This window comes from Qipengyuania sp. BR81-2, from assembly GCF_055693895.1.
On sequence record NZ_CM146344.1, the window covers coordinates 278471 to 501387 of the forward strand.

At 63.4% G+C, this 222917-nt stretch carries 222 protein-coding genes, 1 other RNA gene and 5 pseudogenes (2 of these 228 running past the window's edge); 108 read left to right on the forward strand and 120 right to left on the reverse strand.

Annotated features, from left to right (window positions below; translation table 11 throughout):
• The 4 genes from argJ to ACZ1G8_RS01440 form a co-directional block, all read left to right on the forward strand.
• Window positions 1–10, forward strand: the final stretch of a protein-coding gene (gene argJ, locus ACZ1G8_RS01425) for a bifunctional glutamate N-acetyltransferase/amino-acid acetyltransferase ArgJ (RefSeq protein WP_472680066.1). It extends 1217 nt beyond the left edge of the window; only the last 10 of its 1227 coding nucleotides appear in the window; the start codon falls outside the window, past its left edge; it ends in the stop codon at window positions 8–10.
• 29 nt (window positions 11–39) lie between these two features.
• The gene (locus ACZ1G8_RS01430; protein ID WP_472681147.1) at window positions 40–804 is read left to right on the forward strand and encodes an inositol monophosphatase family protein; all 765 of its coding nucleotides are present in this window, start codon (window positions 40–42) and stop codon (window positions 802–804) included.
• A 99-nt stretch (window positions 805–903) separates the two neighbouring features.
• Window positions 904–3090 (forward strand): RNA degradosome polyphosphate kinase, encoded by a 2187-nt coding sequence (locus ACZ1G8_RS01435; RefSeq protein WP_472680067.1) that lies wholly within the window; start codon window positions 904–906, stop codon window positions 3088–3090.
• A 38-nt stretch (window positions 3091–3128) separates the two neighbouring features.
• The gene (locus ACZ1G8_RS01440; RefSeq protein WP_472680068.1) at window positions 3129–4622 is read left to right on the forward strand and encodes a Ppx/GppA phosphatase family protein; all 1494 of its coding nucleotides are present in this window, start codon (window positions 3129–3131) and stop codon (window positions 4620–4622) included.
• 3 nt (window positions 4623–4625) lie between these two features.
• Here the strand turns inward: ACZ1G8_RS01440 and apaG are convergent, their stop codons facing one another.
• The 3 genes from apaG to ACZ1G8_RS01455 form a co-directional block, all read right to left on the reverse strand.
• Window positions 4626–5024 carry a Co2+/Mg2+ efflux protein ApaG gene (gene apaG / locus ACZ1G8_RS01445; RefSeq protein WP_472681149.1) on the reverse strand — a complete coding sequence of 133 codons (399 nt, stop codon included), beginning with the start codon at window positions 5022–5024 and terminating at the stop codon, window positions 4626–4628.
• Window positions 5025–5111: 87 nt separating this feature from the next.
• Window positions 5112–7157 carry an alpha/beta hydrolase family protein gene (locus tag ACZ1G8_RS01450; RefSeq protein WP_472680069.1) on the reverse strand — a complete coding sequence of 682 codons (2046 nt, stop codon included), beginning with the start codon at window positions 7155–7157 and terminating at the stop codon, window positions 5112–5114.
• Window positions 7154–9106 (reverse strand): prolyl oligopeptidase family serine peptidase, encoded by a 1953-nt coding sequence (locus ACZ1G8_RS01455; protein ID WP_472680070.1) that lies wholly within the window; start codon window positions 9104–9106, stop codon window positions 7154–7156. Before ACZ1G8_RS01455 ends, ACZ1G8_RS01450 begins: the two co-directional genes overlap by 4 nt.
• Before the next feature lie 168 nt (window positions 9107–9274).
• Here ACZ1G8_RS01455 and ACZ1G8_RS01460 point away from each other — a divergent pair, with 168 nt between their 5' ends.
• On the forward strand, window positions 9275–9490 hold the full coding sequence (locus ACZ1G8_RS01460) for a hypothetical protein (RefSeq protein ID WP_472680071.1): 216 nt from the start codon (window positions 9275–9277) through the stop codon (window positions 9488–9490).
• A gap of 23 nt (window positions 9491–9513) precedes the next feature.
• Here ACZ1G8_RS01460 and ACZ1G8_RS01465 read toward each other — a convergent pair whose 3' ends face one another.
• Window positions 9514–10125, reverse strand: a complete 612-nt coding sequence (locus ACZ1G8_RS01465) for a DsbA family protein (RefSeq protein WP_472680072.1) — start codon at window positions 10123–10125, stop codon at window positions 9514–9516.
• 119 nt (window positions 10126–10244) lie between these two features.
• Between ACZ1G8_RS01465 and ACZ1G8_RS01470 the strand changes: the two genes are divergently transcribed.
• Window positions 10245–10658 carry a DUF6628 family protein gene (locus ACZ1G8_RS01470; RefSeq protein ID WP_472680073.1) on the forward strand — a complete coding sequence of 138 codons (414 nt, stop codon included), beginning with the start codon at window positions 10245–10247 and terminating at the stop codon, window positions 10656–10658.
• Between the two features lie 150 nt (window positions 10659–10808).
• Here the strand turns inward: ACZ1G8_RS01470 and ACZ1G8_RS01475 are convergent, their stop codons facing one another.
• The 3 genes from ACZ1G8_RS01475 to ACZ1G8_RS01485 form a co-directional block, all read right to left on the reverse strand.
• Window positions 10809–11576: a hypothetical protein gene (locus tag ACZ1G8_RS01475; protein ID WP_472680074.1), complete on the reverse strand. Its 768-nt coding sequence runs from the start codon at window positions 11574–11576 to the stop codon at window positions 10809–10811.
• 78 nt (window positions 11577–11654) lie between these two features.
• Complete coding sequence (locus tag ACZ1G8_RS01480; protein ID WP_472680075.1) at window positions 11655–12860, reverse strand: trans-sulfuration enzyme family protein; 1206 nt, start codon at window positions 12858–12860, stop codon at window positions 11655–11657.
• 40 nt (window positions 12861–12900) lie between these two features.
• Complete coding sequence (locus tag ACZ1G8_RS01485; protein ID WP_472680076.1) at window positions 12901–13425, reverse strand: TetR/AcrR family transcriptional regulator; 525 nt, start codon at window positions 13423–13425, stop codon at window positions 12901–12903.
• An 86-nt stretch (window positions 13426–13511) separates the two neighbouring features.
• On the opposite strand from ACZ1G8_RS01485, the gene ACZ1G8_RS01490 reads away from it, so the two are divergent.
• Window positions 13512–13901, forward strand: a complete 390-nt coding sequence (locus tag ACZ1G8_RS01490; protein WP_472680077.1) for a hypothetical protein — start codon at window positions 13512–13514, stop codon at window positions 13899–13901.
• Window positions 13902–13943: 42 nt separating this feature from the next.
• A complete protein-coding gene (locus tag ACZ1G8_RS01495; RefSeq protein ID WP_472680078.1) occupies window positions 13944–15215 on the forward strand; it encodes a phospholipid carrier-dependent glycosyltransferase in 1272 nt (423 codons plus the stop codon).
• A gap of 4 nt (window positions 15216–15219) precedes the next feature.
• Here the strand turns inward: ACZ1G8_RS01495 and ACZ1G8_RS01500 are convergent, their stop codons facing one another.
• From ACZ1G8_RS01500 to pgi, 12 genes are all read right to left on the reverse strand, one after another.
• The gene (locus ACZ1G8_RS01500) at window positions 15220–16311 is read right to left on the reverse strand and encodes a glycosyltransferase (RefSeq protein WP_472680079.1); all 1092 of its coding nucleotides are present in this window, start codon (window positions 16309–16311) and stop codon (window positions 15220–15222) included.
• 31 nt (window positions 16312–16342) lie between these two features.
• Window positions 16343–17410, reverse strand: coding sequence for a 3-isopropylmalate dehydrogenase (leuB, locus tag ACZ1G8_RS01505; RefSeq protein WP_472680080.1), 1068 nt, complete (start codon window positions 17408–17410; stop codon window positions 16343–16345).
• A 1-nt stretch (window position 17411) separates the two neighbouring features.
• Entirely contained in the window at window positions 17412–18008 is a 597-nt protein-coding gene (gene recO, locus ACZ1G8_RS01510) for a DNA repair protein RecO (RefSeq protein ID WP_472680081.1), read from the reverse strand.
• 32 nt (window positions 18009–18040) lie between these two features.
• Window positions 18041–18286: an accessory factor UbiK family protein gene (locus ACZ1G8_RS01515; protein ID WP_221428094.1), complete on the reverse strand. Its 246-nt coding sequence runs from the start codon at window positions 18284–18286 to the stop codon at window positions 18041–18043.
• A gap of 31 nt (window positions 18287–18317) precedes the next feature.
• Window positions 18318–18875, reverse strand: a complete 558-nt coding sequence (locus ACZ1G8_RS01520; protein ID WP_472680082.1) for a TspO/MBR family protein — start codon at window positions 18873–18875, stop codon at window positions 18318–18320.
• 98 nt (window positions 18876–18973) lie between these two features.
• Window positions 18974–19999: an NAD-dependent epimerase/dehydratase family protein gene (locus ACZ1G8_RS01525; RefSeq protein ID WP_472680083.1), complete on the reverse strand. Its 1026-nt coding sequence runs from the start codon at window positions 19997–19999 to the stop codon at window positions 18974–18976.
• Window positions 20000–20064: 65 nt separating this feature from the next.
• Window positions 20065–21417, reverse strand: a complete 1353-nt coding sequence (gene gorA, locus ACZ1G8_RS01530) for a glutathione-disulfide reductase (protein ID WP_472680084.1) — start codon at window positions 21415–21417, stop codon at window positions 20065–20067.
• Window positions 21418–21482: 65 nt separating this feature from the next.
• Entirely contained in the window at window positions 21483–22844 is a 1362-nt protein-coding gene (locus tag ACZ1G8_RS01535) for a DEAD/DEAH box helicase (protein ID WP_472680085.1), read from the reverse strand.
• Window positions 22845–23060: 216 nt separating this feature from the next.
• Window positions 23061–23465 carry a GtrA family protein gene (locus ACZ1G8_RS01540; RefSeq protein ID WP_472680086.1) on the reverse strand — a complete coding sequence of 135 codons (405 nt, stop codon included), beginning with the start codon at window positions 23463–23465 and terminating at the stop codon, window positions 23061–23063.
• A 16-nt stretch (window positions 23466–23481) separates the two neighbouring features.
• Window positions 23482–24165 (reverse strand): ferritin-like domain-containing protein, encoded by a 684-nt coding sequence (locus ACZ1G8_RS01545; protein WP_472680087.1) that lies wholly within the window; start codon window positions 24163–24165, stop codon window positions 23482–23484.
• Between the two features lie 55 nt (window positions 24166–24220).
• Window positions 24221–25207, reverse strand: a complete 987-nt coding sequence (locus ACZ1G8_RS01550; RefSeq protein ID WP_472680088.1) for a calcium/sodium antiporter — start codon at window positions 25205–25207, stop codon at window positions 24221–24223.
• Entirely contained in the window at window positions 25204–26787 is a 1584-nt protein-coding gene (pgi, locus tag ACZ1G8_RS01555) for a glucose-6-phosphate isomerase (protein WP_472680089.1), read from the reverse strand. The genes ACZ1G8_RS01550 and pgi overlap by 4 nt, the downstream gene beginning before the upstream one ends.
• Window positions 26788–26839: 52 nt before the next feature.
• Here pgi and lepB point away from each other — a divergent pair, with 52 nt between their 5' ends.
• Genes lepB through ACZ1G8_RS01575 form a run of 4 tightly spaced genes read left to right on the forward strand, consistent with a single transcriptional unit; the run spans window position 26840 to window position 30525 of the window.
• Window positions 26840–27691 carry a signal peptidase I gene (gene lepB / locus ACZ1G8_RS01560; protein ID WP_472680090.1) on the forward strand — a complete coding sequence of 284 codons (852 nt, stop codon included), beginning with the start codon at window positions 26840–26842 and terminating at the stop codon, window positions 27689–27691.
• Window positions 27688–28359, forward strand: coding sequence for a ribonuclease III (gene rnc / locus ACZ1G8_RS01565; protein WP_472680091.1), 672 nt, complete (start codon window positions 27688–27690; stop codon window positions 28357–28359). The genes lepB and rnc overlap by 4 nt, the downstream gene beginning before the upstream one ends.
• A complete protein-coding gene (gene era, locus ACZ1G8_RS01570) occupies window positions 28356–29258 on the forward strand; it encodes a GTPase Era (RefSeq protein ID WP_221554084.1) in 903 nt (300 codons plus the stop codon). The genes rnc and era overlap by 4 nt, the downstream gene beginning before the upstream one ends.
• Window positions 29259–29271: 13 nt before the next feature.
• Window positions 29272–30525, forward strand: a complete 1254-nt coding sequence (locus ACZ1G8_RS01575) for an MgtC/SapB family protein (RefSeq protein WP_472680092.1) — start codon at window positions 29272–29274, stop codon at window positions 30523–30525.
• A gap of 43 nt (window positions 30526–30568) precedes the next feature.
• On the opposite strand, the gene ACZ1G8_RS01580 is transcribed toward ACZ1G8_RS01575, so the two are convergent.
• The 6 genes from ACZ1G8_RS01580 to plsY all read right to left on the reverse strand — a co-directional run bounded on the left by ACZ1G8_RS01580 (window position 30569) and on the right by plsY (window position 36699).
• Window positions 30569–30928 carry a DUF805 domain-containing protein gene (locus ACZ1G8_RS01580; RefSeq protein WP_472680093.1) on the reverse strand — a complete coding sequence of 120 codons (360 nt, stop codon included), beginning with the start codon at window positions 30926–30928 and terminating at the stop codon, window positions 30569–30571.
• Window positions 30929–31028: 100 nt separating this feature from the next.
• Window positions 31029–31211: a hypothetical protein gene (locus ACZ1G8_RS01585; protein WP_472680094.1), complete on the reverse strand. Its 183-nt coding sequence runs from the start codon at window positions 31209–31211 to the stop codon at window positions 31029–31031.
• On the reverse strand, window positions 31211–33757 hold the full coding sequence (gene topA / locus ACZ1G8_RS01590; RefSeq protein WP_472680095.1) for a type I DNA topoisomerase: 2547 nt from the start codon (window positions 33755–33757) through the stop codon (window positions 31211–31213). Before topA ends, ACZ1G8_RS01585 begins: the two co-directional genes overlap by 1 nt.
• Window positions 33758–33853: 96 nt before the next feature.
• On the reverse strand, window positions 33854–34918 hold the full coding sequence (locus ACZ1G8_RS01595; RefSeq protein WP_472680096.1) for an SMP-30/gluconolactonase/LRE family protein: 1065 nt from the start codon (window positions 34916–34918) through the stop codon (window positions 33854–33856).
• Between the two features lie 60 nt (window positions 34919–34978).
• Complete coding sequence (gene dprA / locus ACZ1G8_RS01600; protein ID WP_472680097.1) at window positions 34979–36097, reverse strand: DNA-processing protein DprA; 1119 nt, start codon at window positions 36095–36097, stop codon at window positions 34979–34981.
• Window positions 36094–36699, reverse strand: coding sequence for a glycerol-3-phosphate 1-O-acyltransferase PlsY (gene plsY, locus ACZ1G8_RS01605; RefSeq protein ID WP_472680098.1), 606 nt, complete (start codon window positions 36697–36699; stop codon window positions 36094–36096). The genes dprA and plsY overlap by 4 nt, the downstream gene beginning before the upstream one ends.
• Window positions 36700–36817: 118 nt before the next feature.
• On the opposite strand from plsY, the gene murI reads away from it, so the two are divergent.
• From murI to ACZ1G8_RS01620, 3 genes are all read left to right on the forward strand, one after another.
• Entirely contained in the window at window positions 36818–37612 is a 795-nt protein-coding gene (gene murI, locus ACZ1G8_RS01610; RefSeq protein ID WP_472680099.1) for a glutamate racemase, read from the forward strand.
• A gap of 109 nt (window positions 37613–37721) precedes the next feature.
• Window positions 37722–38942 carry a 5-aminolevulinate synthase gene (hemA, locus tag ACZ1G8_RS01615; RefSeq protein WP_472680100.1) on the forward strand — a complete coding sequence of 407 codons (1221 nt, stop codon included), beginning with the start codon at window positions 37722–37724 and terminating at the stop codon, window positions 38940–38942.
• A 70-nt stretch (window positions 38943–39012) separates the two neighbouring features.
• Entirely contained in the window at window positions 39013–40632 is a 1620-nt protein-coding gene (locus ACZ1G8_RS01620) for an AMP-binding protein (RefSeq protein WP_472680101.1), read from the forward strand.
• 15 nt (window positions 40633–40647) lie between these two features.
• On the opposite strand, the gene ACZ1G8_RS01625 is transcribed toward ACZ1G8_RS01620, so the two are convergent.
• Complete coding sequence (locus ACZ1G8_RS01625) at window positions 40648–41454, reverse strand: universal stress protein (RefSeq protein ID WP_472680102.1); 807 nt, start codon at window positions 41452–41454, stop codon at window positions 40648–40650.
• Window positions 41455–41610: 156 nt separating this feature from the next.
• On the opposite strand from ACZ1G8_RS01625, the gene ACZ1G8_RS01630 reads away from it, so the two are divergent.
• From ACZ1G8_RS01630 to ACZ1G8_RS01645, 4 genes are all read left to right on the forward strand, one after another.
• A complete protein-coding gene (locus ACZ1G8_RS01630; protein WP_472680103.1) occupies window positions 41611–42303 on the forward strand; it encodes a nitroreductase in 693 nt (230 codons plus the stop codon).
• Window positions 42304–42483: 180 nt separating this feature from the next.
• On the forward strand, window positions 42484–42933 hold the full coding sequence (locus ACZ1G8_RS01635) for a hypothetical protein (RefSeq protein ID WP_472680104.1): 450 nt from the start codon (window positions 42484–42486) through the stop codon (window positions 42931–42933).
• A gap of 94 nt (window positions 42934–43027) precedes the next feature.
• Window positions 43028–43819 carry a transporter gene (locus ACZ1G8_RS01640; protein WP_472680105.1) on the forward strand — a complete coding sequence of 264 codons (792 nt, stop codon included), beginning with the start codon at window positions 43028–43030 and terminating at the stop codon, window positions 43817–43819.
• A gap of 77 nt (window positions 43820–43896) precedes the next feature.
• Window positions 43897–44670 carry a hypothetical protein gene (locus ACZ1G8_RS01645; protein WP_472680106.1) on the forward strand — a complete coding sequence of 258 codons (774 nt, stop codon included), beginning with the start codon at window positions 43897–43899 and terminating at the stop codon, window positions 44668–44670.
• A 7-nt stretch (window positions 44671–44677) separates the two neighbouring features.
• Here the strand turns inward: ACZ1G8_RS01645 and ACZ1G8_RS01650 are convergent, their stop codons facing one another.
• The gene (locus ACZ1G8_RS01650; RefSeq protein ID WP_472680107.1) at window positions 44678–45880 is read right to left on the reverse strand and encodes a type III PLP-dependent enzyme; all 1203 of its coding nucleotides are present in this window, start codon (window positions 45878–45880) and stop codon (window positions 44678–44680) included.
• 271 nt (window positions 45881–46151) lie between these two features.
• Here ACZ1G8_RS01650 and ACZ1G8_RS01655 point away from each other — a divergent pair, with 271 nt between their 5' ends.
• Window positions 46152–48158 (forward strand): S9 family peptidase, encoded by a 2007-nt coding sequence (locus ACZ1G8_RS01655; RefSeq protein ID WP_472680108.1) that lies wholly within the window; start codon window positions 46152–46154, stop codon window positions 48156–48158.
• A 10-nt stretch (window positions 48159–48168) separates the two neighbouring features.
• On the opposite strand, the gene ACZ1G8_RS01660 is transcribed toward ACZ1G8_RS01655, so the two are convergent.
• From ACZ1G8_RS01660 to ACZ1G8_RS01670, 3 genes are read right to left on the reverse strand one after another with little or no spacing between them, the layout of a single operon-like run.
• Window positions 48169–49347, reverse strand: a complete 1179-nt coding sequence (locus ACZ1G8_RS01660) for a carboxynorspermidine decarboxylase (protein ID WP_472680109.1) — start codon at window positions 49345–49347, stop codon at window positions 48169–48171.
• Window positions 49348–49392: 45 nt separating this feature from the next.
• Window positions 49393–50388 carry a peptidyl-alpha-hydroxyglycine alpha-amidating lyase family protein gene (locus tag ACZ1G8_RS01665; RefSeq protein ID WP_472680110.1) on the reverse strand — a complete coding sequence of 332 codons (996 nt, stop codon included), beginning with the start codon at window positions 50386–50388 and terminating at the stop codon, window positions 49393–49395.
• Window positions 50369–51580, reverse strand: a complete 1212-nt coding sequence (locus tag ACZ1G8_RS01670) for a saccharopine dehydrogenase family protein (RefSeq protein ID WP_472680111.1) — start codon at window positions 51578–51580, stop codon at window positions 50369–50371. The genes ACZ1G8_RS01665 and ACZ1G8_RS01670 overlap by 20 nt, the downstream gene beginning before the upstream one ends.
• A gap of 67 nt (window positions 51581–51647) precedes the next feature.
• Here ACZ1G8_RS01670 and ACZ1G8_RS01675 point away from each other — a divergent pair, with 67 nt between their 5' ends.
• The 3 genes from ACZ1G8_RS01675 to ACZ1G8_RS01685 are packed head-to-tail and all read left to right on the forward strand — an operon-like array spanning window position 51648 to window position 53565.
• Window positions 51648–52607, forward strand: a complete 960-nt coding sequence (locus tag ACZ1G8_RS01675; protein WP_472680112.1) for a threonine ammonia-lyase — start codon at window positions 51648–51650, stop codon at window positions 52605–52607.
• Window positions 52608–52659: 52 nt separating this feature from the next.
• Window positions 52660–53112, forward strand: coding sequence for an MAPEG family protein (locus ACZ1G8_RS01680; protein ID WP_472680113.1), 453 nt, complete (start codon window positions 52660–52662; stop codon window positions 53110–53112).
• 12 nt (window positions 53113–53124) lie between these two features.
• Window positions 53125–53565 carry an MAPEG family protein gene (locus ACZ1G8_RS01685; protein WP_472680114.1) on the forward strand — a complete coding sequence of 147 codons (441 nt, stop codon included), beginning with the start codon at window positions 53125–53127 and terminating at the stop codon, window positions 53563–53565.
• A gap of 27 nt (window positions 53566–53592) precedes the next feature.
• Here ACZ1G8_RS01685 and trxB read toward each other — a convergent pair whose 3' ends face one another.
• Window positions 53593–54558 (reverse strand): thioredoxin-disulfide reductase, encoded by a 966-nt coding sequence (gene trxB / locus ACZ1G8_RS01690; protein WP_221428059.1) that lies wholly within the window; start codon window positions 54556–54558, stop codon window positions 53593–53595.
• Between the two features lie 66 nt (window positions 54559–54624).
• Window positions 54625–55404 (reverse strand): tyrosine-protein phosphatase, encoded by a 780-nt coding sequence (locus ACZ1G8_RS01695; protein ID WP_472680115.1) that lies wholly within the window; start codon window positions 55402–55404, stop codon window positions 54625–54627.
• Between the two features lie 104 nt (window positions 55405–55508).
• Here ACZ1G8_RS01695 and ACZ1G8_RS01700 point away from each other — a divergent pair, with 104 nt between their 5' ends.
• Complete coding sequence (locus ACZ1G8_RS01700) at window positions 55509–55973, forward strand: response regulator (RefSeq protein ID WP_472680116.1); 465 nt, start codon at window positions 55509–55511, stop codon at window positions 55971–55973.
• Here ACZ1G8_RS01700 and ACZ1G8_RS01705 read toward each other — a convergent pair whose 3' ends face one another.
• The 9 genes from ACZ1G8_RS01705 to ACZ1G8_RS01745 all read right to left on the reverse strand — a co-directional run bounded on the left by ACZ1G8_RS01705 (window position 55974) and on the right by ACZ1G8_RS01745 (window position 68614).
• Window positions 55974–57374 (reverse strand): alpha,alpha-trehalose-phosphate synthase (UDP-forming), encoded by a 1401-nt coding sequence (locus ACZ1G8_RS01705; protein ID WP_472680117.1) that lies wholly within the window; start codon window positions 57372–57374, stop codon window positions 55974–55976.
• Window positions 57371–59158: a glycoside hydrolase family 15 protein gene (locus tag ACZ1G8_RS01710; RefSeq protein ID WP_472680118.1), complete on the reverse strand. Its 1788-nt coding sequence runs from the start codon at window positions 59156–59158 to the stop codon at window positions 57371–57373. The genes ACZ1G8_RS01705 and ACZ1G8_RS01710 overlap by 4 nt, the downstream gene beginning before the upstream one ends.
• Window positions 59155–59898, reverse strand: coding sequence for a trehalose-phosphatase (gene otsB / locus ACZ1G8_RS01715; protein ID WP_472680119.1), 744 nt, complete (start codon window positions 59896–59898; stop codon window positions 59155–59157). Before otsB ends, ACZ1G8_RS01710 begins: the two co-directional genes overlap by 4 nt.
• Window positions 59899–59937: 39 nt before the next feature.
• A complete protein-coding gene (locus ACZ1G8_RS01720; RefSeq protein WP_472680120.1) occupies window positions 59938–60594 on the reverse strand; it encodes a retropepsin-like aspartic protease family protein in 657 nt (218 codons plus the stop codon).
• Window positions 60595–60634: 40 nt separating this feature from the next.
• Window positions 60635–61633, reverse strand: coding sequence for an L-histidine N(alpha)-methyltransferase (gene egtD / locus ACZ1G8_RS01725; RefSeq protein ID WP_472680121.1), 999 nt, complete (start codon window positions 61631–61633; stop codon window positions 60635–60637).
• Window positions 61630–62886, reverse strand: a complete 1257-nt coding sequence (gene egtB / locus ACZ1G8_RS01730) for an ergothioneine biosynthesis protein EgtB (RefSeq protein ID WP_472680122.1) — start codon at window positions 62884–62886, stop codon at window positions 61630–61632. The genes egtD and egtB overlap by 4 nt, the downstream gene beginning before the upstream one ends.
• A 122-nt stretch (window positions 62887–63008) precedes the next feature.
• Window positions 63009–64112: a GGDEF domain-containing protein gene (locus tag ACZ1G8_RS01735; RefSeq protein ID WP_472680123.1), complete on the reverse strand. Its 1104-nt coding sequence runs from the start codon at window positions 64110–64112 to the stop codon at window positions 63009–63011.
• Window positions 64113–64188: 76 nt separating this feature from the next.
• On the reverse strand, window positions 64189–65562 hold the full coding sequence (locus ACZ1G8_RS01740) for a class II 3-deoxy-7-phosphoheptulonate synthase (protein ID WP_472680124.1): 1374 nt from the start codon (window positions 65560–65562) through the stop codon (window positions 64189–64191).
• Window positions 65563–65683: 121 nt separating this feature from the next.
• Window positions 65684–68614, reverse strand: coding sequence for a M16 family metallopeptidase (locus ACZ1G8_RS01745; RefSeq protein WP_472680125.1), 2931 nt, complete (start codon window positions 68612–68614; stop codon window positions 65684–65686).
• A 112-nt stretch (window positions 68615–68726) separates the two neighbouring features.
• On the opposite strand from ACZ1G8_RS01745, the gene ACZ1G8_RS01750 reads away from it, so the two are divergent.
• From ACZ1G8_RS01750 to ACZ1G8_RS01785, 8 genes are all read left to right on the forward strand, one after another.
• Window positions 68727–69308 (forward strand): NifU family protein, encoded by a 582-nt coding sequence (locus tag ACZ1G8_RS01750; RefSeq protein ID WP_472680126.1) that lies wholly within the window; start codon window positions 68727–68729, stop codon window positions 69306–69308.
• Between the two features lie 30 nt (window positions 69309–69338).
• Complete coding sequence (locus ACZ1G8_RS01755) at window positions 69339–69947, forward strand: malonic semialdehyde reductase (protein WP_472680127.1); 609 nt, start codon at window positions 69339–69341, stop codon at window positions 69945–69947.
• A gap of 161 nt (window positions 69948–70108) precedes the next feature.
• The gene (gene tsaB / locus ACZ1G8_RS01760; protein WP_472680128.1) at window positions 70109–70600 is read left to right on the forward strand and encodes a tRNA (adenosine(37)-N6)-threonylcarbamoyltransferase complex dimerization subunit type 1 TsaB; all 492 of its coding nucleotides are present in this window, start codon (window positions 70109–70111) and stop codon (window positions 70598–70600) included.
• Window positions 70597–70728: a hypothetical protein gene (locus ACZ1G8_RS01765; protein ID WP_472680129.1), complete on the forward strand. Its 132-nt coding sequence runs from the start codon at window positions 70597–70599 to the stop codon at window positions 70726–70728. Before tsaB ends, ACZ1G8_RS01765 begins: the two co-directional genes overlap by 4 nt.
• On the forward strand, window positions 70725–71054 hold the full coding sequence (locus ACZ1G8_RS01770) for a GNAT family N-acetyltransferase (protein WP_472680130.1): 330 nt from the start codon (window positions 70725–70727) through the stop codon (window positions 71052–71054). Before ACZ1G8_RS01765 ends, ACZ1G8_RS01770 begins: the two co-directional genes overlap by 4 nt.
• Window positions 71055–71171: 117 nt before the next feature.
• Window positions 71172–71609, forward strand: coding sequence for a Ros/MucR family transcriptional regulator (locus tag ACZ1G8_RS01775; RefSeq protein WP_472680131.1), 438 nt, complete (start codon window positions 71172–71174; stop codon window positions 71607–71609).
• A 75-nt stretch (window positions 71610–71684) separates the two neighbouring features.
• On the forward strand, window positions 71685–72107 hold the full coding sequence (locus ACZ1G8_RS01780; protein WP_472680132.1) for a Fur family transcriptional regulator: 423 nt from the start codon (window positions 71685–71687) through the stop codon (window positions 72105–72107).
• Window positions 72079–72981: a lysophospholipid acyltransferase family protein gene (locus tag ACZ1G8_RS01785; RefSeq protein WP_472680133.1), complete on the forward strand. Its 903-nt coding sequence runs from the start codon at window positions 72079–72081 to the stop codon at window positions 72979–72981. Before ACZ1G8_RS01780 ends, ACZ1G8_RS01785 begins: the two co-directional genes overlap by 29 nt.
• On the opposite strand, the gene ACZ1G8_RS01790 is transcribed toward ACZ1G8_RS01785, so the two are convergent.
• The 7 genes from ACZ1G8_RS01790 to ACZ1G8_RS01820 all read right to left on the reverse strand — a co-directional run bounded on the left by ACZ1G8_RS01790 (window position 72978) and on the right by ACZ1G8_RS01820 (window position 78610).
• Window positions 72978–73862, reverse strand: coding sequence for a LysR substrate-binding domain-containing protein (locus ACZ1G8_RS01790; RefSeq protein ID WP_472680134.1), 885 nt, complete (start codon window positions 73860–73862; stop codon window positions 72978–72980). The genes ACZ1G8_RS01785 and ACZ1G8_RS01790 overlap by 4 nt on opposite strands.
• Before the next feature lie 76 nt (window positions 73863–73938).
• On the reverse strand, window positions 73939–74892 hold the full coding sequence (locus ACZ1G8_RS01795) for a hemolysin family protein (RefSeq protein WP_472680135.1): 954 nt from the start codon (window positions 74890–74892) through the stop codon (window positions 73939–73941).
• Window positions 74873–75364 (reverse strand): rRNA maturation RNase YbeY, encoded by a 492-nt coding sequence (ybeY, locus tag ACZ1G8_RS01800; RefSeq protein WP_472680136.1) that lies wholly within the window; start codon window positions 75362–75364, stop codon window positions 74873–74875. Before ybeY ends, ACZ1G8_RS01795 begins: the two co-directional genes overlap by 20 nt.
• A complete protein-coding gene (locus ACZ1G8_RS01805; RefSeq protein ID WP_472680137.1) occupies window positions 75364–75585 on the reverse strand; it encodes a hypothetical protein in 222 nt (73 codons plus the stop codon). The genes ybeY and ACZ1G8_RS01805 overlap by 1 nt, the downstream gene beginning before the upstream one ends.
• Window positions 75582–76613 carry a PhoH family protein gene (locus tag ACZ1G8_RS01810; RefSeq protein ID WP_472680138.1) on the reverse strand — a complete coding sequence of 344 codons (1032 nt, stop codon included), beginning with the start codon at window positions 76611–76613 and terminating at the stop codon, window positions 75582–75584. Before ACZ1G8_RS01810 ends, ACZ1G8_RS01805 begins: the two co-directional genes overlap by 4 nt.
• A 100-nt stretch (window positions 76614–76713) precedes the next feature.
• Window positions 76714–78057, reverse strand: coding sequence for a tRNA (N6-isopentenyl adenosine(37)-C2)-methylthiotransferase MiaB (gene miaB / locus ACZ1G8_RS01815; protein ID WP_472680139.1), 1344 nt, complete (start codon window positions 78055–78057; stop codon window positions 76714–76716).
• A gap of 91 nt (window positions 78058–78148) precedes the next feature.
• The gene (locus tag ACZ1G8_RS01820) at window positions 78149–78610 is read right to left on the reverse strand and encodes a peptidylprolyl isomerase (RefSeq protein ID WP_221545454.1); all 462 of its coding nucleotides are present in this window, start codon (window positions 78608–78610) and stop codon (window positions 78149–78151) included.
• A 102-nt stretch (window positions 78611–78712) separates the two neighbouring features.
• Between ACZ1G8_RS01820 and mgtE the strand changes: the two genes are divergently transcribed.
• The 4 genes from mgtE to ACZ1G8_RS01840 all read left to right on the forward strand — a co-directional run bounded on the left by mgtE (window position 78713) and on the right by ACZ1G8_RS01840 (window position 81567).
• Window positions 78713–80158: a magnesium transporter gene (mgtE, locus tag ACZ1G8_RS01825; protein WP_472680140.1), complete on the forward strand. Its 1446-nt coding sequence runs from the start codon at window positions 78713–78715 to the stop codon at window positions 80156–80158.
• Between the two features lie 199 nt (window positions 80159–80357).
• Window positions 80358–80747 (forward strand): DUF1489 family protein, encoded by a 390-nt coding sequence (locus tag ACZ1G8_RS01830; RefSeq protein WP_472680141.1) that lies wholly within the window; start codon window positions 80358–80360, stop codon window positions 80745–80747.
• Window positions 80748–80842: 95 nt separating this feature from the next.
• Window positions 80843–81235: a hypothetical protein gene (locus tag ACZ1G8_RS01835; RefSeq protein ID WP_472680142.1), complete on the forward strand. Its 393-nt coding sequence runs from the start codon at window positions 80843–80845 to the stop codon at window positions 81233–81235.
• Window positions 81236–81321: 86 nt separating this feature from the next.
• Window positions 81322–81567, forward strand: a complete 246-nt coding sequence (locus ACZ1G8_RS01840) for a hypothetical protein (RefSeq protein WP_472680143.1) — start codon at window positions 81322–81324, stop codon at window positions 81565–81567.
• A gap of 87 nt (window positions 81568–81654) precedes the next feature.
• Here the strand turns inward: ACZ1G8_RS01840 and ACZ1G8_RS01845 are convergent, their stop codons facing one another.
• The 4 genes from ACZ1G8_RS01845 to ACZ1G8_RS01860 all read right to left on the reverse strand — a co-directional run bounded on the left by ACZ1G8_RS01845 (window position 81655) and on the right by ACZ1G8_RS01860 (window position 85608).
• Window positions 81655–82587 (reverse strand): hypothetical protein, encoded by a 933-nt coding sequence (locus ACZ1G8_RS01845; RefSeq protein ID WP_472680144.1) that lies wholly within the window; start codon window positions 82585–82587, stop codon window positions 81655–81657.
• A gap of 137 nt (window positions 82588–82724) precedes the next feature.
• Window positions 82725–83423 carry a DsbA family oxidoreductase gene (locus tag ACZ1G8_RS01850; protein WP_472680145.1) on the reverse strand — a complete coding sequence of 233 codons (699 nt, stop codon included), beginning with the start codon at window positions 83421–83423 and terminating at the stop codon, window positions 82725–82727.
• Complete coding sequence (gene nudC, locus ACZ1G8_RS01855; protein WP_472680146.1) at window positions 83420–84292, reverse strand: NAD(+) diphosphatase; 873 nt, start codon at window positions 84290–84292, stop codon at window positions 83420–83422. The genes ACZ1G8_RS01850 and nudC overlap by 4 nt, the downstream gene beginning before the upstream one ends.
• Entirely contained in the window at window positions 84292–85608 is a 1317-nt protein-coding gene (locus tag ACZ1G8_RS01860) for a serine hydrolase domain-containing protein (protein WP_472680147.1), read from the reverse strand. Before ACZ1G8_RS01860 ends, nudC begins: the two co-directional genes overlap by 1 nt.
• 110 nt (window positions 85609–85718) lie before the next feature.
• On the opposite strand from ACZ1G8_RS01860, the gene ACZ1G8_RS01865 reads away from it, so the two are divergent.
• The gene (locus ACZ1G8_RS01865; protein WP_472680148.1) at window positions 85719–85940 is read left to right on the forward strand and encodes a hypothetical protein; all 222 of its coding nucleotides are present in this window, start codon (window positions 85719–85721) and stop codon (window positions 85938–85940) included.
• Here ACZ1G8_RS01865 and ACZ1G8_RS01870 read toward each other — a convergent pair.
• A complete protein-coding gene (locus ACZ1G8_RS01870; RefSeq protein WP_472680149.1) occupies window positions 85937–86956 on the reverse strand; it encodes an A/G-specific adenine glycosylase in 1020 nt (339 codons plus the stop codon). The genes ACZ1G8_RS01865 and ACZ1G8_RS01870 overlap by 4 nt on opposite strands.
• A gap of 14 nt (window positions 86957–86970) precedes the next feature.
• Here ACZ1G8_RS01870 and ACZ1G8_RS01875 point away from each other — a divergent pair, with 14 nt between their 5' ends.
• The 5 genes from ACZ1G8_RS01875 to ACZ1G8_RS01895 all read left to right on the forward strand — a co-directional run bounded on the left by ACZ1G8_RS01875 (window position 86971) and on the right by ACZ1G8_RS01895 (window position 93940).
• On the forward strand, window positions 86971–87537 hold the full coding sequence (locus ACZ1G8_RS01875) for a DUF721 domain-containing protein (RefSeq protein ID WP_472680150.1): 567 nt from the start codon (window positions 86971–86973) through the stop codon (window positions 87535–87537).
• Window position 87538: 1 nt separating this feature from the next.
• Complete coding sequence (locus tag ACZ1G8_RS01880; protein ID WP_472680151.1) at window positions 87539–88252, forward strand: DsbA family protein; 714 nt, start codon at window positions 87539–87541, stop codon at window positions 88250–88252.
• Window positions 88253–88375: 123 nt separating this feature from the next.
• Entirely contained in the window at window positions 88376–89119 is a 744-nt protein-coding gene (locus tag ACZ1G8_RS01885; protein WP_472680152.1) for a thioredoxin domain-containing protein, read from the forward strand.
• A 29-nt stretch (window positions 89120–89148) separates the two neighbouring features.
• Window positions 89149–92571, forward strand: a complete 3423-nt coding sequence (gene smc / locus ACZ1G8_RS01890; RefSeq protein WP_472680153.1) for a chromosome segregation protein SMC — start codon at window positions 89149–89151, stop codon at window positions 92569–92571.
• A gap of 13 nt (window positions 92572–92584) precedes the next feature.
• Window positions 92585–93940: a M24 family metallopeptidase gene (locus tag ACZ1G8_RS01895; protein WP_472680154.1), complete on the forward strand. Its 1356-nt coding sequence runs from the start codon at window positions 92585–92587 to the stop codon at window positions 93938–93940.
• Here the strand turns inward: ACZ1G8_RS01895 and ACZ1G8_RS01900 are convergent, their stop codons facing one another.
• The 5 genes and pseudogenes from ACZ1G8_RS01900 to rpmF form a co-directional block, all read right to left on the reverse strand.
• Window positions 93941–94309 carry a MerR family transcriptional regulator gene (locus ACZ1G8_RS01900; protein ID WP_472680155.1) on the reverse strand — a complete coding sequence of 123 codons (369 nt, stop codon included), beginning with the start codon at window positions 94307–94309 and terminating at the stop codon, window positions 93941–93943. It abuts the gene before it with no gap.
• A gap of 22 nt (window positions 94310–94331) precedes the next feature.
• Window positions 94332–94631 (reverse strand): integration host factor subunit alpha, encoded by a 300-nt coding sequence (locus tag ACZ1G8_RS01905; protein WP_221429554.1) that lies wholly within the window; start codon window positions 94629–94631, stop codon window positions 94332–94334.
• 108 nt (window positions 94632–94739) lie between these two features.
• Complete coding sequence (locus ACZ1G8_RS01910; RefSeq protein WP_472680156.1) at window positions 94740–95705, reverse strand: beta-ketoacyl-ACP synthase III; 966 nt, start codon at window positions 95703–95705, stop codon at window positions 94740–94742.
• Complete coding sequence (gene plsX / locus ACZ1G8_RS01915) at window positions 95702–96739, reverse strand: phosphate acyltransferase PlsX (RefSeq protein WP_472680157.1); 1038 nt, start codon at window positions 96737–96739, stop codon at window positions 95702–95704. Before plsX ends, ACZ1G8_RS01910 begins: the two co-directional genes overlap by 4 nt.
• A 25-nt stretch (window positions 96740–96764) precedes the next feature.
• Window positions 96765–96948, reverse strand: a pseudogene (gene rpmF, locus ACZ1G8_RS01920) (50S ribosomal protein L32).
• Window positions 96949–97187: 239 nt separating this feature from the next.
• On the opposite strand from rpmF, the gene ACZ1G8_RS01925 reads away from it, so the two are divergent.
• Entirely contained in the window at window positions 97188–97589 is a 402-nt protein-coding gene (locus ACZ1G8_RS01925) for an MAPEG family protein (protein WP_472680158.1), read from the forward strand.
• Window positions 97590–97595: 6 nt separating this feature from the next.
• Here the strand turns inward: ACZ1G8_RS01925 and ACZ1G8_RS01930 are convergent, their stop codons facing one another.
• Window positions 97596–98264, reverse strand: coding sequence for an MBL fold metallo-hydrolase (locus tag ACZ1G8_RS01930; RefSeq protein ID WP_472680159.1), 669 nt, complete (start codon window positions 98262–98264; stop codon window positions 97596–97598).
• A gap of 128 nt (window positions 98265–98392) precedes the next feature.
• Between ACZ1G8_RS01930 and ACZ1G8_RS01935 the strand changes: the two genes are divergently transcribed.
• Window positions 98393–98773, forward strand: coding sequence for a hypothetical protein (locus ACZ1G8_RS01935; protein WP_472680160.1), 381 nt, complete (start codon window positions 98393–98395; stop codon window positions 98771–98773).
• A gap of 4 nt (window positions 98774–98777) precedes the next feature.
• Here ACZ1G8_RS01935 and ACZ1G8_RS01940 read toward each other — a convergent pair whose 3' ends face one another.
• A complete protein-coding gene (locus tag ACZ1G8_RS01940; protein WP_472680161.1) occupies window positions 98778–99416 on the reverse strand; it encodes a S24 family peptidase in 639 nt (212 codons plus the stop codon).
• A 179-nt stretch (window positions 99417–99595) separates the two neighbouring features.
• Here ACZ1G8_RS01940 and ACZ1G8_RS01945 point away from each other — a divergent pair, with 179 nt between their 5' ends.
• Both ACZ1G8_RS01945 and ACZ1G8_RS01950 read left to right on the forward strand, forming a co-directional pair.
• Window positions 99596–99808: a hypothetical protein gene (locus ACZ1G8_RS01945; protein ID WP_472680162.1), complete on the forward strand. Its 213-nt coding sequence runs from the start codon at window positions 99596–99598 to the stop codon at window positions 99806–99808.
• On the forward strand, window positions 99798–100151 hold the full coding sequence (locus tag ACZ1G8_RS01950; RefSeq protein WP_472680163.1) for a hypothetical protein: 354 nt from the start codon (window positions 99798–99800) through the stop codon (window positions 100149–100151). The genes ACZ1G8_RS01945 and ACZ1G8_RS01950 overlap by 11 nt, the downstream gene beginning before the upstream one ends.
• Here the strand turns inward: ACZ1G8_RS01950 and ACZ1G8_RS01955 are convergent, their stop codons facing one another.
• On the reverse strand, window positions 100152–101090 hold the full coding sequence (locus ACZ1G8_RS01955; RefSeq protein WP_472680164.1) for a D-2-hydroxyacid dehydrogenase: 939 nt from the start codon (window positions 101088–101090) through the stop codon (window positions 100152–100154).
• A 14-nt stretch (window positions 101091–101104) separates the two neighbouring features.
• Here ACZ1G8_RS01955 and ACZ1G8_RS01960 point away from each other — a divergent pair, with 14 nt between their 5' ends.
• On the forward strand, window positions 101105–101755 hold the full coding sequence (locus ACZ1G8_RS01960; RefSeq protein ID WP_472680165.1) for a 2OG-Fe(II) oxygenase: 651 nt from the start codon (window positions 101105–101107) through the stop codon (window positions 101753–101755).
• Here ACZ1G8_RS01960 and cysS read toward each other — a convergent pair.
• From cysS to fsa, 5 genes are read right to left on the reverse strand one after another with little or no spacing between them, the layout of a single operon-like run.
• Window positions 101752–103197, reverse strand: a complete 1446-nt coding sequence (cysS, locus tag ACZ1G8_RS01965) for a cysteine--tRNA ligase (protein WP_472680166.1) — start codon at window positions 103195–103197, stop codon at window positions 101752–101754. The two genes, ACZ1G8_RS01960 and cysS, sit on opposite strands and share 4 nt — an antisense overlap.
• Before the next feature lie 26 nt (window positions 103198–103223).
• Complete coding sequence (locus tag ACZ1G8_RS01970; protein ID WP_472680167.1) at window positions 103224–103898, reverse strand: nitroreductase; 675 nt, start codon at window positions 103896–103898, stop codon at window positions 103224–103226.
• Window positions 103895–104686 (reverse strand): hypothetical protein, encoded by a 792-nt coding sequence (locus tag ACZ1G8_RS01975; protein ID WP_472680168.1) that lies wholly within the window; start codon window positions 104684–104686, stop codon window positions 103895–103897. Before ACZ1G8_RS01975 ends, ACZ1G8_RS01970 begins: the two co-directional genes overlap by 4 nt.
• A 27-nt stretch (window positions 104687–104713) precedes the next feature.
• Window positions 104714–106546, reverse strand: coding sequence for a cobaltochelatase subunit CobT (cobT, locus tag ACZ1G8_RS01980; RefSeq protein ID WP_472681150.1), 1833 nt, complete (start codon window positions 106544–106546; stop codon window positions 104714–104716).
• On the reverse strand, window positions 106546–107205 hold the full coding sequence (gene fsa, locus ACZ1G8_RS01985; RefSeq protein WP_472680169.1) for a fructose-6-phosphate aldolase: 660 nt from the start codon (window positions 107203–107205) through the stop codon (window positions 106546–106548). Before fsa ends, cobT begins: the two co-directional genes overlap by 1 nt.
• Before the next feature lie 381 nt (window positions 107206–107586).
• Here fsa and ACZ1G8_RS01990 point away from each other — a divergent pair, with 381 nt between their 5' ends.
• A complete protein-coding gene (locus ACZ1G8_RS01990) occupies window positions 107587–108018 on the forward strand; it encodes a DUF2490 domain-containing protein (protein ID WP_472681152.1) in 432 nt (143 codons plus the stop codon).
• Here ACZ1G8_RS01990 and ACZ1G8_RS01995 read toward each other — a convergent pair whose 3' ends face one another.
• Complete coding sequence (locus ACZ1G8_RS01995) at window positions 108019–108714, reverse strand: DUF4197 domain-containing protein (RefSeq protein WP_472680170.1); 696 nt, start codon at window positions 108712–108714, stop codon at window positions 108019–108021.
• Window positions 108715–108779: 65 nt separating this feature from the next.
• Here ACZ1G8_RS01995 and ACZ1G8_RS02000 point away from each other — a divergent pair, with 65 nt between their 5' ends.
• Together ACZ1G8_RS02000 and ACZ1G8_RS02005 are read left to right on the forward strand one after the other, a co-directional pair.
• Window positions 108780–110945: a primosomal protein N' gene (locus tag ACZ1G8_RS02000; protein ID WP_472680171.1), complete on the forward strand. Its 2166-nt coding sequence runs from the start codon at window positions 108780–108782 to the stop codon at window positions 110943–110945.
• Window positions 110946–110978: 33 nt separating this feature from the next.
• Entirely contained in the window at window positions 110979–112538 is a 1560-nt protein-coding gene (locus ACZ1G8_RS02005) for a cryptochrome/photolyase family protein (protein ID WP_472680172.1), read from the forward strand.
• 5 nt (window positions 112539–112543) lie between these two features.
• Here the strand turns inward: ACZ1G8_RS02005 and ACZ1G8_RS02010 are convergent, their stop codons facing one another.
• Entirely contained in the window at window positions 112544–113641 is a 1098-nt protein-coding gene (locus ACZ1G8_RS02010; RefSeq protein WP_472680173.1) for a S41 family peptidase, read from the reverse strand.
• Window positions 113642–113694: 53 nt separating this feature from the next.
• Window positions 113695–114750: a bifunctional transcriptional activator/DNA repair enzyme AdaA gene (locus ACZ1G8_RS02015; protein ID WP_472680174.1), complete on the reverse strand. Its 1056-nt coding sequence runs from the start codon at window positions 114748–114750 to the stop codon at window positions 113695–113697.
• 108 nt (window positions 114751–114858) lie between these two features.
• Here ACZ1G8_RS02015 and ACZ1G8_RS02020 point away from each other — a divergent pair, with 108 nt between their 5' ends.
• Window positions 114859–116424 (forward strand): S1 family peptidase, encoded by a 1566-nt coding sequence (locus ACZ1G8_RS02020; protein ID WP_472680175.1) that lies wholly within the window; start codon window positions 114859–114861, stop codon window positions 116422–116424.
• 3 nt (window positions 116425–116427) lie between these two features.
• Window positions 116428–116982, forward strand: coding sequence for a hypothetical protein (locus tag ACZ1G8_RS02025; RefSeq protein WP_472680176.1), 555 nt, complete (start codon window positions 116428–116430; stop codon window positions 116980–116982).
• On the opposite strand, the gene ACZ1G8_RS02030 is transcribed toward ACZ1G8_RS02025, so the two are convergent.
• Window positions 116948–117826, reverse strand: coding sequence for a TauD/TfdA dioxygenase family protein (locus ACZ1G8_RS02030; protein WP_472680177.1), 879 nt, complete (start codon window positions 117824–117826; stop codon window positions 116948–116950). The two genes, ACZ1G8_RS02025 and ACZ1G8_RS02030, sit on opposite strands and share 35 nt — an antisense overlap.
• 201 nt (window positions 117827–118027) lie before the next feature.
• Here ACZ1G8_RS02030 and ACZ1G8_RS02035 point away from each other — a divergent pair, with 201 nt between their 5' ends.
• The 7 genes from ACZ1G8_RS02035 to ACZ1G8_RS02065 all read left to right on the forward strand — a co-directional run bounded on the left by ACZ1G8_RS02035 (window position 118028) and on the right by ACZ1G8_RS02065 (window position 125407).
• Window positions 118028–118582 (forward strand): F0F1 ATP synthase subunit delta, encoded by a 555-nt coding sequence (locus ACZ1G8_RS02035; protein WP_221427998.1) that lies wholly within the window; start codon window positions 118028–118030, stop codon window positions 118580–118582.
• A gap of 11 nt (window positions 118583–118593) precedes the next feature.
• Window positions 118594–120123, forward strand: coding sequence for a F0F1 ATP synthase subunit alpha (atpA, locus tag ACZ1G8_RS02040; protein WP_472680178.1), 1530 nt, complete (start codon window positions 118594–118596; stop codon window positions 120121–120123).
• Between the two features lie 27 nt (window positions 120124–120150).
• A complete protein-coding gene (locus ACZ1G8_RS02045; RefSeq protein WP_222404412.1) occupies window positions 120151–121023 on the forward strand; it encodes a F0F1 ATP synthase subunit gamma in 873 nt (290 codons plus the stop codon).
• 13 nt (window positions 121024–121036) lie between these two features.
• On the forward strand, window positions 121037–121372 hold the full coding sequence (locus tag ACZ1G8_RS02050; protein WP_221427995.1) for a hypothetical protein: 336 nt from the start codon (window positions 121037–121039) through the stop codon (window positions 121370–121372).
• Window positions 121373–121401: 29 nt separating this feature from the next.
• Complete coding sequence (gene atpD / locus ACZ1G8_RS02055) at window positions 121402–122859, forward strand: F0F1 ATP synthase subunit beta (RefSeq protein ID WP_472680179.1); 1458 nt, start codon at window positions 121402–121404, stop codon at window positions 122857–122859.
• A 4-nt stretch (window positions 122860–122863) separates the two neighbouring features.
• Window positions 122864–123121 carry an ATP synthase F1 subunit epsilon gene (locus ACZ1G8_RS02060; protein ID WP_472680180.1) on the forward strand — a complete coding sequence of 86 codons (258 nt, stop codon included), beginning with the start codon at window positions 122864–122866 and terminating at the stop codon, window positions 123119–123121.
• A gap of 153 nt (window positions 123122–123274) precedes the next feature.
• Window positions 123275–125407, forward strand: coding sequence for a prolyl oligopeptidase family serine peptidase (locus tag ACZ1G8_RS02065; RefSeq protein ID WP_472680181.1), 2133 nt, complete (start codon window positions 123275–123277; stop codon window positions 125405–125407).
• A 69-nt stretch (window positions 125408–125476) separates the two neighbouring features.
• On the opposite strand, the gene ACZ1G8_RS02070 is transcribed toward ACZ1G8_RS02065, so the two are convergent.
• From ACZ1G8_RS02070 to glmU, 3 genes are all read right to left on the reverse strand, one after another.
• Window positions 125477–126106 carry an SOUL family heme-binding protein gene (locus ACZ1G8_RS02070; protein ID WP_472680182.1) on the reverse strand — a complete coding sequence of 210 codons (630 nt, stop codon included), beginning with the start codon at window positions 126104–126106 and terminating at the stop codon, window positions 125477–125479.
• A gap of 69 nt (window positions 126107–126175) precedes the next feature.
• Entirely contained in the window at window positions 126176–126448 is a 273-nt protein-coding gene (locus tag ACZ1G8_RS02075; RefSeq protein WP_472681154.1) for an HNH endonuclease, read from the reverse strand.
• Window positions 126445–127812 carry a bifunctional UDP-N-acetylglucosamine diphosphorylase/glucosamine-1-phosphate N-acetyltransferase GlmU gene (gene glmU, locus ACZ1G8_RS02080; RefSeq protein WP_472680183.1) on the reverse strand — a complete coding sequence of 456 codons (1368 nt, stop codon included), beginning with the start codon at window positions 127810–127812 and terminating at the stop codon, window positions 126445–126447. Before glmU ends, ACZ1G8_RS02075 begins: the two co-directional genes overlap by 4 nt.
• Window positions 127813–127873: 61 nt before the next feature.
• Between glmU and ACZ1G8_RS02085 the strand changes: the two genes are divergently transcribed.
• From ACZ1G8_RS02085 to ACZ1G8_RS02100, 4 genes are all read left to right on the forward strand, one after another.
• Window positions 127874–128689, forward strand: coding sequence for an HAD family hydrolase (locus tag ACZ1G8_RS02085; RefSeq protein ID WP_472680184.1), 816 nt, complete (start codon window positions 127874–127876; stop codon window positions 128687–128689).
• Window positions 128686–129615 (forward strand): SDR family NAD(P)-dependent oxidoreductase, encoded by a 930-nt coding sequence (locus ACZ1G8_RS02090; protein ID WP_221427988.1) that lies wholly within the window; start codon window positions 128686–128688, stop codon window positions 129613–129615. Before ACZ1G8_RS02085 ends, ACZ1G8_RS02090 begins: the two co-directional genes overlap by 4 nt.
• A 70-nt stretch (window positions 129616–129685) precedes the next feature.
• Window positions 129686–130516 (forward strand): DUF4328 domain-containing protein, encoded by an 831-nt coding sequence (locus ACZ1G8_RS02095; protein WP_472680185.1) that lies wholly within the window; start codon window positions 129686–129688, stop codon window positions 130514–130516.
• A 71-nt stretch (window positions 130517–130587) separates the two neighbouring features.
• Window positions 130588–131652 (forward strand): hypothetical protein, encoded by a 1065-nt coding sequence (locus ACZ1G8_RS02100; RefSeq protein ID WP_472680186.1) that lies wholly within the window; start codon window positions 130588–130590, stop codon window positions 131650–131652.
• Window positions 131653–131713: 61 nt separating this feature from the next.
• On the opposite strand, the gene ACZ1G8_RS02105 is transcribed toward ACZ1G8_RS02100, so the two are convergent.
• The 4 genes from ACZ1G8_RS02105 to ACZ1G8_RS02120 are packed head-to-tail and all read right to left on the reverse strand — an operon-like array spanning window position 131714 to window position 134698.
• Window positions 131714–132064 carry a DUF2794 domain-containing protein gene (locus tag ACZ1G8_RS02105; RefSeq protein WP_472680187.1) on the reverse strand — a complete coding sequence of 117 codons (351 nt, stop codon included), beginning with the start codon at window positions 132062–132064 and terminating at the stop codon, window positions 131714–131716.
• The gene (epsC, locus tag ACZ1G8_RS02110; protein WP_472680188.1) at window positions 132064–132765 is read right to left on the reverse strand and encodes a serine O-acetyltransferase EpsC; all 702 of its coding nucleotides are present in this window, start codon (window positions 132763–132765) and stop codon (window positions 132064–132066) included. Before epsC ends, ACZ1G8_RS02105 begins: the two co-directional genes overlap by 1 nt.
• Window positions 132766–132792: 27 nt before the next feature.
• Window positions 132793–133404, reverse strand: coding sequence for an HdaA/DnaA family protein (locus ACZ1G8_RS02115; protein WP_472680189.1), 612 nt, complete (start codon window positions 133402–133404; stop codon window positions 132793–132795).
• A 22-nt stretch (window positions 133405–133426) separates the two neighbouring features.
• Window positions 133427–134698, reverse strand: a complete 1272-nt coding sequence (locus ACZ1G8_RS02120) for a heavy-metal-associated domain-containing protein (RefSeq protein ID WP_472680190.1) — start codon at window positions 134696–134698, stop codon at window positions 133427–133429.
• A 93-nt stretch (window positions 134699–134791) separates the two neighbouring features.
• Here ACZ1G8_RS02120 and purM point away from each other — a divergent pair.
• The 4 genes and pseudogenes from purM to ACZ1G8_RS02140 all read left to right on the forward strand — a co-directional run bounded on the left by purM (window position 134792) and on the right by ACZ1G8_RS02140 (window position 138253).
• Window positions 134792–135890: pseudogene (gene purM / locus ACZ1G8_RS02125) on the forward strand (phosphoribosylformylglycinamidine cyclo-ligase).
• Window positions 135883–136848, forward strand: coding sequence for a phosphoribosylglycinamide formyltransferase (purN, locus tag ACZ1G8_RS02130; RefSeq protein ID WP_472680191.1), 966 nt, complete (start codon window positions 135883–135885; stop codon window positions 136846–136848). The pseudogene purM and the gene purN overlap by 8 nt, the downstream one beginning before the upstream one ends.
• Complete coding sequence (locus ACZ1G8_RS02135; RefSeq protein ID WP_472680192.1) at window positions 136848–137054, forward strand: hypothetical protein; 207 nt, start codon at window positions 136848–136850, stop codon at window positions 137052–137054. The genes purN and ACZ1G8_RS02135 overlap by 1 nt, the downstream gene beginning before the upstream one ends.
• Window positions 137051–138253 carry a sulfotransferase gene (locus ACZ1G8_RS02140; RefSeq protein ID WP_472680193.1) on the forward strand — a complete coding sequence of 401 codons (1203 nt, stop codon included), beginning with the start codon at window positions 137051–137053 and terminating at the stop codon, window positions 138251–138253. The genes ACZ1G8_RS02135 and ACZ1G8_RS02140 overlap by 4 nt, the downstream gene beginning before the upstream one ends.
• 12 nt (window positions 138254–138265) lie before the next feature.
• Here ACZ1G8_RS02140 and ACZ1G8_RS02145 read toward each other — a convergent pair whose 3' ends face one another.
• The 7 genes from ACZ1G8_RS02145 to ACZ1G8_RS02175 all read right to left on the reverse strand — a co-directional run bounded on the left by ACZ1G8_RS02145 (window position 138266) and on the right by ACZ1G8_RS02175 (window position 142390).
• The gene (locus ACZ1G8_RS02145; RefSeq protein ID WP_472680194.1) at window positions 138266–138661 is read right to left on the reverse strand and encodes a nuclear transport factor 2 family protein; all 396 of its coding nucleotides are present in this window, start codon (window positions 138659–138661) and stop codon (window positions 138266–138268) included.
• A gap of 55 nt (window positions 138662–138716) precedes the next feature.
• Window positions 138717–139070, reverse strand: coding sequence for a hypothetical protein (locus ACZ1G8_RS02150; protein ID WP_472680195.1), 354 nt, complete (start codon window positions 139068–139070; stop codon window positions 138717–138719).
• 147 nt (window positions 139071–139217) lie between these two features.
• On the reverse strand, window positions 139218–139640 hold the full coding sequence (gene ndk / locus ACZ1G8_RS02155; RefSeq protein ID WP_221427975.1) for a nucleoside-diphosphate kinase: 423 nt from the start codon (window positions 139638–139640) through the stop codon (window positions 139218–139220).
• 90 nt (window positions 139641–139730) lie between these two features.
• A complete protein-coding gene (locus ACZ1G8_RS02160; protein ID WP_472680196.1) occupies window positions 139731–140252 on the reverse strand; it encodes a hypothetical protein in 522 nt (173 codons plus the stop codon).
• 40 nt (window positions 140253–140292) lie between these two features.
• Window positions 140293–140685: a DNA polymerase III subunit chi gene (locus ACZ1G8_RS02165; RefSeq protein ID WP_472680197.1), complete on the reverse strand. Its 393-nt coding sequence runs from the start codon at window positions 140683–140685 to the stop codon at window positions 140293–140295.
• 70 nt (window positions 140686–140755) lie between these two features.
• Window positions 140756–140917 (reverse strand): DUF2256 domain-containing protein, encoded by a 162-nt coding sequence (locus ACZ1G8_RS02170; RefSeq protein WP_221554168.1) that lies wholly within the window; start codon window positions 140915–140917, stop codon window positions 140756–140758.
• A gap of 15 nt (window positions 140918–140932) precedes the next feature.
• Entirely contained in the window at window positions 140933–142390 is a 1458-nt protein-coding gene (locus tag ACZ1G8_RS02175) for a leucyl aminopeptidase (protein ID WP_472680198.1), read from the reverse strand.
• A 100-nt stretch (window positions 142391–142490) separates the two neighbouring features.
• Between ACZ1G8_RS02175 and ACZ1G8_RS02180 the strand changes: the two genes are divergently transcribed.
• From ACZ1G8_RS02180 to rsmA, 4 genes are all read left to right on the forward strand, one after another.
• Window positions 142491–144836, forward strand: coding sequence for an LPS-assembly protein LptD (locus ACZ1G8_RS02180; protein WP_472680199.1), 2346 nt, complete (start codon window positions 142491–142493; stop codon window positions 144834–144836).
• Between the two features lie 139 nt (window positions 144837–144975).
• Complete coding sequence (locus ACZ1G8_RS02185; protein ID WP_472680200.1) at window positions 144976–146319, forward strand: peptidylprolyl isomerase; 1344 nt, start codon at window positions 144976–144978, stop codon at window positions 146317–146319.
• Window positions 146316–147329, forward strand: coding sequence for a 4-hydroxythreonine-4-phosphate dehydrogenase PdxA (pdxA, locus tag ACZ1G8_RS02190; RefSeq protein WP_472680201.1), 1014 nt, complete (start codon window positions 146316–146318; stop codon window positions 147327–147329). Before ACZ1G8_RS02185 ends, pdxA begins: the two co-directional genes overlap by 4 nt.
• A complete protein-coding gene (gene rsmA / locus ACZ1G8_RS02195) occupies window positions 147322–148143 on the forward strand; it encodes a 16S rRNA (adenine(1518)-N(6)/adenine(1519)-N(6))-dimethyltransferase RsmA (protein ID WP_472680202.1) in 822 nt (273 codons plus the stop codon). The genes pdxA and rsmA overlap by 8 nt, the downstream gene beginning before the upstream one ends.
• Here the strand turns inward: rsmA and ACZ1G8_RS02200 are convergent.
• A complete protein-coding gene (locus ACZ1G8_RS02200) occupies window positions 148140–148685 on the reverse strand; it encodes a PilZ domain-containing protein (protein WP_472680203.1) in 546 nt (181 codons plus the stop codon). The two genes, rsmA and ACZ1G8_RS02200, sit on opposite strands and share 4 nt — an antisense overlap.
• A gap of 76 nt (window positions 148686–148761) precedes the next feature.
• Window positions 148762–150858, reverse strand: a complete 2097-nt coding sequence (locus ACZ1G8_RS02205; protein ID WP_472680204.1) for a malate synthase G — start codon at window positions 150856–150858, stop codon at window positions 148762–148764.
• Between the two features lie 133 nt (window positions 150859–150991).
• On the opposite strand from ACZ1G8_RS02205, the gene ACZ1G8_RS02210 reads away from it, so the two are divergent.
• The 4 genes from ACZ1G8_RS02210 to ACZ1G8_RS02225 all read left to right on the forward strand — a co-directional run bounded on the left by ACZ1G8_RS02210 (window position 150992) and on the right by ACZ1G8_RS02225 (window position 154861).
• Window positions 150992–152200 (forward strand): hydrolase, encoded by a 1209-nt coding sequence (locus ACZ1G8_RS02210; protein WP_472680205.1) that lies wholly within the window; start codon window positions 150992–150994, stop codon window positions 152198–152200.
• Window positions 152197–153213 carry an arginine N-succinyltransferase gene (locus ACZ1G8_RS02215; RefSeq protein WP_472680206.1) on the forward strand — a complete coding sequence of 339 codons (1017 nt, stop codon included), beginning with the start codon at window positions 152197–152199 and terminating at the stop codon, window positions 153211–153213. The genes ACZ1G8_RS02210 and ACZ1G8_RS02215 overlap by 4 nt, the downstream gene beginning before the upstream one ends.
• Window positions 153210–154460 carry an N-succinylarginine dihydrolase gene (locus tag ACZ1G8_RS02220; RefSeq protein ID WP_472680207.1) on the forward strand — a complete coding sequence of 417 codons (1251 nt, stop codon included), beginning with the start codon at window positions 153210–153212 and terminating at the stop codon, window positions 154458–154460. The genes ACZ1G8_RS02215 and ACZ1G8_RS02220 overlap by 4 nt, the downstream gene beginning before the upstream one ends.
• Window positions 154461–154606: 146 nt before the next feature.
• Complete coding sequence (locus tag ACZ1G8_RS02225) at window positions 154607–154861, forward strand: hypothetical protein (protein WP_472680208.1); 255 nt, start codon at window positions 154607–154609, stop codon at window positions 154859–154861.
• Window positions 154862–154918: 57 nt separating this feature from the next.
• On the opposite strand, the gene ssrA is transcribed toward ACZ1G8_RS02225, so the two are convergent.
• Window positions 154919–155263, reverse strand: a transfer-messenger RNA (tmRNA) gene (ssrA, locus tag ACZ1G8_RS02230).
• A 32-nt stretch (window positions 155264–155295) separates the two neighbouring features.
• Window positions 155296–155763 (reverse strand): large conductance mechanosensitive channel protein MscL, encoded by a 468-nt coding sequence (gene mscL, locus ACZ1G8_RS02235; protein WP_472680209.1) that lies wholly within the window; start codon window positions 155761–155763, stop codon window positions 155296–155298.
• Window positions 155764–155899: 136 nt separating this feature from the next.
• Here mscL and ACZ1G8_RS02240 point away from each other — a divergent pair, with 136 nt between their 5' ends.
• The 5 genes and pseudogenes from ACZ1G8_RS02240 (at window position 155900) to ACZ1G8_RS02260 (ending at window position 159385) form a co-directional block, all read left to right on the forward strand.
• Window positions 155900–156520 carry a LemA family protein gene (locus ACZ1G8_RS02240; RefSeq protein ID WP_472680210.1) on the forward strand — a complete coding sequence of 207 codons (621 nt, stop codon included), beginning with the start codon at window positions 155900–155902 and terminating at the stop codon, window positions 156518–156520.
• A gap of 20 nt (window positions 156521–156540) precedes the next feature.
• Window positions 156541–156945 (forward strand): annotated as a pseudogene (locus tag ACZ1G8_RS02245) (TPM domain-containing protein); the annotation flags it as partial.
• 430 nt (window positions 156946–157375) lie between these two features.
• Window positions 157376–158050, forward strand: coding sequence for a TPM domain-containing protein (locus ACZ1G8_RS02250; protein WP_472680211.1), 675 nt, complete (start codon window positions 157376–157378; stop codon window positions 158048–158050).
• 4 nt (window positions 158051–158054) lie between these two features.
• Window positions 158055–158600 (forward strand): NUDIX hydrolase, encoded by a 546-nt coding sequence (locus ACZ1G8_RS02255; RefSeq protein WP_472680212.1) that lies wholly within the window; start codon window positions 158055–158057, stop codon window positions 158598–158600.
• Window positions 158601–158602: 2 nt separating this feature from the next.
• Window positions 158603–159385, forward strand: a complete 783-nt coding sequence (locus ACZ1G8_RS02260; RefSeq protein WP_472680213.1) for an SDR family oxidoreductase — start codon at window positions 158603–158605, stop codon at window positions 159383–159385.
• Between the two features lie 91 nt (window positions 159386–159476).
• Here ACZ1G8_RS02260 and ACZ1G8_RS02265 read toward each other — a convergent pair whose 3' ends face one another.
• The 3 genes from ACZ1G8_RS02265 to ACZ1G8_RS02275 are packed head-to-tail and all read right to left on the reverse strand — an operon-like array spanning window position 159477 to window position 159967.
• Window positions 159477–159695, reverse strand: coding sequence for a PspC domain-containing protein (locus ACZ1G8_RS02265; RefSeq protein ID WP_472680214.1), 219 nt, complete (start codon window positions 159693–159695; stop codon window positions 159477–159479).
• Window positions 159692–159811: a recombination protein F gene (locus tag ACZ1G8_RS02270; RefSeq protein WP_221427955.1), complete on the reverse strand. Its 120-nt coding sequence runs from the start codon at window positions 159809–159811 to the stop codon at window positions 159692–159694. The genes ACZ1G8_RS02265 and ACZ1G8_RS02270 overlap by 4 nt, the downstream gene beginning before the upstream one ends.
• 42 nt (window positions 159812–159853) lie before the next feature.
• Window positions 159854–159967 carry a recombination protein F gene (locus ACZ1G8_RS02275; protein WP_472680215.1) on the reverse strand — a complete coding sequence of 38 codons (114 nt, stop codon included), beginning with the start codon at window positions 159965–159967 and terminating at the stop codon, window positions 159854–159856.
• Window positions 159968–160199: 232 nt separating this feature from the next.
• Between ACZ1G8_RS02275 and recF the strand changes: the two genes are divergently transcribed.
• Entirely contained in the window at window positions 160200–161279 is a 1080-nt protein-coding gene (gene recF, locus ACZ1G8_RS02280) for a DNA replication/repair protein RecF (protein ID WP_472680216.1), read from the forward strand.
• On the opposite strand, the gene ACZ1G8_RS02285 is transcribed toward recF, so the two are convergent.
• Window positions 161276–161947 carry an arylesterase gene (locus tag ACZ1G8_RS02285; protein ID WP_472680217.1) on the reverse strand — a complete coding sequence of 224 codons (672 nt, stop codon included), beginning with the start codon at window positions 161945–161947 and terminating at the stop codon, window positions 161276–161278. The two genes, recF and ACZ1G8_RS02285, sit on opposite strands and share 4 nt — an antisense overlap.
• 77 nt (window positions 161948–162024) lie before the next feature.
• Between ACZ1G8_RS02285 and ACZ1G8_RS02290 the strand changes: the two genes are divergently transcribed.
• Both ACZ1G8_RS02290 and ACZ1G8_RS02295 read left to right on the forward strand, forming a co-directional pair.
• Window positions 162025–162729, forward strand: a complete 705-nt coding sequence (locus ACZ1G8_RS02290) for an ABC transporter ATP-binding protein (RefSeq protein ID WP_472680218.1) — start codon at window positions 162025–162027, stop codon at window positions 162727–162729.
• Window positions 162726–165233, forward strand: coding sequence for an ABC transporter permease (locus ACZ1G8_RS02295; protein WP_472680219.1), 2508 nt, complete (start codon window positions 162726–162728; stop codon window positions 165231–165233). Before ACZ1G8_RS02290 ends, ACZ1G8_RS02295 begins: the two co-directional genes overlap by 4 nt.
• On the opposite strand, the gene ACZ1G8_RS02300 is transcribed toward ACZ1G8_RS02295, so the two are convergent.
• Together ACZ1G8_RS02300 and ACZ1G8_RS02305 are read right to left on the reverse strand one after the other, a co-directional pair.
• Window positions 165230–165727: a DUF805 domain-containing protein gene (locus tag ACZ1G8_RS02300; protein ID WP_472680220.1), complete on the reverse strand. Its 498-nt coding sequence runs from the start codon at window positions 165725–165727 to the stop codon at window positions 165230–165232. The two genes, ACZ1G8_RS02295 and ACZ1G8_RS02300, sit on opposite strands and share 4 nt — an antisense overlap.
• A gap of 100 nt (window positions 165728–165827) precedes the next feature.
• Window positions 165828–168467, reverse strand: a complete 2640-nt coding sequence (locus tag ACZ1G8_RS02305) for a TonB-dependent receptor (protein WP_472680221.1) — start codon at window positions 168465–168467, stop codon at window positions 165828–165830.
• A gap of 270 nt (window positions 168468–168737) precedes the next feature.
• Here ACZ1G8_RS02305 and typA point away from each other — a divergent pair, with 270 nt between their 5' ends.
• A complete protein-coding gene (typA, locus tag ACZ1G8_RS02310) occupies window positions 168738–170558 on the forward strand; it encodes a translational GTPase TypA (protein ID WP_472680222.1) in 1821 nt (606 codons plus the stop codon).
• Window positions 170559–170683: 125 nt separating this feature from the next.
• A complete protein-coding gene (locus ACZ1G8_RS02315; protein WP_472680223.1) occupies window positions 170684–171070 on the forward strand; it encodes a response regulator in 387 nt (128 codons plus the stop codon).
• Here ACZ1G8_RS02315 and ACZ1G8_RS02320 read toward each other — a convergent pair.
• The 3 genes and pseudogenes from ACZ1G8_RS02320 to ACZ1G8_RS02330 all read right to left on the reverse strand — a co-directional run bounded on the left by ACZ1G8_RS02320 (window position 171057) and on the right by ACZ1G8_RS02330 (window position 175019).
• Complete coding sequence (locus ACZ1G8_RS02320; RefSeq protein ID WP_472681155.1) at window positions 171057–173981, reverse strand: CheR family methyltransferase; 2925 nt, start codon at window positions 173979–173981, stop codon at window positions 171057–171059. The two genes, ACZ1G8_RS02315 and ACZ1G8_RS02320, sit on opposite strands and share 14 nt — an antisense overlap.
• Window positions 173973–174457 (reverse strand): annotated as a pseudogene (locus tag ACZ1G8_RS02325) (chemotaxis protein CheB); the annotation flags it as partial. The pseudogene ACZ1G8_RS02325 and the gene ACZ1G8_RS02320, both read right to left, overlap by 9 nt.
• Before the next feature lie 13 nt (window positions 174458–174470).
• Window positions 174471–175019: a PAS domain-containing protein gene (locus tag ACZ1G8_RS02330; protein ID WP_472680224.1), complete on the reverse strand. Its 549-nt coding sequence runs from the start codon at window positions 175017–175019 to the stop codon at window positions 174471–174473.
• A 111-nt stretch (window positions 175020–175130) separates the two neighbouring features.
• Here ACZ1G8_RS02330 and putP point away from each other — a divergent pair, with 111 nt between their 5' ends.
• From putP to ACZ1G8_RS02350, 4 genes are all read left to right on the forward strand, one after another.
• Window positions 175131–176609, forward strand: coding sequence for a sodium/proline symporter PutP (gene putP / locus ACZ1G8_RS02335; RefSeq protein ID WP_472680225.1), 1479 nt, complete (start codon window positions 175131–175133; stop codon window positions 176607–176609).
• 44 nt (window positions 176610–176653) lie between these two features.
• Window positions 176654–178444 (forward strand): gamma-glutamyltransferase, encoded by a 1791-nt coding sequence (gene ggt, locus ACZ1G8_RS02340; RefSeq protein ID WP_472680226.1) that lies wholly within the window; start codon window positions 176654–176656, stop codon window positions 178442–178444.
• A gap of 11 nt (window positions 178445–178455) precedes the next feature.
• Window positions 178456–178827, forward strand: a complete 372-nt coding sequence (locus ACZ1G8_RS02345; protein WP_472680227.1) for a VOC family protein — start codon at window positions 178456–178458, stop codon at window positions 178825–178827.
• Between the two features lie 67 nt (window positions 178828–178894).
• On the forward strand, window positions 178895–179563 hold the full coding sequence (locus ACZ1G8_RS02350) for an extensin family protein (RefSeq protein WP_472680228.1): 669 nt from the start codon (window positions 178895–178897) through the stop codon (window positions 179561–179563).
• Window positions 179564–179618: 55 nt separating this feature from the next.
• Here ACZ1G8_RS02350 and ACZ1G8_RS02355 read toward each other — a convergent pair whose 3' ends face one another.
• The 8 genes from ACZ1G8_RS02355 to ACZ1G8_RS02390 all read right to left on the reverse strand — a co-directional run bounded on the left by ACZ1G8_RS02355 (window position 179619) and on the right by ACZ1G8_RS02390 (window position 185761).
• On the reverse strand, window positions 179619–180254 hold the full coding sequence (locus tag ACZ1G8_RS02355; RefSeq protein ID WP_472680229.1) for a response regulator transcription factor: 636 nt from the start codon (window positions 180252–180254) through the stop codon (window positions 179619–179621).
• Window positions 180255–180382: 128 nt separating this feature from the next.
• Window positions 180383–181132 (reverse strand): proteasome-type protease, encoded by a 750-nt coding sequence (locus tag ACZ1G8_RS02360; RefSeq protein WP_472680230.1) that lies wholly within the window; start codon window positions 181130–181132, stop codon window positions 180383–180385.
• A 13-nt stretch (window positions 181133–181145) separates the two neighbouring features.
• Window positions 181146–181961, reverse strand: coding sequence for a transglutaminase family protein (locus ACZ1G8_RS02365; protein ID WP_472680231.1), 816 nt, complete (start codon window positions 181959–181961; stop codon window positions 181146–181148).
• Window positions 181961–182395: an alpha-E domain-containing protein gene (locus ACZ1G8_RS02370; protein WP_472681157.1), complete on the reverse strand. Its 435-nt coding sequence runs from the start codon at window positions 182393–182395 to the stop codon at window positions 181961–181963. Before ACZ1G8_RS02370 ends, ACZ1G8_RS02365 begins: the two co-directional genes overlap by 1 nt.
• Complete coding sequence (locus ACZ1G8_RS02375) at window positions 182277–182873, reverse strand: alpha-E domain-containing protein (protein WP_472680232.1); 597 nt, start codon at window positions 182871–182873, stop codon at window positions 182277–182279. Before ACZ1G8_RS02375 ends, ACZ1G8_RS02370 begins: the two co-directional genes overlap by 119 nt.
• 32 nt (window positions 182874–182905) lie before the next feature.
• Entirely contained in the window at window positions 182906–184333 is a 1428-nt protein-coding gene (locus ACZ1G8_RS02380; RefSeq protein ID WP_472680233.1) for a circularly permuted type 2 ATP-grasp protein, read from the reverse strand.
• Between the two features lie 76 nt (window positions 184334–184409).
• Entirely contained in the window at window positions 184410–185126 is a 717-nt protein-coding gene (locus tag ACZ1G8_RS02385) for an alpha/beta hydrolase family protein (RefSeq protein WP_472680234.1), read from the reverse strand.
• A gap of 86 nt (window positions 185127–185212) precedes the next feature.
• On the reverse strand, window positions 185213–185761 hold the full coding sequence (locus ACZ1G8_RS02390; RefSeq protein ID WP_472680235.1) for a DUF3617 domain-containing protein: 549 nt from the start codon (window positions 185759–185761) through the stop codon (window positions 185213–185215).
• Between the two features lie 99 nt (window positions 185762–185860).
• Between ACZ1G8_RS02390 and uvrB the strand changes: the two genes are divergently transcribed.
• From uvrB to ACZ1G8_RS02410, 4 genes are all read left to right on the forward strand, one after another.
• The gene (gene uvrB, locus ACZ1G8_RS02395; RefSeq protein WP_472680236.1) at window positions 185861–188056 is read left to right on the forward strand and encodes an excinuclease ABC subunit UvrB; all 2196 of its coding nucleotides are present in this window, start codon (window positions 185861–185863) and stop codon (window positions 188054–188056) included.
• A gap of 106 nt (window positions 188057–188162) precedes the next feature.
• On the forward strand, window positions 188163–188951 hold the full coding sequence (locus tag ACZ1G8_RS02400) for a class I SAM-dependent methyltransferase (protein ID WP_472680237.1): 789 nt from the start codon (window positions 188163–188165) through the stop codon (window positions 188949–188951).
• 42 nt (window positions 188952–188993) lie between these two features.
• A complete protein-coding gene (locus ACZ1G8_RS02405; protein WP_472680238.1) occupies window positions 188994–190493 on the forward strand; it encodes a S10 family peptidase in 1500 nt (499 codons plus the stop codon).
• A 31-nt stretch (window positions 190494–190524) separates the two neighbouring features.
• Complete coding sequence (locus tag ACZ1G8_RS02410) at window positions 190525–191067, forward strand: hypothetical protein (protein WP_472680239.1); 543 nt, start codon at window positions 190525–190527, stop codon at window positions 191065–191067.
• Here ACZ1G8_RS02410 and ACZ1G8_RS02415 read toward each other — a convergent pair.
• Entirely contained in the window at window positions 191030–193081 is a 2052-nt protein-coding gene (locus ACZ1G8_RS02415) for a protein-disulfide reductase DsbD family protein (RefSeq protein WP_472680240.1), read from the reverse strand. The genes ACZ1G8_RS02410 and ACZ1G8_RS02415 overlap by 38 nt on opposite strands.
• A gap of 43 nt (window positions 193082–193124) precedes the next feature.
• Here ACZ1G8_RS02415 and ACZ1G8_RS02420 point away from each other — a divergent pair, with 43 nt between their 5' ends.
• Window positions 193125–194339: an FAD-dependent monooxygenase gene (locus tag ACZ1G8_RS02420; RefSeq protein ID WP_472680241.1), complete on the forward strand. Its 1215-nt coding sequence runs from the start codon at window positions 193125–193127 to the stop codon at window positions 194337–194339.
• An 18-nt stretch (window positions 194340–194357) separates the two neighbouring features.
• Here the strand turns inward: ACZ1G8_RS02420 and ACZ1G8_RS02425 are convergent, their stop codons facing one another.
• The 3 genes from ACZ1G8_RS02425 to hemC all read right to left on the reverse strand — a co-directional run bounded on the left by ACZ1G8_RS02425 (window position 194358) and on the right by hemC (window position 196922).
• Window positions 194358–195212 carry a hypothetical protein gene (locus ACZ1G8_RS02425; RefSeq protein ID WP_472680242.1) on the reverse strand — a complete coding sequence of 285 codons (855 nt, stop codon included), beginning with the start codon at window positions 195210–195212 and terminating at the stop codon, window positions 194358–194360.
• A gap of 100 nt (window positions 195213–195312) precedes the next feature.
• Window positions 195313–195993 carry a uroporphyrinogen-III synthase gene (locus ACZ1G8_RS02430; RefSeq protein ID WP_472680243.1) on the reverse strand — a complete coding sequence of 227 codons (681 nt, stop codon included), beginning with the start codon at window positions 195991–195993 and terminating at the stop codon, window positions 195313–195315.
• Window positions 195993–196922 carry a hydroxymethylbilane synthase gene (gene hemC, locus ACZ1G8_RS02435; protein WP_472680244.1) on the reverse strand — a complete coding sequence of 310 codons (930 nt, stop codon included), beginning with the start codon at window positions 196920–196922 and terminating at the stop codon, window positions 195993–195995. Before hemC ends, ACZ1G8_RS02430 begins: the two co-directional genes overlap by 1 nt.
• Window positions 196923–196967: 45 nt before the next feature.
• Between hemC and tsaD the strand changes: the two are divergent.
• The 13 genes and pseudogenes from tsaD (at window position 196968) to ACZ1G8_RS02500 (ending at window position 207557) form a co-directional block, all read left to right on the forward strand.
• A pseudogene (gene tsaD, locus ACZ1G8_RS02440) lies at window positions 196968–198007 on the forward strand (tRNA (adenosine(37)-N6)-threonylcarbamoyltransferase complex transferase subunit TsaD).
• Window positions 198004–198993: an NAD(P)H-dependent glycerol-3-phosphate dehydrogenase gene (locus ACZ1G8_RS02445; protein WP_472680245.1), complete on the forward strand. Its 990-nt coding sequence runs from the start codon at window positions 198004–198006 to the stop codon at window positions 198991–198993. The pseudogene tsaD and the gene ACZ1G8_RS02445 overlap by 4 nt, the downstream one beginning before the upstream one ends.
• Before the next feature lie 50 nt (window positions 198994–199043).
• Window positions 199044–200540, forward strand: a complete 1497-nt coding sequence (locus ACZ1G8_RS02450) for a lipopolysaccharide biosynthesis protein (protein WP_472681159.1) — start codon at window positions 199044–199046, stop codon at window positions 200538–200540.
• Window positions 200541–200656: 116 nt separating this feature from the next.
• On the forward strand, window positions 200657–201394 hold the full coding sequence (locus ACZ1G8_RS02455; RefSeq protein ID WP_472681160.1) for an OmpA family protein: 738 nt from the start codon (window positions 200657–200659) through the stop codon (window positions 201392–201394).
• Between the two features lie 13 nt (window positions 201395–201407).
• Window positions 201408–201530, forward strand: a complete 123-nt coding sequence (locus ACZ1G8_RS02460; RefSeq protein WP_472680246.1) for a hypothetical protein — start codon at window positions 201408–201410, stop codon at window positions 201528–201530.
• Window positions 201527–201994, forward strand: coding sequence for a hypothetical protein (locus tag ACZ1G8_RS02465; protein WP_472680247.1), 468 nt, complete (start codon window positions 201527–201529; stop codon window positions 201992–201994). Before ACZ1G8_RS02460 ends, ACZ1G8_RS02465 begins: the two co-directional genes overlap by 4 nt.
• A 65-nt stretch (window positions 201995–202059) precedes the next feature.
• Window positions 202060–202422 (forward strand): response regulator, encoded by a 363-nt coding sequence (locus tag ACZ1G8_RS02470; RefSeq protein WP_472680248.1) that lies wholly within the window; start codon window positions 202060–202062, stop codon window positions 202420–202422.
• A gap of 68 nt (window positions 202423–202490) precedes the next feature.
• Entirely contained in the window at window positions 202491–202877 is a 387-nt protein-coding gene (locus ACZ1G8_RS02475; protein WP_472680249.1) for a four-helix bundle copper-binding protein, read from the forward strand.
• Window positions 202878–202914: 37 nt separating this feature from the next.
• Window positions 202915–203352 carry a lasso peptide biosynthesis B2 protein gene (locus tag ACZ1G8_RS02480; RefSeq protein WP_472680250.1) on the forward strand — a complete coding sequence of 146 codons (438 nt, stop codon included), beginning with the start codon at window positions 202915–202917 and terminating at the stop codon, window positions 203350–203352.
• 81 nt (window positions 203353–203433) lie between these two features.
• Window positions 203434–204609: an acyl-CoA dehydrogenase gene (locus ACZ1G8_RS02485; protein WP_221429546.1), complete on the forward strand. Its 1176-nt coding sequence runs from the start codon at window positions 203434–203436 to the stop codon at window positions 204607–204609.
• A gap of 153 nt (window positions 204610–204762) precedes the next feature.
• Entirely contained in the window at window positions 204763–205404 is a 642-nt protein-coding gene (gene maiA / locus ACZ1G8_RS02490; protein ID WP_472681161.1) for a maleylacetoacetate isomerase, read from the forward strand.
• Window positions 205405–205416: 12 nt separating this feature from the next.
• Complete coding sequence (locus ACZ1G8_RS02495; protein WP_472680251.1) at window positions 205417–206427, forward strand: fumarylacetoacetate hydrolase family protein; 1011 nt, start codon at window positions 205417–205419, stop codon at window positions 206425–206427.
• Window positions 206428–206477: 50 nt separating this feature from the next.
• On the forward strand, window positions 206478–207557 hold the full coding sequence (locus ACZ1G8_RS02500; RefSeq protein ID WP_472680252.1) for a glycosyltransferase: 1080 nt from the start codon (window positions 206478–206480) through the stop codon (window positions 207555–207557).
• Here ACZ1G8_RS02500 and ACZ1G8_RS02505 read toward each other — a convergent pair.
• From ACZ1G8_RS02505 to ACZ1G8_RS02530, 6 genes are all read right to left on the reverse strand, one after another.
• Window positions 207554–208690, reverse strand: a complete 1137-nt coding sequence (locus ACZ1G8_RS02505) for a tetratricopeptide repeat protein (protein WP_472680253.1) — start codon at window positions 208688–208690, stop codon at window positions 207554–207556. The two genes, ACZ1G8_RS02500 and ACZ1G8_RS02505, sit on opposite strands and share 4 nt — an antisense overlap.
• The gene (locus tag ACZ1G8_RS02510; protein ID WP_472680254.1) at window positions 208687–210879 is read right to left on the reverse strand and encodes a GumC family protein; all 2193 of its coding nucleotides are present in this window, start codon (window positions 210877–210879) and stop codon (window positions 208687–208689) included. The genes ACZ1G8_RS02505 and ACZ1G8_RS02510 overlap by 4 nt, the downstream gene beginning before the upstream one ends.
• An 8-nt stretch (window positions 210880–210887) precedes the next feature.
• Window positions 210888–211601: a polysaccharide biosynthesis/export family protein gene (locus ACZ1G8_RS02515; protein WP_472680255.1), complete on the reverse strand. Its 714-nt coding sequence runs from the start codon at window positions 211599–211601 to the stop codon at window positions 210888–210890.
• A complete protein-coding gene (locus ACZ1G8_RS02520) occupies window positions 211598–212887 on the reverse strand; it encodes an O-antigen ligase family protein (RefSeq protein WP_472680256.1) in 1290 nt (429 codons plus the stop codon). The genes ACZ1G8_RS02515 and ACZ1G8_RS02520 overlap by 4 nt, the downstream gene beginning before the upstream one ends.
• Before the next feature lie 125 nt (window positions 212888–213012).
• Window positions 213013–214176, reverse strand: a complete 1164-nt coding sequence (locus tag ACZ1G8_RS02525) for an acyl-CoA dehydrogenase family protein (protein WP_472680257.1) — start codon at window positions 214174–214176, stop codon at window positions 213013–213015.
• Window position 214177: 1 nt separating this feature from the next.
• Window positions 214178–214939 (reverse strand): crotonase/enoyl-CoA hydratase family protein, encoded by a 762-nt coding sequence (locus ACZ1G8_RS02530; protein ID WP_472680258.1) that lies wholly within the window; start codon window positions 214937–214939, stop codon window positions 214178–214180.
• 115 nt (window positions 214940–215054) lie between these two features.
• Between ACZ1G8_RS02530 and ACZ1G8_RS02535 the strand changes: the two genes are divergently transcribed.
• On the forward strand, window positions 215055–216323 hold the full coding sequence (locus tag ACZ1G8_RS02535; RefSeq protein WP_472680259.1) for an acetyl-CoA C-acetyltransferase: 1269 nt from the start codon (window positions 215055–215057) through the stop codon (window positions 216321–216323).
• Between the two features lie 9 nt (window positions 216324–216332).
• Here ACZ1G8_RS02535 and cysN read toward each other — a convergent pair whose 3' ends face one another.
• From cysN to ACZ1G8_RS02560, 5 genes are all read right to left on the reverse strand, one after another.
• Window positions 216333–218243, reverse strand: coding sequence for a sulfate adenylyltransferase subunit CysN (cysN, locus tag ACZ1G8_RS02540; RefSeq protein WP_472680260.1), 1911 nt, complete (start codon window positions 218241–218243; stop codon window positions 216333–216335).
• Window positions 218243–219151, reverse strand: coding sequence for a sulfate adenylyltransferase subunit CysD (gene cysD / locus ACZ1G8_RS02545; RefSeq protein WP_472680261.1), 909 nt, complete (start codon window positions 219149–219151; stop codon window positions 218243–218245). The genes cysN and cysD overlap by 1 nt, the downstream gene beginning before the upstream one ends.
• 179 nt (window positions 219152–219330) lie before the next feature.
• Window positions 219331–220734, reverse strand: coding sequence for an alpha-amylase family glycosyl hydrolase (locus ACZ1G8_RS02550; protein ID WP_472680262.1), 1404 nt, complete (start codon window positions 220732–220734; stop codon window positions 219331–219333).
• The gene (locus tag ACZ1G8_RS02555) at window positions 220727–222259 is read right to left on the reverse strand and encodes an MFS transporter (RefSeq protein WP_472680263.1); all 1533 of its coding nucleotides are present in this window, start codon (window positions 222257–222259) and stop codon (window positions 220727–220729) included. The genes ACZ1G8_RS02550 and ACZ1G8_RS02555 overlap by 8 nt, the downstream gene beginning before the upstream one ends.
• Before the next feature lie 106 nt (window positions 222260–222365).
• Window positions 222366–222917: the 3' portion of a LacI family DNA-binding transcriptional regulator gene (locus tag ACZ1G8_RS02560; protein ID WP_472680264.1), read on the reverse strand. The gene runs 483 nt beyond the window's last position; only the last 552 of its 1035 coding nucleotides appear in the window; the start codon falls outside the window, past its right edge — the gene reads right to left on this strand; it ends in the stop codon at window positions 222366–222368.

Here is a 222917-nt window from a genome sequence, read left to right on the forward strand (position 1 = left end):
CCGTTCGTGAGCGGTCTCGACGACGCCATCCTCGCCCTGATGCGGCGCGCCACCGAGGAAGCCATCCTCCCTCGCTTCCGCAAGCTCGAGGAGGGCGAGGTCGAGGACAAGGGCGGCAACGATCCCGTCACGATCGCCGACAAGGAATCGGAAGCACTACTGCGCGAGGGCCTCGCAGCGATCGACGACAGCCTCGCCTTCGTTGGCGAGGAGAGCGCTCATTCCGATCCCACCATCCTCGAGCGTCTCGATCAGCCCTGCTGGATCGTCGATCCGGTCGACGGCACACGCAACTTCGCGCACGGCAAGCCGCCTTTTGCCGTCATCATCGCGCGCGCAGACGGAGGCCATGCCCAGTCGGGCTGGCTCTACGATTGCCTGACGGGGCGCTTCTGTGCCGCGCACCGCGGAAAGGGCGCATTCGTCGACGGCGAGCGCGTCTCCGCCAGGGGAACCGGCCAAACCCCGCCTATCGCAGCGATCTCGCTCATCTTCATGGAAGAGGAGCGCCGGCAGGCGACCCGCCGCCATATCTCGCCCAATTACGAGCTGGTCGACATCCCTTTTTGCGCGGCAGAGCAATACCCGCGCCTTGGGCTGGGCCAGAACGACGTGTCGATTTTCGAGCGCACGCTGGCATGGGACCATGCGGCAGGCGCGCTCTGGCTGGAGGAGGCCGGCGGCAAGGTCGCGCGACCGGACGGCTCGCCTTACCGCGTGGACGAGTGGGACAGGAAAGGCCTTCTCGGCGCCTCCACGCCGCAACTTTGGGACGAACTGGCCCGTCAATATGGGCGATTGTGACGAATTCCTGACAAGCTCAACAGACCGGTGGCAGGTCGAAACCCTTTCCAATAGCGCCAGCGCGCCCTACTCTGCTTGCGATTCACAAAAGGTGTGCCCGTGACCCTTGGAAACTCCGCCGTTTCTGGAAACGAAACTGCTGGCGAGGACGTCGCCAACGAGCTGCCGGTTGCGCCCGAGGCTCGTGAAGATCGCTACGTCAATCGTGAGCTGAGCTGGCTGAGCTTCAATCGCCGGGTCCTCGCCGAAAGCGAGAACGCGGATTATCCGCTCCTCGAGCGGCTCCGTTTCCTTTCGATTTCGGGGAGCAATCTCGACGAATTCACCATGGTCCGCATCGCGGGACTGGAAGGCCAGGTCCAGCGCGGTATCGAGACGCCGGGCATCGACGGGAAATCTCCGCGCCAGCAGCTCGACGCGATCCGCGAACAGGTTCTCGAACTCGAGGACCGCCAGCAGGAAAGCCTCGACATCCTGCGCGGCCTGCTGCGCGATGAGAACATTCTGATCGCCCTGCCCGACGAGCTGGACAAGCAGCAGATCAAGTGGCTCGACGATTACTTCACGACCGACATCCTGCCGCTGATAACGCCCCAGGTTATCGACCCTTCACACCCCTTCCCCTTCGTCGCGAATGGCGGGATGGGTGTACTGTTTCGCCTCAAGCGCGGAAAGCGTAAGGGCGAGCTGGTCGAAATGGTCTTGATCCCCGCAAATGTTCCGCGTTTCGTGCGCGTGCCGGGCGACAAGGCGATCTACGTCGCGATCGAGCAGATGGTGACGCGCTTTGCCGCGGAGATCTTCCCGGGTTTCAAGATCCAGGGTGACGGCATCTTCCGCGTCCTTCGCGACAGCGATATCGAGGTGGAGGACGAGGCAGAGGATCTCGTTCGCTATTTCCGCACCGCGATCCAGCGCCGCCGCCGCGGCCGCGCCGTGCTGCTCGAACTCGACGACGAATGCGATCCGGCGGCAGAAGCTCTGCTGCGCGACCAGTTCGATGTCGATGCCGCGATGATCGTGAAGACCGGCGGCATGCTTGGCCTCACCGATCTCGACGCGATTTGCGACGAGCCGCGCCCCGACCTCAAGTTCCCGCCCTTCTCGCCGCGCTATCCCGAACGCGTATTGGCGCATGACGGCGATGTCTTCACCGCCATTCGTGAGAAGGACATGGTCATCCACCACCCTTACGAGAGCTTCGAGGTGGTGGTGGACTTCCTGCACCAGGCGGCGGTCGATCCCGCAGTCGTGTCGATCAAGCAGACGCTTTACCGCGCAGGCGACCAGTCACCCGTCATCGCCGCGCTGGTCGAGGCTGCACAAAACGGCAAGGCCGTCACCGCCGTGGTGGAGCTAAAGGCCCGCTTCGACGAGGAACGCAACATCCGCTGGGCAAACGAGCTCGAACGCGCGGGCGTGCAGGTGATCTACGGCTTCACCGAATGGAAGACCCACGCCAAGGTCAGCCTCGTCGTTCGGCGCGAAGAGGACGGATACCGCACCTATTGCCACTTCGGCACGGGTAACTACCATCCGATCAACGCCAAGATTTATACCGACCTCAGCTATTTCACCGCCGACCAGGCGCTGGGGCGCGATGCGGCGAAGATGTTCAACTTCATCACCGGCTATATCGAGCCCGACGAGCTGGAGAAGATCGCGATCTCGCCGATCGGTATGCGCGAGAAGCTTTACGAGCTGATCGATGCCGAGATCGCCAATGCGAAGAAGGGCAAGCCCGCGGGCATCTGGTGCAAGCTCAACGCGATCACCAACCAGGCGATCATCGACAAGCTCTACGAGGCAAGCCAGGCGGGTGTGGAAGTGCGCATGGTGGTGCGCGGTATCTGCTCGCTGCGTGCCGGCATTCCGGGCATGTCGGAAAATATCAGCGTGAAATCGATCATTGGCCGCTTCCTCGAGCATGCCCGCGTGTGGGCCTTTGCCAATGGCAAGGAAATGCCCAGCAGGCAGGCCAAGGTCTTCCTCACCAGCGCCGATGCGATGAGCCGCAATCTCGACCGCCGGGTCGAGGTGATGGTGCCCATCTCGAACAAGACCGTGCACGACCAGCTGCTGGGACAGGTCATGCTCGCCAATATCCTCGACGTCGAACAGAGCTGGCGGCTCGATCCCGACGGGCAGTACCGCCGCATGCGAACCGGCGAGGACGCCTTCAACTGCCACGAGTATTTCATGTCGAACCCCTCGCTCTCGGGGCGCGGATCGGCCTTGCAGAAGCACGATGTTCCGCGCCTTTCGCTCCATGGGGAAAAGAGTTGAGCAGTCCGAAAATTCGTTCGACGCGCTGGCAGAGGCGATTGATCCATCCTCCGCGTGCGGTGGTCGATATCGGTTCGAACACGGTTCGACTGGTCATCTACGAGGGCACGGGCCGTGCGCCCGAAACCGTGTGGAACGAGAAGGTCGCCGCCCGGCTCGGCCGTGATCTTTCCGAAACGGGACTAATTCCCGAGGAAGCCCAGGAAGAGGCACTCGCCGCGCTCGCTCGCTACGCCATCCTGATCGAGGACCGCGGGATCGAGACGGTGCAGACGGTCGCGACCGCTGCTGCACGCGATGCCAAGAACGGGCAGGAATTCCTCGGCAAGGTTACCGCACTCGGACTCGAACCGCGTCTACTGTCTGGCGAAGAAGAGGCGTGCGCCTCGGCATTCGGCGCCATCGGAGCATTCCCCGGCATGAGCGGCATGGTGGCCGATCTTGGCGGTGGCAGCCTCGAACTCGTCGCCATCGGCAATGGCGAATGCATCGATGCCGTGAGCCTCCCCTTCGGTACCTTGCGGCTCCCTGCTCTGCGCGCGCAGCAGCCGGATTTCGCCGCGACTGTCCATGATGCGGTCTCGAAGGTCGGCTGGGCTAAGTCGCACAAGGGCCCGCTCTTCATGATTGGCGGCACATGGCGCGCGCTCGCCTACTACGCGATGCGCGAGGCCGATTATCCGCTGACGGACCCGCATGGCTTTTCGCTGTCGGTTGAGGATGCGCACGACCTTGCTTCGCGGCTGGTGGATGCCAAACCTGAAGAACTGATGGACATTTCGGGCATTAGCGAAATGCGCGCCAACTACCTTCCAAATGCCGCCACACTACTTGGTCCGATGCTCGCTGAACTGGAGCCCGAACGTCTGATCTTTTCCAGCTGGGGTATCCGCGAAGGCCTGCTCTATTCGCAGCTTACCGACCTGCAGAAGTCGCTCGATCCGCTGCTTTCGGGCGTTCACGCCTTTTGCGAACCGCGCGACGCGCCTGTAACCGATGCGACCCGCGTTGCCGGGTGGACGGTCGATCTCGCCAACGGACAGGGCAAGCGCAACGAGCGCCTGCGCCTGGCTGCGGCCCAGCTTGCGGCGGGCCTGCAGCGCGTAGAGCCGAACCTGCGCGTCAATCACGCAACCGAATGGGCGCTCGACAAGCGCTGGATCGATTGCAGCGCGCGGGACAAGGCGATGATCTGCGCGGCGCTCTATGGCAGCCTCGGTCGCACTGCCCTTCCCTCCAAGCTTCGCGAAATTGCCAGCGACGAGGACCTTCGCGAAGGTGTCACCTGGGGCCTTGGCTTCCGCCTTGCACGCCGTCTCGGCGCGGGTTCGCGCACGGCGCTGGGTAACAGCAAGCTGCGGCTCAAGAAGAAGTCGCTGACGCTCTATCTTGATGAAAGTCGTGCGGCGCTGGCAACCTGGCCGCTCACGCGCGAGCTGGAAATGCTCGCCGAATGGCTGGAGCGCAAACCTAAGATCAAGATCGGGGATTTCGACTTCGCCGACGAACACGACGAAGACGAAGAGGAATAGTCGTTATTCGGCGGTAGCGGGCGCTGCCAGCGGGAAGAACGGAATGCGCACTTCGAACGGCGTGCCGTCTTCACGGTGGAAGGTGTAGAAGCCTTCCATCGAACCGTGGGGCGTATCGAGCGGGCAGCCCGACACATAGTCATGCGCTTCGCCGGGCGAGAGGATCGGCTGTTCGCCGACCACGCCATCGCCATCGACATGCGCGACCAGTCCAGCGCCATCGGTGATGCGCCAGTGGCGCGTCATCAGCTGCACGCGCTCGTGGGAGGCGTTCTCGATACGGATGTGATAGACCCAGAACCACTTGCCAGCATCGGGCTGGGACTGTTCAGGCAGGAAGTTCACCGCGACCCGCACGGTGATGCCATCGGTCATGGCGGAATGCTGGAAGAGTTCCTTGATCACATTTCCAAGTTAGGCATTCCCGCGCGGCGGGCAAGAGGCTGGCGCTCACCAACCCCCAGTTTTTGGCCGCTTGCGACGGATCGGTCAGTCCGCGGGATTGTGCGAGTCGAGGAAGGCTAGCAGCGCCTTCAAGAAACGCGCTTCCTCCCCGCTGTCGCCAAGATAGTGGTCGTCCTCGATCTCCAGTGTTTCGATCTCCACCCCGGCAGCTTCCGCTGCCTCGGACAGTTGCTCGAACTGGTCGAAGGGCACCCGCATGTCCTGAATGCCGTGGGCAACGAACAGCGGCCGCTCGAGCCTGGCGATCTGATCCGACACCGAAATTGTCGAGAGATCGAATTCGTCGTCGCCGGTGATGCGCGGTGTCCAGATATCCTTGTACCAGCGTTTCCGCACCCGTCCCCGGCCAAGATACTGGCTGTCGTAGGCAAGCAGGTCTTCCCAGTCGACGACGCCGGCAAAGCTTGCGCCGCAGCGATAGCGCTCCGGATTTCGCAACGTCCCCCACATGGAGGCATAGCCGCCATAGCTGGCACCAAAGAGGCAGACACGTGCCGGATCGGCGAAACCCTGCGCTACGGCCCAGTCATAGGCATCGTCGATATCGTCCTGCATCGCGCGGCCTATCTGCCCGTCGCCGAGCCGCTCGAAGGCCTCTCCATAGCCGCCCGAGCCGCGATAGTTCGGGCGCAGGACGGCGTAGCCGCGGCTGGCGAGCAGCTGCGTCCAGTCGTCATAGACCATCGTGTCGCGCACGCCGTAGGGACCGCCATGCGGCATGATGACCATCGGAAGGCCCTCCGCCGGCCGACCTTTTGGCAAGGTAAGGAAAGCGCGCATCCGCGTACCGTCGCGAGCTACGATGTCATGTGCCTGGGTCTGCGAAAGAAGCTTCTCGTCGACGAGCGGACGCAGGTTCGCGAACAATTCGAGGCTCATCCGCGAAGGAGTGAATACATAGAGGGCACCGGGATCGGCGTCGCCCGATTGCATCACGAGCATCCGGTCCATTCCCGCGCTGTCGATGATGCGGACCCGGCTGCCGGGAAGCGCTGCTTCGAGCTGGGACTGGATCTTTTGCAATTCTGGTTCGAGCCACTCGGTGCGCGGTTCGTCGTCGGTGTATCTCACACCGACCGGGCCCTCGCCGCGGCGGATGACAACGCTGTCGATGCTCCAGCGCGGATTCTCGTAGACGACGTTTCCGAGTTCCCCTTCGGAATAGTCGATCTCGCGCAGGATCGTCTTGCCGTCATCGTCGTCGACCATGGCATAGCCGGTGTCGCGCCCAGCATAGATGCCGATAACGTCCCAGGCATCGAGCGCATCGTCATCGCCGCCCTTCACCTTGGTCACACGCCTGTATCGATCGTCTGGCCCCGAGCGAAAATAGATCTTGATGTCTGCCCTCGAAGTCCAGCTCATACCGAGCCGCACCACGCCTTGGTCGTCGGCGAACCACTGGCGCACTTCCTTCTCGGGCTTCTGGACAAGGACTGCTGCCGGAGCACCGCTGCCATCAAGCGGGAAACGCCAGACCGCAGGCGGAGTGAACCGCCGTTCGCTCACCGAGAGGATCACGTAGCGACCATGCTTGTCAGTGTGGAGGACATCATCGCCTTCCCAACCCTGGTCCTCGAAGCCGATGAAGTGGAGCTGGCGCGTGGGAATATCGAAGGAGTGAAGCTTCGTCTCAGCGCTGTACTGGAGCTTCGTGAGCCGCATGCGGGTCGAGATCAGGATGCGATCGTCGCCGGCCCACTGGAACCAGTTGAACCCCTCACGATCTCCAAGATCGATAGCCACCAGCGGTTCGAGCGTGTCGGAATCGTGCACGGCGAGGATGCGCTTGTCGCCCTCGACCACTACGAAGGCGAAGCGGCTGCCGCTCTCCGAAAGCTTGGCCGAATTTAGCTGGCTGCGCCCGGCAAAAGCCTCGATCGGGATCTCCGAAGGTTTCTGCGCCTGCGCGGCGAGAGGCTCAGCCGCAACAACGCCCGAAAAGTGCAGTGCAAGCAGCCCCAGAGCGAAGCCCGACAAAAGCGTTCGAAAGGCCCGGTGCCAATCTCGAAGCTGCGTCCAGCGCCACCGATCTAGCGCGCTTTCGAGAATGGCAAGCTCCACGGTCATTCCGCCGGGTTATGGGTGTCGAGGAATTTCTCCAGTGCCTCGAACCAGGCTTCACCGCTGGCAACCTCGCTGAAGCCATGTCCTTCATCCTCGATCAGCAGTTCGTCGACCGAAACGCCCTGTTCCTTCGCCGCCCCCACCATCAGGTGATACTGTTCCACATTTACGATCCCGTCGTCTGTGCCGTGGGCCAGAAGAAGTGGGCGTTTGAGCCGCTCCGCTTGCTCCACCGGCGAGACGTCGGCGAGACGAAAATCCCTTTCATCCTTGCCTTCGTAACGGTTGCGCCAGCGACTGGTGGTGCGGCGACTGAAGAACTGCCGGTCGTGACGCAGCATGATATCCCAATCCATGACGCCCGCCCAGGATGCGGCGCAACGATAGCGCTCGGGATTGCGGATTGCGCCCCAGACTGCCGCGTAGCCGCCGTAGCTCGCACCGACGAGGCAGACGCGCTGCGGGTCGGCGATACCCTGCGAAACCGCCCAGTCCATCGCATCGTCCAGATCGTCCTGCATGGCGCGTCCGATCTCTCCGTAGCCTAGATCGAAGAACGCATCGCCATATCCGCCGGAACCGCGATAATTGGGTTGGAGAACCGCATAGCCGCGGTTGGCCAGCATCTGCACTTCCGAATTGTACGCAAGCGTGTCGCGAATGCCGTACGGGCCGCCATGCGGGTTGATGATGAGCGGAAGGCCTTCTGCGGGCCGGCCGCGCGGCAATGTAAGGTAGGCGCGGATCGGCGTTCCGTCGCGCGCAGTGTAGGTGATCGCCTTGGGCTGCGCGAGATGTTCGAACGGCACGCCCGCGCTCATTTCGCCAAGCGCTTCGAGAGTACCTTCGGCAGGCGTATAGACATAGAGGGCACCAGGGTCCGCGGCGCCGCCTGCCTGGATGATCATCCGCGTGTCGTCCTCCGAGCGCGAGACGATACGGACTGTGTCTTCCTCGAGCGCTGCTTCGAGACCCTTCTGGATTGCACCGAGTTTCTCGTCGAGCCAGATCATTTGCGAGCTGTCATCGGTATAGGTGACCGCGATCGGCTTGCCCTCGCGCGAGAATACTGCCCCGTCCACATCGTACTGAGGATGCTCGTAGACAGTGTCCACGACCTCGGACCGCGCCAGGTCGTAGCGCCTCAGTCCGACCTTGCCCGCTTCGTTCTCCTCGAACACATAGCCGATATCGCTATCGGGCTCGACGCGGAGGATGTCGAAGTACCGGTAGGTCTCGTTTTCCTTCTCCAGATCGTCGAGATGGATCTTATCGACCATCTCGATGTCTTCTTCACCAGGCCCGCGATAGTAAACGCGCAGTTTCTTGCGATACCAGCCGGTCCCGATCCGGACGTTGCCGTCCTTATCGGCGTACCAGTTCCATATCCCCTGGCGTGAACCCTGCACCTGGTCGCGCTTGCCGTCGCGGGTCAGGTCGAAGCGGTAGACCGAAGGATAGTGGCGCGGATTGGCCTGGAGCGAGACCAGCACCGATGAACCGTCTTCGGCGACCCAGATGACATTGTCGCCGTCTCGGATCGGCTCCTTGCGCCCGATCGAATAAAGCTCGCCCGTATCGAGCTCGACCACGAAAAGTCGCGTCCAGTAGCGGTTGTACTCGTCATAAGCGGACGCGCTCACCAGCAGCCGCTGGTTACCGGCCCATCGCACCCAGTTGAGACGATTGCCCTCGCCCATCGCGAAAGTGCCGACCGGCGCGCCATTCGCCGCATTGAAGAGCAAGACATAGTCCATGCCGTTCACATTCGACCGGCTGGCGAGCTGGTTGCCGTCGGGCGACAACTTTGCGCCGCTCAGCTGGCTGCGCGCGGCGAAAGCCTTGGCCGGAATTTCCGGCGGACGCACCTCTGCACTGCTGGCGAACTGGTCCTGTGCTGCGAGCGGCGAAGCGCACGCAAGCGAAACGGCAACAACTGTAAGAAAACGCAATGAAACCCCCTGCGACCAAGCAAGCCAACCCTAAGCAAATCGCGAAGCAAGACAAGTAGCGGCAAGGAAATATTGTCGCGCTTCTCAACAGCTATCATTGCCCCAAATCGTCGGTAACTTTCATTAACCGCAGTTCTCAGTAGGCGGTTAGGGGCATTCGCTTATTCCATGGAAAGGGAAGACCGACTCCAGCCATTGGGACAGGACGGAATCGGAAAATATCTGGATGGCCCGCCGGTCACCGAAGAGCCGGTCGAGGAGGGAAAAATGTTGTTTCACTTCATCCGCAACCTCAGCCGCGACTGCGGCGGATTTGGCATCATCGAACTGTCGTTGATCGCCCCGCAGGTGATGATCCTGACGTACTACGCATTCGGCCTCTGAGCCGCTTGCCCGAAGTCACCTGATCACGGCTTGCCGCCGGAGAGATACTCTTCGAGCTGGCCGAGCCTTTCCTTGCCGAACCACATTTCATCGCCGACGAAAAAGGTCGGTATTCCGAAAGCGCCCCTCTCCACGGCCTGCTCGGTATTCGCAGCAAGCTTGGCCTTAACCACCGGATCCTGCGTCGCCGTCAACAGGCGCTCCGCATCGAAGCCTCCGCTTGCCAGCACTTCGCCCACCAATTCGACATCGCTGCAGTCGATATTGCGCTCCCACACGGCGGGCTGCAGCAGGTCGACCAGCGCCTGCATTTCGGCCTGGTCGCTCGAGGCCACCAGCACACGCTGCAGCAGGATCGTGTTGAACGGAAGGTCCGGGTGCATGGAGAACTTGTCCAGCCCGTGCCGGTCGAGGAAGCGCCTGAATTCGAGCGCTGCGTAGGGCACCTTCCCCTTCACATTCGCATCGCGCATCATCGGCGGCGAATTGCCCGTGATCTTGTGCATGCCGCCTAGAAACACGGGCGTGACGACAAGCTCGGCGCCTGTCCGCGAGACAATGTCCTTCAGCGGATACCAGGCGAGATATCCGTTGGGCGCACCCAGATCGAGAATGAATTCGACGGTCTTGGTCACTGCTCTCTCCCTCTCCTCCTCATCACAGACCGGTCCCGAAAACACAAAAGGGAAAAGCGCCAATTCTTCACTTGCGAATGATTATCATTAGCATATTATCGGTCGGCAAAGGAGATCGCATGTCCAAGTCCAATGCTTCCACCGTCCTCGACCTTCCCTTGCCTACGCGGCGCCACGAGACTCTCGGCCTCGTTATGATCCGCAGGCTCGCCAGCCACGGCCTCTCGGACGCGCGCGCAACAATGCTCGCCCTCGATGCGGCGGGACCACGGTTTCGCAGATTGCTGCTTCTCACCCGGACGTTGGTGACAGAGCTGGCGCGGAACTCGCGGCGCAAGATCTATCTTGCGCCCTGCTGCGCCGCGGGAATGACCCGAGACGAAGGCCTCATCATGTCGCTCATCGGCGGTGCCGGCCTCGACGTCAGCGAGGCGCTGACCGACAACACCCAGCCCAACACCGCCCTCGCCAGCGCGCACGCATTGGGCGAGGAATTGTCCGGGATCGCCCTTGCGAAGGGCTGGCGCCGTTAGGACTGCTCGGGACTACACACGGTGGCCTGAACTCGCGCCTCCCGACTTTGGTCGCTTGAGGTCACCATTCCCTACTGAGCGACAGTCCGGGACTGACAAAGATGCTCGCGTCATCTCGCAGGATATCGGTGTCTTTACGATCTTTGATCCTCAACGCGAGATCCACCGACAACTTGAGCTCCAAATCATCGCCAAGGTCATAGCCATAACTGACCCCGGATTTGCCGAGAAAAAATGCGTGATCCTCGAACCGTCTAGGACGCGGTCGAAGGTTTGATATTCGTATTTTCCAGTCGTTGCCCAAGTGATGTCTTCGGACAACTTGTACTTGTGGCTAAGCAATGCTGACGCGCCCCACCGCTCCTTGAGGGAGCTCGACGACTCCACCCTGAGCAACGATGGTTTGAGAGAAAAGGTGTGGGGCGAACCCTCGCGTTCAAATTGGAATTGCAGACCTGCTTCGAAAGTCCCGTTATTGGTCGTCGGAGATTCAAAGAAATTATCACGGCCATGCTCGAAGCGTATTGCCGTGAAGGCCGAGGTCTCCAAGTTTTCCTTCGATGCTAGGGCACGATCGAATTTCACCGAAGTCTTGAAGCCGGAAGTCGAAGGATCGTCATCGCCAGGTTCCCAATCGCTGTCGGTCACGGCGCCAATTGAGAATTCGAAGTTCACCTCACTATCGAGTTGTGTGGTGTAAGTAAGAGCAATTCCGCTTTCAGCAGTCGCATCCTGAAGGCGGTCACGATCCTCATCACGTGTGTCCGAGGAACTAGCATCGAAGGCGAAGGTCGGTTTGACACTCGCCTCGAATTTCAATGTGCCAGAATCTTGAGAGGAGTTGCTGTCTCGTGATTTTGCGATCCCAGGCGTCGTCATAAGCGCCAAAACAAGAATAGCAGCAATTCCATTGCGCATGAAACATCTCCCTCGCGGTTTTTGGTGACGGATGCAGGGAGAATTTGATTGTAAGGATCCGTACTTCTTCGGCTGCCGCTAAATCCCGGCAGCCCCCAGAGCCCGGTCGAGATCCTCGCGCAGGTCCTCCACATCTTCCAGCCCGACGTTGATCCGCAGCAGACCCTCGGTCACGCCCATCGCTTCGCGGTCTTCTGCCGTCATGCCCGCGTGCGTGGTACTGGCGGGGTGGCACATCAGGCTGCGCGCATCGCCGATGTTGTTCGAGATATCGACCAATTCGAGCGCATCGAGGATGGCGAAGGCGCGCTCGCGGCTTTCGACGTCGAAGGCGAAGATCGGGCCCGTCGCGCTCATCTGTTCGAGCGCGAGCGCGTGGCGCGGATGGCTCTCGAGGCCGGGATGCAGCATGCGCGGGACGCGCGCTTCGATGAACTTGCCCAGCTCCACCGCGTTCTCGCTCTGCTTGAGTGCGCGCATGCTCAGGGTTTCTAGACCCTTCAGGACGACCCAGGCATTGAAGGGGGCGACATTGGGGCCGGTATTGCGCTGGAACGGCAGCAGCACCTCTTCGATCCACTCACGCGAACCGCAGACGGCGCCGGCGAGCACCCTGCCCTGTCCGTCCATCAGCTTGGTCGCAGAATAGGCCACCACGTCAGCGCCGAAATCCATCGGGCGCTGGAGCGCGCTGGTCGCAAAAGCATTGTCGACCACGGTGGTGATGCCGCGCGACTTTGCGAGGCCGCAGACATGCGCGAGATCCACCACGTCAAGCGTGGGGTTGGCCGGCGTCTCGAAGAAGAAAACCTTGGTGTTCGGCCGGATCGCTGCTTCCCATGCATCATTGTCTGCGCTGTCGACCACGGAGGTCTCGATGCCGAAACGCGGCAGCAGGTGGTCGAGCAGCCAGCGGCAGGACCCGAAGGCCGCACGCGCTCCGACGATGTGGTCTCCGGCGGACAGCTGGCAGAGCAGCGCCGTCGTCATCGCGGCCATGCCGCTTGCCTGCGCGCGGCACGCCTCGGCGCCTTCCATCAGCGCAATCCGTTCCTCCAGCATTGCCACCGTGGGATTCTGGAGGCGCGAATAGGTCATGCCCTCGGCTTCGCCTGCAAACCTGTCGGCGACGGTCTGCGCATTGTCGTAGGTATAGCCCGAGGTGAGGAAGAGCGCTTCGCTCGTCTCGCCATGCTCGCTGCGCCATGTGCCTCCGCGCACGGCCTGCGTTGCGGGACGCCACTTGGAAGTGATCGAACGGTCGGTGCCGGTGGTCTTCTTCATGGCGCCTGCGATAGCACGCAGTTTCGCGGCGGCAAGCAGGTCACCCTTCGAGGGCAGCAAGCCCAGCTTCGGCAATATCCGCGCGTCCCACGGCATCGAGCATCTGCGATCCCTCGATAAAGGTGAGCAGCAAGCGCGCGCCGCCGCGCGGATCGGGATCGGCTTCGGGCATGTGCGCCTCGAGCCAGTCGAGCAGCAGGCCCATGGTGGACGCCGCGCTCTTGCGGAAAGTCTCGTCGCCCGATGCTGCTGCCGCGACGACGTCCCACCACAGCCGCATGAAGGGCTTGAGTTCGTCCGCTGCGGTGACCTCCAGTATTTGCCTTACCGTCTCGCGCCGGTTGCGTGCCCGCTTGGCGGGCAAGGCTGCTTCCAGGCCGGTTTCGTAGAGCTTGGCGAGGTAATCTAGCAGCGCCTCGATGGCGCCCTGCCGATTTCCGAAGTGATATATGAGCATGCGATCGCTCGTCCCCGCAGCCTTGGCGAGCGGGCGCAGGCTGACGCCGGCAATGCCGTGCTCCAGCACATGCGCGGCCATAGCCGGCAACAAGGTTTGGCGGGTCATTCGCGGCTTTGACATGGCGCACTTGTAGCGAGTGCTACAAAAGGCTACAAGTGTAGCACCTGCTACATCCGACTCGGGAGTTCGCAATGTCGCCCTTCGTCATCCTTTTCCTCGCCGGTCTCGCCGCGGCCCTTGCCGCCATGATCTATATCGTCGTCTCGCAAGAGAAGGTCGGCAGCGCAGCCCTTGCAGCTGCGCTTTCGGGCGGCTTCGGTGCGTTCACTGCGATCACCATCCTGTATGAAGGTGTCCTTCCGGTCTGGCTCAACCACACGCAGAACCTGTGGGGCGTACAGGTCTGGTGGGACCTCTTGATCTCGCTGACCGTCGCGCTGTTCTTCGTGCTTCCGCGAGCCCGCGCGGCAGGCATGTCCATCTTCCCCTGGCTCCTCTTCGTGGTCTGTACGGCCAGCATCGGCCTGCTCGCCATGGTTGCCCGCCTCTTCTGGCTGGAAAAGCGCGCAGAAGCCGCCTGACCCGCTTGCCGGGCGCACGGCGGCCTCCTAAGCCCGCCTGCGATGAGCCGCGCGCCCGAGCAACCGCAAGACCCGATCCTCTGGAGCGCCGCGCTGGCGCTTGGCTTCTGGCTGCTGGTCGCGTGGAACCTCGGCATTCCGTCGCAGCCCTACTTCGACGAAATCCACTACCTGCCCGCCGCGCGTGACCTGATCGCACTCGACACTTTCTCGAACCGCGAACATCCGCTGTTCGGCAAGGAGATGATCGCGCTCGGCATGATGCTGCTGGGCGACAACCCTTGGGGCTGGCGGATCATGCCCTCACTGGCCGGGGCACTGGCGCTATTCGCCGTCCAGCGAACGGTCTGGTTCGGCACGCAGGAGCGCTATACGAGCCTCGTGAGCGGATTGCTCGTGGCCACTGGCTTCCATCTCTTCATCCACTCGCGCATTGCCATGCTCGATGTCTTTGCCATCGCAGGCATCCTCGTCGCTTTCTGGCAATGCGCCGCCGCCATGCGCGAGCCCGAGACCGGCCGCTGGCGACTGGCTTTGGCGGGCGTCGCGCTGGGTCTGGCCATGGCAAGCAAGTGGAGCACGCTGATCATCGCGGCGGTCCCGGGGCTCGCGTTCCTCGTTCTGCGCTGGTTCGCCGGTCGTCGTCGCCTGCTCCTGAGCCGCCGCGGCATGCCCGTGCCCGGCATGACGCTGGTGGAGGCATTCCTTTGGCTCGGCATCGTACCGCTGCTCGTCTACGCCACGACATTCTGGCCGGCCTACCACTTCACCTACCAGCCGATCACCGAGGGGCTGATCTCGCACCATCGCTTCATGCTAGAGCTGCAGACGCAGGTACTAAAGCCCCATCCCTACCAATCGAACTGGCCCGAATGGGTCCTGAACTGGCGAGCGATCTGGTATCTCTACGAGCCTATCGACGGGGCGCAGCGCGGCGTCATGCTGATTGGCAACCCGCTGACGATGCTCATCGGTATTCCCGCGCTGATATGGTGCGCCTGGCAGGGAATCTTGGCGAGAAGCCCGATGCATGGTGCGGTCGCCCTGCTCTACGCGATCAGCCTCGGTTTCTGGATTTTCGCGGCCAAGCCAATCCAGTTCTACTACCACTACTTCCTGCCGAGCACGGCCCTGCTGGTGGCCCTGGCCCTCGCGCTTTCGGACCTGCGAAATGCGGGGCGCGGAAAGATCGCTGGCGCGGTGCTGATCGCCAATCTGCTGGTTTTCATTTTCTTCTACGAAATCATCGCTGCGGAGCCCTTGGCGCGGCCGGACAGCTTCGCCGTATGGACCTGGCTCGAAAGCTGGCGCTAGCGGCCTAGTAGCGGCCCCAGACGAAGCGGCTTGAGAGGGCATAGTTCCAGACCGAGCCAATCCCGATCCCCACCATTGCGGCGAGCACTTCGTGCAGCCCACGCGAAAACAGCGCGCTGGCGACGGCGATATTCGCAAAAGCGCCGACCGAACAGGCGGCGACGAAGCTCGCCCAGCCGGCAAGGACCTTGCCAAAGGTCTTCAGACGGCGGTCGCGATAGGTGAGGAAATTGTTGAGCCAGAAGTTGAAGGTCATCGCCCCGAAGGTCGCGATGCCTTGCGCCCAAGTGAAACCCGCGCCGAAGGCAAGCAGGCACAGGTAGAGGATGGCGAGGTGCACGAGCACGCCCAGCGCACCGACCGTGCCGAATAGCGCGAAACGGGTCGGGATGATCCGCCCGAAGCTCTTGTCGTAGAGCCCGGCGAGGAAGTCGAGCGCGATCGCGCGGTCGAGCTTGCTTTCGCCCGCCCTCCGCGCGGCAAAATTCATCGGGAAGTCCTTCACCTTCAGCGGGCGGTCTGAGGTTGCCAGCAGGTCGAGCAGGATCTTGAAGCCGATGCCCGATAGTCGCGGCACGAGCGCGCGAGCCCTGTCGGATGACAGCAGGAAATAGCCGCTCATCGGGTCGGACAGCTCGACCCCGGTCAGCCGCCGCGCGAGACTGTTTGCCACCGACGACAGCTTCTCGCGGTCGGGCCTGCCCCATTCCTCCATGCTCGCACCCTCGGCGAAGCGGCTGGCAACAGCGACTTCCGCTTCGCCCGAACGGACAGCCTCGAGCATCGTCTTCAGCAGCTTGGGATCGTGCTGGTGGTCGGCATCCATCACTGCCACATAGGGTGCGGCAGTGGCGCAGAAGCCCTCGATAGCGGCGCTCGACAGGCCCCGGCGACCGATACGCTGGATCACGCGGACACGGGTATCGCTGCGGGCCAGCCTCCGCGCCTCGTCGGCCGTGCCGTCGGCGGAATTGTCGTCCACCACGAGCACCTCCCATCCGCTCGGGCCCAGTGCTTCCTCGATACGGTCGACCAGCGGCGCGAGATTGTCGCGCTCGTTGAGCGTGGGAAGGATGATCGCAAGGTCGAGCGCCATGCCGCCCGCCTGACGCGAATTGCCTACAAATTCAAGACAGGGCGGATAGCGCGCGCAGCACCGCGTCGCCGATTTCGCTCGTCGTGGCGCTGCCGCCGAGGTCCGCGCCGCGCACGTCGCTGGCGACGACCTTGGCTACCGCACGTTCGATGCGGCCCGCCTCGGTCTCGCGGCCAAGCGAATGGCGCAGGAGCATCGCAAGGCTAAGGATTGCGGCGATGGGGTTCGCCTTGCCCTGCCCCGCGATGTCGGGCGCGCTGCCGTGGATCGGCTCGTAAAGTCCGAAAGTGCCGAATTCGGTCTGCCGCTCGCCGAGGCTCGCGCTCGCAAGGAGGCCGATCGAGCCGACGCAGGCGCTCGCCTGGTCGGACAGGATATCTCCGAAGAGGTTGCCCGTCAGGATCACATCGAACTGGCCCGGGCTACGCACCATCTGCATGGCGGCATTGTCGACATACATGTGGTCGAGTTCGACATCGGGATATTCGGCTGCGACCTCGATCACGGTTTCGCGCCAGATGCGGCTGGTCTCGAGCACGTTCGCCTTGTCGACGCTGGTGAGCCGGCCGCGACGTTTCTGCGCGGCGCGGAAACCCGTGTGTGCGATGCGGCGAACCTCTGCTTCGTTATAGGACATGGCATCCCACCCCTCGCGCCCACCATCGCTGGACCGCTCGCCCTTGTCGCCGAAATACACGTCACCATTGAGCTCGCGCACGACCAGCAGGTCGATACCACGCGCCACTTCCGGACGCAGCGAGGACATATCCTCTAGGCCGGGATAGCCCGCCGCAGGGCGCAGATTGGCAAAAAGGCCGAGTTCGCTACGCAGGCCGAGGATCGCCTGCTCGGGACGATGCATGCGGGGCAGGTCGTCGCATTCGGGATCGCCGACCGCACCGAAGAGCACCGCATCGGCGCCTTGCGCGATCTCAAGCGTCTCGGAGGGAAGCGGATGGCCGTGCCGCCTGTAGGCGATACCGCCTACGTCGCCCTCGAACAGTACCAGCCCGGGCAAGGAAAGCGCATCGAGCACGCGCAGCGCCTCGGCGGTCACTTCGGGGCCGATGCCGTCACCGGGCAGTATCGCGATTTTCATATCAGGCCATCCGTTCGAGCCGCTGCATCAGAAGTGTCCTTGCGGCTAGAACGTCGGCCCGCGTGTCGGCAAGCAGGTAACGCGCGATTTGCGGCTCCGAACCGCGCAGAATTTCCAGAGCCTGCTCAAGGCCCGCTATCTCGGGCTTCTGTCCACCATAGCCGAGCTCGCGCAGAAGCAGCACTTCATAGGCCGCCAGCGCCGGTGCCCAACCCCGCGCGGAGGGCGCGTTGCAGATTGCATCGAGCAACGCCGAGAGCGCGCTGTAGAGGCTGGGATACGGATTGCGTTCGGGCAAGGCACTGGCGGTCAGCGCGCAGGTCCAGTTGATCGCGGCTGCGGGAAGCGGTTCGGCCAGCCAAGGGCCGCGGCTCTGCGCCAGCTCGAGCCGGGCGAAGGGAAGCTGGCTGTCGGACTTGGCGCGGATCTCCGCCTCGACGAGGTTGCCGGGAATGACGACAGGGCGCAACTGCCTTCCGCGACCACCTGCGACATAGGCTGCAACGACACCGCTTTCCTCGGTCAGCAGACGCGCGATCACAGCCGTCTCACCATGAGGGCGGGCAGCGATCAGGATTGCTGGTGCGCGAAGATGCATGTCTTTCCCCTACCGCGCGGCAGGGGCTTGCGTCACTTGGTCTTGGCTTCGAGCGCAGCAACGCGCTCTGCCAGGTCTTCAGCCTGCTCGCGCGCCTTGGCCGCCATCTGTTTCACGGCGTCGAATTCCTCGCGCGTGACGAAGTCCATGCCGCCGAATGCTTCCTTGGCCCGTTCACGCGCAGTCTCGCGCGCCTCGCGGGTCATGCCCGCAAGCGTACCGGCCGCCGAATTGGCGAGTTTGACGAAGTCGGCGATCATCGGGTTCTGGCTCTGCATGGAAGCTATCTAGGCGCGCGCGGCGGCCAGTTCAATTGCCGATACGAACGCGCTCGACCGCTTCGCCCGAGGAGCCGCCATCGGCATCGGGGTTGAGACGGAGGAACTCGTAGTTGAGCAGCGTCGCGAAGCACACCCACGCAAGGTACGGCAGCAGGAGGACCGCCGCGAGGCGCCGCACGCGCCAATAAAGGACGATCACCACCAGCAACGACAGCACGATCGCCACCAACACGCCGAGCGCGATGGTCAACTGCTGCATTCCGAAGAAGATCGGCGTCCATGCGAGGTTGAGCAGGAAATGCAGTGCGAAGACCGTCAGTGCAGCACCGCGTCCGCGTGCTCCCCATGCCGATGCGACCATTGCTGTCGCGAGGCCGATCATGACATAGAGGATCGTCCAGACGATGCCGAACCATTTCGGCTCGGGATAGATCGCAGGCTTGTCGAGCGCCTGGAACCACGCGCTGCCCGGCCCGGGCCCGACCATGCCGGAAAGGAAACCGAGCAGGACGCACAGCGGCACCAGGAAAAGTGCCCAGCGAAGGAAACTTGCGCGCAATTGGCCGCGCGATGCCAGCATGTTCATGACTGCGGTCCCCGTCGTCGATCTCGTTGCCAAGCGTTCTGGCGAGCCTGAGAGCGGCTGGCAATGCGCCGCCGCTTCCCGTCCACTTTCGGGACCGGTCAGACCTTGACCACGCCGTGATCGATCAGGCTCTTAGCGCAGTCGACGATGCTTTCCTCTTCTTGGCGTGTTTCCCAGCCGAGACGCTGCTTGGCGTGGCTCGCATCGACATTGCGGGTCTTGCCGACCTCGCTTTTGATCGAACGGACCCCCGGATTGAACAGACTGAGGACCGAGACCATCCAGTTCGGCATGATCTTCTTGGGCACCTTGCGTGTCTGCTCCGCAGGCAGACGTTCGCGCAGCACATCGGCGATCTCGATGATCTTCATGAACCTGCCCGCGGCAAGGAAGCGTTCGTTCGCGAGGTTGGGCTCCTCGAGGCAGCGAACGTGGAGATCGGCGACATCGCGCGTGTCGACGATCGCAAAGCCGAGGTCGGGCGCCATCGGCATCGAGCCGTCGAGCACCTGTTTCACGGCCTCGACAGAGGGCGAGAAGTCCGGATCTTCTACCGGGCCGAGCACCATCGAGGGATTGACCGAGACAAACTCCATGTCCCCGCCGTTTTCCTTCACCCAGTCGCGCGCGGCACGCTCGGCAATCGTCTTCGATTTGACGTAGGGATAGACATCGGGGTGGCTGACGTCGGTCCAGTCGCTTTCATCGACCGTATAGACCTTTTCCGCCCTGCCGTAGGCGACCGCGGCCATCGAACTGGTCTGCACGAAGCGCCTCACACCAGCGTCCTTAGCAAAGCGCAGCGCGCGCAGCGTGCCCTCGCGCGCCGGCACGATCATCTCGTTCTCGTCCTTGGGCGTCGATGCGGCGATGGGCGAGGCGACATGCGCGACATGGGTGCAGCCAGCCACGGCTTCGGCCCAACCGGCGTCGTCCATGAGCTCTGCCTCGAAGACCCTGAATGTGTCTTCAGGCGGATTGCCGAGACGATTGCGCAGCAGGGCTTCGCTCTTAGCCTTGCTGCGCACGGTTGCGTGGACCGTCCAGCCCCTGGCGAGCAGTTGCCTGATCAGTTCGCCTGCAATGTAACCCGTGCCGCCCGTTACCAGTACCGTACCCGTCATCGCGCCTCTCCTTTTTGGCGCGATGCTAGGGTGACAGGTTTCAACTGGCAACTGGCCTTGGCGGCTCAGCGCAGGAGGACGAGTTCCTCGGCCATGGTGGGGTGGATGGCGCAGGTGGCGTCGAAATCGGCCTTGGTGAGGCCGGCTTTTACGGCCACCGCAGCCGCCTGCATGATCTCGGGCGATTCAGGCCCGATCATGTGAATGCCCACGATGCGGTCGTTATCGCCCTCGCACACCATCTTGTAGAGGCTGCGCTCGTTGCGGCCTGCCACCACGTTCTTCATGGCGCGGAAGTCCGACTGGTAGACTTTCACACTGCCGAGCTTGTTGCGGGCCTCGCCCTCGGTCATGCCGACTGCCGCGATCGGCGGATGGCTGAAGACCGCACTTGGGATGCAGCCGTAGTCGACCGCGACCGGCTCACTTCCGCCGAAGACCATATCGGCAAAGGCCTGACCCTCGCGGATCGCGACCGGGGTGAGCTGCACGCGGTCGGTCACATCGCCGACGGCATAGATGTGGTCGACACTGGTCTTGCTGAAGCGGTCGACCTTCACCTCGCCATCCTCGCCCAGCTCTACGCCCGCATTCTCTAGGCCCAGTCCTTCGGTATTGGGCACGCGGCCAACAGCGAACATGACGCAATCGACGCGTTCTTCATCGCAATCGGTCAGCTTCACGAAGTAGCCGCCCTCGTCGCACGGCTTGATGTATTCGAACTTCGTGTTGAACTTAAAATCGATGCCTTTCATGATCGATATCTGCAGCAAGCGATCCCGGAGGCTTTCGTCATAGCTGCGCAGCAGCGTATCGCCGCGATTTACGATGCAGACCTTTGATCCGAACTCGTTGAAAATACCGGCGAACTCGTTGGCGATATAGCCACCGCCCGCGATGATGATCTTCTTCGGCACCTCGTCGAGATGGAAGGCCTCGTTCGAGCTGATCGCGTGCTCTGCCCCCTCGCATTCGGGCATGCGCGGACGGGCGCCGGTGGCGATCAGGATGTATTTTGCTGTGACCTTCTTCCCGCTGGCGAGCGTGATCTCGTGCTCGCCGGTAATTTCGGCGCGCTCTTCGAAAATCTCGACCTCGTGGTTCTCCAGCGTCTGCGTGTAGAGACCGTTCAAGCGATCGACGTCGGACAGCACGTTGTCGCGCAGCGTCTTCCAGTCGAAGGTCGCCTTCTCCACGGTCCAGCCGAACTTCTGGCAATCCTCGATGTCCTCGGCAAAATGGGCGCCGTAGACGAGCATCTTCTTGGGCACGCAGCCGCGGATCACGCAGGTGCCGCCGACCCGGTATTCCTCCGCAATCGCTACCTTTGCGCCATGAGCGGCGGCAACGCGGCTTGCGCGCACACCGCCCGAGCCGGCACCAATAGTGAAGAGGTCGTAATCGTATTGGTCGGCCATTCGGCGCTCCTGTCAGCTTTCGCGCGTGTCTCTCGCCAACCGTGAGCCGATAAGCAAGTTCCGACTTACCTTCCGCTGCGCTGCCTGCTGCGGTTACGGTTGCGGTTACGATTGCCGCCGGGCTGACCGCCCTGCCCTGCGCCCGAAGGCTTGCCCTTGCGCGCAGGATGCTTCTGCTTGGGCTTCGGTTTACTCGCACCGCCAGCGGGGCGCACTTTGGGCTTCGCTAGGCGCGGCTTCTGCTCGCGCTTGGTCGGGCCTACGCCTTCGACCACGGCACGGAAGTTGTCAGGCAGCGGCAGGCGCTCGAATTCCGCGTCGGTCTTCTTGCGGATATCCTTGAGGTAATCCCTCTCGTCCTCGGCGCAGAAAGCAATCGCGATTCCGTCCTTGCCGGCACGCGCGGTGCGGCCGATGCGGTGGACGTATTGTTCGGGCACGTTGGGCAGCTCGTAGTTGATCACGTGGCTGACACCCGGAATGTCGATTCCGCGCGCCGCCACGTCGGTCGCAATCAGGATCGGCGTCTTGGCGCGCTTGAATTCGTCGAGCGCACGCTGGCGCTGCGGCTGGCTCTTGTTGCCGTGGATGGCGTTCGCTGGAATTCCCTTCTGGCCGAGCTTCTTCACCACGCGGTCGCAGCCGTGCTTGGTACGGGCGAAGATCAGGACGCGTTCGAACTCGCCGGGCACCTTGTGGCGCTCGGACAGGATCATCTCCAGCAGCGTCTGCTTCTCGTCCTGCTGGACCATGAAGAGATACTGGTCGATGCGTTCGGCCGTCGTGCTTTCGGGCGTCACGCTGACCTTTACCGGGTTGTGGCAGTACTTTCCGACCAGTTCCTGGATCTGCTTGGGCATGGTGGCACTGAAAAAGAGCGTCTGGCGATCGTCCGGCACCAGCTCGCTGATGCGGCGCAGTGCGTGGATGAAGCCGAGGTCGAGCATCTGGTCGGCCTCGTCGAGGACGAGGATTTCCACGCCGTCGAGGCGGAAGGCCTTCTGGTCGATCAGGTCGAGCAGACGGCCCGGCGTCGCGACGAGGATGTCGGTGCCGCGGTGCAGCTTGTTCCGGTCCTTGTTGACCGAAGTACCGCCTACGATCGAGTGGACCTTGAGGCCCGCGAGCGCGCCGTAGTCCTTTGCACTCTCGGCAATCTGGCCAGCGAGTTCACGCGTCGGTGCGAGCACCAGCATGCGGCAGGACTTGAACGGCGTCTGCTTGTCGGCATCACGCAGGCGGTCGATGCTGGGCAGCATGAAGGCCGCGGTCTTGCCGGTGCCGGTCTGCGCGATGCCGAGCAGGTCGCGGCCCTCGAGCACGCGCGGAATGGCCTGCGCCTGGATCGGCGTCGGCTCGTTGTAGCCCTTCATGTCGAGGGCCTGGAGCACGGGCTGCGACAGCCCGAGGTCGGTGAATTGTGTCATGTATACTCGCAATATGCTTGCGGCGCGCAGACGGATTGGTCGCGCGGCGCGGGTGTCAAACGACCCGCGTGAAAAGGGAAGTCCTTGGAAAAACTGGACCGAGGCGCGGCCGGGGCGATGGATGTATCGTCATCGCCGCTTCACGCTGGCTAGCGCGCCTCGATGGCGGCCATTTGGATGCTGCAGTGCAAAAAGTCAATGCAGACCCCCTGCTTGTCAAACCTGCCGGAAGTTGATCGTCGCATTCAGCGCGAACATCGCGAGGCCGGCGAAGACCGATACGACGACCCTCGCGACGAGGTAATGCAGGGGCGTGAAGGTGGTCAGCAACCAGAACAGGCTGACCGTAACAGCGAGTCCGACCATGGCGTTTGCGAGAAACAGCGCATAGCCGCTCGCGACCGTCCTGTCGGTGCCGGCGAAAATCCAGGTCCGCCCAAGGACGTAGTGGATGCTGTTCGACAGAATGAAGCTGAGCGCAGTGGCAACCACGGGATCGACCGCTGCCTGCTCGACCATGCCCCACAGGACAACCAGCCCAAGCAGGAAGACGCCCGTGCTGACGACCGTATTGCGGACGAGCATCCAGCCCACTCGGCGTTTGAAAAATCGCTTCAGCATGCGGTGATGTGGTCCGTCAGGCGGCCGCTACCGAACGCGCAGCGGGCTTGGGATTAGCCTCTCCCGCATCGCGCCACTCGGTCCGCCGGGGCGCACCGAACCAGAGGAACAGCAGCGGAAGCTTGATGAAGAGCAGCTCGGAATGGATCATCCGGTCGATCCAGCGCTCCCACGCATTGGGCATGCGCCGTGCATTCTCGGCAAGCCACTTGTCATATGGCAGGAAATGATCGGGCTCGTCGACATGGACGACCTGGAAGATCTTGTGCAGCGCCTTGTCCTGCTTGACGATGGGGTGATCGAGCAGGATCTCGACCTGCTTCAGCCCGCGCTTCTCGGTCAGCGAAATCACCCTGCACAGGCGCTCGAACAGGTCGTCGCTGGCAATGATCGCATCGGTATCGAGGCTGTCGATGGTGCTACCAAAAGTGATCTCGATGAAGCGGTCGATGTGGCCGAAAGTGCGGTCGAGCGCGATGGGCATTTCCCCTCGTAGCTGGAACCAGCGCTTGAACATAGTGTAATGCTTGCGTTCGTCGGCTCGGTGCTTTTCGACCGCGGCGATCAGTTCGGTGGCCTCGGGATGCTTCGCCTTTACCGCCTCGAGCACGCGGTCGAGCGCCGTGTAACCGCGGTGTTCGTTATAGATGTAGATCGATCCCAGCAGATCGAGATAGCGACGGGCGAACCATGCTTTCATTCCAGCAGCTTACCACGCGCGGGCGCTGCCGTCACTTTGAGGCGAGTTCTTCGTCTCAGACGCCCCGCACCGTGATCACGAGGAAGGCAATGTAAGCGAGAAGCAAGAGGCCGCCCTCACGCCGTCCGAGCCGTCCCCCGGTCCACGAAAAAACGATTGCAGCGAGCGCAGCTCCGAACAGCACCCACAGGTCGATGGTGAGGATACTGTCGGGGATCGGGCCGGGCGCAACGAGGCCGGTGACGCCGCCGATGAAGAAGATGTTGTAGATGTTCGAGCCGAGCACATTGCCGAGCGCAATGTCGCTCTCCTTGCGGAAAGCGGCCACGATCGTGGTCGCGAGTTCGGGGGCGGAGGTACCTGCGGCAACCACGGTAAGGCCGATCACCGTGTCGGACACCCCGAGGCTCGCGGCGATCTCGATCGCGGCATCGACCAACACGGTGCCGCCCGCCACGATCAGGCCGGTCCCGACGAGAAAGAGGAAGACCGCTTTCCACACGCTATCGCCCGGCACAGGCTCGTCGGGATGCAGGCCGGGATCCGTGTGTTCGACCGCGGTGGTGCGCTGGCTGGCAGCCTGGACGGGCTGGCCGGTGCGCTCCTGGTGATAGGCAAAGGCGAGATAGGCGATGAGGATCGCTAGGAAGCCGGTGCCGACCACACGATCGAGACCCAGCGTTTGCCCGGCGATAAGCAGCAGCGCAACGCCTAGCAGGCCCACCATGCCGTCGCGCCAAACAACGCTGCCTTTCACGGCTATCGGTGCGATCAGGGCCGCGGCGCCGAGGATGAGCAGGGTATTGGCGAGGTTGGAGCCGACGATATTGCCGAGCGCAATGCCCGGCGATCCTGCGAGCGAGGCCTGCACGCTGGCAGCAAGCTCAGGCGTCGAGGTCCCGAGGCCAACAATCACAAGGCCCACGAGCATCGGGGAAAGGCCGAGCCGCTCCGCAAGGCGAGAGGCGCCTCGCACAAGCAGCTCGCCGCCGCCCATCAGCAGGGCGAAGCCGAGCAGCAGGAGCAGGATCGTGGTGATCACTGGTCGAGACCGGCTGCCTTGAGAAGGCCCTCGGTGCTGGCGTCGAATTCCTCACCGCCCTGCTCGATCGCCTTGGCCATCTGCTTGCCGAGTTCGACGCCGAACTGGTCGAACGGGTTGATGCCCATCAGTACGGCGCTGGCGAAGGTGCGATGTTCGTGGAACGCGATCAGCGCGCCTAGCGTTGCTGCATCGAGATCATCGGCGAGGATCGTCGCCGAGGGTCGGTTGCCGGGGTAATTGCGCGCGGGGTCCTTGCCCTTCTTGCCCACCATCAGCGCCGCGCCCTGTGCAAAGCAATTCATCAGCAGGATCCGGTGGTGCGCGGGGTCCAGTTCGTCGCCCGGCGCGATGCTGGCGATGAAGTCGACCGGGATCAGGTGCGTGCCTTGATGGAGCAACTGGAACACCGCGTGCTGCGCATCGGTGCCCACCCCGCCCCAGGTTATCGGCGCGGTCGGGCCGTCGACGGGCTGCATATCGGCAGTGACGCGCTTGCCGTTGCTCTCCATCTCGAGCTGCTGGAGGTAGTCGGGGAACAGGCCCAGCCGCTCGTCGTAGACGAAGACCGCCCGGGTCTGGCAACCGCGCACGCGGGTGTAATAGAGATCGGCGAAGGCGGCGCGCAGGACGAGATTGTCCGCCACCTCGGTGTCGCGAAAATGCTTGTCGACCTCGGCCGCACCGGCGAGCATCTCGCGGAAATCGTCCATCCCCACGGCCATTGCGACGGGAAAACCGATCGAGGACCAGATCGAGTAGCGCCCGCCTACGCTCTCCTGGAAGGGCAGGATGCGGGTCTCGTCGACGCCCCACTCCACCGCGCCTTCGGGATTGGCGGTCAGCGCCACGACGCGGCCGCTCGGGTCGGACACGCCATTGTCGCGCAGCCATTTGAGCGCGCTCTCGGCATTGGTCATCGTCTCAATGGTGGTGAAGGTCTTGCTGGCGACGGCGATCAGCGTCTTGGCCGGATCGCACTTCGCGAACGCCGCCTCCAGAGCCACGCCGTCGATGTTCGAGACGACATGGACGTCGCAGCGCGAAAAGTCGCGGCTGAGCGCGTCGACGCCGAGCGCCGGACCCAGCGCGCTGCCGCCGATGCCGATATGGATGAGGTGGTCAACCTCCCCCAATGCGCCTTGGTGGATCGCTTCGACGAGCATGCCCATGCGGTCGATCAGCGCAGCCGCTTCCTCGACCTTCGCCTCGTCACCCACGCCGCGCAGCGTCCCATGATCGGCTGCCCTGCCCTCGGTCGGGTTGACGACCTCGCCGGCGAAGAGCTTGCGGCGCATTTCGGTGAAGTCCATGGCCTCGGCCAGTTCGGTAAACTTCGCCAGCACTGCACGGTCGAGATGCGTTTTCGACCAGTCGAACAGGATACCGCCCGGCGCCATGGGATCGCCCGCTGCATCGCCTGCCAGATCGATCCGGCCTGACAGCATCGCCACGCGATCATCTCCGCCCGGCTCGTCCCTGCCCTCGCCTCCATCGCGCTCAGTGCTGAACAGTTCGAGGAGCGTGGGCTGCGGAAGGTTGGCGAGTTCGCTCCAGATATCGGCGGCGGCTTTGGTCATGGCGGGCAAAAATCCTTTCGCGGGGTTCGATTGCCGACTAGGGACTTCGGCGATGAATGAGAACCCCCGCCTGACACAACCCGACGCCGATGCGGATCCCGACGCGGTCGCAGACGCCACAAAAGCCGACCACGAAGAGGAAAGCTGGGGCGATTTCACCAAGTTCCTGCTGAAGCTCGTGCTCGCAGTGCTGATCTTCCGCAGCTTTATCTTTTCGCCCTTCACCATTCCCAGCGAAAGCATGCTGCCGGTGCTGCGCAATGGCGACTATCTCGTCGCAGCGAAGTGGCCCTACGGTTATTCCAAGCTGTCGCTGCCGTTCGAGGCTCCGCTCATCCCGGGCCGCGTGTTTGCCGACCTTCCCGAGCGCGGCGACGTGGTGATCTTCAAGCATCCGGTCGACGGCACCGACTACGTCAAACGCGCCATCGCTCTGCCGGGTGACACGATCGCGATGCAGAACGGCACCCTCGTCATCAACGGCGAGCCGGTGCAACGCGAACAGGCCGGATTTGCCGACATTCCGATGAGTGTGAATACGCAGTGCCGTCCCGATGGAGGGATTGTGGTCGAAGAGACCACCTGTCGCTACCGCCAGTTCCGCGAGACCCTGCCTTCGGGCAAGAGCTACATGACGCTCGACTTCGGGCCGCGCCCCCGCGACAGTTTCGACACCTTCATCGTGCCCAAGGGGCAGCTGTTCGTGATGGGCGACAACCGCGACAACTCGCTCGACAGCCGCTTCCCTGCGACCGCGGGTGGCGGTGTCGGCCTGGTCGATGCCGACCTCCTCGTCGCGCGCGCCAGCATGGTGCTGTGGTCGACCGATGGCAGCGCCGAATGGCTGCTGCCCTGGACCTGGTTCACGGCCGCTCGCTGGAACCGGATCGGAAGCGACATATGAGTGCACTGTCAGACGACACGCGCGCCTGGCTGGATGAGACCGGCTTCACGGTGAAGGATGGCGAACTCTGGCTCGCCGCGCTCACACACGGCAGCCTCGGCGAGAAGCGCGATTACGAACGGCTCGAATTTCTCGGCGACCGCGTCCTAGGGCTTTCCATCGCGCAATGGCTCTACGAGCAGAGCGAAGCACCCGAAGGCAAGCTGGCCCAGCGCCTCAATGCGATCGTCAGTCGCGAAATGTGTGCGAGCATCGCGCGCGGGATCGGCCTGTCCGACCACATGCGCATTTCGAAGCAGGCGCGCGCGGACGGAGGCAGGAACAGCGACAACATCCTCGGCGACGTGATGGAGGCGCTGCTCGGCGCGCAATTCCTCGAAAACGGGTTCAAGGCCTCGCGCAAGCTCATCCAGATCCTCTGGCGCCCTGCGCTGGAGAGCGGCGCTGGCGAAAGCAAGCACCCCAAGAGCGCGCTTCAGGAATGGGCCGCAGGCAACCGCCGCAAGCCGCCCGAATACGAAGTGATCGACCGCTCCGGCCCCGATCACGCGGCACAATTCACGGTGCGCGTCAGCGTCCACAAGGTGGGAGAGGCGACCGCAACGGCCAGTAGCAAGGGCGAGGCCGAAAAGGCCGCTGCCAAGGAATTCATGGAGAAGTTCGGATGAGCGATCCGAAAACCAAATGCGGCCTCGTGGCCGTTCTGGGCGCGCCCAATGCGGGCAAGTCGACGCTGGTGAACCAGCTGGTGGGCCAGAAGGTCGCCATCACCAGCGCCAAGGCGCAGACCACGCGTGCGCGAATGCTCGGCATTGCGCTGCATGAGGACACGCAGATGATCCTCGTCGACACGCCCGGCATCTTCGCGCCCAAGCGGCGCCTCGACCGCGCGATGGTCAGCGCGGCGTGGGAAGGCGCTGAGGCAGCCGATGCAGTCCTGCTGATGGTCGACCCGATCAAGCAGCGCCGCCACGAGCTGGAACCACTGATCGAGGCGCTCAAGGACCGCCCCGAACGCAAGATCCTCGTCCTCAACAAGGTCGACAAGGCGAAGAAGGAACCGCTTCTCGCGCTCGCGCAGGAGCTGACCGGCGCAGTCGATTTCGCAGAGGTCTATTTCGTCTCCGCACTGACCGGCGACGGTGTGCCCGAGATGAAGGAAGCCCTCGCCGCCATGATGCCCGAGGGTCCGTGGATGTACCCGGAAGACCAGGTCTCCGACGCCAGCGAACGCCTGCTCGCCGCGGAGATCACCCGCGAGCAGCTATACAAGCAGCTGCACGAGGAACTGCCCTACGACAGCGCGGTGCGGCCCGAGAAATACGTCCAGCGCCCCGATGGCAGCGTGGAAATCCACCAGCAGATCGTCGTCATGCGCGACAACCAGCGCGCCATAGTGCTTGGCAAGGGCGGCAGCCGGATCAAGGCCATCGGCCAAGCCGCGCGCGAGGAGTTGAGCGAACTTCTCGGCCAGAAAGTCCACCTCTTCCTTCACGTCAAGACCGACGAACGCTGGAGCGAGGACAAGGAAATGTTCGAGGAAATGGGCCTCGACTGGGTGAGGTGATAGGCTGGCGCTGATGGACTGGACGGCGCAGGCAGGACAGCTGGGGGCAGCATTTGCAATCGGCCTGATGATCGGGCTCGAACGCGGCTGGAAGCTGCGCGAGATCGAGGATGGCTCGCGGGTGGCAGGCATTCGCACATTTTCGCTGTTCGCGCTCGTCGCAGGCATTGCGGGACTGCTCGCGCAAGCCGGCCAGAACATCGTTGCTGGCGTCATCGTGGCAGGGACAGCCGCGATCGCCGCCATCGGCTATTCGCGCTCGATTTCCGACAGCGGCAAGCCCGATGCGACCTCTGCGGTCGCCGCGATGACGACGCTCGCGCTCGGTTTCCTTGCCGGGCTGGGAGAACCGGCGATCGCAGTCGCCGGTGGCGCAATCGTTACCGCGTTGCTCGCCCTCAGGACCGAGGTGCACCGCTGGGTCCGGCTGCTCGACGAGGCCGATATCAAGGCGCTGGCACGCTATGCGGTCATCGCGCTCGCGGTGTTTCCCTTCCTGCCCGAGGGACGCTTCGGTCCCTACGACGCGTGGGAGCCACGCACGCTATGGCTCGTGGTGATCATCGTCACCGGCTTCAGCTTCGTCGGCTACGCTGCAAACCGCATGTTCGGCGCGCGTCGCGGGACGATAGCCACCGCCGTGATCGGAGGCGCCTACAGCTCGACCGCGGTCACCCACTCCTTCGCGCAGCGCATCGGTGCGGGCGCCGGTGGCGGTGCGGAAAATGCCGGCATCGCGCTGGCGAGCGCGGTGATGTACCTGCGTGTAATCATTCTCGTCGCCATCCTCGCAACGAGCCTGCTGCCCCATTTCGTCGGCATCGTCGCTCCGGCATTGGTAGTCGGTTTCGGAGTTGCCTACTGGCTCTATCGCAAAGCGCCTTCGAGCACGGGCCCAGCCCCGCCGGGAAATCCGATCGCCATGCTCCCCGCCCTCACATTCGTCATTTTCGTTGCCGTGGCTGCAGTGGCGGCGCGCTGGGCCGAAACTCGCTTTGGCGAGGAAGGCATCGCGGTGCTCCTATTGCTGATGGGCAGCATGGATGTCGATGCGGCCATCGTGACAGCAGGCGGTCTGGAGCCCGGCACGATTTCGCCCGACCTGGCAGCCCTCGCGATCGCCGGCACGATCCTTGCCAACATGTGCGTCAAGTTGGGTGTGACGATTGTCTACGGCAAGCGCGGCGCAAGACCCGCAGCCCTGGCCCTTGCAGCGAGCATGGTTACGCTCGCGGCGAGCCTGTTGGTGGGTTTCTGGAGCCTTTAGGAACGGCACGCCATCCCGGATCAAAAGCGATCGCGGATTGAGCTCAGCCGCGCTCCATTTCTACGCTCGGCTGGACGTAGAAATAGATCAGAATCAGGTTCACGAAGGGAATCAGACCAAGCAGCATCAGCCAAGGGCTGTACCCTGCGTCGCGCAGGCGCCGAACGCCCATCGCGATATTGGGAATAATTACAAACAGCGAAAACAACCAGGCAAGCGGGTTCTGGACATCGGGCCCTGACGCCGGAACGCCAAGCGCCGGATCGACGACGAGAACATCAATCAGCCCGAGTACGAATGCGATAAGGAATATGCTCAGGACCCAGAGCCAGAATAGTCTCCGTCCGGTCGTTCCTGAGAAATTGAAGTAGTTTGAGAATCCGTGTTTGAGTGCCTCGAGCATGTGCTTCTCCTGCGGGATGCGGGCGGAAGCTGACACAGTTCGGTATTCACCGCAATAGCCTGCCAAAACTCCGACCTGAGCCCCGCCAAGCACTAGCGGACTAACGCTTTTTCGCGATCTTGACCTTGTTCTGCTTGGCGAAGCTCTTTGTCGATTCCTCGCTGCGGTTCAGGGCCTTGGCGATCTGCTTGAGGCCCTGACCCTTGGCGGCGAGGGTGCGGAGCTGGCCCGCCTCCTCGCCCGTCCAGGGTTGCTTGTGCCGTTCGAAGCGCTCCTTGCCCATCAGTCGGCCTTCTTCTTGGCCGCTGCCTTTTTCTTCGGCGCAGCCTTCTTCTTGGCAGGTGCCTTGCGCTTCTTCTTCGCGGGGCCCTTGGCAGCACGCGCATCGATCAGTTCGATGGCCTGCGCCTCGGTCACGTCCTCGGGCTTCATGTCCTTGGGGATCGTGGCATTGGTCGATCCGTCGGTGACATAGGGACCATAACGGCCCGGCATGACCTTCATCTCGCCGCCGCTGGTCGGATGTTCACCCAGCGTCTTGATCGGTTCCGCCTTGCCGCGTCCGCCGCCCTTGCGATTGGCGGCCTGCGCGAGGATGTCGACCGCACGGTTCATGCCGACCTCAAACACTTCGCGGGTGTTCTGGAGCTTTCCGTACTTGCCGTCATGGCGCAGGTAGGGGCCATAGCGCCCGATGGCGGCCTCGATCTCCTTGCCGGTCTCGGGATGCGCCCCGACGATGCGCGGCAGGCTCAGCAGCTTCAGCGCCCATTCGAGGTCGAAATCATCGAGGTCCTTGGGGATGCTCGCGCGCTTGGCGTCCTTGCCCTCGCCCAGCTGGATGTAGGGGCCGAAGCGCCCAGTCTTGCGCTCGACCGGCAGGCCCGTTTCCGGATCCTCGCCCATCACGCCATCATTCGCGCCGTCGTCACCGTCGCTGCCCGGCTTGGCGAACTGGCGAGTGAACTTGCATTCGGGATAGTTGGCGCAGGCGACGAATGCTCCGAAGCGTCCACCCCGCAGCGCGAGGCGGCCGCCTTCGCGGCCTTCGGTTTCGCACAGCGGACAATGGCGCGGGTCCTTGCCGTCGGCGCGTTCGGGGAAGAGATAATCGGCGAGGAAATCGTCCAAGACCTCGGTCACTTCCGAGGGCTTCTTCTCCATGATCTCTTCGGTCTTCGGCTTGAAGTCGCGCCAGAAGTCGGCAAGCAGCTTCTTCCACTCCTCGCGACCGTCCGAAACCGTATCGAGCTCATCCTCCATCCCGGCGGTGAAGTCGAAGGACACGTAACGTTCGAAAAAGCGCTCTAGAAATGCCGTAAGGAGACGCCCCGATTCCTCTGCAAAGAAACGGTTTTTCTCCATCCGGACGTAATTGCGATCGCGCAGCGTCTGGAGCGTCGAGGCATAGGTCGACGGGCGACCGATGCCGAGTTCTTCGAGCTTCTTCACAAGGCTCGCTTCGCTGAAACGCGGCGGCGGCTGGGTGAAGTGCTGGTTCGCCTCGACGGCCTTCTTGAGCGGGCTGTCGCCCTTGTTGACGATCGGCAGCAGGCCGTCCTCGTCGTCTTCCGAGGGCTCGTCGCGGCCCTCCTGGTAGACGGCGAAATAGCCGGGGAACTTCACCACCTGGCCGGTCGCGCGCAGCTCGTGCTTGCCGGTGCCGTCACGCAGCGTGATCGTGGTGCGCTCGAGGTTGGCTGAGGCCATCTGGCTCGCCATCGCGCGCTTAAAGATGAGGTCGTAGAGCTTGCCCTCGTCGCCCGAACTCACCCGGTCGCGGGTGAAGTCGGTCGGGCGGATCGCCTCGTGGGCCTCCTGCGCGTTCTTGGCCTTGGTCGCGTAGAACCGCGGCTTGTCGGGCAGGTAGTAGGCATCGTAGCGATTGGCGATGGCCTTGCGGCAGGCATCGATTGCACTGCCATCCATCTGCACGCCGTCGGTACGCATATAGGTGATCGCACCCGCCTCGTAGAGCGACTGCGCGAGCCGCATGGTGTGGCTGGCCGAGAAACCGAGCTTGCGCGCGGCCTCCTGCTGCAGCGTCGACGTGGTGAACGGCGGCGCGGGGCTGCGCTTGAGCGGCTTGGTCTCGATTTCCTCGACCGTGAAGCGCGAATCCTCGACCGCCTTCTTTGCGGCCTTGGCGCTGCCCTCGTCGCCCAGCGTCAGCTTCTGCAGCTTCTTACCGTCGAACTTGACCAGTCGTGCGTCGAACTCGGTTCCGTCCTGCTCGAGCTTGGCGAGGACTGACCAGTATTCGTCCGCCTTGAAGTGCTCGATCTCGATTTCGCGGTCGACGATCAGGCGCAGCGCGACCGATTGCACGCGGCCTGCACTCTTCGCACCCGGCAGGCGGCGCCACAGCACCGGCGAGAGCGTGAAGCCATAGAGATAATCGAGTGCGCGGCGGGCGAGATAGGCGTCGATCAGCGGCTGATCTAGCTCTCGCGGCGACTTCATCGCCTCTGTCACTGCCGCCTTGGTGATTGCGTTGAAAGTCACGCGATCAACCTTCTCGGGCAGCGCCTTGCGCTTGGCGAGCAGTTCGCGGACATGCCAGCTGATTGCCTCGCCTTCGCGGTCAGGGTCAGTCGCGAGGACCAGCCGGTCGGCTTTCTTCGCCGCGTCGCTGATCTCCTTGAAGCGCTTCTGCTTGTCGCGATAGAGCTCCCAATCCATCGCGAAATCCTCGTCCGGGCGCACGCTGCCATCCTTGGGCGGCAGGTCGCGGACATGGCCATAGCTGGCGAGAACCTTGAAGTCCTTGCCGAGGTATTTCTCGATGGTCTTCGCCTTCGCGGGCGATTCAACAATAACCAGTTGCATGGGGGTAAAAGCGGTCCCTTACGTGTGTACGTGTATGTACGCGCGAAAATGGGGTTCGGGCTCTGGGGGCGTCAAGCGGGCAATTCGCTTCAATTCCTATCGCTCCACTTTCACAAGCGCAGCGCCCAGATTGGAGACATAGAAAGGTTGATCCTCGCGCCCGATGATTATCCCTGTGAGCAGCCCTGGCATTTCGCCATGCACTTCGGGATTGAGCAGATCCGCCGCGCTCTCCCCAGCTGCACTTCGGCGAAGCCACTCCTGCACTGATTTAGCGCCAGCCGCGGTTTGCGCATCGAACACCACGCGAGTTGTGCCGGTATCGGTGTCAACTGCGATCACCTGGTTTGAAGCAGGAGAAGCCACCCAGAGCGAACCATCAGGAGCAAGACGCATATTGTCAGGCGATGGCACTTCGGCAAGCACCTTGCGATCGCTCAGAGTCCCTCCTGCAACGTCCAATGTGAACGCGAGAACCCGGTTCGCCATGGTCTCGGAGAGGTAGAACCTCCCGTTGGCCTCATCGAGATAGAAGCCATTGGCAAAGTTGAGCCCATCCACAACCAGTTCCGGCTCGCTCGCCAGTAGGCCATCCTCGGCCGCTGACAACCTGTAGACAGCACCATCGCTCATCGCTTTGTCGACCGCCACAAACAGGCGCTCTTCGCCTTGGTTCTCGGTCGATTGGGTAAACCAGACTGCTCCGGTGCTGTCGGTTATCGCCGTGTTGACCCCGAACGGATGCGCGTAGACCAACTCGGTTGTGCCAGCTTCGATATTGGTTCGATAGATGCGTCCGGTGAAGACATCCGCGACAACAACGTGCTTGCCGTCAGGCTCCAAATGAACACCATTAGGACCGGGACCGACACCTGCCGGCTCTTGTCCAAAGCCAACCGCCGCGAAGTTTCCGAAAGGTTCGAAGGTGCCGTCGGAAGCAATCTTCACCAGACCGTGCCGCTGGTCGGCCACGATCAAGGTTCCGTCATCGAGCTGAACTCCATCTTCGGCGCGCTGAAGTCCTCTATCGGCCGGGAAGATCGTGGCTTGAGCGATGGTCCACGACTGCTCTTGCCCGTCGGATGCCTCAACCGAGCCTTGCTCAGCTCTGCAACCTGCAATGACCAGTCCTGCTAGAACAGCTGCAAGAAACGGCTTCATGGTTGATCTCCCCGACAAACAATGCGCCCACGCGAGAGTGGTGCTAGGGATTCACTGGTGTCAAGCGATTAGCGAAACCCGTCCACCTGCATGCCGTTCCAGTCGCCCGGCGATCTCCAGCTCCAGCAACGCGAGTTGCACAGCGGGGGGACTATCGCCCGATTGGCGAACCAATTCGTCCACTGCGACGGGGGCAGTGGTAAGCAGGTCCCCAATTTCCGCAGGCTCAGCATCTGCGAGTTCCTCCGGCAAGCAATCGAACATTGCACCCTCTTCGCGGAAGGTGCTGTGGGGCTGGCCATCGAAGCCGGTCAGCAGTTCCACCACGTCTTCGGGGGACTGCACCAGAACCGCGCCTTCGCGGATAAGGTGGTTGCAGCCGTGACTGCGCGCTTCGAGCGGGCTGCCGGGGATCGCCATGACCTCGCGCCCTGCCTCGCCTGCCAGCCGTGCGGTGATGAGGCTGCCGGACTTGACCGCCGCTTCCACAACCAGCGTGCCGCTCGCCAGACCCGCGATGATACGATTGCGGCTTGGGAAGTGGCTGCCACGCGGTTCGGTGCCGGGGGGCTGCTCGGCGATCAGCAGGCCTTCGGTCGCGATCCGCTCTTGCAGTTCGGTGTGCTGTGGCGGGTAGGCGATGTCGATGCCGCTTGCGATCACACCGATAGTGCTAGGCATCGCGCCTTCATGCGCCGCGCCGTCGATCCCGCGCGCAAGGCCCGAGACGACGGTAAAGCCCGCTTCCGCCAGCCCCTGACCGAAATCGCGCGCCAGCTTGACTGCTGCCGCGCTGGCATTGCGCGCGCCTACCATGGCGACACAGGGTTTCGACGCGAGCGAGAGGTCGCCTCGATAGGTGACGATCGGCGGCGCACCGTCGATCTCGCCCAGCAGGCGCGGATAATCGGGCTGGTCATGAAACAGGTATTTCGCGCCCGCCTTGCGGACACAGTCGACATCGCGCTCGATCTTGTCGAAAGGAGCGGCGCGGTATTGCCGTTTCCCGCCTTTCCCCAGTTCGGGCAGCGCCTCTAGCGCCTCTGCCGCCGTGCCGTAGCGCGCCAGCAGCATCGCGTAGCTCACCGGCCCGATATTGGGCGAGCGCAGCAGGCGGATGCGGGCGAAGGCCTCGTCTTGTGACAGCGGTGCGACCCTTGGATGTGAAGCTTCGTTCACCCCTTCGAACCGACCTTCGGTTCGGTGCCCGCGGCGAGGCGCTTGATATTCTCGCGGTGAAGCCAGATCACGAGGACAGCGATCAGGGAAAGCACCTTCACCAGCGTCCACCACTGGAAATAGGCTGCGGCGAGCGCTGTTGCGACCACGGCGCTCATCCCGGCGAGCGAACTGATCCGGGTAATCGCCAGCATGCCCAGCCAGACCACTGCGTAAACCGCACCTAGCGGCCAAGCGAGACCGAAGGCGACGCCGGCATTGGTAGCAACGCCCTTGCCACCCTTGAAGCCGAGCCAGACCGGGAAGCAGTGGCCGATCACGGCGAACAGCGCGGTCCAGCCCACTTCCTGCCAAAATAAGTTCCATGCGATCAGCACCGGCACCAGCCCCTTGGCGAGATCGAGCAGCAGCGTTGCCGCAGCGAGCCCCTTGCTGCCGGTGCGGAGCACATTGGTCGCGCCGATATTGCCGCTGCCCTGCTGGCGGATGTCACCCTTACCCGCGAGCTTGGCCAGGATCAGGCCGAAGGGGATCGAGCCGAAGGCATAGCCTAGCAGCGCCGCCCACAGCACGTTGATGGTGAAATCCGTTCCAAAATCCATTGCGCCGATCCCCAAAGCGTCGTGGCAAGGCTTGAGAAAGCCGAACCTTCTTGTCTAGCGAGGCACTTAATGGGAAGAACCGCCTCCACACAAGGCTGCCGCAACCGGAAGGTCCGATTTGAACTCGAAATCCCCGATACTGCTGTTCGATTCCGGTGTCGGCGGACTGACGGTGCTCTCCGAACTGCGCAAGCTGATGCCCAAGGCGCCGGTGATCTACGCCGCCGACATGGCCGGCCTGCCCTATGGCGGGAAAAGCGAGGCGGAAGTCGCGGCGCGCGTCGCAGGTCTGCTCGGGCGCATGGCCGAACGCTACGAGCCGCGGCTCATCTGCATCGCCTGCAACACGGCGAGCACGATCGCGCTCGGCATGGTGCGCGAGGTGCTGGAGACGCCGATCGTCGGCACCGTGCCCGCGATCAAGCCGGCCGCTTCTATCACCAGGACCGGTACGATCGGACTACTCGGTACAGAGGCGACCGTGCGCCAGAAGTATGTCGACGACCTGCAGGAGCAGTTCGCCGAGGGAAAGAAGTTGCTGCGGTATGGAGCCAACCGCCTCGTGGCGCTCGGCGAAAAGAAACTGCGCGGCGAGGCCGTCAGCATAGACGAGGTCGCCAGTGCCGCCTCGGGGCTGGTGCTGCAGGCGGGCGGCGAGGATCTCGACACGGTGGTGCTGGCCTGCACCCACTTCCCGCTGCTCGAGCCCGAGCTGCGCGAAGCTTTCGGCAAGGACGTAACCTTCGTCCACGGAGCCGAGGGAATCGCAAGGCGGATCCAGCATCTGGTGAAGGACCAGAAATTCAGCTTCTGGAGCAAGAGCCTCGCTGTCACGACCGGTGAGCTCGAAGATTTCAAGCGCCTCGCCCCGGCGTTCGAACAACACGGCATTTCCACGCTCAAGCGCTTCTGAAAACCTGCGAGTCATTCGCAAAGATCGCTGTGGCAAATTTCGGGTGTCTTCACTATGTGCACCCTCATAAATGGCCGATCTTGGACGGCGCTGAGACGGGTTGCCCCGCGTGAATTACGACCAGATTTTCGACGAAGCGATCGGACGCCTTCATGCAGAAGGCCGCTACCGGGTGTTCATCGACATCATGCGCAACAAGGGGGCCTTCCCCAATGCGCGGTGTTTTCACGGTCACAACGGCCCGAAGCCGATCACCGTCTGGTGCTCGAACGATTACCTCGCCATGGGCCAGCACCCCAAGGTGATCGAGGCGATGGAAAACGCGCTGCACGATGTCGGCGCAGGCTCGGGCGGCACGCGCAACATCGGTGGCAACACCCACCTCCATGTCGAGCTCGAGCGCGAGCTTGCCGATCTCCACGGCAAGGACGCAGCCCTGCTCTTCACCAGCGGCTACGTCTCGAACGACGCGACGCTTTCGACGCTCGCCAAGCTGCTGCCGGGCTGCGTGATTTTTTCGGATGAACTGAACCACGCAAGCATGATCGCCGGCATCCGCAACTCGGGCTGCGAGAAGCGCGTCTTCCGCCACAACGATCTCGAGCACCTCGAACAGCTGCTGGCTGCCGAGGACGAAGCAACGCCCAAGGTCATCGCCTTCGAAAGCGTTTATTCGATGGACGGCGACGTCGCACCGATCCACGCGATCTGCGATTTGGCCGAAAAGTACAACGCGCTCACTTATATCGACGAAGTCCACGCGGTCGGCATGTATGGCGACCACGGCGGCGGCATCTCGGAACGTGACGAGGCCGCGCACCGCATCGACATCATCGAGGGCACACTGGGCAAGGCATTCGGCGTGATGGGCGGCTATATTGCGGCCGACAAACGCGTGATCGACTGCATCCGCAGCTATGCCCCGGGCTTCATCTTCACGACCTCGCTCAGCCCTGTGCTGGTCGCCGGCGTTCTCGCCGCAGTCAAGCACCTCAAGGAAAGCTCGGAGGAGCGCGATGCGCAGCAGGCTGCAGCAGCCATGCTCAAGGAGAAGATGCGCGCGGCAAAGCTGCCTGTGATGGACAGCACCACGCACATCGTCCCGCTCATGGTGGGCGACCCGGTCCGCGCCAAGAAGATCAGCGACATCCTGCTTGCCGAATACGGCGTCTACGTGCAGCCGATCAACTTTCCGACCGTGCCGCGCGGTACCGAACGCCTGCGCTTCACGCCCGGCCCCGCTCACACCGAGGGAATGATGGACGGGCTCGTCGATGCGCTGGTCGAAATCTGGGACCGCATGGACCTGGAATTGCGCGAAGCCGCCTGACGCGCTTAAAGGGGCGACAGCCCGGCGAAATCTAGAAAACAGCGAACCGGGCAGGATGGAGAGCTGCCCGATGTACGACGTTTCGCTGACCGAAAGCTATTTCCCCCGCCAGACCGACCTCGAACTGCGCGACAGCACGGTGGCCTCAGCGCTGCGCGATGCTGCAGCCAAATGGCCGGACACCGTGGCGCTCGAAGAGTTCGGCATCGATGGAAAACCGGGCCGGAAGTGGACCTTCACCGAGTTGCTTGCCGAGGCCGAGAGCCTCGCAGACGCACTCCTGACCCGTTACCGCCCCGGCGAAAGGATCGTCATTTGGGCGCCCAATATCCCCGAGTGGATCCTGTGCGAATACGCGTTCGGGATCGCGGGTCTTGTCCTCGTTACTGCCAATCCCGGCTACCAGAAGCGCGAGCTCGCCTATGTGATCGAGCAGTCCTCCGCAGTCGGCCTGTTCATCGTCGAGAGCTTCCGCGGCAATCCGATGGGCGACATTGCTCGCGCAATCCAAGATGAGAATGACGTCTTGCGTGAGCTGGTCGATATGGCAGACCGTGATGCGCTCTTCGCCAAGGGATCGCTCGATGCGAGCCGGCCCGACATCGCTCCAAACGACATCGCGCAGATCCAGTACACTTCGGGCAGCACAGGCTTCCCGAAGGGCGTTCTTCTCCATCACTACGGCCTCACCAACAATGCGCGGCATTCGTTCGAGCGGCTCGGCATCGAAGGCAGCGGCAAGCTGCTGCTGGTGGCGCCGTTGTTCCACACGACGGGCTGCGCTGTCTCGGTGCTCGGCGCCTGCCAGTCGGGCACGCATATCGTCCTGCCGCCACTGTTCGACCCGAACCTCGCCAACATGCTCGTTGAATCGGAAAAGATCACATCGATCATCGGCGTACCGACGATGTACATGATGATGCTCGAGGTCGACGACGCCAATCCGCGCGACCTGACCTCGGTCGATGTGATAGGTGCCGGTGGCTCGATGGTTTCACCCGAGCTCATCCGCCGCATCAAGCAACGCTTCGGCTGCAAGTTCACCAATGGCTACGGCATGACCGAGACCTCGCCATTGCTCACCGGAACCCGCGACGACGATCCGATGGACAAGCAGACCGAGACGATCGGACAGCCCTTTGCCCAGCTCGACGTGTCGATCCGCGATCCGCAGACAAACAAGGTGGTTCCGCTCGATACGGTCGGCGAGATCTGCGCGCGCGGCTACAGCGTGATGGCCGGGTACAACGACAATCCCGAAGCCACCTCCGAGGCAATCGATGCCGAGAGCTGGATGCACACGGGCGATCTCGGAAAGATGGATGCGCAGGGTTTCGTCACCACCACCGGGCGGGTGAAGGAGATGATCATCCGCGGGGGTGAGAACCTGTTTCCCGTCGAGATCGAGAACGTCCTGCTCGAGCACCCCGATGTGGCGCAGGTCGCCGTGGTCGGCCTGCCTGACGAGAAATGGGGCGAGATCGTCGCTGCCTTCATCCGTACGCCCGACAACTCACCCTTCGACCCGCAGGCACTCAAGGCGCATTGCCGCGAGCATCTTGCAGCGCAGAAGACACCCGCTGTCTGGGTGCACGTGACGGAATACCCGATGACGGGTTCCGGCAAGGTCCAGAAATTCGAACTCCGCGATGCCTACCTCAAGGGAGAGTACGCCTCGCTCGAAGCCTGATCTGGCGCTGCCGGATTATTTTCTGATCACTAGCGTATCCATAGGGAGCGATTGCAAAAGCTCGTTCGCCGTGCTGCCGATGGTCGCATGGCGAAAGCCGCTTTCGCCGTGGGTGCCCAGAACGACAAGATCTGCGGAGATATCCTGCGCGACTTTACAGATGGCGCGCCGCGGCGAACCGTAGACAAGCCGCTGCTCCAGGCGACCATGCAGGTGTTCTGGAAACTCCTGCAGGAAATCGTCGAAGACACCTTTCTCGGCATCGCGGACCTGTTCCTTGAGGTATTCGGCCTTCTGCCATCCCTCGAAGGGCACATGATAGGCGTGGACGAGAGCGAGCGGGAGCTCGGGGAACATCCCGGCCGCATGGATTGCCGCATCGCGCGAAGGCGCGTGGAAATCGGTCGCACATACTAGCTGGCTATAGGGCCGCTGCGGGCGCGCCTTGACCACAAGGACGGGAATCTTGGACTGACGCAGCAGGCGGTCTGTTATCGTGCCCAGAACGAAGTCGCTGAACGACTTGTGCCGCGCGACCCCCATCACGAGTAGGTCCGCGCCATATTCGATGGCAAGATCGGCTATCGCCTTGTGCGCCGGCCCCTCGGGCACCTCAAGGGCGACGTCGGCGTTCTCACTCGGCAACACGCTGCGCATTCTTGCCTCGATGGCGGCGAAGTCGACTTCCTGCCCGAAGTCGGGCTCCACCGCATGCGCCACGATGACCTTTGCGTTAAATTGCTTTCCCAGTTGGATCGCGCGATCGATCGCGCGATCAGCCTGCGCGCGAAAGTCCGTACCGACCAGAATCTTCGATGGCATCAATGCCTCCTCTCAAAACCAGCCTCCCAAAGCGCACCATACATTTATGCGACTAATTCGCAATCGCATTAGGGCAAGGTTTTCACCCTTTGCAGGCATGTTTCTTGCCCTCCCCGTCAGGCGCATTATGGCTAGGTCCAAGATGCAGGAGAGATCATGAGCAAGGACACGAGCCCTTCCTTTGACGAGGTCGTATTAGGCCGCCGCAGCATTCGCGGATATCTGGACAAGCCTGTCCCGCGCGAACTTATCGAGGAAGTGCTGACGCTCGCCATGCGCTCGCCTTCCTCGATGAACACGCAGCCCTACCACTTCCACGTGATCACCGGCGAACCGCTCGACCGGATCCGCAAGGGCAATACCGAGCGCATCCTTGCAGGCGAGCCCGACAGCCGGGAATTCCGCCGTGGAGAGCCCTTTGCAGGCGTTCACCGCGAACGCCAGATCGGCTGCGCCATCCAGCTGTTCGAGGCCATGGGAATCGAACGCGACGACAAGGAAAAGCGGCAGGACTGGGTGCTGCGCGGCTTCCGTCAGTTCGATGCGCCCGTCTGCGTGATCATCACTTACGACAAGGAACTGTCGGGCAGCGACGATACGCCTTTCGATTGCGGCGCCGTCACCACCGCGCTGGTCAACGCGGCATGGAGCCGCGGCCTTGGCTGCGTGATCAATTCGCAGGGCATCATGCAGTCGCCCGTGGTGCGCGAACATGCGAGCATCCCAGACGACCAAGTCATTATGAAGGCCGTCGCGATGGGCTGGCCCGACGAGGACTTCCCGGCGAACCCGGTGAAGATCACACGGAGATCGGTTGACGAAGCTGCACGCTTCGTCGGCTTCGACTGACCGGCAGTAAGTCCATCTTAACCACTACGTCAGGCGGACGGCGGGGCATGTCCCCTCATCGCTCCATATTGTCGGCTTGCCGCACTAACCTTGCCTATTGGAGCAGAATTAAGACCGATGCCCGAACCAGCTTGCGGGGCGGCGCGATGCCGCCCCAAGGCTCGATGGAGGGTAGCAAAAATGAAAAAACTGACATTGGTTGCATTGCCGACCGCACTGACACTGGCAGCTTTCAATCCGGCGCTCGCGCAGGATGACGGTTCGACCGACACTGATGCCGGTACCGACACTGCCGAGCCCACCGGCGCAGTCGTAACCCGCGAAGCTCTCACCGAAGAGCGCGAATTGGTCGACGACGAGGGCAATCCTGTTCTCGACGCTGATGGAAACCCGACCTTCGAAACCGTCGAAACCGGTTGGGTCCAGACGGTCGAAACGCCGTCGGGCAACACGCACACGATCACCAAGGTCGAAGGCGAGCGTGCTGTCGTGACGCACGAAAAGGCCGAACGCGTCGCCCGTGCAGAGCGTCCCGCCAAGGCCGATCGCCCGGACAAGCCCGAGCGTCCCGAGAAGCCCGAAAAGCCGGAAAAGCCTGAGCGTCCCGATCGTCCGGGCCGCGGCGGCTAAACAGACCGATTGAACGCGCGCCGTGCGCCCGGTCGTTCAGGAGGCCGGGTGCGCGGCGCGTTACCATTCCAGAATTGATGATGCGAAAGAACCGATGACCAAGCACACCCTGGCATTTGCCGCTTCTGCCCTGCTTGTTGCCTTGCCCCAGTTGGCACATGCCGACGACGACTACGTCCAGGTCGCGATCGGGGCCGATTACTCGACCGGCGACTATGGTCAGGACGAAGACACCGATTTCCTCGCTATTCCGGTTTCGGTGAAGCTCCAGCGCGGCGACTTCAACGTGCGGGTCTCTGTCCCGTACATCACGGTCTCGGGTCCGTCCGACGTCATTCCGGGCGACGGCGGTGTGCGCGGGAACGGTCAGGGCAATGGCGGCGGCGGTGGTCCGTCGAGCTCGTCGCGCTCTGGCATTGGCGACACCAATATCGCGGCGACCTATAGCTTGGGCCTTACGGATACGACCTACTTTGACGTCACCGGCAAGGTTAAGCTTCCCACCGGCTCACAGGAGAAAGCCCTTTCGACCGGGACCACCGATTTCACCCTGCAGGGCGAACTGCTGCAGGTCTTCGGCGATGTCAGCGCTGCCGTACGTGCCGGTCGCCGATTCAATGGCGAGAACGACGATTTCCCGCTTGAGGACGTCTGGCTGGCCGGTGCCGGTCTCTATCTCGTGTCGGGCGACAGCACTTTCGGTCTCGATTACGACTGGCGTGACGGTTCGCTGCCGACAGCACCCAACCGCAGCGAACTGACAGGATCGCTGACGCAAAAGCTCAACGACAGCCTGCGCCTGCAAGGGTACGCCTATACCGGCCTTGCCGACGGCAGTCCCGACGTGGGTGTCGGTGCGCAAGTCTTGGTGCGCTTCGGCGAATAAACCTCCCGCATGGCCGTATTCGCGCGCCGCGGGATACCTTGCATGCCTCGATGGTTCGCTTTGCAGGAGGCGATTTCATGACAGGCAGACTGACCGAAATTGGCGAAGGTTTCTGGCGCGTAAGCGGCGATTTCAAACTGGGTGGGGTAATCAACCTCGGTACCCAGTCTTCGCTCGTGCGCCTCGCGGACGGGAATTACGTCTTTCTCGACAGCTATACGCTTCCCGACGATGTGAAGAGGGAAGTCGACCTGCTGACCGACGGTGGTCGCAGGCTGACGGCGATCCTCAACCTGCATCCCTTCCATACGCTGCACTGCGAATGGATGCACAACGCCTATCCCGATGCGCGCCTCTACGGGACCGCGCGGCACAAGCGGAAGCTGCCGCAACTGCCGTGGCAAGACACGCTGTGCGAGGACGCCAAGCTTGCAGACAAGTTCGGCGTCGATTTCGACTTCAAGGTGCCTTCAGGCGTGCCGCTCGTCTGCGATGACGAGAACGTCCATTTCTCGTCCGTCCTGGCCCTGCACCGCAGCAGCGGGACGATCCACGTCGACGACACGCTCGTTTATCTCGACAAGGGCTTTCCGCTCTCGCTGCTGGCGATGATCCGCAGGCTCGGTTTCCACCCGACGCTGGCCAAGGCGCTCGAGCCGCGCGCTGGCGCGGCCGACGCGTTTCGCGAGTGGGCAATCGCACTCGGCACCGACTGGGCACAGGCAAAGCGCATCGCTGCGGCTCACAATGCCGTTCTGGAGCTCGAAACGGAGGAATTCCCCACGCTCGTCGGAGAAGCGCTCGGGAGAGTGAAATCCGTACTCGAAAGCCACCGCTCCGAGTACGGATGAGAATTGCCTATCGCAGGTTTACGACGTTGTCGGCTACCGGGCGGGTACGGCTGCCGTCATAGAGGCTCGCCATCGGCTCGTCGGTCACGATGATGCGCTGTGCCGCGCCGAAGCCGTTGAAATCGGTCTTCATTGCCGCGCCATAGGCACCGAGCATGCCGATCTCGATATAGTCGCCTGCCTGGATGTCCTCGGGCAGGCCGAAAGGTCCGGGCATGTAATCGGCATCGTCACACGTCGGGCCGTAGAAGGAGAAATCCATCTCGGGCTTGATGAGGTCGTCCTCGAGCGCGCGGACCGGGAACTTCCAGTCCACGTGCGCGGCATCGAACAGCGCGCCATAGGCGCCGTCGTTGATGTAGAGTTCCTCGCCGCGGCGCTTTTCGACCTTCACCACGAGGCTTGAATATTCGGCGCACAGAGCACGGCCCGGCTCGCACCACAGCTCTGCGTTGTAGGCGACAGGCAGCGCGTAAAAGTGCTGGTGGATGATCTTGAAATAGTCTTCGAGCGGCGGGGGTTCCATGCCGGGATAGACGCTTGGGAAGCCCCCACCCACGTCGATCATGTCGATGACCACCGATGCCTCGGCAATCGCTGCACGCGTGCGGTCGAGCGCCTGAACGTAGGCGAACGGGCTCATCGCCTGGCTGCCGACGTGGAAACACACGCCCAGCCAGTCGGCATACTGGCGGGTTTCCTGCAGCAGCGCAGGCGCTTCGGTAAGGTCGCAGCCGAACTTGGCGGCAAGGCTCAGCGCGGCGTGCTCGCTCGAGACACGCAGGCGCACGCAAAGACGAAGGTCGGTCGCGTCGTTGCCGTCTTCGTCGCGGGTCGCCTTGACGATCTTGGCCAGTTCCTCGCTGGAATCGAGGCTGAAGGTCTTCACCCCGTGCTGGAAGTATGCCTCGCGGATCGCACCGGGCGATTTGACCGGGTGCATGAAGCATAGCGTCGCATCGGGCAGGACCGAGCGCACCGAACGCACTTCGGCGATCGAGGCGACGTCATAATGCGTGATGCCGTTGTCCCACAGGATCTGGAACAGGTCGGGCGACGGGTTCGCCTTCACCGCATAGAGCGACTTGCCCGGAAACTTCTCGACAAAGAAGCGGGCAGCGCGCGCAGCCGCGTGCGGGCGATTCAGGATAACGGGTTCGTCGGGCGCGAGGGCGCGAACTACGGACCGGGCGTCAGGAAAATGCTGCAACTCAAGGGACCCCCTAAACAGTCCTTGCGGACCATGAAACGACAAGCTGCCTTGCGGTTAGGAAGTCCCCTTGGGGCAGCAGGAGCGGCGCATATAAAAGCTCGATCATGAAACGCAAGTGAATATCCGCACCCAAAGGCGCAAGTTTCCACCGGATGCGGCGGGCCTGTGCTGCGGTGGCCCGTGGCTTCATTTGCTGGTTGGCGCGATGGCGAAGCGAATTGACTCGCGCGAAAAGGAGGCACAGTCAGTAAGGACAAGAGGGGGACTTATGCGAACACCTGCAATTCTCGCCGCCATGCTTGCCGCCGGAATGCTGCCGGCACAGACCGCGGCAAGGCCGGTCGAGCCGGCCGACCTGCTGAAGGTCGCGGGGGTTTCCGATCCCTCGATCTCACCCGACGGAACGCAGGTCGTTTATTCGGTCTCGACCGCAGATCTCGAGAAGGACAGCAATTCGAGCGATATCTGGATCGCCAGTTTCGATGGTTCGGGCGAGCGGCGACTTACCGGGCGCAAGGGAGAAAGCGCCTCCACCCCGCGGTTCAGCCCCGATGGGAGCCAGGTGGCCTTCCTGTCCTCGCGCGGAGGCGAGGATGATGCGCCGACGCGGCTTTGGCTGCTGCCGATGGCGGGCGGCGAGGCAATGCCGATCGAAGGCGTAAAGGGTTCGATCGGCGATTATGCCTGGGCGCCGGACGGACGCTCGCTGGTGCTCGTGGTGACCGATCCCAAACCGGAAGGCGAAGGCAAGACGGATGAAGAGAAGGCCCGGCCCCGTCCGATCGTCATCGACCGATACTGGTACAAGGACGACGGCACCGGCTTCCTCGACAATCGGCGCACGCGCCTTTGGCTCTACCGGCTGGGCGACAAGTCGATCACGCGGCTGACCGATGGCGATTTCGACGAGCGACTGCCCGCATTTTCGCCCGATGGCGCGAGCGTCGCTTTCGTTTCCAACCGCGAGGATGAACCCGACCGGTCGACCAATACCGATATCTTCATCGCGCGCGTGGCGGTCCCCGGAACTGCACCGCGCCAGCTGACGACTTTCAAGGGCGCGGACAGCCCTTCATTCCGGCCCGCATGGAGCCCCGATGGCAGGCGCATCGCATATGTTCGCAGCAGCGAGCCTGAAACCATCTGGTACGGCGTGACCCCGCTTGCGGTCATCGATGCAGACGGAGGCACCCCCACGATCCTGACGAGCGGGATCGATCGCAATATTCTCTCTCCCGCCTGGACCGAGAACGGCCGCGCGATCCGTTTCGTCGTCGAGGACGATGGCAAGGAATATCTCGCACAAATGCCTGCGTCGGGCGGCGATATGACGAAGCTCGCCGATGGCGAATATGTGCTGGCCTCGCCCAGCGCCGTGGTGAATGGCCGGATGGCGCTGCTCAAGGAAACCAGCTTCGCCCCGGCGGAGGTCTATGGCTTCGCCAACGGACGCTTGAGCCAGCTTAGCAGGCGCAACGACAGCTGGCTTGCCGGGCTGGAATTCGGCTCGGTCCGCAAGACCAGTTTTTCCAGTGCCGACGGCACTCGCGTTTCCGGCTTCACCTACCTCCCGGTCGGCTACCGCGAGGGTGAGCGCCACGCGACCCTTCTCAACTTGCATGGCGGGCCCACATCGCAGTTCGATTATGGCTGGGACGCAGAGATTCTATGGCAGCTGGCCGCGGGATATGTGGTACTTGCCCCCAATCCGAGGGGCAGCACCGGCCGCGGGGAGCAATTTGCCCTTGGGATCGATGCGGCATGGGGTTCGGTCGATGTGGCCGACGTGCTCGCGGCAGTCGATCGTGCCGTGGCCGAAGGAATTGCCGATCCCGAACGGCTCGGCGTCAGCGGGTGGTCCTACGGCGGCATGCTCACCAATTACGTGATCGCCAGCGACACCCGCTTCAAGGCGGCGGTGAGCGGGGCCTCGATCTCCAACGTCATCACCGGGTTCGGGCATGACCAGTACATGCGCGAGTATATCGCCGAACTGGGCACGCCGTGGGAAAACCTCGAGGGGTGGCTGCGGATCAGCTATCCCTTCTTCGAGAACCAGCGCATCCAGACACCGACGCTCTTTATCGTCGGCGAGGAGGACGTCAACGTCCCGGCCGTCGCCAGCGAGCAGATGTACCAGGCGCTCAGACATCGGGGGATCGACACCAGGCTAGTGATTTACCCGGGCGAGTACCACACGATCCGCCGCCCGAGCTTCTATCTCGACCGTATGGAACGCTGGAACGCGTGGCTGGACCGATATTTGAAGGAGTAGCCCCGGCCGATCAGCTCAACCGGTCGCGGAAGGTCGAATAGCCGAACTCCTTCACCAGCTCGAGCTGGTCCGTCTCGCTGTCCCACATCCAGATGCTGGGTAGCTGGACGCCGTTGAAAGTGTTGGTCTTGACCATCGAATAATGCGCCTGGTCGAGGAAGGCGAAGCGCTTGCCGACCTCTGCGCCGCCCGCGATCCGGTAATCGCCGATGACATCGCCGGCGAGACAGGATGGGCCGCCAATGCGTACCTCTGGCGTCTCGTGGTTCGTGTCCTCGCCCAGCATGGCGGGACGGTACGGCGCCTCGATCACGTCGGGCATGTGGCAGGTGGCCGAGACGTCGGCGATGGCGACAGGCACTTCATTGAAGCCGGTATCAAGGATCGTGCCGACGAGAATACCGGCATCGAGCGCCACGGCTTCGCCCGGTTCGAGATAGATCTCGGCGCCCGTGTCTTCCTTTGCGTCCTTGAGGAATTCGACTAGTTCCTCGCGTTGATAATCGGCGCGGGTGATATGGTGCCCGCCGCCCATGTTGATCCACTTGAGCTGCCCGAACCACGGCTCGATCGCGTCGAACACCTTGTCCCAAGTGCGGTGCAGCGGCTCGAAATCCTGCTCGCACAGATTGTGGAAGTGGATGCCCTCGACGCCTTCCATGATTTCCGGCGTGAGCTGGTCGATCGGAAAGCCGAGACGGCTGCCGGGACTGGACGGATCGTATCGCGGCACTTCGCCGGTCGGGACCATCGGATTGATACGCAGACCGACCTCGAAATCCTGCCCGCTGGCACGCGCATTTTCGAGGATGAGCGCAGCGCGCTCCATCTGGCCGGGCGAATTGAAAATGACATGGTCAGACAGGCGGCAGACCTCGTCCAGCTCGTCTGGCTTGTAGGCGGCACAATAGGTGCTGATTTCGCCGTCGTAGAATTCGGACGCCAGCCGCGCTTCCCACAGGCCCGAGGTGCATACGCCGTCGAGATATTCGCCGATGATCGGCGCAGCGCTCCACATGGAGAAGGCCTTCAATGCGCTGAGCATCTTGATGTCCGCCTCGTCGCGCACGCTGGCGAGCACTTGGCAGTTTGCGCGAAGCCTCGCTGCATCCACAACGAATGCAGGGCTGTCGACACGGTTCAAGTCGAAATGGGCAAAGGCACCCGGATCGCCGGCTTTTGTTTCCATGGAGGCGCATCTAGGCGCGCACGAGGCCAAGCGAAAGGGGAGAAGTCAGTCCTCGTCCGCGATGCCGGCGGATGCCAGCTTGAATTTCACCACCCTGCCCGCGCGATTGTCGATCATGTAGACGCTGCCGTCACGCGCCAGCGCGATGTCGTGACCAAGGCTTTCGCCCTCTCGCGGATCCATGCCCGCATCGAAGATCCGCTCGAGCGAGCCGTCAGCACGGTACACCCGCATGATCGCGCCATATCGGTTCTGGCCATCGCGCGCCTCCACGACCAGCGAATAACCGCTGCCGATGGGTTTGACCGCATAGGGATATCCCGCTCCGTCCGGCTTCCACATCGCCAGAGGCTCACCGTCGTGAGTAAGCACCTGCACGCGCGCATTTTCGCGGTCGGCGACGTAGATCCGCTCATCATCGGCGGCGATGGCGTGCGGCAGGTTGAACTGGCCCTCGCCTGAGCCCTCCTCGCCCCATTGCCCTCGGAAATTGCCTTCCCGGTCGAAGATTGCGATGCGATTGTTGATATAGCCGTCTGCGACGAGCACGCGGTCACCCACGAAAGCGACATCTGCCGGCCGCGCGAAATGCGTGCCGTCCTGCCCCGACACGCCGCGTTCGCCGATGACGAGCTCTCCATCGCCGTCATGGCTGAAGCGAAGGACCTGTTCGCGGGCGACGTCGGTGATCCAGACCTTGTCCTCGCCATCGACCGACAGGCCATGCGGCATAACAAGCGCGCCTGCGCCCCACTTGCCTAGCAGTTTGCCATTGGAGGCGAACATGAAAACCGTCGGCTCGGCGATTTCATCGACGGGAAACGGCTCTACCCACTCGCGCCCCGCACGGTGCAGCACGAAGATATGCCCGTGGCTGTCGACATCGACCGCGCTCAACTCGCCGAATGCGACGCCCTCAGGCACCTGCGCCCAATCGGTATCCATATCGACGCGCGGGGCGTCCTCGCGGGGCGCCCCGCCGCATGCCGCAAGCGCCAGAGCGCCTGCGGCTGCGAAAGCCTTAGAAATCGACCGGACCATCAAGTTCCTTCACCTGCCAGGGCAGGCCGTGCTCGTTGAGCATGTCCATGAAGGGGTCGGGGTCCATTTCTTCCATGTTGAACACGCCGTCGCCTTCCCACTTGCCGGTGACCACCATGGCCGAACCGATCATCGCGGGTACGCCCGTGGTGTAGGAGACCGCCTGGTTGCCGGTTTCCTCGTAAGCGGCCTCGTGGCTGCAGATGTTGTTGATGTAGAAGGTCTTCTCGCCCGAACCGTCGAGCGCTTCGCCGGTGGCGATCACACCGATGTTGGTGTTGCCCTTGGTGGTTTCGCCCAGCGTTTCTGGCTTGGGCAGGACGGCGGCAAGGAACTGCAGCGGGATGATTTCCTGGCCCTTGTACTTGATCGGGTCGATCCGCGTCATGCCGACGTTCTGCAGCACTGTAAGGTGCTTGATGTACTCGTCACCGAAAGTCATCCAGAAGCGTGCACGCTCGAGCTCGGGATTGAACTTCGCGAGGCTTTCCAGTTCCTCGTGGTACATCATGTACATGTTCTTCTGCCCGACGCCCTCGAAGTCGAATTCGACCTTCTTGCCCATCGCCGGGGTCTCGACGAACTCGCCGTTCTCCCAGTGGCGCGCAGGCGCGGTCACTTCGCGGATGTTGATTTCGGGGTTGAAGTTGGTGGCGAAGGCCTGGCCGTGGTCGCCGCCATTGCAGTCGAGGATGTCGAGCTGACGAATGGTCTTCAGCTTGTGCTTCTTCAGCCACATCGTGAAGACGCTGGTCACGCCCGGGTCGAAGCCCGATCCGAGCAGCGCCATGAGGCCAGCGTCCTTGAAGCGGTCGTGATAGGCCCACTGCCACTTGTATTCGAACTTGGCCTCGTCCTTGGGTTCGAAGTTCGCGGTGTCGAGGTAGTCGACGCCTGCTTCGAGGCAGGCATCCATGATCGGAAGGTCCTGATAGGGCAGCGCGAGGTTCACCACGAGGCTCGGCTGCGTCTTCTTGATAAGGTTGACCATGGCCGGGACTTCCTCAGCATCGATCTCGTAGGTCGAGATATCGACGCCGGTGCGCTCCTTCACGCTGGCAGCGATGGCATCGCACTTGGACTTGGTACGGCTGGCGAGATGGATATCGGTGAAGATATCCTTGTTCATCGCCATCTTGTGAACGCAGACCGAGCTGACGCCGCCCGCACCAATAACCAGGACTGTCGACATGGATGAAACCTCTTTTCTGAAATTCGAATCTTGCGCGCCCTCTAGCGAAATGCACTAGGCTAGCCAAATGGTCCCAGCCGATATTCGCAAACCCACTGAGCAGGGGGTGATCGACGCAGCGGCATCGATTGCCGCGATCCTGCCTCCCACGCCTCTGCTGCCTGTCGAGGTTGGCGGCATTGCCTGCCATGTGAAGGCGGAGAGCCTGCAACCGGTCGGGGCGTTCAAGATACGCGGCGGCTGGTGGCGCCTGTCGAGCCTTTCCGACGAAGAAAAGGCACGCGGGGTGATCGCGGTCTCTTCGGGCAACCATGCGCAGGGGGTAGCCTGGGCTGCCCGCGAGCTGGGAATTGCCGCCACCATCGTGATGCCGCGCAATGCGCCGGCTGTGAAACTTGAAGCGACCCGCGCACTCGGCGCAGAAATCGTCCTCTACGAACGTCCCGGCGAGGACCGCGACGAGGTTGCCGCGAAACTCATCGAGGAGCGCGGGGGCACGCTCGTCCACGCATTCGGCGACCCATGGGTGATCGAAGGCCAGGGCAGCGCCGGGATCGAGATCGGCAGGCAGCTCGGCCGCGCACCTTCACGCCTGGTGGCGTGCTGCGGCGGCGGAGGCCTCGCTGCGGGCCTCGCCCTCGCCTGCCCCGAAAGCGCGATCCACATTGTCGAACCGCTGGGATGGGACATGGTCGGGCAGGCCATGGCAAGAAACGAGATCGTCCGCGTCGGTGAAAATCCGCCCGCGACGATCTGCGATGCCCTTCAACCCGATGCCACGAAACAGGTGAATCTGGAGGTCCTCGCAGGGCGCGCGGAACCGGGCGTCACCGTTACCGACGAGGAGGTCCGCGAGGCGCAACGCCTTGCATTTTCAAGGCTAAATCTCGTGATCGAACCCGGGGGAGCTGCCGCCCTTGCCGCAGCCTTGGCGGGCAAGGTGCCGCTCGATGAGGATACCGTGATCATGCTGACGGGCGGAAACACCGATGCGGAAAGGTTCGCGCAGACGATCGCGGGAGTTTGACATTCGCGGCGCTGCCAAGCAGGTCTAGCGCCGAAACAGGGAGGGAAATAACATGCAAGCCCAGATGCTCGCCCCAGCGGCGGTGCTCGTCCTTTGGTCGCTCATCATGCTCTACTGGATGGCCTTCACCCGCCTACCAGCCATCAAGAAGGTCGGTAGCGGCCTTGGCGAAGCGAAGCCCGGTGGCCGGGGGCAGGACCTCGAAGGGGTCATCCCAGACAAGGTTAACTGGAAGGCGCACAACTATGCCCACCTCATGGAGCAACCGACGATCTTCTATCCGACCGTCGTGATCCTTTCGATCATGGGCGCCGGCGCGATCGATGTGCTGCTGGCATGGGCCTATGTCGCGATCCGCATCGTCCATTCGCTCTACCAGGCGACGGTCAACATCGTGAAGCTCCGCTTCCTGCTGTTTCTCGTCTCGACGCTCGCCCTGACGGTTCTCGCGGTCCGCGCGGTCGTGGCGACCGTCCTGTTCGACCCGTCGCTCGCGCCTGCCTGAGGGAGATCACCCATGGAAATCGCACGTTCCGAAATCCTGCAGCCCGTCGTCGTCCTGCTCGCCTGGACGATGGTGATGTGGCTGTGGATGTACGCCACCCGCATTCCGGCCATGTCGAAAGCCGGAATTGCGCCCGACGATGCGCGCAAGACCAAGTCGCTGGATGAGGCCCTGCCTGCCGAAGTCCAGTGGAAAGCTCACAACTACAACCACCTGCACGAGCAGCCGACCGTGTTCTATGCGACGGCGCTGTTGCTCGCGATCGTGGGTTGGGGCGACGGGATGAACGCGCTGCTGGCGTGGATCTACGTCGGCCTCAGGATCATCCACTCGATCGTTCAGGCGACCGCGAACAAGGTCATGGTGCGCTTCGTGCTGTTCGCGCTGTCCAGTCTCGTGCTGATCGCGCTGATCTTCCACGCGGTGATCTACGCATTCGACATCCACATGTAATGAAACCCGTCGGAGTGCCGGAGCGGCTTATTCGGCCGCTTCGCGCTCCGCCACTTCCAGCGTCGCAAGGAAGCGCTCTGCATCGAGCGCGGCCATGCAGCCCATGCCCGCAGCCGTGACCGCCTGGCGATAGGTATGGTCCGTGACGTCGCCCGCCGCGAATACGCCCGGGATTTCGGTCTTGGGCGAGCCCGGTTCGGTGAGCAGATAGCCGCCATCGTCCATCGGCAGCTTGCCCTTGAACAGCTCGGTCGCCGGAGCATGGCCGATCGCGACGAACGCGCCGTCGCATTCGAAAGTGCTGTCCGGACCGCCCTGCGTATCACGCAGGTTGAGATGGTGCAGCGCGCCGTTCTCGCCCGCCTCGAAACTCTCGACCGTCTTGTTCCAGAGCACAGTGATCTTCGGGTGGTTGAGCAGGCGTTCCTGCAGGATCTTTTCCGCACGAAGCTCGTCGCGGCGGTGGATCAGTGTAACATCGTCCGAGTGGTTGGTGAGATAAAGCGCTTCCTCGACAGCGGTATTGCCACCGCCGATCACCGCCACCTTCTTGCCGCGATAGAAGAACCCGTCGCAGGTCGCGCAGGCCGAGACGCCCTTGCCGCCCAGTTCCATCTCGCCCGGAACGCCCAGCCATTTGGCCTGCGCACCGGTGCAGATCACGAGGACGTCGGCGATATATTCGTCGCCGCTATCGCCCTTCGCCGTGAACGGCGAGCCCTTCGATACGTCGACATCGACGATTGTGTCCCACATCATCCGCGTGCCGACATGTTCCGCCTGTTTCTGCATCTGCTCCATGAGCCAGGGGCCCTGGATGACGTCGGCGAAGCCGGGATAGTTCTCGACATCGGTTGTGATGGTCAGCTGGCCGCCGGGCTGGAGGCCCTGCACCACGATGGGCTCCATCATCGCGCGCGCGCCGTAAATGGCAGCGGAATAGCCGGCGGGGCCGGAGCCGATGATGAGCATCTTGGTGCGATGGGTAGCCATGGTCTTGTCTCTTGGAACGTCTCGGATTGAATTGAACAGGCTATATGGGGATTGCCCCCGCCAGAGTCACGCCACGAAGCGCGCCTTGAGCCGCTCCTTCAACACCTCATCCACACCTAAGGCATTTTCGAGATAGGCGTCGAGCGATCCATGATCCTCGGCTGCTACGCGCCAGAACGTGGCGAGATAGTCCTCGTGGACCTCCAGCAGCGCGCGGATAGCATCGTCGTCAAGCTTGCGGCCCAGCTTTGCCTCGATCCCGGGCACAGACTGGCTGGCCAGCACCTCAAGAGTGGGCGCGTCGTTGGTGCGCAGGAACTCGGCCATCTGCTCGTCGCGGTGCACGCCGAGGACATGGAGCACGAGCATTGCTGCGACACCGGTGCGGTCCTTGCCGGCGAAGCAGTGAACGAGACTGCCTCCCTCACGCTCGTCCAGCACCCTGAAATAGCGCGAGAACATCTCGGTCATGGCCGGATTGCGCGGCATGCGCGTGTAGACGCCGATCATCCTCTCGCGCGCGAATTCCGTCGTCGTCGTGTCGGGCGCGACGTTCATGTGCGGCGGGCTGGACGTGGTTTCCCCTTCATAGGCGATGACCTCGCCCGCCCATCGATCCGAACGCCGACAGGGGTTCCGTTCCCGCTCGGATTCGCCGCGCAGGTCGATGATCGTGCGGATATCGAGGGCGTCAACGGCGGCAAGGTCTGCATCGCTTGCGTCCACATGCTGGCCGGACCGCCACAGCAGGCCGGTGCGCACGCTGCCGCCCTCGCCCGTCTTCCACCCGCCGAAATCGCGCAGATTGTGGATGCCTTCTGTCGGAATGAACGGTTCGCGAATCATGAGGTCCCTCGTGCCAGCCATGGCACTGCGTAACAATCCGTATTGCCCGAATTACCGGCCTTGGCGAGGTTTCGTGCCACTGCACATCGCGAGACGGAACGGAGATGCACGTGGCCCACATCCTGATAGTCGACGACGACGAGATCATTGCCGAAATGGCGAGCCAGATCCTGATGGATGCCGGTCACGCCTCGGGCTGGGTCCCGGACGGTGAAAGGGCACTCGAACTGCTCAACTGGCGCCGACCCGACCTCCTCTTGCTCGATCAGGACATGCCCGGCCTGACAGGGGCCCAAGTGCTTCGCTCACTGCGCAGTTCGGCCGAGAATTACGATCTGCCTGTCATCATGTTCACGGGCATCAGCGGTATCGAAGATGAGAATGCCGCCTTCCACAACGGAGCGCAGGCCTATCTGAGAAAGCCCTTCGAGCCCGAAACACTGCTGCGGCAAGTCGAGGAAGTCCTCACACCGCGTGCCGAGCGGCCACGGCACATGAGTCTCATGGATCACCTCGAACAGGCCACCGGTCGCTGGCGCGATGCGCCATCCAAGCGGGCCGTGTCCTGATCAGCAACCGCTGACCCGGTCGAGGTCTTCGAGGAAAGTGTTGGTCCAGTCCTGGACGTTGTCCTCCCTGACCGTCGCAATAAGCTTGTCATAGCGCGCCCTGCGCTCTTCCAGCGGCATGTCGAGCGCGGTCTTGATCGCATGCGCCAGATCGTCGGGACTGTGCGGATTGACCAGCAGGGCATCCGCCATCTGCGCCGCCGCACCGGCAAAACGCGAGAGAATCAGGACGCCGGGATCTTCGGGGTCCTGCGCAGCGATGTATTCCTTCGCGACAAGGTTCATGCCGTCGCGCAGAGGCGTGACGAGGCCGATCTTCGAGGCGCGGAAGAACCCGAAAAGTTCGGAGTGGCTGTATCCGCGGTTGACGTAGCGCACCGGGACCAGGTCCACCTCGCTGCGCGCGCCGTTGATCTGTCCCGCCTTCTGTTCGAGCGTGGCGCGGATCGCCTGGTAACTGTCCACATCCTCACGGCTGGGCGGTGCGATCTGCACGAACACCAGATCGCGCGTACGCTCGGGGTTCTTGTCGAAGAATCGGGATATCCCGTCCAGCCGCTCCGGCAGGCCTTTCGAATAGTCCAGCCGGTCCACGCCGATCATGGCTGTCCTGTCGCGGGTCGAGGTCGCAAGCCGCTGTTCGGCTTCCCAGGCATCCTTCGTTTCGCCAAGCGCACTGAAGTGATCCCAGTCGATGCCGATGGGATAGGCGCGCGCCGTCGTCGTGCGCCCATCGAGAGAAACCGAACCGGTCGCCTCATCCACCTCGGCGCCCAGCTCGGTGCGGCAATAGTGGAGGAAGCTGTCGAGCCATTCCTTCGTCTGAAAGCCGATCAGGTCGTAGTGCAGCATCGTCTGCACGAGCCGCTCGTGATAGGGCAACGAGACGAACAGCCGCGTTGCCGGCCACGGGATATGCAGGAAGAACCCGATCCGGTTCTTGAGGCCGCGCGACCGCAAGCGTTCGCCGAGCGGGACCAGGTGATAGTCGTGGACCCAGACGAGGTCGTCTTCCTCGATCAGCGGTGAGACAAGCTCCGCGAAGCGTTCGTTGACGCGCTCGTAGCCCTTGCCGGTCTCGCGCTCGTATTGCGCAAGGTCGAGCCGGTAGTGGAACAGCGGCCACAGCGTCGAGTTGGCATAGCCGTTGTAATACTCCTCGACGTCGCGCTCGGAAAGATCGATCGTCGCTGTTGTCACGCCGTCGCTGGTCTGGGTGGAGACATTGCCGGTGCGGCCGCTCTCGCTCTCTTCACCCGACCATCCGAACCAAAGCCCGCTGCGGTCCTTCAGCGCCGAATGCAGCGCACCCGCGAGCCCGCCCTGCGCACCGGCCGCGCCGCGAGCCTTGGGCACCGCGACCCGGTTGGAGATGACGACGAGGCGGGCGTCGGCGCTCATCGCACCTCGCTCCAGCTTTTCGAGAGATGACCTGCAGAGTTGATGATACCTACCAGCGAATAGGTCTGCGGGAAGTTCCCCCAGAGCTCGCCGGTATCATAGTCGAGGTCTTCGCTCAGGAGCCCGGACCTGGTCGTGTGACTGAGCATCGAGCAGAACAGCTCGCGCGCCTCGTCGCTGCGTCCGGTCAGGTGCAGCGCCTCGATCAACCAGAAGGTGCACACGTTGAAGGCGGTTTCCGGAGCGCCGAAATCGTCCTCGGCAGCGTAGCGGAGCATATGGTCGCCGCGCCTGAGGTCGCGCTCGACTGCAGCGAATGTCTTGAGGAAGCGCTCGTCATCGGGTTTGAGGAAGCGCAATTCCACCATCTGGAGCAGGCTCGCATCCAGGTAATCGCTTTCGAAGCTGGCGCCGTAATGGCCGCCCTCCTCACTCCAGGCCTCCTCTTCGATCTTGGCCCTGATCGCATCGGCGCGTTCCTGCCAAAAGGCCACGCGGTCCGCCTTGCCGAGCCTTGAAGCGACCTTCGCAAGCCGGTCGCAGGCGGCCCAGCACATGACGACCGAATAGGTGTGCACCTCCTGCCGCGTGCGGAATTCCCACAGGCCTGCATCTGGCTTGTCGTGCTTCGCCCAGGCCGCTTCGCCCACCTCTTCGAGATGCGCGAAATCGCGCTCGTCGGCCATGCGCAACAAGCGCGTGTCGAAGAATGCCTGCGCGGTCGGCATGACGATCTGGCCGTAGCAATCGTACTGCACCTGCTTATAGGCGGCGTTGCCGATGCGCACCGGCCCGTTGCCGCGATATCCGGCCAGATGCTCCGCCTCGCTTTCATGCAGTTCCGGATCGCCCATGACCGAATAGAGCGGCTGGATCTGCCCCCCGCGTGCTTGATCGATGATGTTGCGAAGATAGGCGAGATACTTCTCGAGCACGTCTAGCGCGCCGAGGCGGTTCAGCGCCTGCACGGTATAGTAGCTGTCGCGGATCCAGCAGTAGCGATAGTCCCAGTTGCGCTGGCTTCCAGGCGCCTCGGGGATCGAAGTCGTTAGGGCAGCCACAATGGCCCCCGTCTCCTCATGCTGGCAGAGCTTCAGCGCGATTGCCGCGCGAATGACCTCCTCCTGCCAATCGAGCGGGATGTGAAGCCCGCGAACCCAATGCTGCCAGTATTTCTGTGTCTGGGCTTCCATGCGCCGCAGTTCGCTGCGGATATTGCCCGAGAATGGCTCGTCAGGGCCGAGGAAGAAGTGCTGGTCGCTTTCGACGCGGTAGCTGCGTCCTTCGAGGATGTAGCCCACCGGCGCATCGGTCGAGAGGCGCAGCGCCTGGTCGCCGACGAGGTAGCGGATGTGGTTCGTACCGTTCGTCGTCGCGGCGATGCTCTCGCCGTAATTCTTCATCGGCGCGAGGCGCACGCGCAGCCGGGGTGCGCCGGCGACGGGTCGCACGATGCGAATGAATGCGACCGGGCGGTACATGCGCCCCGAACTTTCGAAGCGCGGCGCGAAATCGTGGATTTCCAGCGCGCTACCATCCTCCGCCTCCAGCCGCGTCACAAGGATAGGCGTGTTGCGAATGTAATGCTGGCTGGAAGAGACCTGCCCTTCGAGTTCAAAGCGCCAAACGCCCTCGTCGCTCTTGTCGCCATTGAGCAAGGAGCAGAAGACCGGGTCTCCGTCGACCCGCGGAACACATCCCCAGACAAACCCGCCCACCTCGTCGACCAACGCGCTGACCTGACAATTGCCGATGGGGGAAAGTTCGAGATTGGGTTCGTTCATAGATCCAGCCAATGATGCACTGCAGCGACGTCTTCGAGGTGATAGCGCGCAGCCTTGCTTGCCCGTTCCCCGACCGCAATGCCGAAACCGGAGAATTCGATTGCAGCGGCCATGCCGTGCTCATCGGTCACATCGTCGCCGATGAAGACCGGTAGGCTCCCGGCGAAGGGTTCTATCGCCATGAAGGCTTCCAGCGCGGCGCCCTTGTTCGCGCCCGGTCTGACGAGCTCTGCGACGCTCTTGCCGCTGGTGACGTCGAGCCCGTGCCGGGATGCAACGCGCGACGCGAAGTCGAGTGTCGCCTCTTCCTTATGCGGGTCCCCGCGGAAATGAAGCGCGCCGCCGTGGCTCTTGGTTTCGTAGAAGAGGCCGTGTTCGTCGGCGAAGTCGCGCAATTCCGCGACAGCTTCATCCGGCAATCCAGTGGGCGCTTTGCCCAGACGCGTGCCATCGGCAAGAAAGCGCGAGGCACCGTGCGAACCCGCTCGCGCGATCGAAACCTCGCCGAGATGCGCGTGAAGATCGTCGAGCGCCCTGCCGCTCACGAGTGCGAGGCGTCCATCGAGCCTGTCTCGCAAGGCGTGAAGATGGCTCGACAGCGTATCGGGCACGTGAATATCGCCCGGTCTCGGCGCTATGCCTACCAGCGTACCGTCGAAGTCGAGGAACAGGGATAGGGGCCCGCGGGCGAGCAGCTCGGCGAGGCTTGGCGGAGATGGGAGCGGAGCGGGGCTGGCCATCAACTCCGACTTAACGGCTCCTACGCGTCCGTCAAACGATCACTCGGTTACCGGCGAGCCGGGATTCAGGATCAGTTCGCCATTCTCCACCCGCCAGCCATCGAGGCGGGAGAGGAAATTCATGCCCAGCACGTTGGTCCGCCCGAGGTTTGGCGCGATGACCGCATCGATGCCGCGCGCCTCGATATTGCCGAGGCGCAAGCTCTCGACCGTGGTGAGATCCGCCGTCACCGTGCCGTTGGCGGTGCTGATCCTGACGGGCAAGCCGCCCGTTCGCGGCTCCAGCCCTGCTGCGCGGGCGGCGTCGGCGGAGAAAGCGGTAAGTGTGGCGCCGGTATCGACGAGGAAGCGCATGGGCGTCCCGTTGACGTCCGCCTTGAGCCAGAAATGGCCGTCGGGCGACATGGGGATCACCGTCTCGCCGCCCTCAATGCGCTGTTCGGGCATGCCGATTTCGGTGAAGGCGTCCAGTCTCGGATCGAAGCGGGCGACTTGCACCAGTACGGCTAGCAAGATGCCCACCAGCGCCAGCGTGCTGAGAGTGCGGATGAGCCTGCCGCCAGCGACCTTGTTGCGCAGCATCAGGGCGCCGACCCAGCCCAGGAACAAGGCGGCAATGGTGCCGATCAGCAGGCCGGATCGCGGTACGGTCTGCGCGATCTCCATCAGGCTCGTGAGGACGGGCTCGAAGTCCATGACAACGATATAGGTATGCCTACCCTGCCCGTCGATGAACTTATGGCGCCTCGCGCTTTTCGGTCGCCTCGGCAAGGATCAGCGAGAAACGGCCCTTGCTGTCGGTCCAGCGCTCGCGCGGGGTCCAACCACCGGCGAGCAGCAAGGTATTCGCGCTCCTGCGCGTGAACTTGTGGCTGTTTTCGGTGTGGATCGTCTCACCCGCCTTCATGGCGAACTCGCGCCCGGCGACGGAGAAGGCGATGTCGCGTGTCGCCACGAGGTGCATCTCGATCCGGGCGAATTCATCGTTCCAGATGGCCTTGTGCTCCAGCGCATCGACAGGGATCGAGCCATCCAGCTCGCGATTGATGCGTCGAGCAAGATTGAGATTGAACTCGGCCGTCACGCCGCGCGCATCGTCATATGCGGCTTCCAGAACCTCGCGGTCCTTGACGAGGTCCATACCGATCAGGAGCAGCGGTGCTTCTCCCTCATCCGCGCCGAGCGTGGCACGCATCGAGCGCAGCAAGTCGACCGCCGTTCGGGCCACCATGTTGCCGATGGTCGAACCCGGGAAGAACCCCAGTTTCTCCATGCCAGCGACTTCCTCGGGAAGAGCGACTTCGCGCATGAAGTCCGCCTCGACCGGATGCACCGCCAGGCCCGGAAACTTCTCCGAAAGGGCGGCGGCGGATTCGCGCAGGAAATCGCCCGAGATATCGAGCGGCACATAGGCAGCCGGCTCGATCGCTCTCAACAGGAGTGGAGTCTTTACCGAACTGCCCGAGCCGAACTCGACCACCGCCCTGCCTGTGCCGATCAGGGCTGCGAACTCCTCGCCTCGGCCTTTCAGGATCTCGGTCTCGGCGCGCGTCGGATAATATTCCTCGAGGTCGGTGATATCCTCGAACAATTGCGAGCCTGCATCGTCATAGAGCCAGCGCGCCGGAACGGCTTTCTGCCGCTGGCTCAGACCTGTGAGTACGTCACCGCGGAAGGCGCGGTCCACCCCGTCGTCGTCGCGGTCGACGAGTGCCAATCCGTTTGTTTTCGTCATATGTCCTTTGCCAGTCTCACGCCGGTGAATTGCCAGCGCTGGTGCGGGTAGAAGAAATTGCGATAGCTCGGGCGAGAATGCCCCCTCGCGGTCGCGCAGCTTGCGCCCTTCAGGACAAACTGCCCGCTCATGAACTTGCCGTTGTATTCGCCGACCGCTCCCTCTGCCGGCTCGAAGCGCGGATAAGGAAGGTAGGCTGAACGGGTGAACTGCCAGCAATCGCCGAACAGGCCATCGCTTCCCACCGGCAGCGGTGGTTCCGCGCCGCCGAGCTGGTTACCGCCAGCCGCGTCATGGGCAGGCGCCTCGCCTTCCTGACCGCGCGCGATGGCTTCCCATTCGAACTCGGTAGGCAGGCGATACCCGGCCCATGTGGCGAATGCGTCTGCCTCGAAATAGGAGATATGTGTAACCGGGGCCCCCGGATCGCGCGCTTTCCAGCCATTATGGGTAAAGTGCTCGCCCTCGCGCCAGTATGACGGCGCCGAAATTCCGTTCTGGTTCACCCAGGTCCAGCCATCCGACAGCCAGATCGCGGGATTGCGATATCCGCCATCGGCGATGAACTCGTCCCACTCGCGATTGGTCACAAGCCGCGAGGACAGGGCAAACGGCTCGAGCAGCACGCGGTGCGCCGGGCCTTCATTGTCGAAGGCGAACCCGCTCTCCTGATGACCGACCAGGGCGATCCCGCCCGGATGGCTGTGCCAGCCGTCCTCCTGCTTTTGGGCAGGCGGTGGGGTCGCATCCCACATCGCGGAGCCGAGGGGGTTCTGGAACAGGGCGTGCTTGATGTCGGTCAGCAATAGTTCCTGATGCTGCTGCTCATGCGCAAGGCCGAGCTCGATCAGTGGCTGCAGGTCCTCACGGCCGAGCAACGGTTGCATCGCCTCGTCGACATGCGCTCGCCATTCGAGGATCTCGCCAAGAGTGGGCCGCGACAGCATCCCGCGGGAGAAGCGCGCGATCCTCTCTCCCTCGGCTTCGTAATAGGAGTTGAAGACGTAGGGCCAGTCATCGTTGTAGAGCGCATAACCGGCCTTGTGGTCGCGCAGGAGGAAGGTCTCCCAGAACCACGTCACATGCGCGAGGTGCCATTTCGCCGGCGATGCGTCTTCCATCGACTGGAGCGTGGCGTCGGCCTCGCTCAATGGGCCGACCAGGGCCTCGCTCAAGGAGCGCACTTGCCGATAGGTCCCGGCAAAATCGCCGCGAGCGCTAAGTTGGGAATGGCTCGTCTGGGTGCGGGGCATGGCCCGGCTCTCCCCTTGCCGGCTGCCAGAATCGAGCAACCGTCAAGCACCATGGCGCATTTCCGTGACGGTTTAAAGGGTACCGGGTCTCTCCGAAATATGGATAACTTTGAGGGCCTTACTCAGGCGGCCCGCGTCACGCGGTTCCGGCCCGCTCGCTTTGCCTCGTAGAGCGCCGCATCGGCGCGCGCGAACATCGTAAGGGACGCATCGCCTTGCTCGAGCTCCGCATGGCCAGCGCTGATCGTTATAGAGGGGATGGGCGCGCTGAGAGTGCCTGCCTCCACTGCCCAGCGCAGCCTTTCGGCGGCCCTCAAAGCGGCCTCGGCCGCACAGCCCGGCATGATCCAGATGAATTCCTCCCCGCCCACGCGCCCCACGAGATCCATTTCGCGTGCCTGTCGCGAGGCGATATCGCCCAGCGCCCTGATGACCTTGTCGCCGGTCAGATGGCCGTGTCCGTCGTTGACCGCCTTGAAGTGATCGATGTCGAATACGACGACCGACAGCGGATCGCCGCTCTTTCGCGCCTCGACCACCGCGCGATCGAGGAAAGCCATTGCCGACCGGCGGTTGGCCAGCCCCGTCAGTTCATCGGTATTGGCCTGCTGTTGCGCCAGTGCAGCGCGTTCCAGCGCCTCGTCACGGTCACGCTTCAAAGAATAGTCTCCGGTCACATCGCGCACGACCATGAAGACCTGTTCGCGCACGCCGTCGGGCGAAAACAGATTGCGCGCCCTCGCCCGCAGGATCCGCGAGTTCCCGCTTCGGTCGGCCACTTCGAATTCGATCGCAAAAGCTTCGTGGTCGCGCTCGTGCGCCTGCAGCGTCGTCTCGATCTGAGCGAGCCCGTCGGGCAGGATCCGCTCAAGAATGTCCTCACGCGGGGCCGTACCTGCAGGCAGGCCCGCCAGGTGGCACATTTCCTCGGACCAGAGATGGCGGCGCGGGTCGAGTTCGATGCACCACCTGCCATAGCCTGCCAGCCCCTCGGCCGTTTCCAGCAGGTCGACGTTTCGGGCGAGGTGCTGCGCATCTCGGCGGAGTTTCCCGGCGAGCTGGCGCGAACGCAGTCCATGGATTGCCACCAAGGCGAACGCGAGGGCGAACAGGAGGCCGCTCACACCGGGACGTGGACTGAGGTACGCTAGGCCGGCCAGCACGATGGCCAGCGGCCAAGCCGGTATCGCGAGCGATCGCTCCGATCGCGGTTCGACGTTTTGCACAATGGCCTCCTACTCATCAGGAGGATTGCGCAGAAATGGCCGAAGGAAGGTTCTACGTCCGCCTAGGCGATTGCACCTAGGCGGCGTTCGCCTGCGCCTGCGAATGCTCGGCGTTGAGAGTCTCTGCGATCAGGAACGCCAGTTCGAGCGACTGCGCCGCATTGAGGCGAGGGTCGCAATGCGTGTGATAGCGGTCCTTGAGCGCCTCGTCGGTAATTGCAACGGCGCCGCCAACGCATTCGGTCACGTCCTGTCCGGTCATCTCGATATGGATGCCGCCCGGATGGGTGCCCTCGCCGCGGTGGACCGCGAAGAAGCCCTTCACCTCGCTGAGGATGCGGTCGAAGGGCCGAGTCTTGTAGCCACTGTCCGACTTGACCACGTTGCCGTGCATCGGATCGCAGCTCCACACGACCGGATGCCCTTCCGCCTTCACCGCGCGAACGAGGCGCGGCAGGCCGTCTTCGACCTTGTCGTGGCCGAAGCGACTGATGAGCGTGATCCGGCCCGGTTCGCGGGCGGGGTTCAACGTATCGAGAAGCTTGAGCAGCGCGTCGGTCTCCAGGCTGGGCCCGCATTTCATGCCCAGCGGATTGCCGATGCCGCGCGCAAATTCGACATGCGCGCTGCCTTCGAAGCGAGTGCGGTCACCGATCCAGACCATATGCGCGCTGGTGTCGTACCAGTCACCGGTCAGGCTGTCGCGGCGGGTCAGTGCCTGCTCGTAAGGGAGCAGCAGCGCCTCGTGGCTGGTGTAGAAGCTGGTGCCCTGAAGCTGCGGCACGGTCGCCGGGTCGATCCCGCAGGCCTCCATGAAGTCCAGCGACTCGCCGATGCGATCGGCGGTCTCGGCGAACTTTTCCGCCCAAGGGCTGCGGCCCATGAAGTCGAGCGTCCACTGGTGGACCTGGCGAAGGTTTGCGTATCCGCCACCCGCGAAGGCGCGCAGCAAATTCAGTGTGGCCGAGGCCTGGAAGTAAGCGCGGACCATGCGCTGCGGATCGTTGGTACGCGTCGCGGCGTCGAACTCGATGCCGTTGACGTTGTCACCGAAGTAGCTCGGGAGCGTCACATCGCCCTGCGTTTCGGTGTCAGAGCTGCGCGGCTTGGCGAACTGGCCTGCCATGCGGCCCACCTTCACCACCGGTTGCTTGCTGGCGAAGGTCATGACGACCGCCATCTGAAGCAGCACGCGGAACGTGTCGCGAATATTGTTCGGATGGAATTCGGCAAAGCTCTCGGCGCAATCGCCGCCCTGGAGCAGGAACGCCTTGCCTGCCGCAACTTCCGCGAGATCGGCCTTCAGCGCGCGCGCCTCGCCTGCGAAAACGAGCGGCGGATGGCTGGCGAGCGCCTGCGTCGCCTCGTCGAGAGCGTTGGCGCTTTCATAGCGCGGCAGGTGCTTCGCTTCGAAATCCTGCCAGCTATCGGGTGCCCATTCGCGTGCCATTATCCATCCATTCGGTACTAAATTCGGTATTGCTTACGATGCTCATGCCAAGCCCAGACGGGCTTTTCGCGCAAGCAGCATAAACTTGGCCAGCACAAAAGCCCGATTGCCGTGATCGCTCCTAGCGACCGCTTTGCGCTGACCCCGAAGGTACACGGGTGGCGAGTTCCTGGCCTTCCGGGAGCACCGCCATGCGCCATGCGCTGTCGGCAAGATAGCGCTGCGCAAGCTCGAGCATGCGCTCGGGCGATGGATTGACGTAATCCTGCAGGAACCCGCGAAGCGCGCGCATCCGGCGCGGATCGGTGGTCGATCCTTCGAGCTCGGTCATGAAGAAGTAGTTCCCGCTCGAAAGGCGCTCGTAATAGTTGCGCAGCGGCTCTGCAGCGCGGGCCAGCTCTTCCGCAGTCGGCGGGGTCTCAGCCAGTTCGCGCGCGATGCGGTCGGCTTCAGCGAAGAATACCGGCACATCCTTAGGCTGGAGCTGGGCAAGGCCGACGATCGAGCCACCGCTTTCCACATCGGTCGGCCAGTCGAGACGGACCGAGGGAGAGTAGCTCGCACCCGAGCGCTCGCGCATGGAATCGAGCAGGCGGTTACCCATCACCTCGGTAAGGATCGCCAGCTGGCGCGATTCGCGGATGCCTCCGCGACCGGCACCGGCAGGCCAGGCGATCACGGCGGCGGCCTGGTTCGCCTCGCCCTTGTGGAAGCGCACCACGGTCTCGCCCGCATCGCCCAGATTATAGGCACGCGCAGCGACTTCGGCAGGGATCGGCTTGCGGTCGGGCAATGCGCCGAACGTCTTGCTGAGCACTTCGACGGCCTGTTCCTTGTCGTAATCACCGAAGATCAGGACCTCGACCGGGCCTTGCTCGAGGATTGGCTCCCAAACCTCGCGATAACCCTCGATGTCTGCAGCAGCGAGCATGTCCGGCGTCGCGGTTCGGAAGACTTCGAGTTCGTCGTAGAGGAAGTAGTTGAGGTCCCGCGACAGGACACCGCCCGGCGTTGCCGCATAGCTTTCGTATGCGAGCTGGGCAGCTGCCTTGGAGCGCATCACGGGATTGGCATCCCAGCGCGGCATGCCGAGCTTGGCGGCGAACAGATAGAGCTGGTCGGCAAGATCCTGGCGCCGGGTCTGGGCCGAAAAACTGAAGGTGCCATCACCGATCGCAAAATCGAGACCGAGCTTGCGCCCGGTGCGGATGCGGTCGAGCTCTTCCTGACCCAATTCGCCAAGTCCGGTCGAGAACATCGAGGACTGGCCGAGCTGGATATAGGCCGCGTCTTCGGGATCGAAGGCTAGGTAGCCCGCTCCGAAGCGGACTTTCACCAGCGTGCGGCCAGGCTCGAAGCTGTTGGCCTGAAGCAGCGCGGTAACGCCATTGTCGAATACGATGCGCTCGACATCGCCGATCCCGTGCGGGCCGCGGCTGACGATCTCGCCCGGCTCGCCGATCGCCGGCAAGTCGTCGAAGGAGATCGTCTGCGCTGCGAGACGCGCGTTTGCTGCGGCGTCGACTTCCTCGAGCAGGGCTGTGCGCAGGACTGTTTCGTCACCATCGGCGGCGGAAGGAGTCACGTAGGTCGCGCGGATCACCGGACCGCTGAACAGGTCGCGGGTGGTCTCGAGAACCGTTTCCGGCGTCGCCTTGTCGCGCATCGAGTTGAAGACCATCAGGAAGGTCTCGGGCGCGGCAATCGCCTCGCGGATGTCGACCGCGTTGACGAGATCGTCGGCGAAGTTCGCAGCCGGCAGCACCGAACGCTGCTCGACGTAATTGGTGTAGCCGACTTCCATTTCGTCGAGCTCGCGCTCCATTTCCTCGCGCGTGGGAGGATTGGCGAGCGCATCGGCGATGACCGCGCGCACGTCGGCAAGCGCGGCTTGCCAGTCGTCGGTCAGCGGTGCGAACTGCACGAGCGTTGCATGGGTGGAGCGGCTGAACTTGTCTTCGCTCGCTTGCGCATAAAGGTAGCTTCCGCCAGCGCGGGCCCGCGCTTCTAGACGCCGGTTGATCAGCAACAAAGCAAGTTGTTCTTCGAGGCGGCCCTCATTGTAGATGATCGTATCGTTCACCTGCCGCCAGGGGCGGAAATATCCGTAAGTGAAGCTGCGCGGCAGCGTCGGCTCGACGATGACAGCCACATCGCCAACCGGGTTCGCCGGATCGGCCCCCGGAGGCACCACCGGATCACCGAAATCGGGTGCGTCTACTGCCGGGCCCTTGCCTTCCCAGCCGTCGAAGTATTTCTCGACCATTGCGGCGAGCAGGTTGGGGTCAAGATCGCCGACCACCGAGATGACAGTGTTTTCCGGACGGTACCAGCGATCGTAAAAGGCTTTGACCGACGTGCCATTGGCTGCGCGCAGCGTGTCTTCGGTGCCGATGGTGACGCGCTCGGCCATGCGTTGGCCGGCGAACAGGGTCTGGAGGTTCGCCTCCGAAACACGCTCGGAAACGCCGCCACGCTCACGCTTTTCGGCGAGCACGATGGGCACTTCGGCACGCACATTGGCATCGCTCAACACTGGGCCGCGGATCATGCCGGAGATCAGCATCATGCTTTCTTCGAACTTGGCGGGGTCTACATTCGGCAGGTCGAGCTTGTAGACCGTATGGGTCGGGCTGGTCTCAGCATTGGTGTCGCTGCCGAAAGTCGCGCCAAGCTTCTGCCAGCGCGGAATAGCTTCCGCGGGCCCGAGGTACTGGCTCTCTCGGAACAGCAGGTGCTCGAGGAGGTGAGCGAACCCGAGCTCGCTGTCTTCTTCGTGAAGCGACCCCGCATCGATGCGGACACGGATCGAGACTTGTCCGGGCGGCACGCCGTTCTCGCGCACACCGTAACGCAGGCCGTTGTCGAGCTTGCCGAAGACCCATTCCTCGTCGCGCGGAACATCGCTGTTCTCGTAGATCCAAGGAACCTCGTCCTCGGTCTGCACGCTTGCGGGTGCCGGATAGTCCTGCGCGGGCAGCGTCTGCGGGACGAGCAGCAGTGCGGGAAGGAAGAGCGCGAGACGCCGTGCGGCGCGCGAAAAGTCGGTCATGACAGGCATATAGGCGAGCCCCAAGTGAAGCGCCAGTGAATGAAAGAGATGCTTCGCCGCTGCGGGCCAAGAATGGCTTGTCCTCCAAGGGCCCCGCTCCTACATCGCAGCCATGTTCATCGAGACCGAAACGACCCCGAACCCCGCCAGCCTCAAGTTCCTGCCGGGCCGCCCGGTGATGGGACAGGGAACGCGCGAATTCGCATCGCCTGAAGCTGCTGAAGCGAGTCCGCTCGCGCAGGCCATTTTCGACACCGGCGAGGTCGTGAACGTGTTCTTCGGCGGCGATTTCATCACGGTGACAGCCGCACCCGGCGTCAGCTGGAGCGATCTCAAGCCGCAGGTGCTCTCGATCCTGCTCGATCACTTTGTTGCCGAAGCCCCGCTCTTCGCGCCCGGCAGCGCCGGCGGCATTGCCGTCCCGCCCGAAGACGAGGAACTGCTCGTAGAGGAGCGCGCGGAAGACGCGGACATCGTCGCGCAGATCAACGAACTTCTGGAAACACGCGTGCGCCCCGCCGTCGCGGGCGATGGCGGCGATATCCAGTATCGCGGCTTCAAGGACGGCATCGTCTACCTGCAGATGCAGGGTGCCTGCTCGGGCTGCCCCTCCTCCACCGCCACGCTCAAGCACGGCATCGAGGGGCTGCTGAAACATTACGTGCCCGAGGTCGTTGAAGTCCGCGCAGCCTGATTTTCGCTCGCGCCTGAAACAAGGATTTCCATGACCAAGCAGTTCCACGACAACACGCTTTCCGCAGACGCTCTCGATCAGATTTTCCGCGAGGCACGCAGCTACAACGGCTGGCACGACAAGGAAGTCAGCGACGAGCAGATCCACCAGATCCACGAGCTGCTGAAAATGGGCCCGACCTCGGCCAACATGCAGCCAGGCCGCTTCGTATGGTGCAAATCGCAGGAATCGCGCGACAAGCTTGCCGAGATGGCATCCGAGGGGAATCAGGAGAAGATCAAGACCGCACCCGTGGTCGTGATCATCGGCTACGACATCGATTTCCACGAAGAGCTGCCTTGGCTCTTCCCGCACACTGACGCCAAGAGCTGGTTCGAAGGGGACGAGGAAGGCCGCAAAGAAGGCGCGGCGCGCAATTCCGCACTGCAGGGTGCTTACCTCATGCTCGCAGCCCGTTCGATCGGTCTTGATTGCGGCCCGATGTCGGGTGTCGATCTCGACAAGATCACGGAACACTTCTTCGCCGACAGCCCGCGGCACCGTGCCGACTGGGTCTGCGCGATCGGCTATGGCGACAAGACGACGATCTTCGACCGCAGCCCGCGGCCCGAATTCGACAAGTTCAATTCCATCGTCTGACTTGCAGGCCGCGCCCGGCTGAGGCAGGGCGCGGACCATGCGAATACTCGCGATAGAAACGGCCACCGAGGCCTGTTCCGTTGCCCTCTTCGAAGATGGCGCGCTTCTCGATCTCGCGCCATGTAGAGCTTGGCCGTGGCCATGCCGAAAGGCTTGTCCCAATGATCGGCGATCTGCCGGACAGGGGCCGCGCCGATCACATCCGTGTCTCGCTTGGTCCGGGAAGCTTTACCGGTGTCAGGATCGGGCTGGCGGCAGCACGCGCGCTGGGCCTCGCCTGGGGCGCCGAGGTCCGGGGCTTTCCCACACTGGCGCTGGTCGCTGCCACCGCTCGCCAGAGCAAGCCGGGCCCTCTCGGTATCTGCATGAATGGTGGTCATGGCGAGTGGTTCGTCCAGGAATTCGATGAAGTTGGGCTACCTGCCTCGGAGCTAGCCTCACTGACACCAGCCAAAGCGGTCGGTGCGATCCAGGCACCTACAATCGCGGGCAACCGCGCCGATGCATTCGCCGAAGAAGCTGGCCGCGAGGTCGAAAGCATCGGTCTGTTGCCCGACGCGCGCTTCGCACTCTTAGTGCGCGAGCAATTGCTGCTCACGGACCTCTCCCCGATCTATGGCCGCGCACCCGACGCGAAGGTGCCCGGCCGATGACCGACCTCGACAAGCTGATGGAAGTGATGGAGGAGGCTTTCGACCCCCACTTCCGCGAGGCTTGGACGCGACGGCAAGTCGAAGATCTCGCTCCTGACCCCGTCGACCTACATGTTGCTCGCCAATGAGGACGGCGGCCCATGTAGTGGTGGCGAGATCCGCGGTCGGCTTTGTTCTTGCCCGGCAGGCGGCCGATGAAATCGAACTTCTCTTGATCGCGATCCGGCCCGACTTCCGTGGACGCGGTCTCGGCCGCAAGCTCCTCGAGCGATTTATTGCCAGTGCCGCCGAAAGGGATGCGGCCAAAGTGTTTCTTGAAATGCGGGCGAATAATCCGGCCGAGAAATTCTACCGGAATGCTGGATTCGAGCAGATAGGTATTCGGCACGAATACTATCGCACTGTCCTCGGGACCCCGATTGACGCGCTCACATTCGCCAAAATTCTGGCCTGATTGCCTCTATTTCCGCGTCAAGTTGTAAGCACGCGACAATGATGGCGGATTTTTACAATTTCCAGTAGACAGCGGTAAATCCGAAGCATACGGCCACTATAGATGGGGAGTATGCAGATGGAAGAATTTGAAGTCGACATGTCGGAAACGTTAATTACGCTGACCTCGGACATCGTGGCAGCACACGTATCGAATAACAGCGTGGCCGTTGATGATGTGCCTGCCCTTATTTCGAACGTTTATTCGGCACTTTCAGGCCTTGGGACCGGCAGTGCAGCCGAAGAAGTCCGCCCTGATCCGGCAGTTTCGGTCCGCGCTTCGGTCAAGAAGGATCACATCATTTGCCTCGACTGCGGCAAGAAGATGAAGATGCTCAAGCGCCACCTGTCGACCGAACACGACATGACGCCTGACGAGTATCGCCAGCGCTGGGATCTTGCGGCCGATTACCCGATGGTCGCACCCGATTACGCGGATACGCGCCGCGACCTGGCCAAGAAGATCGGCCTTGGCCGCAAGCCCGGACAGAAGCGCGGTCGCAAGAAGGCTGCATAAAGCCTTTCGGTTCGCCTTGAGATAGACGCCCCGGCCCGATAAGGGTGCGGGGCGTTATTCATTCAGGAAGTCGAATTGCACCAGCGTATCGATCTCGAGCAACTCTGCGCCGACAAGGGTTTGCGCATCACCGAACAGCGTCGCGTCATCGCGAAAGTGCTGTCCGAAAGCGATGATCACCCCGACGTCGAAATGCTTCACGAACGCGCCAACAAGATCGACCCGGGCATTTCGATCGCCACGGTCTATCGCACGGTGCGCCTGTTCGAGGAGGCCGGCATCCTTGACCGGCACGATTTCGGTGACGGACGTGCGCGCTACGAAGCGGCGCCCGAAGCGCATCACGATCACCTGATCGACGTGGAAACCGGCAAGGTTGTCGAATTCGTCGACCCCGAGCTCGAAGCGCTACAGAAGCAGATTGCCGAGAAGCTGGGCTATCGCCTCGTCGACCACCGCATGGAACTTTATGGCGTCCGGCTCGATCGCGAAGGCTGAGCGCAAGCTAGCCCGCTATACAGAGGAGCGACTGGCCGCCGCGCGCGGCGAGAATGTTCCGCTGACCATCTTCGGCTGGATTCGCTTCATCCTGCGGACAATCGGCATAATCGCACTGCTGATGGCCTTCGTGCCGCTCCATTACATTTACCGTATCTTTGCCTACGGCTCGCCCTTCCCGATGCTGTTCCTGCGCTACACGGCGCGGGTTGCCGGAGCAAAGGTCGAGGTCGTCGGGACACCCTTGAAGCGCGATGTCTTCTTCATCGCCAATCATGTCTCCTGGTTCGACATCCTCGCTATGGCGGGAGCGAGCGGGACGGCCTTCGTCGCCAAATGGGAATTGAGCCAGGTGCCGGTCATCGGCTGGCTCTGCGGTCTCAATCGCACCGTTTTCGTGAAGCGCGAGCACCGCATGGGTGTCGCCGAACAAATCAATGCGCTGAAGGATGCCCTGCAAGACAACTGGTCGGTCACGGTCTTCCCCGAAGGTACTGTGACCGACGGGCATTCGCTGCTGCCGTTCAAGTCATCGATGATCTCGGTGCTCGAGCCACCGCCGCCCGGTGTCCTGGTTCAGCCGGCCGTCGTCGATTACGGCGAGCACTCGGAAGAGATTGCTTGGGTGGGCGAAGAAAGCGGGCTGCACAACGCGATCCGCGTCATGGCGCGCTCTGGCACGTTCAGGCTGCGGATCCATTACCTCGAGCCTTTCAGCCCCGAGGACCACCACGGGCGCAAGGCTATTGCCGCCAAGGCACGGGAAGAGATTGAGGAACGCCTTGTGGCGAACCTCGGAAAGCCGCTGCGCGACTACCAGCACGTTGTCGATGCAGTAAGGTACAAGCCGCCCGAAGGGATCGGCTACGATTAGAGTCCGGCGTTGACCAGCCAGTCGTGGAAGAGCCGCACCGGGCGTTCTTCCAGCGCGGTCGGCTTGCACACGAACCAGTAGCTGTAGGGGCTTTCGACCTCGACACCGAACAGGTCGGTGAGGCGCGAATCCGCCGCGCGCTTTAGGTGATCGTCGTGCATGATCGCGATCCCGAGGCCCTGCGCCGCTGCTTCCAGCATGAGCTGGCCGGAATCGTACTGGTCGATCGCAGTCGGTTCGAGCTCGTGCATGCCAAGCTCGTCCTTCCACGCACGAAAGCTCTCGGGCAGCTCGTTGTGGATCAGGAAGGTCTGCTTGGCGAGAACCTCTTGGTCGGGCTTGTCACCCAGCTTCGCGGCCAGTTCCTTGCTCGCGATCGCGTGCACCATGTTGAAATCGAGCCGGACCGCGTGAAGCCCGCTTGCAGGGCCACGCGAAAGGATGATGGCGGCATCGAGGGTGTCGCCAACGCGGTCCTCCAGATGCGGGCCGGTATCGATATCGATGTGGAGCAGAGGATGGCGTGCGCGCAGTTCGGCAAGTCGCGGGAACAGACGCTGGCTTCCGAAGAGCGGGAGCACCCCGAGATGGAGGCGCAGCACGGACAGGTTTTCCGACTGGCTCTCAACCGCCCTCGCCAGCGCTTCGAGCTGCGGATTGACCGCCTCGTAGAACGCATGGCCATCGTCAGTGAGCGACATCGCCTGGCGCGCACGGGTGAAAAGCTTCTTGCCGACGAAGTCCTCGAGATTGCCGATTCGGCGGGAAAGAGCTGATGGGCTGAGACCAAGCTCGTCGGCAGCAGCACGCGCCGATCCGAGCCGCACGGTGCGAACGAAAGCTTCCAAGGCTCGGAGCGGCGGTAAGCGACGAACTGGCATTTCGAAATCCGCCTATTGCCCGAAACGCGCAGTGTCGAGTGTCAATCGGACTGACCGTGCAGTTTCGCGCAACTGATCAGTCTTCGGCGTCTGCCGGCTTGGGCTCGTGCAGCCGCAGCCGCGTAACATGCGTTTCATCACCATCGGTGATCTCTATCCGCCAGCCGCTCGGATGTTCCACAATTGCACCAACTGGCGGGACCTGTTCGGCCAGCACGAAGGCAAGACCGCCCAGCGTGTCGACAGATTCCTCGACCTCTGCGAGGCGCGGGTCGATGCGTTCGGCGACATCGTCGAGCTCGGCGCGGGCGTCGCAGTCCCACATGCCCTCGCCGATCGAAGCAATCCATTCCTCAGGCGCGTCATCATGCTCGTCCTCGATCTCGCCGACGATCTCCTCGACCAGGTCCTCGATGGTGATGATGCCATCGGTGCCCGAGAATTCGTCGAGCACGATCGCAAGATGCATCCGGTGCGAACGCATGTCGGCAAGCACATCGAGCGCGTTGCGCGTTTGCGGGACGTATAGTGGCTGACGCATCAACACCGTCCAGTCGGCCGGCGGAGTCTTCTTCTCCGCCAAGAACGGGAAGATATCCTTGATGTGGATCATGCCGATCACATCGTCGAGCTGGCCGCGATATACGGGCATGCGCGAGTGGCCATGCTCGGAGAAGGTCGCGACGACCTCGTCCCAGCTGGCTTCGGCATTGACTGCTATGATTTCGCCGCGTGGCACCGCGACATCGTCGGCATCGTGCTCGCTAAAGTGCAGCAGGTTGCGGAGCATCTGGCGCTCGACGCCCGAAAGGTCGCCCTTGGCGGTGTCCTCGGTGTCTTCGCTGCCGTTCTCGCCCTCGTGCTCGTCGATAGCTTCTTCCAGCTGCGCGCGCAGTGAGCGCTCGCCGCTTTCGGGGTCGAACAATTTACGGATGGCGGGCCAAAGCCCGCTGCTACTCTCCGCGTCTCCGGCGGGGGTGAAGAATTGGGCATGGCCCGGTTGCGTACTCCTATTTGTCGCGATCCCCATATGGGTCCGCGATACCCAGTTTTGCAAGCGCTTCGATCTCGAGTTTTTCCATCGCGGCCGCCTGCTCGTCGGAATCCACGTGGTCATGGCCTGCAAGATGCAAGAAACCGTGAATGAGGAGATGGGTCGTGTGATCGGCAAGGCTGATGCCTTTCTCTCCCGCTTCACGCTCACACGTCTCGAAAGCAAGTGCGATATCGCCGAGCATTTCAGGCGGTCCATCTTCGCGTAGTTCGAGCAAATCCTCGCGCTCGAGCATGGGGAAGGAAAGCACATTGGTCGGCTTGTCCTTGCCGCGCCATTCCTTGTTGAGTTCGTGCACCTGTTCGTCGGTTGTGAAAAGCACGCTGGTCGTCAGGCGCTTGTTTGAAAGCGCAGGCTCGACCTGCGCGATTGCCTCATGGGCCTTTTGCGAGAGGACTTCCCAGTCCTCAGCGTCGGGCCATCCATCGATTTCGATATCGAGGTCCATCAGTTGAAGCTTTCACGCATCCAAGCAATTCGCTGGCGCGCTTCTGTTTCGGCAGTCAACGCAGAGTCGTATATGCCAAGGTCCAAGCCGTCGCCCCACTCACCCTGAACCGTCCGCCAGTTTCGATGAAAAGTGAAATGTCCATCCTTCCGTCGAAGGATCCGAACACGCTCGGAGCCGTCGGGACTGTCAACGACCTTCACAACCTTGAAATCACTCAAGCCGCAGGCCCTTCGTAGGCCTCCACGATACGCCCGACGATCGGGTGGCGCACGACGTCCGCGGCAGTGAAGCGGATAGTGCCGAAGCCCTCGACGCCTTCCAGCTTGCCGACCGCATCGGCGAGGCCGCTCATGCCGTCACCACCGGGGATGTCGACCTGACGCGGGTCTCCGCACACCACCATGCGGCTGTTCTGGCCGAAGCGGGTGAGGAACATCTTCATCTGCTCGCGCGTGGTGTTCTGCGCCTCGTCCAAGATGACGAAGGCATCGGCCAGCGTGCGGCCGCGCATGAAGGCGATGGGTGCAATTTCGATCTCGCCAGAAGCCAGCCGTCGCTCGACCTGTTCGGGCGGCATGCAGTCGTAGAGCGCGTCGTAGAGCGGACGCAAATAGGGATCGACCTTGTCCTTCATGTCGCCGGGCAGGAAGCCCAGCTTTTCGCCCGCTTCCACCGCCGGTCGGGAGAGGATCAGGCGCTGGACGCTGCCATTGATGAGCTGCGCCACGGCCTGCGCGACGGCGAGATAGGTCTTGCCGGTACCTGCGGGGCCAAGCGCGAAAATGATGTCGTCGCGCACGAGGCTACGCATGTAGGTCGCCTGCATCGCACTGCGGGGCACGATGGTCTTGCGACGCGTGCGGATCATGATCGGCGGGCCGTCCGGCTTGCCGTCCATGATGCCGTCCAATGTCGGTTCGTTCGACATGGCGATCAGCGACTCGATCGCGCCCTGGTCGAGATCCTGTCCCATGGCGAGGCGATCATACATCTCGTTGAGCACGTCGCGGGCGCGGGCGACGCTGTCTTCGGGGCCTTCGATATGGATGGAATTGCCGCGAGCCGAGATGAACACGCCCAGCCGGTTTTCCACCTGCACGAGATTGGCATCGAACTGTCCGAAAAGCGCGCCTAGCAGGCTCTGGTTTTCGAATTCGAGATCGAGTTGCGCGCGGCGTACTTCGCGCTGCGGTGCGGGCGGTTTGGTCAAGACCGGATCGGCCTGCCGTGCTGGTTTGCGAGCCATTTGCTCCTTTCACGTGTTTGCGAGTCGGAAGGTTACTCTTCAACGCGCGAGTGGCAAGGAGGGGTCCGCGTGATGGCGGTGGAAAGTCACGCGGCTGTAATCAGACCGTGACAGTCTCGCGCAGCTTGCCGGCGAGCGAGTTGGGGCCCGCCTCGACCAGTTCGGCCTGCACGAGGTCGCCAATCTGCGCCTCGCCTTCGAACCAGACACTCTGGAGCCAGGGCGACTTGCCGAGCCACTGACCCGCATGCTTGCCCTTGCGCTCGACGAGGACTTCGCAGGTCTTGCCCACGCTTGCCTCGTTGAAAGCCAGCTGGTCGCGGTTGAGCGCGGCCTGGAGGCGCTGGAGGCGTTCGTCCATGACTTCCTTCGCCACCTGACCGTCCATCGTGGCGGCTGGCGTACCGGGACGCGGCGAATACTTGAAGCTGAATGCCTGCGCGTATTTGACCTCGTCCACCAGCGCGAGGGTTTCCTCGAACTCGGCATCGGTCTCGCCGGGGAAGCCGACGATGAAGTCGCCCGACAGCGCAAGGTCCGGCCGCGCGGCGCGGAAGCGGCCCAGCAGCTTGAGGTAGCTTTCCGCTGTGTGACTGCGGTTCATGGCCTTGAGCACGCGGTCGCTGCCCGCCTGCACCGGCAGGTGGAGGAAGGGCATGAGCTTGTCGATCTCGCCATGCGCGGCGATCAGATCGTCGTCCATGTCGGCGGGGTGGCTGGTGGTGTAACGGATGCGCGCTAGCCCATCGACCTTCGCAAGGTCGCAGATCAGGCCTGCGAGACCGACCTGGTGGCCCTTGTCGTCTTCGCCCGACCACGCCGAGACATTCTGGCCGAGCAGCGTGATCTCCTTCGCGCCCGCATCGACCAGCTTCTTCGCTTCGGTCACCAGGTCGCTGTATGGTCGGCTGATTTCGGCGCCGCGCGTATAGGGCACTACGCAATAGGTGCAGAACTTGTCGCAGCCTTCCTGCACGGTGAGAAAGCTCGCCGGATTGGTGCGGCGGCGTTCGGGCAGCGCGGCGAACTTGGCGATGGCCGGCATGTCGGTATCGGTCGCCCGCTCGCCCTTCACTGCCTTGTCCAGCATTTCGGGGAGGCGATGATAGGCCTGCGGGCCGACGACCATGCTGACCGCCGGGGATCGCTTCATGATCTCCTCGCCCTCGGCCTGCGCGACGCAGCCCGCGACTGCGATCAGCGGGGTCTTGCCCGCTTCCCCGCCTGCCTTGGAGATGCGCCCGATGTCCGAATAGACCTTCTCCGCCGCCTTCTCGCGGATATGGCAGGTGTTGAGCACGACGAGGTCTGCATCCTCACCCTCGGGCGCAGGCACGATCCCCTGCTCGCCCAGCATCTCGGCCATGCGCTCGCCGTCATAGACGTTCATCTGGCAGCCGAAGCTCTTGACCCTGTAGGTCTTGGGGGAATTGGTCGGTTTCATGACAGGCGGGCGCACATAGCGAAAACGGTTGGTTCCTACAATGAGAAGGGCGGCACTTGGCCGCCCTTCCTTCAGTGGATGTTCGCGAGGCTTACGAAACAGTCGCCTTCACGATCTTGCCCGGGTTTGCCGGCGGCTCGCCCTTGGGCAGGGCGTCGATGTGTTCCATGCCGCTCTCGACCTGGCCCCAAACGGTGTACTGGCCGTCGAGGAATTCGGCGTCGTCGAAGCAGATGAAGAACTGGCTGTTGGCGCTGTCGGGCACCTGGGTGCGGGCCATCGAGCAAGTGCCGCGGGTGTGCGGTTCGCTGTTGAATTCGGCCTTGAGGTCGGGCTTGTCGCTACCGCCCATGCCGGTGCCGGTCGGATCGCCGCCCTGCGCCATGAAGCCGGGGATCACGCGGTGGAAGACCACGCCGTCGTAGAAGCCTTCGCCCGCGAGCGTGGTAATGCGCTCGACATGTCCGGGGGCGAGATCGGGGCGCAGCTTGATCACTACGTCCTTGTTCTCGCCGTCGCCGGTATCGAGGGTGAAGGTCAGCTTGTCGGCCATTGAAGTGTCTCCTTTAATTCGGTTGGCGCCTACATAGGCTTTCACAGCCTCATGTCACCCTCTGCTTGCTTTCTATGTCCTTGTGCCTAGAGGTTTCGCCCCATGGCGGAGGACGATCGCATCCCCGAAGACGACCTGATGCTGGCGGAAACGCCGGACGAAGGCGGTCGCCCGGACGATCGCATCGACGACGAGCGCATGGACGAGGAGAACACGCTCAAGCGCGAGTTCGTCCGCTCGGTCGAAGATGCGCTGGATGCCGGTGAGACGGCGCAGGTCTACGACCTTGTCGAACCGCTGCACCCTGCCGACGTCGCCGACCTTCTCGAGCTGTTCGAGAAGGACGAGCGTCACCAGCTTGCCACGGCCATCACCGACCTGATGACCAGCGAAGTCGTTGCCGAACTCAACGACTACGTGCGCGAGGAGATGATGGAGGCGCTGCCCGCAGATGCGGTGGCGCAGATTGCCGAGCAGCTCGAGACCGACGACGCCGTCCAGCTGATCGAGGATTTGGACGAGGACGACCAGAAGGCCATCCTCGCCGAGCTCGATCCCGAAGACCGCACCGCGATCGAGACCGCGCTCGCTTATCCGGAAGAGACCGCCGGGCGATTGATGAGCCGCGAGTTCGTGGCGGTGCCCGAACACATCACGGTCGGCGAGCTGATCGACTTCCTGCGCGAGGAGCGCGACCTCCCGGGCGACTTCTTCGAGGTCTTCGTGGTCGACCAGCGAATGCACCCTGTCGGGACCTGTGTCCTTTCTTGGATCCTGCGCACGCCGCGCGACGTGGTCCTCGGCGACGTGATGAAGCGTGACCAGACGCTCATACCGGCAGAGCTCGACCAGGAAGAGGTCGCGCTCATGTTCCAGAAATACGGCCTGATCAGCGCCGCCGTGATCGACGATGACGGCAGGCTGGTCGGCCAGATGACAGTCGACGATATCGTCCACATCATCGCCGAGGAAGCGGGCGAGGACGCCCTGCTGATGTCGGGCGCCGGCGAAGGTGACATCAACGAGCCGATCCGCGAGGCATACTCCAGCCGCGTACGCTGGCTGGTGGCGAACCTCGGCACCGCGCTCGTCGCATCGCTCATCATTGCGCTGTTCGGTTCTGCGATCGAGAAGCTGGTCGCGCTTGCCGTGCTTATGCCCATCGTCGCCAGCATCGGCGGCAATGCGGGCACGCAGACCATGGCCGTGACCGTGCGCGCCATCGCGATGAACCAGCTCACCAGCAGCAACACACGCCGTATCCTGACCAAGGAACTGCGCGTGGCATTCCTCAACGGCCTTACCATCGCGGTGCTGATCGGGGCGGCGACAGCCGTGATCTTCACGCCGCTGCTCGGCCTTGTCATCGCGCTGGCCATGGTGATCAACGTGGTGACTGCCGGACTTGCGGGCGTTCTTGTGCCCGTTGCCTTCGACCGACTCGACCAGGACCCTGCTGTTGCCTCCAGCGTCTTCGTGACCATGATCACCGACTCGATGGGCTTCTTCGCATTCCTCGGCCTCGCCGTGGCGATGCAGGTCGTCTGAACTCCAACAGGCTGGAACACATGGAACACGGTCCTGGGAGAAAAACTCCCGGGCGCGCGTGCGGCGTGCGAACCGGCGGATTTGCAAGGCTTTGGGAGTGCGGCGAGCAGGCATTGCGGAACGCTGCACCGCCCTTCCCCCTGTAGGAAAGCGCTTTTCGCTCGGTTGAGATTGCGGGAGGAATGGCTATCTCCTTCCCATGCCGCTTCACCTGACCAAGATCGCCTTCGGCGCGCAGTCGTATAACGATATCGAAAGCTGGTACGCGCAGCGGCGCAGCCCCAACCTCACGACGCGCTATCGCCCGACGAAGTGGGAGGAGTGCATCGGCGGCTCGCTCTACTGGATCCACCAGCATGCCATCGTCGCGCGCAGCGAGATCCTCGGTTTCAGCGAGACCAAGACCGGACGCTGGTCGATCGACCTCAAGCCCGAACTGATCCGCGTCCACCCGCGTCCCAAGCGCGCGCATCAGGGCTGGCGCTACCTCAAGGGCGAACCCCCGCGCGATCTCGCACCGGGTGAAGACATCGGCGATGCCCTGCCCGGCAAGCTTGCCGGAAAGCTGGAACGTCTCGGCCTGATCTGACGCTGATTCGCGCTTTTCCGCCATTCGTGTAGGTTGTCGCGCCAGAGCCACAGACTCCTGCTAGGTCCTGAATGGCTCGCTGGAGGAGAGACGGCATGGGACACACGAAGACCTGTTTCAAAGCAAGCGTGATGGCAACTGCGGCACTGGCCATGAGCGCGCCCGGAATTCTATCCGCCCAGTCCACTATCGGGGCCCGCTCGGGGACCGGCACCCATTTTCATCTCATGCAGCTGTCGGTCAAAAGCGAAGAGGTCCCGCTCGAGCGCTTTCGCGAGGAGACCCAGACGATCCGCGATTGCGGCGATGCCCGCGATGTGGGCGAAGCGCTCGGCGCGGATATTCGCAAGAACCGCTGGGTGCCCGCGTGGAAGATACCGAAAAGGGTCAAGGCCGTGCTCGAAGAGGTCGAAACGGGCCACGCCACTGGCGTCTTCAGCAACGAGCCCGGAATCATGCGCGTGATCGTGATCTGCCACCGGCTCTAGGAGCTGGCCCGGACGGGCCTCGCGTGCGACGAATTGCGGATCGTTATCAGCCACTTGGCCGTTAACAGGGGAAAGGAGAAATTCTGATGCCCGAACGCCAGTCTATGCACCCCGATAACGAACTTATCGAAGAACTCACCGAATACGACACGCCCTCGCAGCAAAGCTCGTCGGGCGGCGAAGTGAACCGCCAGGTCGGCTCGCGCGGAGAGCTGAACCGCGCCTTCGATCCCGACAATCGTGAGCCGGAAGTGGGTTCGGACAACCCCGCACAGGATGCGATGAAGGGTCCCAAGACGCGTCAGGCGATGCAGGACAATCGCTCGAGCTAAGCGCGGCTGACAATTTACAGCGAGCAACGTCCCGCCGGTTCATGCCGGCGGGGCGTTTGTTTTTGGGCCGCTAGGAGGACTGCTTCCCTATTCGGCTGCTGCGACAGAGAAACGCGCGAAGAACCCTTTCTCCTGCGCATCGGGAATTTCCGCCGTTATCCCGTAATCGCCCGGCTCCAGCGTAAGCCTGAAATAGCCGGTGGCGCCCTCCGGCATGTCGTGGATGCCGCCCACGAACCGCGCTGGCGCTGGCGTCTGTTGTCCATCCGTAGGGAAGAAGTCGGGCCACCTTGCCGCGGCATCGACATCGGTGCCCTCGTCGATGCGGAAGACGTGGGCATCGTGGCCAACGAAATTGTTGTAAAGTTGCTGCTCTGCGAAGTTCACGCGCACCGAGTTCTCGCCGGGGACGAAGGCGCCTTGTGAGATCTCGTAGCCGCTGTTCGAGAGCGTCAGAGTCACATTCGCTTCGGGCTCGGGCATTCCGCCGTCTTCGGCGACTACCGTCAGTGGGAATACCATGCCGAACTCGCCCGGCTCGGGATTGTAATTATGCTGGACGCCATTGGTCTTCACGTAGCATTCGACAATGTAGTTTCCCGGCTCAAGATACATCGTGGCCTCGCCGGTAACGCCATCGGACATCATGCCGGGGCCGCCAAGCCAGGTGAGGTCGCCGACCCACGCTGGCATGGTCGCTGCGATCGCGGCTGCCTTCTCCGTGTCTCCTGCAATTGCCGCTGTCAGGCTCTGCTGGATAGGAACGACGACCTCTTCGTCCACCATCTCGGCAGTAATCCCGTCGGGCAGCCGATATACCAGTGCGTGGTGGGTCATCCCGCCATTGTTGATGACGCGAATTGTCGTCCAGCCGGACTTGATCGTGTCGGGACCAACAAACGAAAGTCCCTGCACCTCGAGCTCGAGGACGTTCTCCTGCGTACTGTCCGCTTGGGGTGTCTCCGGAGAACACCCGGCTAGGGAAAGAGCGAGTACGGCTCCAATTGCGAAATGCTTCATCATGGTCGCCCTTCATGCGCGAAAGCAGCAGGTAGAAGAGCAGGAGAAGCTCAATCTTGCAAATCGCGCGCCAGTCGGGCTCGTGGCCGCTTTCACCAGAAGTCTCGGAATTCCGCGATCGCGGCCGTTAGCCGACGTCAGCCCTCGGCAGCCGCCGCAGTCTTCTCCGCCACCCGCCTCAGAGCATTCACATAAGCCTCGGGCGGCTGTGCGCCGGGGATCATGAAGCGACCTTCGACGATCATCGCGGGCACGCCGGTAATGTTCATCTCCATCGCCGCGCGTTCCTCGACGCGGGTCTTGCGCGCGAGTTCCTCGTCGTCGAGCGCGGCGGCGGCAGCCTCGCGGTCGAGACCGACCTCTTCCGCCACGTCGAGTAACACCTCACGCTCTCCGATGCGGCGGCGCTGGTTGAAGTGGGCTTCGAATAGCGCGAGCTTGAGCTCGGTCTGCTTCTCGGCCCCGTGCTCCTCTATCACCCAGGTCAGCAGCCGGTGCGCGGCAAAGGTGTTCCACATCATCGCATCGGGTGCGGGGTCCGCATCGCCTTCGTAGTCGAGGCTGACACCGGCCTGCTCGGCCGCCTGCCGCATCTGGCCCTGCACCTGTTTCGACTGGTCAATCGTGCGGCCGTATTTGCGCGCGATATGCGCAGTGCGCTCCTCGCCCTTTTCGGGCATATCAGGATTGAGTTCGAAGGCGTGCCAGCGAATGTCCGCGTCGAGTTCGCCGTCGAGCTGGCCCAGCGCCTGCTTCAGGTTGCCCCAGCCCACGAGGCACCAGGGGCACATGACATCCGACCAGATGTCGATCGTGAGCTTACGGGCCTGGGTCATCTGTGTATCCACCAATGCATCAGGTGATGCGCTATAGCATGCGGAGGCGGCGCCCTGAACGGGCCCTCTCCGGCGAGCGAGGCTTTCACTTCCTCGTGCGTGTACCAGTTGATCTCGGCCATCTCGGTTTCGTCGATGGTGAGCGCATCGTCATCGGCGTAGGCGTGGCAGCCGATCATCAGCTGGCTTGGGAACGGCCAGGGCTGGCTTGCGATATAGCTGACGTCGCGGACCTTCACGCCGCTTTCCTCCAGCACTTCGCGCGCGACACCTTCCTCGATGCTCTCGCCCGGCTCGACGAAGCCTGCGAGCGCCGAGAACGCACCTTCGGGCCAGCCGAGGCCGCGACCCAGCATCAGCTTGCCGTCATATTCGACCAGCATGATAGTGACCGGATCGGTGCGCGGGAAATGGTTCGTACCGCAGGCGCTGCAATTACGCTGCCATCCGCCCTTGGCGATCTCGGTCGGACCGCCGCACTGGGCGCAGAAGCGGTGGCGTGCGTGCCAGTCTACGATGCTGCGCGCACCGCCATAGGCCGCGAGGTCCGAAGGCTGGAGCGTCGACATGAGCGACCAAAGCTGCGGGTTCGCCATGCGAGGGCTTGCATCGCCCTCGGGCGGCACGGCGGCGAAGCAGGCCTTGCCGCTTTCGCTTTCCGAATAGTCGAGGCCGAGGAAAACGAGTTCCGCATCTACCGCCGCATCGGCCAGCGTGCCCCAGACCAGCCGCCCGTCGTCGCCGATCGATGGCATCAATCCGTCGAGCGCGAGCAGTCGTGCTTTCCAGTTCATGTATCCCGCCAGCCGCTCCGGGTCGGCGCGGACGTGGTCCGCCCTGTCGATATGCGATCCGGTGAAGGACAGCATTACGCTGCCGCCGCTGCTGCGACAGCCTGGATATCGGCTGTGAGCGCGGCGATGAATTCCTCGCGGATAGGATACTTCTCGGGCGGCATGTACTGGGTGTAGAGGCCGGTGCGCATGTTGAGATTGAAGTCGACCGCGGCGAGCGTGCCTGCCGCCCCGCCCCAGCCGAACTGGCCATTGGTCGAACGGCCGCCTGCACCAAAGCCCTGTCCGGCAATCCAGGTGCCGGCGGTGTCCACGCCCGCGGGCAGCAGGTTGGAGACGCCCGTGCGCACTGTATCGCTTTCCATGACCTGCACCGTGTCGAGCTTGCCGTAGCCGAGCAGCATGCGCAGGAAACGGTCGTAGTCACGCGGGCTGGAAACGAGCCCGCCGCCGCCAGCAGGGAAGGCCGGCTCGTCGAGGAAGACCGAGCTCGGGCCCGGGTCGACAGGAATCGGCATGGTGCCGAGGAAGCCGTAATTGGTCGTCATGCGCGCACGCTCACTATCGGGCACCGCCCAATAGGTGCTTGTCATGCCGCAAGGTTCGAAGATGCGCGTGCGCAGGAAGTCCTCGTAGCTCATGCCCGATGCCACTTCGACCACGCGTCCGAGGAGGTCGAGGCTGGCCGAATAGATCCACTGCGTGCCCGGCTGCGCCACCAGCGGAAGCTCTGCAAGACGATCCGAAAAGGCTTCGAGCGAGGGCGCGGGTGTAACCTGCGGCAGGCCGGGGATCGGCATGCGGCTGACGCGGCCGCCGACAAGGCCTTGCTTCACGAATTCGCCGAGCAGCGGGCCCTTGGCGTCGATGATGTAGCTGAGGCCTGCAGTATGCGTGAGCAGGTGCCGGATCGTGATCTGCGTCTCTGCCGGTACCGTGTCGTCGAGCGCGCCGTCAGGGGTCCTCAGCACCTGCATGTCGGCGAATGCGGGGAGAATTTCCGCTAGCGGAGTGTCGAGCCCGAAATGGCCGTCCTCGATGCACATCATCGTCGCCATGCCGGTGATCGGCTTGGTCATCGAATAGATACGGTAGAGCGTATCGAGCCCCACTTCCGCGTCGCTACCAAAGGCAAGCGTTCCCGCGCCAACGGTATGCGCCATGTCTTCCTGACCGCGTCCGAGGGCGACAATCAGGTTGGCGACCTTGCCCTCGCGAACATAGCGGCTGGTCAGCTTTGCAAGTTCGGGAAAAGCGTGTCCGACGTCATGCGCCAGCAGGCTCGATGCACCCGGAATGCCGACGGCTGCGGTGCCTGCGGCCAGCCATGCTCCCGAGCGGAAGAGCGCGCGGCGGGAAAGCTGGGGTGTGTCGAATTCGCGAAAGGCCATGTAGTTACTCTCCGGTCTGGACTGCGCGCCTTGATGCGCACGCGAAGCTGAACGGTCAATTGCGAATTGAAACGCTTGCAATCGCGAGCTGTTTTACCCATATAAGACACATGCTCAATCTACTCTCCTTCCTTTTCGGTATCGTCTCGCTCGTGATCGTCATCCCGGCGACCATCCCGTTCCTCGGCTGGGCCAATTGGCTTGCACTGCCCCTGATCGTGCTGGGCATCATCATCGGTCAGATGTCGTCGAGCAATTCAGGGCGGAATTTCTGCCTGATCGTCTTGCTGATCGCTGCGATCCGCCTCAGCATCGGCGGCGGCGTAATCTAGGCCAGCACCAACCGCGCGGCCTTCGCGAAGAGCGTGGGCAGGCCGGCATCGTCCAGTTCGGCGATCGGCCACCACTCGCCCTCGCCTTCCGGCTGCGCGGCTTCCGACTGGCGCTCTACCGACAGTTCGATGGCGAAATGGGTGAAGGCGTGGCGCACGACGCCGCGCGCTTCCCAGCTCCCGTCGATGGGAGCCTCGCCCGAGCCGTCGCCGCGTGCCGACCAGCCGTCATCGGGCAGCGCGCGCATACCGCCGAGCATGCCCGTGCCTTCCCTTCTGATGAGCCAGACCGTACCCTCGCGCTCGATCCACCATGCCTTGCCCTGACGGGTCGGCTTGGCCTTCTTCGGCGCCTTTACGGGTAGCCGCGCGGGATCCCCCTCAGCCTTGCCTCTACAATCGCGCTCGAGCGGGCAAAGCAGGCATTTCGGGTCACGAGCGGTGCAGATGCCCGACCCCAGATCCATCATCGCCTGTGCAAAGTCCCCAGCGCGGTTGTCCGGCGTGATAGAGTCGGTCGCCGCGCGGATGGCCTTGCGCGATCCAGGAAGCGGTTCGCGGATGGCGAAAAGGCGCGAGACCACACGCTCCACATTGGCATCGACCACTACCGCACGCCTGCCGAAGGCGATCGCCGCAACGGCAGCGGCCGTATAATCTCCGAGCCCGGGGAGCTTGCGCAGCTCCGCCTCGGTGTCAGGGAAGCCGCCCATTTCGGCTACAGCCCGCGCTGCTTTCACGAGATTGCGGGCGCGCGAATAATATCCTAGCCCCGCCCACGCCGCCATGACGTCTTCCTCGGGCGCAGCAGCGAGCGCTTCGACCGCCGGCCAGCGCTTGGTGAAGGATTCGAAATAGGGCTTCACCGCCGCTACCGTGGTCTGCTGCAGCATGACTTCGGACAACCACACGCGATACGGATCTGGCGCAGGCTCGCCAGGCCGAGCACGCCAGGGCAGGTCGCGGGCGTGGGTATCGTACCAATCGAGCAATTTATCGGAGACTATAGCGGCCACGCGCCGCCTATGGCATGAGCGGCGGCGCAATGGGAAGCGACAAGCCGAAATCCGGAACCAAGGCGGGACGTAAGAAATCCCCCAAGCCTTACGAGCGTCCGCGCGGCGGGCAGGCCAAGGCCATTTCCGACCTCATGCCGCAGATCGGGCGTCCGGCCTTCCGGCGCTTCGGCTTCGTGCAGAGCTCTGTCGTCAGCCGCTGGCCCGAGATCGTCGGCGAGACGCATGCCCGGGTCTGCATGCCCGAGATGATCCGCTTTCCCCCTGGCGAGAAGTCCGAAGGCATTCTCGAGTTGGTGGTGCTTCCGGCCCATGCCCCGCTCATCCAGCAGGTGCTTCCCGAGATCACCGAGCGCGTGAACCGCTTTTTCGGCTACAAGGCGGTCGCGCGGATCAAGCTCCGGCAAGGTGCGGTTAAGCCGCCCGAAGACAAGAACAAGGTGAAGGCTCCGCCTTCATTGAAGCCCATCCCGATGGAGCTTGGTGACAGCTTGCGCGATATCGGCGACCCCGAATTGCGAACCGTGCTCGAATCGCTGGCGCGCAGCTTCGGCGATGACGACAAGGACAGGAACGACTGAAGTGGTTGCATTACCCCGTTTCACCCGCCCCCTGCTGATCGCGGCGGCATCCGCCCTCGCTGTCGGCGCAACTGCACAGGATGCGCCGCTTCCCGGCTCCGAGATAAGGGGCAACTGGGGCGCCAAGGTCACAGAGACCGACGGCGGCCACCTGATCGGCAATCCGCAAGCCGAGGGCAAGCTGGTCGAGTACATGAGCTACACCTGCTCGCACTGCGCCACATTCGCGCGCTCGGGCGAAGGTGCGATCAAGATGCTCTACGTGCCCACGGGCAAGGTCTCGTATGAGATTCGCCACCTGATCCGCGATCAGGTCGACCTGACGGCGGCTATCGCAGTCCGGTGCGGTGATGCCGACAAGTTCTTCGGTAATCATCAGGCACTGATCCTGAGGTTCGACGAATGGATGGGCGCTGCACAAAAGGCGACACCTGCCCAGAAAGCGCGCTGGAACTTCGGCACTTTCCCCTCTCGCGCGCAGGCCATTGCCAGCGACCTCGGCTTCTACGAGATCATGGAGCGCCGCGGCTATTCGCGCAGCGAGCTCGACGTCTGCCTGACCGATTACGACGCCGCCAAAGCCATCGCCGACCAGAGCAATGCCGATGTCGCGCGGTTGCAGCTGCGCGGCACGCCCACCTTCCTGATGGGCGGTAACAAGCTCGATGCCTACGACTGGCCCACGCTCCAGCCCTATCTCGACGAGTTGTTCTGACCTGTTTCCCATTGCGCGGGGAGGCGTATTTGCGGGGGATAGCCCTGTGGACACGCAGAACCGCGCGCTTCACCTTACCTTTCGCCTGACATAGGCTTCCCAGTCCACGAGAGAGGATTTTCGATGACCAGCACCCTTCGTTTTGCCCTTGCCGCACCGCTTGCGCTAGCGCTTGCCGCCTGTGGAGGAGGAGCCGAGGAAACGACCGGCGCAATCGAGGGCGAAGCCATCGCAGACATCGCGGCGCCCGAAGGGTCCAGCTGGCTCGAAGTTGCGAGCAAGACCGACGAAGGTGGTTTCGTGATCGGCAATCCCGACGCACCGCTCAAGCTGGTCGAATTCGCCAGCCACACCTGCGGCGCCTGCGCTTATTTCGCGGAAACCGGTTCGGAGCCGCTGCTCAACGACTATGTCCAGAGCGGTGTCGTCAGCTTCGAAATCCGTCCTTTCCTGCGCGATCCGCTCGACGTGACCATCTCGACCCTGGCCCAGTGCGGTGCACCGGAAAGCTTCCATGCCCTGTCGGACCAGGCATGGGCTTCGCTTGAGCAGTTCGGCCAGAATCTGCAGGCCAATGGCGCCGCCTACGAAGCCGCCATGCAGGCCCCGCCCGAGCAGCGCTTCGTAAGCCTTGCCCAGACTGCCGGCCTGATCGACTTCTTCGCCGCCCGCGGCCTGTCGGCCGACCAGGCGCGCGCCTGCCTCACCGATACCGACAACATCACGCAGATCGCCGAAACCTCTCGCGAGGCCGGCAATGCAAACAATGTCTCCGGGACACCCACCTTCTTCCTCAATGGCCGCCGCCTCGAGGAAAACCAGTGGCAGGGCATCGAGCCCATCCTGCAGGCAGCCGGCGCCCGGTAAGCCGGGCGCGAAAGGGGGACGGGAAGACGATGCTCATCAAACAGCTCAGACTGAGCGGTTTCAAGAGCTTCGTCGAGCCGTCCACGCTGCGCATCGAACCGGGCCTGACCGGCGTGGTCGGCCCCAATGGCTGCGGCAAATCCAACCTCCTCGAAGCGATCCGCTGGGTCATGGGCGAGAATTCGCCCAAGTCCATGCGCTCGGGCGGGATGGAAGACGTCATCTTCGCCGGTACTGCCAGCCGCCCACCGCGCGATTTCGCAGAAGTGGTGCTGTCGGCAGAGGACGACGAAGGCGAGGAACTGGAAGTCGTCCGCCGGATCGAGCGTGGGGCCGGTTCGGCCTACCGCGTCAATGGCAAGGACGTGCGCGCCAAGGATGTCGCGCTGACTTTCGCCGATGCGGCGACCGGCGCGCACAGCCCCGCTCTCGTCAGCCAAGGCAAGATCGCTCAGGTCATCGCCGCAAAACCCGTCGAACGCCGCATGATGCTCGAAGAGGCGGCAGGTATCGCCGGTCTCCATGTCCGCCGCCGCGATGCCGAGAGCAAGTTGCGCTCGACCGAGAAGAACCTCGAACGGCTCGAGGACCTCATGGCGGGCCTCGACAGCCAGATCGCCTCGCTGCGCCGGCAGGCCAAGCAGGCCGATCGCTATCGCAAGCTTTCCGACCAGATAAAGACCGCCGAGGCGCGGCTCGTCTTCGCCCGCTGGCGCGATGCTGCGGCAGCGGCTGAAGAGGCGAAGGAAGCCGCTGCGGCCGCCGATGCGCGGGTCGCCGAAGCCCAGAAGGCCGCGAACGAAGCGCAGAAGGCGCAACGCGAGGCGGCGGAGAAGCTCTCCGAGGCGCGCGAGGAGCAGGCCGATCGCCGCGACGATGCGAGCGCGCATGGCCACCGCATGGCGGCACTGACCAGCCAGCTGGAGGCTGCCGAACAGCGCCTCGCCGACCTCGAACGTCAGAAAGTCCGGCTCGAAGAAGACCGCGGCGATGCCGACCGCATGACCAAGGATGCGGCCGGGGCGCTTGCGCGGCTCGAGAAGGAACTGGCCGAAAGCGAGAAGACCCTTGCCGCCGACGAGGAACGCCGCCCCAAGCTGGTCGCCCAGAGCGAAGATGCGGAACGCGCCAGCCGGACAGCCGAGCTGGCACTCGCCAAGGCGACTGCGGACAATGCCGGTGTCGAAGCCGAATGGCGCGTCGTCGAGGCCGAAGTGCAGCAGGCGAAGGCACGGCTAGAACGCGTGGAGGCCGAAGGTCGCCGGATGGCCGACCAGCGAGAAGCCCTTGCGGGCGAGGACCTCGATGCCGAGGTGGAGCGCGCCCGCAGGGCCGCAGAGGATGCCACCGCCGATATCGCGGCCAAGCGTGCCGCTATCGAAGAGATGCAGTCGCGCAAGACCGAATTGCAGGCCCAACGGGATGAAGCGGCGAGTGCTTATTCCGCCGCAAAGGCCGAACTCTCGGGCGTCCAGCGCGAATATGACGCGTTGAAGCGAGACCGCGAGGCGCGCGAACGCGCCGCTGCCAAGCGCTCGGGCCGCCAGCAGGCTATCGACGGCGTCCGCGCCGAGAAGGGCTATGAACGCGCTGTCGCCGCAGCGCTGGGCCGTGACGGCAAGGCCCTGCTCGGCGCTCCCGACGAGGGCAGCGAAGGCCGCTACTGGACGGGAGCCAGCGCGCCGAAGAAGGTCGCAAACAGCCTCGCAGACCACATCGCCCAATGCCCCGATGAATTGCGCGCACGCCTTGCGCTCGTCCATGTCGTCGAAAGCGATGACGGTCGCACATTGGGCCCGGGCGAAAATCTCGTCACGATGGACGGCATGCTGCGCCGCTGGGACGGTCTCGTCGTTCGTGGAGAAGGCGCTGCCGAGGCCGCGCGTCTCGAAGCCGAGAACCGCTTCGCCGAGCTGGACAAGCTAGTGCCCGACCTGCGGGCGGCAGTCGACAAGGCCGAGGCCCAGCAATCCTCGGCGAGCGAGACTCTCTCTGCGCTCCAGCGCGAAATCGTCGGTGCCGACCGCGATCTCGCCGCAGCATCGGAAACCGAACGCCAGGCGCTGCGCGCGCTCGATCAGGCCGAAGCCCAGCGAGAGCGCGTCGCCGCGCGCCTCGAGGAACTGCGCGAAGCCGAGAAGGAGCATTCGGACATCCTCGGTCAGGCCAAGGCCGATGTCTCTGCCGCCGAGGCAAAGCGCGACGCGCTGCCCGATCCCGAGGCCGGCCGAGCATCGCTCGATGCAGCGAAGGCCAAGAACGAGGCCGCCCGCGCTGCCCTACAGGCCCGCGCTGCCGAACTCGCAGCGCATGACCAGTCGCTAGCCGTCGCCCGCGAACGTACCGCCGCGCAGCGCAGCGACATGGCCAACTGGCAGGCCCGCTCGGGGGAAGCCGCACGCCGCCTCTCCGACATGGCCCGCCGGTTCGATGAGATCGAGGAACAGCGCGCCATCTTCGCAGCCAAGCCCGAAGGCCTCATGAAGGAGATCGAACAGGGCGATACGGTACGCGAGCGTCTAGGTTCGGAGCTTGCCGAGGCCGAAAAGGCCGTCGCTGCCGCCGCGGAAGTCGCGCAGGAGGCCGACCGCGCTTTCTCGGCCGCAAACGAAACGCTGGCGGAAGCCCGCGAGAACCGCGCAGGCCTGACTGCGCGCGCCGAAAACCAGGATGCCCGCCGGATCGAAATGGCGCGTGTGTCGGGCGAACGCTTCCAGTCCCCGCCCCCGCTCCTTCCCGGCAAGTTCGAGTTCGACGAGGACGATGTGAAGTCCGCCGAAGCCGAGAGCGAGGAGATGGATCGCCTCACCGCCAGCCGTGAACGGATCGGGCCGGTGAACCTCGTCGCTGCCGAGGAACTCGAAAAGATCGAGAGCGAGCACGGCACCAATGCGGCCGAGCAGGAAGAACTGCGCGAGGCAGTCAACCGGTTGCGCGGATCGATCGGTAATCTCAACCGCGAAGGCCGCGAGCGGCTGCGCGAAGCGTTCGAAAAGGTCAACGCCCACTTCAAAACGCTGTTCTCGCGCCTGTTCGAGGGCGGCGAAGCGCATCTCGCGCTGATCGACAGCGACGACCCGCTGGAAGCCGGCCTCGAAATCTTCGCCCAGCCGCCGGGCAAGCGCCTTCAGTCGCTGACGCTGCTCTCGGGCGGCGAGCAGGCGCTGACCGCAACCGCGCTGATCTTCGCACTGTTCCTCACCAACCCCGCGCCGATCTGCGTGCTCGACGAAGTCGATGCACCGCTGGACGATGCCAATATCGACCGCTTCTGCGACCTGCTCGAGGCGATGGTGAAGGAAACCGACACGCGCTACCTCATCGTCACGCATAACGCGGTGACCATGAGCCGCATGCACCGCCTCTTCGGTGTGACGATGATCGAGAAAGGCATCAGCCGCTTGGTCAGCGTGGACCTCGGCGCGGCGGAGGAATTACTCGCTGCCGAATAGGAGCCTGCCCGCAATGAAACGTTTCGCCGTCGCGCTTGCGACTTCGCTGGTCGCCGCCTCGCCTGCCCTCGCCCAGCCCGTGGCGATCCCGTTGTCGGATACCGAGCAGGCCGATCCGGCGCTACCCACCATCCTGCCGCTGAAGGAACGCGCCGAGGTAGTCGACCGCATCCTTGCAGAGCGGCTCGACACCGTGATCCCCGCAATCATGCGCGAGCAGGGCATCGACATGTGGCTGCTGATGTCCCGCGAGTATTTCGAGGAGCCGGTGCTCGCCACCATGCTCGATGCGCAGAGCTTCCATGCGCGGCGCCGCACGATCCTCATCTTCTTCGATCCGGGCGACGGCCAGCCGGTCGAGCGCCTCACGGTCAGCCGCTATGGCCTCGCCGACCTGTTCGAGCCGTCATGGGCTCCGGAGGAAGAGCCCGACCAGTGGAAGGCGGTCGCCGATATCATCGCGGCGCGCGATCCCGATAGAATCGCGATCAACTATTCGGACGCGACACGCTTCGGCGACGGGATGACGCTGAGCCAGTACCGCGCAATGACCGAGGCACTGCCGCAGGAATATGCCGAGCGCATTGTCTCGGGCGAGACCCTGTCGGTGCGTTGGCTCGAAAGCCGTACTGAGGCCGAGCTCGACCTATACCCAGGCATCGTGCGCATCGCCCATGCCCTGATTGCAGAGGCCTTCTCGCGCCGCGTGATCACTCCCGGCGAGACGACCACGCACGAGGTGCGCTGGTGGTACCGCGAGAAACTCGCCTCGCTCGGCATCGCCCCATGGTTCCATCCCTCGGTCGCGATCCAGCGCGATGGGACCGAGGGCATGATCTACGAGGATACGGTGATCCAGCCGGGCGACTTGCTGTGGACCGATTTCGGCATCACCTACCTGCGGCTCAACACCGATACCCAGCATCTCGCCTATGTCCTGAAACCGGGCGAGATCGAGGCGCCGGAGGGCCTGCGCGAGGGTCTAAGGCGCACCAACCGCGTCGGGGATATCCTCACCGCATCATTCCGGGCAGGAGAAAGCGGTAACGAGATCCTTGCCCGTGCGCGGGCGGCGGCGCTGGCCGAGGGGCTCGATCCCTCGATCTACAGCCATCCCATCGGCTTTCACGGCCACGGTGCGGGCACGTCAATCGGGTTCTGGGACAATCAGGAAGCCGACCCGCGCGGGGAATATCCCGTGCTGGCCGGGACCACTTGGTCGATCGAATTCACCAATTACCACGAGGTCCCCGAATGGGGTGGCCAACGCGTCGATTTCCGCTCGGAAGAGGACGCCTGGTTCGACGGGGAAAGCGTGCGATATCTCGACGGGCGCCAGACCGAGCTGACGCTGATTCCGTCCGACTGATCAGGAAGCCAGCGCGCCCTTCAGGTCGTCGCGAATGGCCTTGAGGCGCGTGACGAGTGCCGCATTGTCGGCTCCGCCACCAGGCGCAGGAACCTGAGCCGCAGCCTGCTGGTCCGGCACGCCGCGCAGCGCCGCCTTGGCGCCCTTCAGCGTGTAGCCTTCCTTGTTCACGAGGCGGTCGATCCGCTCGACCAGTGCGACGTCTTCGGTGCGGTAATAGCGCCTGCCGCCGCTGCGCTTGAGCGGCTTAAGCTGGGGGAACTGCTGTTCCCAATAGCGCAGCACATGCGTCTTGATGCCGGTTGCTTTTGCAACCTCGCCAATCGTGCGCAGAGCGCCGTCTTCCTTATGATCGTCAAACTCGGCCATGCGCCGGTTCTACGCCGAACGATCAGCCGTTTGCAATCCGCTCTTTCAACAGCTGGCTGGCGCGGAATGTCATTACGCGGCGGGGTGTGATCGGCACTTCGACGCCGGTCTTGGGATTGCGGCCGATGCGTTCTTTCTTGTCCCGCAGCACGAAGCTGCCGAAGCCGGAAATCTTGACATTTTCACCACGGGCGAGCGCATCGCTCATCTTGGCAAGCACGTTCTCGACCAGGTCGAGAGACTCGGCCCGGCTAAGGCCCATCTTGCGGTTGATGGTTTCGGCGAGGTCTGCGCGGGTAAGAGTACCCACGGAGCGCATCATATCCATTTTTTGTCCTTCCCCAGACGCGACCCTGGGTTCAAGCGGACTCACAAGCTACTGTATTTTGACGATTCCGGCAATGGACGGACCGGAAAAAGTCAACATTTGTTACATGCGCGCGAGTGATGCGCCCCATGTGAAGCCGCCACCCATCGCCTCGAACATGACAAGGTCGCCGGGTTTGATGCGGCCATCTTTCTTCGCGACATCGAGCGCGAGCGGAACCGAGGCCGCCGAGGTATTGGCGTGCTGATCGACCGTGACGATCACTTTCTCCGGCGCAAGATTGAGCTTACGGGCGGTCGCATCGAGGATGCGGGCATTGGCCTGGTGCGGCACGACCCAGTCGACATCCGCGGCATCTACCGATGCGTCTTCAAGCACTTCCTTGAGTACGTCGGCCAGGTTGACGACCGCGTGGCGGAAAACCTCGCGCCCCTTCATGCGCAACTTGCCGACTTCGCCGGTGGTCGAGGGACCGCCGTCGACAAAGAGTAATTCGCGGTGCTCGCCGTCCGCGTGGAGCCGCGTGGCAAGAATACCCGGTCCGTCCGCTTCGACGTCCTTCGCTTCGAGCACGACTGCACCCGCGCCGTCGCCGAAGAGAACGCAGGTCGTGCGGTCTTCCCAGTCGAGGATACGGCTGAAGGTCTCGGCGCCGATCACCAGCGCCTTCTTCGCCATGCCCGTGCGCAGCAGTGAATCCGCAGTGCCCAGTGCGTAGAGGAATCCCGAGCAAACCGCGTGCACGTCGAATGCCACGCCGCCGCGGCAGCCGAGGTTAGCCTGCACCTGCGTGGCGGTGGCGGGGAACGTGTGGTCGGGTGTCGCTGTGGCAAGGATGATCAGACCGATCTCGCTTGCGTCGACGCCTGCATCCTCAAGCGCCTTGCGCGCGGCTTCGGTGGCGAGGCTGGATGTGGTCTCGCCTTCTCCCGCGATGTAGCGCTGGCGGATGCCGGTGCGCTCCTGGATCCATTCGTCCGTTGTGTCGACGCGCTGGGCAAGTTCGTCATTGGTGACGCACTGGGCGGGAAGTGCGCTCCCGCTGCCGGTGATCACCGCACGGATCATTTGGCTGCCAGTTCTTCACCACCGACTTCGCCAAGGTCCTTGGCGATGCGGTTGGTGATGTCGTCTTCGAGGAGGCGCGCGGCAACTTCGACGGCGTTCGCGACGCCAATGGCATTGGCGCTGCCATGGCTCTTCACGACCACGCCGTTGAGGCCGAGGAAGACCGCGCCATTGTGATTGTTCGGATCGAGATGGTGGCGCAGCAGCTCGGTCGCCGGACGCGAGACTAGGAAGCCCACCTTCGAGCGGATCGAGGAGCTGAAGGCGCGCTTCAAGAGGTCGGTCACGAAGCGCGCTGCCCCTTCGATCGCCTTCAATGCGATATTGCCGGAGAAACCGTCGCAAACCACCACGTCGCATTCGCCGCGGTTGATCTTGTCGGCTTCGACATAGCCTTCGAAATCCATCGACAGGCCCGATGCTGCACGCAGGCTGTCTGCGGCCGCCTGGATGTCCTCGGTGCCCTTGGTTTCTTCGGTGCCAATGTTGAGCAGACGCACGCGCGGGCGCTCGCGGCCCGTTACGATGCGCGAATAGGCGGCGCCCATGATGGCGAACTGCACAAGGTTGCGCGCGTCGCATTCGCGGTTCGCGCCGAGGTCGAGCATGATGACGTCGTTGTCGCCGAGCGTCGGCAGCAATGCGGCAAGTGCCGGACGGTCGAGGCCGGGCATGGTGCGCAGCGCGAGCTTGCTCATCGCCATCAGCGCGCCGGTATTGCCGGCCGAGACGGCAGCGCCCGCCTCGCCGCGCTTCACGGCGTCGACGGCAAGCCCCATGCTGGTCGTCTTGGCACGGCGCAGCGCGCGGCTGGGCTTCTCGTCCCCCGCGACGACATCATCGCAATGCAGGATTTCGCTGGCCTCGGCCATGCCGGGATGCTCGGCGAGCGCGGCCTTGATCCGCGCCTCGTCACCGACCAGCAGGAATTTGAATCGATCGTGGCGCCTACGCGCGAGCGCGGCGCCTTCGATCATTACGCGAACGCCTTCGTCCCCGCCCATCGCATCGACGGCGATACGCGGAAGACTCATAACGCTCTCCGACTCAAACTAAGTCTTAAAGACCCTCGGGTGCGAGGACTTCGCGCCCGTTGTAGTAGCCGCAGTGCGGGCACAGGTTGTGCGGACGCTTCAGCTCGCCACAGTTCGAGCACTCGTGGAATGCTTCGACCTTGAGCGAGATCGTGTGCACGACGGTTGCCGCGGCGGTGGGGCGATACTTTTCTCTTGGGGACGGCCATCTCGGCACCTGTTCCTCAAACAATTTCAATCAATTTCGGTGGCCGCCCTAGGGGAAGCTCCGGCAACGCACAAGAGCGCGATGACGGCAAACTACCCGACCGTGACGGTGAAGGCGCGCGCTATAGCGAATTTTCCGGATGATGCAAGCGTAGCGGAGGATAAGATCGCGCATCCGATTGCGGCACCCGCAACCCCGACCTAGCAAGGCGTGGAGGGTACGCAAGAGGGAGGAATTTCCATGGCTATCGTCCTGCCGGTCACGCTGACCGCCGCCGCGGCTGCCGCGATCATCAACCTGTGGCTGTCGATCCGCGTCGGCCAGATGCGCTTAAAACAGAAGGTCTCCATCGGGGACGACGGCGCAGGCGGCCCGCTCACCGCCCGCATGCGCGCGCAGCTCAATTTCGTCGAGAATACTGCCTTCTTCCTCGTTCTGGTCGCAGCGATCGAGCTGTCGGGCCGCGGCGATCCCTGGCTCGCATGGGTGGTCGCACTCTACATGATCGGGCGCGTGGCCCATGGATTCGGGATGGACGGCGGCACGCTCGCCAAGGGGCGCTCGATCGGCGTCATCATCACCATGCTGACGCTGCTCGGCCTTGCGGCAGTCGCCGTACTGATCACGCTCGGCGTGATGTAAGCGGGATCAGGCCAGCGCCGCGTCGCTGACGAAGGCGTTGGTCTTGCGCTCCTGGCCGAAGGTGCTGGTGGGCCCGTGACCGGGAATGAAGGTCACGTCGTCGCCCAGCGGCCAGAGCTTCTGCGTGATCGCATCGATCAGGTCCTGGTGATTGCCCATCGGGAAATCGGTGCGACCGATGCTGCCCTGGAATAGCACGTCGCCCACAACCGCGAACTTGCTGGGGCGGTGGAAGAAGACCACGTGGCCCGGCGTGTGGCCTGGGCAGTGGATCACTTCCAAGGTGAGCTCGCCCACGGTGACGGTGTCGCCATCTTCCAGCCAGCGGTCGGGTTCGAATACCTGACCGTTCACGCCGTAGCGCGCACCGTCCTCGTCGAGGCGGCTGATCCAGAAGCGGTCGTCCTCGTGAGGGCCCTCGATCGGGAGGCCGAGTTCCTTGGCGAGGATGCCCGCCTCCCCGCAATGATCGATATGGCCGTGGGTGATGAGGATCTTTTCCAGCTCCACGCCCGTCTGCTTCACTGCAGCCTTAAGCTTGTCGAGATCGCCGCCCGGATCGATCAAGGCGCCCTTGTTGGTGCTTGTGCACCAGATCAGCGAGCAGTTCTGCTGGAGCGGCGTCACCGGCACGATGCCGGCTTTCATCGGAGGCTGGGTAGTCGTCTCGGTCATGACAAGCGAGATGGCTTGGAGGCCCGGTGAATGCAAGCACCCCTTTGCGCGCGCCGACCCATGCAAATTGATCCAGCGCAATGCACGAGAAAGCTTCTATGCTATCTATCCATGAGAGGAGAACGGATATGCGTCGGATAAAGGCGTTGGTGTCGATCGGCCTGCTGGCTGCGGGATGTCAGGCGAACAGTTCATCGCTCAACCAGGCGCCGCCGCTGCCACCTCCGGCGGCGACTGCGGATACAGCCGTGCCTGTTTTCGTGACCGCGATCTGCGGCGATTGCCACGCGGTTACCAAGGACACGATCTCGCCCAATCCGCAGGCCCCCGGTTTCGCCGATATCGCCAATTCGCCGGGCCTGACGCGAGAGACGCTCGTCACCTTCCTCTCGGACGCGCATAATTACCCGATGCAAATGGATGTCGATCTCGTGGAGGAAGATATCGAAGTGATCGCCGATTACATGATCACGCTGCAATCGGACGATTACGCAAAGACGCCATCCTGACGCGCTAGATCCGACCGCCCTTCCAGACCACCCGACCGATGACCTCGACCTCGTCGCGGGCGAGTTCGATCGGGGCGTAGGCATCGTTAGCGCTGATCAGCGTGATGCGACCTGGCGCGCTTGCCTGGACCTGCTTCACATGGAGCGCATCACCGATGCGGACCACGTGAATGCCCTCGCCAGCCCGCTTGTGACGGTCGACGAAGATCTCGTCACCACTCCGCAGGGTCGGCTCCATGCTGTCACCCTCCACGCGGATCGCAGTGAGGTCCGCACCTTCCAGTCCCATCTCGCGCAGCCAGCGGCGCGAGAAACGAAACGCGTCGAAGGAAATTTCCTCTGCCGAAAAAGCTCCGGGCCCGGCTGAAGCGTCGAGAGCGAGCCGCGGGACGGCGACGAAATCGCCCGATTCGCGGGTTGACCTTAGGTCCGGGTCGGCACCCAGCTCGACCTCGTCCACGCCGAAGAATTCGGCAAGCCGGCGACGGTCGGCCTCTTCCAGCTTGCGCGGGGAGCCCTTGCGGACGAATTGCTGCAAGTAGCTGGGATTACGACCCAACATGGATGAAAGCGAGGCGAGGCTCGTGCGGCTTTTCTCGGTCAATTCGACCAGTCGCGCGCGTTCCGGGGTCATCTCGGCCATGCCATCGCTCCTAACTCCGCCCTCTCCCAATGCGCCGAAAACCGGTGGCGAAAGAGGACCCATGCGAGAAAATTCCTATAGCATAGGATTTTTCCTAGACAAGTAGGATTTCGAGTGGAACGAATCAGGAACACAGCGAGCGATTCGCTGTTCGGATTAAGCCACGGGGAGCACAAGACATGTTGATCCGCTCAATCGAGAAATTCCTCCGCGCGCACGACATGCCGCCGACCAAGTTCGGTCGCCTGGCCGCGCACGATCCGCGTTTCGTGCTCGACCTGCGCATGGGCCGCGAACCCCGCAGCGGGACTGAAGCGCGCATCCGCGGGTTCATGCAGGGATTCGATGCCGCTGCCGGTCATGGCATTAAGGAGGCGCTCGATGTCCAGTGAGACGAAACCGCCCCGCCCTCCGCGAATCCGGCGTTCCGCGGGCGACCGGCTGCGGCAGGCGCTGATGGTCCTTGCGGAGCATCAGGGTCAGGTCATCACCCATTCCGAAAAGGCCTGGGCGAGCATCACCTTCGCCGGCACGCGTCACAGCCTCTCGCTGCTCTTCGCGGGCGAGGACGCGGTCGAGGTGGGCGAGCATTTCGTGGCCGCCCTGCCCGATCACGAATTCGCGATCCCAGGCCAGCTGGTCGCCGACGCGGGCATCGTGGAGGTTGAGCACCGCCTGTCGCCGAGCCCGCGCATGGTCGTGCAATGCGACCTGCTGCTGCTCGAGGACGCGTGATTAGTAACCGGCGGCGAGATCCATCTGCGGGCCGACCGGCTCACCCTTGTGCCATCGCTCGAGATTCTCGACGAAGCGGTCGGCGGACCGCATGAACATCTTGGTCTGCGCGCGGCCGGAAAGGTGCATGGTGACCTGTGCGTTCTCGAGGTCCCATAGCGGGTGATCCTCGGGCAATGGCTCGGGATCGGTGACGTCGAGCAGCGCTGCCTCGATCGTCTTGGCTTCGAGTGCGTCGACGAGATCGTCCTGCCTGACCACGTCACCGCGCGCTATGTTCACCAGGACAGCATTGGGCCGCATGGCGGCAAGCTCGCTCGCGCCGATCATGTGGCGGGTCTCGTCGGTCGAGGGGACCGCGAGAATCACCCAGTCGAACTCGCCCAGCTTCTCGCGCCATTCGCCGGGCTTGAGCGAACCTTCTCCGCCCGAGCGGCGCACTGGCACGACGCTCATGTCGAAGGCTTCGAGCCGCGTCTTGATGAGGGAACCGATCGCACCGAGGCCCAGCAGCAGCACGCGCTCGCCCGAAAGCTCGCGCTTGCCCGGACTGTCGAGCAGCCATTCGTGGCGTTCCTGAGCGCGCACTACCTCGCGGTAACCCTTGGCATGGGCGAGCATCAGCATGACGACATATTCGGCGATGGTGATCGCGTTGATGCCGACGCCATTGGTCACGGTAACGCCGCGTTGCTGAAGCACGTCGAGCGGCAGGAAATCCAGGCCCGCATAGATCGAATTCAGCCATTTGAGATTGGTCGCGGCATGCGCGATCTCGATCATCGGATCCTTGTCGTTCAAATCGAACCAGCCGATTTCGGCCTCCGGCGCCATCTCGAGCGCCTGTTCCTTGGTCATGAACCACATGGGCTCGACCCAATCGGGCAGTCGCGGCTCCACCAGAGGGCGGATCAGGGCAGACATCACGGCTTTGGTCATCTAGCGTCTCTCCAATGTCGCACAGTCACGAACCCGAAGCCGCGTCCAAGGTCAAGTCCGCGATCGCGGAGGTGCCGCTGCATGTCGCGGACGGTTTCATGGGAGCGAACTTCGCAGCCGACCTCTGCAGCTTCGCGGCGGCCCACGAGGCAGAATTCAAGCGCGCGGTCGTCACGCGGCCCAATGTCGCGCGCGAACTGGACCTGGCGACACGGCGCTCCTTCACCTTCGAGGGCGATCTCGGCGAGCTGGGCGACCGCTTCCTGGAACGCCTCCACGGGGCGGGCTTGTTCGAGAAGCTCGCCGTGGAACCGGTCGAAAACCCGCACCACGAATTCCTGCTGTCGGCACATCGCGACGGAGACTTCTTCACCCCGCACACCGACATCGCGGTAAGCGATAACCGCAGTTTCCTCGGCTACGACCGGCTGGTGACGCTCACCTATTACACGCATGTGCCCGACGCACGCTTTTCGGGCGGCGAGCTGGTGATGCACGGTCTGTTCGGACGCGGGGAGCCGAGAGTCATCGAATCTGCAAACGACCGGCTCGTGGCATTCCCCAGCTTCGCGCCACACGAGGTGAGGAAGGTAGCGCAGCCCGGCGCGCCCTTTGCCGAGGCACGCTTTGCGCTGACCTGCTGGATCGGACGAAAGCTCGCCTAGAGCTTCCACTCCCAGCCGAGCGGATCGCCGTCCATCACCTCGACGCCCTTGGCGGTAAGGCTTTCGCGGATGGCATCGCTGGTGGCGAAATCCTTGGCGATGCGCGCTTCCTTGCGGCAGATGAGTTCGGCCTCGATCTCGGGCTCGGTGATCTCGGCGGACTTGGGCCGGATGCGCAGGTCTTCCCGGCTAAGGCCGAACAGATCGAGGCCGAGGACGCGATCCATCTCCTCGATAACCGCGCGTTTCACGCCGCCATCGACCTTCTTCACTGCAAGCGCCTCTTCGAGCGCGACCAGCGCGATAGGCGTGTTGAGGTCGTCAGAGATCGCCGCCGCGAACTTCTCGCGCATCGGTGCGAACTTCTGGTGCGAGGGATCGCCCGCCACCTCATCCTTCAACCGCTCGACCGCCATGACGATGCGCTTCAGGCGCGTGAGGGCCGCTTGGAGACCGTCCCAGCTGAACTCCAGCTCGCTGCGATAATGCGCCTGCAGGCACATCATGCGGTAGGCGAGCGGATGATAGCCCTTGTCGATCAACAGCTGCAGGCGGAGGAACTCGCCCGCGCTCTTCGACATCTTGCCGCTGCGTTCGACGAGGAAGTTGTTGTGCATCCAGATGCGTGCGCCGCTGTTCTCGGCCACGTCGAGGCCGCTGGTGCAACAATGCGCCTGGTTCTGCGCGATTTCGTTCGGGTGATGGATCTCGCGGTGGTCGATGCCCCCGGTGTGAATGTCGAAGGGGAAGCCGAGGAGCTTGCCACCCATGACCGAGCATTCGAGATGCCAGCCAGGCGCGCCCTTGCCCCAAGGCGAGTCCCATTCCATCTGCCGTGTCTCGCCAGCAGGCGTCTTGCGCCAGATCGCGAAGTCTGCAGCGTTGCGCTTGCCCTCGACCGTGTCGATGCGGCCTTCGCCTTCCTCGGTCACGGCGCGCGCGAGCTTGCCGTAATTCTCGATGGTCGAAACGTCGAAATAGAGCCCGCTGTCGAGTTCGTAGCAGTGCTTGTCCGCAATGCCCTTCGCGAACTCGATCATCTCGTCGATGTAATCGGTGGCGACCGACCACTTGGCCGGCTGGCGAATGTTGAGCGCCTTCACATCGGCCCAATAGGCCTCCGTATAGTGCTTCGCGATGTCCCAGATCGACTGCGCTTTCTCCGCAGCCATCTTCTCCATCTTGTCTTCGCCCGCATCGGCATCGTCAGTCAGGTGGCCGACATCGGTGATGTTGATGATGTGGGTGAGGTCGTAACCCTTCCAGCTCAGCGTGCGGCCCAGGATGTCGGCGAAGACATAGGCGCGCATATTGCCGATGTGCGGGTAATTGTAGACCGTCGGGCCGCAGGTATAGACGCGCGCCTCGCCCGGGTGGACGGGGGTGAAGGTCTCGATCTCGCGGGTGAGCGAGTTGAACAGCTTGAGCGGCGTTTCGGTCATGCGCAGGCCATTAGGTGGCGGCGGACCTACTGCCAACCCTCCCAGCGCACGGATTCGTCCAGCCCTGCGCGTTTGACATCGAAGTTGTTCACCGGCGCATCCGGATCGCGGTAGCCGATGGCCATGCCGCAGAAGAAGATGTGGTCATCGGGAATGTCGACCATCTCGCGCACCTGCGGGCTGTAGGCGGCCCAGGCTTCCTGCGCGCAGCTGTCGAGCCCTTCCTCGCGCAGCAGCAGCATGATCGTCTGCAGCCACATGCCGATATCGCTCCACTGCGGCGGGCCCATGTACTTGGGCGTGTGGACCAGCATCAGCACCGGCGCTCCGAATGCGCGGAAATTCTGCGCGAACCACATAAGGCGGCCCTGCTTATTGTCGCGCTCGATATTGAGCGCGGCATACATGTCTTCGCCAACACCGAAGCGGCGCTGCTCGTAGGCGCCGTCGAGGCCCTTGGGATAGATATCGTACTCGGGCTTCAGCGCCTCGCGCCCCTTGGGAAATTCCTGCGCCACCCGGTCGAACAGCGCCTGCATCGGATCGCCAGTCAGGACGACTGCGTTCCAAGGCTGGACGTTGCCACCCGATGGCGAACGCTGCGCCTTTTCCAGCACACGCGTGAGGACGTCGCGATCGACCGGCTGGTCGGTGAATGCGCGGACGGAGCGGCGTGACTGGACGGCTTCGATTACCTTCAAGGTTTTTCCTCTTCGTCACCGCTATAAAAGAGCGAGACTATTCGATCCTTGGCTTGCGTTGAAGTCTCGCTCAACCATTGGCCCGATTTTTGACTAGCGTTCGAGATTGACCCGCTCAATGAGCTGCCAATTCCACCGGCTGCCGTCGCCCCGTCATACACGGCATTTCCTATCGTAGCTGCCGCATCATATGCTGCAACGCTGGCCTGATGAGCAACGAGTACCACCCTGTCGCTGACGGATCGTGTTATGTCGGCCAGCGATTTTCCGAACATCGCAGCATATTCCGACACGTACGATCTCAGCGACTTCATCAAGTCACTATCCATAATTTTTGTAAGCGCATTCTCAACGTACGCGATCACAGATTTGATCAATTCTTTGCCAATGGCGAGGCCGATTTCCAGCTTGTCCAAGAAGGCGGCGCGCTGTTCGTCGCTCAACGCGTGATAGCCATAGTACACAGCCCCGATAGCAGCACATGTCGCAGCAGCGGGATTACTGAAGGCGGTAGCTGTCCCGACAGTCACCGCCGCATCCAGCGTATTGCCTAGCATCAGTTGCCCAGCGGAAATGACGGCGGTGGAAGCTACATATCCAATACCAAATCCAGCAGTGGCGCCGTCGAGAATACATCCCGTTTGCTGAACCAGTTCAATGTCTGAAGCCTTCAAATGAGCAATGTGGTCCGCAAAGAACATGTTCAGTGCGGCTGGTCCGAATGCTTTTGCCCCGTATGCTTTTGCGAGACCCACAGCCATTGCGCCGCCTGCTACTTGATCAAGCATGACCTCTCCCCTGTTGAATTATCAGGGTTATTCCACCTCGAACAAACCCGCAAGCTGCTCGATAATCGTCCCGCCGAGCTGTTCCACGTCCATGATCGTCACCGAGCGCTTGTAGTAGCGGGTCACATCATGGCCGATGCCGATGGCGGCGAGCTGGACGGGGCTCTGCTTCTCGATCCACTCGATCACCTTACGCAGGTGGCCCTCGAGATAGCCTGCCTGGTTCACGCTCAGCGTGCTGTCGTCGACCGGCGCGCCGTCCGAAATCACTAGCAGGATGCGGCGGTCTTCGGGGCGGGCGAGCAGGCGGGTGTGCGCCCAGAGCAGCGCCTCGCCGTCGATGTTTTCCTTGAGCAGCCCTTCGCGCATCATCAGGCCGAGATTGCGGCGCGCGCGGCGCCAGGGCTCGTCGGCTTTCTTGTAGATGATGTGGCGCAGGTCGTTGAGGCGTCCCGGGTCGGCCGGGCGACCGTCGGCGAGCCATGCCTCGCGTGACTGCCCGCCCTTCCACGCGCGGGTGGTGAAGCCGAGGATTTCGGTCTTCACACCGCAGCGTTCGAGCGTGCGGGCCATGATGTCGGCGCTGATTGCGGCAATGGAGATCGGCCGCCCGCGCATCGAGCCCGAATTGTCGATCAGCAGCGTGACGACCGTGTCCTTGAACTCGGTATCGCGCTCCATCTTGTAGGACAGCGCATGGCCGGGGCTGACGACCACGCGGGTAAGGCGCGCGGCATCCAGCAAGCCCTCTTCCTGGTCGAAATCCCAGCTGCGGTTCTGCTGCGCCATGAGGCGGCGCTGGAGACGGTTGGCAAGCCGCGTGACAATGCCCTGCAGGCCGGCGAGCTGGCTGTCGAGATAGGCGCGCAGGCGATCCAGTTCCTCGTGATCGCACAGTTCGGGCGCTTCGATCACCTCGTCGAACTTGTCGGTATAGGCCTTGTAGTCGAAATCTTCGGGCAGGTCGGTCCACGGGCGGTTCGGGCGGACGGGCTGCATGCCCTCGCCATCTTCGTCCGAAGGATCGCCGTCGGACATTTCCTGCTCGCCCTCGACGTCCTGCTCGGCATCGCCATCGGCCTCGCCGTCTACGACTTCGCCGCGCGCATCGCTTTCCTGCGGCTGCGCATCGCCTTCGTCTTCCTCGTCAGTGTCCTGGTCCTGTTCGGGCGTATCGCCTTCCTCGTCCTCGCCATCCTCGCGCCCCTCGTCTTCGGGGGTGTCGGGCAGCGTGAGTTCGAGATGCCGTAGCATGTCGAGCGTGAGGTCCTGGAAGGCGCGCTGGTCATCCAACGCACCCGCCAAGTCTTCCATGTCGGTGCCGATGCGCGACATGATTTCCTCGCGCACCATGTCCACCCCGGGCTTGGCGCGGTCGGGAATTTCCTCGCCGGTCAGGGCCTCGCGCAACATGAGCGAGAGCGCGGTCGGGAGCGGCACGTCATTGGCGGTTTCCGCACGCCCGATGGGATCGGTGGCAGTGCGGAGCTCGACTGCAGCGTCGAGATTGCCCTTCATGCCCGAATAATTGTTCGAACCCAGCGCCTCGTAACGCGTGCGTTCTATCGCATCGTAACAGGCGCGCGCGATCGGTTCGGGCGGCGCGCCCTTCGCGTGCATCGCCTCGTTGTGATGGCGGAGCTTGAGCGCGAAACTATCGGCAAATCCGCGGGCTTCGCGGGCCTGGTCCTCGGGCAGGTTCCGCCCGGGCAGCGGAACACGGAAGTTCTTGCCCGACTGGCTCGGACTATCCGCGCTCCACGCGACCTCGACCTCCGGTTCGCGCGCGATGGCGCGCGCAGTTCCGGTCAGCGCCTGCTTGAAGAGATCGAGGGAGTCTGGTCTGCCACGCGGCCTAATTAGGACGTCGGAATGCTTTGGCCAGTCTTTTCCCAGTCCTTGATGAAGCCTTCGAGACCCTTGTCGGTCAGGACGTGCTTGAAAAGGCCCTTGATGACGGCGGGCGGCATGGTCGCGACATCGGCGCCGATACGCGCGCTCTGCAGCACGTGGACGGGATTACGGATCGAGGCGGCGAGGATCTCGGTCTCGAAACCGTAATTGTTGTAGATCAGGCGGATATCGCCGATCAGTTCCATGCCGTCGAAGCCGTTGTCGTCGTGGCGGCCGATGAAAGGCGAGACAAAGGTCGCGCCGGCCTTTGCCGCGAGTAGCGCCTGGTTGGCCGAGAAGCACAGCGTGACGTTCACCATCGTGCCGTCGCTGGTCAGCTTCTTGCAGGTCTTGAGACCGTCGATCGTGAGCGGGACCTTGATGCAGACATTGTCCGCAATCTTCCGCAGGGTCTCGGCTTCCTTCATCATCGTCTCGTGATCGAGAGCGACGACTTCTGCGCTGACCGGGCCATCGACGAGGCCGCAGATTTCCTTGGTCACTTCCATGAAGTCACGGCCCGACTTTGCGATCAGCGATGGGTTGGTGGTGACGCCATCGAGGAGGCCCGTATCGGCCATTTCCTTGATGTCGGCGATGTCGGCGGTGTCGACGAAGAATTTCATGTGGTTCGGGCTCCGAAAGGGATCGCGGCGGCGCGATTCGGGTGAAGACCACGACCGCATAGCAGGCTGTGGGTCCGGGAACAGGGGGGCTGCTGTGATGTTGTCACCGGAAACCCCCCAATCACCCCCTTCTGAGAAGACCCATGATACGGACGCGCCACCTGATCGCCCTTCTCGCCCTCGCACTGGCCGCCCACGCGACCCCGGCTGCTGCGACCGACGAGGATTTCGAGCTCTGGCTCAACCCCTCCTTCGAATTCGAACTGGACGACGATACTGCCGTGGAGCTCGAAACCGCGCAGCGTTTCCGCGATCTCGGGCAACGGCCGGCCAGACACCTATTTCGCCCGCTTCTGGGTCAAGCAGGAAGTCGCCGACGGCATCACGCTTGCAGGCGCGTTCGAGAAGCGCATCAACGATGCCGGTCGCGACGAAATCCGCCTGATGCAGCAGGCGTCCCTCAGCAGCGGCATTTTCCGCGGGCGACTGCGCCTCGAGGAACGCTTCCAGGAAGACCGTGACGGCCGCATGGGGCTGCGCCTACGGCCACGTGCAGGTGTGTCCTTCCCACTTGGCGGTGATGATAGCCGCTGGTCGGCAGGCGCCGATGCAGAGCTGTTCTGGACGCTTCGCTCCAACAGCCCGGGCGGCGATACCGGCATCACCGGCCTTCGCACGCAGGTCGGCGTGGGCTACGAGGTCAGCGACAATCTCGAGCTCAGCCTCACCTACTTGCGCCAGCAGGATTTCGAGGACGGAGCGCCTGACGAAGTCGGCCACGCTCCCCTGATCGGGATCGAATTCTCGTTCTGATCAAAGCCGCGCGCCGGTTCCGAAAACCCCGATGATCAGCGGATCTCGGGTCGATGCCGGATCGGCGCGAATTGCGGATTCCTCGACCCCGATCTCGTTCCAGATGGTGTCGTCGATGCGGGTGGCGACACGGGCCGAGGCTTGCGGGATGTCGACCCCGGTCAGCGCGGCAAGGGCCTGGCCGACCAGCGGGTCCTGCGCGACGCGCATGGCGGTGCCGAGTTCGGGCACCATGGCTTCGATCAGCGAGCTGCCCATCGATCCGCGCAGGAAAGCAGTCGCCGCAGTCGGGCCTCCGTTCACGAGCTCGATCGCATTGCGGATGCCGATGGTCCGGACGGCTTCGGTCACCAGCGGCGCGGCGCGGTCGGCACCTTCATAGGCGATGTCCCCGAAGGCATCGGCGAGCCGATCCTTGAAAAGCGCCGAGGTCAGGATGCTCGACAGCACCCCGCCACGCGCGCCCAGCAGGCTTTCGAGGCCGACGGTGGCGACCTGTTCGTCCCAGAAACCGTCTGGCTGGAGCATGCGTGCGAAGGCGCGCTCGCTCGACAGGAAGAGGATGCGCTGGACGGCGTCGGTGAGGCTGAAGCCGGGCAGGCCCGTACAGCCGGGGAGCGCCAGTGCCGCGCCGCCGATGCCGATGCCACCTAGGAAGGCCCTTCGGCCGGTGGGTTTCACGAGAATATCGGTCATTACTTGTCTCCTCATCAGGTCCCACCCTTGTTTTGTCGCAGTGTCGCCGCCCATATGGCCGGGCCATGAACCGCGTGCGCTGCCTCGTCCTCAATGCCGCTCTCGGCCCGCTCGACTACAAGGTGCCGGACGACATGGATGTCGGCCCGGGCTCGGTGGTCGAGTGCCCGCTTGGCCCGCGCACCGTGATCGGGATCGTCTGGGAGGCTGAACGGCTGCCGGGGACGGACGTTCCTGCGGAAAAGCTGCGCAACCTCAGGGGCGTATACCCGATCCCGCCGCTGCCCGAACCACTACGACGCCTGATCGAATGGACCGCTGACTATTACGTCGCCTCGCTCGCCAGCGTCGCGCGTATGGCGCTGTCTTCGGGCGGCGCGCTCAAGGGTCCGGCAAGTATCACTGAATATCGCCTCACTGGCGGAATGCCCGAGCGCATGACCCCGCAGCGGCTGGCGGCGATGGAAGCTCTCGAGGGCGAGCAGGCGACGATCCGCGAACTGGCGGGCATCGCCGGTGTGTCCGAGGGCGTTTTGCGCGGTCTCGTCAACCAGGGCGTGCTCGGACCGGTCGAAGTCGATTGCGACCGGCCATACGAGGAGGCCCGGCCCGATTTCGCGCAGGTGGAATTGAGCGACCAGCAGCGCGAAGCTGCGGACATCTTCTCCAATGCCGTGCGCGCGGCGAAGTTCGCGCCCTTCCTGCTCGACGGGGTGACCGGATCAGGCAAGACCGAAACCTATTTCGAACCCGTCGCAGAAGCGCTGCGCATGGGCAAGCAGGTCCTCGTCCTGCTGCCCGAGATCGCGCTGACCGAGAACTTCCTTCACCGCTTCGAGGAGCGTTTCGGCGTGGCGCCGGTGCTGTGGCACTCCTCGCTCAAATCGACCGAGCGCCGCCGTGCATGGCGCGCCGTGGCGAGCGGAGAGGCGCAAGTGGTGGTGGGAGCACGCTCCGCACTGTTCCTGCCCTTCGCCAAGCTTGGCCTCATCGTGGTCGACGAGGCACACGAGACCAGCTTCAAGCAGGAAGACGGCGTGCGCTATAATGCGCGCGATGTCGCCGTGATGCGCGCACATTTCGAAGGCTTCCCGATCATCCTCGCCAGCGCCACGCCTGCGCTCGAAAGCCTGCAGATGGCTGAGAGCGGAATCTACTCGAAGGTCGACCTGCCCAGCCGCTTCGGCGGTGCGCAACTGCCAGATATCGACACGATCGACCTCAAGGAGGAGAAACCGCCACACGGCATGTGGCTTGCACAGCGATTGGTCGACGGAATTGCCGAGAGGCTCGAGCGCGGCGAACAGTCGCTCCTCTTCCTCAACCGCCGCGGCTATGCGCCGCTCACGCTCTGCCGCAACTGCGGGTTTCGCTACCAGTGCCCCAATTGCAGCGCCTGGCTGGTCGAGCACCGCTTCACACGCCGCCTCGCATGCCACCATTGCGGCCACGAAGCACCAAGCCCCGCCGCTTGCCAGGAATGCGGCGAACCCGATTGCCTCGTCGCCTGCGGTCCAGGAGTGGAGCGGATCGCCGACGAAGTGGCCGAGCGCCTGCCCGATGCGCGCGTCTTCGTGGCGACTTCGGACACGCTCAATTCACCCGGCCGCGCCGCGGAATTCATCGCTGCTGTCGATGCCGGCGAGATCGACGTTATCGTCGGTACACAGCTCGTCACCAAGGGGTTCCACTTCCCCGAACTCACGCTTGTCGGCGTGGTCGACGCCGATCTCGGTCTCGAAGGCGGGGACCTGCGCGCAGGCGAGCGGACCTACCAACAGGTGGCGCAGGTCGCAGGCCGTGCCGGTCGCGGCGCGAAACCGGGCGAAGTGCTGATCCAGACCCGCCATCCCGAGGCCAGCGTCATCGCCGCTCTCGCCGCCGGAGACCGCGACGCCTTCTACAGTGCCGAAACCGAGATGCGTCGCGACGCTGGCGCCCCGCCCTTCGGCCGATGGGCCTCTATCATCGTGTCTAGCGAAGACGAGGCCGAAGCGCGCGAAGCCGCACGCCGTATCGGCGATACCCGCCCCGATGTTGCCGACTGTATGATCCTCGGCCCCGCCCCTGCCCCCATGGCGCAGCTGCGCGGGCGCTATCGCTATCGGCTCCTCATGAATGCCCGGCGCAGCGTGCAATTGCAGGACGTGATCCGCAACTGGCTCGGCCGCATCGACCATCCGCCCGGTGTGCGCGTGGCGGTTGACGTCGACCCCTACAGCTTCGTCTGAGGCACTCTCTGCATCCTCGCGCATTGTCGGGGCATGTCAGGCCCTGTTCTCGTACCCATCCTCGGCGACCAGCTGACCCGCGACCTCGCCTCGATCCGCGGGCGGACGAAGGACGACACCGTCATCCTGATGATGGAGGTCTGGGACGAAGCGACCTACGTCAAGCACCACAAGCAGAAGATCGCGCTCATCTTCTCCGCCATGCGTCACTTCGCAGAGGAACTGCGCGATGCCGGCTGGACGGTCGACTATGTGAAGCTCGATAGCGAGAGCAATTCGGGCAGCTTCACCGGAGAGGTCGCCCGAGCGATCGAAGAGCACTCCCCGCGGCTGGTCAGCGTGGTCGAGGCGGGCGAGTGGCGCGTGCGCGAGGCGATGGACCAGTGGGCCGACAAGTTCGCCTGCGAAGTCGAGATCCTGCGCGACGATCGTTTCATCTCCACGCAGGCCGAGTTCGACGAGTGGGCGGAGGACCGCAAGGAACTCCGCATGGAATTCTTCTACCGCGAGATGCGCCGCAAGACCGGTCTCCTTATGGACGGCGACAAGCCCGAGGGCGGCGACTGGAACTACGACAGCGAGAACCGCAAGCCGCCCAAGGAGGGCCTGTCCGCGCCCGAACGTCCAAAGTTCGAACCGGACGACATCACACAAGGGGTGATCAAATTGGTCGAGGATCGGTTCGGTGACCACTTCGGCTCGCTCGAGAATTTCTGCTGGCCCGTCACCCGCGAGGAGGCCGAGGAAGCCGCCGATGCCTTCTTTGCCGAGCGGATCGAATGCTTCGGGCCATACCAAGACGCAATGGTCGCAGGCGAGGACGACCTGTTCCACTCTATGCTCTCGACCAGCATCAACCTCGGCCTGCTCGACCCGCTGGAGCTCTGCCAGCGAGCGGAGAAGGCCTACAAGGACGGCAAGGCGCCGCTCAATTCGGTCGAGGGCTTCATCCGGCAAATCATCGGCTGGCGAGAATATGTGCGCGGCTTCTACTTCCACCAGATGCCGCACCTGCAAAAGGCGAATGCGCTCAACGCCCAGCGCGGCCTGCCCGAGTTCTACTGGACCGGCGAGACCGACATGGCCTGCCTCGCCGACAGCATCCGCTCGACACGCGAGAATGCGCATGCGCATCACATCCAGCGGCTGATGGTCCTCGGCAATTTCGCTTTGCTCGCAGGTATCAACCCTCGCGAGGTGCAAGACTGGTTCCTCGTGGTCTACGCCGATGCCTATGAATGGGTCGAACTGCCGAACGTGGCGGCGATGATCCTCTATGCTGACGGAGGCAAGCTCGCCTCCAAGCCCTATGCGGCGTCCGGAAACTACATCAACAAGATGAGCAACTACTGTTCGGGCTGCAAATACTCAGCGAGCAAGAAGACAGGCGAAGGTGCCTGCCCCTTCAACCCGCTCTACTGGCACTTCATGGACCGCCACCGCGAGCGCCTCGAAAAGAACCCGCGCATCGGGCGGATCTACTCGACCTGGGACCGCATGGATGAAAAGAGACAGGCCGAATACCTGGACAGCGCCGAAGCCTTTCTCGACACGCTGGAACCCGCGCACGAGGGATGGGCGCGGAACAGCTAAACGCCTCAATCCGGACCAGCTCCCTCACAACGGCTCTCAAGCCATTGCTGGGCGAAGGCCAGCTGCTCCCCTCGGTGCAGGATATCCGGCGCTATGCCATCGGGATCGACCCGCTCATGCGGCAGGCGCTTCGACCGGCTGGTCGCCCACTCGAGACGCAGCGTGCCCGAGGGCAATTCCTCACCGATCACATTCGAATAGTCCAGCACCCCGCGCGTGGGGCCTCCTATCGTCGTCACCTTGCGCGAGGCGCGCGCATCGAGGACGAATTGCTCCGCCGAGCTTGCCGCGTAATCGGTCAGGATGACGATCCGCTGCGGGGCATCGGGATCGGGATCGTAGGTCGTGATCGAAAGGTCGCCCTCCTCCCCAAATTCGGCCCACGGTTGCCCGGAACGCATCTGGTCCATCAACGACTGCAAGGGCTCGCGGTATTCGGCCGGGAAACCGGGACTGTCCAGGTTTGCGCCGAGCGCAGCCGCGTTGCGTTCGCTGGAGCGAAATTCGACGCCAATGGAATAGATCGGCCGCGTTGCAAGCAGCGGCATCAGCATTTGGTAGTTTGTATCCCGCCCGCCGCCGTTGAGCCGCACGTCGATAATGAGATTGGGTCGGGTCGAAATGTCACCGCGATACCGCTCGATCAGGCTTCGTAGTGCTTCGCCCGCGCCATCCCCGAAATGGGGTGCTCGCAGGTAGGAGGTACTGTCCGAGAGCGTGCGAAATTCGAAAGCGTCAGGTGGAGTGTCGGTAAACAGCGGTTCGCGGCTGTCTTTCGGATAGGTCCAATAGGCTTCGGCATCGCAAGCCCCGCTATCGGCGATGTCCCCAATCAGGCGAATATGGCGGTCGCCAAAGAAGTGGACGATCCGGCGCAACTGGTTGTCGACCGCGTCGGGGCAGGCAGAGGCTATCCGGCGGGCATCCGCAACCAACGTATCCCAAGCCTCTTTCCGGTCCGTTGTCTTGTCGGGATACCCTGCGTAGCTGCCTTCGATTATCGCCAACGCTTCGACAAAATCGGCAGGTTCACGCCCATCCTGTGCCGTCGCGGACCCTGCCGCAAACGCGATGAGCGCCGCTCCTCCCAGCCGGAACTTCACCCCTTACCCCACTGAAATACTTCGATATCCATGGTCCTCTTCCATTCGTAGCCTTAATCGCAGCTGTACCCTTCCCGCCGCAACAGTTCCTTCTTTAATTCCGGTCCGTAGGCGTATCCTCCCAAGCCGCCGTCGGCTGCGATCACGCGGTGGCAGGGGATGAGGACGGCGATATTGTTGGCGCCATTTGCTCCGCCCACTGCGCGGCTGGCCTTGGGGTTGCCGAGCATCGCGGCCTGCTCCCCATAGCTGCGCGTCTCGCCTGCGGGGATCTGGCGTAGCGCTTCCCAGCAGCGCTGCTGGAAGGCGGTGCCCTTGACGTCGAGCGGGATGTCGGCAGTGGTGGCCGTGTGCGGCGCTTCGACGGCGGCTGTCACCTTCTCGAACAGTGCGCGGAATTCCTCGCCGCCTTCGACCAGATCGGCCTTGGGGAAACGGGCGCGCAGTTCTTCCTCACCTTCGCCGAACGAGAGGCAGCATACGCCCTTCTCGGTCGCGGCCACTAGCATGTCGCCGAGCGTCGTTGCGATCACGGACCAGTGTACCGTGCGGCCCTTGCCGCCATCTTTCCAGTCGCTCGCGCTCATGCCGCTGTCTTTCCTGTCCTCGTAGAAGCGCGATGGTGCGCCGTAGCCTGCTTCGTAGATCGCCTGCGTGACGCTGCCGCCCTCGCCCAGTGCCTCGTCCGCGCGTTCGCGGCGCAGGGCACGCTGGTAGGCAGCGGGCGACAGCCCGACCGCGCGGGTGAAGATGCGCTGGAAATGCGTCGGCGAATAATCGGTGAGCAGGCCCAGCCGTTCGAGCGAAACCGTCTCTTCCGCCTCGCGCAGCACCTCCAGCGCTGCGAGTACGGCGCCTTCTTCGCGGCTCTGCTGGTCGGGAGCGCACCTCTTGCAGGCGCGCAGGCCCGCCTCCTCGGCAGCCTCGCATGTCGCGTAGAAGCGCACGTTCTGCCGCTTGGGAGCGCGTGCCGGGCATGAGGGACGGCAGTATATCCCCGTCGAGTGAACACCGGTCACGAAGACACCGTCGAAGCGGCGGTCCTTGGCAAGCGCAATGCGCCAGCGATCATCATCGGTCAGGGGTTTCGTCTCGGTCACGTCGCTCATCCTTCCATCGCTTCCGGCGATCTTGCAAGCATGGCTCTGGCAAAAGCTGAGCAGGGCCGCATCCCGCATCTTGCGGTCAATGTGGACGCGGCGCTAAGAGAACGGCGGATGGGACGTCTCCTTGTAAAGATTGCCGCGCTGCTCGCGCTCCTCGCCCCTGCCCTCGCGCATGCGGAACCCGCCGATATCGACGCGGCGGCGCGCGGCGTCGTGCGCGTGGTGATTATCGGGAATGACGATGACGAGCTGTTTCCCGTCAGCCACGGCACGGGCTTCGCCGTCACCAGCGACCTGATCGTGACCAATGCCCACGTGGTGCGCGACGCGATGAGCGACAATGACCTGCGCGTGGGCATCGTGCCAAGCGGCGGCGGACAAGCGGTCTATGGCCGTATCGTTTCCGTCAATGCGAGGAACGACCTGGCGCTCGTACGCCTGACCGGCAGCCTTCGCCTGCCCCCGCTGGCCATCGCAGGCCGGCCGATCGCCAACAGCGGCGAGGTGACCAGCGTCGGCTACCCTATGAATGTCGACCGCGCGCAGGGCCTCGATCTTGCAGATATCTTCCGCTCGATGCCGCCGGTGAAAAGCCGCGGCTTCGTTTCGGGCGAGCGGCCCAGCCGCCAGTTCGACACCATCCTCCACACCGCGCCGATCGCGCGCGGCAATTCGGGCGGACCACTGCTCGATCCGTGCGGCCGCGTGGTCGGGGTCAACAGCTTCGGCGCCGACAATGAAGGCGGCGATGCAGAATTCTTCTTCGCCGTCTCGAACCGCGAACTGCTGCCCTTCCTGCGTGCCAACGAGGTCGAGCCGGTGATCAACGACACCGTTTGCCGCAGCCTTGCCGATCTCGACGCTGCGGAGCGCGAACGGCTCGAGCGCGAGCAGATGGAGGCGCTCCAGAGCCTCGCCCAGCGCGCCGAGGAAACCCGCGAACGCCGCGAGCGCGCCCTCCTGAAGGCCCAGCTCAGCGTTGCGGAGGACCGCGAGGACCGTATGGCGCTCGCGTTCATACTGGTTCTCATTGCATTCGGCCTCGCGCTCTGGGCATGGAACGAGCAGCAGAAGATCGATCCCGAGGGCGAAGATGCCGAACTGCGACAGAAGAAGGTCAAGATCGCTTTCGGCATCGCCGGCTTCCTTGTGATCGTCGGCCTCATCGCTTTCCTTACCCGCCCCGGTCTGGACGAGATCGACCGGCGTGTGTCTGCCGAGATGCAGGAAGGTGCCGGTGGCAACACCGCCGATCCCGAAAACCCGGAAACAGGCGACGCCGACCTCGTTTGCCGCCTCATTCCGGAACGCAGCAAGTTTACCGGAGCCAATCCGCCCGACATCGAATTCGACTGGGCCGAGACCGGCTGCGTCAACGAACGCACACAGTATGGCTACGCCGCAGGCACCTGGTCGCGCGTCTTCGTGCCCAACTCCGAAGACGCTGTGTCGGTCAACAGCTACGACCCCGACCGCCGTATCTTCCGCTCCGAACGCTATCTCCTGCCGCGCAGTGCGATGAACGAGGCACGCGAGGCACGCGGCAAGTACACCGCGCCTGTCTGCGGCGCGGAAGGCGCAGCGGTCCAGCTGGGCGATCTGCAGGGCGAAGTCCTCGGCCAGCTCCCCACCCAGCCAAACGAACGGCTGGTCTATCGCTGCGAGACGCGTGAATAGCTGATGGAAAACGCGCTAGTATTCGTATCGATCGTGCTCGGTGTAGCGGTCGCCTTCGAGCTGGAGCACCTGAACAAGCTGCTCCGCTCGAAAAAGGTGAAGTGGCACTGGGCGCAGCCTCTGTTTGCGCTGTTCGTGCTGCTGTCGATCATGTCGATCTGGTGGATGATTGCAGGCCGGCAAATCGGAGGGCCGATGACGCTCGCCCGCTTCCTGCCGATCATGTGGGTGCTGGTTATCCTGAACCTGCTGGCCGCTGCTTCCTTTCCCGACGAGATTCCAGAAGAGGGTCTCGACCTTGCGCAATATTACCAGGACAATCGGCGGTACCTTTGGGGCCTCTACCTGCTCTTCTTTCTCCCGCTCGGAACGAACTGGTTCGTCTACGCGGCACAGAGGGCCGAAAGCATCACAGACTTCTTCTCCTATGCCGCAGGAGACATGGCCGGCTTTGCGATAATCCTGTTCCTGTTCTTCGCCCGCAACTGGTGGGCGGTCGCTATCGGCTATGTCGGCCTAGCGATCATGACGACAAGCTGGATGGCACGCGCAATCTGACGCGAGCCGTCGGGGCTTCCGCGGCCAGCGCTTCTCCGCTCAGCGTGATGCGATGCATTTCGCGGGCGTAGCCCTGATAATCGTTCATCGCATAGTGCCAGGTGGTCCGGTTGTCCCAGATCGCCACTGTGCCGGGCGCCCATTCGACGCGGCACTGGTGCTCTGGTTTCATGGCGTGAGCGAACAGCTCGCGCAGGAGCGGCAGGCTTTCCTCGCGGCTCATGCCCACGAAATGCATGGTGAAGCCCGGATTCACATACAGCAGTTGCTGGCCGGTATGAGGGTGACGGATGACGACAGGATGTGTGGCACCGGTCTTAAGGTCCTGCCCGCGCAGTTCCTTGCCCTGGTCGGTCTGCGCGTAGAGACCGTCGGGCGCATAAATATGGTCGGCGGTGTGGGAGGCCTCCAGTCCCTCGATCCGCTCTTTCATCTCGTCGGACAGGCTTTCATAGGCGGCGCCCATATGCGCCCACAGCGTGTCGCCGCCCTTGGGAGGCAGCGTGCGCGCCACTAGGATGGAGCCCATCGCCGGGATCTGGTCGTAAGAATGGTCGGTGTGCCACCCGCCGCCGATATTGGTGGTCTGGTCCTCGCTCTTCCGGACCACCGCGATTTCGGGGTGCTCGTTGGTCAGCGGGAAATAATTGTTGATGTCGATCCCGCCCCAGCGCTTGGCGAAGGCGATATGGTCGTCGGGCGAGAATTCCTGGTCGCGGAAAATCGCAACGCCGTGCCGGTAGATAAGATCGCGCACCTGGCCGAGCTTGGTGCCCTCGAGCACCGCTAGCGAAACATCGCTGATCTCGACCCCGCAATGCGATGCCATCGGTCTCGTCTTCATCAGGTCTCTCCCGGTCCCGGCTTGGGCCTACTGATTTACCCCACGAAGCGCTCATCTCCAAATTTATCCCGTGTGAGTCGGGTTGCCTTGCCGCACCCCCTTTGCTAGGCGCGCGCCAATCTTGCCGGAGCGACTCATTTTCGCCTCCAACATGGCAGGAAACGACAGACCTTTTTTCCGACCCTTAGAGGACGAGAACGCGTGGAAATTTCCGCCGGTATCAAGGCCAGCCTTGCTGGACGTTACGCTTCGGCCCTGTTCGATCTGGCCAGCGAGGCCGGGACCGTGACTGCGGTCGAATCGGACCTCGACAAGCTGGAAGCAGGGCTCGCCGAATCGGCGGAGCTCAAAATGCTCACCACCAATCCGCGCGTGACGCGTTCGCAGGCCGAAAAGGCGCTGTGGGGCGTTTCGGCCATCATGGGCCTGTCGGACCTCACCCAGAAATTCCTCGGCACGCTGGCGCAGAACCGCCGCCTGCGCGACCTGTCCGGCATCATCCGCGCCTTCCGCGCGATCGCCGCGGCACAGCGCGGTGAAGTAGCCGCGGAAGTCACGAGCGCCCACGCGCTGACCGACGCGCAGCTTGCCGATCTCAAGACCAAGCTGACCGCGCGCGAAGGCCGCACTGTCAAACTTTCCACGAAGGTCGACCCCGAGCTTCTCGGCGGCCTCGTCGTCACCATCGGATCGAAGCGCATTGATGGCTCGATCCGCACCCGTCTCAATTCGCTCTCCCAGGCCATGAAGGCTTAAAGGAACACATCATGGATATCCGCGCCGCAGAAATCTCCAAGGTCATCAAGGACCAGATCGCCAATTTCGGTAGCGAAGCCGAAGTCAGCGAAGTCGGTTCCGTTCTCTCGGTGGGTGACGGCATCGCCCGCATCCACGGTCTCGACAATGTCCAGGCCGGCGAAATGATCGAATTTGCCAATGGCGTGCAGGGCATGGCCTTGAACCTCGAAGCCGACAATGTCGGCGCCGTTATCTTCGGCTCGGACCAGGAAATCGGCGAAGGCGACACGGTCAAGCGTACCGGCACCATCGTGGACGTTCCTGTCGGCAAGGGCCTTCTCGGCCGCGTGGTCGACGCTCTGGGCAACCCGATCGACGGCAAGGGCCCGATCGAATCGACCGAGCGTCGCCGCGTCGAAGTGAAGGCGCCGGGCATCATCCCGCGTGAATCGGTTTCGGAGCCGGTGCAATCGGGCCTCAAGGCCATCGACGCTCTCGTTCCCGTCGGCCGTGGCCAGCGCGAACTCATCATTGGTGACCGCCAGACCGGTAAGTCGGCCGTCGCGATCGACACCTTCATCAACCAGAAGGAACTGAACGCGGGCGACGACGAGTTCAAGAAGCTCTACTGCGTCTACGTCGCCGTCGGCCAGAAGCGTTCGACGGTTGCCCAGATCGTGAAGCAGCTCGAAGAAAACGGCGCGATGGAATACACCATCGTCGTTGCCGCAACCGCTTCGGAGCCCGCTCCGCTGCAGTACCTCGCACCCTACACCGGCTGTGCGATGGGCGAATTCTTCCGCGACAACGGCATGCACGCCGTGATCGTTTACGACGACCTTTCGAAGCAGGCAGTTGCCTATCGCCAGATGTCGCTCCTGCTGCGTCGTCCTCCGGGCCGCGAAGCATACCCGGGTGACGTTTTCTATCTGCACAGCCGTCTGCTTGAGCGTGCTGCAAAGATGAACAAGTCGGAAGGCGGCGGCTCGCTGACCGCTCTGCCGATCATCGAAACGCAGGCAGGCGACGTGTCGGCCTACATTCCGACCAACGTGATCTCGATCACCGACGGCCAGATCTTCCTCGAAACCGACCTGTTCTACCAGGGCATCCGTCCGGCAATTAACGTCGGCCTTTCGGTTAGCCGTGTGGGCGGTGCCGCCCAGACCAAGGCGATGAAGAAGGTCTCGGGCTCGATGAAGCTCGACCTCGCACAGTACCGCGAAATGGCTGCCTTCGCGCAGTTCGGCTCGGACCTCGACGCCGCAACGCAGAAGCTGCTCAACCGCGGTGCACGCCTGACCGAGCTGCTCAAGCAGCCGCAGTTCTCGCCGATGCCGTTCGAAGAGCAGACTGTCTCGATCTTCGCCGGCACCAACGGCTACCTCGACGATGTCGCCGTGGACCGCGTGAACGACTACGAAGAGCAGATGCTCAGCTACATGCGTGCAGAGCATGGCGATGTGCTCAAGGAAATCCGCACCAGCGGCAAGTTCGAAGACGACACCAAGAACAAGGTCGTCGACGCGCTGAAGACCTTCGCCAAGCAGTTCGCCTGAGACCCACGAGCCTAACAGGGAGCCGTCATGGCCTCGCTTAAAGAACTCAAGGGCCGGATCAACTCGGTCAAGTCGACCCAGAAGATCACCAAGGCCAAGCAGATGGTCGCAGCGGCCAAGCTGCGCCGTGCGCAGGCTGCTGCCGAAGCCGCGCGCCCCTATGCCGAACGGCTGTCGGGCGTGATGGCCTCGCTTGCCGGCAAGGTGAGCGGCGACAGTGCGCCCAAGCTGCTCGCAGGAACCGGTTCGGACAAGCGCCACCTGCTGGTGGTCGTGAACACCGACAAGGGCCTGTGCGGCGGTCTCAACGCGAACATCGTCAAGGCCGCCAAGGCCAAGGCGCGCGAACTGATCGCCGAAGGCAAGGACGTGACCTTCTACCTCGTCGGCAAGAAGGGCCGCGCCCCGATCAAGCGCGACTATGCCGACAAGATCGAGAAGCACTTCGACACCTCGAACGTCCGCAACCCGGGCTTCGAAGAGGCCGAAGCGATCGCCGACGACCTGATCGAGCGTTTCGAGAAGGGCGAATTCGACGTGGCCCACCTCGTCTACCCGATCTTCAAGTCGGCCCTCGCCCAGGACCCGACCGCCGACCAGCTGATCCCCGTCCCCTCGCCGGAAAGCGAAGGTACCGGCGGTGACGCAGTCGTCGAATACGAGCCGGGCGAAGAGGAAATCCTCGAGGAACTGCTTCCGCGCTACGTGAAGACCCAGCTCTTCGGTGCACTGCTCGAGCGCGAGGCATCCGAACAAGGTGCGTCGATGACCGCGATGGACAACGCCACGCGCAACGCCGGCGACCTCATCAACAAGCTGACCATCCAGTACAACCGCAGCCGCCAGGCCGCGATTACCACCGAGCTGATCGAAATCATCGCCGGTGCCGAAGCCCTTTAAAGGACGACGAAAAGTGAAGAAACTCGCCCTCCTCCTGCCGATCGCCCTCCTCGCCGCTTGCGGTGAAGAGCCCGCGCCCGAGCCGACCCCGACCGAGACGGTTGCCCCCGAACCGATCGAAACGCTCGCGGCTCCCGATCAGGCGCTGTTTACTGAGATGTATGCCGAAGCATGCCCCTCGGACGACGCGGTGAACACAGCCGTCTGCCGCCGCGCCGGCATGGGCTCCGAAGACGTCGTTTGCGAATTCGGCCTCGGTGAAGACGAATACCTGCGCAACAAGGCAACCCTGACCGCCGGCGACGGCGAATGGGTACTTGCCGATCCCGAAAACGTTTGCGTCGGCTGACGCGATAACTCGAAACCAGGACTTAGATCATGGCCACCGCTCCCAAGCTTAACCAGAGCCCCAACGGCACTATCGCCCAGGTCATCGGCGCCGTCGTCGACGTCGCCTTTGAAGGCGAACTGCCGCCGATCCTGACCGCGCTCGAAACCAAGAACGGCGACAACACGCTGGTTCTCGAAGTCGCGCAGCACCTCGGTGAAAGCACCGTGCGTACCATCGCGATGGACGGCACCGACGGCCTCGTCCGCGGGCAGGAAGTCGTCAACACCGGCGCACAGATTTCGGTCCCGGTGGGCCCGAAGACGCTCGGCCGCATCATGAACGTCGTCGGCGCGCCGATCGACGAACGCGGACCGATCGGTGCCGACAGCACTAGCCCGATCCACGCGGAAGCACCGCTCTTCGTCGACCAGTCGACCGAAGCGGCCATCCTCGTGACCGGCATCAAGGTCATCGACCTTCTCGCACCTTACGCAAAGGGCGGTAAGATCGGCCTGTTCGGCGGCGCCGGCGTCGGCAAGACCGTCCTCATCCAGGAGCTCATCAACAACATCGCGAAGGGCCACGGTGGTGTGTCCGTCTTCGCCGGTGTCGGTGAGCGTACCCGTGAAGGTAACGACCTCTACCACGAATTCCTCGACGCTGGCGTTATTGCCAAGAACGATGCTGGCGAAGCTATCAGCGAAGGTTCGAAGGTTGCCCTCGTCTTCGGCCAGATGAACGAGCCTCCGGGCGCACGTGCACGCGTCGCTCTCTCGGGCCTGACCATGGCGGAATACTTCCGCGACGTCGAAGGCCAGGACGTGCTCTTCTTCGTCGACAACATCTTCCGCTTCACCCAGGCCGGTTCGGAAGTGTCGGCACTGCTCGGCCGTATTCCTTCGGCAGTGGGCTATCAGCCGACGCTGTCGACCGACATGGGTAACCTGCAGGAACGCATCACCTCGACCACCAAGGGTTCGATCACCTCGGTCCAGGCCATCTACGTTCCCGCCGACGACCTTACCGACCCGGCACCGGCAACCTCGTTCGCCCACTTGGACGCAACGACCACCTTGTCGCGCGCCATCTCGGAGCTGGGCATCTACCCGGCCGTCGACCCGCTCGACTCGACCAGCCGTGTTCTCGAACCGCGCGTTGTCGGCCAGGAGCACTACGAGACCGCTCGCCGCGTCCAGGAAACGCTGCAGAAGTACAAGAGCCTTCAGGACATCATCGCCATCCTCGGCATGGACGAACTGTCGGAAGAAGATAAGCTGACCGTGGCACGTGCCCGCAAGATCCAGCGCTTCCTCTCGCAGCCGTTCCACGTCGCCGAAGTCTTCACCAACATCCCGGGCGTGTTCGTCCAGCTGGAAGACACCGTGGCCTCGTTCAAGGCTGTCGTCGACGGCGAGTACGACCACCTGCCGGAAGCTGCCTTCTACATGGTTGGCGGCATCGACCAGGCGGTCGAGAAGGCCAAGAAGCTGGCCGAGGAAGCCTAAGCACATGGCCCTCCACTTCGAACTCGTCACGCCGGCCAAGCTGGTCCGTTCGGAAGACGTCCACATGGTGGTCGTCCCCGGTTCGGAAGGCGAATTCGGCGTGCTCGAGGGCCACGCGCCCTTCATGTCGACCATCCGCGACGGCGAAGTCCAGGTCTACAAGACCGAAGGCGGCGCGCCGGAGACCATCGAGGTCCGCGGCGGCTTTGCCGAAGTCGGCGAGAACGGCCTGACGGTCCTCGCGGAGCACGTCGAAGGCTGAGCCTTTCGGACAATCGCAAACTTGAAAAGGGCGGCCTGAACGGTCGCCCTTTTTCGTTGGTCCACCCTCGTTGCCCGCTCGTCGAGCAGGGCTGTCCTTTCCTTTCTCCATGAGCAGGTTAGAACCGACCCGCATCATATGCAGGAGAGGACTGTGAAACGTGTTTCTACGCTGGCATTGGCAGCGACCATGACCATCGCCACCCCCAACTCGCTCGCCGCACAGGACGGCGTCCCGGGACCCGATGAAGATCCCTACATCTGGCTCGAAGAAGCCCGCAGCGAGGAAGCGCTCGACTGGGTGCGCGCAGAGAACAACCGCACCATGGCGCACATGGCGCAGGACCCGCGGTTCGATGAGCTTACCGCCGATGCGCTCGCCATCCTCGATGCAGAGGACCGTGTTCCCTACGTCTCGATCCGCAAGGACGGGCTCTACAACTTCTGGCAGGACAAGCAGAATCCCAAGGGCGTGCTGCGCCGGACCACGCTGGAAAGCTACAAGACCGACGATCCCCAGTGGGAAACCGTTCTCGACATCGACGCGCTTGCCGCGGCCGAGGGCAAGGAATGGGTCTACAAGGGCAGCACCTGCCTTCCGCCCGACCAGCGCATGTGCATGATCGCCCTGTCCGACGGGGGCGAGGACGCCACCATCATGCGCGAATTCGACATGACAACGAAGCAGTTCGTCGAGGGCGGCTTCGTGATCGAGGAGAAGAGCCAGGGCGGCGTGCAGTGGCTCGATGCTGACACGCTGCTTGTCGGCCGCGACTTCGGCGGCGAGACCGTCACCGAGAGCGAATATCCCTTCACCACTCGCATGTGGAAGCGCGGTACGCTACTTTCCGAAGCAGAAGAGATTTTCCGCGGCGACAAGAGCGACGTCTGGGCAGGTTCGGGCCTGATCCGCGACAATGAAGGCACGGTCCACCTGCGCACCGCCTTCCGCGGCATCAGCTTCCACGAGAGCATCAATTACGTCTGGCACAATGGCGAATGGCTCGAGCTCGACATGCCCAAGAAGGCTAATCTCGGCGGTATCGTCGACGGCCAGCTGACCATGTCGACCGATGTGGACTGGGAGACGCAGGGCCAGGTTTTCCCGGCCGATGCGCTGATCTCGGTCGACCTCGAGGAGTTCAAGCGCGATCCGAACGGCGCGAAGAAGACGCTCGTCTGGGCGCCTGCCGAACGCCAGACCAAGCGCGGCGGCGGCGCGACTGCCAACAGCGCATACATGGCGATCCTCGACAATGTGGTCGGCAAGGTGCTGAAGCTCGACTATGAAGATGGCGAGTGGGTCACGACCGAGGTGAACCTGCCCGACAACGCCACGCTGAGCGTGTCGACCACCTCGTCCGAAACCGACGAGATCATGTTCACTTCGACCGACTTCCTGACGCCGAGCACGCTCTGGTATTCGGACGGCACGGGCGATCCCGAGGTGCTCAAGACCTCGCCCAGCTATTTCGATGCCGAGGGCTTGGAAGTCGAGCAGTTCGAGGCGACCAGCAAGGACGGAACCAAGATCCCCTACTTCCTCGTGAAGCCCAAGGGCATGGAAATGGACGGCACCACGCCGACGCTGCTCTACGGTTATGGCGGTTTCCAGATTTCGCAGCTGCCCAGCTATCGCTCGCTTACCGGCAAGCTGTGGCTCGAAAACGGCGGCGCTTTCATCCTCGCCAACCTGCGCGGTGGCGGTGAGTTCGGCCCCGGCTGGCACCAGACCGCAATCCGCGAGAACAAGCAGCGCACCTGGGACGATTTCATCGCCGTCGGCCGCGATGCGATCGACCGCGGGATCACCAACGCCGGCCAGCTCGGCATTCAGGGCGGTTCGCAGGGCGGTCTCCTCGTCGGCACGGCCTTCACCCAGGCCCCCGAGCTGTTCGACGCAGCGATCGTTGCGATCCCGCTGTTCGACATGCTGCGCTATCACCTGATCGGCCGCGGCGCTTCGTGGATCGGCGAATATGGCGATCCGCGCATCCCCGAGCAGCGCGCGTGGATCGAAGGCTACTCGCCCTACCAGAAGATCGTCGAAGGCGTGGACTACCCCGCCCCGTTCCTCTGGGCATCGACCGCCGATGACCGCACGCATCCGGCCCATGCCCGCAAGGGTGCGGCCAAGCTCAAGGAACTCGGCCAGCCCTACTGGTATTACGAGGACATGACCGGCGGTCACTCGGGCGGTGTCGACAACGAACAGCGCGCCAAGCTCCAGGCCCTCCAGATGGTCTACCTGATGCAGCGCCTGATGGACGACAACGAGAGCAATTGATCTCTCGTTCTAGAAACAGGAAAGGGGCGGTCCCGCGCTGGGACCGCCCCTTTTCCATTGCCTGTTAGGCTATTTGACCGGGATCATGACCTCGTTGCGCCGCATACGGGCCGGAACACCTGGTGCATCGTAGAACGCGTATTCGGGTGTACCGGCTGCCTCGAGGCCCTGCTCTTCCATCCAGCGGCGCAGGAAGCCTTCCATCTTCTCGAGATCCTCCTGACGACCCCAGCCGTCAAACTTGACGCTCGCCATCTTGCGCGATGGGATTTCGATCAGCGTGATGTCCGATGGCGGTTCGGGGAGGGTCTCCATCGTATAGCTGTCGGGCATCACGAAACGCGTGTTCCAGCTGCCCGTATCTTCGCCCTCGCCAATCGTGACGGGAGAGGTCATGGCAATCTTCTCAGCCTGCTTGCGAATGACCGGTGTTGTCATGCCGATAGGCGCGCGGCCGTCTTCCTGCGCAAAGATGTAGGCGGCGAGGCGGCGAAATCCGGCATTCATGGCGCGGCGCCGATCACCGGTATGGGTAACCTCGGCTACGATCAACGGTTCGTATTCGCGCACTTCGAAAGCGCCCTGCTGGGTAATGAGCTCGAACGCGGGCTCATCGCTGTAGCGTCCTTGCGCATAAACCGCGGTCCCTGCGAGCAATGCCGCGCCCAGACCGATCGCAAGATACTTCGCTTTCACCATTACTGACTTCCTCTGCATGTCTCTATCTGACAGCAGTTACGCAGCCGCATCGTTCCCGGATGCATCGGCTCACTTGCGCGTCGGAGCGTGGAAATCGGGCGGCTTGTTCGCAATCCAGCGCAGGAACTTCGCGACCGCTTCCTTCTCGATCAGCGTCTCGCGATCCTCACCGATCCGCGCCAGTTCGGCATTGGTGAAGTTGGCGTGGATCGTCTTGTGACAGATCGGGTGCACGGGGACAGTGAAGCGCCCCTTTTTCGACTTGGGAATCGTGTGATGGTACTGGACCCGCGTGCCGACGGGCCGTTCGCAAAGCCAGCAGGTGGTGCGGCCCTCGCTCAGTCCTTCTTCTCCGACGCCTTCTTCTTTTTCATCGTGTCATGGAAGCGGTCGGCCCAGCCGGGTTTGACGAGCTGTTCGGCGCGCACCATGCGCAGCTCGCCCGGGGCGACATCGCGGCTGACCGCGCTGCCTGCAGCCACGATTGCATCGTCGCCGATCTTAACCGGCGCGATCAGTGCGCTGTTGCTACCGATGAAGGCACGCTCGCCGATCACGGTCTTGTACTTGAAGTAGCCGTCGTAATTGCAGGTGATGGTGCCTGCGCCGATGTTAGCGCCAGCGCCCACCGTCGCATCGCCGAGATACGTTAGGTGGTTGGCCTTGGCCCCCTCGCCCAGCACCGCCTTCTTCATTTCGACGAAATTGCCGACCTTGCTGCCCTTTTCCATAACCGCGCCGGGGCGCAGGCGGGCGTAGGGGCCGACTTCGCAGTCCTCGCCGACATGCGCGCCTTCGAGATGGCTGAAGGCGCGGATACGCGAACCGCTTTCAACCTTCACGCCCGGCGCGAAGACGACGTTCGGCTCGACAGTCACATCGGGTGCAAGCTCGGTGTCGTAGCTGAAGAACACCGTCTCGGGAGCCTTCAGGGTCACGCCGTTTTCCAGCGCCTCCTCGCGCTTCAGGTCCTGCCACTGGCGTTCTGCCGCGGCGAGCTCCTTGCGCGAATTGATACCGACGACCTCGTGTGGCCGGTCGGTGAGCACGGCGGCACAGATTCGGCCTTCCTTCACCGCCACGTTGACGATGTCGGGCAGGTAATACTCGCCCTGCGCATTGTCGTTGTCGACGCGGTCGAGCAGATCGAAGAGCACTTCGGAGCGTGCGGCCATAAGGCCCGAATTGCACAGACGGCAGGCACGCTCGGCCTCGTTCGCGTCTTTGAATTCGACCATCTTCTCGATGGTCATGTCCGAATGAGTTATCACGCGGCCATATTGCAATGCGTCTTCAGGTTCGAAACCCAGCACCACCACGGCGGGCGCATCGGGCGCGCGCAGGCGGGCGAGCATATCGTTCATAGTGTCGCTCTTGATGAAGGGCGCATCGCCCAGCAGCATCACGACATCGCCGTCGAACCCGGCGAGCGCTTCCTTCGCCTGTGCCACCGCATGGCCGGTGCCCAGCTGCGGCTCCTGCACCACGCATTCGGCACGTTCGCCCAACTGGCCAATGACCTGTTCGCGCTCGTCGCCCACGACCACGATCGTCCGGGCTGGAGCCAGACTTTCAACCGAGGCCATGAGGTGCTCGATGATCGGGCGGCCCGCGATATTGTGGAGGACCTTGTGTACCTGGCTCTTGAGGCGGGTACCCTTGCCGGCGGCGAGGATGACGGCGGCGAATTCGCGGTTCGTACTCATGGCAAAGGGCCATGCCACCAATCGCTTGCAGTTTGAAGAACCATACTGCACCGCAGGCGCAATGGCTGATTTTCCTTTCGACAGCGTCGGCTTCGACCTCGACGGCACATTGCTGGAGACGCATCGCGATCTCGGCACGGCAGTAAACTATGCGCTAGAACACGGCGGCTTCGCGCCCGTCCCAGTCGAAAGCGCGACCGACCTGATCGGCGGCGGCGCCAAGATCATGCTCAAGCGGGCCGTGGATGCGCAGGGCGGCCTGGAACACGAGGAATTCCGCCGCCTCTACAAGGTGATGCTGGGCTACTATTCGGAAAACAACGCGGTCCACACGCGCCCCTACCCGCATGCACTCGAAGTCCTCGACGAACTCGCGGGCCGCGGCGTTCGCGTTGCTGTCGTCACCAACAAGTTCGAAGGGTTTGCCCGCCAGATCCTGACCACGCTGGGCATGATCGAACGCTTCGAAGGGATTATCGGCGGCGACAGTCTCGGCAAGGATGCGGAGGGCAATTTCATCGCCAAGCCTGCGCCCGGCCCAGTTCTCAAGGCCCGCGAGGTCTGCGGCGGGGGATCGATCGCCTTCATCGGCGATAGCAGCTATGACGTGAAAGCCGCACGCGCGGCAGGCGTGCCCTTCGTCGCCGCCATGTACGGCTATTGCGACGGGACGGCGGAGGAACTGGCAGCCGACGCGGCGATTGATCTCGCTCGAAGGCCTCATTCCCGCCCTCGAACGCCTCTAGGAGCACGCACTGCCCCTACGGCATCGGGCATGCCCGCTCGCAGTATTGCAAGTGCGAAGGGAACGTGGCAGTCCGCTTCGCCAATTGACCTTTACGTAAACGATAAACACACAAGCAGGAGCCCCCCATGAGCATCGACTTCAAGGACAAGGTAGCCATCGTCACCGGCGCAGGCGGCGGTCTGGGCCGCGAATACGCGCTCGAGCTCGCACGCCGCGGCGCGAAGGTCGTCGTCAACGACCTCGGCGGCGCTCGCGACGGCACCGGCCATTCCGACATGGCCCTCCAGGTCGTCGAGGAAATCGAGAAGATGGGCGGCGAAGCAATGTCGAACGGCGGCAGCGTCACCGAATACGACCAGATGGAAAAAATGGTCGCCGACGCCAAGCAGAAGTGGGGCGGCGTGCACGTCCTCATCAACAACGCCGGTGTCCTTCGCGACAAGACCTTCGCCAAGATGAGCCCGGAAGACTTCGAGTTCGTCCTCAAGGTCCACCTGACCGGCTCGGCTTTCGTCACCAAGGCATGCTGGGAAACCTTCCGTGAGCAGGCATACGGCCGTATCCTCATGACCGCGTCGTCGACCGGCCTGTTCGGCAACTTCGGCCAGGCCAATTACGGCGCTGCCAAGCTCGGCCTCGCAGGACTCACCAAGACACTCCAGCTCGAAGGCGCGAAGTACAACATCAAGGTCAACACGCTCTCGCCCGTCGCGGGCACGCGCATGACCGAAGACCTCTTCCCCGAAGAAGCCTTCAAGCTGTTCGATCCGGTGAACGTGGTTCCGGCTGCGCTCTTCCTCGTCAGCGAAGATGCGCCCACCAATGCCATCGTCGGCGCAGGTGCAGGCGGCTATCACTCGGCATGGACCGTCATGAACGACGCCGTCTGGCTGCCCGATGGCGAGCGCACGGTCGAAGGCTTTGCTGCCAACTGGGACAAGATCAGCGAGTTCTCGAACCTCAAGGCCCCGCAGTCGGGCAGCGAGCAGTCGGGCGCGATCCTGACCGCGATGCAGAAGGTTACCGGAACCGGCCCGAGCAGCGCTCGCGGATAAATCCTTCCCCTTATTGCGAAAAGCCCCGCCCCATCGCATGATGGTGCGGGGTTTTTCTTTGGGGGTCTGCATGAATCTGGAAGCCAAGCTGCGCACGCTGCGCATCTCCTCGCTCGCCGTCACCGGTTTCGCGATCCTGCTGGTACTGGCCGGGCTCTCGCAGCTCGTCCTCGGCGGCGTTGCGGTGAAGGAGGAATACGAGCGGATCGAACGGCTCGAGGCCCTGGCACCGCCTCCCAGCCAGTATTACGGCTACCAGCAACAGCGCCGCCAGCTTCAGGCAGAATACAACCGTTCGGGCAGCGCATTCTTCATCGAGGGCCGGTTCCTGCCGGCCGGCGACGACCAGAAACCCGGCATTGTTTCGATCATCTCGCTGATCACGCTGATCCTCGCGGCCCTCGGCTTCGTCGTCTCCGCCATGATCTGGGTGTGGCGCGCGCACGCCAATATCCGCGAAGTGGGGATCCGGTCCAAATACGGACCCGGCTTTGCCGTGGCCTCCTACCTAATCCCCGTGGCCAATTTCATGCTGCCGTTCGAGGCGATGCGCGAGCTGCACAATCGCAGCCATGGCGAACCGGAAGATTTCGCGCACTCGGGGGTCGAGAATGTGACCGCCTGGTGGACGGCCGTGCTCGTCGGCCTGCTCATCTTCAGCGCGATGATCGTCAAGTTCGCACTCGATGCAGGCACCAACCTCATCCTGATGACGCCGCTATGGATGGAGTTCGCGCTGATGGCTTTCGCCATCCTCCTGCTGTTGACGGCGGCATACCTGTTTTCCTCGCTCACGCGGGCCATCACCGCTGCGCAGGAGGAAGTGCTTCCCGAGATCGATCCGGCAGAGATCGAGACAGAGATCCCCGAGAAGCCGCGGGTGAACATTATCGGGGCCTGATTGCGGAACCGTATTGACGTATTAATACACTAAGGGTATCCAGATCTCCATCTTCAATGGGGAGAGTTGGCATGTACAGCCAGGAAGACCTTAACTCGGCGGTCGCGGCAGGGGCGATAAGCTCCGATGCTGCAAATGCCCTGCGTGCGCATGTCGCAGCGCAGCGCGACGCCGTTCCCGCTGATGCGGAACATTTTCGACTGATCACCGGCTTCAACGACATTTTCGTCAGCATTGGCGCCGTCATCCTGCTTATGGCCATGGCCGCCATCGGCGATGCGATCTGGAGCAACAACGACGGGCCGTCGCCCGCCAGCGGCCTGTTGGTCGCCGGTACCGCCTGGCTTCTCGCCGAGTTCTTCACCGCGAAGCGCCGCATGGCGCTGCCCAGCATCATCCTGCTGCTCGGCTTCGTGGGTGGGGTTTTCTTCGGCCTGCTCGGCGTCTCGATCAACGTGGCCGGCGTGAATAACGGCCCGGGCAACGAGACCCTTGCCGTGCTGCTGGTTGCCCTGTCGGCGCTCGTCACCGCGGGCGCGGCCTGGTTCCACTGGCGCCGCTTCATGGTCCCGATCACGATCGCTGCTGGCACCGCAGCGATCGCCGGCACGGTTATCGCGCTGATCGTTGCTGCAGTAGGCACCAACAACCAGAACATGGAAACGATCGTGCTGAGCCTTGTCTTCGTGGCTGGCCTGACGATCTTCGGCTTCGCAATGCGCTGGGACATGAGCGATCCGCGCCGCGAGACCCGTCGGAGCGACGTTGCCTTCTGGCTCCACCTGCTGGCGGCACCGATGATCGCGCATCCGATCTTCGCGCTGCTCGGCGTGACGGACGGCGACAACATCGGCGCAGCCGCTGCGGTGGGCGTGCTGGCAGTCTACATCGTCTTCGGTGTGGTCGCCCTCGCAGTCGACCGTCGGGCGCTGCTGGTCTCCGCCCTCGCCTACGTGCTGATCGCGCTCACCTTCCTGTTCCGCGAGTTCGGCGCAGTGGAGCTCAACTTCGCATTGACCGCGCTGGTCATCGGATCCGCCCTGCTCACGCTGAGCGCGCTGTGGACCCCGATCCGCCGCGCCGTGGTCAAGGGTTTGCCGGGCGACATGCAGGCACGCCTTCCGGCAACTGCCTGATAGCTGATACTCCAGCGGAAAAGGGCTCGCACTTCGGTGCGGGCCCTTTTTTATGTTGGGATCAGTTGTCGATCGCCTTCAGGAGGCGGCGCTCGATGGGAGCGAGAACACCGGGGAGTTCATGGCCGCGCTTCAGGACTTGGCCATGCTCGCCGAACAGCGTCCACATGCCCTGCTTGCTGCGCAGCGAGGGGCGCTTCTCCAGCCGCGCTTGAGGGCGCTCGGCATGCCGCACGAATGCGGCGAAGGTCGCGGTGTCACGTGTGAAATCCATCGCATAGTCGCGCCACTGGCCGGCGGCGACCATTCGCCCGTAGACATCGAGGATGCGGGTCAGTTCTTCGCGAGTGAATCCGACCTGCTCTGGCCGGCGTCCGGGAAAGGCAACGACTGTCGGCGACCCAAGCGCCATCAGTCGCTGGTGCCGCTACGCTTGGCCGGCTCACCTGCAGAGCGCAACTCTGCAATCTCCTGCCGGAGAGCCTTCAACTCGGTCTCCAGCTTCTCGATGCAGTCGCGGCCCACCTCACGCGCTTCCTCGCACGGATCGTCGCACGGCGTGCCGTAGGGGACGAATTCCTTCATCCATTCCTCTGCCGGGACCAGCGTGCTGCGCGCCTTGAGGCCGATCATGGTCGCGCCCTCCGGCACGGCGTCGGTGACGACGGCATTGGCGCCGATCCGCGCGCGCTTGCCCACGGTAATCGGACCGATGACCTGAGCGCCCGAGCCGATGATCACATCGTCCTCGATAGTCGGATGGCGTTTACCGCCCTTGCCGTTGGTGGGGTTGGTTCCGCCCAGCGTCACGCACTGGTAGATGGTGACATTGTTGCCGATCTCGGCAGTCTCGCCGATCACGGTGAAACCGTGATCGATGAAGAAATTGCGACCGATCTTCGCACCGGGATGGATATCGATCCCGGTCAGCATGCGGCTCCAGTGATTGATCAGGCGGGCAAGGAAATAGAGTTCGGCCTCGAAAAGCCAGTGCGCGGCGCGGTGGTATGCCAGCGCCCAGACACCCGGATAGAGCAGTACTTCCCAGCGGCTGCGAGGCGCAGGATCGCGCGCCTTGATCGAGTCCAGATAGACGATCAGCCGTTCCAACATGGTCTCAATCCTTCCATTAACCCGCTGTCAAAGCAAGCGGGCTTGCTCCGGACCCTGCACGGCATCGAGTGCGTCGCGCCATATCGACATGGTGGCAGGCACCTTGCGTTCAAGGCTCAGGCGGTCGATTTCGGCCACGATCCGTTCGATCGCGGCATAGCTGCGTTCCATCCGCGGGACGAGATAGGCAGGCGCCCCCTCGCCCAGTGCCAGACCCCGCTGAGCAGCGTGGCTGAGCATGAGCTGCGCGGCCATTTCGTCGTCGGGCGGGCCGATCTCAAGCTGGAGCGCGGCGCCCATGCGGCTGCGTAGGTCGGGCAAGGTGATTTCCCAGCCCTTTGAGTCCACCGTGAGCAGGAGTGGATAGCCGTCCTCACGGGCACGGTTCCAGGCATGGAATATCTCGGTCTCGTCCTTCGTGTGGGCATCGTCGATCGCCCCACCGCCCGTGTGAGACGCGAACCAGCGGGCAAAGAGCGATTTTCCCGACCGTGCGGGCCCTGCAAGGATAGCTGTCCCGAAAGGCCAGTCCTGCGATGCGCCGAGCGCTTCGGCAACGGCGCGATTGCCCTCGCCGACGATGATGCTCTCGGGTCCTTTCGCCCCGGACTGGGTTAGAGGCAGCGCAATCTGGCTCATGCTGGACACCCTGCGCCCAAGCTCAGCGGCTGATCAAGAGCGCGGTGGCTCCCTGCTGCACGGTGAAGCCCTGGCCGCGAAGAGCCTCGGCCAATTCGCCGATCGAGCCAGTATAGCTGACCGTCATGACCGAAGTGCCGCCGATTGCGGTGCTTCGCACGCCCGTCGAGCGCACGCCAGGAGTGCCGCGGACAGAGGACAGGACGGCCCCGAAGCTTGCCGCATCGGGTGTCTGGAACTGGACGGTGTAGAGCGCGACCGAGCCTTCGGGCGGAGGCTGGTTGATCGGCGCTGCACTGATCGCGCCGCCGCTTGCATCGGTCGGCTGCGAAGCTGCCTGCGCGCGAGCCTCGTCCTGTTCGCGAAGGCGGCGGCCAAGCTCGACAAGTCGCGCGATCTCCGGATTGAGGTCGCCCGTCTTCACATTAAGCGTCGGATCGGGGCGGATCGTGCCGTCCGACAGCGCAACCTGGAAGATCGCGTCGAATTTGCGCACCGCCTCTTCGAGCATGGCGGGAAGCTGGTCCGGACTCTCGGCGGTAAGCGTGAAGCTTTCGAGGAATTCGTTGTCCGGGCCGTGCCGCGCGGTGAAGGTCCCCTCCACCGGTCCGCCGGGGTAGGTGTAGCGCAGGCGTGCGATGGGAACGAGCACATCGGCGGCACCGAAGGAATCGAGGATGCCGCGCCACCAGACGCGGCTGCGGCGGTTGGTCTGGCCGTACGTCAGCAGTAGCGATTCCCCGCCTGCGCCGCTTGGCCGCACGTAGTTCACGCTGCTCTGCCCGGCCTGGAACTCCGCCCAGGCGCGCTGCCACGGGTTGCGCTGCTCGTACATGAGTTCCGTCCCGCCGGAGAACGTCACCGGGAGGAGCAGCATTGGCGCACTGCGCCGCGTCAGCCCGTCATCGCCGAGATAGGCATTGGCCTTCTGGCGGTCGAAGATTACGCCGAGTGTTGCGATGTAGCGCTTCGGGCCGAGCCGCTCGCGCTGCACCACGATTGCCGAGACCATCCCCGCGATGCGCGATTCGGGGAGATCCGGCCCGTCGATCTTCTCCCAGGCCTTCACCTGGGCATCGCGCCAGGCTTCCTCGCGCGCTTCGATCCCGCTGGATGCGCTCACATCGACCTCGATATCGCTCACCTGGATATCGCGCGATGCGGCCACTGCCGCGATCCCGCGCTCGCCGCCGACCTGTGCCTGCGCGAGCCATCCGGCACCGCCTGCCAGCGCAATACCGGAAGCGATCAGGGCGATGCGGCCACGGGGAGAAAGGGAGGAAAATGTGCGCATGGGCTATGTTGCGGCGCCTTTTGCCCAATCGGTTCGGGAAATCCAAGCGCATTTGCTGGAAATTCGGGCCGAACTCGCGCAAAGGCGTGAGCCATGAGCAGCGATACGCCTTCCTACACCTACGAACAGGCCGGAGTCTCGATCGATGCGGGCAATGCGCTCGTGAAGGCGATCGGCCCGCTGGTGAAAGCAACCATGCGCCCCGGCGCCGACGGCGAGATCGGCGGCTTCGGCGGATTCTTCGATCCCAGGGCCGCCGGATACAAGGATCCGCTGCTGGTCGCGGGCAATGATGGTGTGGGCACGAAGCTCAAGCTGGCCATTGATACCGACCGGCATGACACCGTCGGTATCGATCTCGTCGCCATGTGCGTGAACGACCTGATCGTGCAGGGCGCAGAACCGCTCTTCTTCCTCGACTACTTCGCCACCGGCAAGCTCGAGAACGGCGTTGCCGAACGCGTGATCGCGGGCATTGCGGAAGGCTGCAAGCAGGCCGGATGCGCACTGATCGGCGGCGAAACCGCGGAAATGCCCGGCATGTATGCCAGCGGCGACTACGATCTTGCCGGCTTCTGTGTCGGAGCGGTCGAGCGCGGAGAACAGCTTACGGGCGAACGCGTTGCGCCCGGTCATGTCTTACTCGGCCTTGCAAGCTCGGGCGTCCATTCGAACGGTTTCTCTCTCGTGCGCCGCCTTGCAGAGGACAAGGATTGGAAGCTCGATCGCCCTGCCCTGTTCAACCAGGACAGGCTGCTGATCGAAACGCTGCTCGAGCCGACGCGAGATCTATGTGAAGACGCTCCTCCCGCTGGTGCGCGACGGGCTGATCGACGCGATGGCCCACATCACGGGTGGCGGCCTGCTCGAGAACATTCCGCGCGTTCTCCCGCAAGGCGCCCATGCCGAGGTCGATGCCGACGGCTGGCAGCAGCCTGGGTTGATGGCTTTCCTGCAGGCGCAGGGGAATATCGAGCCGGGCGAAATGGCGCGCACCTTCAACTGCGGCGTGGGCATGGTGCTCGCGGTCGAGCCGTCAAAGGTCGAGCTAGTCCGCAGCCGCCTCGAAGATGCAGGCGAGCAGGTTCTTGCCGTCGGCCACATCGTCGAAGGCGACAAGGGCTGCACGGTGCGCGGTTCGCAGGGGACCTGGTCCGCGCGCGAGGACTGGGAGGCCGTCCACCTTGGCTGAGAAGGCGAAGGTCGCGATCTTCATCTCCGGGCGCGGCAGCAACATGGCCGCGCTGCTCTATGCCTCGCTCCTGCCAGATGCCGCCTTCAAGGTCGTGCTTGTCGCCGCGAACGATCCTGAGGCCGAGGGGCTTGCCCTCGCCGAAGCCGAGGGTGTGAGCACCTTCGCGCTCTCCCACAAGGGCATGGCCCGCGCCGATCACGACGCAGCGATGGAGAAGGCCGCCCGCGATGCCGACGCCGACTACATCGTGCTCGCCGGCTACATGCGCATCCTCACCGATGAATTCGCCACGCGCTGGGAAGGTCGGATGCTCAACATCCACCCCTCGCTGCTGCCGAAATACCCCGGGCTCGACACCCACCAGCGGGCGATCGATGCGGGCGACAGCCATGGCGGCGTCTCGGTCCATCTCGTCACTCCCGAACTCGATGCGGGCGAGGTGCTCGGGCAGGTCAAGGTCGCCATCCGGCAAGGCGAAACCGCAGATAGCCTCGCCGAACGGGTCAGATTTGCGGAGCATCAGCTCTATCCGCGCGTTGTCAGTGAATATGTGGGCCGCGAGAACGATCCTGAATTTCTGCTCGGCAAAGTGCGCGAACTGGCGCTTGCCCTGCCGCAAAGCCACGAGCGCGAGAGCCACGGTTCGCCCGGCTGGCGTGCCGGAAGCGAGAAATCGGGCAAGTATTTCGCCTATTTCAACGACCAGCATCACGGCAGCGACCATGTCGCCGTCCTGGTCAAGACTGGCAGCATGGACGAGCTACTCGACCTCGTCGAAGCGCAGCCGCAGGCTTATTTCAAACCCGCCTATTACGGCGCGAGCGGTTGGATCGGCATGATCCTCAACAGGCCGGGCCTCGACTGGGACCATGTCGCCGACTGGCTGGAGCGCAGCTGGCGCAGCGTTGCGCCCAAGAGCGCGACCAGGCTGATGGATGCGGCGGACGAATTCTGATGGACCGGTTGACGCCATACATCTTCTTCATCGTGGCGATCCTCGCGATCGGCATGATCGCGCTGCAGGACGACGGTAGCTGGCAGACCGAGGAAGTCGACACGCTCGACGCGGTCCTCATTACCGGCGGCGTGCTGATAGGCGCACACCTGCTGCGCATGGTCGGCACGAAAATGTTCGAACGCTGGAAGGAGCGCGGCAAGTGACGCCGCCCCGTCCGCATCCCTTTGCCCGCTCGCGGATGGCCGAGCGCGTCGATCGTGCGGTCGAATATATGTGGGAGCGCGGCTGGGACGAAAAGCCGCCGCTTGAGCCGGACTACCTCTGGCAGATCGGCAGCCGCGGTTTCGATGCTGCCGACGAGATATCCATCAGGAGCGAGGAAGCGGTCGCCGACTTCCGCGAACGGCTCGAGATATTGTGCAAGGCGCTTCGTGAAGAGGCTGAACTTAATGCGCTGGGCCATGCGATGGCATACGGCCAGATCACCGGCGCGATCCGCAAGCGCCATGCGCTTGGCAGGATCTGGCGCGAGGAGCCGGAGCTCGCGAGCACACCGATTGCGCCGCCCATCCTTGTGGTCGGCCAGATGCGCAGCGGGACCACCCGTGTCCAGCGCCTGCTTGCAGCAGACCCGCAGCACAGCGGTACGCGTTTCTGCAACAGCCATGATCCAGTGCCCTCGAAGCCTGACCTCAGGCCGCTCAAGGGCCGCTTCGCGCTCGCGCTGGCGCGCCGGATCAACCCCTGGCTCGACACCATGCACCCCTTCGGCAGCCTGCGCACCGACGAGGAGATCGGCTGGCTCGCTGCGGCACTGTCGCCCGCGACATTCGAGGCGCAGTGGCGGATCGATACATTTGTGGCATTCAGCGAAGGCCGCGACCAGGCGCCGATCTACCGCGAGTTCGCGCGCATCCTGCGCACCGATGCTGCCAAGATGGGCGATGCCGGAAAGCCCCGCGTGCTCAAGTGCCCGCAATTCGCCGAGGATCTCGGTGCGCTGCTCGACCAATTTCCCGACGCCCGTCTCGTCGTATGCGAACGCGACCATGAGGAAGTGCTGGCAAGCAGCATATCCATGACCGCCAGCCAGATGGCATTCCAGTCCGACAATCATGACATCGAGTGGTTGCAGGAGGCCTGGTCTCGCAAGATCGCGATCCGGCAGGCAGCGATGGAGGCGGCCCTCGGAGAATTCGAAGGGCCGGTTGCCCACATCGCATTCTCGGCGCTCAACGCGAACTGGCGATCGGCGATTATGCAGGCATACCTCACGCTCGGCATACCGCTGCCCGACCAAAGCCTTGCAGCAATGACCGATGAGCGGGAAAAGTCGGCAAGCGATCCGCATGGCCGCCATGCCAGCCAGATCGCCAATTTCGGCTCCGCCGCAAGGGCTTAGAGCCGCCGCTTTCTACATCTGGTCGGCGCCTTGGCCCAGTAGCCGGGCGAGCTGCCGCGGTTCGCCATCGCAATAGGTCTGGAATTCGGCGATCCGGCCGGCCTCGACCCTCGCCCGCCACAACCGGTCCTTCGCGACAAGCGGGTCCCTGGCAGTGGTCTCCCCCTGCATCAGCACTTCGTCGCCGACGACGGAATAGCTGTCGACCTCGATATGGAATTCGGGTTCCAGCGTCATGAACAGCCGGGTCGCCTCGACGCAGCCGCTACGCCCCTCGATCCGGCCACCGGCACTGTCGATGAAGATGCAATCGGCCGTAAGGCACCTGGCCAGCGCGAGGTGATCGTGCGCGTTGAATGCCGCCATCAACTGGCGCGCTGCATCCTTTCGCTGATCCTTGAAGAGCATTCGCGAATCCCCCGCTCGGGCGCATTTTGCCGCAGGTTGGGGGCGGAATCCAGTATCAGGCGTATCGCGCGGCGAACCGGGGCACGGTCATGTTGCCGTTCGCGCGGGTGACTTCGATTGCCGAGATCATGTCATCGTCAAAACCGACGCGCCAAAACGTGTCGCCAGCTATTTCGCGTACGCTTGTATCAAGGCGGCCGCGCAGGAGCACTTCCCCGTCACTGTAGTCGGCCGATTCGATGACGATTTCAGGCCAGTCCGAGCTCTTCCGGAAGCGTTCGACCGTATCGATCATGCGATCGAGACCCTTGATCGTGTCGCCGCTCACGTCAGAAAACACAACGTCTTCAGACACATATTCGGCAGTGCGTCGATATTGCCTGCGATTGAGCGAGATCCACGAAAGCACGAACCGCGTTTTCGCGAGTGCGCCGTTCGCGCAGGTGAGGGAACAATGCCGAAAGCATGACGGGCGCAGCCTAGCCCAGGATGCGCCCGTCACCTAACTTGTTTACTTTTCACACTTTTCGAGCGCGAAAGAGTAATTTTAAGTCGTTCAGCCGACGATTTCGCTCTCGTCGAAGAAGAAATCGATCTCGATTTTTGCGTTCTCTTCGCTGTCCGAACCGTGGACCGAGTTTGCTTCGATCGATTCGGCATAGGTCTTGCGGATGGTGCCTTCTTCGGCGTCGGCCGGATTGGTGGCGCCCATCACGTCGCGGTTGCGCTTCACTGCGTCTTCGCCTTCGAGGACCTGAACGACGACCGGACCCGAGGTCATGAATTCAACGAGGTCACCGAAGAAGGGGCGTTCCTTGTGGACCGCATAGAAGCCTTCGGCCTGTTCGCGGGTCATCTTGATGCGCTTCGAAGCCACGACACGCAGGCCGGCTTCCTCAAGCATCTTGGTGACGCCGCCGGTCAGGTTGCGGCGGGTGGCATCGGGCTTGATGATCGAAAAGGTGCGGGTGACCGCCATGATGTGTGTTCCTTGCGAATTTCGAATGTTTATCGGGGGGAGAGAGTTCTCGCGCGCGCCCCTAGCGCCAAGGGGGCGAAGGGGCAAGAATTAGTCGGATCCGCGCGCGACGCTGATCTGCCCCTCGGTCCGCCCGTCGACGCGGGTTACCTGCAGTGCGAAACTGGATTTGCGATCGCGGTTCTCACCGCCCAGCGTGGTGGTTTCGCCGCCCGACACCTCGATCTCGGGTTCGACACCCGCTTCTACCGCCTGCTTGCGATAGAATTCGACCACGTCGGCGCGCACGTCGGGCGTGGTGAACTCGACCGTCACAAAAGCGCCGTCGCCCTGTTCGACCCGCGTCGTGTTGGTGATTTCAGCTCCCGGGTAGGCTGTGAACGGCTCCGGCCAGCGAACCGGCACGTTCTCGCCCGCCCGCATGGTGGTGGTCACGCCTGCCGCATCGGTGTGCGTTGCGCGGACCTCGCCGCTTTCGGGATCGATCGTGTAGGAGCCGAGAGCTTCGGTCTCCGCTGCCTCGGCAACATCTTCTCCAGCATCGGTGTCGCTAGCTCCGCAAGCAGAGACAAGGAGGGCGCAGCAGAGGAGAATGGGAGAACAGGATCTCATGCCCAATCGACGGGCGAGATTGCGGCAGGTTCCTGAAAATTCAGCGGCCTTCGCGCCAACTGCCCTCGGGCGTCTGCTTGAAGATACGATTTTCTATGTCCTCGCGCGCAGAGAGCGTGCGCCACAGGTCGCGGGCAGCCTCGGTTGCTTCGGCATCGAACAGCAGCATCGCGCGATCGAACGCGCACGCCTCGTCGCGCCACTGACCGTCGGCAAGGATGACCATCCTCGCCTCGTTCGGAGCCTCGCAACCATCCGAAATCAGGATCGGCTGGCGCGCCGCGTGGGGTGCATCGGCGAGACCGTTGGCAAGGAAGCTGCCCCCGCCCTGCTGCCAGAGCGCATTGCCCAGCCGGGTACGCAGCCCTTCGTCCGCCGCAACCACCAGCAGCCGCTCACCCGCCTGCATCACCTTGCGGGCAAGCTTGACCACTGTGACATCCACCGGATCGCGGCTCAGCTGGTAGAAATCGACGAGGATGAAGTGACCCCTTTTCCTGACTTCAGCTCTGTTCTTCGCCTGCCGGCTTATTGCGCCGGCATCGCTCGGAACAATAGCGTACGTTGTCCCAGTCGCGCGCCCATTTCTTTCGCCAGGCGAAGCTGAGGCCGCAAGTCGCGCAGATCTTCGTGGGAAGGTCTGCCTTGCGCCTCATCTTCGCCATGAGCGCAGTCTCCGATCAGCTTTCGACCGTATCGGCAATGAGACGATCGATGAGGCGCACGCCGTAGCCCGTAGCGCCCTTGCCCCATGTCCGGCCCGGCTTGTCCGACCAGGCCATGCCGGCAATGTCGATATGCGCCCAGGGCGTATCGTCGGCAATAAAGCGCTGGAGGAACTGAGCGGCGGTGATCGAGCCTGCGCCCTTGCCGCCGATGTTCTTCATGTCGGCGATCGGGCTGTCGATCAGCTTGTCGTAGGCCTTGCCCAGCGGCATGCGCCAGACCTTGTCGCCCACGGCCTCACCCGCCTCGGAAAGGTCCTTGGACAGCTCGTCATCGTTCGAGAAGAGCCCTGCGTATTCGTGGCCGAGCGAGATGATGATCGCGCCGGTGAGGGTGGCGAAGTCGACGATGCGCGAGGGCTGGTATTCTTCCTGCGTCCAGTGCAGCGCATCGGCCAGAACCAGGCGACCTTCGGCATCCGTGTTGAGGATTTCGATGGTCTGGCCGTTCATCGATTTGACCACGTCACCCGGACGCTGGGCATTGCCGTCGGGCATGTTCTCGACGAGACCCATGACGCCGACCACATTGGCCTTCGCCTTGCGCTTAACGAGCGCGAGCATGCCGCCGGCAACCGCACCGGCGCCGCCCATGTCCCACTTCATGTCTTCCATGCCCGGCCCCGGCTTGATCGAGATGCCGCCGGTGTCGAAGGTCACGCCCTTGCCGACGAAGGCCACGGGAGCCTCGCTGCCGCCACCATTCCAGCTAATGGCCAGGATGCGCGATTCGCGTACCGAACCCTGGCCGACGCCGAGGAGCGAGCCCATGCCGAGCTCTTCCATCTGCGCCTCGTCGAGAACGACCAGCTCCGCACCGGTGCCCTCGAAGCGTTCCTTGCAGCGTTCAACAAAGCTTTCGGGATAGATAATGTTCGCAGGCTCGGTCACGAGCTCACGGGTGAACTCCACACCCTCGGCCAGCGCGAGGTGATCCTGCCATGCGGCCTCGGTTCCCTCAGGCGCTCCGATTACGGTGACGCCTTCGAGCGTGATCTTCTGCTCGTCCTTCAGCTTGGTGCGATAGACATCGTAGCGCCAGTTGCGCAGGCGCAGGCCGAGCAGCACATGCGCCGCCTCGTTCGCGTCCAGCGAGCTGTCGGTGAGGTCGAGGACCAGCTCCTTGTCGCCGGTCGACTGGTACTTGCCTGCCAGCGCAGCGCCCGCTTTCTCGAGATTTGCGAGGCGGCCCTCTTCATTGCGGTCTCCCGCACCAGCCAGCGCGAGGCGAGCAACGCCATCGCCGGTTTCAGCAAAACCGTCGAAGGTCTGGCCTGCATTGCCCTTGAAACGTGCCGCCTCGGCACCTGCCCGCATTGCGGCATTCAGGGAATCAGGAAGCTTGCCCTTGTCGACCACATGCGCAATGAGGCGCGCGCCTTGCGGACGGGACTGGCTGAACTGGATGTGCATGGAATCTCCCAAGATATATTCTGGACGGGAAGCCGACCGTGCCGCCGGTCCCCGAGGAAACGCGATTGCGATTAGGCGTGGCCGGTGCGATAGGCAAGCCATGGTCCCGGCCCCCGCCAATAGAAACATAACCGTGTCGCACCTGCTGGGATCCGGCATGGCGGCGCTCGTGCTCGCCAGCGCTTCGCCCGCTTTTGCGCAGGAAGGCGCAGCCACCGGTGCAGGCACGGTGGAAGAACCGGAAGGCGAGAGCCCAAGCGACCTTCCCGCCCCGCAAGACCCGGTCATCGTGGCGAGCGAGGATGATACCCAGATCCCTCCGCCCGAATTCAACGCCGAGGGCGAACGCCAGATCGCCTTCGAAGCCGATATCCTGAGCTACGACAGCGATGCCGACATCACTACCGCCGAAGGCGATGTGCTGCTGCGTTCGGGCGACCGTTCGCTGCGCGCCGACAGCGTCAGCTGGAGCCAGCGTACCGGCGTGATCGTTGCGAGCGGGAATGTCCGCTTCGTCGATGAGAACGGCAACCAGCTCTACACCGAACGCGTCGAGCTGACCGACCAGTTCGAGGCGGGTGCGATGGAAGACCTGCTGCTCGCGCTGCGTGCCGGCGGCAGGCTCGCGGCCAATCGCGGTGTGCGCGAGAACGACGGATCGATCACGCTCGAAGAAGCGGCCTACAGCGCCTGCGCGGTGACCGATCCTGAAGGCTGCGACAAGGAGCCAAGCTGGCGGATCACGGCCGAGCGTGTGATCTACGATCCCGAAGACGAGCGCGTGCGGTTCCGCGGCGCCTATCTCGAGCTTTTCGGAGCGCGGCTGCTGCCGCTACCCGGCCTCTCGATCCGTACGGACGGTGGCGCCGTGTCGGGCTTCCTCGTGCCAGACCTGCGTATTTCGGAAAGCAACGGCGTCGAAGTTTCGGGCAGTTACTACCTGCGCTTCGCAGACAACCAGGACCTCACCGTTTCCGGTTACGTTTTCTCCGAGGCGCCGCCCATGGTCTCCGCCCAGTGGCGGCACCTGACCGATAAGGGCGCCTACCAGATCACCGGCTATGCGACGCACAGCCGCCGCTTCACCGATGCGAGCCGCACCGATACCTTCGATAGCGAACCGCGCGGCTACCTTTTCGCGAACGGCAAGTTCCAGTTCTCCCCCGAATGGAGCCTGACCGGGTCGATACGCCTCGCCAGCGACCGCACCTTCCTGCGCCGCTACGACATAAGCCGCGACGACCGCTTGCGCTCGATGATCGACCTCGAGCGGATAGACACCGATTCCTATTTCTCGCTGGCCGGCTGGGCGACGCAGACGTTGAGGCTTGGCCAAGACCAGGACAATGTCCCGGTCGCGCTACCCGTCCTCGATTTCCGCCAGCGGCTCTCCGATCCGGTCGCGGGCGGCAATCTCGAGCTTCAATTCAACACTCTCGCCATCACACGCAAGGAAGGGCAGGAAACCGAGCGCGCCTTCGCCAAGGCGCAATGGGACCTGAAGCAGATCACCGGTCTCGGGCAGGTGGTGACCTTCACCGGCCTACTGCGCGGCGACGTCTACCATTCGGACGGCAACCAGTTCACCCAGACCGCCTCCTATCGCGGCAATCCGGGCTGGGAAACGCGCGGCGTCGCCTTGGGCGCAGTCGATGTCGAATGGCCTTTCGTGGGCGAGCTTTTCGGCGGCGAGCAGGTCTTCACACCACGCGTGCAGCTGGTGGTGACGCCCGACATCAAGAACCTCGCGATCCCCAACGAGGATGCACGCGCGATCGACCTGGAGGATAGCAACCTCTTCGCGCTCAACCGCTTCCCCGGCTACGACCGGGTCGAAGACGGCGCGCGCGTCACCTATGGTTTCGACTGGAAACTCCGTCGTCCGGGCTGGGAATTGCTCACGACGCTCGGTCAGTCCTACCGTCTCGATTCAGATCGCGACATCTTCCCCGACGGCACGGGCCTTTCCGAAAAGGTGAGCGACTTCGTAGGCCGTACTCAGCTGCGTTACCGAGACTTCCTCAAGTTCACGCACCGCTACCGGCTCGACAAGGACAATTTCGCCGTCCGCCGTAACGAGATCGATGCGACGATCGGCTCGAGCCGGACCTACGCCGAGATCGGCTACCTGCGCCTGAACCGCGACATCACCACGGTGGAAGACTTGCAGGACCGCGAGGAATTGCGTGCCGCGGTACGCGTGGCTTTCGCCGACTACTGGTCGGCCTTCGGTTCGGGCGTCTTCAACCTGACCGACCGCGAAGAAGACCCGACGCTCACCAGCGACGGCTTCCAGCCTATCCGCACGCGCCTCGGCATTGCCTACCAGGACGACTGCCTTGAGATGGGCGCGACCTGGCGGCGCGATTACGTGTCTGCGGGCGATGCGCAGCGCGGCGACACCTTCCAGCTCTACTTCAGCCTGAAAAATCTGGGGTTCCGCTAGGTTGGAGCGGGCGCTGCGTGTTGGCAGCGCTGGCCAAACACGCTATCCGCGCCCTCGGTTATCAGCAACGGTTAAGCCGGGGTCAGGCATGACCGCCGCATTCGGGCGCCAAAGACGCGCCGCAAGGGATTTTTTGAGCGTGAACGCAACATTCGTTTCGAAACTGGCCACGGCGGCCGCAGCCATCGGACTTCTCGCCAGCGCACCGGGCGCCAGCGCGCAATCTGCAGTGGGTGCGCAGGATCCGCTGAACCTGCCCGAGCAGTTCAACATGCTCACCAATCCCGATCCGAATGTGCGCCGGGCAACCGCGGTTGTGAACGGCCACGTCATCACCGGCACCGACCTCGACCAGCGCGTCGCGCTGCTCGTCGATGCCAGCCAGAACGAGATTTCGGCGGAGGAAATGGCCCGCGTCCGCGCGCAGGTCCTGCGCAACCTGATCGACGAAACCCTGCAGATCCAGGCGGCCCAGGCCGAGGAAATCGAGATCGACCGGGCAGAGATCAACCAGACTTACAACCGCCTCGCAGCGCAGAATAATCGCCGGGTCGAGGACATGGACACTTACCTCGAATCGATCGGCTCCTCGCCGAGTTCGCTGAAGCGCCAGATCGAAGGCGAGCTTGCCTGGCAGCGCCTCCTGCGCCGCAAGGTCTCGATGTTCGTCAATGTCTCGGCCGAAGAAGTGAACGAGCTGATGGAGCGCCTGAACGCTTCCAAGGGTACTGACGAGTACTGGGTCTGGGAAATTTTCCTCTCGGCTACGCCGCAGAACGCTGCTGCCGTTGAAGCGAACGCGCAGAAGATCGTCGAGCAGCTGCGACAGGGCGGCAGCTTCGTCGCTTATGCTCGCCAGTTCTCCGAAGCCTCGACCGCTGCGGTCGGCGGCGACCTTGGCTGGATCCACCTGCCCCAGCTCAAGGATCCGCAGCTCGAGACGGTCGTCGGCCAGATGCAGCCTGGCCAGCTGGTCGGCCCGATCCAGATTTCGGGTGGCTACTGGATCGTATTCCTGCGCGAAAAGCGCCAGGTGCTGACCGCCGATCCGCGTGATGCGATGCTGAGCCTCAAGCAGATCCAGGTTTCCTTCGATCCCGCCGCCGGCGAAGCAGCGAACGAAGCGAAGCTGCAGAGCTTCATCTCGGGCGTCCAGTCGATGCGTGGCTGCGGCAGCGCCGACGAAGTGGCTGCATCGCTCAACGCAAACGTTGTCACCAACGACCAGATCCGCGCCCGCGCCCTGCCCGAGCAGCTGCAGAACATCGTTCTCGGCCTGCAGATCGGCGAAGTGACGCCGCCCTTCGGTTCGGTTCAGGAAGGCGTGCGCGTGCTGATGCTGTGCGGTCGTGACGACCCGCAGAGCGAAAGCGGTCCGAACTTCGACGAGCTTATGGCTCAGATCGAGGACGAGCGCGTCAACAAGGCGGCCCAGCGCTACCTGCGCGACCTGCGCAACGACGCTTACATCGAGTACAATTGACGCCCGCACTACCCCCGCTTGCGGTATCGCTCGGCGATCCGGCGGGGATCGGACCCGAGATCATCGCGGCTGCATGGGTCCGGCGCGTACATGAGGGCATTGCGCCCTTCTTCGTGACTGGCGGCGCTGGCGTGCTGTCCGCCGCTGCAAAAGCGTGCGGGATCGCGGTGCAGGTCCAACAGATCGAGAACCCCTCGCAAGCTGTAGGGGTATGGGACGAGGCACTCCCTGTGCTGGGGGAGGCAGACCACCCCTATGAGCCCGGCACAGTCAGCGAAGCGGGGGCGAAGCTCGCCCTGCATTCGCTCGTGACTGCGACCAGGCTGGCTCTCGCCGGAGAAGCCGGAGGGCTGGTGACGGCGCCCATCGCAAAGTCGGAGCTTGCAAAGGTCGGCTTCACCCAGCCGGGCCAGACCGAATATCTCGCAGATGCCTGCGAACTGGATCGTCATGACGTGGTCATGATGCTTGCCGGACCGAGCCTTCGCGCCGTGCCGCTCACCATCCATCACGCGCTCGCCGACGTGCCGAAGCTCCTCACACGCGAGCTGATCTGCCAACGCGCGAGGATTGTCGCGTCCTCGCTGCAGCACGATTTCGGAATCGAGGTTCCGCGGCTCGCTGTCTGCGGGCTCAATCCGCACGCGGGCGAGGACGGCCGCTTCGGCAGCGAAGAGGCGGAGATTATCGCCCCGGCCATCGGGGAACTGCAGGCCGAAGGTCTCGCGATTACCGGACCCTATCCGGGCGATGCGCTCTTCACGCCGCGCGCGCGGAGCACTTACGATGTTGCGCTGGCGATGTATCACGACCAGGCGCTGATCCCGCTCAAGGCGCTGGACTTCGACGAGGGCGTCAACGTGACGCTCGGCCTGCCGATCATGCGGACGAGCCCCGACCACGGAACGGCGTTCGATATCGCGGGCAAGGGTCTCGCCGATCCCGGCGCGATGATCGCAGCGCTGCGTATGGCAGGCGAAATGGCCGCAAGGCGCGCGCGCCATGGTTGAGCTGCCTCCACTCCGGGAAGTCATCGCGCGTCATGGCCTCAGCGCGTCGAAGGCGCTCGGCCAGAACTTCCTTTTCGACGAGCAGCTGCTCGACCGCATTGCCGCGGTTCCGGGCGACCTCGCCGGCAGGAACGTGCTCGAAGTCGGCCCCGGCCCCGGTGGTCTCACCCGCGCGCTGCTTCGTGCGGGCGCGAAGGTGACCGCGATCGAAATGGACACGCGCTGCCTCCCCGCCCTTTCCGAACTCGCGATGGCATTTCCAGACCAGCTGCGCGTGATCGAGGGCGACGCGCTCAAGCTTGATCATGACAACGTGATGGAGGCCGAGCCCTACGCGGTGCTGTCGAACCTGCCATACAATGTCGGCACCGCGCTGTTCACGCGCTGGATGGGCGGCGAGGAATGGCCGCCGCTCTGGACCTCGCTCACGCTGATGTTCCAGCAGGAAGTAGCCCAGCGTATCGTGGCGAAACCCGGAAGCTCGGCCTACGGGCGCCTGGCGGTCCTTGCCCAGTGGCGGGCGCAGGCCAAGATGGCGATGAAGGTCCACCGCAGCGCCTTCACCCCGCCGCCCAAGGTCATGAGCGCCATCGTCCACGTCGAACCGGGCGAAATGCCCGAGGGTGTGTCGGCGAAATTGCTCGAGCGCCTGACCGAGGCCGCTTTCGGCCAGCGCCGAAAGATGCTGCGGCAGAGCCTCAAGTCCGTATCCGGCGCAGTCGACGCGCTCGAAGGGATCGGCATCGATCCTCAGCGCCGTGCCGAAACGCTCAAAGTCGGCGATTTCGTGCGGCTCGCCCGCGTTCTCGGCTAGTCTTCGCGTAGCGCCAGTTTGCGCAGCATCTGTGCGGCTACATCCAGCGACTGGAGCTGGGTCGCATAGCGCGCAAAGAGCTCGGGCTCACCGGCCAGTGCATCGGCCAGTTCCTCGAGTGCGCGAGCCGAGCGATCCATGTCATCCGCAGTGATCTGCGAGCCATGAAGCGGGGCGGACAGTGCCTCGACATTATCCTGCCCGCGCATTTCCTGCATGATACGCTGGAAGGCGCGGTCGACCGCGCGCTGCGGCTCCGCATTGGGCAGCCAGTGCTGCACGGTGATGCGCTGCTCGAAGGAGACCCCGGCCTGGTCATCCCCCAGCCAAACGACTGTTCCCGAGACCGAGAGCGCGCCACGCTGCAGTTCGACATTGCTGCCGACCGCCGGCAGGTCGTTGCCCTCGATCAGCGCCCCTGCGGGCGAGATATTGCACAGGCGTACCACGCCCGCACTCTGGGGCGCATGCATGGTGGCGCGGACAAGGATGTCGATCCTGTCCTCGCGACGTTCCTGGATGGCTCTGCCTTGTACTTGCACGACCGTTATTCCTTATAGGTCGCACAGCTTAACCGCGAAACTTTACCAGTCCCTTGACGCGCCGGCAGGCAGTTTCTCAGGCGGCAGTTTTCCTTTTCAGCCTCCACGCGTGCAGCAGCGGTTCGGTATAACCGCTGGGCTGCTCCACGCCCTTGAAAATGAGGTCCTTGGCGGCGCTGAAGGCAGCGCCGTCCTGATTTTCGAGGAGCGGCTCATAGAAGGGATCGCCGGCATTCTGCTCGTCCACCTTGGCGGCCATCCTGTGGAGCGCATCCATCACCTGCTCCTCGGTGATAACCCCGTGGAGCAACCAGTTCGCGATGTGCTGGCTCGAGATGCGCAGCGTCGCGCGGTCCTCCATCAGGCCGACGTCGTTGATGTCAGGCACCTTGGAACAGCCCACGCCCTGATCGATCCAGCGCACCACGTAGCCGAGTAGGCCCTGGCAATTGTTGTCGAGTTCCTCGCGGATTTCCCCTTCCGACCAGTTGGTGCCCTCGGCGAGCGGAATGGTCAGCAGCTCGTCGAGCTTGGCCGCATCGCCCAGCCCCTCCTGGATCTCGAACACATCCTCGCGGTGATAGTGGATGGCGTGGAGCGTCGCCGCGGTCGGGCTCGGCACCCATGCGGTGTTGGCACCTGCACGGAGGTGACCGATCTTCTCGATCATCATCTGCCCCATGAGGTCGGGCGCTGCCCACATGCCCTTGCCGATCTGTGCACGGCCCGACAGGCCATGCGCGAGGCCGATGCCGACATTGCGCGCCTCGTAAGCCCTGAGCCAGGCGGAGTTCTTCATCTCGCCCTTGCGCATCATCGGGCCGGCCCGCATCGAGGTGTGTATCTCGTCACCCGTCCGGTCGAGGAAGCCGGTGTTGATGAAGACGATCCGGTCCTTCACCGCGTGTATACAGGCGGCAAGGTTGGCCGAGGTGCGGCGTTCCTCGTCCATTACGCCGACCTTGATCGTGTTGCGAGGCAGCTCGAGCAGGTCCTCGACCGCATCGAACAGATCGTTGGTGAAGGCGCATTCCTCCGGCCCGTGCATCTTGGGCTTCACGATGTAGATGCTGCCCTTCCGGCTGTTGCCGTATTTGCCGAGCCCCGCGACGTCCTGCGCCGAGATCGCGCTGGTCATCACGGCATCGAGAATGCCCTCCGGAATTTCCTTTCCGTCCCAGAGCATCGCCGGATTGGTCATCAGGTGGCCGACATTGCGCACGAACATCAGGCTGCGCCCGGGCAGCGAGTGCTCCTTCCCCTCGCCGTCCTTGAAAGTGACGTCTTCGGAAAGCGCGCGAGTTACGGTCTTGCCGCCCTTGTCGAAGCTTTCGGAAAGGTCGCCCCGGATGATGCCTAGCCAGTTGCGATACGCGAGCAGCTTGTCCTCCGCATCGACTGCCGCGACCGAATCCTCGCAGTCGGCGATGGTGGTCAGGGCGGCTTCGAGGACGATATCCGAAATGCCTGCCTTGTCGGTCTTGCCGACAGGGTGATCGCGGTCGAACTGCACTTCGATATGAAGTCCGTTGTTACGGAATAGCAGGCCCTTTTCGGTGTGGCCAACCCACTGGCTCTCGTCCTCGAGCTTGCCGTCGTGCTCGTCGGCGAGATCGGCCCAGCTCTGGTCCACCAGCGGCAGGGCCTCATCGAGGAACTTGCGGCCAGCGGCGATCACAGCAGCTCCGCGCTCCTCGTCATAACCGCCGGGCCGCGCGGGCGGCGCGTCGAGCGCGTCCGTGCCGTAGAAAGCATCGTAAAGGCTGCCCCAGCGCGCATTGGCAGCGTTGAGCAGGAAGCGCGCGTTGAGGATCGGCACCACGAGCTGGGGGCCAGCCATGGTTGCGATCTCGGGGTCGACATTCTCGGTACCGATGGTGAAATCGCCTGGCTCGGGGACGAGATAGCCGATCTCTTCAAGAAAGGCGCGATAGGCAGCCGCGTCATGCGGCTGGCCTGCGCGCTCCACATGCCATGAGTCGATCTTCGCCTGCAGGTCCTCCCGCTTCTCGAGCAGCGCGGCATTGCGCGGCGCGAAAGAGCCGAGAAGCTGTGCAAAGCCTGCCCAGAAAGCGTCCGCATCGCGGCCCAGCGGCGGCAGGACGTCGGTTTCGACAAAAGTGGCCAGCGCCGGGTCGACCTCGATACCGGCGCGCGTCACGTAATTGGTCATGGAACTCCTCTGGGAAAGCGAATGGCTTCGTGATGTGGACCCGGGGAGGAGTGGCACGACCTATGCCGCCAGCCGTTGACGAATGCAAGGCGCGGGGTGGACTTGGAAGCTCGTAAGTCTAAGGAAGTTGCCAATGAAACCGGATATGCCCTCGCAAGCGCTTTTGGACGCCGTGGATGCCGACACGATGCTGGCCGAAGTGCAGGATTGGGCCGCGATCAATACCGGCACGGCCAATATCGATGGACTGAAGACTATGGCCGGCGTGCTCGCCGACGCGTTTTCCGCGCTGCCCGGCGAAGTCGAACTCGTCGATCCGGCTACTGTGACCGCAATTTCCGCCGAGGGGCGCGAGTTCGAGAAGCCGCACGGCCAGCACTTGGTGCTGCGTGTGCGCCCCGAAGCGGAGCGCCGCTTCGTCCTGACCGGCCACATGGACACGGTATTCCCCGTCGACCACCCGTTTCAGGAGACCAAGTGGCTCGATGACGAGACCATCAACGGTCCCGGCACAGCCGACATGAAGGGCGGGCTCAACGTCATCCTCCACGCGCTGAAGACCTTCGAGACGATCGAGGGTTCGGACCGCGTGGGCTACGACGTGATGGTCAATTCGGACGAGGAAACCGGCAGCCTAGCCAGCCGCGGCCTCATCGAGGAGTTGGCACGCGGAAAATATGCCGCGCTGACCTACGAACCTTCGGCCCTGCCCGACGGCACGCTCGCCCATGCACGCGGCGGGACGGGCAATTACTCGATCACCATTACCGGGCGCAGCGCCCACGCGGGCCGCAACCCGCATGAGGGGCGCAATGCCATCGTTGCTGCCTCCGACCTCGTCCTGCGCATCAAGGCGCTCGAAGCCGAGGACATCACCGTCAATCCCGCCAAGATCGAAGGCGGCGCGGCCAACAATGTCGTGCCCGACCTCGCCATCCTGCGCTTCAACATCCGCCCCAAGTCGACCGATGCGATGAACCGCTTCGACGGAGAACTCGATGCGATCCTTTCGATGATCGAGAGCGATCACGAAGTCTGCATCCACCGCCACGGCGGTGTCACCCGTCCGCCGAAGCCTGTCGACGAGAAGGCCCAGCGGCTGTTCGACCTCGTCAAGGCATGCGGCGCTGAGCTCGGCCAGCAGATCGGCTGGAAATCGACCGGCGGCGTTTGCGACGGCAACAATATCGCTGCCACCGGCGTCCCCGTGGTCGACACCATGGGCGTGCGCGGCGGAGCCATCCATTCGCCCGACGAATTCATGATCGTACCTTCGCTCCGCGAGCGCGCTGCATTGTCCGCGCTGGTGCTGACGAAGCTATCCATCGGAGACCATTTGTGACCTTTCGCCTGCGCGCCGCGCATCTTTCCGATCTCGAACACCTTTACGAGATGGCCAAGCTCACTGGCGGCGGCTTCACCAACCTGCCGGCCGACAAGTCTGCGCTGACAAAGAAGCTCGAGCGTGCGGACGAGGCGTTCTCCCGCACCGGAGACGAACTTGGCGACGACGTGTTCACGCTGGTCCTCGAAAACACCGAGACGGGTCAGGTTCGCGGCACTTGCCAGCTGTTCACCCAGGTCGGCCAGCAATGGCCCTTCTATTCCTATCGTCTCAACACGCTGACCCAGCACAGCCAGGAACTCGACCGTACGGTGCGGGCCGAGTTGCTGAGCCTCGTCACAGATCTCGAGGGCTCGTCCGAAGTCGGCGGTCTGTTCCTGCATCCGGGCGAACGCGCGGGCGGTCTGGGCCTGCTGCTCGCACGCAGCCGCTATCTCTTCATCGCCATGCATCGCAGCCGCTTTGCCGACCGGATTCTCGCCGAGCTTCGCGGCGTGATCGACGATCGTGGCGGTTCGCCTTTCTGGGACGGCGTGGCAGGGCGCTTCTTCGGCATGACCTTCCAGGAAGCCGATTATTTCAACGCCATCAACGGCAACCAGTTCATCGCCGACCTTATGCCCAAGCACCCTGTCTACGTCGCGATGCTCAACGAAGAGGCCAAGAAGGTGATCGGCGTCCCGCATCCGACGGGCCGTGCGGCCATGCGCATGCTGGAAAACGAGGGCTTCGCCTACGAAGGCTATGTCGACATTTTCGACGGCGGCCCGACGATGACCGCGCGCACCGACAACGTGAAGAGCGTTGCAGAAGCACGCCCGGCCAAGGTCTCCGCCATCGATCTCGATACCGGCGAGCGAGCGCTTGTTGCGACCGGCGAGCTCGGTAGCTTCAAGTCCGCCTACGGTATGCGCGATTTCCGTGAAGACGATACCATCGCCATCGACGAGGTTTGCGCCAAGGCCCTCGAAGTCGGCGTCGGCGACACCGTCTGGAGCGTGGCGCGATGAGCCTCGTCGAGATCAATTTCGACGGCATCGTCGGCCCCTCGCACAATTATGCAGGCCTCAGCCTCGGCAATATCGCCAGCGCGAGCCACAAGGGCGATACCTCCTACCCCCGCGCGGCTGCGCTGCAGGGCATTGCCAAGATGCGCTCGAACATGGCGCTGGGCCTCGCTCAGGGCTTCCTGCTGCCACTGCTCCGCCCCAATGGAGATCTCATCCGCGGCCTCGCGATCGACGAGACCGCGCCGCGCCAGCTGCTCGCCGCGGCATGGTCGGCCTCGAGCATGTGGACCGCCAATGCCGCCACCGTCAGCCCGGCGCCCGATACGGCGGACGGCCGCTGCCACCTGACCCCGGCCAACCTCGTCACCATGCCGCACCGCGCGCAGGAGTGGCAGGATACTCAGGCGCAGCTCGCCATCGCTTTCGGCGACGAAGAGCATTTCACCATCCACGATGCTGTCCTCCCCGCCTTCGGTGACGAGGGCGCAGCCAATCACATGCGCTTTTGCGAGGGTCACGGCGCGCCCGGTGTCGAGGCTTTCGTCTGGGGTCGCCAGGGCGGCGAGTTCCCCGCGCGCCAGCACGAGCAGGCCAGCCGCGCCATCGCGCGGCTCCACGGTCTCGATCCGGACAAGTGCGTCTTCATCGAGCAGAACCCCGAGGCGATCGAAGCCGGGGCCTTTCACAATGACGTGGTCTCCGTGGCGAATGAGCGCGTACTCTTCACCCACGAGCGCGCCTTCGCCGACCAGAAGGGTGCCTACGAGGCAATCCGCGCAGCCTTCCCCGCGCTCGAAGTGGTCGAAGTGCCCGAAAGCGCGGTCAGCCTCGAGGAGGCGATCCGCACCTACCTGTTCAACGCGCAGCTGCTGACCCTGCCCTCGGGCGAGATGGCGCTGGTCGTGCCGAGCGAATGCCAGGAAAGCGCCAGCGTCTGGGCTTATTGCGAGAGCATGCTCGCCGGCAACGGCCCGATCCGCAAGGTCATCCCCGTCGATGTGCGCCAGTCGATGGCCAATGGCGGCGGCCCTGCCTGCCTGCGGCTGCGCGTCGTCGCGGACCCGGCGACGGTCGACCCGCGCTTCATGCTCGACGATGCCAAGGCCGACCGTATCGAGGCGGTAATCGCCGAAATGTGGCCGGAAACCATCGATCCTGCTGATATCGGGACCGAAAAACTGGCGCATCGCGTGATCGAAGCGCGCGAAGCCCTGCTGACTGTCCTATCCTTGGACACCCTCGCCTAAACATGGTTCATAAAAGTTAACCACCTCGACTCTGCGTCGGGCGTTCTTACACTCGGCTCTGGATTAACCACGCGAGATCGGCAGGAACGTGTTTGTGGCACGTTCATTGCAATTCAAGAGGTTAAGAAAGGAGCATCCGCCAACCCATGTGGCAGAAGGTCAAAAGGCTGTTCGTGATCAAGACGCGCTTCGAGGCGTATGTGATCATCTATGCCCTTGCCCTTGGCGCGATGACCCGCGGAGCGCACTACACCATCGAATATCCCGGAGTGGGCGGCTACCTGCTGTTTGCGGCAACTGCCGGCGCGGTGTTCCTGGGCGGCGCGAAGATCCTCGACGCCATCCGCTACGAACAGGACGCGAAGAAGGCCGAAGAGGCCGAGACGCCCGCTTCCGACTGATTTTCCGACAATTTCGCGAAGGTGGGGGTTTCTGTTGCTAGCTACCCCCGGAGCCCCGGAATCCGCTTCTGTTGCCCGGTGGGTCCAACCGCGCTTTAGCTTTGTAAGATCAGGGCGTTAGCCCGTCAGATTACGCTGCGAGAGCGAGTGCTTCGTTATCGTTGGCACTTGTGTGTTGTGAACAGTTTTACGGGTTACTCAGCCCGGACGAAAACACTGTCTTTCAGCACACGTCGATCCTAGTTCGGCCCCGTCAAAAACCGCGCATTTGCCGCGGATTATGGTGGAGCCGCCGGGTACTGCCCCCGGGTCCGTTGTACCTATTGCACAGCGCAATTTATCGCCATAGCCGGCCGAAACCGGCAGAACCCATATAGCGATCCATCGCTTAATGTGAAGTGTACCCCTCCCCCACAAGGAGGAGGGGTTCTCACTCAGCCCATAGGGCCCTTGTCGGGCGCATAGTCGGGGCGCGCGGCGCGCAGCTCGTCGCGGATTTCCTTGAGCAGGTCGGTTTCGCTCGGACCTGCAGGCTTTTCCTCCGGCTTATCCTCGAATTCTTCCATCACCTTCTTGGCGTAGCGCACCAGAAGGAAGATGATGAAGGCCAGGATCAGGAAGTTGATGATCGCCGTGATGAAGCTGCCGTAGCCGATCATTGCCGCGCCCGCTTCCTGCAGGGCTGCATAATCGTCGAGCGGTCCGTCATACCCTTCGGGCGTGCTCAGCAGGACGAAGTAGCGCGAGAAGTCCGCGCCGCCGAAGATCGCGCCGACCACGGGCATGATGATCTCGTCGGTTAACGATTTGACGATGGTGGCGAATGCGCCGCCGATGATGACCGCGACCGCAAGATCGATCACGTTACCCTTGGCGACAAATGCCTTGAAATCACTCAACATAGACAGTCCCTCTCGCAACCCTGTTTGAGGGCGGAAGTTGTTGCATGACAATTCTATGCTCTCAAGGCCCAGCTTCCTTGAATGCACAGTCTGGCGTGCTATCTAGGTAAGACAGTTTGAAAGGGGAACTTCCGACATGAACCGCATAATCGCCATCCGCACTGCCTTGCTGGGTGCCTTCGCCCTCGCGCTCTCGGCTTGCGGGATCAACTCGGTCCCCGAGAAGGAAGAAGTCGTCAACGCCCGCTGGGCAGATGTGCAAAGCGCCTACCAGCGCCGCGCCGACCTCGTCCCGAATCTCGTCTCGACGGTCCGCGCCGCTGCCGGCTCCGAAGAGGCAATCCTGACGCAGGTCATCGAAGCGCGTGCCCAGGCGACCTCTACCACAATCAACACCGGCGATCTCGGAGATGCCGAGAAGTTCCGCCAATTCGAACAGGCTCAAGGCAATCTCGGCAGCGCGCTCAGCCGCCTGATGGTAGTGGTCGAACGTTACCCCGAACTGCAGAGCCAGCAACGCTTTGCCGACCTGATGGTGGCGCTCGAAGGCACCGAGAATCGGATCGACAACAGCCGCACCCGCTACAACGAGGCCGTGCGCGTCTATAACACCGCAATTCGCACCTTCCCCGAAACTATCGGTGCGAACATCATCCACGGTGCGGAGCCCAAGGAGACCTTCCAGGCCGATGCCGGTGCACAGACCGCGCCGACGGTGGATTTCGGAGACATGGACCCGGGCGCGAGCGGTAACTGAGCGCCTGGGACCACTCAAACGTGCAACGCCTGATCCTGTTACTTGCGCTGGTTTTGGCGGCCTTCGGGTCGCCGGCGCTGGCGCAGGACTATCCCCCGCGCCCCGACGGGCCCGTCTATGACGGCGCCGACCTGATCCCGGCTGCCGAGGAAGCGCGGCTGGAACAGAAGCTCACCGACTATAATCGCGCAACCGGCCGCGCCATTGTCGTGGCAACCGAGCCAACGACCGGCGGCGTCGATACGCAGATCTATGCCCGCGGCCTTGCCGAGACCTGGGGCATCGGCGGAGCGGAAACCGAACAGGGCGTGTTGCTCTATATCGCGCGTGACGACCGGCAGATGTGGATCTCCACATCGCGCGGCGTTCAGGGAACGCTGACCGACATCTCCTCGGGCAGGATCGTGCGCAATACGCTGCGCCCGGCCTTCCGCGAAGGCGATTTTGCCGGCGGTATCGATCGGGCAGTCGACCAGATGATCGAGCGCCTCGATATGGATCCCGCGGACGCCCGCGCCATAGCGGAAGCCGAGGCCGCGGCAGAGCGCGAGCGCGGCGATAGGGGCGGCGTGCCCATCGGCGGCCTCATCTGGTTCGCCTTCATCTTCTTTTTCTTCATCCTCCCCGCATTGCGCGGACGCGGCCGTCGCAGGCGTTATCGCCGCGGGCCTTGGGGCAATACGGCGCGCGACATCATCCTGTGGGAGGCAGGCAAGGCCATCGCACGCGGTCTCGACGGCGGTAGCCGAGGCGGTGGCTGGGGTGGCGGCGGCGGATTGGGCGGAGGTGGCGGTTTCGGCGGCTTCGGCGGCGGAGGCGGCGGCTTCAACGGCGGCGGCGCCGGAGGGGTTGGTAATGGGATATCTGACGCGCGAGAAGCACGCGATCGTCACGCAGGCGGTCGCAGAGGCGGAGAGCAAGACCAGTGGCGAGATCGTGACCGTCCTTGCAGACCGTTCCGACGGTTATACCGACGTGATCCTGGTCTGGGCGGCAGGGTTCGCCTTCACGGCCATGAGCCTGTTCGCAGCCTTCCCCGAACCCTTCCTGGGACTCTGGGACAATCTCGTGGGCGGCTGGGGTACAGACTGGACCACGGGCGGAATAGCGACGGCCACCATCCTCCTTGGCCTGCTCACCTTCGCCTTTAGCTGGCTCCTTCTCTCGATCGACACCCTTCGGTTCCTCTCTATCCCTTCGCCGATCAAGGAAGCGCGAGCGCATGACGCGGCGATCAAGCATTTCAAGGTCGGCGCGGAGCGCCGCACGCACGGGCGCACCGGCGTATTGCTCTATCTCTCGATGCGCGAGCACCGTGCGGAAATCGTCGCCGACGAGGCCATCGCGACCCGAGTTCCGGCGGAGGTCTGGGGAGAGGCGATGGTAGACATGCTCGCCGAAGTCTCGAAGGGCTGCATCGCCGAGGGCCTTGCAGCCGGCGTGCGCGATGTCGGGATCGTGCTCGCAGAGCATTTCCCGCGCGATGCCGACGACCGAAACGAATTGCCCGACCGCCTGATCGAGGTCTGACTAAATGAGTGCACCCAACAATGACGCGCCGGTCGAGATCGTCTGGCAGGGCAAGTACATCACCACCAAGAAGCAGGGCCGCTGGGAATATGTCGCCCGCTCGCGCGGGATCCGCGCGGCGGCAATCCTCGCGGTGGACGAGGAGGATCACGTTCTGCTTGTCGAGCAGTATCGCGTACCTCTGGGACGCAGCAGCATCGAATTTCCTGCAGGCCTCATCGGCGACGACGACGGTGAAGACGACGAGGATGCCCTCACTGCCGCAGGACGCGAACTTGAGGAGGAGACCGGCTACCGCGCCTCTGTCCTGGAGGACATGGGCACCTATTTCTCCTCGCCAGGAATGGTCAGCGAAAGCTTCACCCTGGTGCGCGCACGCGGGCTGACGAAAGTCAGCGAAGGCGGCGGTGTCGCAGGCGAGAACATCACCGTGCACCGCGTCGCGCGCAGCGATTTGCCCGAATTCATTGCTGCAAAGCGCCGCGAGGGTTGCGGCATCGACGTGCGTGTGCTCACGCTCCTCGTGCAAGGATTTATCGAGGGAGAGTGAGAATGGCAGGTCGTTGCAAGGGCAAGCTCGCGCTGGTCACAGGCGCGGCGCAGGGACTTGGCGCGGCGCATGCCCGCAGACTCGCGGAAGAAGGCGCGAGAGTTCTGTGCACTGACATCAATGGTGACGGCGCAGAGGCGACCGCCGCACGCATCGTCGAGGAAATGGGCGCCGGTCACGCGATCGGCGTGCAGCATGACGTGACCGATCCCGATGCCTGGGAGCGTGTCGTGGGCGTGGCCGAGAGCGAGCTCGGTGGATTGAATGTGCTGGTCAACAACGCCGGCATAGGCGTGGGCGGCAATATCGAGACCTGTAAGTTCGAGGACTGGCAGCGCTGTTTCTCGGTGAACGTGGATTCGATCTTCCACGGCTGCCAGAAGGCCCTGCCGCTGATGCGCGAACACGCGCCCGGATCGATCATCAACATCTCGAGCATCGCCGGCCTTATCGCGAGCGACACCATGCCCGCCTACAATGCCAGCAAGGCGGCCGTATGGATGCTGTCGAAATCGATCGCGCTGCACTGCGCGAAGAACCGCATGGATATCCGCTGCAACTCGGTGCACCCGACATTCGTCGATACGCCGATCCTCGATGGGACCGCGATCAATCACAATATCGACAAGGATGTTCTGATGGAGAAGCTCGCCCGTCAGATCCCGCTCAAGAAGGTCGGCGAACCGGACGATATCGCCAATGCGGTGGTTTATCTCGCCAGTGACGAGAGCAAGTTCATGACCGGTGCGGAGCTGAAGCTCGACGGCGGCATCTCGGCCATGTGAGGACTGCAGGCTTTCTGCCTGCAAGAACGAAGCCCGACCCTTCTCGCCCGATCCCGGACCGTTTGTCCGGGATGATGCGGAAGGATCGAACTCAGTCTGCGATCAGTGCGATCGCCAGGTAGATGAGGATGAAGCTGCCGAAGCCGAGCAGCGTGCCCAGAACGAAGGCGACGCGGACCCAGGTGGCATCGATGCCGAAGTAACGGCTGATACCCGAACAGACACCCATCACCTTGCCATTGCGGCGGTCCAGACCGAACTTGTTGCTCGGGCGGACGGTGTTGTCTTCGCGGAACTTCAGGTCGTTCATGCGATCACACCTCCGGGCGTGGCGGGGATGATGGCGGTGGCGAAGAATGCCGCCGACAAGGTAAGCGAGAAGGCTGCTGCGAAAAGCTTGCTGCCGTATTTTTCAAAGTCGAACATGGTTCCTTTTCCTGTGTTCTAGAGTGCGAATGTCGTGCCGGTTCAGGCGATGACAGGCGTTGCGGGAACGATAGCCATGGCCATGAAGAAGCCGGTGGTGGCGAGTGCGAGGACCGAAGCGAAAGCGCGGTTGTCGGAAACGTTGAAAGCAAACATCTGGATAAACTCCCTTGAAATCTTTGTTGTTCACCGGCTCATCCGGTGGACACCTCAAGCATTGCAACGGGCGTGCCAAAATCGAAAAATGGCGGAATTCAGCCATTCTTAACTGAACAAGCGGGCCGGACTTCGTTCATCAATCCGAAAGGTTGGCGAAATTTCCCAACTTTTGGAAAGCGCCTTTCCGGTGGCGGCAGCGCGGGGCGCGCGCTAGGGATTTTCCCGCCCCATGCTCGACCGCATTTCCCTCACACGTTTTCGCAATCACGCCGCCACGGAGCTTGACGAAACCTCGCGTTTCAACCTGCTCGTGGGCGAGAACGGTGCGGGAAAGACAAACGTACTCGAGGCTCTTTCGTTGCTGGCGCCGGGACGCGGGCTGAGACGCGCTGCACTTGCCGACATGGTCATGCAGGACGGGTCAGGCGGCTTTGCTATCGGCAGCGACCTCGCGCAGGAAGATGGCGACCCGGTCCGTCTCGGCACCTATACCGAGAACGAGCACCCGAGCCGGCGCAAGGTCCGCATCAACGGCGCAGAAAGCTCCGCCGCCGCGCTCGGCGAATGGCTCGCGCTCACCTGGCTCACGCCTGCAATGGATGGCCTGTTTACCGGCCCCGCTGCCGACCGTCGCCGCTTCATGGACCGCATGGCGCTCGCACTCGATCCCGCACACGCCTCGCACGCGACCCGTTATGAAGCGGCGCTGCGCGAGCGCAACCGGCTCTTGTCTGACGACCGGACGCCCGAGAGCGCATGGCTCGATGCGATCGAGGCACAAATGGTAGAGCATGGCGGAAGGGTGATTGCCGGACGCGCGCTGCTAGTCGACACGCTGATGAGCCGCATCGCGCATATGCCGAGCGAGCCCTTCGCCCGCCCGGCCCTTACCTATGCACCCGGCGGCACCGACACTGCCGAGGCGCTATCACAGACCCTTTACGACGGACGCGCACGCGACCGGGCGGCCCAGCGCACCCTTTCAGGCCCGCACCGCGACGAGCTGGACGTGGTCCACGCCGCCAAGCGCGTCCCCGCAGCGCAAAGTTCGACCGGCGAGCAGAAGGCCATGCTCGTGGCCATCACCCTCGCCCACGCCGCGCTTGCAGCGCAAGGGCGCTCGGGCATCCTCCTCCTCGACGAAGTGGCGGCCCATCTCGATCCGGTCCGCCGCGCGGCGCTGTTCGACCAGCTCGCGGCAAGCGGCGCGCAGGTCTGGATGACGGGGACCGAACTGGCCCCGTTCGACAGCATCGCGGGCGATGCCGCGGTCTGGAAAGTCTCCGGTGGGAGTGCCGAGCGGCTCTAGCCCTGATCGGGCAGCGCCGCCTGCACATCGTCCAGCGTGTCGGCGACCAGCCTGTCGATCCCCTCGGCAGTTGGATGGATCCGGTCGGACTGGAAGAGCTCAGGCGACTGGTAGATGCTCTCGAGCCAGAATGGCACGAGATCGGCATCATATTCGCTCGCAAGCTCACCGTAGAGCCCATCGAATTCCTGCTGGTACTCCGGCCCATAATTGGGCGGCGAGCGCATGCCCATGAGCAGCACCGGGATGTCGCGCCTCCGCAGTTCGGCCAGCATCCCTTCGAAGTTTTCGCGCGTGGCTGCGGGCTGGATGCCGCGCAGCATGTCGTTTCCGCCCAGTTCGAGGATGAAGAGATCGGGCTTCACAGGCTGCTGGTCTAGCAGGAAACCGATGCGCTCCAGCCCTCCCGAACTCGTATCGCCGGAAACACCGGCGTCGACCACGGTGGCATTGATTCCTGCCTGCCGCAGCGCACGCTGGAGACGTTCCGGATAGCCCTCGTGCTCGGCAAGGTTGTAGCCTGCAAACAGGCTGTCACCGAAAGCGATAATGCGCAGTTCGGGCCCGTCGACAACGATCTCCTCGGGCGCCTCGCTGCCTGTCTCTGCGACTTCGGTGCTGTCCGCTTCCTCGACTTCACTGCCGCATGCGACAAGTGCGAGGGCCATGAAGGGTATCGACAAACTACCAAAGCGCATCGGCAAGCTTCCTTGTGCGAGTGTTGGCCTTCTGCCATCGCAGCCGCGTGAATACTTCTCAAGATGCGATTTGCGCACGCGACCTGCGCCTCACCCTGGGATCCACCGAAGCACCGGTGGAAATCCTGAAAGGCCTCGACCTCACCATCGGCAAGGGAGAGACCGTTGCTCTGCTCGGCCCCTCCGGTTCCGGCAAGAGTTCGCTCATGGCGGTGCTCTCCGGCCTTGAACGGGCGACCTCTGGCACGTTGACCGTGGCGGGAGAAGATTTCGGCGCGATGGACGAGGATGCCCTTGCCCGCGCGCGGCGCGGAAGGATCGGCATCGTACTGCAGGCCTTCCATCTGCTCCCGACCATGACTGCGCTCGAGAACGTCGCGACCCCGATGGAGCTGGCCGGCGAGAGCGATGCGCAGGAACGCGCCAAGGCGGAACTCGAGGCGGTCGGCCTCGGACATCGTCTGGATCATTATCCTCAGCAGCTTTCGGGCGGCGAACAGCAGCGCGTGGCCATCGCCCGCGCGATCGCGCCGCGCCCCGACCTGATCTTCGCCGACGAGCCCACCGGCAATCTCGATGCGGCGACCGGCCATGAAATCGTCGAGCTGCTGTTCAGCCGCCGCGAGGAAGCCGGCGCCACCCTGCTGGTCATCACCCATGATCCCGAGCTTGCCGACCATTGCGAACGCGTCCTGACGCTCGGCGACGGCAGGATCGCCAGCGACACCGCAGACAAGTCGCGCGCGGCATGAGCTGGGCCACCGCCTGGCGGATCGCTCGCCGCGATCTCAATGCCCGCTTCAAGGGGCTGCGGCTCCTGCTGGTGTGCATCTTCCTCGGCACGGCGGCGCTTGCGGCCATCGGTTCGCTGACCGCAGCGATCGAGCGCGAACTCGCAGCGAACGGGCAGGCCTTCCTCGGCGGCGACGTGCAGGTGGAGCTGTGGCAACGCTCGCTCAACGAAGAGGAGCTTAGTGCGCTCGAAGAGCTCGGCACCGTGTCCCAAGGCACGCGCATGCAGGCGATGGCGCGAAAGGACGACATCGCTGCACCGATCGAACTTAAAGCGGTCGACGGCACATATCCGCTTTACGGAACGCTGCTGCTCGACGGCGGACGCGAAGCCGACGCCCCCTCGGGCAACGAGGCCTATATCGCACCCGGCGCTGCCGACAGGCTCGGCGTCGCCCCCGGAGATACCATCGCCATCGGCACCGAGACGCTGACCGTCGCGGGTATCATCGAAGACGAACCGGACCGGCTCGGCGAAGGTTTCCAGCTCGGTCCGACGATCATCGTCTCAGAAGACCTGCCACAAAGGGCCGGACTTCTTGCGCCCGGCGCCATGTACCAGAGCAAGACCCGCGTCGCGCTCTCCAGCCCGGGCAATCTCGAACAGATCGAGGAAGACCTCGAGACGCGCTTTCCTGAATCGGGTTTCGACATCGATACGGCAGAACGAGCCGCGCCGGGCACCGACCGGTTCGTGGAACGAATGAGCGAATTCCTGACCCTGGTCGGTCTTGCCGCGCTTGTGATCGCCGGGATCGGCATCGGGGGCGGTGTTTCTTCCTATCTCGATGCTCGCCGCCAGTCGGTTGCCACGCTGAAGGTGCTGGGCGCAGGGAGCAGCGATATCGCGCGTATCTATGCGCTCCAGATTTTCGCCGCCGCCGCTGTCGGCAGTCTTGCCGGCCTTGCCGTCGGCGTGGCGGTCGTGCCGATCCTCGCGCAGGCGCTCGATGGGCTTCTGCCCGTCAATGCCGGCTTCGTGATCGATCCGGGCGCATTGTTGCTGGCTGCAACCTACGGTTTGCTCGTGGCGCTGATCTTCGCCGCGCCACCGCTTATGCGCGCGCGGCACTTCCCGGCCATGGCGTTGATGCGCGCACGCGTGGCGCCGCTTGTGCGCGACAAGTCGGCCATCGTGGTCGTGATCCTCGGTCTCGCGGCCATTGTCGGCCTTGCCCTTTTCACCTCGAGCCGCCCGATGCTCGCCGGTGGCTTCCTTGCGGGGGCCGCCGTGGTCCTCGGCCTCCTCGCACTGCTCGGCTGGGCGATCCGCAAGGGCGCCGCAGCCCTTCCCCGGACCGGCAGCCCGATCGCGCGCGCCGCCATCGCCAATATCCACCGGCCCGGCTCCAGCACCGGCGCGCTGGTGACTGCCCTGGGCTTCGGCCTTGCCGCCTTCGTGCTGCTCGCTGCGATCCAGAGTTCGATCGATGGCAATATCGAGAAACGCGTGCCCGAACAGGCGCCCGACTATTTCGTGCTCGACATCCCGCGCGAACGCGAAGGTGATTTCCGCAACCTCGTGACGCAGACAGACGAGGAAGCGCGGGTCACTGCAGTAGCTGCGCTACGCGGATCGGTTCTCGCCTTCGGCAGCGAGGGCGACATGACCCGCACCTCGAGCCTCGAGGAAATCCCCGACGGCGCGTGGGCGCTGCGCGGCGAGCGCGGCCTGACCTATGCCGGAACCCTCCCTGATGGCGACGAACTCGTCGATGGCGAATGGTGGGGGCCGATGCACGAAGGCGAATACCTCGTCAGCATCGAAGACGAATTTGCACAAGCGGCTGGCCTGGAGGTGGGCGACAAGCTGGTCTTCGGTGTCCTTGGCGCGGAAATCGAGACCCGCATCGCCAGCACGCGCCGGATCGACTGGGAGAGCATGGGCTTCAACTATGTCTTCGTGCTCAGCCCCAACGCCCTGCGCGACACTCCGCACAACCTCGCCGCGACCGTCGAGCTGGCGGAGGGCACGCCGACGGGCCCACTCCTCCAGTCGCTAGTTCGCGAATTCCCGTCGACCTCGGTCATCGAAGTGGGCGGCGTCTTGCAGCAAGCGCGCACGATCCTCGAGCAGGTGGGTCTCGCAACGCTCGCAGCTGCCAGTGTCGCTGTCCTGGCGGGCCTTGCCGTCCTGCTGGGCGCGATTGCAGCCGCACGAGCCTCGCGGACATACGACACGGTGGTGCTTCGCGTCCTTGGCGCGGATCGCGGCCAGGTGCTCAAGATGCAGCTGGTCGAGTATGCGGTGCTGGCGGGTGCGCTGGCGCTGGTGGCGCTCGGCCTCGGCAGCCTCACCGCGTGGCTTGTCGTGACCCAGCTGTTCGAATTCGACTGGCTGCCCGACTGGATGGAAGTCTTCGCCGTACTCGGCTTCGGGCTTGCCATCGTCCTCCTGTTCGCGATCGGCGGCTCGTTGCCGCTCCTGCGCGCCAAGCCTGCCCAGGCGCTCCGCGCGCTCTAGTCCCTGCGCACCGGCGCGGCCGGTGGCGGGATATAGTCGAATTCAGGATCGCGCCGCGGAGGCGGCGGCGGGTCGCGTCCCTTGGGATCATCGCCATAGATCGTATCGAAGGGCTGGCTGTCCTGCAGGAACCAGACCAGCGCCACGATCGTCCCGACCCAAGGGATAAGGACGACCAGGTACCACCAGCCCGAGCGGCCCGTGTCGTGCAGGCGGCGGATCGACAGTGCGAGGTGGACCCAGCCGAAGAAGAGGAACAGCGGCAGCCCGACCCACATGAGGAAGGTATTGGCCTTCTCGCTGAGCGGCGGAGCGTCTTCGACCAGCGCCTCGCCGGCCTGCTCGTCGGCCATGGGAAAAAGCGTGTCGGCCAGCGCGAAAAGCGCGATCCAGAATGCGAGAAGCGCAAGCGAGAATATCCAGAACTCGCGGCGCCGAGACCGGCCCTTGAAGTCCATCATTCGCTTGATCGGCACGATCAACCAGTTGGTCATGGCAACCCCTCCTGCCCGTCACGCTTGTAGCGCTAAGAAACGCATGAAAAAGGGGGCCCGAAAGCCCCCTTCCCCAATTTCATTACTGTCGGCGAGCCGATCAGAACTTGAACCGTGCCACTGCGCCGTAAGTGCGCGGCTGGCTCGGATAGCCCGAGATCGAGCCTTCCTGTGCCACACTCGGGAACAGCGTCGAGATGTACTGGTCGTCGAGCAGGTTACGTGCCCACACGCCCAGTTCGAGGCCGTTGTCCATCGCGAAGGTCACCGAGGCGTTCACGAGGTTGATCTCGCGATCGTAGAAGCGGGCAATTGCCGTGTTCGCGTCGTCCGAACCGAATCCGCCGATCGCATTGAGGATCTGCGTGTTCGCCGTGTGGTTGTAGTCCACACGCGAGATCAGGCGGTTGCCGCTCATGCCGAATTCGTGGCTGTAGGTCGCCGAGGTGGCGATGTTCCACGAAGGGATACCGGCCGGGCGCTGGCCCGTCAGGTCGCCTGCCGGACCGTCGACGAAGCTGTCGAACAGCGGATCGAGGTGCGTCACCGCGAAGGTGAAGACCAGGCCCTCGGCCGGGTTCAGCGTGGTGTCGAGCTCGAAGCCCTTCACCGACTGCTCACCCGCGTTGGTCAGCTGGAAGCCCGTCCCGGTGAACAGGAAGTCCTGGAAACCTTCGAGCGTCTGGTCGAACACTGCGAGGTTGAAGCCGAAGCTGTCCCACTGGCCTTTCAGGCCGATTTCCCAGACCTTGGCTTCTTCCGGACCCGCGAAACGCGAACCGGTCGACAGGTTGGCAACCGCGAGGCCGCCATCGAGGATCGGCGAGGACGGAGCCAGGATCTGGCTACCGAACGGACCCGGGACGTAGTCACCGAATGCCGGACGGCTGTCACGCGACAGGTTTACCGAGCTGGCCTTGAAGCCCGTCGCGTAGCTGAGGTAGGCGTTGAGGTCCGGCGTGACGTCGTAAGCTACACGCAGCGTGTAGGAGAAGTCGTCGTCGTTCGTGCGTCCGTCCTCGACTGCGTTCGGCAGGTTGAGGAAGGGCGGCTGGAACTGGAACGCCTGCAGGCCGAGAAGCGGGTTCACGGTCGGGTCGGTTGCAGCTGCAGCGATTGCGCCGAAGATCGGAGCGGTCGCCGGGTTGGTTGCGAAGCCCTGGATCACGGTCGGGGTAACATCGCTCGGCGCAATGCCGAGTGCACCGGCAATCTGGCCTACAATGAGAGCATCGACGAGGTTCACGTTTGCCAGCGGGTCGAACGACGTCTGGTTGAGCGCGAATTCCTTCTTGTCGTCGGTGTAGTTGAAGCCGGCGGTGAAGACGAGACCGTCAACCGGTTCCAGATCCACGGTACCGAAGATCGACCATGCCTCGTTCGTCATCGAGAACTGCTCGGCAGTCAGCAGCGGCGTATTGAAAATGCTGTTCTGCGGTAGTCCGAGACCGAATTCGACGGCATTGAAGGTGAAGGCCGGATCGCCGGTCGCGAATGCGCCAAGGAATTCACCATAGGCTCGGAAGTCGCTTCCGGTCTGGATCTCGCTGACCTGATCGATCGATTCGTCGAAGTAGTAGGCACCGAGCAGGAAGTTGAACGGACCGTCGAAGTCCGAAGCGAGACGCAGTTCCTGGGTAAAGGTGGTCACGTCCTGCTGGCGGGTTTCACCGGCGAGATCGGCGCTGGTGAAATCGATGTCCTGGTCGAAGAAGTTTTCCAGCTCGCGATAGGCGGTGATCGAGGTCAGCGTCAGCGCGCCGATCGCCAGATCGCCCTGGAGCGAGACACCGTAGTTGTCGACCTCGTTGCGCGGAACGCGGTTGAGGAAGGTGTCGTAGCTGAAGAGGTTCTCCGGATCGATCGCACCGCCGAGAGCGAAGATCGCCGCGCCGGTCGGACCGTTCAGGATGTTGCCTGCGATACAGCAGCTTTCATCGATGTTGCTGTAGTCGCCGATGAAGCGGAAGCTGAGGTCTGCCGACGGTTCGAACAGCAGCTGGCCACGAGCCGACCAGCGGTTACGGTCATTGATGTCCTCGTTGAGGTTGACGATGTCGCCATAACCGTCACGGGTGTTGTACGAGCCGTCGATCGAGAATGCGATCGTGTCGGTGATCGGACCGGTCACATCGCCCTTGATGATGACCTGGTTGTAGTTGCCGTAAACGGCTTCGGCGCTGCCGCCGAATTCGAACTGCGGGCCGCGCGTCACGACCGAGATCACGCCGGCGCTGGCGTTCTTGCCGAACAGCGTCGACTGCGGGCCGCGCAGGACTTCGATTCGCTGCACGTTGGCAAGGTCGCTCAGTGCGCCTGCGGTACGCGAACGGAACACGCCGTCGATGAAAACGCCGACCGACGGCTCGAGACCGAAGTTGTTGGCGCCGTTACCGAAACCGCGAATGAAGAAGGTGGTGTTCGACGAGCTCTGCTGCTGGCTGACGCGCAGCGAAGGAGCGACCGTCTGCAGGTCGAGAACGTCGCGGATCTGCGCCTGCTCGAGCGTTTCGCCCGAGGTCACCGAAACCGAGACCGGCACTTCCTGAAGCGTCTGTTCGCGCTTGGTGGCGGTCACGACGATGATGTTGCCGGTGTCCTGCTCTTCGGTTTCGAGCGGCATTTCGTCGGCATCGGGCGTTGCGACATCTTGGTCCTGCGCCTGCGCAACACCCGGAAGGGCGATAGCGGTTGCACCGGCCAGCAATGCGGCCCGGAGGGTCGTATTCTTGAAATTCATGTAAAGGCTTCCTCTCACAGAAACTTGCGTTTTGAACTGCTGCGCAGTCCCCAAAATCACGCAGTGGCAAGGAATTATTCGCGTCGACGCGCTGCAACAAGGGTGAAGCGGCATACCTATGCAAGACACTTATTAGTGTGCCTTTCGAGTCACACCCCCACCTGCTGCGCGGGCGCACTTGCCGCAGTGCACCATTTCGGCTAGGGGCGCGCACGATATGGCAGGGCCGAGATGGCCTGCCGCTACGGCATCCTATTGAAAGCACAAACTATGTCCCGCGACCTTCGCAACGTGGCGATCATCGCCCACGTCGACCACGGCAAGACCACGCTCGTCGACCAGCTCTTCCGCCAGTCGGGCACTTTCCGCGAAAACCAGCGTGTCGAAGAGCGCGCCATGGACTCGAACGACCTGGAAAAGGAACGCGGGATCACGATTCTCGCAAAGTGCACCAGCGTCGAATGGAACGGCACGCGCATCAATATCGTCGACACTCCGGGCCACGCCGACTTCGGCGCCGAGGTGGAGCGTATCCTGAGCATGGTCGACGGCGTGATCCTGCTGGTGGACAGCGCCGAAGGCCCGATGCCGCAGACCAAGTTCGTCACCGGCAAGGCGCTGGGCCTGGGCCTGCGCCCGATCGTGGTCGTCAACAAGATCGACCGCAGCGACGCACGTCCGCAGGAAGTCCTCGACGAAGTGTTCGACCTCTTCGCCTCGCTCGATGCCAACGACGACCAGCTCGACTTCCCGAGCCTGTGGGCCTCGGGCCGCGATGGCTATGCCAGCGAAGACGAAACCGCGCGTGCGGGCGATCTGGAACCGCTTTTCAAGCTGATTGTCGACCATGTTCCCGCACCGGGTCTCGATACCGAAGCACCGTTCAGCTTCCTCGCCACCCTGCTTGACCGCGACAACTTCATGGGCCGCGTCCTGACCGGCCGTGTCCAGTCGGGCACGATCAACCTCAACGACCCGATCCATGCGCTCGACGCGCAGGGCAATGTCCTCGAAGTCGGCCGCGCGACCAAGCTGCTCTCGTTCGACGGCCTCGACCGCGTGCCTGTCGAAAGCGCAGCTGCGGGTGACATCATCGCGCTTGCCGGCCTCGAAAAAGCGACCGTTGCGAACACCATAGCCGATCCGAGCGTGAAGACGCCGATCGAAGCGCAGCCGATCGATCCGCCGACCCTCGCGATGCGCTTCGCCGTTAACGACAGCCCGCTCGCGGGCCGCGAAGGCAGCAAGGTCACGAGCCGTATGATCCGCGACCGCCTCTACCGCGAGGCGGAAACCAACGTCGCGATCCGCATCACCGAGAGCGACGACAAGGACAGCTTCGAAGTGGCCGGTCGCGGCGAACTCCAGCTCGGCGTGCTCATCGAAACGATGCGCCGCGAAGGCTTCGAACTGGGTATTTCGCGTCCGCGCGTGCTGTTCCGTGAAGAAAACGGCCAGCGCATGGAGCCGTTCGAAACGGTCGTCATCGACGTCGACGACGAGCACTCGGGCACGGTTGTCGAAAAGATGCAGCGCCGCAAGGCCGAGCTGACCGAGATGCGTCCTTCGGGCCAAGGCAAGACCCGCATCACCTTCTCGGCCCCCTCGCGCGGCCTCATCGGTTACCACGGCGAATTCCTTTCCGATACGCGCGGTACGGGCATCATGAACCGCCTGTTCGAGAAGTACGACACCTATCGCGGCCCCATCGAAGGCCGCCAGAACGGCGTCCTCATCTCGATGGTCCCGGGTGAAGCCGTACCCTATGCGCTCAACGCACTCGAAGAACGCGGCGAGCTGTTCATCGGCGGCGGCGCGAAGATCTACGAAGGCATGGTGATCGGCGAGAACGCCAAGCCCGACGATCTCGAGGTGAACCCGATGAAGTCGAAGCAGCTGACGAACTTCCGTTCGACCGGCAAGGACGACGCCATCCGCCTCACTCCGCCGCGCGTGATGACGCTGGAACAGGCCATCGCCTACATCGACGACGACGAGATGGTCGAAGTGACGCCGGAGAACATCCGCCTTCGCAAGGCCATCCTCGACCCGCACGAGCGCAAGCGCGCCAAGCGCGCCGCACAGGCCTGATCGACACCACTTCCACACCCGGGGTTCGCCCCGGGTGCGGCAAACCTACTCAAATCCGGCTGAGAACGTTATCTTTGCGGGAACCCGATCGTGTCTGGCTGGTTAGGGCCGACAGGAGGTTGGGAATGCAACGCATCATGATTGTCGACGACGAGGCTCTCGTCCTGTTCGACATGACAATGACAGTCGAGGATCTCGGTTACGAGGTTTTCTGCGACTGCATCAGCGTGCCCGACGCGCTCGAATGCCTGGGTGACGATTGCCCGGATGCCGCCCTTCTCGACATCGATGTCGGTGGCACGATGGTCTGGCCGCTCGCACGCGTCCTCGACCAGCGCGATTGCCCGATCATCTTCGTGAGCGCGAACAAGGCCCACCCCGAACTCGAGAACGAGTTCAAGCACTGCGGCTTCATCGACAAGCCCGCATCGGCCGAGCAGATCGAAGCGAAGCTGGGCTCTGTCGTCCAGAAAGGCGAAACGTCGCCTAGAGTTGTGGCTAGGCGAGCCTGAAGCTCAGCTTGCGCGAATAGCCCTCGCCTTCGGGCGACCCCTCGATCTCTCCCTTGAGCTGCCGCGCTGCGGTCTGCATCAGGCGCGTGCCGAAACCCGCCTTGGCGTCATCGAGTTCGCCCTTCTGGCCACGTTCGCGCCAGTCGAGCGTCAGCTTGCCGTCCTCGACCGTCCAGTCGACCATCAGACTTCCGTCCTTGACCGATAGCGCGCCGTATTTCGCAGCGTTCGTGGCCCATTCGTGAAGGATAAGCGCGATCGACGTGATCTGGCTGTTCGGCACTTCAACGTCTTCGCCATCCAGCTCAATCGCCTGTTCGGCACGGCTCGGATTGACGACTGTCTCGATCAGGCTGCGCAGCCGCACCGCGCCAGCGCCGCCAACTGCGGAATCGTTCGTCAGTGAGTGCGAACGGCCGAGCGCATGGATCCGGTCACGTATGTCCTCGGCAAACTCGTCGACCTCGTCCGCTTCGCGGGCGGCAATCGAAACCATCGCACTGATCACCGAGAAGAGGTTCTTCACCCGGTGGTTCATCTCGCGGATCATCAACTCGCGCTGTTCGAGCAGCGATCGTTCGGAAGTGATGTCGAAGGTGACACCGATGAACTTGATTTGCCCGCTGTTCTCTATCCGCTTGCCCATCCCATGGAGCCAGCGATATTCGCCATTGTCGAGCGGGATGCGGAATTTCTCGTCGAAATTCCGAGTGCCGTCCATCGCCTGCCGCAGCGACTGATTTACGCGGTCCCGGTCTTCTTCCGGCAGCGCCTGCAGGATCGGCTGCATGCGATCGCCGGCCTCTTCGTTCTCGATATTGAGCAGGGCGCGTTCGGTGTCGTCGAGTATCGTGCGATCGGTCGCGGGTTCATACTCCCAGACGCCGATGCGGGCGACCTGCAGCGCGAGGCGCAAGCGTTCGCGCTCCTCCCGGAGGTCGCGCTCGAGCATCAGGGCGTCGGTCACGTCGGTAAAGATCAGGGTTGCACCGTCGATCTCGCCTTCGAGCGTGCGATAGGGGATAACGCGCAGAAAATATTCGCCGTCCCCGTCCTCGGTCTGCATGCGAGACTCCACGATCTCTCCCCTCGATGCAGCCTGCTGCGCGAGATGGAGATGATCGGCCCTCGTAAATACATGCGGAAGTTCTTCGAGCGGTTCCCCGATCTGGTTGCGATCGATGGGGAACAGGTCGACTGACGCCTCGGTGAAGCTGCGCAGCTTTTGCTGCTTGTCGACGACCAGAACGGCAAGCTGCGTGCTGTCGAAAAAGTTCTTGAGGTCGGCATTCGCGACCGTGAGCTGGTCGACCTTGTTCTTGAGCTCATCGTTGACCGTCGTGAGCTCCTCGTTGGTCGATTGGAGCTCCTCGTTCATCGACATCATTTCTTCGTTGGAGCTCTTCAGCTCCTCATTGGTCGTCTCGAGCTCTTCGACCGTCGAACGCAACCGATGGCGGGTGGCCTGCAATTCCTCTTCGAGGAACTGTTGCTGGCCGTGCTCCATGTCGAATTCGTCGAAATCGTCGGGGTCGAGCGCCTTCAGCGCACCGGTTTCCTCGATGACGAACAGGAAGGACTGCTCGTCGATCTTCTCGCAGGCTACGCGCGCCTCGACTGTCCCGTAGTCGGTCCGGATCTCCACGCCCTTGGCACCGGCCCTGCGGCCGCTCTCAGCCACCTGGCGGATCAGGGGCCCGATCAGCTCGCGCAGCCCCGGACGCGCGAGCGAGGTTACGAGGAGCTTGCGTTCCAGCCGATCGGGAAACTCGAGATAGCGGCTGGCCGAGCCCCAGCGGTCGAGAAGCTGCCCTTCCCGGTCCACAAGCAGGCTGACCGGTGCATAGCGTTCGGCAATTGCTTTGAGCGCAGAAATCTCGCTGCCGTCGAGCCGTGGAACCGCCGCCGTTGTATCGGCGACCGCCCGTCGCCGGGTTCCCATCTGACCCTCACCTCCGAATTGAAGTGCGTACTTGCCCCGCCCTTTCATACGACGGAAGATTCTGGCCTGCTGATCCCTCATCTCGAAAAGATCTTCATGTCGTCCGATGGATTCGGACGAGCCGAGGAAAAGCGCGCCTTCTTCCACGAGCGAGAAGTGGAACAGTGGTATGACTTGCTTCTGCAGTTCCTCGTTGAAGTAGATCAGCAGGTTGCGACAAGATATCAGGTTGATCTTCGAAAACGGCGGATCGCGCACGACATTGTGCTCGCTGAACCGCACCATGTCGCGGATAGTCGGCGACACGTGGAACTTGTCGCTACCGCCAATTATGTAGCGTTCCTGCATCGCATGCGGAATATCCTCGAGCGCGGACAGCGGATATGCTCCGCTCCGGGCGATATCGAGCATGCCGTCATCGATATCGGTCGCGAATATCTGCACGTACGGCCGCTTGTTCAATTTCCGCGAGGCCTCGGCGAAAAGGATCGCGAGGGAGTAGGCTTCTTCCCCGCTCGAACAGCCCGGGACCCAAACGCGCAATTCCTCGTCGTTGCGCGCCTTCTCGACCATCGGCTCGATCACCAGGCGGTTGAGCGTGTCGAACTGTTCCTTGTCGCGGAAGAAGCGCGTGACGTTGATCAGCAGGTCGCGAAACAGCGCCGTGCATTCATCCTCGTCGGAACGAAGCCTCGCGAGATAGTCGGCGGCATCGTCCAGTCCGAGCAGCTGCATGCGGCGAGCAACGCGCCGCGTCAGGGTGGAGCGCTTGTAGTTCGAAAAATCGTGGCCGACGGTCTCTCGAAGGACATCGCACAACTGGTCGATATTGTCGGTGACGGTCTGCGCTTCGTCGATAACCCCTTCGGCCTTTTCGGAATTGTCGAAAAAGTTCTGCAGGGCGCCAATGATATCGCGCGGAGGCGCAACGATATCGACCAGGCCTGTTCCGATGGCGGAGGCCGGCATGCCATCATAATTCGCGCTCGAAGGTTCTTGCGCGATGCACAGCCCGCCAAGCTCCTTGATTGCGCGCAGGCCGCGGGTGCCGTCTCCGCCGGTGCCGGAAAGTATCACGCATGCCGACTTGCGCTTGCGGTCTCGCGCAAGGCTTTCGAAGAAATCGTCGATCGGGCGCCGCATGCCGCGGGGATCGGTGAACTCGGTGAGTTCGAGTACGCCTTCCTTGAGCGCGAGACCGTGTCCGGGGGGATCACATAGATGTGGTCGGGCTGGACCTTTTCACCGCCCGCCGCCTGGGCGACGGTCAACTCGGTATAGCGTTCGAGCAATTGGGCCATGAGCGATTCATGGGTCGGGTCGAGGTGCTGGACCACCACAAAGGCAAGGCCAGTATTCTTCGAACCTTCGAACAGCGCGCGCAGGGCCTCCAGCCCGCCGGCCGAAGCTCCGATACCGACGATTGGGAAAACCTGTTCCGACATGACCCCCGCTTAACTACTCGATGCGTGCCTGCGCGATTATCGAATGGCTCGAGGCCAATGCATCGAAGCTGCCAAGAACAATCCAATTGCTCTCGCTTGTCAATAGCTTGAGCCTTCGCAGATCCTCCCGGAAGGCACGATCGTACAGCTCGGCGAGCTCTTCGTGTCCGGCACGGACCCGGAACTGAGAACCGAGGACAAGCGCGGTTTCGCCCTCGCGGGTCAATTTCGACATGTAAACGAGGTTGAGGAATGGCTCGCCGTCGCGCGTAACGTTTGGAACGAGGAATTTCGCATCTTTTGCGGCCGGATCTTCAAGAAACCTTCGCATCCGCGCCGTCACAGGGCCTGCCCCACCTTCAGGTTGGAGGAAGCGGCAGTTGTGGCCGATAACATCAGCTGGTTCGTAGCCACTGATTTCGAAGAACGCGCGGTTGGCACCGACAAGCGGGCAATCGGGCCGCTTGTAGTCGGCCACAGTCAGAGACACGTTGCTGTTTTCAAACAGCTTTTTAAAACCTTCGGGCAAGTTTGCCGCATTGTCGAAAACCGCCGAATTCATTCCTGTTTCATCCCTTTGCGAATGAACGTGTCGCAGCGGGTGGGTGTTCCCTTACCGCTGGTCGGAGCGCATCGGTGGCCAAAGCTGGTTTCATTTGTTACCAGCCCCGCCATGCAAACGGGAACGCTATTTTCACTCGCCTTCTATTTCATCGCCATGATCGCCATCGGCCTCTGGGCCTGGAAGCGGTCGACCGACACGAGCGAGGGCTATCTCCTCGCCGGACGAAACCTGCCACCGGCAGTCGCGGCGCTGTCGGCAGGCGCGTCCGACATGAGCGGCTGGCTGCTGCTCGGCCTGCCCGGCGCGCTCTATGCTGCAGGTCTCGTCGAGGCCTGGATCGGGATCGGCCTGTTCATCGGCGCCTTCGTGAACTGGTTCGTGGTCGCCCCGCGCCTGCGCAAGCAGACCGAGGAACGCGGCAATGCGCTGACCATCCCCGAATTTCTCGCCAATCGCTTTCCCGACAAGGCAGTCGCGCTGCGTGTCGTCTCCGCGCTGATCATCGTCGTATTCTTCGCGGTCTATACTGCGGCAGGCCTCGTGGGCGGCGGCAAGCTTTTCGAGACGAGCTTTGCGGGCATCCTGCCGGGAGTCGCCATGAGCGATTACATGCTCGGCATCTGGATCACCGCGCTGGTGGTGCTCGCCTACACCATGGTCGGCGGCTTCCTCGCAGTGAGCCTCACCGACTTCGTGCAGGGCCTGATCATGGTTGTGGCGCTCGTGGTCATGCCGCTGGTCGTGATGTTCGGTAGCGGCGGCGAAGCCGGCGGTTCGCTGACCGAGGTCGACGTGCCCGGCTTTCTCAGCCTGACCGAGGGGCTGACGCTCCTCGCCTTCATCAGCACGATTTCATGGGGTCTCGGCTATTTCGGCCAGCCGCATATCATCGTGCGCTTCATGGCCATCGATACGGTCGAGAAGGTCAAGACCGCGCGCACTATCGGCATGAGCTGGATGGGCGTCGCCCTTATCGGTTCGATCGGTATCGGGATCGCGGGCCGCGCCTATGTCGAGCGCAACGGCCTCGTGGTCGAGGATCCGGAGACGATCTTCATCGTGCTCGCGAACCTGCTCTTCCATCCGGTCATCACAGGCTTCCTGCTGGCAGCGCTGCTGGCGGCGATTATGTCGACCATCTCCTCGCAGCTCCTGGTCGCGTCCTCCTCGCTGACCGAGGACTTCTACAAGCTCTTCTTCCGCAGGCACGCGAGCGAACGCGAAAGCGTGAACGTGGGCCGTATCTGCGTCGCGCTGGTGGCGCTGGCAGCCATTGCGATCGCCAGCGATCCGGAAAGCCAGGTGCTCGGCCTAGTCTCCAATGCATGGGCTGGCTTTGGCGCAGCATTCGGTCCGCTGATCATCCTTTCACTGACGTGGGACAGGATGACCGGTGCAGGCGCGGTCGCTGGTCTTATCACAGGCGCAGCCACCGTCGCTGCATGGATCGCACTAGGCTGGAACAGCCAGATGCCCGGCTTCGATGGCGGCCTCTACGAGATCGTCCCCGGCTTCATCGTCAGCTGGCTGGCCATCTGGCTGGTCAGCAAGGCGACCGCGAAAGATGCGGAACCCTTGCCAGCCTGACATCGAAGCTGCACACCGCTCCTCCCACGCGAGAGGAGACGAGAATGCGAGCGATACTGGCAGGCGTAGCGGCACTGGCACTGGCTGCGACACCTTCGGCAGCGCAGGAAGACACCGAGACGCCCACGGTCGAGCAGCAGATCGGTGCCGGCGGTCGTCCGGTCGGGGCCAACTGGTCCCGCAGCCCGGTCATCGCGCAGAACGGCATGGCCGCAACAGCACATCCGCTGGCCAGCCAGATCGCGCTCGATATCCTCAAGGCAGGCGGCAGTGCGGTCGATGCGGCGATTGCCGCAAACGCCGCGCTCGGCCTGATGGAGCCGACCGGCAACGGCATCGGCGGCGATCTCTACGCGATCATCTACGATCCGAAGACCGACAGGCTCTACGGTATCAACGGCTCGGGCCGTTCGCCCAAGGGGCAGACGCTCGAGCAATTGCTGGAAAAGCTGGACGGTGCGGACAGCCTGCCTCCGGTCGGCCCGCTGCCGGTCACCATTCCGGGAACGGTCGATGCATGGTTCGCGATGCACGGGAAGTTCGGCAAGCTCTCGATGGCCGACAACCTTGCTCCCACCGTGCGCTATGCCCGCGAAGGCCACCCGATCGCGCCGGTCATCGGCATGTATCTCGAGCGTAGCCTGCGCGCCTACACCGCGCGCCAAGAGGCCTATCCCTTCGAATTCGACAACGCCCGAAAGGTCTGGTTCGCCGACGGCACCGCGCCGCAAGCAGGCGAGATGTTCCGCAACCCCGATCTCGCCGACACCCTCGAGGCGATCGGCACGGGCGGACGCGATGCCTTCTATGACGGCGCGCTGACCGAAGTGATGGTCGACTACCTGCAGGAGCAGGGCAGCGCCTTCACCCGCGAGGACTTCGCCGACCATTCCAGCGACTGGGTCGAACCGGCCTGTGCTGAATACAAGGATGGCTACGAGCTGTGCGAACTGCCGCCCAACGGGCAGGGCTTTGCGGCGCTGCAGATGGTCAACATCCTCAAGAACGTTGACCTGTCGCAGTGGGAGCGCGGCAGCCCCGAGGCACTCCACTACATGGTCGAGGCCAAAAGGCTGGCCTATGCCGACGTGGCGCGCTTCTACGCCGACACAGACTTCGCTCCCTTCCCCGAAGAATTGCTGACGGAAGAATACGGCCGCGAACGCTTTGCGCTGATCGATCCGGCACGCGCCGCGCCCGAATTCGGCCCCGGCGAACCCAAGCTCGAAGGGCCCGGTGACACGACCTACCTCACCGTGGTCGATGGCGACGGGATGATGGTCAGCCTGATCCAGTCGAACTATCGCGGCATGGGTGGAGGGTTGGTCGCGCCCGGCACCGGGTTCATGTTCCAGGACCGCGGCGAGCTCTTCAGCCTCGATCCGGCGCATCCCAATGCCTACGAGCCGGGCAAGCGCCCCTTCCACACCATCATTCCCGCATTCGTGAAAAAAGACGGAGAGCCCTTCATGACGCTGGGCCTGATGGGCGGCGGCATGCAGCCTCAGGGCCATGTGCAGGTCCTCGTGAATATCGTCGACTACGGCATGAATGTTCAGGAAGCAGGCGATGCCGCGCGCTTCAACCACGATGGCGGACGCCAGCCGACCGAGGCGCTGGAAGGCCCTGCTGCCGATCCGCTAGGCACGCTCTATGTCGAACCGGGCATTCCGGCCGAAACGATCGAAGCATTGCGGGCGATGGGCCACAAGGTCGAGGTCGTCGACAACGGCATCATGTTCGGCGGCTACCAGGCGATCGCCCGCAACCCCGAGACGGGTGTGCTGACCGGCGCCACAGAGATGCGCAAGGACGGGCAGGCAAGCGGCTACTGAGGAGAAGCGACATGGCGAAAATCACCGGACTGGGCGGCGTATTCTACGTGGTGAAGGACCCCGCAGCGACGCGGGCTTGGTATCGCGACACGCTCGGCATTGACGGCGAATACGGGCCTCAGCTCGACTGGAGCGAGGAGACCGGTGAAAAGCCCTATTCGCTCATCAGCCACTTCAAGGACGACGAGTATCTCAAGCCCGGCAAGGGCGGCTTCATGATCAACCTGCGGGTCGACGATCTCGACGGTTTCGTAGCGCAGCTCACGGACAAGGGCGTCGACGTGCTCGATAGCGTCGACGAAGGCTACGGCAAATTCGCCTGGTTGCTCGATCCCGACGGTGTGAAGATCGAGCTGTGGGAACAGGTCGAAGCGCCCGAATAGGCTTTCCCACAGTTCCTAAGCGGATGTGGCAGGGAAAGTTCAGGCTTCGAGTGGTAGGATCCTCGCCATGCGCTGGAAACTGCTGATCCTCGCCTCCCCGTTTTCGCTCGCTGCCTGTGTCGGCCAGCCGGCAGAACGCGCGGCAAATACGCCTCGGCCAGCGGACAATACGGCTGTAACGGCGTCCTTGGAAAAGCCCGAATCCCGGCAGTGCCTCGCCGACCTCGGCGCGACCGGAGCGACCTTCTCGCCCCTGCCCGACCGCTATTACGGCGCCGGATGCAAGACGGTGAATTCGGTCCAGCTCAGCCGCGTGGGCGGCGATATGGGCCAGTTGCAGGTTACCAACCTCAAGAGCGTAGCCTGCCCTCTAGCAAACACGTTCGCAGCGTGGGCGCGCTTCGGCGTTGATCGCGCGGCAAGACAGCTTCTCGGCAGTCCACTCGCCCGGATTGAGACAATGGGCAGCTATTCCTGCCGCAATGTGGCCGGGACCGGAAGGCTTTCGGCCCACTCGCGCGCGGAAGCCATCGATGTCGGTGCATTCGTACTGGCCGACGGACGTCGGATAAGCGTGAAGAATGGCTGGAATGCCTCGCGAGAAGAGCGCGAATTCCTGCGCGTAGTCCATCGCAGCGCCTGCAAGCGCTTCGGGACCGTTCTCGGTCCGGATTACAACGCCGCGCACCACGACCACCTGCATCTGGAACTCGGGGGAGGATCGTTCTGCAGGTAGGTGGTGCGCGGCGCCACGACGATGGAAGTGCGACCTTCCGGGCCTGGAGGCTAGCCTACTTCGCCGTGAGAATGATGGCCGGTTCTTCGGTAAGGTGAGCCTCGATACGCAGCCGCACCGCTTCGGCTGCATGCGAGGCGCACAGCTTGTTCATCATGTTCGCCCTGTGGATTTCGACCGTGCGCGGACTGATAGAAAGCTCGCGTGCGATCATCTTGTTGCTGCGCCCTTCGGCGAGCCAGTCGAGCACTTCGCGCTCGCGCGGGGAAAGGGTTGCGATGCGGTTGCGCGCCTCGACCACCTTGCGGCGCGCCCTCACATAGGCATCGGCCTCTTCGCTGATGCGTGAAACCATCGTCAGAAGTCGATCGTCGCGCAGCGGCAAGCGCAGGTAATCGAGTGCACCCTGCTTGATTGCCTCGACGACCTTCCCGGGACGCGGATCGATCGAAGTGGCAACGAGCGGGATCCAGGCCGCCTGCTGGGCAAGCTCTTCGAGAACCTCTATCGCGCTGCCCTCCCCCTCGTCGTCACGCGCCAGCACCACACCGCGCTGGGGCGGTGCAGCGAGCAATTCGGCGGCATCCGAGTAGACTTCGCAATGGAGACCTAGCTCGAAACCCTTTCGCGCCTGTTCCGCACGGGACCGGGATGAGCCATCGACGATGTGGAGTACCTGAGCCTGTTGCATGGCCGGAACCATGTCCGCAATCAGCAGCAATACCAATTACGTATCACTACCAAGACGGCTGTATTCCCAGCCACTTACGGGAACCCCCTAGGGAAGAGGGCAAGACATTCTCATCCAAATCGGATCGATTAGTCTTCGCTATTCAGGAATGCGTAGTCAGGCAGCGAATGAAACGCGTTTTTTAGCGCATCACCCCAGCTTGAAGAGATCGCCTGGAAGTAGGGATCGTCTGGCGTGACTCGGTGCTGGTGACCCGCTTCGAAGGTATCGCGGGCGATTACCTGCAGGTCCAGCGGAAGTCCGACCGAGAGATTGGCCTTGAGCGTAGAATCGAAGCTAACCATCAGTAGCTTGACCCCGTCCTCGAGGCTCATGTGACGGTCATAGCCGCGAATGATGATTGGGCGGCCGTACTTGGTCTCGCCGATCTGGAAGAAGGGGGTATCGAGGCTCGCCTCGATGAAGTTGCCTTCGGGATAGACCATGAAGAGGCGCGGCTCCATGCCCTGGATCTGGCCCGCCACGATGATCGAGGCCGTGAAGCGCCCCCTGCCCTTGGCGCCGTTTGCATCCTGCCGCTCGGAAATGATGCCGCGCATGAGATTGCCGACCTCGGTGGCGACCTGAAACATGGTCGGCGACTTGAGCAGCGCGTTGTCGCGGTTTTCCGGCTCTTTGGTGCGTTCTTCGAGCTGGCTGATGACGGCCTGCGTGGTGGCGAGGTTTCCTGCGGTCATCACGGTGATGATGCGATCGCCCGGCACCTGCCAGGTGAACATCTTGCGGAAGACCGAGATGTTGTCGACGCCCGAATTGGTGCGGGTATCGCTCATCAGGACAAGCCCTTGGTCGAGCTTCATTCCCACGCAATAGGTCATTGTATTTCTTTCTTTATTGCTGAACTTGCTGCTGCTCGACAGCGACATCGACTTCGAGGTCCTGCGAGCTGTTGCCGAAGCTTATACCGGTCACGGGCGATGCATCTCGATAGTCACGCCCCGTCGCAACACGCACATAGCGTTCGTCGGGGCTGATACCATTCGAAATATCGAACCCGACCCAACCGAGCCCATCGACGAAGGCTTCGGCCCAGGCATGCGTCGCCTCCTGGTCGATCCGGTCGTTCATCATGAGATAGCCCGAAACGTAACGCGCGGGCACGTCGAGAGCACGCGCGGCGCCGATGAAGATATGCGCGTGATCTTGGCACACGCCACTCTGGGCCGCATAGCTTTCCTCGCCAGTGGTATTCCACGCGGTAGAGCCGACGCGGTATTCCACCCTGTCGAGCACGCTGCGCGAAAGCTCGTGCAGCATGTCGAGCCGACCGCCTTCGAAGCGGCCGAGATCGCCGACCAGCTTCTTCATGCCCGGACCGGGGCGGGTCAGCTTTGTCTGCGTGAGGAAGCTCCACAGCGGCAGGTGGCCCGAATGATGACCGATCACGCCGGCATGGTCGTGAGTGTCCACCTTGCCGCGGCAAGTGATCGTCACCTCGGTCGCCTCGGGCTCGACCGCAACGAGCGTGGTGGTGTTGTGGTGCTGGTCCTCATAGGTCAGCTCCTCGTGCGCATGGTCGTATTCCATCGACCATTCGAGGATTTCCTGACCCTGCGTTTCTTTCGGCGTCAGGCGCAGCCGCTGGAGGGCGTGCACGACGGGCGTATCGAAGCGGTATCGTGTTGTATGACGGATAGAGAGGCGCATCAGCTGAGGAACCTGTAGTCGCGGGCGATGGCGTCGCCGATTGCCGCATTTGAAGCCATGAACTCGGTCAGGAATTCGTGCAGCCCCTGCTCGAAGATCTGCTCGATCGAGAGATCGGCGATGCGCGTGTCGGCATCGCGCATGAGCGCATTGCATTCCCCCTCGGTGCCATGCAGACGGGCGAGCGCGGCGAGATTGTTGCGCAGCTCGGAATGACAGAAAGCGAGGCTGCGCGGAAAGCGATCGTCGAGGATCAGGAATTCGCAGATACCGCGCGCGTCGATCCGGCCCGCATTGAGCCAGCGATACGCCCTGTCACCCGAAACCGAGCGCAGGACGGTGTCCCACTGCCCCGTATCGAGGCTTGATCCGACGTATGAAAGCGAGGGGAGCAGCAGGTAATATTTGATGTCGAGGATGCGCGCGATCGAGATCCGCGCGCTCGATGAACATGCCGGCCTGCGCGAAATGATAGCCTTCCTCGCGCAGCATGGAGCCGGAGAGTGCGCCACGCGCCATGGTGCCCGCGCGCCGGACCGTCTTCACCGCTTCCATAACGTGGTTCTCGCCGACGGGTTTTGCCAGCTGCTCGTCGATGATGAGCCAGTTCTCGTTGATCGCTTCCCACAGCTCTCCGCTGATGGCATTGCGGGCGAGACGGGCATTCTGGCGCACCAGCTTGTACATACAGATGATACTCGCGGGGTTCGCTTTCTCGCGCAGCATGAAGTTCCACGCCTGGTGGCCGGTATAGCTCGAATGCTTTTGCTCGTATGCGGCGCGCTGGCCCGAGGTCTCGATCACCGAGCGCCACTCTTCCTCCGCCGTCACGAGATCGCGGGTGAGCGCCATGCGAAGGCCAGCATCGAGCAGGCGCGCAGTGTTTTCGGCCCGCTCAAGATAGCGGAACATCCAGAACAATCCGTTGGCGGTCCTACCCAGCATCAGTCTTTAAGCACCCATGTATCCTTGGTGCCCCCGCCCTGGCTCGAGTTCACCACCAGCGACCCTTCCTTGAGCGCCACACGCGTCAGGCCACCCGGGGTTATGTCGATCTTATCAGGCGAGACCAAAACGAAGGGCCTCAAATCGACGTGTCGCGGCGCCAGACCCTTCTTTGTGAAGATGGGGCAGGTCGAGAGCGAAAGCGTGGGCTGCGCGATGTAATTGGACGGATTGTCGACCAGCTTGGCGCGGAATTCCTCGATTTCTTTCTTGGTCGAGGCGGGCCCGACGAGCATGCCGTAGCCGCCCGATCCGTGGACCTCCTTCACGACCAGCTCGGCGAGATTGTCGAGCACGTATTTGAGGCTTTCCTCGTCCGCGCATCTCCAGGTCTCGACGTTTGGCAGCAGCGGCTTCTCGCCGGTGTAGAACTCGACGATCTCGGGCATGAAGGAATAGATCGCCTTGTCGTCGCACACACCGGTGCCCGGCGCGTTGGCGATCGTCACACCGCCCGCGCGGTAGACGTCCATGATCCCCGGCACGCCGAGTACGCTGTCGGGATTGAAGGTCAGAGGATCGAGGAATTCGTCGTCCACGCGGCGGTAGATGACGTCGATCGCCTTGTATCCGCTGGTCGTGCGCATCGCGACGCGGCCATTTACCACGCGCAGGTCGCTTCCCTCCACGAGCTCGGCGCCCATCTGGTCGGCGAGGAAAGCGTGTTCGAAATAGGCGGAATTGTAGATACCTGGGGTAAGCACGGCGACGACCGGCTTGTCGCCCGCGCAATCGGGCGCACATGCGGCAAGGCTCTTGGCGAGGCGGCGCGGATAATCCGAAACGCTCTCGACTGGGCAGCGCAGGAAAAGCTCGGGGAACATCGCCATCATCGTTTCGCGGTTCTCGAGCATGTAGCTCACACCCGAAGGGGTGCGGGCATTGTCCTCGAGCACGAAGAACTCGTCAGGCCCGGTGCGCACGAGATCGATGCCGACGATATGCGTGTAGACCCCACCAGGCGGCGTGAAGCCGACCATGTTCGGCAGCCAAGCCTCGTTGTTGCGCAAGAGGCTCTGGGGCAGGCGCCCTGCACGGACGATTTCCTGCCTGTGATAGAGGTCGTGCATGAACGCGTTGAGCGCCGACACGCGTTGCTCGATACCGCGCGTCAACCGCCGCCATTCGCCCGCATCTATGATACGCGGCACCATGTCGAAGGGGATCAGGCGCTCCTCGGCGTCGTCCTCACCATAAACGTTGAAGGTGATGCCGGTTTTGCGGAAATTGGTCTCGGCTTCGCGGTGCTTGCGGCGCAGGAGCTTGTTTTCCTGGTCGTCGAACCACTCGCAATAGTTCGCATAGGCGGGACGCACCGAACCGTCAGGCTCGCGCATTTCATCGAAAAAGCCGGCGTCGCCGCTCATATTCCCCCGAAATTCGATCTCGACCTGCGCATGGCGCAGAAGGCAGCAGGACGCTGCCCTTCAAGGGACTAAAGGTTCAGGCGCGGTCCAGTTCCGAAAGAAGCGCAGCAACCGCTTCATTCGTCAGCACGAAACCCATGTGACTGCACCGCAAGGCGATCGCCCGATCGCGTTCGCCCAAGCGCCCACAGGCCGAACGCGGGTGCACGACGCCATCGCGCGGGCTCCACATGGCCACCGTCTCGACCGGCGGCTTTTCACTGAGGACGGTGTCGATTTCCGGCTCGTCGACGCGGTGACCGGCAATCGCCTGGTAGGCGCGCCAGCCATTGTTCGCGCGCGGACTGCCCGAGAAGGGTGAGCCGAGCGTGACGACCTTCTCGATTTTGTCGGGATGCCGCTTGGCCAGTTCGCGCGCCATGACACCGCCAAGGCTCCAGCCGATGAGGACGATTTGCTCGCCGCGACGCTGGTAAAGGTCGAGCAGCCGCTCTTCCGTCTTGGCAAAGCGGTCGGCGGTCGCACCGAGATTGACGCCCATGCCCCAGCTCTTTGCCGTGTGACCGGCTTTCTCGAGCTGCTTAGCCATCCATCGCATACGCACGGGGTGAGCCCCGAAACCGGGAAGCAGCATGACGCGTTTCGGCGAGCGCGCAGGCGCTACTTCCAGGGAGGAGAAACGGCGCTTCACCGGTTCGAGCGGCCAGAGGAATTCGCGCAGTAGCAACAGCGCTCGCGGGCCGCGCGCATCGTCCGGGCAGGGTTCGGCGGCCAGCGCAAACCGCCGGCTCATTTCCTGACGGGTTTCATGGAACGGTAATGTTGCCATCGTCGTGCAATAATGCGCCGACGCGATGACGGGTTCCTGAATGCCTTGTTCTAGGCCGGGCAATCCCCGATGCGGTCGTGGCGGGTGCGCATGGTCATGCTGCCTTCACCCTGGCCGCCCATGTTGCCCTGCATGCTCATGGTCATGACCGAAGACGTCTCGCTGCCACTGCCATCGAGCGTCACACGCATATTGCCCATGCCCGTGCCGCTGCAGACCATCACCGCATCGATTTCGTTGCCGTCTGCTTCGAAGCTTTCGAACGAGCAGTCGCCATCCTGGGATGAACGCGCCATTTCCTCGAAGCCGTTTTCCGCATCCTCGGGCGTGAGGCAGTATTCGAAGCTGCGCTGGAACATGCCCTGCATCATGTCCTTGGCATTGGACGGTGCCCCCGGGACCTGGAAGTCCACCAATTCGACCGAGGCCCGGTATTGGCCCGGCTGAGGCTTCACTGCACCGCTGGCCTCCATGCTCGCCTGGGCTTCCTCCATGCTGATCGTACCGTCACCGTCAGTGTCGGGATCCGGGCTCCCGCATGCTGTCAGGACCAACGAGGCCGCAAGGGTCGCGGATAGTTTCGCAAGGGGTGCGCGCATCGGAAATCTCCCGGTCTGATCGCAGAAAGGCTAGGCAGGCGCTCGGGTGCGCACAACCCGTCATTGCACGCCATTAAGGCGTACCCCATATGTGCGCGCATGGCAGAACTCGTAATCAGGCGCGGCCTCGAAGAACCCGACACCACTGGCGAGTTTGTCCCCCACAAACCCGCGCGTCCGGAAAAGTCGATGCCGGGCAAGAAATTCAAGCTCGTCAGCGATTACACGCCCTCGGGCGACCAGCCGACTGCGATCGCCGAACTGGTTGGTTCGGCACGCGAGGACGAGCAGACGCAGGTCCTCCTCGGTGTCACCGGTTCGGGCAAGACCTTCACCATGGCCAAGGTCATAGAGGAGCTGCAGCGCCCCGCCCTGATCCTCGCGCCGAACAAGATCCTCGCAGCGCAGCTCTATGGCGAGTTCAAGAGCTTCTTCCCCGAAAACGCGGTCGAGTATTTCGTCAGCTATTACGATTACTACCAGCCCGAAGCCTACGTGCCGCGGTCGGACACCTACATCGAGAAGGAAAGCTCGGTGAACGAGGCAATCGACCGGATGCGCCACTCGGCCACGCGCGCGCTGCTGGAGCGCGACGACGTCATCATCGTCGCCTCGGTTTCCTGCCTCTACGGTATCGGCTCGGTCGAGACCTATTCGGCGATGATCTTCGACATCAAGAAGGATACGCAAGTCGATCAGCGCGAGCTGATCCGCAAGCTTGTCGCCCTGCAATACAAGCGCAACGACGCCGCCTTTGCGCGCGGCAACTTCCGCGTGCGCGGCGACAGTCTCGAAATCTTCCCCTCGCATTACGAGGACATGGCCTGGCGGATCAGCTTCTTCGGTGACGAGATCGAGGAAATCAGCGAGTTCGACCCGCTCACCGGCAAGAAGGGCGCGAGCCTCGACAAGGTGCGCGTTTATGCGAACTCGCACTACGTCACGCCCGGCCCGACGATGAAACAGGCCAGCGAGGCCATCAAGTTCGAGCTCGCCGAACGGCTCAAGGAACTGCACGAGGAAGGCAAACTGCTGGAGGCCCAGCGGCTCGAACAGCGAACAAATTTCGATCTCGAGATGATCGCTGCCACCGGTAGCTGCGCGGGAATCGAGAACTACAGCCGCTTTCTCACCGGTCGCCTGCCGGGCGAACCGCCGCCGACGCTGTTCGAATATTTGCCCGAGAACGCGCTGCTCTTTGTCGACGAGAGCCACCAGACCGTGCCGCAGATCGGCGCGATGGCCAAAGGCGACCACCGGCGCAAGATCACGCTCGCCGAATACGGCTTCCGCCTGCCCAGTTGCATCGACAACCGCCCGCTTCGCTTCAACGAATGGGATGCCATGCGCCCGCAGACCTTCTGCGTATCGGCCACTCCCGGCACATGGGAGATGGAGCAAACGGGCGGCGTCTTTGCCGAACAGGTCATCCGCCCCACCGGCCTCATCGACCCGCCGGTCGAGATCAAGCCGGTCGAGGACCAGGTCCAGGACTGCATCGAGGAATGCAAGAAGACCGCCAAGATGGGCTACCGCACGCTGGTCACCACGCTGACCAAGCGCATGGCGGAAGACCTCACCGAATTCATGCACGAGGCGGGCGTGCGTGTGCGCTATATGCACTCCGACGTGGAGACGCTGGAGCGTATCGAGCTGATCCGCGACCTGCGTCTCGGCGTTTACGATGTGCTAGTGGGCATCAACCTCCTGCGTGAGGGCCTCGACATTCCCGAATGCGGCCTCGTCTGCATCCTAGATGCGGACAAGGAAGGCTTCCTCCGCAGCGAAACCAGCCTCGTCCAGACCATCGGCCGCGCGGCGCGAAACGTCGAAGGCCGCGTGATCCTTTATGCCGACCGCGTGACGGGTTCGATGGAACGCGCAATGGCGGAAACCGACCGCCGCCGTGAAAAGCAGAAGGCGTATAACGAAGAACACGGGATCACGCCGAAGACCATCAAGCGCAATATCGCCGATATCGTGGCGCACACCGCCGCACAGGACGGGGTCACTGTCGACACCGGCGATGACGAGCGCAACAATCTCGTCGGCCACAACCTGCGCGCTTATATCGAAGACCTCGAGAAACGCATGCGCGCTGCTGCTGCCGACCTCGAGTTCGAGGAAGCAGGCCGCCTGCGCGACGAAATCCGGCGACTCGAGAACGACGAGCTCGGGCTCGGCGACGAGGAAAAGAAGGCTCCGCGCGTCGGTCGCAGCGATGCGGGCCGCCCCGGCACGCGCAAGACCCGCTACGGCAAGACGCGCTACAAGCGGATGGGCGGCAAGCCCTGATCCTTCGACCAGCGCACCCGTCCGTTCGATCAGCGTAGAGCCGAGGGGTTCTCTCCAGCGCGCGCGGCGTCCAAGCTGCGTCGCGCATACGGCAAGGGGAGAAACCATGAAGTCGCAGCTGATACTGAGTACCGCGCTCGCCTTTTCAATTGCGGCCTGTTCGCAGCCAGCCACCGACGGATCTGCCAAGGCCGCAGCAGATACGACTCTCTCGGTTGAAACCCTGAACTCGGCGGTCGCGAATGAAGCGCGCCCCGAGGCTGCACGTGAACTCGATGCCAACCGCAAACCTGCAGAAGTGCTCGCCTTCTTCGGCCTCGAGGAAGGCGACGATGCCGTCGACGTGATTTCGGGCGGCGGATACTGGGCAGAAATCCTGGTGCGCGCAGTCGGCGAGAACGGCAGCGTAACCGCGCTCGAGCCCGAGCAATTCTACGACGAGGAAGCATGGAACGCGCTTTCGGAACGCGAGCCGCGCATCGCGGTCGAGCGGTATCCGTTTGAAAGCTTCACTCCCGGACCGGACCGGTTCGACTTCGCCATCATGAATCTCAACTACCACGACGTGTATTGGGAATCGGAACAGTTCGGGATCCCCCGCTCCGAACCTCAGGAGTTCCTCGCAGAACTCTTTGCCGCGATGAAACCCGGGGGCGTGGTGGGTGTGATCGACCATGCAGGCAAGGAAGGCGATACCCGCGCCATCGCTGACGAGACGCACCGCATCGCTCCTTCGGTCGTGCGGACCGATTTCGAAGCGGCCGGCTTCGTTCTGGAAGATGCCAGCAGCATGCTCGCCAATCCCGAAGACGACTACGACACCAGCGTCTTCGATCCGGCAATCCGCGGCAAGACCGACCGCTTCATGATGAAGTTCGTGAAGCCCGCCGAATAGCTATGAATTTACGCGGGGCCGCTGCTTTGCCATAGCGTCAGCATGATCACGCGCCTGCTAGCCGCCGCAACGGCCCTCGCCCTTTCTGCTCCCCTCGCCGCCCAGGAGAAGCCTGAGACCTCCTCCGCTGCTTCGGCGACTATCGAGTCGCAGGTAAAGACGCGCGACCTTACCGGCACCTTTGGCGGCCAGCGCATCAATTACCGCGCAACCGTGCGCGAGACGATCCTCGAAGGAGACGACGGCAAGCAGGAAGCCGTCATCGTCACCACCAGCTATGTGAAGAACCCTCGCGATACATCCCGGCCCGTGTTCTTCATCTACAACGGCGGCCCTGGCTCGGGCTCCGTCTGGCTGCAGATGGGCGCATGGGGACCCAAGCGCGTCGGCATTCCCTCAGACGCACGCGACGACGGCGCTCCGCCCTACCCGCTGCTCAACAATCCCGACAGCCTGCTCGACGTTGCCGATCTCGTCTTCATCGATCCGCCGGGCACGGGCTTCAGCTATCTCACCAAGGGCACGGACCCGGAGAAATATTACGGCCTAAGGCAGGATGCCCGTGCCGTCGCACAGGTCATCCGCCGCTGGATCAACGACAATGGCCGCTGGAACAGCCCCAAGTATCTCGGCGGAGAAAGCTACGGCACCACGCGCACAGCGATGGTGGTGGACGAGCTCGAAGGCGGCACCTTCAACGATGTCGCGCTCAATGGACTGATCCTCGTCTCCACGATCCTCGACTTCGCCGGTCGCGAGCCTACGCCGGGCAATGAGATGGCCTATATCGTCACCCTGCCCAACATGGCGGCAGCGGCCTATTACCACGGCAAGGTCCAGGCTCCCTCGGTCGAGGCCATCGCCGAGGAAGCGCGCCAGTTCGCCATCGGCCCCTATGCAACCGCGCTACTCAAGGGGCAGGACCTCCCCGCTGCAGAGCGTGCCGCGGTCCGCGCCGAGCTTTCGCGGCTGACCGGACTTTCGGAAACCTATCTCGACCAGGCGAACCTGCGTGTGACCAGCCAGCGCTTCTACAAGGAGCTGCTGCGCGACCGCGGCCTCACCATCGGACGTCTCGATGCGCGCTACACGGGCCGCGACTACGACAATGCGGGCGAGACGCCTGACAATGACCCCAGCTTCTATGGCATCGATGCAGGCTATACCGCAGCGGTCAATCAGTGGCTGCGCGAAGGCCTCGGCTTCGAAACGGACAGGGAATACCAGTCGATCGGGCGCGAACCGGGGCGCTACTGGGACTGGTCGCTGGGCCAGGGCTGGGGCCGCAACGCCTATCTCAACGTCGCTCCGTTCATAGGCAAGGCAATGCGCGAGAACTCGCAATTACGCCTGTTCAACGCGCAGGGCTGGTACGACTTCGCCACGCCCTTCTTCGGCGCGGAGTATTCTCTCAACCGCTTCGGCATCCCGCAGGACCGCCTGACGTTCAAATATTACGACGCGGGCCACATGATGTATGTGCGCGACGAGGACCGGGTAAAACTCACCGCAGACCTGCGCGAATTCATCCGCGCGCGTTGACCGGAGCCGCCCGACAATCATAGCTGCAGCCATGCCACGCTTCGTCGCTCTTTGTGCGTTCTCCTTGCTCGCGGCCTGCAAGCCGCCCGCCTCGGACGATTACGTCACGCGCACGCAGATAGCGGACGAGCGGCAGGCACCGTCCACACCGATTGCTTCGCCCGATGCCGAGGGCGCGACTTGGGCCACGAGCCCGGAAAGCGGGCGCCTGCTCTATGGAAAGCCGGGTGAAATGCCCCTCCTCTCGCTCGGCTGCGAGGACGGCACGCTGGTCTACCGCCGCTATGTCGCGGCCGATCCGGATGCGAAGGCTGTGCTCGCGCTCATCGGCAACGGCCATGTCGAACGTCTCTGGATCGATGCCGCACAGGAAGGCGAGGTGTGGCTCTGGCGCGGCACCATTGCTGCCGACGACCCCCGGCTCGACGTCCTGACCGGTCCGCGCTCGGTGGAAGCTACCGTTCCCGGGGCTGGATCGCTGAGGCTCAACGGAAGCCAGCGGCCGGCCGAGTTCATCAGCCGCTGCGCAGGCGAGATCACTCCGCCGCCAGCTCCTGAAGCATCGCCGGAGTAAGCACCTGCGGCAATTGCCGCGCGTCTTCTCCGGGCGCGTACCAGAGATAGAGTGGAACGCCCGCTGCGCCCTGCGAAGACAGGAAGTTGGCGATTTCCTCGTCGCCTAGGGTCCAGTCGCCTCGCATGGTGATCACATCGGCCGCCTCGAATGCCGCCAGCGTCTCCTCGCGTTCGATGGCGACGCTTTCGTTGACCTTGCAGGTGACGCACCAGTCGGCGGTGAACCAGACGAAGACGGGCCTGCCGCTCGCACGGGCCTCGGCCAGTGCACTCTCCGAAAAAGAGATAGGCGCATGGATGCTGCTTTCGGCCTGCACCTCGCGCGGCTCCGGTTCGGGGAAGATCGAGAGGGCGAAGATCGATAGTGCCACGATGGCGGCGAAGAACAGCTTCCCGCCGCCGAGGCCCTTCGCCTGGCGCTGACCGAGCGAGGCAAGCAGCGCGAGGACCAAAGCGGCGACAATCCCCAGCATGACCAGCCAGAACGTGTCGGCGATGCGCGTCAGCAGCCACACGAGGGCCAGAACGGTCAGTCCCATCGGGATCGCCATCCAGCGGCGGAAGCGCTCCATCCATGGACCCGGCCTCGGCAGTTTCCTGCGCCATGCCGGAATAAAGCCGAGCAGGAGGAAGGGCAGGGCAAGGCCCACGCCGAGCGCAGTGAAGATCGCGAAACCCTCGATCGGACGGAGCACGAGGGCAGCACCCAGGGCGAGCGCCATGAAAGGGCCCGTACACGGCGTGGCGACGAAGGCTGCCAGCAGCCCGGTGCCGAACGAACCGCGTACCGACTGCTTTCCGCCGGCAATCGCCATGCCCGGCACCTGGAACAGGCCGAGGAAATTGGCAGTGATCGCCAGCATCAGGAGGAACAGGCCGCCGACCACACGCGGCTCCTGAAGCTGGAAGGCCCAGCCGACCTGCTCGCCCGCAGAACGCAGCAGGAGGATCGCCGCGCCGAGGCCTGCACAGGCGAGAACGACACCCGCTGTATAGGCAATCGCGTCTCGCCGCGCGGCGGCTTCCTCGCCGCCAGCCTTGGCCAGCGCAAGCGCCTTCAGGCTGAGGATCGGGAAGACGCAGGGCATGATGTTAAGCAGCAGGCCGCCGACGAGCGAGGCCAGGAGCAGCAACCACAGGGGAGGCATCTCGACCGCGCCGCGGATCGGTTTCACATTCTCGAGCGGCACGTCGCGCGGGTCTGCCTCGAACCGTACCCCCTGCCCGTTCCCGAAAGACAATATGCCCCCGATTTTCTCGGGCTGTGGCACATCGTCCGACTTGCCCAAGCGCTTGAGCGGCACTTCGACGACCAGCAGATTGCCTTCGCTCACCAGCGTCTGGACTGCGGCATAGTCTGGCGAGACGCCGGCGCCGAGATCGGTATTCTCGATGAAGAGGTGAACCTCGGTGAAATCCAGGCCCTCGGGCAGCGGAATGCCGACACGCAGGCGGTCACCGGAGATTTCGAATCCCGCCGTACTGTCGAGTTCGGGCGCGACCTGCGCACGCCAGCTGCGGAAATCGCCGCCTTCCCGAGCTTGCAAAACCGCATCCTGCGGTACGCAGACCCGGTCTGTGCAGGCGAGATAGGATACGAAGCCGGTTATCGGAGCGATGTTTGCCACCGCTGCCAACTCGGGCACTTCGATGGGCACGAGAACGGCATACTCGCCCTCGTAAATGTGGTTCATCAGGCCGGAAATCAGCAGAGTTTGTGGCACGGGATAGAGCGGCTCGCCCGCTTCCCATCCCTCGGGCAGGTTGAGCGAAAGCTGCATCCCCTGACCTGCATCGCCCGGATTGGACCAGTAGCCATGCCATTCGGGGCTCTTGGGCGTAAATCGCAAGGCGAGCATCCAGGTCTCGCCGGCTACCGGCGCACCGTCGCTGCGGAGCTCCACCGAGATATTGTCGTCGCCGAAGCGTGCTTCCTGGGCAGCGAGGCGGCCCGGAAGGAGGTTCGCCAGCAACAGGAACAGCAAGACAAGTCCCGCGCGCCAACCGTCCATTGTGCTTGCTTCTCTCACACCCTGCGCATTAGGGACTGCCCCCATGACAGACAAGCGCGACTTGCTCATCCTCGGTGGCGGCCTCGTCGGCACGACGCTCGCACTGGCCGCAGCCCGCAAAGGCCTTTCCAGCCACCTCGTCGACCGCGCCGATCCGGCCGATCTGACCGCCGAAGGCTTCGACGGGCGCGCCTCGGCGATTTCGACCGCGAGCTGGCGCCTCTTCCGAAATATCGGCCTTGCCGATGCGCTCGAAGAACATGGATGCCCGATCGAATCCATCGCGGTGCTCGACCAGCTGAAGCCCGGTAGCATCGATTTCCAGCCCGAGCCGCATGAGGGCACGCTCGGCCGCATGTTCGCCAATCGCCAGCTGCGCATCGCACTTTTCGAAGCGCTCAAGGACGAGCCGCTGATCAAGCTCCACGCGCCCGTCGACGTCGTGGAGCGTCATCGCGATGCTTTCTCGGTCAGCGCCACGCTGGCCGATGGGACCGTGCTCGAAGCGGACCTGCTGATCGGCGCAGAAGGGCGCGGATCGCCCACGCGCGAGGAAGAAGGACTCAAGATGGCGAGCTGGGATTATTCGCACCGCGCCATCATCACCGGCCTCGACCACTCCAAGCCGCACGGCGGCGTCGCGTGGGAGATCTTCTACGAGGACGGCCCCTTCGCCCTCCTCCCGCTGCTCGACGGACCTGACGGGGAGCACCGCAGCGCGCTGGTATGGACGGTGGACGAAAAGGACGCAGCCGGCGTGCTCAAGCTGGGCGACCGGGCATTTCTCGCCGAAGTCGAGAAGCGCATGGGCGATATTCTCGGCACGCTCAGCCTCAACAGCGGACGTACCTCATATCCGCTGAGCTTCCAGCACACCGCGCGCATCATTGGGGAACGCATGGCTCTGGTCGGCGACAGTGCGCACGGCATGCACCCGATCGCAGGACAAGGCCTCAACCTCGGCCTGCGCGATGTCGGTGCACTGGTCGAGGTACTCGAAGAAGCGCGCCGCCTTGGCCTCGACCTTGGCGATGCGCAGGTTCTCGAGCGCTACGAGAAATGGCGCGCACTCGATTCAATCATGGTCATGGGCGCAACCGACACGCTGACCCGCATCTTCGGCGTACCCGGCAAGACCGCCAGCGCCGTACGACGTTTCGGCATGGCCGGAGTCCAGCGCTCGGGCTGGCTCAAGAAGTTCTTCATGGACGAGGCACGCGGCGTGTCGGGCGATGTGCCCGAGCTGATGAAGGCCTGACGTGTTCTTGCGCCGGGATTATTCCTCGGCGGGACTAGGTTGCGATATCCGGTTACCAGCACCATCGCGCAGGCGGCGCGGTTCCAGCACGGCGGCGGTTTCGATCAGGTCGAGCGCGCGCTGGGTCGAAGCATAACGCTCCGCGTCACGCAGCCACTGGTCGGCCTGCGAGGCTCCGGGAAGATTACGCACTTCCGCCACAGCATCGTCTGGCCTGCCGCTGAGCAGGAAAAGCCTTGCGCGTTCGAGGCGCATCTCCGGCTGAGGCGAAGGGGCGCTTTCGCGGCGGATCGTGAAAAGCGCACCGAGTTCTTCCGTGAAACGTTCAAACCCGCCGCGATCGTCGCCCGATTGCAGCTGCGGTGCGAGACCGTCCAGCCGCGCGATCAGCTGGTCGAGAGTGACCGGCTCGCGCGAGAAGGAGATGATCGTATTGACCGCATTGGGAAGTGCATCGCCGAAGCGCAGGCGCAGCTGATCGGCTAGGTAGCCGAGCTCGGCACCGCGATCGATCGCGCGGCGCACCGCGAAGGCGATCAGCAGGCCCTCGGCGCGCGCGGCGTTGCCTGCCGCCGCCTGCGCCTGGAGGTCGAGCCTAGTGAGACGCTGCTCGGCAGCTGCAAGGCGCTGGTCGAGGCCGCCCTGTTGTTCGGCAACACGCTCGACATCTTCGGCGGAAACCTCGGTTGCGCTCGCAGTGGGCGTGGGAGAAGGCGAACTGCCAGGCGTCGCGGTCGACGTCAGCGCGGCCTGTGGCTCGCTGCTGGTCGCCTGCGCGGCCTCTTCGCCCGAATCCATGCGCCAGGCGAAGTATCCGACAATCGCGGCACCCAGAGCAAAGGACCCGGCAGCGGCAAGCAGCATGGGCCGCATGCTGGACTGCGCCCGCCGATTGCTAACGAAATTCTCCATTGTACTCCGATCCACGACCCTTCGCGCACCTGCCTCGGCGGTGCGATCAATCCCGCCTAAACTACTGGCACAAAGCCTGGGCCATGGCCAGTAGCTCGACATCCAGAGGCTGCGGCGCGGTGTGGACAGCTTCCCAGCCATCGCCCGCCAGCTCGGCGATCCGCGGGCCGAGAACCGCGAGCGTTATCGCGCTCCGGTCGATACCCAGTCTTTCGCATTCTGCCCGGAGGCGCTTTGCCGCCTCACCCGAGTGTAGCAGCGCCACTCCGCCGCTCTCGCGCATCATGGAAGCGATATCGTCGGCCAGTTCGAGCGGCGCTGTCCGATACACGACGCGCGTGTCGATCGTGATGCCTTCGGGCGGGTCGAGGTCGACCATGGCTTCACCCGCTAGGCGCAAAAGGTGACGCTCCTTGCCGGACATGTTGTCGATGAGCTTCTGCAGACCACCTTTGCCAGTACGCGAGACGATGAAGCCCTTCTCGCGCGCACCATCGCCAGTAGCTTCTCCGACCGCGTAGACCGGTAGCGAGGCGAGCTTGTCCAGCCGTTTTCCCCCATGGCGAAACACGTTGGAGCTGCCGACGAGGAGGCCTGAGAAATCATCCGCAGGCGGGACCGTCCATTCGACCGGCTCTACCTCGAACAGCGGGCACCCACTGGCCTCGAGGCCCTGCGCGGCGGCCGTCTCGAGCGTGACGGAGAGGCCGGGTTCGGGCCGGAAGACGTAGAGCGGCCGCATTACGCTGCCGCGCCGAACAGGGCAGTGACATGGGTCGGAGCGCTTTCGAGCAGCTTCCTGCCAAGAGCGCGTGCTGCATCGAGGTCGGTCGCGGCGAAATTCGAGGTTTCCCTCACCCGGACCGCCCCGTCGGCGCTGTAGATCGCCGCCGTCATTGAGAATTCGCTGCCTTCCCGGCGGGTCAGCACCGCAATCGGGCTGTGGCAGGTGCCGCCGAGTGCTTCCAAGAGTGCACGTTCGGCCATCACTTCCTCGCGGCTGTCACGGTGATCGATCGCCGAGAGGTAGCCTTGCGTTTGCTCATCACCGCTGCGGCATTCGATGCCGATCGCGGCCTGCGCTGGTGCAGGCAGCCATTCTTCCGGATCGAGCCGGATACCGACACCGGTTTCGCCCAGCCGCTCAAGCCCGGCGGCTGCGAGGAAAGTGGCATCGGCCTCGCCCGCACCAAGCTTGGCAATGCGGGTCGCGACATTTCCGCGAATTCCCACGACCTCGAGATCAGGTCTTGCGTGCAGGAGTTGCGCAGCCCTTCGCGGGGCGCTGGTGCCGACCTTTGCCCCGCGCGGGAGCGCAGCGATCGAAAGGGCACCAAGCAGGACATCTGCCTTGTCCGCACGCGGCAGGATCGCGCCGATGGCGATCCCCTGCGGACGAATGGTCTCGACGTCCTTCATCGAGTGGACAGCGGCATCGATGCGTCCTTCAGCAAGCCAGATATCGAGCTCGCGCGTCCAGAGCGCCTTGCCTCCTATATCGGCGAGCGGCCGGTCCTGGATCTTGTCGCCACTGGCGATGACCGGAACCAGTTCGACAGCATCCTCGTCCCAGCCATGCGCTTCGCACAGGCGGCGGCGGGTTTCGACCGCCTGCGCCATGGCAAGGGGGGAACGTCGGGTACCGAGGCGGATGAAGGGCTTATCTGTCATGACGCGCGCTTGCCCTAGCGAGCGATACCGTTAAGGGGAAGCGCCATGGCCCTGGTCCTCGGAATAGAAAGCTCCTGCGACGAAACCGCCGCCGCGCTCGTGGATAGCGAGCGCCGTATCGTGGCGCAGCGTATCGCCTCGCAGGACGAGCAGCACGCGCCCTTCGGCGGCGTGGTGCCCGAGATCGCCGCCCGCGCCCATGCAGAGCGCCTCGCGCCGATGATCGTAGGCGTGCTCGAGGATGCGGGCGTTTCTCTTGAGGATTGCGATGCGATTGCAGCGACTGCAGGGCCCGGCCTCATCGGCGGGGTCATGGTGGGCCTCGTCAGCGCCAAGGCTCTTGCGATGGCGAGCGACGTGCCGCTGATCGCGATCAACCACCTCGAAGGTCATGCACTCAGCCCGCGCCTTGCCGACGAAGCGCTCCGGTTCCCCTACGCATTGCTGCTGGTCTCGGGCGGACACTGCCAGATCCTGCGCGTCGATGGTGTCGGCCAGTATCGCCGCCTCGCCACGACGATCGACGATGCGCTGGGCGAGGCATTCGACAAGACCGCCAAGATCCTCGGCCTCGGTTTCCCCGGAGGACCCGCCGTCGAACGGATCGCGAGGGAAGGCGATGCAAGCGCCGTTCCCCTCCCCCGCCCGATGGTCGGCAGCGGAGAGCCGCATTTCTCCTTTGCCGGACTCAAGAGCGCCGTTTTGCGCGCGCACGAGAGCGGCAAGTACGAAGCAGCGGATATCGCCGCGAGTTTCCAGCAGGCAGCCATCGATTGCGTCGTGGACCGCCTCAAAGTTGCTCTCGAAGGCATGCAAGACGTCCAGACGCTGGTCGTCGCCGGCGGTGTCGCGGCCAATGCCTCGGTCCGCGCTGCGCTCGAAGGCGTTGCAAGTGACCACGGCATGCGTTTCACCGCCCCGCCCCCAAGCTTTGCACCGATAATGCTGCCATGATCGCATGGGCGGGGGTAGAACGTCTTTCCATGGAGGGATTCGCACCCGACCCGCTCGAGATCTCGGCGCGGCCTCGCTGGCCGCTGGACCCAGATGCGGAACCGGTGCGCGGAGCGGGAGTGAAGGCATGAGCGTCGGTATCCTCGGAGCAGGCGCGTGGGGAACTGCCCTTGCGCAGATGGCCGCCAGCGACGGGCGCGATGTCCTGATCTGGGCGCGCGAGGACGAGCTGGTCGAGGAGATCAACTCTGCCCGCACCAACTCGCTGTTCCTGCCGAGCGCGAAACTCTCGGAGAATATCACGGCAACGGGCGACCTCGCCGACATGGCCCAGCTCGCTGTACTGCTGGTCGTGACGCCGGCGCAGCACATGGGCAGCGTGCTGGAGGCCATGCCCGCGCATCCGCGCGACCTCGTACTGTGTTCGAAAGGTATCGAGGCCGGCACAGGGCGCCTGATGAATCATGTTGCACGCGACGCCGCCCGAGAAAGCGCTGTCGCCGTGCTTTCGGGCCCGACCTTTGCCCACGAGGTGGCAGCCGGCCTGCCGACCGCCGTCACGCTCGCCTGCAGCGAGGGCCGCGAGCAATGGGAAAGGATCGCACCCGTCGTCGCTCGCCCTGCCTTCCGCCCTTACTATTCCGACGACGTGACAGGTGCCGAGATCGGCGGAGCGGTGAAGAACGTCCTCGCCATTGCCTGCGGAGTGGTCGACGGGCTCGGACTGGGCCAGAACGCGCGTGCCGCCCTGATCGCGCGCGGCTATGCCGAAATGCTGCGTTTCGGAGAGAGCCTTGGAGCTCGTGCGGAAACGCTTGCGGGTCTGTGCGGTCTCGGCGACCTCGTGCTGACCTGCTCGTCCACATCGAGCCGCAACTTCTCGCTCGGCAAGGCGCTGGGCGAAGGCCAGAGCGCGCAGGATCTGATGTCGGACAGGCGCACGGTCGCGGAAGGAGCCCACACCGCGCCCGTGCTGGTCGAACTGGCGGCGCGCCGGGGCGTAGCCATGCCGATCGTCACCGCCGTCTATGATCTCCTGAAAGGCGACGATCCGAAGGCCGTAGTCGAGGACATCCTGTCCCGTCCGCTCAAGGCCGAACAGGAAAGCGACGCTTGAACGACAAGACCTCACAGGAAGAGGTCGATCCCGCAAAGGGAGGCGACGACATGGCGACGCTCGCAAAGGGCGGACGCACCAACACGCTCGGCTTCCTGATCCGCCTGCTAGGCAATATCCCCTTCCTGTTCATCGGCTACCGTCTCTACGGGGTCGAGGACATGGGCCGCTTTGCAGCAGCCTTCGTCGTCATCGAGATATTCGCGCTCGTCTGCGCTCTGGGCGAGAAACGCGGTCTCGCGCAGCGCCTCACCGAAGGTGCGGAACAACACGAGGATACCCCGGCCAATCTCGTATTCGACGGGATGCTGGTCTCCTTCGCCTTTGCGCTCGTGGCGGCAGGCATGTTGCTGGTTTTTCCCGTGATCATCTTCCCGAACGGGACGGGCAGCCAGTTCGACATGGGGATGATCGCCGCGATCCCAGCTTTCGCGCTGACAGAAATCCTGCTCGCGGCGCAGGCCTACCGCTACGACATCGCCACTACGGTCCGTGCGCGCGCCATCGTCGAACCCTGGACCCGTTCCATCGGCGTCGGGGTGTTCTTCTTCATCCCGTTCCTGAAGGATGGCGGCCTCGCGCTTGCCTTCCTCGCCTCGATCTATGCCGGTCTGCTGACAGCGTTATGGTCCTTCCTTCGCACCTACGGCCTCCCGCGCGGGTGGCGTCCGCGGCCTCGCTATCTCGGCAAGCTGACGAGCAGGGCGCTGCCGCTGATCGGCGCCGACGTGATCGAACGCGGCACCCGCCTGCTGGACGTGTTCCTGCTGGGCCAGTCGGCCTCCGCGGCCGCAGTCGGCATCTACTTCTTCGCGAAGGAAATCGTCAGCGTTCCGCAAAAGCTGAAAACCAGCTTCGAGCCTATCCTGTCGCCGGTGATCACCAAGAACCTCAAGATCGGCAACATGAGCGCAATTGCTGCGCAAGTGCGCCAGGTGGGCTTCTGGATCATCGCGCTTCAGGCAGGCATCGCGCTCGCGCTCGCCATTCCGGGCGAGGCCGTCATGGGTCTGGGCGGACCGGCAATCGTCGGCGGTACCGGCGCGCTCGCCCTGCTGCTCGCAGCCGAAGTGATCGCGTCGATGGCAGTCGTGTCCGAAAGCGTGCTCGTCTACATCGCCCGCAAGCGCAATCTCGCCATCTCGGTCGGGATTATCACGCTCCAGGGCGCACTTACGATTGGTCTGATCAGGCTGGCCGACAATCTCGGCCTGGACGAAGGCTTCAAGGCGGCAGGTGCCGCGCTCGCGCTGTTCATCGCACTGGGTACTTCGAGCCTCGTCAAGGCGCTCCTGCTGAAATCGCTGCTCAAGGCGCCGGTTGCAAACTGGCGCTGGGCACTTGTCTGGGCGACCGGCCCAGCCGTGGTCGTCGGCTTCATTGCCACGCAACTGCCCGAATGGGCCGAGCTCATATTCGGCATCCCGGCGATCCTCGCCACATATGGCTACGTGATCTGGAAGCGCGGCTTCGGCCCGGAAGACAGGGTGCTGTTCCAGAAGAGCCAGAGCAAGGACAAGACTGCCCCTGGAAACGAAGGCGCCTGAGTGCCCGGAGCGAAAACTCGTCATCCGGCGCCCATCTTCATGAAGTGGGAAGAGCGCCAGAAGGGTAGACTGGGCGCTTGGCAGGCGGCGCGCTGCGCGGCTAAGAGCCCGGAGTGATGTTCCAGCGCTTTCTCATCCCACTCGGGGCCTTGTCGGTCGTCGCGATCGGCCTTGTCGCCGGCACTTCGGGCAATGCGGAAGAATTGGCCGAAAGATTGGCGCAGCAAAGCGAGCAGGCTTTGGCCGATGCCGAGCTGCCATCGGTCAAGGCGCGCTTCTCCAACCGTTTCGGTCATCCCTCTCGCCATCCGGTCCTCTCGGGAGGCGAGAAGCTCGACGAAGAGGCACGCACAAGAGCCGCTCAGACCGTAGCTGGAGTTTCCGGCGTCGGCGGAATCAGCTGGATCGACGGCACAGTCAATGCCGAGAGCGGCGAGCGTCAATTCGAGCCGCTTCACTGCCAGGAAGACGTCGACGGCCTGTTGCGGGTGCGCACGATCCGGTTCGAGGAAGGAAGCGCTGCTCTCGTGCCCGCCAGCCGGCTGCTGGTCGACGAAGTCGCGACGGCCCTGCGTCCGTGTCTAGGCGCCATCATTGCGATTACCGGCCATACCGATCGTTCGGGCAGCGAACCCGACAATACCGCCCTCAGCATGGACCGGGCGCGCGCGGTTCGCGAGGCGCTGGTTCGCCGAGGCATTCCGCGCGAAGGCCTGCGTGCCCGCGGTTTCGGTTCGAGCGAGCCGATCCCCGGCCTCACGCCGGAAGATCCCGCCAACCGCCGCATCGAGTTCCGCGTGATCCAAATGAAGCCGCTGCAGCCTACGCCGGTCGACACGCCGGGCCCGAGGTGAGAGGGAGCCGCTGATGCCGATATGGTTCGAAACAATCGCCCTGATGCTGGTGGCCTACGGAGTTGGCCTCACGCTCGGCTGGGCGCTATGGGGCCGTGCCCCTGTCGCAATCAAGAAGGAAGGTAACGACACATGAGCGAGCTGCTCGCCGAAAACTGGATCCTGCTGGCGATCGCACTGGTCATCGGGCTGGTCGTTGCGTGGTTCCTGTTCCGCACCAATCGCCGCACGCGTGTGACTGGCGCAAGCAAGGACGTGCTCGACGAAGGTGCGGAGCGCGCCCAGCGCAACGCCGCGCTGGTGGAAAGCGCACCTGCCGCACAACGTGACGAGACCTTAACGCAAGCGACTGCGAACGGCGGTGACGATTTGACGCGCATCAAGGGCGTCGGGCCGAAGCTTGTCGCCGTGCTGAACGGCCTCGGTGTCACCAGTTTCGCGCAGATCGCCGCCTGGGACGACGCCAAGATCGACCGCATCGATGCAGAGCTCGGCCGATTCCAGGGCCGTATCCGCCGCGACGATTGGGTCGGTCAGGCGAAGCTCCTCGCCGAGGGCAAATCGGCCGAGTTTTCCGACAAGTACGGCGCCGGAGCCTGAGCTCCGGAACCTTCTTCTCTTCGGCACATTAATTGGGTTGGGTCGATTGAGCGAGGAGAGGCTGGATGGGACAGCAGCTTAGAGTGCTTGTCGCAGAAGACGAGCTGATCGTGGGATACGATCTGTGCGATACCGTGGCCGAAGCCGGCTACCTTGTCGAAGGCCCCTTCGACGACCTGTCGAGCGCGATGCTCGCCTACCAGAAGATGAAGCCGGACGTGGCCATCCTTGACGTGCAGCTGGGTGACGGCATCGTCTACCCGCTGGCCGAACAGATGATGGCCGAAGACGTGCCGGTCATTTTCCATTCTGGCCAAATCACACCGCAGGAAGTGGCAAGCCGCTTCCCGCAGGCACGGGCCCTGTCCAAGCCCTGCCCCCCGGCAGAGGTCCTGGAAACGGTCCATAGGGCTGCGCGGCACCACTAGACGACTGATCAGGAACGACCTTCCCCCTGCCCCATTCCTTGATTGAACCATCAAGGAAAGGATTTCGCATGTCACTCCAGCAAATGATCCAGAACCACCCGCAGGTTCAGGACAAGACCGAAGAGCTCGTCCTCGCAGCGCGCCATGCGATGCTTTGCTCTCTCTTCTGCACCAGCTGCGCCGATGCCTGCGTGGCCGAGGAGATGGACATGGCGCAGTGCATCCGCAACTGCCTCGATTGCGCCGATGTCTGCGCTGCGACCGCAAGGCTCGCCGTGCGCCGCACCGCCCAGAATATCGACGTCCTTCGCGCCCAGCTCGAAACCTGCATCAAGGCCTGCGAGACCTGCGCGGCCGAATGCGAAGGCCATGACAACCCGCATTGCGCGCTGTGCGCGAAGATGTGCCGCGAATGTGCCGAGGACTGCAAGAAGGCGCTTGCGCATGTGAATTGAAGCCAAGACCGGCGATGCATGGTATGATTGCCGGCCGATGTCCAAGCTGCGCACCTTTTTCGCGCTCGATAGCGCCGACAAACTCGCCTCGCTCGAGGCGATGGTGCTCGTGCTCTATGCAAAGCTCCTGATCGGTAACGTACCGCCGCGCCGGTGGCGCTCGCGCTTCGGGACGGTTGGCCGCTCAAGCGAGAAGTCGGGCGACCTCGAAAAGGTCCGCCGCGTCCGCCTGGCGATCATGCGGGCACTCAACAATGTGCCCGGTGCCCCCAACTGTCTCCCGCAGGCACTGGCCGGACGCTGGATGCTCGAACGCCGCGGAATTGCCTCCAGCCTGTTCCTCGGGACGCAACACGACGAGACCGGCAAGGCGCGCTTCCATGCATGGCTCAAGGTGGGCGACGAATGGGTGACGGGCCTGTGCGACGAAGCGCAGTATACGCTCCTCGTGCCGGGCGAGCCGGAGGCAGCCTGAAATCGCTGACTTCTGGCCTTGCACCGGCCCGCCGCCTCTGCCATCGGCCTGACAAGTTACAAAGGAGACCACATGGCTGGCATGGTGCCGTTCGACTGGAACGATCCCTTCAACCTCGACGATCAGCTGACCGAGGAAGAGCGGATGATCCGCGATGCCGCGCATGGTTTTGCGCAAGGCGAATTGCAGCCGCGTGTGATCGAGGCTTTCTCGACCGAGAAGGACGCTCCCGAGCTGTTTCCCTTGATGGGCGAAGCGGGCCTCCTCGGTGCGACCGTTCCGGAAGAATATGGCGGCGCAGGTGCCAGCTATGTCGCCTACGGCCTGATCGCGCGCGAGATCGAGCGGGTCGATAGCGGCTATCGCTCGATGGCATCGGTCCAGTCGAGCCTCGTGATGTATCCGATCCACGCATACGGTTCGGAAGAACAGCGCAAGAAGTACCTCCCCGGCCTCGCCAGTGGCCAGCTGATCGGCTGCTTCGGCCTGACCGAACCCGATGCAGGTTCGGACCCCGCCGGAATGAAGACCACCGCCAAGAAGGTCGACGGCGGTTATGTCATTTCCGGCTCGAAGACCTGGATCTCGAACTCGCCCTTCGCTGATGTTTTCGTCGTCTGGGCGAAGAGTGAGGCACATGGCGGCGGCATTCGCGGCTTCGTGCTCGAAAAGGGCATGAAGGGCCTGTCGGCTCCCAAGATCGAAGGCAAGATCTCGCTGCGCGCCAGCACCACCGGAATGATCGTGATGGACGAGGTCGAAGTGGGCGAAGATGCCCTCCTTCCCGAAGTCCAGGGCCTCAAGGGCCCGTTCGGCTGCCTCAACCGCGCGCGCTACGGCATCAGCTGGGGGGCGCTTGGAGCGGCGGAGTTCTGCCTCCACGCAGCGCGCCAGTACGGCCTCGACCGCCAGCAGTTCGGTGTGCCGCTCGCCTCGAAACAGCTTTACCAGCTCAAGCTCGCCGACATGATGAGCGAGATCGCGCTCGGCCTGCAGGGTTCGCTGCGCGTCGGCCGCCTGATGGACGAAGGCAAGTTCTCGCCCGACATGATCAGCATCGTGAAGCGCAACAATGTCGGCAAGGCGCTCGATATCGCGCGCAAGTCCCGCGACATGCACGGTGGCAACGGCATTTCGGAAGAATACCAGGTGATCCGCCACATGGTGAACCTCGAGACGGTCAACACCTACGAGGGCACGCATGACGTCCATGCGCTGATCCTGGGCCGCGCCATCACGGGGATCGCCGCATTCTGATGCCCTTTCCTACTTTTCGGAAATGGAGCATCAGGGGCAAATGAGCACGCTCCATCCCGCTGAAACCCGCAGCTTTGGCGGGATTGGTGCGTCCGGCGGATTTTCCGCCAGGACCGTGTTCCATCCGTTCCAAGCTGTAGGAGAGGCCGCATGATCCGCCTGCACGGCTACTATCGCAGCTCGACCAGCTACCGCCTGCGCATTGCGCTGGAGCTGAAAAGGCTGGCATACGAGTATGTGCCGGTGAACCTGCTCGAAGCGGAGCAGAAGGGCGAGGCCTTCACCAGCCGCAACCCCTTCGGCTCGGTCCCGCTGCTCGAAGTCGACGGCAAGGACCGCGTCCAGTCGATGGCGCAGATCGAGTGGCTGGACGAGGCCTACCCGGATCGTCCGCTGCTTCCGACCGATATCGAGGACCGTTATGTGGCGCGCGAGCTGGCCTATGCCATCGCGACCGAGCTGCACGCCCCGCTCAACCTGCCCGTGCTGAAGTACCTCGCGAACGAGTACGGCAAGTCGCAGGAAGAAATCGGCGTCTGGTATCGCCATTGGCTCGCCCGCACGCTCGAACCGCTGGAGGCTCGCCTCGCGCAGCTGGGCACCGGCGATTTCCTGTTCGATGCACCGGGCTTCTTCGAAGTTTGCCTGCTCCCGCAGGTCTACAACGCCCGCCGGTTCGACTTCGACTTCAGCGACAAGCCGCATATCGAGCGGATCGAGGCGGCCTGCCTCGCGCTTCCCGAATTCCAGCGCGCCCATCCGGACGTGCAACCCGACAATCCTGAAAACCAATAAGAGAGGACACCCATGAAACTCGCCACGCTCAAGGACGGAACCCGCGACGGCAAGCTGGTGGTCGTCTCCAAGGACCTCACCCGCTACTGCGCCGCCGACAATATCGCTCCGACCCTGCAGTATGCGCTCGACAATTGGGGCGAGGTCGCACCCCGTCTCGAAGCGCTCTACACGGATGTCGAACACCAGGCAGTGCCCTGCGAACGCTTCCACGAACGCGAGGCGCATTCGCCGCTGCCGCGCGCCTATCAGTGGGCGGACGGCTCGGCCTATATCAACCACGTCGAACTGGTGCGTAAGGCGCGCGGTGCCGAAGTGCCCGAGAGCTTCTACCACGATCCGCTCATGTACCAGGGCGGCAGCGACAACTTCCTCGCCCCGCGCGACGACATCCCCCTGAAGGACACCAAGTGGGGCTGCGACATGGAAGGTGAGATCGCGGTCATCACCGACGACGTCCCGATGGGTGTATCGAGCGAGGACGCAGCCGGTCACATCAAGCTCGTCATGCTGGTCAACGACGTGAGCCTTCGCGGCCTCATACCGGGCGAACTCGCCAAGGGCTTCGGCTTCTTCCAGTCCAAGCCTGCAAGCGCATTCAGCCCCGTCGCCGTCACGCCCGACGAACTTGGCGATGCGTGGAAGGGCAGCGTCATCCACCTGCCGCTGATGGTTGACTACAATGGCGAAGCATTCGGCCGGGCCAATGCCGGTGTCGATGCGACCTTCAGCCTTGCCGACCTCGTCGCACATGCTGCCAAGACGCGTAACCTGTCGGCCGGCACGATCATCGGCTCGGGCACGGTCTCGAACCAGGACGAGAATGGCGGCGCAGGCAAGCCCGTTTCCGAAGGCGGTCTCGGCTACAGCTGCATCGCCGAAATCCGCATGATCGAGACCATCGCCGACGGCGAACCCAAGACCGGATTCATGAAGCCCGGCGACACCGTCCGCGTCGAAATGAAGGACGCCGAGGGCCACTCGATCTTCGGTGCCATCGAACAGAAGGTCGTCGAGGCCTGAGCCGAGCACACCCACTTGTCGGCAGGCGGATAGGCCTGCTGTCCTCGTGGGTGTCGCGCCGCAACGGGGGCGTGTTCGAGGCGGTCGTCGCGCAGGCGAAGATGCTCGGCGAGCTCGGAGCTGAGCCTGTCGTTCTGGGCTTGCGCGAGGAATCGACCTCCGACGACCTTTGGCGTCTTGCCGAATTCGAGACGCATCTGGTCGACCAGTCCGGGCCGCAAGCTTTCGGCTTCTCCCCCGACCTGCCCGAAGCGATCGAGGATGCGCGGCTCGATCTGCTGCATCTCCATGGCATCTGGCAGCACCCGACACACGCGGCGGGCGACTGGGCGAATGCCACGGGCAAGCCGCTCGTCATCAGCCCGCACGGCATGCTCGATCCATGGATAACCTCGCGCAATGCATGGAAGAAGCACTTCGCCCGCGCGCTGTGGGAGAAACGCGCTTGGCGCTCGGCCGCCGCATTCCATGCACTGACCGATGCCGAGGCTGACGACATCGCCCGCGAAACCCGCGGAGCGCGGATCGCGACCATCCCCAATCCTGCGCCGGCCATAGCGGCGCCTGACGACACCACGCGGGGTCCGAACGCCCTCTACATTGGCAGGATTCACGAGAAGAAGAACCTCGCTGCGCTGATCGGGGCATGGCTCGCCGCCCGACCGGACCTGCCCGAGGGCGCTACGCTCACGATTGCCGGATGGGGCGATGACGCGGGTGTCGACATGCTCGAGCGGACCATGCGCGAGCACCGCGAGGCGGGGATCGAATTCGTCGGAACGGCCTTCGGCTCGCAAAAGGCGGCACTGCTGGACCTCGCGCGGTTCCTCGTCCTTCCCTCCCACAGCGAGGGCCTGCCGATGGTAATCCTCGAGGCTTGGGCCGCTGGCGTCCCCACGATCATGACCGAGCACTGCCATTTGCCCGAAGGGTTTGCGCAAGGCGCGGCGATCCGCTGCGGTACAGAAAGCAATTCGATACGCGAGGCGCTGGTCAGTGGCTTTCGCGCCACCAACGCGGAATGGAAGGACATGTCGCGCGCGGCTCTCGAGCTGGCGTCCGGCCCATTCGGCGCGCATTTGGTCTCGGCGAGATGGGAAGCGCTCTACAGCGCCTTGCTCGAAAACTAGTCGCCCACGCGCTCCATGCGCATGTCGTCGAGACGCAGCGCACCGTTCCCCGGCCTCAGCCAGATGCCCAGAACCTGATCGGCGCAATCGGGCGCGCTGACGAGCTGGCCACGGCCCAGCGCGCCGCCTACGCCGCGCGGTCTGCCGGGGACCGAACAGGTCACAGAAATCAGCACGCGATCCGCATTTGCACCGGCCACGCTGCCGAAGACGCGGTACTCGCCCGCCTCAAGCACGATCGCTTGCGAAAGGACGAGGCGCGTTACGCCCGCCCGGTTCTCGATTTCGACCGACTTGTTGCCCTCACCGACCGAAGCGATACGGACATCGCCGCTGCCATGTCTTCTCCAGCCGAAGGTATTCCCGTTGCCGAGCTCCTCGAATTGCGGATCAGCAAGCAGACCGCCCTGGTTTCGTCTGGCACAATAGGTCCGAGAGATATCCCGCGCCTCTCGCAAGTAGTTGCGCTGGGTCAGCTCGCGCACAAGCGGCTCGACGCTCTTGCAAGATAGATCGAGGCCTTCGCCCGCTCCGGCGAGGAAGCGCGCCCGCGAACGCAGCACCTCGTCACTGGCACGGAAATCGCCGAGGTATGACCCCGACCAGAGCGGGTCATCCGCGAGCCTCGCGGCCAGCTGGGCCCTGCCCTCCTCGCTCGCTTCGAGCGAGGTGAAGAAATATTCGATGCGGGCCAGCCGGGGATGCGCTCGCAGCAGGATATCCAGCTGGCGCGCCGTCTCTGCGTAGTCACCATCGGCCAAGGCGGCATCGAAGAAATGGGCCTGCACCAGCGGTTCGCGCAGCCCCATGCTGCGGGCGACCACAAATGCCTCGTTCGCCGAGGAATGTTCGCCTGACAGAAGCCTTGCCGCGCCCAGGAAGGCAGGTCCGCGCGCGTCATGGGGTCCGGCAAGGATCGCCTTTCTTGCCAGCGCCTCTGCCTTCTCTGCATCCCCCGATGCTACCGCCTGCGCAATTTCCACGCGTAGAGCGTCCACGCGAAAAACCTTCGGTACGAGCCGGATGGCGCTTGGCTGGTGTTCGCTGAAGCGGTCGAGACCGGAAAAGATCGCGAGAATAGCGAACAGGCACGCCATCAGCGTCGCGAGCCAGCGGAAACGCCCCGCGTTCATGCGTCCTTTCGCCCGCCATCCTCGGCATAGGCGTAATAGTCATAGCCATAATAGGCCGAATAGCGGTTGTCCGCCCGCGAGGGATCAAACTTCGCCAGCACTGCGCCAAGGATGTTGGGCTCCATCGCACGAAGGCGCCTGAGCGCCGCCTTGAGCGCCCCGCTACGGCCGCGGTCTGCCTCGATCACGAAGACCGTTCCATCGGCAATCGCCGACAACATCGGCGCGTCGGCAAGTCCGAGGACCGGCGGGCTGTCGACGATCACAACGCCGTATTTGTCGGCGAAATGCTCGAGCAGCTGCGCCATTCGCGGCGATGCAAGAAGTTCGGAAGGCGACGGCGGCACCGGGCCCGCCGGGATCAGGTCGAATGACGCGTCACCCATTTCAACGGGGACCGTCGCGCTCGCCGGATCGTCCTGCGAGACGAGCAGGCTGGTGAGACCGCGGTCCTTGGAGGCGCCGAGTATGCGGTGGAGCGCGGGACGCCGAAGGTCGGCATCTATCAGCAGCGGTGCCACCCCGATCCGCGCAAAGCCCGAAGCCAGCGCGAAACTGGTCGTACTCTTGCCCTCGGAGGATTGGGCGCTCGTAACGACAATGATCTTGGGCAGCCCGCGCGGCGTCGAATAGAGCAGCGCACCCCGCATCGAGTTGTAGGCTTCGGAAAGCGCGGATTTCGGATTGCTCAGGGCTTCGATAGGCGCACCGTCCTCTGCGCGAGGCACGACACCGAGCAGCGAAAGGCGCAGCTTGTCCTCCACGTCCTCGGGCGTGTGGATCACATCGTCGAGCTGGTCGCGCAGGAAGATGGCAAGGCCGGCCAGCGCAAGTCCGATCAGGATGCCGAGCGCGAGGTTGCGCGTCAGGCTGGGCGAAGACTGCGCGCTGGGCACTTCGGCGCGGTCGATGATGGTTACATTGCTCGACGCGATGCCCGCAGAAGCGTTGAGCTCGCGATAGCGCTGCAGCAATCCGTCATAGATCGAACGCGCCGTGTCCGCTTCGCGCGCAAGCACGTTGTAGCGAACCGACTGGTCCTGTTCGGCAAGCGTGGCCCCGCGTGCTTCTTGGACCTGGTTCTGCAGCCTCTGCTCGGCCACGGCGGCAGCCTGGTATTCGGCCTGGATCGACTGCCTCACGTCGCGCGCGGTCCGCTCGAGCTGCGCGTTGATGCCGGCAATGTCGCCTTCAAGCCGCGCAATGGCGGGGTGGCTGGGAAGATAGCGATCGCGCGCGCTTTGCAGCTCGCTTTCCAGCTCCGCCCGGCGCGTCATCAGCGACTGGACGGTCGGGTGCGACAACACCGGCTGTGACGACAGGATCGCGGAATTGCGCACCGCATCCCAGCGAGATTGCGCGGCAATTCGGTTCTCGCGCGCACGAATGGCAGCCTGGTTGTACTGCAGCAGGCTGGAGGCCGTGACCGAGCCGGTCGCAAGGTCGGGCCCGCTGGGAGCCACCGCGTCGCGCGTACGGATCAGGCCGACACCGCGCGCATATTCGTTGAGCGCGGCTTCGGTTTGCTCGAGATCGCGACGCGCCTCGTCGAGCTGCTCGGCAACGAAGTTGCGCGCGTAGGAAGAGCTGTCGAACCTGCGCTGGAGGTTCTGCTGGATGAACTCCTCGGCAAAGGTGTTCGCAATGCGCGCGGAAAGATCGGGATCGGTGCTGGTGAAAGTGATCAGCGCGATGCGCGTCGAGCGCCGGAGCTCGATATCGAGATTGCCCTGCAGCAGGTCGATCGCCCATTTGCGCGTCTGCGCCTCGGTACCGGTGAGCGAGGTCGCGGGGACCTCCATCGCGGCGAAGAAGCGCTCCTGACTGGCGAGGTCAAGGGCATCGACAACCCGCTCGGCCAGCGCGCGACTGCGTAGGACGTCAAGCTGCGTGTTGAGAAAGCGCTCGGTATCCCAGTCTGACGGCGGCGCGATCTGCGTCTCGAAATCGCCACCCAGAACCTCGTCGCTCTGATCGTTGATCTGGACCGTTGAAGCCGCTGAATACTGCGGCGTGTCGAGCATTGTCGCAACGACTGAGAGCGCGACACAGATGCCGAGGATCGCCGCCGCCATCCAGAAATAGCGCCTGACAGCAGAGAACACCTGGCGCAGGGTCGCGCTGACCGCGTTCTCTCCCGGCGCGGGATATTCCGCCGGGTAGGTGCCGTCGTGGGCCGAAGTTGTCATCTGATCCATCAATTGATCGGCCTGAAGAAGCCGACGACAGGCAGTGCCTTCACGACGTCGAGATAGGCCCCGCGAACGGTCGAATAGCCGACGACCACAACGTCGCCCGGCACGAGTGCGACATCCGGCGACCTGCCACCACGGATGTCCTGCAGGTCGAAGCGGCCTGCCAGCCGCTGTCCCTCGACAGTGCGGAAGATGATGACCTCGTCGAGCTTGGCAACGTCCGTTGGGCTTCGCGCGAGCGCCAGCGCCGAGAGCAGCGTCTGGCCCTCGGCATAGGGAAACACACCCGGCTGCTCAACTTCGCCCTCTACGGCGATGGTGCGAACGCGGCCTTGCAGCACGACCACGTTCACGCGCGGATCGCGCACGAAATCGGCGGCATAGGCTGCCTCGATACCCTGCGCGAGTTCGCCGGCGCTCTGGCCGCTTGCTCGGATCTCGCCGATCAGCGGCAGGTTCACGAAACCCGCATTGTCGATGACCAGTTCGTCAACCGACAGCTCGGGCTCGCCGTAAATCCGCACTGCGATCTTGTCGCCGGGTGCGAGGTCATAGCTCTGCGGCTGGATTTGCGAGGGATCGATCGCCACGGCGTCATAGCCAGCCTGTCCTGCCGGAACGACAGGGTTCATCGGCCTCTGGCACGAGGCGAGCAGCGCCACTGCGCAAAGCGCCGCAATTTTCGCCATATCCGCCATGTTGAAGCTGCGGATCATATTTCGCCGTCCCGTCCCTTGCGACCCTTCGACCCGCCCACAGACGGAGTTAGCAAGCCCGCCATCGCCGCAGCGAGGCACGCAATCGCCATATTTCTAAGCGGATAGTCCACGATGGAGTGCAGCGCAACGATGGCAAGCCCGCCCATCGCAAAGAGCTGGAGCACGTGATCATGGGGTGACAGCCTCCACGCACGCCGCGCCATGAGGAAGAGAACCGCTGCACCGAATACAACGACAAGCGGAGCGAGCATGCCCGCCTCGAGCAGGAATTCCAGGTAGTCGTTGTGAGCGCGATTCGGAAACGCAGGCCCCAGATATTCCATACTTTCATGGGGCAGGAAGGCCTCGGTGAAGGTCCCGATGCCGCTGCCCGCCCAGCCGAAGCTCTGGATCGCGGTCACCGTATCCTGCCACAAGGGAAAGCGCGCATCGCCTGTCGCATCGAAACGCTCCGCCACGCGGGCAAGCTGAGGATTCGAGCCGAGGAGAAACGGGATCGCGAGAAGACCCAGCGCGATTGCCGTAAATCCATAAAGCAACTGCCTGGCGCGCGAACCCGCATCTGTCCTGACTAGGATCAGCCAGGCGAAGCCGATAGCGACCAACAGCAACGCGATCCCTGCGCGCGATCCCGTCAGCAATATCGCGAACAGCAGCACCACAAGAGCCGCCAGGACGAGCGGAGCGCGGCGCCTGTCCTGCGCGCGCTTGCGGTCGCACGCGGACCAAGCGGCAAAGGCGAGCGACCCGATCAGCAGGACGTCGACCGCCGCATTGCGATTTGCGTGGAAGGCGGTGAGCCAGCCACGGTGGCTTTTTTCGTAGAGGCGAAAGGCCTCCGGCCCGCCCGCGATCTGCAACGCGCCGAGCCCTGCTCCTGCAAGCGCGATCAGGCCAATCGTCAGAACGAGGAAACGGCGGTCACGGTGGCCGAGCGTCGAGACGGCCCACATCGTCCCCACCGCCGGGATCAGCGCGAGCAAGCCGGCCAATGTCAGTGAGGGACTGATCGAGAGCGGGCGCCAGCTGTCCTCGGCCCCGACGAGCGCAAGATTGGCGAGCTGGAGTTCCCTTCCGGGCAATGCCTGCCAGATCGGCGGCGGCAGCGGTACCAGCTGGATGAGAGGTAAGGCGACAAGGGCAGCGCCAAGCAAGAGAAGCGGGCGCGGTACGCTGGGACTGCGCCCGGCCCACCAAGTCCATGCGAGCACGGCCGCGACAAAGCCGAGCTGGACGATGATTTCAGCCTTGGGTGTTGGCGAACCGCCACCACCGAGGACCATCGCGAAGCCTATGAAAGCCGCACAAATCCACCCGTGGCGCGACGGTGTCCTGTGATCGAACTTCTCCAGCGCCCTGCTCCCTCTCGAAGGAACCGGAGCCTAGGCGCCGGAGACCCCTGCGCAAACTACATGCTGCGCGCAATCACCATCTTCATGACTTCGTTCGAGCCGCCGAAGATCCGCGTGATGCGGCTGTCGCGGTACATGCGGGCAATCGGGTAGTCGTTGATGTAACCGGCACCGCCGTGGAACTGGAGGCACTTGTCGACCACTTCGCCCTGAAGCTCGGTGACCCAGTATTTCGCCATGCAGGCGGTATCGACGCTGAGTTCGCGCTTGAGGTGCTTGGCGATACAATCGTTGACGAACACCCGCGCCGCGGTGGCCCGCGCCTTGAGATCGGCCATCACGAATTGCGTGTTCTGGAAATCCCAGATCGTCTGCCCGAATGCCTTGCGACTTTTCACGTATTCCATCGTCGTCTCGAGCGCCTTCTCGATCCCCGTCATCGCGCCCATGGCGATGATCAGGCGCTCCTGCGGCAGCTCGCCCATAAGCTGGTAGAAGCCCTTGCCTTCCTCACCGCCGAGAACCGCGTCGCTCGGCACGAAAACGTCGTCGAAGAAGAGCTCGGACGTGTCGGCGGCGTCCATGCCAATCTTGTCGAGCTTCTTGCCGCGCTGGAACCCTTCCGCTCCTTCCGTCTCGAGCAGCATGAGCGAGATGCCCTTCGCTCGCTCGTTCGGGTCGGTCTTGGCGACGACGATGATGAAATCGGCCGTCTGACCGTTCGAGATGTAGGTCTTGGCGCCATTGATGCGGTAGCCATTGCCGTCCTTCAGCGCCGTGGTGGTGATGCTCTGGAGGTCCGAACCGACGCCCGGTTCCGTCATGGCGATCGCACTGACGAGTTCGCCGGTGACGAGCTTGGGCAGGTACTTCTTCTTCTGCTCCTCGGTCCCGTGACGCACGAGATAGGGCAGAATCACGGTGTTATGCAGGCTGGCGGCAAAGCCTTCGACGCCGTGCTTGGCCTGCTGGTCGATGACGACCATCTCGTGGCGGAAATCGCCGCCATGGCCGCCGTATTCCTCAGGAACGGAGGTGCCGAGCAGGCCTGCCTCACCAGCCTCGCGCCAGAAGTCGCGCTCGACCTGGCCCTCTTCGCGCCATTTGAGGACGCGTTTTTCCGGTGCGTGCTGCTGGTAGAACTTGCCCACGGCATCGGCGAAGATCGAAATCTCTTCGTCGTCCATGAACTCGGGCTGGGGTACGTCGATAACGGCCATCTTACTTCCCCTTCCAGTTGGGCTTGCGCTTCTCGGCGAAGGCGGCGGCGCCTTCGCGGGCATCTTCGGAGACGAACACCGGGCCGATGAGCTGCGCCTGCTTGTCGTAACGCTCGTCCATCGCCCAGCCGCGCGATTCCTTCATGATCTGCTTCGACACCTTCACCGCGAGCGGGCCGTTGGCGGCGATGCTCGCTGCGAGCGCCTTCGCACCGTCCAGCGCTGACCCGTCGGTCACGCGGTTGATGAGGCCGAGTTCATAGGCACGGTCCGCGCCGATGAAGTCGCCGGTCAGAGCCAGTTCCATTGCAACACGCTCAGGGATCTGGTCGGGCAGCATCATCACGCCGCCTGCAGCCGCCACGAGGCCTCGCTTGGCTTCGGGAATGCCGAATTTCGCATCCTTGTGCGCCACCACCAGATCGCAGGCGATCATCAGTTCGAGACCGCCGGCGAGCGCATAGCCTTCGACTGCGGCGATCAGCGGCTTCTTCGGCGGGGCCTGCACCACGCCGCCGAAACCGCGGCCCTCGATGCTGGGCGATTCGCCACGGAGGAAGCCCTTGAGGTCCATACCCGAGCAGAACGTACCGCCCGCACCGGTCAGGATGCCAACGCGAAGGTCGTCGTCCTCGTCGAGCCGGTCCATCGCGGCGGCGATTCCCTCGGCTGCAGCCTTGTTCATGGCGTTCTTGGCTTCGGGACGGTTGATCGTGACGATCAGGACACCGTCGTCGACTTCGGTCAGGACGTCATCAGACATGCTCGCTCTCTCCATTGCGATTTGAAACTGTTCTTGCGCCCTTGCTGCGGGAGGTTTACGCAAACGTCAACCGGCAAAAGCCGCAAGATTCGATCAAACGAGAGAGGAACACGCCATGTCCGAAGCCTATATCATCGATGCCGTTCGCACCCCGCGCGGAATCGGCAAGCAGGGCAAGGGCGCGCTGGCGGCAATGCACCCCCAGCATCTCGCCGCCACCTGTCTCAAGGCGATCAAGGACCGCAACCATCTCGACACCTCGACCGTCGACGACGTGATCTGGTCGGTCAGCACTCAGGACGGCATGCAGGCGGGCGACATGGGCCGTATGGCAGCGCTCGACGCGGGCTACGACATCACCTCTTCGGGCACGACGCTGGACCGCTTCTGCGGCGGCGGAATCACCTCGGTCGCTCTGGCTGCAGCGCAGGTCATGAGCGGCATGGAAGATTGCGTGGTCGCGGGCGGCACCGAGATGATGAGCCTCACCGCGCAGATGTCGAAGGACAAGATGCAGGCCGGGATCAGGCCGCCGATGATGGGCAGCTACAACGAGCGCCTGCAGGCAAGCCACCCGCAGAGCCACCAGGGCGTGTGCGGTGATGCCATCGCCACCATGGAGGGCTTCACCCGCGAGGAACTGGACGAGGTCGGCTACCGCAGCCAACAGCGCGCTGCCCAAGCGATCGAAGAAGGCCGCTTCGACAAGTCAGTGATCCCGGTTGTCGACGATGAGGGCAATGTGGTGCTCGACCACGAGGAATTTCCCCGTCCGCAGACAACCATGGAAGGCCTTTCCCAGCTCGAACCGGCTTTCACCAAGATTGCCAATGTCCCGCTCGACAAGAACGGCACGACCTTCGCCGGTCTCGTGAACGCGAAATATCCCGATCTGAAGATCGAGCACTTCCACCATGCGGGCAACAGCTCGGGCGTGGTCGACGGCGCTGCCGCGGTGCTCGTGACCAGCAAGGACTACGCGCAGAAGCATGGCCTCAAACCCCGCGCGCGCATTGTGGCGACGGCCAACATGGGCGACGATCCCACGCTGATGCTTAACGCGCCGGTCCCGGCCGCCAAGAAGGTGCTGGAAAAGGCCGGCCTGACCAAGGACGACATCGAACTCTACGAGATCAACGAGGCATTCGCCGTGGTCGCCGCCAAGTTCGTGCGCGACCTCGATCTCGACTGGGACAAGGTCAACGTGAACGGCGGATCGATCGCTCTCGGCCACCCGATCGGCGCGACCGGTTCGATCCTGATCGGCACGATGGTCGACGAGTTGGAGCGCCAGAACAAGCGCTACGGCCTCGTCACCATGTGCGCTGCGGGCGGCATGGCCCCCGCCATCGTGATCGAGCGCGTCGACGATTTCGTCGACTGATCGGTACGATCACTTCAACGGCAGGATCTGCTTGATGATGTAGTCCGCGGCTTCCTCGGGGCTCATCGCCACCGTGTTGACGCGAATTTCCGGCTCCTCGGGCTCCTCATAGGGGCTGTCGATGCCGGTGAAGTTCTTCAGCTCGCCTGCGCGCGCCTTCTTGTAGAGGCCCTTCACGTCGCGTGCCTCCGCCACTTCGAGCGGGGTGTCGACGTGAATCTCGATGAATTCGCCCTCGCCCATCATGTCGCGGACCAGCTGGCGGTCCGCGCGGAACGGCGAGATGAAGGCGGTCAATACGATGAGGCCCGCGTCGGTCATCAGCTTGGCGACTTCGCCGATGCGACGAATATTCTCGATCCGGTCGCTCTCGGTAAAGCCCAGGTCCTTGTTGAGACCGTGGCGGACATTGTCGCCGTCGAGCAGGAAAGTGTGGCGGTTCATCATCGCCAGTTTCTTCTCTACCTCGTTGGCAATGGTCGACTTGCCCGAGCCCGACAGGCCGGTGAACCACAGCACGCGCGGCTTCTGGTTCTTCATCGCGGCGTGATCGTCACGCGTGATGTCGACTGCCTGCCAGTGCACGTTCTGCGCGCGGCGGAGACTGAAGTGCAGCATGCCGGCGCCCACCGTGCGGTTAGACAGTTTGTCGATCAGGATGAAGCCACCAAGCGCGCGGTTCTCGGCATAGGCCTCGAACACAATCTGTTTGTCGGTGGTAATCTCCGCAACGCCGATCTGATTGAGGTGGAGCGTCTTTGCAGCAAGGTGCTCCATCGTGTTGACGTCGACCTCGTACTTCGGCTCGGCGACAGTCACGCTGACCATCTGCGTTCCGATCTTCATCCAGTACGCGCGACCGACAACGAGCGGGTCCTCGTCCATCCAGACAATCGTGCTTTCGAACTGGTCGGCAACTTCTGGCGGGCTGTCGGCCGCCGCAAGAACGTCGCCGCGCGAACAGTCGATCTCGTCATCGAGCGTAAGCGTAACGGATTGACCGGCGACGCCTACCTTGAGGTCGCCATCCATGGTCACGATCGATTTGACGGTGCTGGTTTTGCCTGAAGGCAAGGAGCGAACGGTGTCGCCGGGTTTCACGCTGCCGGTCGCGATCTGCCCGGAAAAGCCGCGGAAATCGAGGTTCGGGCGGTTCACCCACTGGACCGGCAGACGGAAGGGCTTGTCGAGATTGATCTCGCTGCGCACCTCGACGGCTTCGAGGTGATCCATCAGCGTCGGCCCTGTGTACCAGCCCGTATTTTCCGACTTGGTCGTGATGTTGTCGCCGGCGAGTCCGCTGATCGGGATTGCGGTGAAACTCTCGATACCGATGCTTTCCGAGAACGCCTTATAGTCCGCGATGATCGCGTCATACTTGTCCTGGTCGTAGTCGATCAGGTCCATCTTGTTGACGGCAAGAACGAGGTTCTTGATGCCGAGCTGATGGCACAGGAAGCTATGCCGTTTCGTCTGGACCAGCACGCCCTTGCGCGCATCGATCAGGATGCAGGCGAGGTCTGCGGTAGACGCACCGGTGACCATGTTGCGCGTGTACTGTTCATGTCCCGGGCAGTCGGCGACGATGAACTTGCGGTTCTCGGTCGCGAAGAAGCGATAGGCGACATCGATGGTGATGCCCTGCTCGCGCTCTGCGGCGAGGCCGTCGACCAGCAGCGCGAAATCGATCTCCTGGCCCTGCGTGCCGACCTTCTTGCTGTCGTTCTCGAGCGCGGCCAGCTGATCCTCGAAGATCATCTTGGAATCGTAGAGAAGGCGGCCGATCAGGGTGGACTTGCCGTCATCCACGCTGCCGCAGGTAATGAAGCGCAGCATGGTCTTGTGCTGGTGCTTTTCGAGATAGGCGTCGATGTCCTCGGCGATCAGCGCCTCGGTCTCGTAGACAGGATGCTCGCTCATCAGAAATAGCCCTCCTGCTTCTTCTTCTCCATCGACGCGTCACCTGAATCCTTGTCGATCACGCGGCCTTGGCGTTCGGAGGTCGTCGTCAGGAGCATTTCCTGGATGATCTCGGGCAACGTCGCCGCCTCGCTTTCGACGGCGCCGGTCAGCGGGAAGCAGCCCAGCGTGCGGAAGCGGATCGAGCGTTCGGTGATCTCGGGACGCTTGCCCATCACCTTTTCGAGGCGCTCGATATCGTCGGCCATGAACAGGCCGCCTTCATATTCGAAGGTCGGGCGTTTGGCGGAATAGTAGAGCGGGACGATCTCGATGTTCTCGAGATGGATGTACTGCCAGATGTCGAGCTCGGTCCAGTTCGACAGCGGGAAGACGCGGATGCTCTCGCCTTTCTTCTTGCGCGCGTTGTAGAGGTTCCACAGCTCAGGGCGCTGGCTCTTCGGGTCCCAGCCGTGGCTCGCGGTGCGGAACGAGAAGATGCGCTCCTTGGCGCGGCTCTTCTCTTCGTCTCGGCGCGCGCCGCCGAAAGCTGCGTCGAAACCGTATTTGTCGAGCGCCTGCTTAAGCCCCTGCGTCTTCCACATGTCGGTATGCACCGGCCCGTGGTCGAAGGGATTGATGCCGAGTTCCCTGGCTTCGGGGTTCTGATGAACCAGCAGCTCCATCCCGGCCTCGTCGGCGCTGCGTTGGCGCAGCTCGTACATGTCCTTGAACTTCCAAGTCGTATCGACATGGAGCAGCGGGAACGGCGGTGGTGAAGGGTAGAAGGCCTTCTTGGCGAGGTGCAGCATCACCGCGCTGTCCTTGCCGATCGAATAGAGCATCACGGGCTTTTCTGCCTCGGACACCACTTCCCGCATGATGTGGATGCTTTCGGCCTCGAGCCGCTGCAAATGTGTGAGGGACATTATGGTCTCTTTACGGGTCTGGGTTGGCTTGCTGGGGGACAGCCGCAATCTGGGTTGTCCGGCACAAACCGGCAAGCAGCGAAAGATCGCCGCTCGGATAGGAGAAGTTTGAACGCAGCACAATGGCGCAGACGGGGTATTTCGCCCGCCTGCAACCGTATGCGATCACATGGAAAAGCCTATCGCGATCCGCTGCTCAACAGGCGATAGCCCCAGGCCGGCAGAGCCACCTCGTGGCCCTCCCCGATGGAGACGCGCTGCCCACTCTCGAAGTCGGTGTACTGGCCTTCGGGAAGCGCATCGGAGAAGGTCGCCTCCAGCGGTTCGCCGCTCATGTTGAAAAGGCCGAGGACCTTGTTGCCATCCTCCTGTCTGACCCACGCGAAGAGCTGCTCGGGTGCCGAGTTCTCGACCTTGTGCATGACCGCACCCCACTGCCCGTTCTCGAGCGCCGGATTGGCCTTGCGGAAGTCGATCAGCCGCGCGAGCAAATCGCCGTAGTCACAGCTCTCGCCCTGGCTCCAGTCGATCGGGTCGCGCTCGAAGAATTCGAGCCGCTTGGCGTTGCAAGCCTCCATCCCGTTGTGGATCAGGGGCAGGCCCTCGCCCGTGAAGGAAAGCGCGGTCATCGCCTCGAGAGCAGGACCGTAGTTCTCCTCCATCGTGCCTTCCCACGCATTGCTGTCGTGGTTCTCGATATAGGTCATGCGCATGGCTTCGCGCGGCCATAGGCTCTCGTTCTCGGCGTAGTATCCGTAGAAGCTGGTCGCATTGCCCTTGCCCTGCGACACGTTCTTGGTCGTGTTGTGCCAGTCCCAGGCATAGGTCGCATCGAAGGCCTCGTGGTGGAAGCCGCTCTGCTGCACTTCGCCCAGCATGAAGACCGGCTTGATCGCATCGAGCCGCGCACGCGCGGTTTCCCAGAAATCGAGCGGGACGTAGCCCGCAACGTCCGCGCGGTAGCCATCGATGTTGAATTCGCGGACCCAGTACTCCATCGCTCCCCCGACATGCTCGCGCACGCCGGGCTTCGACCAGTCGAGATCGATGATGTCGGACCAGTCCCACCAGGGGGTCGGGCGGAAATCGCCGTCCCAGGTCTTTTCGTACCAGTCGGGGTGCTCACTGCGTAGCGGGTGGTCCCAGGCGGTGTGGTTGGCGACAAGGTCGAGGATGACCTTGAAGCCCTGCGCATGAGCGGCATCGACGAAAGCGCGGAACTCTTCTTCCGTGCCGAATTCTGGGTTCACGCCATAATAGTCGAGCACCGAATAGGGGCTGCCGAGCGTGCCCTTGCGGTTTTCCTCGCCGATCGGGTGGATCGGCATGAGCCAGAGGATGTCCACGCCAAGCTCCTTCAGACGCGGCAGTTCTTCCTGCGCGGCCTTGAAGGTTCCTTCCTCGGTGAAATGGCGGGTGTTGATCTGGTAGAGCACGGCATCGCGCGACCATTCGGGATGTTCGATGGTTACTTTGCTCTGCGATTCCCAGCCGGTCGCTTCCGGCTCATCCGCCGTGGAGCCCATGGCATAGGCACCGCCGGCAAGGGCAAGGGCTGCGGCACCTGCAATCAGCTTACGCATGAACTTTCTCCTGCGGGATGGCGGCCTTGACGCGCTGCATTGCGAACGCGGCGATGAGCCAGGAAGCGGCGGCGAACAGCATCGTCCACACCGGTTCACCGGGGAACAGCCAGAGCATGAGCTGGCCCATCACGGTCGCCACAAGCAGCTGAGGCACGACGATGAAGACGTTGAACAGTCCCATGTAGATGCCGAGCTTGGCCTGCGGCAGGTTCGAAGCGAGAATGGCATAGGGCATGGCAAGGATGCTGGCCCACGCGATCCCGATGCCCACCTCTGCCAGAAGCAGCGTATTCGCATCGCGTACGAAGAAGAACATCAGGAAGCCGACCGCGCCCAGCGACAGGCAGATCGAGTGGGTCATCACCTGACCGAATTTGCGGCTGAGCACCGGAAGCAGGGCAAGCGCGGCGATTGCGGCCACGCCATTGTAGACAGTGAAGAGCACGTTCACCCAGTTCGCGCCCTCGTTATAGGCGATGCTCGCCGTGTCGGTGCTGCCGAAGACGTACTGGGTCACGACGGGCGTCGTGTTGATCCACATGATGAAGAGCGCCGACCAGCTGAAGAACTGCACCAGCGCAAGGCGCTTCATCACCTCGGGCATGCCCGCGAAATCGCCCACGATGCTGGAGAGCATGTTCGCGGACTGGCCCTTCTTGGCCATCGAGATCGCGATGGCACTAAGGAGGCCGTAAACCACCAGCAACGCGCCAAGGAGGTACATCTCCTTCTGAAGATCGAGCGCCTGCACAAGCAGCACGAGCGCCGCGCCAGCGAAAATCCAAACGGCGCTCGAAGCGGTCGATTTAGCCGCAAGCGCCCGGATCGGCTGCGCAGTGTCAGCCTCAGCCTCTTCGCCGAATGCCGCCATTTCCTCGGGCGAGAATTCCTTCGTGGTCACGATGGTCCACATGACCGCGGTGAACAGGGCGAACGCGCCGAACCAGAAACTGTACTTCACCGTGTCGGGAATGCCGCCGTCAGGCGCCACATTGGCGACCCCCATCTGCTCGAGGAAGTAGGGAAAGATAGACCCCACCACCGCGCCTGCGCCGATAAAGGCGGTCTGCACTGCATAGCCCGCGCTATGCTGGTCGGTGTTGAGCATGTCGCCCACGAAGGCGCGAAAGGGCTCCATCGAGACGTTTAGTGAGGCATCGAGCACCCACAGCATAGCTGCAGCGAAGAACAGCGGGTACGCGAAGGCTGGGCTAAGCGGCATCACGAAGAGAGACAGGGCGGCGAAGATCGCACCGGTCAGGAAGTATGGGCGGCGACGGCCGAGACGATTCCATGTCTTGTCGGACAAGTGCCCGATGATCGGCTGGACGATGAGGCCTGTCAGCGGAGCAGCGACCCAGAGCGCGGGCAAGTCGTCCATGCTCGCGCCGAGCGTCTGGAAGACACGGCTCATGTTCGCATTTTGCAGCGCGAAACCGATCTGGATGCCGAAAAAGCCGAAGCTGATGTTCCACAGCCCGGCGAAACCCTGCCGGGGCTTCTCGCGCAAAGTCGCGTCCATAATTCTCTATTCCTCGTCCCACCCGGGTCTTCGCCCGGTCTCCAATTCGATGAAAGCTGGCACGAGAACCGGCGTGAGGCCACTACGTATACGAATACGCGGGCCCCTAGCTTCCAGTGCTTCCCCGGATGACCAGCTTGCCCGGCAGTTTGCGCGGGGGAAGGTCGCGCCCCTCGACCTGCGCCAAGAGCGTTTCGACCAGCGCCTCACCCGCACCGCGTACGTCCTGCATGATCGTAGTGAGCGGCGGCGTCGTCAGGGACGCGGCGGGAATATCGTCGAAGCCCACGACCGCGACATCATCGGGCACGCGCTTTCCGGCTTCTGCCAACGCGCGCATCGCCCCGATGGCGATGAGGTCGCTCGCAGCGAAAATCGCGTCGAAGGACTGTCCGCTTTCCACGAGCGCCTTCGCCGCGGCATAGCCCGCTTCTTCGGTCGTGATAGCGTCATACTGGAGCGACTTGTCCTCCGCGACACCCGCCGATTTCAACGCCTCGCAAAGCCCCGAATACCGCCCGGCAAACTCCGGATACTGCTCGCCCGCATGGCCTAGGAAAGCGATGTGCTTGCGCCCCTTCGAGATCAGGTGTTCGCCCGCGAGACAGCCCGCCTGGACATTGTCTGTCCCCACAGTCGCGCCGCTGCTGTCCATGGA

What these genes read in the sequence shown, in the direction of transcription:
- ACZ1G8_RS01430 (WP_472681147.1), top strand. Translation starts at nt 40, where the DNA reads ATGCGGCGCGCCACCGAGGAAGCCATCCTCCCTCGCTTCCGCAAGCTC.
- ACZ1G8_RS01450 (WP_472680069.1), bottom strand. Translation starts at nt 7,157, where the DNA reads ATGACCGTGGAGCTTGCCATTCTCGAAAGCGCGCTAGATCGGTGGCGC.
- ACZ1G8_RS01460 (WP_472680071.1), top strand. Translation starts at nt 9,275, where the DNA reads ATGGAAAGGGAAGACCGACTCCAGCCATTGGGACAGGACGGAATCGGA.
- ACZ1G8_RS01470 (WP_472680073.1), top strand. Translation starts at nt 10,245, where the DNA reads ATGTCCAAGTCCAATGCTTCCACCGTCCTCGACCTTCCCTTGCCTACG.
- ACZ1G8_RS01475 (WP_472680074.1), bottom strand. Translation starts at nt 11,576, where the DNA reads ATGCGCAATGGAATTGCTGCTATTCTTGTTTTGGCGCTTATGACGACG.
- ACZ1G8_RS01480 (WP_472680075.1), bottom strand. Translation starts at nt 12,860, where the DNA reads ATGAAGAAGACCACCGGCACCGACCGTTCGATCACTTCCAAGTGGCGT.
- ACZ1G8_RS01485 (WP_472680076.1), bottom strand. Translation starts at nt 13,425, where the DNA reads ATGACCCGCCAAACCTTGTTGCCGGCTATGGCCGCGCATGTGCTGGAG.
- ACZ1G8_RS01490 (WP_472680077.1), top strand. Translation starts at nt 13,512, where the DNA reads ATGTCGCCCTTCGTCATCCTTTTCCTCGCCGGTCTCGCCGCGGCCCTT.
- ACZ1G8_RS01495 (WP_472680078.1), top strand. Translation starts at nt 13,944, where the DNA reads ATGAGCCGCGCGCCCGAGCAACCGCAAGACCCGATCCTCTGGAGCGCC.
- ACZ1G8_RS01500 (WP_472680079.1), bottom strand. Translation starts at nt 16,311, where the DNA reads ATGGCGCTCGACCTTGCGATCATCCTTCCCACGCTCAACGAGCGCGAC.
- leuB (WP_472680080.1), bottom strand. Translation starts at nt 17,410, where the DNA reads ATGAAAATCGCGATACTGCCCGGTGACGGCATCGGCCCCGAAGTGACC.
- recO (WP_472680081.1), bottom strand. Translation starts at nt 18,008, where the DNA reads ATGCATCTTCGCGCACCAGCAATCCTGATCGCTGCCCGCCCTCATGGT.
- ACZ1G8_RS01515 (WP_221428094.1), bottom strand. Translation starts at nt 18,286, where the DNA reads ATGCAGAGCCAGAACCCGATGATCGCCGACTTCGTCAAACTCGCCAAT.
- ACZ1G8_RS01520 (WP_472680082.1), bottom strand. Translation starts at nt 18,875, where the DNA reads ATGAACATGCTGGCATCGCGCGGCCAATTGCGCGCAAGTTTCCTTCGC.
- ACZ1G8_RS01525 (WP_472680083.1), bottom strand. Translation starts at nt 19,999, where the DNA reads ATGACGGGTACGGTACTGGTAACGGGCGGCACGGGTTACATTGCAGGC.
- gorA (WP_472680084.1), bottom strand. Translation starts at nt 21,417, where the DNA reads ATGGCCGACCAATACGATTACGACCTCTTCACTATTGGTGCCGGCTCG.
- ACZ1G8_RS01535 (WP_472680085.1), bottom strand. Translation starts at nt 22,844, where the DNA reads ATGACACAATTCACCGACCTCGGGCTGTCGCAGCCCGTGCTCCAGGCC.
- ACZ1G8_RS01540 (WP_472680086.1), bottom strand. Translation starts at nt 23,465, where the DNA reads ATGCTGAAGCGATTTTTCAAACGCCGAGTGGGCTGGATGCTCGTCCGC.
- ACZ1G8_RS01545 (WP_472680087.1), bottom strand. Translation starts at nt 24,165, where the DNA reads ATGAAAGCATGGTTCGCCCGTCGCTATCTCGATCTGCTGGGATCGATC.
- pgi (WP_472680089.1), bottom strand. Translation starts at nt 26,787, where the DNA reads ATGACCAAAGCCGCCGCCGATATCTGGAGCGAACTCGCCAACCTTCCG.
- lepB (WP_472680090.1), top strand. Translation starts at nt 26,840, where the DNA reads ATGAATGAGAACCCCCGCCTGACACAACCCGACGCCGATGCGGATCCC.
- rnc (WP_472680091.1), top strand. Translation starts at nt 27,688, where the DNA reads ATGAGTGCACTGTCAGACGACACGCGCGCCTGGCTGGATGAGACCGGC.
- era (WP_221554084.1), top strand. Translation starts at nt 28,356, where the DNA reads ATGAGCGATCCGAAAACCAAATGCGGCCTCGTGGCCGTTCTGGGCGCG.
- ACZ1G8_RS01575 (WP_472680092.1), top strand. Translation starts at nt 29,272, where the DNA reads ATGGACTGGACGGCGCAGGCAGGACAGCTGGGGGCAGCATTTGCAATC.
- ACZ1G8_RS01580 (WP_472680093.1), bottom strand. Translation starts at nt 30,928, where the DNA reads ATGCTCGAGGCACTCAAACACGGATTCTCAAACTACTTCAATTTCTCA.
- ACZ1G8_RS01585 (WP_472680094.1), bottom strand. Translation starts at nt 31,211, where the DNA reads ATGGGCAAGGAGCGCTTCGAACGGCACAAGCAACCCTGGACGGGCGAG.
- topA (WP_472680095.1), bottom strand. Translation starts at nt 33,757, where the DNA reads ATGCAACTGGTTATTGTTGAATCGCCCGCGAAGGCGAAGACCATCGAG.
- ACZ1G8_RS01595 (WP_472680096.1), bottom strand. Translation starts at nt 34,918, where the DNA reads ATGAAGCCGTTTCTTGCAGCTGTTCTAGCAGGACTGGTCATTGCAGGT.
- plsY (WP_472680098.1), bottom strand. Translation starts at nt 36,699, where the DNA reads ATGGATTTTGGAACGGATTTCACCATCAACGTGCTGTGGGCGGCGCTG.
- ACZ1G8_RS01620 (WP_472680101.1), top strand. Translation starts at nt 39,013, where the DNA reads ATGTACGACGTTTCGCTGACCGAAAGCTATTTCCCCCGCCAGACCGAC.
- ACZ1G8_RS01625 (WP_472680102.1), bottom strand. Translation starts at nt 41,454, where the DNA reads ATGCCATCGAAGATTCTGGTCGGTACGGACTTTCGCGCGCAGGCTGAT.
- ACZ1G8_RS01630 (WP_472680103.1), top strand. Translation starts at nt 41,611, where the DNA reads ATGAGCAAGGACACGAGCCCTTCCTTTGACGAGGTCGTATTAGGCCGC.
- ACZ1G8_RS01635 (WP_472680104.1), top strand. Translation starts at nt 42,484, where the DNA reads ATGAAAAAACTGACATTGGTTGCATTGCCGACCGCACTGACACTGGCA.
- ACZ1G8_RS01640 (WP_472680105.1), top strand. Translation starts at nt 43,028, where the DNA reads ATGACCAAGCACACCCTGGCATTTGCCGCTTCTGCCCTGCTTGTTGCC.
- ACZ1G8_RS01645 (WP_472680106.1), top strand. Translation starts at nt 43,897, where the DNA reads ATGACAGGCAGACTGACCGAAATTGGCGAAGGTTTCTGGCGCGTAAGC.
- ACZ1G8_RS01655 (WP_472680108.1), top strand. Translation starts at nt 46,152, where the DNA reads ATGCGAACACCTGCAATTCTCGCCGCCATGCTTGCCGCCGGAATGCTG.
- ACZ1G8_RS01660 (WP_472680109.1), bottom strand. Translation starts at nt 49,347, where the DNA reads ATGGAAACAAAAGCCGGCGATCCGGGTGCCTTTGCCCATTTCGACTTG.
- ACZ1G8_RS01665 (WP_472680110.1), bottom strand. Translation starts at nt 50,388, where the DNA reads ATGGTCCGGTCGATTTCTAAGGCTTTCGCAGCCGCAGGCGCTCTGGCG.
- ACZ1G8_RS01670 (WP_472680111.1), bottom strand. Translation starts at nt 51,580, where the DNA reads ATGTCGACAGTCCTGGTTATTGGTGCGGGCGGCGTCAGCTCGGTCTGC.
- ACZ1G8_RS01675 (WP_472680112.1), top strand. Translation starts at nt 51,648, where the DNA reads ATGGTCCCAGCCGATATTCGCAAACCCACTGAGCAGGGGGTGATCGAC.
- ACZ1G8_RS01680 (WP_472680113.1), top strand. Translation starts at nt 52,660, where the DNA reads ATGCAAGCCCAGATGCTCGCCCCAGCGGCGGTGCTCGTCCTTTGGTCG.
- ACZ1G8_RS01685 (WP_472680114.1), top strand. Translation starts at nt 53,125, where the DNA reads ATGGAAATCGCACGTTCCGAAATCCTGCAGCCCGTCGTCGTCCTGCTC.
- trxB (WP_221428059.1), bottom strand. Translation starts at nt 54,558, where the DNA reads ATGGCTACCCATCGCACCAAGATGCTCATCATCGGCTCCGGCCCCGCC.
- ACZ1G8_RS01695 (WP_472680115.1), bottom strand. Translation starts at nt 55,404, where the DNA reads ATGATTCGCGAACCGTTCATTCCGACAGAAGGCATCCACAATCTGCGC.
- ACZ1G8_RS01700 (WP_472680116.1), top strand. Translation starts at nt 55,509, where the DNA reads ATGCACGTGGCCCACATCCTGATAGTCGACGACGACGAGATCATTGCC.
- ACZ1G8_RS01705 (WP_472680117.1), bottom strand. Translation starts at nt 57,374, where the DNA reads ATGAGCGCCGACGCCCGCCTCGTCGTCATCTCCAACCGGGTCGCGGTG.
- ACZ1G8_RS01710 (WP_472680118.1), bottom strand. Translation starts at nt 59,158, where the DNA reads ATGAACGAACCCAATCTCGAACTTTCCCCCATCGGCAATTGTCAGGTC.
- otsB (WP_472680119.1), bottom strand. Translation starts at nt 59,898, where the DNA reads ATGGCCAGCCCCGCTCCGCTCCCATCTCCGCCAAGCCTCGCCGAGCTG.
- ACZ1G8_RS01720 (WP_472680120.1), bottom strand. Translation starts at nt 60,594, where the DNA reads ATGGACTTCGAGCCCGTCCTCACGAGCCTGATGGAGATCGCGCAGACC.
- egtD (WP_472680121.1), bottom strand. Translation starts at nt 61,633, where the DNA reads ATGACGAAAACAAACGGATTGGCACTCGTCGACCGCGACGACGACGGG.
- egtB (WP_472680122.1), bottom strand. Translation starts at nt 62,886, where the DNA reads ATGCCCCGCACCCAGACGAGCCATTCCCAACTTAGCGCTCGCGGCGAT.
- ACZ1G8_RS01740 (WP_472680124.1), bottom strand. Translation starts at nt 65,562, where the DNA reads ATGGCACGCGAATGGGCACCCGATAGCTGGCAGGATTTCGAAGCGAAG.
- ACZ1G8_RS01745 (WP_472680125.1), bottom strand. Translation starts at nt 68,614, where the DNA reads ATGACCGACTTTTCGCGCGCCGCACGGCGTCTCGCGCTCTTCCTTCCC.
- ACZ1G8_RS01750 (WP_472680126.1), top strand. Translation starts at nt 68,727, where the DNA reads ATGTTCATCGAGACCGAAACGACCCCGAACCCCGCCAGCCTCAAGTTC.
- ACZ1G8_RS01755 (WP_472680127.1), top strand. Translation starts at nt 69,339, where the DNA reads ATGACCAAGCAGTTCCACGACAACACGCTTTCCGCAGACGCTCTCGAT.
- tsaB (WP_472680128.1), top strand. Translation starts at nt 70,109, where the DNA reads ATGATCGGCGATCTGCCGGACAGGGGCCGCGCCGATCACATCCGTGTC.
- ACZ1G8_RS01765 (WP_472680129.1), top strand. Translation starts at nt 70,597, where the DNA reads ATGACCGACCTCGACAAGCTGATGGAAGTGATGGAGGAGGCTTTCGAC.
- ACZ1G8_RS01770 (WP_472680130.1), top strand. Translation starts at nt 70,725, where the DNA reads ATGAGGACGGCGGCCCATGTAGTGGTGGCGAGATCCGCGGTCGGCTTT.
- ACZ1G8_RS01775 (WP_472680131.1), top strand. Translation starts at nt 71,172, where the DNA reads ATGGAAGAATTTGAAGTCGACATGTCGGAAACGTTAATTACGCTGACC.
- ACZ1G8_RS01785 (WP_472680133.1), top strand. Translation starts at nt 72,079, where the DNA reads ATGGCGTCCGGCTCGATCGCGAAGGCTGAGCGCAAGCTAGCCCGCTAT.
- ACZ1G8_RS01790 (WP_472680134.1), bottom strand. Translation starts at nt 73,862, where the DNA reads ATGCCAGTTCGTCGCTTACCGCCGCTCCGAGCCTTGGAAGCTTTCGTT.
- ACZ1G8_RS01795 (WP_472680135.1), bottom strand. Translation starts at nt 74,892, where the DNA reads ATGGGGATCGCGACAAATAGGAGTACGCAACCGGGCCATGCCCAATTC.
- ybeY (WP_472680136.1), bottom strand. Translation starts at nt 75,364, where the DNA reads ATGGACCTCGATATCGAAATCGATGGATGGCCCGACGCTGAGGACTGG.
- ACZ1G8_RS01810 (WP_472680138.1), bottom strand. Translation starts at nt 76,613, where the DNA reads ATGGCTCGCAAACCAGCACGGCAGGCCGATCCGGTCTTGACCAAACCG.
- miaB (WP_472680139.1), bottom strand. Translation starts at nt 78,057, where the DNA reads ATGAAACCGACCAATTCCCCCAAGACCTACAGGGTCAAGAGCTTCGGC.
- ACZ1G8_RS01820 (WP_221545454.1), bottom strand. Translation starts at nt 78,610, where the DNA reads ATGGCCGACAAGCTGACCTTCACCCTCGATACCGGCGACGGCGAGAAC.
- mgtE (WP_472680140.1), top strand. Translation starts at nt 78,713, where the DNA reads ATGGCGGAGGACGATCGCATCCCCGAAGACGACCTGATGCTGGCGGAA.
- ACZ1G8_RS01830 (WP_472680141.1), top strand. Translation starts at nt 80,358, where the DNA reads ATGCCGCTTCACCTGACCAAGATCGCCTTCGGCGCGCAGTCGTATAAC.
- ACZ1G8_RS01835 (WP_472680142.1), top strand. Translation starts at nt 80,843, where the DNA reads ATGGGACACACGAAGACCTGTTTCAAAGCAAGCGTGATGGCAACTGCG.
- ACZ1G8_RS01840 (WP_472680143.1), top strand. Translation starts at nt 81,322, where the DNA reads ATGCCCGAACGCCAGTCTATGCACCCCGATAACGAACTTATCGAAGAA.
- ACZ1G8_RS01845 (WP_472680144.1), bottom strand. Translation starts at nt 82,587, where the DNA reads ATGAAGCATTTCGCAATTGGAGCCGTACTCGCTCTTTCCCTAGCCGGG.
- ACZ1G8_RS01850 (WP_472680145.1), bottom strand. Translation starts at nt 83,423, where the DNA reads ATGACCCAGGCCCGTAAGCTCACGATCGACATCTGGTCGGATGTCATG.
- nudC (WP_472680146.1), bottom strand. Translation starts at nt 84,292, where the DNA reads ATGCTGTCCTTCACCGGATCGCATATCGACAGGGCGGACCACGTCCGC.
- ACZ1G8_RS01860 (WP_472680147.1), bottom strand. Translation starts at nt 85,608, where the DNA reads ATGGCCTTTCGCGAATTCGACACACCCCAGCTTTCCCGCCGCGCGCTC.
- ACZ1G8_RS01865 (WP_472680148.1), top strand. Translation starts at nt 85,719, where the DNA reads ATGCTCAATCTACTCTCCTTCCTTTTCGGTATCGTCTCGCTCGTGATC.
- ACZ1G8_RS01875 (WP_472680150.1), top strand. Translation starts at nt 86,971, where the DNA reads ATGAGCGGCGGCGCAATGGGAAGCGACAAGCCGAAATCCGGAACCAAG.
- ACZ1G8_RS01885 (WP_472680152.1), top strand. Translation starts at nt 88,376, where the DNA reads ATGACCAGCACCCTTCGTTTTGCCCTTGCCGCACCGCTTGCGCTAGCG.
- smc (WP_472680153.1), top strand. Translation starts at nt 89,149, where the DNA reads ATGCTCATCAAACAGCTCAGACTGAGCGGTTTCAAGAGCTTCGTCGAG.
- ACZ1G8_RS01895 (WP_472680154.1), top strand. Translation starts at nt 92,585, where the DNA reads ATGAAACGTTTCGCCGTCGCGCTTGCGACTTCGCTGGTCGCCGCCTCG.
- ACZ1G8_RS01900 (WP_472680155.1), bottom strand. Translation starts at nt 94,309, where the DNA reads ATGGCCGAGTTTGACGATCATAAGGAAGACGGCGCTCTGCGCACGATT.
- ACZ1G8_RS01905 (WP_221429554.1), bottom strand. Translation starts at nt 94,631, where the DNA reads ATGATGCGCTCCGTGGGTACTCTTACCCGCGCAGACCTCGCCGAAACC.
- ACZ1G8_RS01910 (WP_472680156.1), bottom strand. Translation starts at nt 95,705, where the DNA reads ATGATCCGTGCGGTGATCACCGGCAGCGGGAGCGCACTTCCCGCCCAG.
- plsX (WP_472680157.1), bottom strand. Translation starts at nt 96,739, where the DNA reads ATGAGTCTTCCGCGTATCGCCGTCGATGCGATGGGCGGGGACGAAGGC.
- ACZ1G8_RS01925 (WP_472680158.1), top strand. Translation starts at nt 97,188, where the DNA reads ATGGCTATCGTCCTGCCGGTCACGCTGACCGCCGCCGCGGCTGCCGCG.
- ACZ1G8_RS01930 (WP_472680159.1), bottom strand. Translation starts at nt 98,264, where the DNA reads ATGACCGAGACGACTACCCAGCCTCCGATGAAAGCCGGCATCGTGCCG.
- ACZ1G8_RS01935 (WP_472680160.1), top strand. Translation starts at nt 98,393, where the DNA reads ATGCGTCGGATAAAGGCGTTGGTGTCGATCGGCCTGCTGGCTGCGGGA.
- ACZ1G8_RS01940 (WP_472680161.1), bottom strand. Translation starts at nt 99,416, where the DNA reads ATGGCCGAGATGACCCCGGAACGCGCGCGACTGGTCGAATTGACCGAG.
- ACZ1G8_RS01945 (WP_472680162.1), top strand. Translation starts at nt 99,596, where the DNA reads ATGTTGATCCGCTCAATCGAGAAATTCCTCCGCGCGCACGACATGCCG.
- ACZ1G8_RS01950 (WP_472680163.1), top strand. Translation starts at nt 99,798, where the DNA reads ATGTCCAGTGAGACGAAACCGCCCCGCCCTCCGCGAATCCGGCGTTCC.
- ACZ1G8_RS01955 (WP_472680164.1), bottom strand. Translation starts at nt 101,090, where the DNA reads ATGACCAAAGCCGTGATGTCTGCCCTGATCCGCCCTCTGGTGGAGCCG.
- ACZ1G8_RS01960 (WP_472680165.1), top strand. Translation starts at nt 101,105, where the DNA reads ATGTCGCACAGTCACGAACCCGAAGCCGCGTCCAAGGTCAAGTCCGCG.
- cysS (WP_472680166.1), bottom strand. Translation starts at nt 103,197, where the DNA reads ATGACCGAAACGCCGCTCAAGCTGTTCAACTCGCTCACCCGCGAGATC.
- ACZ1G8_RS01975 (WP_472680168.1), bottom strand. Translation starts at nt 104,686, where the DNA reads ATGCTTGATCAAGTAGCAGGCGGCGCAATGGCTGTGGGTCTCGCAAAA.
- fsa (WP_472680169.1), bottom strand. Translation starts at nt 107,205, where the DNA reads ATGAAATTCTTCGTCGACACCGCCGACATCGCCGACATCAAGGAAATG.
- ACZ1G8_RS01995 (WP_472680170.1), bottom strand. Translation starts at nt 108,714, where the DNA reads ATGACCGATATTCTCGTGAAACCCACCGGCCGAAGGGCCTTCCTAGGT.
- ACZ1G8_RS02000 (WP_472680171.1), top strand. Translation starts at nt 108,780, where the DNA reads ATGAACCGCGTGCGCTGCCTCGTCCTCAATGCCGCTCTCGGCCCGCTC.
- ACZ1G8_RS02005 (WP_472680172.1), top strand. Translation starts at nt 110,979, where the DNA reads ATGTCAGGCCCTGTTCTCGTACCCATCCTCGGCGACCAGCTGACCCGC.
- ACZ1G8_RS02015 (WP_472680174.1), bottom strand. Translation starts at nt 114,750, where the DNA reads ATGAGCGACGTGACCGAGACGAAACCCCTGACCGATGATGATCGCTGG.
- ACZ1G8_RS02020 (WP_472680175.1), top strand. Translation starts at nt 114,859, where the DNA reads ATGGGACGTCTCCTTGTAAAGATTGCCGCGCTGCTCGCGCTCCTCGCC.
- ACZ1G8_RS02025 (WP_472680176.1), top strand. Translation starts at nt 116,428, where the DNA reads ATGGAAAACGCGCTAGTATTCGTATCGATCGTGCTCGGTGTAGCGGTC.
- ACZ1G8_RS02030 (WP_472680177.1), bottom strand. Translation starts at nt 117,826, where the DNA reads ATGAAGACGAGACCGATGGCATCGCATTGCGGGGTCGAGATCAGCGAT.
- atpA (WP_472680178.1), top strand. Translation starts at nt 118,594, where the DNA reads ATGGATATCCGCGCCGCAGAAATCTCCAAGGTCATCAAGGACCAGATC.
- ACZ1G8_RS02045 (WP_222404412.1), top strand. Translation starts at nt 120,151, where the DNA reads ATGGCCTCGCTTAAAGAACTCAAGGGCCGGATCAACTCGGTCAAGTCG.
- atpD (WP_472680179.1), top strand. Translation starts at nt 121,402, where the DNA reads ATGGCCACCGCTCCCAAGCTTAACCAGAGCCCCAACGGCACTATCGCC.
- ACZ1G8_RS02060 (WP_472680180.1), top strand. Translation starts at nt 122,864, where the DNA reads ATGGCCCTCCACTTCGAACTCGTCACGCCGGCCAAGCTGGTCCGTTCG.
- ACZ1G8_RS02070 (WP_472680182.1), bottom strand. Translation starts at nt 126,106, where the DNA reads ATGGTGAAAGCGAAGTATCTTGCGATCGGTCTGGGCGCGGCATTGCTC.
- glmU (WP_472680183.1), bottom strand. Translation starts at nt 127,812, where the DNA reads ATGAGTACGAACCGCGAATTCGCCGCCGTCATCCTCGCCGCCGGCAAG.
- ACZ1G8_RS02085 (WP_472680184.1), top strand. Translation starts at nt 127,874, where the DNA reads ATGGCTGATTTTCCTTTCGACAGCGTCGGCTTCGACCTCGACGGCACA.
- ACZ1G8_RS02090 (WP_221427988.1), top strand. Translation starts at nt 128,686, where the DNA reads ATGAGCATCGACTTCAAGGACAAGGTAGCCATCGTCACCGGCGCAGGC.
- ACZ1G8_RS02095 (WP_472680185.1), top strand. Translation starts at nt 129,686, where the DNA reads ATGAATCTGGAAGCCAAGCTGCGCACGCTGCGCATCTCCTCGCTCGCC.
- ACZ1G8_RS02100 (WP_472680186.1), top strand. Translation starts at nt 130,588, where the DNA reads ATGTACAGCCAGGAAGACCTTAACTCGGCGGTCGCGGCAGGGGCGATA.
- ACZ1G8_RS02105 (WP_472680187.1), bottom strand. Translation starts at nt 132,064, where the DNA reads ATGGCGCTTGGGTCGCCGACAGTCGTTGCCTTTCCCGGACGCCGGCCA.
- epsC (WP_472680188.1), bottom strand. Translation starts at nt 132,765, where the DNA reads ATGTTGGAACGGCTGATCGTCTATCTGGACTCGATCAAGGCGCGCGAT.
- ACZ1G8_RS02115 (WP_472680189.1), bottom strand. Translation starts at nt 133,404, where the DNA reads ATGAGCCAGATTGCGCTGCCTCTAACCCAGTCCGGGGCGAAAGGACCC.
- ACZ1G8_RS02120 (WP_472680190.1), bottom strand. Translation starts at nt 134,698, where the DNA reads ATGCGCACATTTTCCTCCCTTTCTCCCCGTGGCCGCATCGCCCTGATC.
- ACZ1G8_RS02135 (WP_472680192.1), top strand. Translation starts at nt 136,848, where the DNA reads ATGGACCGGTTGACGCCATACATCTTCTTCATCGTGGCGATCCTCGCG.
- ACZ1G8_RS02145 (WP_472680194.1), bottom strand. Translation starts at nt 138,661, where the DNA reads ATGCTCTTCAAGGATCAGCGAAAGGATGCAGCGCGCCAGTTGATGGCG.
- ndk (WP_221427975.1), bottom strand. Translation starts at nt 139,640, where the DNA reads ATGGCGGTCACCCGCACCTTTTCGATCATCAAGCCCGATGCCACCCGC.
- ACZ1G8_RS02160 (WP_472680196.1), bottom strand. Translation starts at nt 140,252, where the DNA reads ATGAGATCCTGTTCTCCCATTCTCCTCTGCTGCGCCCTCCTTGTCTCT.
- ACZ1G8_RS02170 (WP_221554168.1), bottom strand. Translation starts at nt 140,917, where the DNA reads ATGGCGAAGATGAGGCGCAAGGCAGACCTTCCCACGAAGATCTGCGCG.
- ACZ1G8_RS02175 (WP_472680198.1), bottom strand. Translation starts at nt 142,390, where the DNA reads ATGCACATCCAGTTCAGCCAGTCCCGTCCGCAAGGCGCGCGCCTCATT.
- ACZ1G8_RS02180 (WP_472680199.1), top strand. Translation starts at nt 142,491, where the DNA reads ATGGTCCCGGCCCCCGCCAATAGAAACATAACCGTGTCGCACCTGCTG.
- rsmA (WP_472680202.1), top strand. Translation starts at nt 147,322, where the DNA reads ATGGTTGAGCTGCCTCCACTCCGGGAAGTCATCGCGCGTCATGGCCTC.
- ACZ1G8_RS02205 (WP_472680204.1), bottom strand. Translation starts at nt 150,858, where the DNA reads ATGACCAATTACGTGACGCGCGCCGGTATCGAGGTCGACCCGGCGCTG.
- ACZ1G8_RS02210 (WP_472680205.1), top strand. Translation starts at nt 150,992, where the DNA reads ATGAAACCGGATATGCCCTCGCAAGCGCTTTTGGACGCCGTGGATGCC.
- ACZ1G8_RS02220 (WP_472680207.1), top strand. Translation starts at nt 153,210, where the DNA reads ATGAGCCTCGTCGAGATCAATTTCGACGGCATCGTCGGCCCCTCGCAC.
- ACZ1G8_RS02225 (WP_472680208.1), top strand. Translation starts at nt 154,607, where the DNA reads ATGTGGCAGAAGGTCAAAAGGCTGTTCGTGATCAAGACGCGCTTCGAG.
- mscL (WP_472680209.1), bottom strand. Translation starts at nt 155,763, where the DNA reads ATGTTGAGTGATTTCAAGGCATTTGTCGCCAAGGGTAACGTGATCGAT.
- ACZ1G8_RS02240 (WP_472680210.1), top strand. Translation starts at nt 155,900, where the DNA reads ATGAACCGCATAATCGCCATCCGCACTGCCTTGCTGGGTGCCTTCGCC.
- ACZ1G8_RS02250 (WP_472680211.1), top strand. Translation starts at nt 157,376, where the DNA reads ATGGGATATCTGACGCGCGAGAAGCACGCGATCGTCACGCAGGCGGTC.
- ACZ1G8_RS02255 (WP_472680212.1), top strand. Translation starts at nt 158,055, where the DNA reads ATGAGTGCACCCAACAATGACGCGCCGGTCGAGATCGTCTGGCAGGGC.
- ACZ1G8_RS02260 (WP_472680213.1), top strand. Translation starts at nt 158,603, where the DNA reads ATGGCAGGTCGTTGCAAGGGCAAGCTCGCGCTGGTCACAGGCGCGGCG.
- ACZ1G8_RS02265 (WP_472680214.1), bottom strand. Translation starts at nt 159,695, where the DNA reads ATGAACGACCTGAAGTTCCGCGAAGACAACACCGTCCGCCCGAGCAAC.
- ACZ1G8_RS02270 (WP_221427955.1), bottom strand. Translation starts at nt 159,811, where the DNA reads ATGTTCGACTTTGAAAAATACGGCAGCAAGCTTTTCGCAGCAGCCTTC.
- ACZ1G8_RS02275 (WP_472680215.1), bottom strand. Translation starts at nt 159,967, where the DNA reads ATGTTTGCTTTCAACGTTTCCGACAACCGCGCTTTCGCTTCGGTCCTC.
- recF (WP_472680216.1), top strand. Translation starts at nt 160,200, where the DNA reads ATGCTCGACCGCATTTCCCTCACACGTTTTCGCAATCACGCCGCCACG.
- ACZ1G8_RS02285 (WP_472680217.1), bottom strand. Translation starts at nt 161,947, where the DNA reads ATGGCCCTCGCACTTGTCGCATGCGGCAGTGAAGTCGAGGAAGCGGAC.
- ACZ1G8_RS02295 (WP_472680219.1), top strand. Translation starts at nt 162,726, where the DNA reads ATGAGCTGGGCCACCGCCTGGCGGATCGCTCGCCGCGATCTCAATGCC.
- ACZ1G8_RS02300 (WP_472680220.1), bottom strand. Translation starts at nt 165,727, where the DNA reads ATGACCAACTGGTTGATCGTGCCGATCAAGCGAATGATGGACTTCAAG.
- ACZ1G8_RS02305 (WP_472680221.1), bottom strand. Translation starts at nt 168,467, where the DNA reads ATGAATTTCAAGAATACGACCCTCCGGGCCGCATTGCTGGCCGGTGCA.
- typA (WP_472680222.1), top strand. Translation starts at nt 168,738, where the DNA reads ATGTCCCGCGACCTTCGCAACGTGGCGATCATCGCCCACGTCGACCAC.
- ACZ1G8_RS02315 (WP_472680223.1), top strand. Translation starts at nt 170,684, where the DNA reads ATGCAACGCATCATGATTGTCGACGACGAGGCTCTCGTCCTGTTCGAC.
- ACZ1G8_RS02320 (WP_472681155.1), bottom strand. Translation starts at nt 173,981, where the DNA reads ATGCCGGCCTCCGCCATCGGAACAGGCCTGGTCGATATCGTTGCGCCT.
- ACZ1G8_RS02330 (WP_472680224.1), bottom strand. Translation starts at nt 175,019, where the DNA reads ATGAATTCGGCGGTTTTCGACAATGCGGCAAACTTGCCCGAAGGTTTT.
- putP (WP_472680225.1), top strand. Translation starts at nt 175,131, where the DNA reads ATGCAAACGGGAACGCTATTTTCACTCGCCTTCTATTTCATCGCCATG.
- ggt (WP_472680226.1), top strand. Translation starts at nt 176,654, where the DNA reads ATGCGAGCGATACTGGCAGGCGTAGCGGCACTGGCACTGGCTGCGACA.
- ACZ1G8_RS02345 (WP_472680227.1), top strand. Translation starts at nt 178,456, where the DNA reads ATGGCGAAAATCACCGGACTGGGCGGCGTATTCTACGTGGTGAAGGAC.
- ACZ1G8_RS02350 (WP_472680228.1), top strand. Translation starts at nt 178,895, where the DNA reads ATGCGCTGGAAACTGCTGATCCTCGCCTCCCCGTTTTCGCTCGCTGCC.
- ACZ1G8_RS02355 (WP_472680229.1), bottom strand. Translation starts at nt 180,254, where the DNA reads ATGCAACAGGCTCAGGTACTCCACATCGTCGATGGCTCATCCCGGTCC.
- ACZ1G8_RS02360 (WP_472680230.1), bottom strand. Translation starts at nt 181,132, where the DNA reads ATGACCTATTGCGTGGGAATGAAGCTCGACCAAGGGCTTGTCCTGATG.
- ACZ1G8_RS02365 (WP_472680231.1), bottom strand. Translation starts at nt 181,961, where the DNA reads ATGCGCCTCTCTATCCGTCATACAACACGATACCGCTTCGATACGCCC.
- ACZ1G8_RS02375 (WP_472680232.1), bottom strand. Translation starts at nt 182,873, where the DNA reads ATGTTCCGCTATCTTGAGCGGGCCGAAAACACTGCGCGCCTGCTCGAT.
- ACZ1G8_RS02380 (WP_472680233.1), bottom strand. Translation starts at nt 184,333, where the DNA reads ATGAGCGGCGACGCCGGCTTTTTCGATGAAATGCGCGAGCCTGACGGT.
- ACZ1G8_RS02385 (WP_472680234.1), bottom strand. Translation starts at nt 185,126, where the DNA reads ATGAGCCGGCGGTTTGCGCTGGCCGCCGAACCCTGCCCGGACGATGCG.
- ACZ1G8_RS02390 (WP_472680235.1), bottom strand. Translation starts at nt 185,761, where the DNA reads ATGCGCGCACCCCTTGCGAAACTATCCGCGACCCTTGCGGCCTCGTTG.
- uvrB (WP_472680236.1), top strand. Translation starts at nt 185,861, where the DNA reads ATGGCAGAACTCGTAATCAGGCGCGGCCTCGAAGAACCCGACACCACT.
- ACZ1G8_RS02400 (WP_472680237.1), top strand. Translation starts at nt 188,163, where the DNA reads ATGAAGTCGCAGCTGATACTGAGTACCGCGCTCGCCTTTTCAATTGCG.
- ACZ1G8_RS02405 (WP_472680238.1), top strand. Translation starts at nt 188,994, where the DNA reads ATGATCACGCGCCTGCTAGCCGCCGCAACGGCCCTCGCCCTTTCTGCT.
- ACZ1G8_RS02410 (WP_472680239.1), top strand. Translation starts at nt 190,525, where the DNA reads ATGCCACGCTTCGTCGCTCTTTGTGCGTTCTCCTTGCTCGCGGCCTGC.
- ACZ1G8_RS02415 (WP_472680240.1), bottom strand. Translation starts at nt 193,081, where the DNA reads ATGGACGGTTGGCGCGCGGGACTTGTCTTGCTGTTCCTGTTGCTGGCG.
- ACZ1G8_RS02420 (WP_472680241.1), top strand. Translation starts at nt 193,125, where the DNA reads ATGACAGACAAGCGCGACTTGCTCATCCTCGGTGGCGGCCTCGTCGGC.
- ACZ1G8_RS02425 (WP_472680242.1), bottom strand. Translation starts at nt 195,212, where the DNA reads ATGCGGCCCATGCTGCTTGCCGCTGCCGGGTCCTTTGCTCTGGGTGCC.
- ACZ1G8_RS02430 (WP_472680243.1), bottom strand. Translation starts at nt 195,993, where the DNA reads ATGCGGCCGCTCTACGTCTTCCGGCCCGAACCCGGCCTCTCCGTCACG.
- hemC (WP_472680244.1), bottom strand. Translation starts at nt 196,922, where the DNA reads ATGACAGATAAGCCCTTCATCCGCCTCGGTACCCGACGTTCCCCCCTT.
- ACZ1G8_RS02445 (WP_472680245.1), top strand. Translation starts at nt 198,004, where the DNA reads ATGAGCGTCGGTATCCTCGGAGCAGGCGCGTGGGGAACTGCCCTTGCG.
- ACZ1G8_RS02450 (WP_472681159.1), top strand. Translation starts at nt 199,044, where the DNA reads ATGGCGACGCTCGCAAAGGGCGGACGCACCAACACGCTCGGCTTCCTG.
- ACZ1G8_RS02455 (WP_472681160.1), top strand. Translation starts at nt 200,657, where the DNA reads ATGTTCCAGCGCTTTCTCATCCCACTCGGGGCCTTGTCGGTCGTCGCG.
- ACZ1G8_RS02460 (WP_472680246.1), top strand. Translation starts at nt 201,408, where the DNA reads ATGCCGATATGGTTCGAAACAATCGCCCTGATGCTGGTGGCCTACGGA.
- ACZ1G8_RS02465 (WP_472680247.1), top strand. Translation starts at nt 201,527, where the DNA reads ATGAGCGAGCTGCTCGCCGAAAACTGGATCCTGCTGGCGATCGCACTG.
- ACZ1G8_RS02470 (WP_472680248.1), top strand. Translation starts at nt 202,060, where the DNA reads ATGGGACAGCAGCTTAGAGTGCTTGTCGCAGAAGACGAGCTGATCGTG.
- ACZ1G8_RS02475 (WP_472680249.1), top strand. Translation starts at nt 202,491, where the DNA reads ATGTCACTCCAGCAAATGATCCAGAACCACCCGCAGGTTCAGGACAAG.
- ACZ1G8_RS02480 (WP_472680250.1), top strand. Translation starts at nt 202,915, where the DNA reads ATGTCCAAGCTGCGCACCTTTTTCGCGCTCGATAGCGCCGACAAACTC.
- ACZ1G8_RS02485 (WP_221429546.1), top strand. Translation starts at nt 203,434, where the DNA reads ATGGTGCCGTTCGACTGGAACGATCCCTTCAACCTCGACGATCAGCTG.
- ACZ1G8_RS02495 (WP_472680251.1), top strand. Translation starts at nt 205,417, where the DNA reads ATGAAACTCGCCACGCTCAAGGACGGAACCCGCGACGGCAAGCTGGTG.
- ACZ1G8_RS02505 (WP_472680253.1), bottom strand. Translation starts at nt 208,690, where the DNA reads ATGAACGCGGGGCGTTTCCGCTGGCTCGCGACGCTGATGGCGTGCCTG.
- ACZ1G8_RS02510 (WP_472680254.1), bottom strand. Translation starts at nt 210,879, where the DNA reads ATGACAACTTCGGCCCACGACGGCACCTACCCGGCGGAATATCCCGCG.
- ACZ1G8_RS02515 (WP_472680255.1), bottom strand. Translation starts at nt 211,601, where the DNA reads ATGATCCGCAGCTTCAACATGGCGGATATGGCGAAAATTGCGGCGCTT.
- ACZ1G8_RS02520 (WP_472680256.1), bottom strand. Translation starts at nt 212,887, where the DNA reads ATGGTCCTCGGTGGTGGCGGTTCGCCAACACCCAAGGCTGAAATCATC.
- ACZ1G8_RS02525 (WP_472680257.1), bottom strand. Translation starts at nt 214,176, where the DNA reads ATGGCCGTTATCGACGTACCCCAGCCCGAGTTCATGGACGACGAAGAG.
- ACZ1G8_RS02530 (WP_472680258.1), bottom strand. Translation starts at nt 214,939, where the DNA reads ATGTCTGATGACGTCCTGACCGAAGTCGACGACGGTGTCCTGATCGTC.
- ACZ1G8_RS02535 (WP_472680259.1), top strand. Translation starts at nt 215,055, where the DNA reads ATGTCCGAAGCCTATATCATCGATGCCGTTCGCACCCCGCGCGGAATC.
- cysN (WP_472680260.1), bottom strand. Translation starts at nt 218,243, where the DNA reads ATGAGCGAGCATCCTGTCTACGAGACCGAGGCGCTGATCGCCGAGGAC.
- cysD (WP_472680261.1), bottom strand. Translation starts at nt 219,151, where the DNA reads ATGTCCCTCACACATTTGCAGCGGCTCGAGGCCGAAAGCATCCACATC.
- ACZ1G8_RS02550 (WP_472680262.1), bottom strand. Translation starts at nt 220,734, where the DNA reads ATGCGTAAGCTGATTGCAGGTGCCGCAGCCCTTGCCCTTGCCGGCGGT.
- ACZ1G8_RS02555 (WP_472680263.1), bottom strand. Translation starts at nt 222,259, where the DNA reads ATGGACGCGACTTTGCGCGAGAAGCCCCGGCAGGGTTTCGCCGGGCTG.